At 54.9% G+C, this 230686-nt stretch carries 210 protein-coding genes and 3 pseudogenes (2 of these 213 running past the window's edge); 159 read left to right on the forward strand and 54 right to left on the reverse strand.

All coding sequences use genetic code 11. The features are described 5' to 3' along the window. From FHS19_RS35605 to FHS19_RS01170, 8 genes are all read left to right on the forward strand, one after another. Nucleotides 1-895: the 3' portion of an alpha-L-fucosidase gene (locus FHS19_RS35605; RefSeq protein ID WP_376771828.1), read on the forward strand. It extends 530 nt beyond the left edge of the window; 895 of the gene's 1425 nt are visible here — the last part of the coding sequence; its start codon lies off the left edge, out of view; it ends in the stop codon at nt 893-895. A gap of 182 nt (nt 896-1077) precedes the next feature. After that, complete coding sequence (locus FHS19_RS01140; protein ID WP_183577464.1) at nt 1078-1866, forward strand: helix-turn-helix domain-containing protein; 789 nt, start codon at nt 1078-1080, stop codon at nt 1864-1866. A 249-nt stretch (nt 1867-2115) separates the two neighbouring features. Further along, nucleotides 2116-3000: a carbohydrate ABC transporter permease gene (locus FHS19_RS01145; RefSeq protein ID WP_183577468.1), complete on the forward strand. Its 885-nt coding sequence runs from the start codon at nt 2116-2118 to the stop codon at nt 2998-3000. Between the two features lie 22 nt (nt 3001-3022). Then, nucleotides 3023-4405 carry an ABC transporter substrate-binding protein gene (locus FHS19_RS01150; protein WP_183577471.1) on the forward strand — a complete coding sequence of 461 codons (1383 nt, stop codon included), beginning with the start codon at nt 3023-3025 and terminating at the stop codon, nt 4403-4405. Nucleotides 4406-4485: 80 nt separating this feature from the next. Continuing rightward, nucleotides 4486-5355: a carbohydrate ABC transporter permease gene (locus FHS19_RS01155; RefSeq protein ID WP_183577474.1), complete on the forward strand. Its 870-nt coding sequence runs from the start codon at nt 4486-4488 to the stop codon at nt 5353-5355. 59 nt (nt 5356-5414) lie between these two features. After that, nucleotides 5415-6737 (forward strand): alpha-galactosidase, encoded by a 1323-nt coding sequence (melA, locus tag FHS19_RS01160; protein WP_183577478.1) that lies wholly within the window; start codon nt 5415-5417, stop codon nt 6735-6737. 73 nt (nt 6738-6810) lie between these two features. Continuing rightward, nucleotides 6811-7422, forward strand: coding sequence for a DL-endopeptidase inhibitor IseA family protein (locus FHS19_RS01165; RefSeq protein WP_183577481.1), 612 nt, complete (start codon nt 6811-6813; stop codon nt 7420-7422). 357 nt (nt 7423-7779) lie between these two features. After that, the gene (locus FHS19_RS01170; protein WP_183577484.1) at nt 7780-10455 is read left to right on the forward strand and encodes a discoidin domain-containing protein; all 2676 of its coding nucleotides are present in this window, start codon (nt 7780-7782) and stop codon (nt 10453-10455) included. 217 nt (nt 10456-10672) lie between these two features. Here the strand turns inward: FHS19_RS01170 and FHS19_RS01175 are convergent, their stop codons facing one another. After that, nucleotides 10673-11062, reverse strand: coding sequence for a hypothetical protein (locus FHS19_RS01175; RefSeq protein ID WP_183577487.1), 390 nt, complete (start codon nt 11060-11062; stop codon nt 10673-10675). A 227-nt stretch (nt 11063-11289) separates the two neighbouring features. Then, the gene (locus FHS19_RS01180; RefSeq protein ID WP_183577489.1) at nt 11290-11763 is read right to left on the reverse strand and encodes a hypothetical protein; all 474 of its coding nucleotides are present in this window, start codon (nt 11761-11763) and stop codon (nt 11290-11292) included. A gap of 252 nt (nt 11764-12015) precedes the next feature. On the opposite strand from FHS19_RS01180, the gene FHS19_RS01185 reads away from it, so the two are divergent. From FHS19_RS01185 to mmsB, 6 genes are all read left to right on the forward strand, one after another. Continuing rightward, entirely contained in the window at nt 12016-13023 is a 1008-nt protein-coding gene (locus FHS19_RS01185) for a substrate-binding domain-containing protein (RefSeq protein ID WP_183577491.1), read from the forward strand. Next, the gene (locus FHS19_RS01190; RefSeq protein ID WP_183577494.1) at nt 13013-14953 is read left to right on the forward strand and encodes a cache domain-containing sensor histidine kinase; all 1941 of its coding nucleotides are present in this window, start codon (nt 13013-13015) and stop codon (nt 14951-14953) included. The genes FHS19_RS01185 and FHS19_RS01190 overlap by 11 nt, the downstream gene beginning before the upstream one ends. Next, complete coding sequence (locus tag FHS19_RS01195) at nt 14953-16167, forward strand: response regulator (protein ID WP_183577497.1); 1215 nt, start codon at nt 14953-14955, stop codon at nt 16165-16167. The genes FHS19_RS01190 and FHS19_RS01195 overlap by 1 nt, the downstream gene beginning before the upstream one ends. 271 nt (nt 16168-16438) lie before the next feature. Continuing rightward, the gene (gene chvE / locus FHS19_RS01200; protein WP_183577500.1) at nt 16439-17524 is read left to right on the forward strand and encodes a multiple monosaccharide ABC transporter substrate-binding protein; all 1086 of its coding nucleotides are present in this window, start codon (nt 16439-16441) and stop codon (nt 17522-17524) included. Between the two features lie 50 nt (nt 17525-17574). After that, nucleotides 17575-19125 carry a multiple monosaccharide ABC transporter ATP-binding protein gene (gene mmsA, locus FHS19_RS01205; protein WP_183577503.1) on the forward strand — a complete coding sequence of 517 codons (1551 nt, stop codon included), beginning with the start codon at nt 17575-17577 and terminating at the stop codon, nt 19123-19125. Further along, entirely contained in the window at nt 19109-20278 is a 1170-nt protein-coding gene (gene mmsB, locus FHS19_RS01210) for a multiple monosaccharide ABC transporter permease (protein ID WP_145156564.1), read from the forward strand. The genes mmsA and mmsB overlap by 17 nt, the downstream gene beginning before the upstream one ends. A gap of 100 nt (nt 20279-20378) precedes the next feature. Here mmsB and FHS19_RS01215 read toward each other — a convergent pair whose 3' ends face one another. Both FHS19_RS01215 and ant(6) read right to left on the reverse strand, forming a co-directional pair. Further along, entirely contained in the window at nt 20379-21698 is a 1320-nt protein-coding gene (locus tag FHS19_RS01215; RefSeq protein WP_183577506.1) for an alpha/beta hydrolase family protein, read from the reverse strand. A 224-nt stretch (nt 21699-21922) separates the two neighbouring features. Further along, nucleotides 21923-22777 (reverse strand): aminoglycoside 6-adenylyltransferase, encoded by an 855-nt coding sequence (gene ant(6) / locus FHS19_RS01220; protein WP_183577508.1) that lies wholly within the window; start codon nt 22775-22777, stop codon nt 21923-21925. 398 nt (nt 22778-23175) lie between these two features. Between ant(6) and FHS19_RS01225 the strand changes: the two genes are divergently transcribed. From FHS19_RS01225 to FHS19_RS01305, 17 genes are all read left to right on the forward strand, one after another. Beyond that, nucleotides 23176-23547, forward strand: a complete 372-nt coding sequence (locus tag FHS19_RS01225; protein WP_183577510.1) for an NIPSNAP family protein — start codon at nt 23176-23178, stop codon at nt 23545-23547. Nucleotides 23548-23596: 49 nt separating this feature from the next. Continuing rightward, the gene (locus FHS19_RS01230; protein ID WP_183577513.1) at nt 23597-23932 is read left to right on the forward strand and encodes a hypothetical protein; all 336 of its coding nucleotides are present in this window, start codon (nt 23597-23599) and stop codon (nt 23930-23932) included. Between the two features lie 626 nt (nt 23933-24558). Further along, nucleotides 24559-24876, forward strand: coding sequence for a hypothetical protein (locus tag FHS19_RS01235; protein ID WP_183577516.1), 318 nt, complete (start codon nt 24559-24561; stop codon nt 24874-24876). 91 nt (nt 24877-24967) lie between these two features. After that, a complete protein-coding gene (locus FHS19_RS01240; protein WP_183577519.1) occupies nt 24968-25330 on the forward strand; it encodes a DUF3147 family protein in 363 nt (120 codons plus the stop codon). Nucleotides 25331-25345: 15 nt separating this feature from the next. Further along, nucleotides 25346-25744: a DUF3147 family protein gene (locus FHS19_RS01245; protein ID WP_183577522.1), complete on the forward strand. Its 399-nt coding sequence runs from the start codon at nt 25346-25348 to the stop codon at nt 25742-25744. Between the two features lie 144 nt (nt 25745-25888). Continuing rightward, nucleotides 25889-26434, forward strand: a complete 546-nt coding sequence (gene hpf / locus FHS19_RS01250; RefSeq protein WP_183577525.1) for a ribosome hibernation-promoting factor, HPF/YfiA family — start codon at nt 25889-25891, stop codon at nt 26432-26434. A 329-nt stretch (nt 26435-26763) separates the two neighbouring features. After that, nucleotides 26764-29370 (forward strand): bifunctional acetaldehyde-CoA/alcohol dehydrogenase, encoded by a 2607-nt coding sequence (gene adhE, locus FHS19_RS01255; protein ID WP_183577528.1) that lies wholly within the window; start codon nt 26764-26766, stop codon nt 29368-29370. Between the two features lie 104 nt (nt 29371-29474). Beyond that, nucleotides 29475-30095: a molybdenum cofactor guanylyltransferase gene (gene mobA / locus FHS19_RS01260; RefSeq protein WP_183577532.1), complete on the forward strand. Its 621-nt coding sequence runs from the start codon at nt 29475-29477 to the stop codon at nt 30093-30095. Between the two features lie 93 nt (nt 30096-30188). After that, nucleotides 30189-32459, forward strand: coding sequence for a formate C-acetyltransferase (gene pflB, locus FHS19_RS01265; RefSeq protein WP_281382253.1), 2271 nt, complete (start codon nt 30189-30191; stop codon nt 32457-32459). A gap of 79 nt (nt 32460-32538) precedes the next feature. Then, nucleotides 32539-33276, forward strand: coding sequence for a pyruvate formate-lyase-activating protein (pflA, locus tag FHS19_RS01270; protein ID WP_183577535.1), 738 nt, complete (start codon nt 32539-32541; stop codon nt 33274-33276). A gap of 294 nt (nt 33277-33570) precedes the next feature. Then, entirely contained in the window at nt 33571-34299 is a 729-nt protein-coding gene (locus FHS19_RS01275) for a Crp/Fnr family transcriptional regulator (protein ID WP_183577538.1), read from the forward strand. A 253-nt stretch (nt 34300-34552) separates the two neighbouring features. After that, nucleotides 34553-34999: a hypothetical protein gene (locus tag FHS19_RS01280; protein WP_183577541.1), complete on the forward strand. Its 447-nt coding sequence runs from the start codon at nt 34553-34555 to the stop codon at nt 34997-34999. A 34-nt stretch (nt 35000-35033) separates the two neighbouring features. Further along, nucleotides 35034-35687 carry a response regulator transcription factor gene (locus FHS19_RS01285; protein WP_183577542.1) on the forward strand — a complete coding sequence of 218 codons (654 nt, stop codon included), beginning with the start codon at nt 35034-35036 and terminating at the stop codon, nt 35685-35687. Then, a complete protein-coding gene (locus FHS19_RS01290; protein ID WP_183577543.1) occupies nt 35680-36801 on the forward strand; it encodes a sensor histidine kinase in 1122 nt (373 codons plus the stop codon). Before FHS19_RS01285 ends, FHS19_RS01290 begins: the two co-directional genes overlap by 8 nt. A 62-nt stretch (nt 36802-36863) precedes the next feature. Then, nucleotides 36864-37268, forward strand: coding sequence for a nucleoside-diphosphate kinase (gene ndk / locus FHS19_RS01295; RefSeq protein ID WP_183577544.1), 405 nt, complete (start codon nt 36864-36866; stop codon nt 37266-37268). 223 nt (nt 37269-37491) lie between these two features. Next, complete coding sequence (locus FHS19_RS01300; protein ID WP_183577545.1) at nt 37492-37680, forward strand: hypothetical protein; 189 nt, start codon at nt 37492-37494, stop codon at nt 37678-37680. 196 nt (nt 37681-37876) lie between these two features. Next, nucleotides 37877-38341 carry a X2-like carbohydrate binding domain-containing protein gene (locus FHS19_RS01305; protein WP_183577546.1) on the forward strand — a complete coding sequence of 155 codons (465 nt, stop codon included), beginning with the start codon at nt 37877-37879 and terminating at the stop codon, nt 38339-38341. Between the two features lie 103 nt (nt 38342-38444). Here the strand turns inward: FHS19_RS01305 and FHS19_RS01310 are convergent, their stop codons facing one another. Together FHS19_RS01310 and FHS19_RS35225 are read right to left on the reverse strand one after the other, a co-directional pair. Continuing rightward, the gene (locus FHS19_RS01310; RefSeq protein WP_183577547.1) at nt 38445-39170 is read right to left on the reverse strand and encodes a carbohydrate deacetylase; all 726 of its coding nucleotides are present in this window, start codon (nt 39168-39170) and stop codon (nt 38445-38447) included. Between the two features lie 14 nt (nt 39171-39184). Beyond that, a complete protein-coding gene (locus tag FHS19_RS35225) occupies nt 39185-39376 on the reverse strand; it encodes a ChbG/HpnK family deacetylase (protein ID WP_183577549.1) in 192 nt (63 codons plus the stop codon). 298 nt (nt 39377-39674) lie between these two features. Between FHS19_RS35225 and FHS19_RS01320 the strand changes: the two genes are divergently transcribed. The 16 genes from FHS19_RS01320 (at nt 39675) to FHS19_RS34730 (ending at nt 55371) form a co-directional block, all read left to right on the forward strand. Next, on the forward strand, nt 39675-40580 hold the full coding sequence (locus tag FHS19_RS01320; RefSeq protein WP_183577551.1) for a hypothetical protein: 906 nt from the start codon (nt 39675-39677) through the stop codon (nt 40578-40580). Nucleotides 40581-40647: 67 nt separating this feature from the next. Beyond that, complete coding sequence (locus tag FHS19_RS01325; RefSeq protein WP_183577553.1) at nt 40648-41406, forward strand: ABC transporter ATP-binding protein; 759 nt, start codon at nt 40648-40650, stop codon at nt 41404-41406. Next, entirely contained in the window at nt 41375-42118 is a 744-nt protein-coding gene (locus FHS19_RS01330; RefSeq protein WP_183577555.1) for an ABC transporter permease, read from the forward strand. Before FHS19_RS01325 ends, FHS19_RS01330 begins: the two co-directional genes overlap by 32 nt. A gap of 12 nt (nt 42119-42130) precedes the next feature. Continuing rightward, a complete protein-coding gene (locus FHS19_RS01335; RefSeq protein ID WP_183577557.1) occupies nt 42131-43591 on the forward strand; it encodes a sensor histidine kinase in 1461 nt (486 codons plus the stop codon). Next, a complete protein-coding gene (locus FHS19_RS01340) occupies nt 43588-44280 on the forward strand; it encodes a response regulator transcription factor (protein ID WP_183577559.1) in 693 nt (230 codons plus the stop codon). Before FHS19_RS01335 ends, FHS19_RS01340 begins: the two co-directional genes overlap by 4 nt. Nucleotides 44281-44448: 168 nt before the next feature. Further along, on the forward strand, nt 44449-44970 hold the full coding sequence (locus FHS19_RS01345; protein ID WP_183577561.1) for a DUF2269 family protein: 522 nt from the start codon (nt 44449-44451) through the stop codon (nt 44968-44970). A gap of 18 nt (nt 44971-44988) precedes the next feature. Further along, nucleotides 44989-45519 (forward strand): DUF6220 domain-containing protein, encoded by a 531-nt coding sequence (locus FHS19_RS01350; RefSeq protein ID WP_183577564.1) that lies wholly within the window; start codon nt 44989-44991, stop codon nt 45517-45519. A gap of 194 nt (nt 45520-45713) precedes the next feature. After that, nucleotides 45714-46052 carry a DUF3870 domain-containing protein gene (locus FHS19_RS01355; protein ID WP_183581320.1) on the forward strand — a complete coding sequence of 113 codons (339 nt, stop codon included), beginning with the start codon at nt 45714-45716 and terminating at the stop codon, nt 46050-46052. A gap of 308 nt (nt 46053-46360) precedes the next feature. Further along, nucleotides 46361-47185: a D-aminopeptidase DppA gene (dppA, locus tag FHS19_RS01360; RefSeq protein WP_183577567.1), complete on the forward strand. Its 825-nt coding sequence runs from the start codon at nt 46361-46363 to the stop codon at nt 47183-47185. 102 nt (nt 47186-47287) lie between these two features. Next, a complete protein-coding gene (locus tag FHS19_RS01365; protein ID WP_183577570.1) occupies nt 47288-48220 on the forward strand; it encodes an ABC transporter permease in 933 nt (310 codons plus the stop codon). Between the two features lie 3 nt (nt 48221-48223). Beyond that, the gene (locus tag FHS19_RS01370) at nt 48224-49141 is read left to right on the forward strand and encodes an ABC transporter permease (RefSeq protein ID WP_183577572.1); all 918 of its coding nucleotides are present in this window, start codon (nt 48224-48226) and stop codon (nt 49139-49141) included. A gap of 6 nt (nt 49142-49147) precedes the next feature. Further along, nucleotides 49148-50188: an ABC transporter ATP-binding protein gene (locus FHS19_RS01375; RefSeq protein WP_183577574.1), complete on the forward strand. Its 1041-nt coding sequence runs from the start codon at nt 49148-49150 to the stop codon at nt 50186-50188. 220 nt (nt 50189-50408) lie between these two features. Next, a complete protein-coding gene (locus FHS19_RS01380; protein WP_376771829.1) occupies nt 50409-52010 on the forward strand; it encodes a peptide ABC transporter substrate-binding protein in 1602 nt (533 codons plus the stop codon). 17 nt (nt 52011-52027) lie between these two features. Continuing rightward, on the forward strand, nt 52028-53002 hold the full coding sequence (locus FHS19_RS01385; protein WP_183581322.1) for a S66 peptidase family protein: 975 nt from the start codon (nt 52028-52030) through the stop codon (nt 53000-53002). A 15-nt stretch (nt 53003-53017) separates the two neighbouring features. Next, nucleotides 53018-54118 (forward strand): mandelate racemase/muconate lactonizing enzyme family protein, encoded by a 1101-nt coding sequence (locus FHS19_RS01390; RefSeq protein WP_183577578.1) that lies wholly within the window; start codon nt 53018-53020, stop codon nt 54116-54118. Then, nucleotides 54118-55371 (forward strand): C40 family peptidase, encoded by a 1254-nt coding sequence (locus FHS19_RS34730; protein WP_246426394.1) that lies wholly within the window; start codon nt 54118-54120, stop codon nt 55369-55371. Before FHS19_RS01390 ends, FHS19_RS34730 begins: the two co-directional genes overlap by 1 nt. Before the next feature lie 302 nt (nt 55372-55673). On the opposite strand, the gene FHS19_RS01400 is transcribed toward FHS19_RS34730, so the two are convergent. The 10 genes from FHS19_RS01400 to FHS19_RS34740 form a co-directional block, all read right to left on the reverse strand. Next, complete coding sequence (locus FHS19_RS01400; protein ID WP_183577581.1) at nt 55674-56669, reverse strand: Gfo/Idh/MocA family protein; 996 nt, start codon at nt 56667-56669, stop codon at nt 55674-55676. 25 nt (nt 56670-56694) lie between these two features. Next, complete coding sequence (locus tag FHS19_RS01405; protein ID WP_183577584.1) at nt 56695-57777, reverse strand: Gfo/Idh/MocA family protein; 1083 nt, start codon at nt 57775-57777, stop codon at nt 56695-56697. After that, on the reverse strand, nt 57774-58448 hold the full coding sequence (locus FHS19_RS01410; protein WP_312887135.1) for a hypothetical protein: 675 nt from the start codon (nt 58446-58448) through the stop codon (nt 57774-57776). Before FHS19_RS01410 ends, FHS19_RS01405 begins: the two co-directional genes overlap by 4 nt. Before the next feature lie 5 nt (nt 58449-58453). Then, nucleotides 58454-59398: a sugar phosphate isomerase/epimerase family protein gene (locus tag FHS19_RS01415; RefSeq protein WP_183577589.1), complete on the reverse strand. Its 945-nt coding sequence runs from the start codon at nt 59396-59398 to the stop codon at nt 58454-58456. 9 nt (nt 59399-59407) lie between these two features. Further along, the gene (locus tag FHS19_RS01420; protein WP_376771803.1) at nt 59408-60298 is read right to left on the reverse strand and encodes a carbohydrate ABC transporter permease; all 891 of its coding nucleotides are present in this window, start codon (nt 60296-60298) and stop codon (nt 59408-59410) included. Further along, on the reverse strand, nt 60299-61204 hold the full coding sequence (locus FHS19_RS01425) for an ABC transporter permease (protein ID WP_183577592.1): 906 nt from the start codon (nt 61202-61204) through the stop codon (nt 60299-60301). A 22-nt stretch (nt 61205-61226) separates the two neighbouring features. Then, nucleotides 61227-62816, reverse strand: a complete 1590-nt coding sequence (locus FHS19_RS01430) for an extracellular solute-binding protein (RefSeq protein ID WP_183577595.1) — start codon at nt 62814-62816, stop codon at nt 61227-61229. A 206-nt stretch (nt 62817-63022) separates the two neighbouring features. Further along, nucleotides 63023-65242, reverse strand: coding sequence for a helix-turn-helix domain-containing protein (locus FHS19_RS01435; protein ID WP_183577598.1), 2220 nt, complete (start codon nt 65240-65242; stop codon nt 63023-63025). 581 nt (nt 65243-65823) lie between these two features. Next, nucleotides 65824-66255: a DUF4272 domain-containing protein gene (locus FHS19_RS34735; RefSeq protein ID WP_312887164.1), complete on the reverse strand. Its 432-nt coding sequence runs from the start codon at nt 66253-66255 to the stop codon at nt 65824-65826. Next, nucleotides 66219-66440, reverse strand: coding sequence for a hypothetical protein (locus tag FHS19_RS34740; RefSeq protein ID WP_246426395.1), 222 nt, complete (start codon nt 66438-66440; stop codon nt 66219-66221). The genes FHS19_RS34735 and FHS19_RS34740 overlap by 37 nt, the downstream gene beginning before the upstream one ends. 640 nt (nt 66441-67080) lie before the next feature. On the opposite strand from FHS19_RS34740, the gene FHS19_RS01445 reads away from it, so the two are divergent. The 7 genes from FHS19_RS01445 (at nt 67081) to FHS19_RS01475 (ending at nt 79164) form a co-directional block, all read left to right on the forward strand. After that, a complete protein-coding gene (locus tag FHS19_RS01445; protein ID WP_183577600.1) occupies nt 67081-73464 on the forward strand; it encodes a CLIPPER-2 domain-containing protein in 6384 nt (2127 codons plus the stop codon). A 187-nt stretch (nt 73465-73651) separates the two neighbouring features. After that, nucleotides 73652-73909, forward strand: coding sequence for a hypothetical protein (locus FHS19_RS01450; protein WP_183577604.1), 258 nt, complete (start codon nt 73652-73654; stop codon nt 73907-73909). Nucleotides 73910-74176: 267 nt separating this feature from the next. Then, the gene (locus FHS19_RS01455) at nt 74177-76501 is read left to right on the forward strand and encodes a xanthine dehydrogenase family protein molybdopterin-binding subunit (RefSeq protein WP_183581328.1); all 2325 of its coding nucleotides are present in this window, start codon (nt 74177-74179) and stop codon (nt 76499-76501) included. Continuing rightward, complete coding sequence (locus FHS19_RS01460) at nt 76488-77321, forward strand: FAD binding domain-containing protein (protein ID WP_183577606.1); 834 nt, start codon at nt 76488-76490, stop codon at nt 77319-77321. The genes FHS19_RS01455 and FHS19_RS01460 overlap by 14 nt, the downstream gene beginning before the upstream one ends. Continuing rightward, nucleotides 77318-77821 (forward strand): (2Fe-2S)-binding protein, encoded by a 504-nt coding sequence (locus FHS19_RS01465; protein ID WP_183577609.1) that lies wholly within the window; start codon nt 77318-77320, stop codon nt 77819-77821. The genes FHS19_RS01460 and FHS19_RS01465 overlap by 4 nt, the downstream gene beginning before the upstream one ends. Before the next feature lie 28 nt (nt 77822-77849). Beyond that, nucleotides 77850-78896, forward strand: a complete 1047-nt coding sequence (locus FHS19_RS01470; RefSeq protein ID WP_183577612.1) for an XdhC family protein — start codon at nt 77850-77852, stop codon at nt 78894-78896. After that, complete coding sequence (locus FHS19_RS01475) at nt 78883-79164, forward strand: glycosyltransferase family protein (RefSeq protein ID WP_183577614.1); 282 nt, start codon at nt 78883-78885, stop codon at nt 79162-79164. The genes FHS19_RS01470 and FHS19_RS01475 overlap by 14 nt, the downstream gene beginning before the upstream one ends. Here FHS19_RS01475 and FHS19_RS01480 read toward each other — a convergent pair. Both FHS19_RS01480 and FHS19_RS01485 read right to left on the reverse strand, forming a co-directional pair. Further along, on the reverse strand, nt 79113-80147 hold the full coding sequence (locus tag FHS19_RS01480; RefSeq protein WP_183577616.1) for an FUSC family protein: 1035 nt from the start codon (nt 80145-80147) through the stop codon (nt 79113-79115). The genes FHS19_RS01475 and FHS19_RS01480 overlap by 52 nt on opposite strands. A 79-nt stretch (nt 80148-80226) precedes the next feature. Then, nucleotides 80227-81006 (reverse strand): helix-turn-helix domain-containing protein, encoded by a 780-nt coding sequence (locus tag FHS19_RS01485; RefSeq protein WP_183577618.1) that lies wholly within the window; start codon nt 81004-81006, stop codon nt 80227-80229. Between the two features lie 118 nt (nt 81007-81124). Here FHS19_RS01485 and FHS19_RS01490 point away from each other — a divergent pair, with 118 nt between their 5' ends. Further along, entirely contained in the window at nt 81125-82603 is a 1479-nt protein-coding gene (locus FHS19_RS01490) for an alpha-N-arabinofuranosidase (RefSeq protein WP_183577620.1), read from the forward strand. A 230-nt stretch (nt 82604-82833) separates the two neighbouring features. On the opposite strand, the gene FHS19_RS01495 is transcribed toward FHS19_RS01490, so the two are convergent. From FHS19_RS01495 to FHS19_RS01510, 4 genes are all read right to left on the reverse strand, one after another. Continuing rightward, nucleotides 82834-84189 carry a sodium-dependent transporter gene (locus FHS19_RS01495; RefSeq protein ID WP_183577622.1) on the reverse strand — a complete coding sequence of 452 codons (1356 nt, stop codon included), beginning with the start codon at nt 84187-84189 and terminating at the stop codon, nt 82834-82836. An 86-nt stretch (nt 84190-84275) separates the two neighbouring features. Further along, entirely contained in the window at nt 84276-84812 is a 537-nt protein-coding gene (locus tag FHS19_RS01500) for a chromate transporter (protein WP_183577624.1), read from the reverse strand. 10 nt (nt 84813-84822) lie between these two features. Beyond that, nucleotides 84823-85449 (reverse strand): chromate transporter, encoded by a 627-nt coding sequence (locus FHS19_RS01505; RefSeq protein WP_183577625.1) that lies wholly within the window; start codon nt 85447-85449, stop codon nt 84823-84825. A 414-nt stretch (nt 85450-85863) separates the two neighbouring features. Further along, nucleotides 85864-86475: a TetR/AcrR family transcriptional regulator gene (locus FHS19_RS01510; RefSeq protein ID WP_183577628.1), complete on the reverse strand. Its 612-nt coding sequence runs from the start codon at nt 86473-86475 to the stop codon at nt 85864-85866. A gap of 184 nt (nt 86476-86659) precedes the next feature. Between FHS19_RS01510 and FHS19_RS01515 the strand changes: the two genes are divergently transcribed. The 4 genes from FHS19_RS01515 to FHS19_RS01525 all read left to right on the forward strand — a co-directional run bounded on the left by FHS19_RS01515 (nt 86660) and on the right by FHS19_RS01525 (nt 90217). Further along, complete coding sequence (locus FHS19_RS01515; RefSeq protein WP_183577631.1) at nt 86660-87430, forward strand: SDR family NAD(P)-dependent oxidoreductase; 771 nt, start codon at nt 86660-86662, stop codon at nt 87428-87430. Between the two features lie 403 nt (nt 87431-87833). Continuing rightward, complete coding sequence (locus FHS19_RS35230; RefSeq protein WP_281382258.1) at nt 87834-87968, forward strand: hypothetical protein; 135 nt, start codon at nt 87834-87836, stop codon at nt 87966-87968. Nucleotides 87969-88172: 204 nt separating this feature from the next. Next, the gene (locus FHS19_RS01520) at nt 88173-88757 is read left to right on the forward strand and encodes a TetR/AcrR family transcriptional regulator (RefSeq protein WP_183577634.1); all 585 of its coding nucleotides are present in this window, start codon (nt 88173-88175) and stop codon (nt 88755-88757) included. A 254-nt stretch (nt 88758-89011) separates the two neighbouring features. Then, nucleotides 89012-90217, forward strand: coding sequence for an MFS transporter (locus FHS19_RS01525; RefSeq protein ID WP_183577637.1), 1206 nt, complete (start codon nt 89012-89014; stop codon nt 90215-90217). A gap of 150 nt (nt 90218-90367) precedes the next feature. Here FHS19_RS01525 and FHS19_RS01530 read toward each other — a convergent pair whose 3' ends face one another. After that, nucleotides 90368-91330 carry a C45 family autoproteolytic acyltransferase/hydrolase gene (locus FHS19_RS01530; RefSeq protein ID WP_183577639.1) on the reverse strand — a complete coding sequence of 321 codons (963 nt, stop codon included), beginning with the start codon at nt 91328-91330 and terminating at the stop codon, nt 90368-90370. A 486-nt stretch (nt 91331-91816) separates the two neighbouring features. Between FHS19_RS01530 and FHS19_RS01535 the strand changes: the two genes are divergently transcribed. After that, nucleotides 91817-93277, forward strand: a complete 1461-nt coding sequence (locus FHS19_RS01535) for a glycoside hydrolase family 32 protein (protein ID WP_183577642.1) — start codon at nt 91817-91819, stop codon at nt 93275-93277. 396 nt (nt 93278-93673) lie between these two features. After that, nucleotides 93674-94126: a VOC family protein gene (locus tag FHS19_RS01540; RefSeq protein ID WP_183577644.1), complete on the forward strand. Its 453-nt coding sequence runs from the start codon at nt 93674-93676 to the stop codon at nt 94124-94126. Nucleotides 94127-94196: 70 nt separating this feature from the next. Here FHS19_RS01540 and FHS19_RS01545 read toward each other — a convergent pair whose 3' ends face one another. From FHS19_RS01545 to FHS19_RS35610, 3 genes and pseudogenes are all read right to left on the reverse strand, one after another. Beyond that, complete coding sequence (locus FHS19_RS01545) at nt 94197-95717, reverse strand: alpha-L-fucosidase (protein ID WP_183577647.1); 1521 nt, start codon at nt 95715-95717, stop codon at nt 94197-94199. Further along, nucleotides 95707-96453, reverse strand: coding sequence for a MerR family transcriptional regulator (locus FHS19_RS01550; protein WP_281382259.1), 747 nt, complete (start codon nt 96451-96453; stop codon nt 95707-95709). Before FHS19_RS01550 ends, FHS19_RS01545 begins: the two co-directional genes overlap by 11 nt. Beyond that, nucleotides 96404-96532: pseudogene (locus tag FHS19_RS35610) on the reverse strand (MerR family DNA-binding transcriptional regulator); the annotation flags it as partial. The gene FHS19_RS01550 and the pseudogene FHS19_RS35610, both read right to left, overlap by 50 nt. A 293-nt stretch (nt 96533-96825) precedes the next feature. Between FHS19_RS35610 and FHS19_RS01560 the strand changes: the two are divergent. The 4 genes from FHS19_RS01560 to FHS19_RS01575 all read left to right on the forward strand — a co-directional run bounded on the left by FHS19_RS01560 (nt 96826) and on the right by FHS19_RS01575 (nt 101387). Further along, on the forward strand, nt 96826-97305 hold the full coding sequence (locus tag FHS19_RS01560) for a sigma-70 family RNA polymerase sigma factor (protein ID WP_183577656.1): 480 nt from the start codon (nt 96826-96828) through the stop codon (nt 97303-97305). A 27-nt stretch (nt 97306-97332) separates the two neighbouring features. Then, nucleotides 97333-98790: a DUF4179 domain-containing protein gene (locus FHS19_RS01565; protein WP_183577659.1), complete on the forward strand. Its 1458-nt coding sequence runs from the start codon at nt 97333-97335 to the stop codon at nt 98788-98790. A gap of 182 nt (nt 98791-98972) precedes the next feature. Next, complete coding sequence (locus FHS19_RS01570; protein WP_183577662.1) at nt 98973-100772, forward strand: ABC transporter substrate-binding protein; 1800 nt, start codon at nt 98973-98975, stop codon at nt 100770-100772. A gap of 159 nt (nt 100773-100931) precedes the next feature. Next, nucleotides 100932-101387 (forward strand): GNAT family N-acetyltransferase, encoded by a 456-nt coding sequence (locus tag FHS19_RS01575; RefSeq protein ID WP_183577665.1) that lies wholly within the window; start codon nt 100932-100934, stop codon nt 101385-101387. Between the two features lie 90 nt (nt 101388-101477). Here the strand turns inward: FHS19_RS01575 and FHS19_RS01580 are convergent. Beyond that, nucleotides 101478-101667: pseudogene (locus tag FHS19_RS01580) on the reverse strand (sensor histidine kinase); the annotation flags it as partial. Nucleotides 101668-101798: 131 nt separating this feature from the next. Continuing rightward, the gene (locus FHS19_RS01585; protein WP_183577668.1) at nt 101799-102887 is read right to left on the reverse strand and encodes a low temperature requirement protein A; all 1089 of its coding nucleotides are present in this window, start codon (nt 102885-102887) and stop codon (nt 101799-101801) included. Between the two features lie 468 nt (nt 102888-103355). Here FHS19_RS01585 and FHS19_RS01590 point away from each other — a divergent pair, with 468 nt between their 5' ends. From FHS19_RS01590 to FHS19_RS01685, 20 genes are all read left to right on the forward strand, one after another. Continuing rightward, entirely contained in the window at nt 103356-104297 is a 942-nt protein-coding gene (locus tag FHS19_RS01590; RefSeq protein WP_183577671.1) for an alpha/beta hydrolase, read from the forward strand. Nucleotides 104298-104318: 21 nt separating this feature from the next. Further along, nucleotides 104319-104885: an NADPH-dependent FMN reductase gene (locus FHS19_RS01595; protein WP_183577674.1), complete on the forward strand. Its 567-nt coding sequence runs from the start codon at nt 104319-104321 to the stop codon at nt 104883-104885. Between the two features lie 31 nt (nt 104886-104916). Then, nucleotides 104917-105915: a type I glyceraldehyde-3-phosphate dehydrogenase gene (locus tag FHS19_RS01600; RefSeq protein ID WP_183577677.1), complete on the forward strand. Its 999-nt coding sequence runs from the start codon at nt 104917-104919 to the stop codon at nt 105913-105915. Between the two features lie 181 nt (nt 105916-106096). Continuing rightward, nucleotides 106097-107038, forward strand: a complete 942-nt coding sequence (locus FHS19_RS01605) for a ring-cleaving dioxygenase (RefSeq protein WP_183577680.1) — start codon at nt 106097-106099, stop codon at nt 107036-107038. A 204-nt stretch (nt 107039-107242) separates the two neighbouring features. After that, nucleotides 107243-107563 carry a C3orf80 family membrane protein gene (locus tag FHS19_RS01610; RefSeq protein WP_183577683.1) on the forward strand — a complete coding sequence of 107 codons (321 nt, stop codon included), beginning with the start codon at nt 107243-107245 and terminating at the stop codon, nt 107561-107563. Nucleotides 107564-107592: 29 nt separating this feature from the next. Continuing rightward, on the forward strand, nt 107593-108090 hold the full coding sequence (locus tag FHS19_RS01615) for an FAD:protein FMN transferase (protein WP_183577687.1): 498 nt from the start codon (nt 107593-107595) through the stop codon (nt 108088-108090). A gap of 225 nt (nt 108091-108315) precedes the next feature. After that, nucleotides 108316-108702, forward strand: coding sequence for a DUF5684 domain-containing protein (locus FHS19_RS01620; protein ID WP_183577690.1), 387 nt, complete (start codon nt 108316-108318; stop codon nt 108700-108702). A gap of 284 nt (nt 108703-108986) precedes the next feature. Further along, the gene (locus tag FHS19_RS01625) at nt 108987-110603 is read left to right on the forward strand and encodes a spore germination protein (RefSeq protein ID WP_246426397.1); all 1617 of its coding nucleotides are present in this window, start codon (nt 108987-108989) and stop codon (nt 110601-110603) included. Between the two features lie 14 nt (nt 110604-110617). Further along, nucleotides 110618-111838, forward strand: coding sequence for a Ger(x)C family spore germination protein (locus FHS19_RS01630; protein WP_183577692.1), 1221 nt, complete (start codon nt 110618-110620; stop codon nt 111836-111838). A gap of 54 nt (nt 111839-111892) precedes the next feature. Continuing rightward, a complete protein-coding gene (locus tag FHS19_RS01635; RefSeq protein WP_183577695.1) occupies nt 111893-112984 on the forward strand; it encodes a GerAB/ArcD/ProY family transporter in 1092 nt (363 codons plus the stop codon). 82 nt (nt 112985-113066) lie between these two features. Next, on the forward strand, nt 113067-114344 hold the full coding sequence (locus FHS19_RS01640) for an erythromycin esterase family protein (protein ID WP_183577698.1): 1278 nt from the start codon (nt 113067-113069) through the stop codon (nt 114342-114344). Nucleotides 114345-114637: 293 nt separating this feature from the next. Further along, a complete protein-coding gene (locus tag FHS19_RS01645; protein WP_183577700.1) occupies nt 114638-115318 on the forward strand; it encodes a response regulator transcription factor in 681 nt (226 codons plus the stop codon). Nucleotides 115319-115332: 14 nt separating this feature from the next. Further along, nucleotides 115333-117060: a sensor histidine kinase gene (locus FHS19_RS01650; protein ID WP_312887136.1), complete on the forward strand. Its 1728-nt coding sequence runs from the start codon at nt 115333-115335 to the stop codon at nt 117058-117060. Between the two features lie 2 nt (nt 117061-117062). Beyond that, entirely contained in the window at nt 117063-117752 is a 690-nt protein-coding gene (locus FHS19_RS01655; protein ID WP_183577707.1) for a hypothetical protein, read from the forward strand. 331 nt (nt 117753-118083) lie between these two features. Further along, complete coding sequence (locus tag FHS19_RS01660; RefSeq protein ID WP_183577710.1) at nt 118084-118911, forward strand: alpha/beta fold hydrolase; 828 nt, start codon at nt 118084-118086, stop codon at nt 118909-118911. 166 nt (nt 118912-119077) lie between these two features. Continuing rightward, on the forward strand, nt 119078-119512 hold the full coding sequence (locus tag FHS19_RS01665) for a YciI family protein (RefSeq protein ID WP_183577714.1): 435 nt from the start codon (nt 119078-119080) through the stop codon (nt 119510-119512). Beyond that, nucleotides 119509-120774 carry an RNA polymerase sigma factor gene (locus FHS19_RS01670; protein ID WP_183577717.1) on the forward strand — a complete coding sequence of 422 codons (1266 nt, stop codon included), beginning with the start codon at nt 119509-119511 and terminating at the stop codon, nt 120772-120774. The genes FHS19_RS01665 and FHS19_RS01670 overlap by 4 nt, the downstream gene beginning before the upstream one ends. A 116-nt stretch (nt 120775-120890) precedes the next feature. Beyond that, a complete protein-coding gene (locus FHS19_RS01675; RefSeq protein ID WP_183577720.1) occupies nt 120891-121337 on the forward strand; it encodes a YciI family protein in 447 nt (148 codons plus the stop codon). Between the two features lie 38 nt (nt 121338-121375). Continuing rightward, on the forward strand, nt 121376-121717 hold the full coding sequence (locus FHS19_RS01680) for a DUF1801 domain-containing protein (protein ID WP_183577723.1): 342 nt from the start codon (nt 121376-121378) through the stop codon (nt 121715-121717). Between the two features lie 165 nt (nt 121718-121882). Next, nucleotides 121883-123511, forward strand: a complete 1629-nt coding sequence (locus FHS19_RS01685) for an LTA synthase family protein (protein ID WP_183577726.1) — start codon at nt 121883-121885, stop codon at nt 123509-123511. 115 nt (nt 123512-123626) lie between these two features. Here the strand turns inward: FHS19_RS01685 and FHS19_RS01690 are convergent, their stop codons facing one another. From FHS19_RS01690 to FHS19_RS01700, 3 genes are all read right to left on the reverse strand, one after another. Then, nucleotides 123627-124181: a DUF2231 domain-containing protein gene (locus FHS19_RS01690; RefSeq protein ID WP_183577729.1), complete on the reverse strand. Its 555-nt coding sequence runs from the start codon at nt 124179-124181 to the stop codon at nt 123627-123629. Between the two features lie 103 nt (nt 124182-124284). After that, complete coding sequence (locus FHS19_RS01695; protein WP_183577732.1) at nt 124285-125121, reverse strand: M56 family metallopeptidase; 837 nt, start codon at nt 125119-125121, stop codon at nt 124285-124287. A 3-nt stretch (nt 125122-125124) separates the two neighbouring features. Further along, nucleotides 125125-125541: a BlaI/MecI/CopY family transcriptional regulator gene (locus FHS19_RS01700; RefSeq protein WP_183577735.1), complete on the reverse strand. Its 417-nt coding sequence runs from the start codon at nt 125539-125541 to the stop codon at nt 125125-125127. Between the two features lie 219 nt (nt 125542-125760). On the opposite strand from FHS19_RS01700, the gene FHS19_RS01705 reads away from it, so the two are divergent. Both FHS19_RS01705 and FHS19_RS01710 read left to right on the forward strand, forming a co-directional pair. Then, nucleotides 125761-126399 carry a deoxynucleoside kinase gene (locus tag FHS19_RS01705; protein ID WP_183577738.1) on the forward strand — a complete coding sequence of 213 codons (639 nt, stop codon included), beginning with the start codon at nt 125761-125763 and terminating at the stop codon, nt 126397-126399. Continuing rightward, nucleotides 126386-127039: a deoxynucleoside kinase gene (locus FHS19_RS01710; protein ID WP_183577741.1), complete on the forward strand. Its 654-nt coding sequence runs from the start codon at nt 126386-126388 to the stop codon at nt 127037-127039. Before FHS19_RS01705 ends, FHS19_RS01710 begins: the two co-directional genes overlap by 14 nt. Before the next feature lie 55 nt (nt 127040-127094). Here the strand turns inward: FHS19_RS01710 and FHS19_RS01715 are convergent, their stop codons facing one another. Continuing rightward, nucleotides 127095-127508: a nuclear transport factor 2-like protein gene (locus tag FHS19_RS01715; RefSeq protein ID WP_183577744.1), complete on the reverse strand. Its 414-nt coding sequence runs from the start codon at nt 127506-127508 to the stop codon at nt 127095-127097. Nucleotides 127509-127778: 270 nt separating this feature from the next. Beyond that, complete coding sequence (locus FHS19_RS01720) at nt 127779-128303, reverse strand: RDD family protein (protein WP_183577747.1); 525 nt, start codon at nt 128301-128303, stop codon at nt 127779-127781. A 310-nt stretch (nt 128304-128613) separates the two neighbouring features. Between FHS19_RS01720 and FHS19_RS01725 the strand changes: the two genes are divergently transcribed. The 14 genes from FHS19_RS01725 to FHS19_RS01790 all read left to right on the forward strand — a co-directional run bounded on the left by FHS19_RS01725 (nt 128614) and on the right by FHS19_RS01790 (nt 145979). Further along, nucleotides 128614-129714 carry an amidohydrolase/deacetylase family metallohydrolase gene (locus FHS19_RS01725; protein WP_183577750.1) on the forward strand — a complete coding sequence of 367 codons (1101 nt, stop codon included), beginning with the start codon at nt 128614-128616 and terminating at the stop codon, nt 129712-129714. Next, entirely contained in the window at nt 129692-130795 is a 1104-nt protein-coding gene (locus tag FHS19_RS01730; RefSeq protein ID WP_183577753.1) for a DgaE family pyridoxal phosphate-dependent ammonia lyase, read from the forward strand. Before FHS19_RS01725 ends, FHS19_RS01730 begins: the two co-directional genes overlap by 23 nt. 3 nt (nt 130796-130798) lie before the next feature. After that, on the forward strand, nt 130799-131554 hold the full coding sequence (gene dagF / locus FHS19_RS01735) for a 2-dehydro-3-deoxy-phosphogluconate aldolase (protein ID WP_183577756.1): 756 nt from the start codon (nt 130799-130801) through the stop codon (nt 131552-131554). Further along, nucleotides 131547-132563 carry a sugar kinase gene (locus FHS19_RS01740; RefSeq protein WP_183577759.1) on the forward strand — a complete coding sequence of 339 codons (1017 nt, stop codon included), beginning with the start codon at nt 131547-131549 and terminating at the stop codon, nt 132561-132563. Before dagF ends, FHS19_RS01740 begins: the two co-directional genes overlap by 8 nt. 10 nt (nt 132564-132573) lie before the next feature. Next, complete coding sequence (locus tag FHS19_RS01745; protein WP_183577762.1) at nt 132574-133287, forward strand: GntR family transcriptional regulator; 714 nt, start codon at nt 132574-132576, stop codon at nt 133285-133287. Nucleotides 133288-133470: 183 nt separating this feature from the next. Then, nucleotides 133471-134508: a LacI family DNA-binding transcriptional regulator gene (locus FHS19_RS01750; protein ID WP_183577765.1), complete on the forward strand. Its 1038-nt coding sequence runs from the start codon at nt 133471-133473 to the stop codon at nt 134506-134508. A 567-nt stretch (nt 134509-135075) separates the two neighbouring features. Beyond that, the gene (locus FHS19_RS01755; protein ID WP_183577768.1) at nt 135076-136035 is read left to right on the forward strand and encodes an ABC transporter permease; all 960 of its coding nucleotides are present in this window, start codon (nt 135076-135078) and stop codon (nt 136033-136035) included. Nucleotides 136036-136048: 13 nt separating this feature from the next. Then, a complete protein-coding gene (locus tag FHS19_RS01760) occupies nt 136049-136933 on the forward strand; it encodes a carbohydrate ABC transporter permease (RefSeq protein WP_183577771.1) in 885 nt (294 codons plus the stop codon). A gap of 61 nt (nt 136934-136994) precedes the next feature. After that, nucleotides 136995-138623 carry an extracellular solute-binding protein gene (locus FHS19_RS01765; RefSeq protein WP_183577774.1) on the forward strand — a complete coding sequence of 543 codons (1629 nt, stop codon included), beginning with the start codon at nt 136995-136997 and terminating at the stop codon, nt 138621-138623. A gap of 264 nt (nt 138624-138887) precedes the next feature. After that, the gene (locus FHS19_RS01770; RefSeq protein WP_183577777.1) at nt 138888-140168 is read left to right on the forward strand and encodes a Gfo/Idh/MocA family protein; all 1281 of its coding nucleotides are present in this window, start codon (nt 138888-138890) and stop codon (nt 140166-140168) included. A gap of 300 nt (nt 140169-140468) precedes the next feature. Beyond that, a complete protein-coding gene (locus FHS19_RS01775) occupies nt 140469-141662 on the forward strand; it encodes a glycine C-acetyltransferase (RefSeq protein ID WP_183577780.1) in 1194 nt (397 codons plus the stop codon). Between the two features lie 38 nt (nt 141663-141700). Further along, a complete protein-coding gene (locus FHS19_RS01780) occupies nt 141701-142660 on the forward strand; it encodes an L-threonine 3-dehydrogenase (RefSeq protein WP_076168543.1) in 960 nt (319 codons plus the stop codon). 265 nt (nt 142661-142925) lie between these two features. Then, nucleotides 142926-144725: a S9 family peptidase gene (locus FHS19_RS01785; protein WP_183577783.1), complete on the forward strand. Its 1800-nt coding sequence runs from the start codon at nt 142926-142928 to the stop codon at nt 144723-144725. Between the two features lie 90 nt (nt 144726-144815). Next, the gene (locus tag FHS19_RS01790) at nt 144816-145979 is read left to right on the forward strand and encodes a DUF2264 domain-containing protein (RefSeq protein ID WP_183577785.1); all 1164 of its coding nucleotides are present in this window, start codon (nt 144816-144818) and stop codon (nt 145977-145979) included. Between the two features lie 53 nt (nt 145980-146032). Here the strand turns inward: FHS19_RS01790 and FHS19_RS01795 are convergent, their stop codons facing one another. From FHS19_RS01795 to FHS19_RS01805, 3 genes and pseudogenes are all read right to left on the reverse strand, one after another. Next, entirely contained in the window at nt 146033-146926 is an 894-nt protein-coding gene (locus FHS19_RS01795) for a cation diffusion facilitator family transporter (protein ID WP_183581332.1), read from the reverse strand. Nucleotides 146927-147410: 484 nt separating this feature from the next. After that, the gene (locus FHS19_RS01800; RefSeq protein WP_183577788.1) at nt 147411-148058 is read right to left on the reverse strand and encodes a metal-dependent hydrolase; all 648 of its coding nucleotides are present in this window, start codon (nt 148056-148058) and stop codon (nt 147411-147413) included. Nucleotides 148059-148242: 184 nt separating this feature from the next. After that, nucleotides 148243-148443 (reverse strand): annotated as a pseudogene (locus tag FHS19_RS01805) (helix-turn-helix domain-containing protein); the annotation flags it as partial. A gap of 331 nt (nt 148444-148774) precedes the next feature. On the opposite strand from FHS19_RS01805, the gene FHS19_RS01810 reads away from it, so the two are divergent. The 17 genes from FHS19_RS01810 (at nt 148775) to rfbA (ending at nt 170161) form a co-directional block, all read left to right on the forward strand. Continuing rightward, complete coding sequence (locus FHS19_RS01810) at nt 148775-149515, forward strand: tyrosine-protein phosphatase (protein ID WP_183577793.1); 741 nt, start codon at nt 148775-148777, stop codon at nt 149513-149515. Nucleotides 149516-149555: 40 nt separating this feature from the next. After that, entirely contained in the window at nt 149556-150305 is a 750-nt protein-coding gene (locus FHS19_RS01815) for a YveK family protein (RefSeq protein WP_183577796.1), read from the forward strand. Continuing rightward, complete coding sequence (locus FHS19_RS01820) at nt 150286-150972, forward strand: CpsD/CapB family tyrosine-protein kinase (protein ID WP_183577800.1); 687 nt, start codon at nt 150286-150288, stop codon at nt 150970-150972. Before FHS19_RS01815 ends, FHS19_RS01820 begins: the two co-directional genes overlap by 20 nt. Nucleotides 150973-151267: 295 nt before the next feature. After that, the gene (gene galU, locus FHS19_RS01825) at nt 151268-152164 is read left to right on the forward strand and encodes a UTP--glucose-1-phosphate uridylyltransferase GalU (RefSeq protein ID WP_183577803.1); all 897 of its coding nucleotides are present in this window, start codon (nt 151268-151270) and stop codon (nt 152162-152164) included. Between the two features lie 83 nt (nt 152165-152247). Continuing rightward, on the forward strand, nt 152248-153519 hold the full coding sequence (gene wecC, locus FHS19_RS01830; RefSeq protein ID WP_183577806.1) for a UDP-N-acetyl-D-mannosamine dehydrogenase: 1272 nt from the start codon (nt 152248-152250) through the stop codon (nt 153517-153519). Then, nucleotides 153519-155552 (forward strand): heparinase II/III family protein, encoded by a 2034-nt coding sequence (locus tag FHS19_RS01835; RefSeq protein WP_183577809.1) that lies wholly within the window; start codon nt 153519-153521, stop codon nt 155550-155552. Before wecC ends, FHS19_RS01835 begins: the two co-directional genes overlap by 1 nt. Before the next feature lie 47 nt (nt 155553-155599). Next, nucleotides 155600-156721 (forward strand): glycosyltransferase family 4 protein, encoded by a 1122-nt coding sequence (locus FHS19_RS01840; protein WP_183577811.1) that lies wholly within the window; start codon nt 155600-155602, stop codon nt 156719-156721. After that, on the forward strand, nt 156711-158195 hold the full coding sequence (locus FHS19_RS01845) for a lipopolysaccharide biosynthesis protein (protein WP_183577814.1): 1485 nt from the start codon (nt 156711-156713) through the stop codon (nt 158193-158195). The genes FHS19_RS01840 and FHS19_RS01845 overlap by 11 nt, the downstream gene beginning before the upstream one ends. Further along, on the forward strand, nt 158192-159322 hold the full coding sequence (locus FHS19_RS01850; RefSeq protein ID WP_183577817.1) for a GNAT family N-acetyltransferase: 1131 nt from the start codon (nt 158192-158194) through the stop codon (nt 159320-159322). Before FHS19_RS01845 ends, FHS19_RS01850 begins: the two co-directional genes overlap by 4 nt. Before the next feature lie 52 nt (nt 159323-159374). After that, nucleotides 159375-160496 (forward strand): GNAT family N-acetyltransferase, encoded by a 1122-nt coding sequence (locus FHS19_RS01855; protein ID WP_183577820.1) that lies wholly within the window; start codon nt 159375-159377, stop codon nt 160494-160496. Between the two features lie 39 nt (nt 160497-160535). Further along, the gene (locus FHS19_RS01860) at nt 160536-161753 is read left to right on the forward strand and encodes a hypothetical protein (RefSeq protein WP_183577823.1); all 1218 of its coding nucleotides are present in this window, start codon (nt 160536-160538) and stop codon (nt 161751-161753) included. Then, nucleotides 161750-163012 carry a glycosyltransferase family protein gene (locus FHS19_RS01865; protein WP_183577826.1) on the forward strand — a complete coding sequence of 421 codons (1263 nt, stop codon included), beginning with the start codon at nt 161750-161752 and terminating at the stop codon, nt 163010-163012. Before FHS19_RS01860 ends, FHS19_RS01865 begins: the two co-directional genes overlap by 4 nt. Nucleotide 163013: 1 nt before the next feature. Continuing rightward, entirely contained in the window at nt 163014-164234 is a 1221-nt protein-coding gene (locus tag FHS19_RS01870; RefSeq protein ID WP_183577829.1) for a hypothetical protein, read from the forward strand. Next, nucleotides 164231-165631 carry a glycosyltransferase family 4 protein gene (locus FHS19_RS01875; RefSeq protein ID WP_183577832.1) on the forward strand — a complete coding sequence of 467 codons (1401 nt, stop codon included), beginning with the start codon at nt 164231-164233 and terminating at the stop codon, nt 165629-165631. The genes FHS19_RS01870 and FHS19_RS01875 overlap by 4 nt, the downstream gene beginning before the upstream one ends. Then, nucleotides 165628-166857: a beta 1-4 rhamnosyltransferase Cps2T gene (gene cps2T, locus FHS19_RS01880; RefSeq protein ID WP_183577835.1), complete on the forward strand. Its 1230-nt coding sequence runs from the start codon at nt 165628-165630 to the stop codon at nt 166855-166857. The genes FHS19_RS01875 and cps2T overlap by 4 nt, the downstream gene beginning before the upstream one ends. Nucleotides 166858-167024: 167 nt before the next feature. Then, on the forward strand, nt 167025-169208 hold the full coding sequence (locus FHS19_RS01885; RefSeq protein WP_183577838.1) for a right-handed parallel beta-helix repeat-containing protein: 2184 nt from the start codon (nt 167025-167027) through the stop codon (nt 169206-169208). A 65-nt stretch (nt 169209-169273) separates the two neighbouring features. Continuing rightward, nucleotides 169274-170161, forward strand: coding sequence for a glucose-1-phosphate thymidylyltransferase RfbA (rfbA, locus tag FHS19_RS01890; RefSeq protein ID WP_183577841.1), 888 nt, complete (start codon nt 169274-169276; stop codon nt 170159-170161). A gap of 97 nt (nt 170162-170258) precedes the next feature. Here rfbA and FHS19_RS01895 read toward each other — a convergent pair whose 3' ends face one another. The 3 genes from FHS19_RS01895 to FHS19_RS01905 form a co-directional block, all read right to left on the reverse strand. Then, nucleotides 170259-171269, reverse strand: coding sequence for an ABC transporter ATP-binding protein (locus FHS19_RS01895; protein WP_183581339.1), 1011 nt, complete (start codon nt 171267-171269; stop codon nt 170259-170261). Nucleotides 171270-171357: 88 nt separating this feature from the next. Then, nucleotides 171358-172158, reverse strand: a complete 801-nt coding sequence (locus FHS19_RS01900; RefSeq protein ID WP_183577844.1) for an ABC transporter permease — start codon at nt 172156-172158, stop codon at nt 171358-171360. Next, nucleotides 172155-172931, reverse strand: a complete 777-nt coding sequence (locus FHS19_RS01905) for an ABC transporter permease (protein ID WP_183577847.1) — start codon at nt 172929-172931, stop codon at nt 172155-172157. The genes FHS19_RS01900 and FHS19_RS01905 overlap by 4 nt, the downstream gene beginning before the upstream one ends. A gap of 345 nt (nt 172932-173276) precedes the next feature. Between FHS19_RS01905 and FHS19_RS01910 the strand changes: the two genes are divergently transcribed. Next, entirely contained in the window at nt 173277-174536 is a 1260-nt protein-coding gene (locus tag FHS19_RS01910; RefSeq protein WP_183577851.1) for an MFS transporter, read from the forward strand. A gap of 335 nt (nt 174537-174871) precedes the next feature. Further along, nucleotides 174872-176296, forward strand: coding sequence for an NAD-dependent succinate-semialdehyde dehydrogenase (locus tag FHS19_RS01915; protein WP_183577854.1), 1425 nt, complete (start codon nt 174872-174874; stop codon nt 176294-176296). A 75-nt stretch (nt 176297-176371) separates the two neighbouring features. On the opposite strand, the gene FHS19_RS01920 is transcribed toward FHS19_RS01915, so the two are convergent. The 4 genes from FHS19_RS01920 to FHS19_RS01935 all read right to left on the reverse strand — a co-directional run bounded on the left by FHS19_RS01920 (nt 176372) and on the right by FHS19_RS01935 (nt 180154). After that, nucleotides 176372-177556 (reverse strand): peptidylprolyl isomerase, encoded by a 1185-nt coding sequence (locus FHS19_RS01920; protein ID WP_183577857.1) that lies wholly within the window; start codon nt 177554-177556, stop codon nt 176372-176374. 223 nt (nt 177557-177779) lie between these two features. After that, the gene (spoVAD, locus tag FHS19_RS01925) at nt 177780-178790 is read right to left on the reverse strand and encodes a stage V sporulation protein AD (RefSeq protein ID WP_183577860.1); all 1011 of its coding nucleotides are present in this window, start codon (nt 178788-178790) and stop codon (nt 177780-177782) included. Nucleotides 178791-178798: 8 nt separating this feature from the next. After that, the gene (gene spoVAC / locus FHS19_RS01930; protein WP_183577863.1) at nt 178799-179281 is read right to left on the reverse strand and encodes a stage V sporulation protein AC; all 483 of its coding nucleotides are present in this window, start codon (nt 179279-179281) and stop codon (nt 178799-178801) included. Nucleotides 179282-179293: 12 nt separating this feature from the next. Then, nucleotides 179294-180154, reverse strand: coding sequence for a DUF421 domain-containing protein (locus FHS19_RS01935; RefSeq protein ID WP_183577866.1), 861 nt, complete (start codon nt 180152-180154; stop codon nt 179294-179296). Nucleotides 180155-180299: 145 nt separating this feature from the next. Between FHS19_RS01935 and FHS19_RS01940 the strand changes: the two genes are divergently transcribed. The 3 genes from FHS19_RS01940 to FHS19_RS01950 all read left to right on the forward strand — a co-directional run bounded on the left by FHS19_RS01940 (nt 180300) and on the right by FHS19_RS01950 (nt 182560). Further along, on the forward strand, nt 180300-180506 hold the full coding sequence (locus FHS19_RS01940; protein ID WP_183577870.1) for a DUF1657 domain-containing protein: 207 nt from the start codon (nt 180300-180302) through the stop codon (nt 180504-180506). Nucleotides 180507-180720: 214 nt separating this feature from the next. Beyond that, nucleotides 180721-181362: a phosphatase PAP2 family protein gene (locus FHS19_RS01945; RefSeq protein WP_183577873.1), complete on the forward strand. Its 642-nt coding sequence runs from the start codon at nt 180721-180723 to the stop codon at nt 181360-181362. Nucleotides 181363-181477: 115 nt separating this feature from the next. Beyond that, nucleotides 181478-182560, forward strand: coding sequence for an AI-2E family transporter (locus FHS19_RS01950; RefSeq protein ID WP_183577876.1), 1083 nt, complete (start codon nt 181478-181480; stop codon nt 182558-182560). Nucleotides 182561-182600: 40 nt separating this feature from the next. Here the strand turns inward: FHS19_RS01950 and FHS19_RS01955 are convergent, their stop codons facing one another. Then, the gene (locus FHS19_RS01955) at nt 182601-183110 is read right to left on the reverse strand and encodes a hypothetical protein (protein WP_183577879.1); all 510 of its coding nucleotides are present in this window, start codon (nt 183108-183110) and stop codon (nt 182601-182603) included. Between the two features lie 295 nt (nt 183111-183405). Here FHS19_RS01955 and FHS19_RS01960 point away from each other — a divergent pair, with 295 nt between their 5' ends. Next, nucleotides 183406-184461 carry an FUSC family protein gene (locus tag FHS19_RS01960; RefSeq protein ID WP_183577882.1) on the forward strand — a complete coding sequence of 352 codons (1056 nt, stop codon included), beginning with the start codon at nt 183406-183408 and terminating at the stop codon, nt 184459-184461. 61 nt (nt 184462-184522) lie between these two features. On the opposite strand, the gene FHS19_RS01965 is transcribed toward FHS19_RS01960, so the two are convergent. From FHS19_RS01965 to FHS19_RS01975, 3 genes are read right to left on the reverse strand one after another with little or no spacing between them, the layout of a single operon-like run. Beyond that, complete coding sequence (locus tag FHS19_RS01965; RefSeq protein ID WP_183577885.1) at nt 184523-185632, reverse strand: sensor histidine kinase; 1110 nt, start codon at nt 185630-185632, stop codon at nt 184523-184525. Next, complete coding sequence (locus tag FHS19_RS01970; RefSeq protein WP_183577888.1) at nt 185625-186314, reverse strand: response regulator transcription factor; 690 nt, start codon at nt 186312-186314, stop codon at nt 185625-185627. Before FHS19_RS01970 ends, FHS19_RS01965 begins: the two co-directional genes overlap by 8 nt. Nucleotides 186315-186339: 25 nt before the next feature. Beyond that, nucleotides 186340-187284, reverse strand: a complete 945-nt coding sequence (locus tag FHS19_RS01975; protein ID WP_183577891.1) for a D-alanyl-D-alanine carboxypeptidase family protein — start codon at nt 187282-187284, stop codon at nt 186340-186342. 208 nt (nt 187285-187492) lie between these two features. Between FHS19_RS01975 and FHS19_RS01980 the strand changes: the two genes are divergently transcribed. Further along, nucleotides 187493-189313: an adenine deaminase gene (locus FHS19_RS01980; RefSeq protein WP_183577894.1), complete on the forward strand. Its 1821-nt coding sequence runs from the start codon at nt 187493-187495 to the stop codon at nt 189311-189313. Between the two features lie 366 nt (nt 189314-189679). Then, nucleotides 189680-192031, forward strand: a complete 2352-nt coding sequence (gene helD / locus FHS19_RS01985) for an RNA polymerase recycling motor HelD (protein ID WP_183577897.1) — start codon at nt 189680-189682, stop codon at nt 192029-192031. Between the two features lie 41 nt (nt 192032-192072). On the opposite strand, the gene FHS19_RS01990 is transcribed toward helD, so the two are convergent. Then, nucleotides 192073-192987, reverse strand: a complete 915-nt coding sequence (locus tag FHS19_RS01990; protein WP_183577900.1) for an AraC family transcriptional regulator — start codon at nt 192985-192987, stop codon at nt 192073-192075. 118 nt (nt 192988-193105) lie between these two features. Between FHS19_RS01990 and yicI the strand changes: the two genes are divergently transcribed. From yicI to FHS19_RS02030, 8 genes are all read left to right on the forward strand, one after another. Continuing rightward, nucleotides 193106-195427 carry an alpha-xylosidase gene (gene yicI / locus FHS19_RS01995; RefSeq protein WP_183577905.1) on the forward strand — a complete coding sequence of 774 codons (2322 nt, stop codon included), beginning with the start codon at nt 193106-193108 and terminating at the stop codon, nt 195425-195427. Nucleotides 195428-195616: 189 nt separating this feature from the next. Beyond that, complete coding sequence (locus FHS19_RS02000) at nt 195617-198469, forward strand: glycoside hydrolase family 3 protein (protein ID WP_183577908.1); 2853 nt, start codon at nt 195617-195619, stop codon at nt 198467-198469. Nucleotides 198470-198593: 124 nt separating this feature from the next. Continuing rightward, nucleotides 198594-199877, forward strand: coding sequence for a bacillibactin exporter BcbE (bcbE, locus tag FHS19_RS02005; protein WP_183577911.1), 1284 nt, complete (start codon nt 198594-198596; stop codon nt 199875-199877). Between the two features lie 206 nt (nt 199878-200083). Next, nucleotides 200084-202153, forward strand: coding sequence for a bifunctional aldolase/short-chain dehydrogenase (locus FHS19_RS02010; protein ID WP_183577914.1), 2070 nt, complete (start codon nt 200084-200086; stop codon nt 202151-202153). A gap of 182 nt (nt 202154-202335) precedes the next feature. Then, the gene (locus FHS19_RS02015; RefSeq protein WP_183577917.1) at nt 202336-203085 is read left to right on the forward strand and encodes a (Fe-S)-binding protein; all 750 of its coding nucleotides are present in this window, start codon (nt 202336-202338) and stop codon (nt 203083-203085) included. Next, on the forward strand, nt 203063-204568 hold the full coding sequence (locus FHS19_RS02020) for a LutB/LldF family L-lactate oxidation iron-sulfur protein (RefSeq protein ID WP_183577920.1): 1506 nt from the start codon (nt 203063-203065) through the stop codon (nt 204566-204568). The genes FHS19_RS02015 and FHS19_RS02020 overlap by 23 nt, the downstream gene beginning before the upstream one ends. Then, on the forward strand, nt 204565-205296 hold the full coding sequence (locus tag FHS19_RS02025; RefSeq protein ID WP_183577923.1) for a LutC/YkgG family protein: 732 nt from the start codon (nt 204565-204567) through the stop codon (nt 205294-205296). Before FHS19_RS02020 ends, FHS19_RS02025 begins: the two co-directional genes overlap by 4 nt. 111 nt (nt 205297-205407) lie before the next feature. Next, complete coding sequence (locus FHS19_RS02030; RefSeq protein ID WP_183577926.1) at nt 205408-206190, forward strand: DeoR/GlpR family DNA-binding transcription regulator; 783 nt, start codon at nt 205408-205410, stop codon at nt 206188-206190. Nucleotides 206191-206328: 138 nt separating this feature from the next. Here the strand turns inward: FHS19_RS02030 and fsa are convergent, their stop codons facing one another. Continuing rightward, the gene (fsa, locus tag FHS19_RS02035) at nt 206329-207003 is read right to left on the reverse strand and encodes a fructose-6-phosphate aldolase (protein ID WP_183577930.1); all 675 of its coding nucleotides are present in this window, start codon (nt 207001-207003) and stop codon (nt 206329-206331) included. A gap of 166 nt (nt 207004-207169) precedes the next feature. Here fsa and FHS19_RS02040 point away from each other — a divergent pair, with 166 nt between their 5' ends. Then, entirely contained in the window at nt 207170-207817 is a 648-nt protein-coding gene (locus tag FHS19_RS02040) for a CBS domain-containing protein (RefSeq protein ID WP_183581341.1), read from the forward strand. A gap of 117 nt (nt 207818-207934) precedes the next feature. Here FHS19_RS02040 and FHS19_RS02045 read toward each other — a convergent pair whose 3' ends face one another. Both FHS19_RS02045 and FHS19_RS02050 read right to left on the reverse strand, forming a co-directional pair. Beyond that, on the reverse strand, nt 207935-209812 hold the full coding sequence (locus FHS19_RS02045; protein ID WP_183577933.1) for an LTA synthase family protein: 1878 nt from the start codon (nt 209810-209812) through the stop codon (nt 207935-207937). Between the two features lie 114 nt (nt 209813-209926). Next, on the reverse strand, nt 209927-210529 hold the full coding sequence (locus FHS19_RS02050) for a TetR/AcrR family transcriptional regulator (RefSeq protein WP_183577936.1): 603 nt from the start codon (nt 210527-210529) through the stop codon (nt 209927-209929). A 219-nt stretch (nt 210530-210748) separates the two neighbouring features. Here FHS19_RS02050 and FHS19_RS02055 point away from each other — a divergent pair, with 219 nt between their 5' ends. From FHS19_RS02055 to FHS19_RS02105, 11 genes are all read left to right on the forward strand, one after another. After that, a complete protein-coding gene (locus tag FHS19_RS02055; RefSeq protein WP_183577938.1) occupies nt 210749-211636 on the forward strand; it encodes an ABC transporter ATP-binding protein in 888 nt (295 codons plus the stop codon). Then, on the forward strand, nt 211633-212445 hold the full coding sequence (locus FHS19_RS02060; protein WP_183577941.1) for an ABC transporter permease subunit: 813 nt from the start codon (nt 211633-211635) through the stop codon (nt 212443-212445). Before FHS19_RS02055 ends, FHS19_RS02060 begins: the two co-directional genes overlap by 4 nt. A 48-nt stretch (nt 212446-212493) precedes the next feature. Beyond that, entirely contained in the window at nt 212494-213240 is a 747-nt protein-coding gene (locus FHS19_RS02065) for a nucleotidyltransferase family protein (RefSeq protein ID WP_183577944.1), read from the forward strand. 56 nt (nt 213241-213296) lie between these two features. Next, complete coding sequence (locus FHS19_RS02070; RefSeq protein ID WP_183577947.1) at nt 213297-214043, forward strand: GNAT family N-acetyltransferase; 747 nt, start codon at nt 213297-213299, stop codon at nt 214041-214043. 105 nt (nt 214044-214148) lie between these two features. After that, nucleotides 214149-214622 (forward strand): DinB family protein, encoded by a 474-nt coding sequence (locus tag FHS19_RS02075; protein ID WP_183577950.1) that lies wholly within the window; start codon nt 214149-214151, stop codon nt 214620-214622. 236 nt (nt 214623-214858) lie between these two features. Then, nucleotides 214859-215809, forward strand: coding sequence for a hypothetical protein (locus FHS19_RS02080; RefSeq protein WP_183577953.1), 951 nt, complete (start codon nt 214859-214861; stop codon nt 215807-215809). Between the two features lie 435 nt (nt 215810-216244). Continuing rightward, a complete protein-coding gene (locus FHS19_RS02085; protein ID WP_183577956.1) occupies nt 216245-217162 on the forward strand; it encodes an EamA family transporter in 918 nt (305 codons plus the stop codon). A gap of 224 nt (nt 217163-217386) precedes the next feature. Further along, nucleotides 217387-217911: a GNAT family N-acetyltransferase gene (locus tag FHS19_RS02090; RefSeq protein ID WP_183577959.1), complete on the forward strand. Its 525-nt coding sequence runs from the start codon at nt 217387-217389 to the stop codon at nt 217909-217911. A 29-nt stretch (nt 217912-217940) separates the two neighbouring features. After that, on the forward strand, nt 217941-218378 hold the full coding sequence (locus FHS19_RS02095; protein ID WP_183577962.1) for a hypothetical protein: 438 nt from the start codon (nt 217941-217943) through the stop codon (nt 218376-218378). A 1-nt stretch (nt 218379) separates the two neighbouring features. Beyond that, nucleotides 218380-219051, forward strand: coding sequence for an HAD family hydrolase (locus tag FHS19_RS02100; RefSeq protein WP_246426476.1), 672 nt, complete (start codon nt 218380-218382; stop codon nt 219049-219051). Nucleotides 219052-219077: 26 nt separating this feature from the next. Beyond that, nucleotides 219078-219980: a GNAT family N-acetyltransferase gene (locus FHS19_RS02105; protein ID WP_183577968.1), complete on the forward strand. Its 903-nt coding sequence runs from the start codon at nt 219078-219080 to the stop codon at nt 219978-219980. Here the strand turns inward: FHS19_RS02105 and FHS19_RS02110 are convergent, their stop codons facing one another. Beyond that, the gene (locus FHS19_RS02110; RefSeq protein ID WP_183577971.1) at nt 219981-220178 is read right to left on the reverse strand and encodes a hypothetical protein; all 198 of its coding nucleotides are present in this window, start codon (nt 220176-220178) and stop codon (nt 219981-219983) included. It lies immediately after the preceding gene. A gap of 112 nt (nt 220179-220290) precedes the next feature. Between FHS19_RS02110 and rpiA the strand changes: the two genes are divergently transcribed. From rpiA to FHS19_RS02130, 4 genes are read left to right on the forward strand one after another with little or no spacing between them, the layout of a single operon-like run. Beyond that, entirely contained in the window at nt 220291-220971 is a 681-nt protein-coding gene (gene rpiA, locus FHS19_RS02115) for a ribose-5-phosphate isomerase RpiA (protein WP_183577974.1), read from the forward strand. A 13-nt stretch (nt 220972-220984) separates the two neighbouring features. After that, nucleotides 220985-221449, forward strand: a complete 465-nt coding sequence (locus FHS19_RS02120) for a VanZ family protein (RefSeq protein WP_183577977.1) — start codon at nt 220985-220987, stop codon at nt 221447-221449. 57 nt (nt 221450-221506) lie between these two features. Beyond that, nucleotides 221507-221974: a MarR family winged helix-turn-helix transcriptional regulator gene (locus FHS19_RS02125; protein ID WP_183577980.1), complete on the forward strand. Its 468-nt coding sequence runs from the start codon at nt 221507-221509 to the stop codon at nt 221972-221974. Further along, entirely contained in the window at nt 221971-222168 is a 198-nt protein-coding gene (locus tag FHS19_RS02130; protein WP_183577983.1) for a YwbE family protein, read from the forward strand. The genes FHS19_RS02125 and FHS19_RS02130 overlap by 4 nt, the downstream gene beginning before the upstream one ends. Nucleotides 222169-222435: 267 nt before the next feature. Here the strand turns inward: FHS19_RS02130 and FHS19_RS02135 are convergent, their stop codons facing one another. Further along, nucleotides 222436-222735 (reverse strand): hypothetical protein, encoded by a 300-nt coding sequence (locus FHS19_RS02135; RefSeq protein WP_183577985.1) that lies wholly within the window; start codon nt 222733-222735, stop codon nt 222436-222438. A gap of 102 nt (nt 222736-222837) precedes the next feature. Next, nucleotides 222838-223686, reverse strand: a complete 849-nt coding sequence (locus FHS19_RS02140) for a helix-turn-helix transcriptional regulator (protein ID WP_183577988.1) — start codon at nt 223684-223686, stop codon at nt 222838-222840. 185 nt (nt 223687-223871) lie between these two features. On the opposite strand from FHS19_RS02140, the gene fabF reads away from it, so the two are divergent. From fabF to FHS19_RS02185, 9 genes are all read left to right on the forward strand, one after another. Continuing rightward, nucleotides 223872-225110, forward strand: coding sequence for a beta-ketoacyl-ACP synthase II (fabF, locus tag FHS19_RS02145; RefSeq protein WP_183577991.1), 1239 nt, complete (start codon nt 223872-223874; stop codon nt 225108-225110). A 130-nt stretch (nt 225111-225240) separates the two neighbouring features. Then, nucleotides 225241-225687, forward strand: coding sequence for a zinc ribbon domain-containing protein (locus FHS19_RS02150; protein WP_183577994.1), 447 nt, complete (start codon nt 225241-225243; stop codon nt 225685-225687). A gap of 108 nt (nt 225688-225795) precedes the next feature. Continuing rightward, on the forward strand, nt 225796-226512 hold the full coding sequence (locus FHS19_RS02155) for a class I SAM-dependent methyltransferase (protein ID WP_183577997.1): 717 nt from the start codon (nt 225796-225798) through the stop codon (nt 226510-226512). Between the two features lie 228 nt (nt 226513-226740). Then, on the forward strand, nt 226741-227169 hold the full coding sequence (locus FHS19_RS02160) for a GNAT family N-acetyltransferase (protein ID WP_183578001.1): 429 nt from the start codon (nt 226741-226743) through the stop codon (nt 227167-227169). Between the two features lie 179 nt (nt 227170-227348). Continuing rightward, on the forward strand, nt 227349-227858 hold the full coding sequence (locus FHS19_RS02165) for a sigma-70 family RNA polymerase sigma factor (protein WP_183578004.1): 510 nt from the start codon (nt 227349-227351) through the stop codon (nt 227856-227858). Further along, the gene (locus FHS19_RS02170) at nt 227830-228177 is read left to right on the forward strand and encodes a hypothetical protein (RefSeq protein ID WP_183578007.1); all 348 of its coding nucleotides are present in this window, start codon (nt 227830-227832) and stop codon (nt 228175-228177) included. Before FHS19_RS02165 ends, FHS19_RS02170 begins: the two co-directional genes overlap by 29 nt. Beyond that, nucleotides 228155-230017, forward strand: coding sequence for a carboxypeptidase-like regulatory domain-containing protein (locus tag FHS19_RS02175; protein WP_183578010.1), 1863 nt, complete (start codon nt 228155-228157; stop codon nt 230015-230017). The genes FHS19_RS02170 and FHS19_RS02175 overlap by 23 nt, the downstream gene beginning before the upstream one ends. A 30-nt stretch (nt 230018-230047) precedes the next feature. Then, a complete protein-coding gene (locus FHS19_RS02180; protein WP_183578013.1) occupies nt 230048-230419 on the forward strand; it encodes a hypothetical protein in 372 nt (123 codons plus the stop codon). A gap of 122 nt (nt 230420-230541) precedes the next feature. Next, nucleotides 230542-230686 carry the 5' end (the start) of an SGNH/GDSL hydrolase family protein gene (locus FHS19_RS02185; RefSeq protein WP_312887137.1) on the forward strand. Its footprint extends 488 nt past the window's final position, so 145 of the gene's 633 nt are visible here — the first part of the coding sequence; the start codon lies at nt 230542-230544; its stop codon lies off the right edge, out of view.

The raw sequence follows: 230686 nt of genomic DNA on the forward strand, positions 1-230686 counted from the left end.
CAAGCGCCAGGAGTACGACTGGGACGCTTACTACGCGCTGATTCGCGAGCTGCAGCCGGAGGCGGCGATTTCGGTCTGCGGTCCGGACATCCGCTGGTGCGGCAACGAAGCCGGCCACTGCAGGGAATCGGAGTGGAGCGTCGTGCCCGCGTCGCTGCGGGATAACGAGAAGATCCAGGCGAAATCGCAGCAGGAGGACGATCCGGCGTTTGCCCGGAGCTACCGGTCGGAGGATGAGGACTTGGGCAGCCGGGCGGTCATCGAGCACGAGCAGGAGCTGGTCTGGTATCCGGCGGAGGTCAACACGTCGATCCGTCCGGGCTGGTTCTACCATGCCTCTGAAGATGACAAGGTCAAATCGCTGGATGAGCTGATGAACGTATATTATGGATCGGTCGGCGGCAACGCGACGTTCCTGCTCAACCTTCCGCCGGACCCGCGCGGTCTCATTCACGAGCGGGACGTCCAGCGCCTGCAGGAGCTGGGGGACCGTATCCGCGGCACGTTTGGCACCAACTTGGCGTCAGGGGCCGCCGTAGAGGCATCCGTCCAAGCCGAAGGCCATCAGGCGGAACAGGTCCTTGACGGACAGCCGGACACGTACTGGGCACCGCCCGAAGGCACGGAGCAGGCGTCGCTGACGCTGGATTTGCAAAGGGAGACCGCCTTTGATCACGTCGTGCTGCAGGAATACCGGTACAGCCAGCGAGTCGAGCGCTTTGAGCTCGAATATCTGGACGGGGACACATGGAAATCAGCTTACACGGGTACGGTTATCGGCCACAAGCGGATTTGCCGTTTTCCCGCCGTCAAGAGCCGTTATATCCGGCTTCAAATCCTGGAGTCCCGTTGGTACCCGCAAATTTCCTCCATCCGGCTCTATCTGCAGCCATAGAACAGAACAATTACAGCTTCGTTTAATCTTATACAATGAAATGATCAGACTCCTCGATGAGGCGACCCGTACAGGGTCTGCCCGCGGGGAGTTTTTTTGCGGTTTTCCGACATTCCGGCCTCAGTATAATGTTAATGAACTTCGAACCAAAATTTCAAATGATGGAAGGTGGGATATTCGTATTGGATAGATCTTCACTGTACACCGATCTCGTAACTTACCCTTCCGGATGGAAAATGGGCATGCATGTGCATCCCCATTTCGAAATCTGCGTAGTCACTTTCGGACGAGGTGTATTTTATGCAGAAGACCAGGTCTTTTCGATTCAGGAGGGGGACGTTATCCTGATCACCCCCGGCGTACCTCACGACTACAGCTCCGTCACACCGATCCGCTTCGCCGTCCTGCAGGTTGACCATTTGTCGCATGAGCTTGAAAGGTTATTTTTTCAAATGACGAATGAAGAAACGCTGCACCTGTTTCCCCTGGCCCATTATGCATTGGAGCGTTTTGAGAAATTGTTCAGCGTGTGGCTTCACATCACGTCCGTGCGCCCGAACCAGCTGTTTAACCGGTTTTTAAAAACATGGGTCGAATTATTTCTGTTGTTCTTATTGGAGCGCATCGAACAGCAGGATTCCAGAATCACGCTGGACGCCGTTGCCGAGTACATCCGCACCAACCTGGACAAAGAAATGAAGGTGACCGATTTGGCGCGGATGATCCGCATGTCGGAGAGCGGGCTGCGCGCCTGTTTCAAAAAGACTTACGGTCTCTCGCCCAAGCAGTATTTACAGCAGTACCGGATGTCCGAAGCTAAAATGCTGCTTACCTCTTCCGACAAGACGGTTCAGCAAATCGCGAGTGAGGTCGGATTCCCCAATATTCATGCGTTCTCCGCCTGGTTTCATAAGCAGATGGGGTTGTCTCCCACGGCCTGGAGGAAAGAGCAGCGAAGGAGGGGCGGGTAAAAGAACGCGGTCTGTCTTTGAGGAATGTTCATCGATAATCGTAAAACTTGTGAAGTTTTTTATAAATACAGCGAAGGCGCCAATTTATAAAATAGGCTTGCACGTTTAAGAAAACGCTGTCAAAAAGAAAACACTGTCAAAGGAGGGGGAATCCGCTAAATCCGCAAAAATCGGCTAGGAGGTGTCTGCTTGTCCCGTTCAAGTGCAGAGGTTCGACCGTCTGTTCAGGTCCGTTCGTCTAGGGGACCCATGAGCAAAATCGCAAAAGTGAATCTTCGAAACGGTCTGCTGTTCGTTTCACCCTGGCTGGCAGGGTTTGCCGCCTTTTCGCTGCTGCCGTTTCTCTTATCCCTGTACTACAGCTTTACGACTTACGATGTGGTCAGCTCGCCCGTATGGGTAGGGGTGGATAATTTTGTGCAGTTATTCAAAGACCCGTTATTCTGGAAATCGATTACCAACACGATGTACTATACCTTATTTTCGGTTCCGCTCGGCATCGTGTTTGGCGTAGCTCTGGCGCTGCTGCTGAACATGAAGGTCAGGGGAATGGCTTTGTACCGGACGATTTTTTACCTGCCCAGCATCGTTCCGGTTGTCGCATCATCCGTGCTGTGGCTGTGGCTGTTCGACCCGCAGTTCGGACTGATCAACGGCCTGCTGGATGCCATCGGCATAGAGGGTCCGGGGTGGCTGGTCGACCCGGCCTGGTCCAAACCGGCCCTGATCGTGATGGGGCTGTGGGGAGTCGGCGGCGCGATGATCATCTACCTCGCAGGACTCCAGGATATTCCGCAGGAAATGTACGAGTCGGCGCAGATCGACGGGGCGGTATGGTGGCAAAAAATCGTCTATATTACGCTCCCGATGCTGAGTCCGGTCATTTTCTTCAACTTAATCATGGGCCTGATCGGTTCCTTTCAGTATTTCACACAGGCTTACATTATTACATCCGGCGGACCCAACGATTCTACACTGTTCTATTCGCTGTATCTGTACAAGAACGCCTTTTCTTACTTCCATATGGGGTATGCCTCGGCTATGGCATGGATATTGTTCTTGCTGATTATGGCCGTCACGCTGCTTGTATTTAAGAGCTCGGCGCGCTGGGTTTTCTATGGCGGGGAAAGGTAAAACGATATCGGAGGTGCATGGAATGAAGTCAACGCTCAAACCGTTCTTATCAATGGTACTGATTCTGCTGATGCTTGCCGGCTTAATAGCTTGTTCCTCACCGGGTTCTCCGGCCGCCGGGCAGGACGGCACGAAGGAAGATACTTCCGCCCCGTCTTCCGATTCCGGGAAGAAAGGCGACGGAAAAGCCGTAGAAGTTACATATTGGCATATGTGGACGAGTGACTGGAAGAAGCTGATCGACAGCCTGGTTGATGAGTTTAATCAGACGCATCCCGGAATTCATGTGACCGCACTCTCCATTACGGGCGATGCCAACGCCAAATTTTTGACGGCCCAGGCCGGCGGGGATCCGCCTGACGTGATGACCCAATGGAATCAGATCATTCCCTCCTGGGCGGAAAAGGGAGCCATCGCTAATCTTGATCCGTACATTCAGGCCGACGCGCCGGATTTGGGCGAATGGATGTATCCCACGGTCAAGGAGATCGGCACCTACAAGGGAAGCATGTATGCGATTCCATTCTCGATGAATACGCTGGCGATGTATTACAACAAGGATATTTTGAAAGAGGAAGGGTTCGATCCGGAAAAACCGCCAGCCACGATCCAGGAGCTGGATGCGATGCAGGATAAATTGTGGAAACTGGATAAGCGCGGATTCATCCAGCGGGTCGGCTATATGCCGAGCGGGCTTACCCAGTGGAGCACCGCTTTCGGCGGGAAATGGGCGGATGAGGACGGCAAGCCGACGGCAACCGATCCGAACAACCTGGCCACATTGGAATGGTTTCAGTCATATGCGAAAAAGTATGATCCGACTAAAGTCGCCGCTTTTAACAAAAGCATGTCGTCCAACGTAAACTCGGCGTGGTCTTTCCTCAGCGGCAAGCAGGTCTTCGCGATGGACGGCATGTGGAGGCTGGAGGATCTGAAGAATTATGCTCCGGACCTTCAGTACGGCGTGATGACACTGCCTTACCCGGAAGGAACCGGAAAGCCGGACGGGACCTGGGTCAATGGAAACTTTAACATCATTCCGGAAAAAGCCAAGCACCCGAAAGAAGCGTGGGAATTCATCCTGTGGCTGACCGGCTACCATAACGAAGACTGGGCGGCGAAAATGCTGACCAAGGGCGGATGGATTCCGCCATCGCCAAAAATTACGGAGAAACAGGCTTACCAGGACTTTATGAATGAAATTCCGGCCAGAAAAACGTTTGTCGATCTGCTTGGTAGCCCCAACGCGAAGATCACACCGGTTATTCCGGTGCAGCAGTATTATTGGGACCGGGCGGCAAAAGCCGAAGAATCCGTCATGACGGGTAACAAAGATCCCAAGCAGGCGCTGGAAACCTTGCAGAAAGAAGTCGAGGAAGAGATCGCCAAGGCTGGCGGCAAATAACGGATAAGGGCAGGGGGAAAGGGATCCATTTCGGATATCCCTTCCTCCTTGCGCCACAACCGTGAAAGGAGAGGCCCAAAATGCTTGATATCAACGCACAGCCTACCACGAAATTAAGCAGAACAAAGAAAGGCGTGTATAAACAGCTGATCGCCCATGTTTGCTTGATCGTACTGGGCATCACCTTCCTTTTCCCTTTTGTATGGATGCTGTCCACCGCGCTCAAACCGGAAGCGCAAATTTTCAAATGGCCGCCTGAATGGATCCCGGATCAGTTTCTATGGTCGAATTTTCCGGAGGCGCTGACGTTTGTCCCGTTCGGAACTTACGTCATCAATACGTTAACCATTTGCATATGGGCGATGGTCGGCACATGCGTATCCTCCGCTCTGGTGGCCTACGGGTTTGCCAAAATCCAATGGCCGGGACGGAACGTACTGTTCATGATCATGCTCAGCACGATGATGCTGCCCTCGCAGGTCACGATGATTCCGATTTTCGTCATTTTCAAAAAGATCGGCTGGGTGGGAAGCTATAAACCGCTCATTATCCCGGCATTTTTAGGCGGTGCGTTTTTTATTTTTCTGCTGAGGCAGTTTTTTCTGACGATTCCGCAGGAATTGTCCGAGGCGGCCAAAATTGACGGCTGTTCGGAATTCCGGACCTTCTGGCAGATCATTCTCCCGCTCGCGCGTCCGGCGTTTGCCACAGTAGCGTTATTTACGTTCATGAACAACTGGAACGACTTCATGGGACCGTTAATTTATTTGAGCGATGAGAAAATGTACACCGTATCGCTTGGTTTACAGCAGTTTATCGGTCAGTACGGCACGCGCTGGGGGATGCTGATGGCGGCTTCCACCGTGGCGACGCTGCCCATTATCATTTTGTTCTTTTTTGCCCAAAAGACCTTTATCCAGGGGATTTCGACGACAGGTATCAAAGGCTGACAGGTTGACTGGCCTGGCGGCTAGCCGTGTGCAGCTTGATCAAAGGGAGGAATTCGGTAGTGAAGAAGATCGTATTTATCGGGGCAGGAAGTCTCGTGTTCACGAAAAACCTGGTTCGAGACCTGCTTACATTTCCTGCACTCACGGACAGCATCATCGCTTTGGTTGACATTGACGAGGAGCGCCTTGGATTTGCGAAGAAGACGGTAGAGAAAATCATTTCGGCCGGACACTATTCCGCTAAAGTCGAGGCGCATACCGACAGAGCCAAGGCGCTCGATGGGGCGGACGGAGTCGTCTGCACCATCTTGGCGGGAAGCCTGGACGTATGGCGGAAAGACATCGAAATCCCCAAACAGTACGGCGTGGACATTAATGTCGGGGATACGCGCGGGCCATCGGGCATATTCAGGGCGCTCCGGACGATTCCGGTGATGCTGGACATTTGCCGCGATATCGAGCGGTGCTGTCCGCAGGCGGTATTTCTGAATTATACGAATCCGATGGCGATGCTGTGCAGGGCGATGCAGAGCGAAACGAACGTAATCGTGACAGGTCTGTGCCACAGCGTTCAGGGTACGGCATCGATGCTGGCCAGGTGGATCGGTGCACCTAAAGAGGAGATCACGTATCTCTGCGCAGGCATCAATCATCAGGCATTTTATCTGGATTTTCGCTGGAACGGCCAGGACGCGTATCCGCTCATTCGGGAGGCGATGAACCAGCCGGACGTATACAACGAGGAGCAGGTCAGAAACGAAATGTTCCTTCACCTGGACTATTACGTCACGGAATCCAGCGGCCATAACTCTGAATACAATGCCTGGTTCAGAAAGCGGCCGGATTTGATTGAAAAGTACTGCACGCACGGCACGGGCTGGAATCCCGGGGAATACGCGTATATTATCAAAGGCTACGAGCAGAGGCAGGGCAGCTGGAAGGAACAGATGCAGCGCTGGATGGATGAGCCCATCGATTTAAACCGGGGCGAAGAGTACGCCGCTTATATCTTTAACGCCACGATCGGGGACGGCACGCTGTTTAAATTCAACGGCAACGTCCGTAACCACGGCTTGATCGACAATTTACCGGACGGCTGTTGCGTTGAGGTGCCGGTATTGGCGTCGAAGCGCGGGCTGGAGCCGATCCATGTGGGAGCCCTGCCGGATCAGCTGGCGGTCTTGACCAACATAAGCGCCCGCTGCGAAGAGATGGCCGTAGAAGGCGCGCTTTCAGGCGATCCGCGAAAAGTGTTCCACGCGGTATGCTTCGATCCGCTGACTTCCGCGGTCCTCAGCCTGGATGAGATCAAATCGATGGTTGATGAGATGTTTGAAGCCAATCGCGAATATTTGCCGCAGTTTAAACATTTCAAATCATAGCTCATCAGCGGAACTCCCGATGAAACTTTTTCCATCTTGGTTTCGTTTAACAAGGTGGAGGCGATAATACACAATGAAACTTAATCGGAGAATTGGATTTACATTAGCAGCCGGTTTGATGGGAGCAAGCCTGCTGGCTGCTGCAGCCGGTGCGGCCCCTGCAGGGAGCGCTGCTGCGCCGGTGCAGGTGCCGGCACAAGCGGTGGAGAAGGTCGTCGTGACCGACGCGACCAAGATCAGCAAGCTGAATCATACCAGCGTCACGCCATTAATCATAGAAGCCGAGAAACGGTATTTTTATGCCCTGGGCGGCGGCAAGGGATTAGGGGACACATTTGAGATCAATGGCCGGCAGTACCGGTACTTGTCCGATGATATCGGAACCCGGGAGAAGCTGATGGATTACTTGAAATCCGTGTATACGGAAAAGGCAGCGGCCTATTTTGTGGATAAATATTTCATTTCTCATGACGGACGACTGGCTCAGCAGAACGCTGATGGCGGCAATATTCTGGAGTTCGACAAGGCGACGGCCAAACTGCTCAGCATGACCGATACGCAGCGCGTGTATAAGCTGAGCGTTCCTTATCCGGAGCATCTTCAAGGTCCGGCCTACGTGACGGTCAAGTTTGAGAAAGTCGGACAATTTTGGAGAGTGGGCACCGCTCCGCATGCGATATTCTAGAAGTGTTCCGGCTTCAGCAGCTTCTCGGATCGCCGGGCAGCAGCGCTTGAAAACCGAATAAGCATATGTGAAGAAGCTGCGTATTTTTACGCAGCTTTTATATTTGCGATTCGATTTCAAGGAGATGGCGCAGGAGGCGGATCGATGGGCCGCGACTCCATGCCGAACCGGTTGGAAATGGCATTTTTATAAATCCGATTGGCGTTTTTGTTCATATTCAAACCGGGTCCGTCGTCTTTACAATCAAAGAGAAAGATGCAGCGCATCTTGCTTAAATACCTTGGACTGGAAGGAGGTTGGACCGAATCTTGTAACCGCTGTCAAAATAAAAGTTCATCAAAGGAGGATGTTGAAGCGATGCGCAAGAAGCTGCCCGTGATCCTATTGGCCGTTACGATGATGTTAGGAGGCGCCGCGCCGGGAACGGACACCGCCAGGGCCGCCGCCAAGGAGCCCCAAACGCTGAATCCCGCGGATGAATATCTGCCGCTGGGTCCGGATGGACGAAGCCGCCTGTACCCGAAGGATTGGTATCCGGGTTACCAGGACGAGCAGGGGAGATACGTACACGATTATTCCTATGCGGGTTATCACCGCGGCATGGAGGATATTCCTTCCGTGAAGAAAAACAAAGGTATAGATGTCACGCAGGCGCCATATCACGCCGACCCCACCGGAAACACGGATGCGACGGCGGCCATTCAGCACGCCATCGATGATGCGGCTTCGAGGGGAGGGGGCGTCGTCTATCTCCCGAAGGGAACCTATCGGGTGGCACCGGAGGCAGGCAAGGATTATGCTTTGAACATCCGCGCGGGCCACATCGTGCTGAAAGGCGACGGGATGGACAAGACCCGAATTTATAACGCCCAGGAAAACATGAAAAACAAGGATATTATCCGGGTCGGCGGCGGAGATTGGAAAAAGACCGATGTCTCCACTACCTTGACGAAGTCGGTATCCGAACCGACCGTGCTGCTTCCGGTAGCGGATGCAAGCAGGTTTGCCGTTGGCGACTATGTAGTCATTTCGTTCGAGACGACGGAGGGATTTCTGAAAGAGCTGGGCATGCAAAATAAATGGTCGTCCCGTCTGGGCAAGGTGGAGCCGCTGTTCTACCGGCAGATCGTTGGGGTGGATCCGGTTCACCATACATTAACGCTGGATATTCCTACCCGATATCCCATGAAGCTGAGGGACCATATCGCGATTGCCAAGACCGAACGTCCGATAGAAGAGATCGGGCTGGAAGACTTCTCTATTGCCAACGTGCAAAACCCCAAATCCGGGCTGGGCGAAGACGATTTTAAAGTGGTCGGCACGGCCGGTTATGAAAGCGATAACGCCAAGGCCGTCAATATGGTGGCTGTCGCCAACAGCTGGATCCGCAACATTAGCACGTATAAACCGCCGGGGAATCAGGACTACCATATTTTATCCAAAGGCATTATCCTCGACCGGACCAAAAATGTTACCGTTGAGAATGTCACCATGCAGTACCCGCAGTACAGGGGAGCGAACGGCAACGGATATTTGTACCAACTGATCGGAAACGACAATCTGATCACAGACAGCAAGGCTGTGGGAGCAAGGCACAGCTATACCTTCGCCAATTTTTCTTCCAATGGAAACGTGCTTTACCGGGATTACTCGGAGAATCCGTCGCTGCTCACGGATTTCCATATGTATTTAAGCATGGCCAACCTGATTGACAATCTCGTGGTCAATGGGGATACCATTTCCGCCATTACCCGGGATTACGGTTCGTCGCCTACCAACCGTCACGGTGTCGTGACCACCGAAAGCGTGTTCTGGAACACGACCGGGGAAGCGTCGCATCCCAGCAAGCCCGGCGTGATCGTGGAGTCGGAACAATTCGGGAACGGATACGTGATTGGTACCCAGGGGAACGACGACGGGGTCAATGTACATATCACCGGCTCGATTCCCGATGCGAACACGCAGCCTTTCGACATGGCCGAAGGGATTGGCGAAGGAAAGCGGCTGTCGCCTCAGAGCTTATTTGCCGACCAGAGCAAGCGCCGGCTGCAGCGTCTGGGTGCCGGACTCAAGTCGCTTCTGATCGAAGGGCAGCCGATAGCCGGCATGCAGTTCTTAAGAACGGAATACGACTATACGCTGCCTTATGGGACGACGAAACCTCCGGTGATCGCGGCGGAACCGCTGGAGAACGGTGCGAAAGTATCCGTGTCCCAGCCCAAGGATGTAAACGGCACAGGGGAGATCAAGGTGTTCTACCGTGGTGACGTGCAGAACATTCGGGTTCGTTTTCATGTCGCAGACACCCCAGTCCTCCCCGAGAATATTACGGTCACGCCGGACAAAAGCGTTCCTGGCTGGAGGGTGACCGGTAATGCGATCAGTGCCGGTAGAAGCGGCCAACTTGCCTCGTACCTGACACTGGACAATGGGGACATGGTCAATGTGAAAGACTTGAATGTTCCCGTCAGCTACCGGGTGAGCGATGACACCATTGGAACGGTGGAAGGAAACACCTTCCATGCGTTGAAGCCCGGGACGGTGGATATTATCGCAAGCTGCGTTTTCGAAGGGGTGACCGTAGAGGCGAAGGAGACCTTTGAGGTTAAGGAAGCCATGCAGGAGCCGCCCGGACCGCTGGCCGATATTGTAAAGGTTACGGCCAGCGCCGATGACGGAAATGTTCCGGTCAACACCATCGACCGGGACCCGGATTCGAGATGGTCGGCGGACGGCAAGGGTCAATACCTGCAGCTGGAGCTGGCCGAAGAAACGGAAATCGATCAGGTCAGCATTTGGTTTTACAACGGCCACACCCGGTCCAATGACTTCGATCTGGAAGTTTCGGGGGACGGCATCCATTATGAGAAAGTACTCAGCGGCATATCCAGCCAGAAGCAGGCCGGATACGAAACGTTTGCATTTCCGCCGGTTCGGGCCAAGTATGTCCGTTATGTCGGACAAGGAAATGAGCTGAATAGCTGGAACAGTATCACGGAATTTTGGGTACATGCATCTTCCAAAGCCGACTGAAGGAAAGAGCGAAATGTATACTCGGTGAGAAAAAAACCAGCCTGGACTACCCGTTCAGGCTGGTTTTCAACTTTCCTATTCATTTTTTTCGTGAACTTTGTTCGAGCATTCGATATCCGTTGTCTCAGGGACATCATGCGGCTCTCCATACCTTGTATGATCCGTACGGAACGCCTTCATGAGCGAGCAAACTTGGATGGACGTATGTACCTCTCAGTTACCCGAATGAAGTATGGACACTCTGTTCGACGAGTTCCCTTAGTTCAGCCTTATACGCTGCATATTGAACTGTGCTGATGCTTCCTTTGCGCAGGCGCTCATCCAGCTGTTGGGTCAGCTGCGATACTTGCAGATCGATGATTCTCTGGATGTCGGCTCCCTGGTCAGCGGCGATGTCATGCAGGGACTTGCCTTCATACAGTGCCTCATACAGTTCCTCGTCGGAGTCCTGATGGAGAGCTTCCAGCAGTTCGTCTTTATCCTTTACGCCGGCGGCTGCCCATTTGGCGGCCGGGCTTGCGCTTGTGATGGAGGCGCTTAACGCGGTGCTTCCAAAGGACATGATCACGACCATCGTTCCGACAATCATCACTCGCTTTATATTCATGGTTAAAAATCCTCTTTTCATGTATTTTGTTACGGGTCATCTGTGAGAACGGGTATGTGGGTGGTGAGATCTTCAGCCTAAGGTCATTATAGACAGCAAACCTGAGGAAAACCTTAAAGATTCTATAACCGTACCTAAAGTTATACGGATTCATTGCGGATCAGGTTTCAATTAACGGAATAAAAACCAACGGAAAGCTAAAAAGCTTTCCGTTGAGGTATTTCCTGTTATACCGCCGGCGGATTCGAGTAGGCCGCAGCGTTGAAGCTTTCCGGACCGGTACGCGTCGGGACGACGAGGACGGTTGCGGGTACGCTGACGATTCCTTGGTAGACAATGAATCCCGGATTCGGCGGATGGTAATCAATTCCGTCCCCGGACAAAACGGTCGTTGTCAATGCGCCTGCCACAAGAGGCAGGGTTTGAGTCACGGAATAAACTGTTGTTGGTACACCGTTTATGATGCGGTTCACCGTAATCGTTACCGGAGTCAGAACCGAAATCAATGCGCTCAGCGTAAATGTGTAATTGAACACGACCCGAAGATCCGTTCCGGCTGTCGAAGTATTCAGTCCGAGCGTACCAAACAGTGCCGAAGCAGGTGGATTGAGAAGATTAATAACAGGACCTAACGGAATGGAGATGCCTCCGGCCGTACTAGCATTCTGTGATACCTGCGTATCTACTAAAAAATTTGGCATCCGTTGAACCTCCTTTTCCGAAGAGATAGTAAAGGATATGCTTGATTTCAGAGATCAGATTGGACGGGCTTGGGTTTCTACCGCGGTCCGAAAAGAAAAAGGCGAATCTATTAAATTCCAAAAACGCCGTGAATGGATGCATGAGAGCAAGCCGGCTTTTGGCAAGTTCTTGCGCTTCCCAAAAGCTTGCCTTGTGCTATAATGTAACCGATTCCATAGAGTTCAGCAGAATGTGTCACGGGGGAAGCGCGGATGAAGAAGATGATGATGGTTTACCTGGTATTAATCATTGCGTTTGGCGTCTATGTATTTATGTACCGGATGGATGACAAGCGTTCTTCTGCATGGCCGGACGGCGGGCTGCACGGCAGCATCGGGGAGAACTATGTGATGGTGACCTTCCAATCCGGAATGGAATATTGGAAAAATATTTTGAAAGGATTCGAAGATGGCGGCGATGCCCTCGGCGTGTCCGTCGAGTACCATGGAGCCACCCAGTACGACGTGCAGGAGCAGATCACCGTGCTAGAGCAGGTTATTGCGAAGAAGCCTGCCGGCATCGCGCTGTCGGCCATCGATTCCGACGCTCTGACCGCGACGATCGACAAAGCGGTGGACGCGGGTATTCCCGTCGTCCTGTTCGACTCGGATGCCCCGGACAGCAAGGCGTATTCTTTTCTCGCAACCAATAACTACGATGCGGGCGTGGCGGCCGCCGATAAGATGGCGCAAATCGTCGGCCGGCAGGGCGAAGTCGGCGTCATCACGCAGTCCGGCCAGCAAAACCACAGCGACCGCACGTCTGGTTTCAAGGAAACGATCGCGAGCCGGTATCCGGCGATGTCGGTGGTTGAGGTGAAGGAAGGAAAAGGCGACGCCATGATCGCCAAAGCCGCGGCCGCGGACATGCTGGGCAAGCATCCGGACCTTAAAGGCATTTTCGTCACCGAAGCCAGCGGCGGCACGGGAGCGGCGGACGCGGTGATCGCTGCGAACCGGACCGGGAAAGTGAAGATCATCGGGTTTGATACGAATAAAGAGACGCTGGACCGGATATCCGACGGCACGATTTCAGCGACAATCGCGCAGGGGACATGGAATATGGGCTACTGGTCGCTGCAGTATTTATTCCATCTTCATCATGGGCTGACCGTCCCCGCACCGACGCTGGGCAACGATGTATCCCCGCTGCCGCCGCGGGTGGATACCGGCATTACGATCGTTACCCGCGAGAATGTGAAGGATTATTATGCGAAATAAACTTCATCATAACTGGCGGCAGCGTCTGCTGAAGTGGACCCGGTTCGGCGATCTACCGCTGCGGTACAAGCTGGTCATCCTTTTTCTGATGGTAGGCATTCTTCCGTCAATTGCGCTCGGCGCATTGGTCAACTGGACGGTCAATCGGATCGTGGATGGGCAGGTCACGGCGAACACGGTGCAGCTTATCGGCAAAGTCAATCAGACGCTTGATAACGATATGGAAAACTTGCAGAACATTACTTATTTGATCGGCTTCGACCCGGCCATCAACAGGTTCCTGAACGGGCAGATTGCCGCTGAAGGGGCGGGTGCCACCGGAGGAGCTGGTGCCGCCGAAGGAGGCTCCGGACAAGCGCAGCGGCCGCAGATCAATGACCAAATCGGAGAAGTGTACGCCTTGAAGAAGTATTTGCAGGGCTTTACAACGCTGTATCCTGAAATCGCCGCCATCCTGGTCGTGAACCAAAACGGCGATTACATCAGCAACGAAATGTATGCCCGGACACCGGCCAATTTGATCCGGGATTCGTGGTATGAAGAGGCTGCGAGTCACGAAGGGATTTTTACGGTGCTGGGGCATCCATCGGAGCGAAACGTCACCACGCATGTGCATTATGCGAACGATGAGCTGATCACGGTCGTCCGGTCCTTTGTCGATCCGGATACGCGCAAAGTAACGGGTGCCGTGCTGATCGACCTGAAGCTGCGGGCGGTGGCCAGCACGGTCCGGAACGTCACGCTCGGTAAAAACGGCTATTTAATGGTGACCGATGCCGGCGGCTCGGCCATTTACACGCCGGATGAAACGCTGGTTCGGGACATTCCTTCATCCTGGATTCCCCGGAAAGACAGCGGCATGTTCAGGCATGAGGTCGACGGCAGGCGGCTGCAGTTTATTTATGGTACCTCGTCTTTTACAGGCTGGCGGACCATCGGCGTGTTCGACAGCGGCGAAGCGGTCCGCGAAGTGCGGGAGATCCGCTTCTACGTGATCTGCTTCCTGTTTGTCGTCTGCATGTTCGGCCTAACGGCCTCGTATACGCTGTCGCAGTCCGTGTCCCGGCCGATCCGCCAGCTGATGGCATTTATGCAGAAGGCTGAATCCGGGGATTTGACGATTCGCTATTGGGGCGGAAGGCAGGACGAGGTTGGTATGCTGGGCCGCAGCTTTAACCGGATGCTGGCCGAGATCCGCAAGCTGCTGAAGCTGAGCGAGCTCCGGGAACGGCAGAAGCGCGAGGCGGAGCTGCGCAGCCTGCAGGCGCATATCAAGCCGCATTTTTTATACAATACGCTGGATACGATCCATTGGATGGCTAAGAAAAAAGGGGCCGACGATGTGTCCGACATGGTGGAGTCGCTGTCCAGGCTGTTCCGGATCGGTCTCAGCAAAGGGGATGACATCATTCCGATGACCGACGAATGGACGCATATCTCCAGCTACTTGCAGATCCAGAAGACGCGTTACCGCGACCGGCTCACCTACGAGCTGGAGCTGCCTAAAGAAGCGGAAGGGCTGTATGTGCTGAAGCTTGTGCTTCAGCCTATCGTTGAAAACGCCATCTATCATGGCATTAAGGCACGCAGGGGGCCGGGTATCATAAGGGTATCCGCTGAGGTTGAAGGCGGCCTTCTTCGTTTCATTGTTAAGGACAACGGGGCAGGGATGTCCCAGGAGCGGCTCGAGGCGCTGCGCCGCCAGCTTCGGGATCCTTTGGCCGCCATGGATCACCCTCCCGAAGAAGGAGGACCGGGCAGCCGCAGCTACGGGATGCTGAATGTGCAGGCGCGGCTTGCGCTTACATTTGGGGAAGAATACGGAATTAGCATCGAGAGTACGGAAGGTGCGGGCACGAGCGTGATGATCGAGCATCCGCTGCTGCATACGGTTCCGGCGCAGCCCGTACAAGATGGGAGAGATCGTTAATGAAGAAGCGATATCAGGTACTGATTGCGGACGATGAACCGATTATCCGGGAAGGCATCATGGATTCGGTGGATTGGGAGGCGCTTGGCATGGAGGTCGCCGGCGAAGCGGAAGACGGGGAGGAAGCGCTGGAGTTCGCCCTGCGCGAAGCGGTCGACATCGTTCTGGTCGACATGAACATGCCGATCATGGACGGCCTGACGCTGATGAAGCGGCTGAAGTCCGAACGCCCGGCGTGCCGCTTTGTCATCATTACCGGGCATGACGAATTTGCTTACGCGCAGGAAGCCATTCGCCTTGGCGTCAAGGATTATATTTTGAAGCCGGTTAACAGCGGTCATTTGCAAGAGGTACTGCAAAGCGTCAAGCAGGAGCTCGATGAGCAGCAGGTTCAGAGCCACTATTTGAAGCAGGCCTCAGAGCAGATTGAGCGGAACATCCCGCTCCTGCGGCAGCGCTTTTGCCAGGAGTGGATTCAGGGGTTGGTGGACGACGGGACCGCGCTCGAGGAGCTGGAGTTTCTCGGCCTGCCTCCCGGTTTCCCGGTAGTGTTGGGGATCGTCAGATGGCCGGAGACGGCTGCTGGCCAGACGCTGATGAAAGAGAGCGAAAGGCAGCTGTATCTGTTCGCGATCGAAAATATCGTCTCGGAGCTGCTGCAGGATAAGCCGTATCAGGTGTTCCGGGAACATACGGAATTGATCGGCATCTGCTTGTGGGAGACCGTGCCGCTGGAAATGGCCGCAAATATCGAATCGGCGGTGCAGCAATATTTGAAAATCACCGTCCAATGCCAGATTCAGGCGGTGCCTGAAGGCCCTGGTGCTATGGCAGCCGCATTCGATGCCTGCCGGGAGGCGGTGTTCCGGGACGCGCAGCTGTCCCCGCTGGTGCGGCGGGCCCGGCAGCTTATCCACGACAATTACGACCGGCCCGAACTTACGCTGGAATCGTTTGCGGAGAGCCTGCAGGTGTCGCCGGTCTATTTGAGCCGGATGCTAAAGAAGGAGCTGGGGACTTCCTTCGTCGGCTTCCTGACGCAGACGAGGATCCGCAAAGCGATCCAACTGCTGAACGCAACGAACCTGACCATCTACGAGATCGCCGAGCAGGTCGGCTACGACAGCCAGCATTACTTCAGCACGGCGTTTAAGAAGGTGATGGGCGTCTCTCCCAACCGGTACCGGCGCGGCGACGCGTATCAGGAAGTGTAGAGGCCGGGAGGAGCAGGCGGGATCATAGCAAACCCAACGACCGAAATATTCGGTCGTTTTTTTATTGGCTCGAATAGCCATACCCACGCCCACTCCTGACATTACCCGACGCAACGATCCCAACAAAGGTTTGAAATTTATAAAAAAGGTTCGATCCGTGAAAAGACCCCAGCCCGGGTCAGCGTGTATCCTTTGAAGTACAGAGAGGCTTTACGATCCATTAGATGTAAGCGCTCTCGACCTTGAGCATACCGGAAAGGAGAACGTACCGATGAAGAAAGCAATGTTAGCGCTCCTGATGGTCGCGATGCTGATGGCCCTGACGGCCTGCAATCTGGCCGAGAGCGGAGCCGGTGATAAAAGCAAGGGCTATGTCGGGCTGGCGATGCCGACCAAATCGTCCGAGCGCTGGGTGGCCGACGGCAAAAACATGGAGCGGCTGTTCCAGGAAAAAGGTTACAAGACCGATTTACAGTTTGCGGAAGACGTGGTCGAGAACCAGATTTCGCAAATTGAGAACATGATTACCAAGGGGGTCGACGTCATTGTCGTCGCCTCGATTGACGGAAACACGCTGACCGACGTCATCAAGAAGGCGCATGATCAGGGGATTAAGGTCATCTCTTATGACCGGTTAATCCGGAACACGCCGTACCTGTCCTACTACGCCACGTTCGACAATTTCAAGGTCGGCGTGCTGCAGGCTTCCTACATCGAGCAGAAGCTCGGGCTTAAGGAAGGCAAAGGCCCCTTCAACATCGAGCTGTTCGGCGGCTCTCCGGACGACAATAACTCGTATTTCTTCTACGACGGCGCCATGTCGATTCTGAAGCCGTATATCGACTCCGGCAAGCTGGTCGTCCGCAGCAAGCAGATGACGATGGCGCAGATCGCTACCCTCCGGTGGGACGGCGCCTTGGCGCAATCCCGGATGGATAACCTGCTCAGCGCCAACTACTCGAACGCGAACTTGGATGCGGTACTGTCACCGTACGACGGCATCAGCATCGGGATCATTTCTTCGCTGAAGGGCGTCGGCTACGGTACGGCGAAAAAGCCGATGCCGATTATCACCGGCCAGGACGGGGAGCTTGCTTCCATCAAGTCCATCGTTGCCGGGGAACAGACGCAGACGGTGTTCAAGGACACCCGCAAGCTGGCGGAGCAGGCGGTCAAAATGGCCGAGAACATTCTGAAGGGCCAGGAGGCGGAAGTCAACGATACGAAGTCTTACGATAACGGCATCAAGGTCGTGCCGGCCTATCTGCTGCCGCCGGTGTCGGTCGATGTGACGAATGTCGAGAAAGAGCTGGTGGAATCCGGTTATTACACCAAGGCGGAAATCGGCCTGAAGTAGTCCGAAGTTCGGAATCAACATAAGCGAAGCGAGGGGAAGGTGAAGCTCACATGTCGGAATACATTTTGGAAATGCGGAACATTACGAAGGAGTTTCCCGGTGTCAAGGCGCTGAGCAACGTGAACCTTAAAATCCGGGAAGGCGAAATTCATTCCCTGTGCGGGGAGAACGGGGCGGGCAAGTCGACGCTGATGAAGGTGCTGAGCGGGGTCTATCCGCACGGTACGTATGACGGAGAGATTTTATTCAAAGGGAAAACCTGCGAATTTAAAAATATCAAGCACAGTGAAGAGCTCGGTATCGTTATCATCCACCAGGAGCTCGCGCTGATTCCGTATCTGTCGATTGCGGAAAATATTTTCCTCGGCAATGAACGGTCGAGCCGCGGCATTATGAACTGGAACGAAACGATTACGGGAGCGAGGGAGCTTTTGGACAAAGTCGGACTGAAGGAAAATCCGAACACGCCCGTAGGCAATATCGGAGTCGGCAAGCAGCAGCTGGTCGAAATTGCGAAAGCGCTCTCCAAAAAGGTGAAGCTGCTCATTCTGGATGAGCCGACGGCAGCCCTTAACGAGGACGACAGCGAAAACTTGCTCCAGCTGATGCTGGAATTCAAGCGGCAGGGCATCTCCTGCATTCTCATCTCCCATAAGCTGAACGAGGTGTCGAAAGTATCCGATTCAATCACGATTTTGCGCGACGGCCAGACGATCGAGACGCTTGACATGAAGGGCGGGGACGTGAACGAGGACCGGATTATCCGCGGCATGGTCGGGCGGGACCTGACGAACCGTTATCCGGAGCGAACGCCGAAGATCGGCGATACCATTCTGGAGGTCAAGGACTGGACCGTATACGACGAGCAGCGGAGCGACCGCAAAATGCTGGACCAGGTCAATCTTCATATCCGGCGCGGGGAGATCGTCGGCATTGCCGGGCTGATGGGGGCCGGGCGGACGGAGCTGGCGATGAGCATTTTCGGCAAAGCTTATGGACGCAACATTTCCGGGACGCTGATCAAGGACGGGAAGCCGATCCAGAACAACACGATCACGCAGGCGATCGACAACGGCTTTGCGTACGTGACGGAGGACCGCAAGCATTATGGCCTGATCCTGATCGATGATATCAAGCGCAACATTTCGCTGACGGGGTTGCCCAAACTGGCCAAAGGCACGGTGATCGACGACAAGCAGGAGGTTCTGGTGGCGGAGGAAATGCGGCAGAAGCTGAAGATCAAGACGCCGAACATTTTGCAGAAAACGGGTAATCTCAGCGGAGGCAACCAGCAGAAGGTGGTGCTGAGCAAATGGATTTTTTCCGAGCCGGATATTCTCATTCTCGACGAACCAACGCGCGGAATCGACGTGGGAGCCAAATACGAAATTTATACGATCATCAATCAGCTGGCCGATGAGGGCAAAGGCGTCCTCGTCATTTCTTCCGAGCTCCCGGAGATTCTAGGGATCTGCGACCGCATATATGTGATGAACGCTGGCCGGATCACGGGCGAAGTGAGCCGTGAAGAAGCTTCGCAGGAGACGCTGATGAGATATATGACCAAGACTGGAGGGGCCAAGCATGGAAACGTTGGTTAAAATGTTTAAAAATAATATCCGGCAGTACGGGATGATCATCGCCCTTGTCGTCATCATGATTTTGTTCGAAATTATTACGGGCGGCCTGCTGCTCAAACCGATTAACATTACCAATCTGATTTTGCAAAACAGCTACATTCTCGTCCTGGCGATCGGGATGGTGCTGGTCATTATTACCGGACATATCGACCTGTCGGTCGGATCGATCGCCGCGTTCGTCGGTGCGGTGGCCGCCATTATGATGGTTGACCTGCACTGGCATCCGGTTGTCGCGGTTATCGCCTCCCTGGTTGTCGGCGCGCTGATCGGCGCCTGGCAGGGCTTTTGGGTCGCTTATGTAAAAATCCCGGCGTTTATCGTCACGCTGGCCGGCATGCTGCTGTTCCGCGGTTTGACGATGATCGTGCTGAAAGGGCAGTCCATCGCGCCGTTTCCGAACGGATTTCAGAAAATCAGCTCCGGCTTCATTCCGGATTTCGGCAGTGCGGGAACGAATATTGTGGCGGTGCTGGCGGGCATTCTTTTCACCGTCATCTATATCGTCAATGAACTTCGCGACCGCAGAGCGCAAAAGAAGTATAACTTTGAAGTGGTTTCCGGAGGACTGTTCATCCTGAAGCTCGTCGTCATTGCGGCCATCATCAACGCATTTACCTTTATGCTTGCGATCTACGCCGGGCTGCCGAACATTCTGATTCTACTGCTGGTGCTCATTATCATCTACTCGTTCGTCATGAACAAAACCGTGATGGGACGCCATATCTATGCTCTCGGCGGCAACGAAAAAGCGGCGGACCTGTCCGGCGTAAAGACGAAAAAGGTGACGTTTTGGGTCTTTGTCAACATGGGTGTACTGGCCGCCATCTCGGGCCTCATCTTTGCGGCACGCCTGAACGCGGCCACGCCTAGAGCCGGCACCAACTTTGAGCTGGACGCGATCGCCGCGAGCTTCATCGGCGGGGCATCGGCGACGGGCGGCATCGGAACGGTCTTCGGCGCCATTATCGGCGGCCTCGTCATGGGCGTGCTCAACAACGGGATGTCGCTCATCGGTCTGGGGGTCGACTGGCAGCAAGGGATTAAGGGCCTTGTCCTTTTGGCGGCCGTAGCCTTCGATATCTACAATAAGAAGAAAGTTACCTTCCTGAAATAATCGTCTTGCTTAGGCAGACAGATCATTTTCCATTGAAAAGTAAGGCACTGGATGACCAAGAGCCCGCAGTTATGCGGACTCTTGGTCTTTTGCTCATTCCCTACCTTTCATCATCGACGATACGGATATCCGGAAACTTCGATAAGCGGTTTTCAAGCAGTGCGGATGACATATGCCGCAAATGCAGGTTGAAGAAAGCCGTAACATACGCTCGTTGGGCTGATACAGCCTGCACCGGATCCATCGTGCCGATAGCCTCCTGTACCACTGTGCTTGGCAAGCCTAGTTTCTCTTGGAGCTGAGGCAGTATCGCCGGGTAATCCGTGAATGTGAAATGCATTCCTTTCGGGGCGCTGACGTCGAGCTTCCAGCCGGTCGAATGCGTCCACAACGACTTCCAATCGGGTCTAGTTACATGCGAGTCGGGCCGTTGTTCTTCATAATAGCCGGACCCCATCAACATAAATGGGCGATCCAGGCCTTCTTCCGCGACCGGGAGCAGGGCATCCGGCAAGTAACCGAGCGTTCCGTCCATCAGGATGCCTGCGTCGATGCGGCGGTCATCATACATCGTCTGCAAGGCGGCGGCTCCTCCGGCGGAATGGCCGAAAATGCCGATATGCGACAGATCCATCGCCTTACCCAGCCCATTAGGGAGCAGGCGCTGTGCTGCGTCGGGATTCCCGCCTGTCCGAAGGACCGCCAGCTGATCAAGGACAAACCGGATGTCCAGTTCGCGTACGTCCATAAGCTTCATAATGGTTTCTTCGCTAAGCTTCGGCAATGCCTGTATTTCCACCCTACCGCCTGGAAATTCCACCTCGGATGCGTCGTACGTATGGTCGATCGTGACGACGACATAGCCTTGACTGGCGAGCTCCTCGGCTGCGATCGTGCCGGCCGTCCGGGGGACGCCGCTTCCCGGGGAGTATAACACGACGGGGTATCGGCCATGTGCATTTGCCACCGGTGCAGCGAGCAATCCATGTGTCTTGACTTGTTCCCACTGGATAGCCCCAGGACTGACGCCGGCAGGGATCAGGGTAGATTTTTCGTAATGGGCGGCCGCCCCGGGCTGCATATAGGGAGCGAGAGCGGGACTGGCCGACTTTTGCCTTGCTGGATACCAGATGCTGATCATAAGCTCCCGCGTTTTTCCGGTCACCCACGGATCGGGCCTGCCTTTGTCGATCAGATGCATCTCCGTGGTGCCCACCGAATAGGCTCCGGTCGGTTCCGGCAGGCTGAATACAATCGGGGCGGTTTGATGCGGAGACGAAGGGGGTATTGACGGTTCGGCATACGACGTGGGGATCAAGGACGTCAACCCGCCAGCCAGGAGGATGCCTAGGGTGAGATGCCGGACAAGCCTCCATCTTTGCGGCGAGGGGAATCTTCGAGCTTTGCTTTCAATATGCATTACGTTCAGAACCTCCATGTTTAGAATAGGTCTTGCCTTCCCCATTCTACAAAAGCGAACATGAATTGCGGCTTACAAAGCGCATGGCCAACCTTACGCATTTGTCACGGTGCGCCTGTCATTTTTCCGCCGAACATAAAAACACCCCTAGGATCAGACGGTTCATCCTAAGGGGTTTCCAACATTAAATTTACGGGATGTAATGAATCAGGAACGGGGTTCGTTTACTTCAATGCGGAATAAATACTTTCCGTATACTTTGTAATCGCTTCGTCATAATCCGGATACGGATATCCGAGACGGCTTGACACCGCCTTGGAATATGTTCTGAACAGCTCGTAACAAGTAAATAAAGACTTCCACATGTGCTCGTACCCGTTCTCCGCGTAGGTTGACAGTAGAGTCTCCCAATCTTCATCGGAAAGGTAACGGTGGATAAATTTATAATTTTTTCCTACGCTAAAGGTAAACCCGTGCTCTGAGCCAATTTGCCAAGCCATCATTCTCAGCAAATTGGGCCGCGCGATCTCGTTCAAGTGGTCGATGGCAAACAGGATTTCTTTTCGCGCCAATCCCTTGACCACGTAAGTGGAAACCATCCAGAATTCATTGCAGCAATCGTCAAACTCCCTGGCTGTGGGCTTTTTAATCCAATATTGGCGGTCATCCGCGATCACTTCATGTTTGATGAGGGCATCCTTATCCAGCAAAACCTCGACCAACCCGTCGCTGTGGGTGAAATAATTCTCCGCCTCATTTAATGGAATCAGGGTCAAGTCAACTTTGTTGCCGTCTTCCAGGTGGATCAGATAGGAGAACCAATTGCCCAGTTCCGGAGGAAACAGCTCCATATCCTCAGGTTTTTGCATCATGATGCGCTTCCCTAAAAAGTCGAGCCACCCATCATGCTCCTTGAACGAATCCATCTCGGTTACAAAATAAGAAATGTCGTAATCCTGGAATGGATCCGGCGGGATATTTGTGTTGGTGCGCGATCCTTCCAGGGTCACCAATCGAATCCGGTCATCGTGTTTTGCATAATCCAAAAGCAGCTTCATCATTTCTGGCTCACTTCGCATTTTGCCTTCTACCTCCCATATTTTCTAGGACTGCGATGTCGTCCATAAAGGAAGGCGGTCCGCGAATCCGAAGGAAACAACGCTCCCGGCCTGATGCGCGTTATAACATATCCAGCCGTTTTTCCATATTCATAGCCTCCGTTTCTTGAACGATAATGTTTTATTTTACCATATATACAAGGCATGCCCCAGCAAAAAATATAACGTTTGCACCCCAGGAGGCGTTTATAATAATAGACGAGTCGAAGGAGGCGGGAGAATGGCCTTATTACGTGATAGTTCGCAGCAAGAAGAACTAAAAGCGCAGTACGATCGTCTTTGGATCGATTTTCAGCATATGGAAGATCGAAAAGTAGAGGTTGCCATGTGGGTTGAATAATCCGGGAGGAAGTGAGAGTATGTTTTATCGCAGAAAATTTTACATTGTGAAAAATGAATTTGTGGATGTTTTTAACCGCCATTTTCTTGAAACCAATTTGCCGAATCAGTTAAAGCACGGTTCCCGCCTGGTCGGAAGATGGATGGTGCCTCGTGATGAATTCACAACCGAAATGTTTGCGATTTGGGAATATGAGAGCCGCGCCCAGTACGAGGAAATTGAGGATAAGATCCGAAGCGACAAGGAACATGTACGGCGGATACAGAACTGGTACGACCAGCATGGCGGAAGGGACCGCGTGTATAGGGAGTATCTACTTGAGGTCAGAAATGAAGAGCTGATATCTACGGTTGATATAAACGAGTCGGCAGTGGCCGACGAGAAAAAATAACTATAAGCATGCATTACATTGCCGCCGCCATCTTGGGATGATACGCTTTTTGCATGTAAAATCCAGGAAGGCGGTGCTTCCAATTGGAGAGCAGGTCGAAGTGATCCCGCGCTCGCTGACGATGCATGCGGCCGGCATACTGGCTTCGGAAGGAATAGACTCGGCCCTTGACGTATACAAGTCGGGCAGCGCGCGGCGCTCAAAGCTCGGTTATGTACCGTACGAGTCCGATTTCAGCTTCCGAAGCATTGCGGGCAGGCTGCTTCAAGGCGGTGAACCGGACGGAGCCGCAGCCATCATTGATTTGGCATTGGCGCTGGATCCGGATGATGAAGAGCTCTGTTTGATGAAGGATCAGCTTGCTGATTCTATTGCGCGATCCTGACGCCATCACGGCCGTCATCGTGTTTTGAACACAAACCGGTGAAACAGGAACACAACGGCGAATGAAATCACGAGAGAGATTAACCATATCGTTATTTTTGGCGGCGTGATCGGTGGCCGGTCAGACCCGAATTCAATCGTGGACGCTAAGGGTTCCGCACGGTTTGGTTCATAGGCGGCCGTCATGTTCGCTGTATGTTTTTTGGTCATATACATGCCGAGGCCCGTCTGAATACCGGTTTGGATAAGTAGAAAACAAACGGCAAAGATCAAAGGTAAAGCGATGTATTTTAGCATAGATTCGTGAGATCCTCCGATTCTATTTTTGTTAAATGTTACCACATTTGAATCGGAATTGTCTCTATAACGATAAGCTTTTAACAAGTTGAAATCTACTGAACAAGTAGAAACACAGCAGGGGTAGCTGATATTAAAGATTCTTGGAAATGATGCCAAGGATCTTTTTTAGTTGCTTAAGCCGCCGATATGATGGTCGTTCAGCACGGGAGGTTGATGGGTTCTTTTTTTCATAGAAGCATGTGCCTCGGGGATCGTCTAAGATTATAATAGATCCGTGGCCGGGTGCAGCCGTCACAGACGTTAACCTATCGTAAATGGAGAGTAGTCATGTTCAAAAAAATCTTTATCTTAATGTTCATTTGTGTCCTTTGGCTTCCGGCAAATCTGGAAACAGTTCAGGCTTCGGGGTTTTCGACATGGGAAGGAACGATTCTTACGAAACACAGCCCTATATCCGTGGTCACCAGTCCGGCGGTATCCCCCAAACTTTCGGATGATGAAACGAAGCGATTAAGAGAGGCATACGGCCTCGAACAGCCCGAAACGGAGCCAAGGCAGAGCATCGGCGATTTCGGCGCCAGCTTGAGTGTGCAAGAGCTGTTGGCATGGGCATTCGCCTTATTCCTGTCCTGGGCATGGCTGTGATGCAGATTACAGAACCTGATCCAGCCCTGTGCTATGATGGGTTCGGTTGAGAAAGTGATTATTTTCACAAAATGGACGGGGGAGATTGGACATGGCTCATCTATCGCTGATAGGCATCTTGCTGCGGTTCGTTCTCGGAGGCGGAGCTGTGGTGGCGGCATCGCTTATTGCCAAACGCACGGGAGGAGCCATCGGCGGCATATTCGCCGCGTTTCCCGCCGTTTTTCTCGCGGCGCTGCTGACGATGAGGTTCGATTACGGGGCCCGTGAGCTGGTTGCCCATTCCATCGATCTGTCCCAGGGGGCTTTGATCGGTATGGCGATTAATGTGGCGTGCGCGGCAGCAGCAGGCTACTTGTGCACCAGCAAAGGATGGAAGAAGGGGCTGGCTTTGTCCGTGGGCGGCTGGCTGTTCGTTTCGTTCACGATATCCTATGTGTTGTTCAGCTTGTAAAGGGGGAATTATGAAATGAAATTACGGGAGCTGCTGCTTCGGTTCGTGCTGGGCGGTCTGGCGGTCGTATTGAGCTATATGGCGTCGGTCCTGCTGCCGTGGAAGGCGCTTGGCGGTATTTTCGCGGCGTTTCCCGCCGTGATGGTTGTCGCCGTGCTGATGGTCGGCCTCAGCCAAGGCTCGGAAAAGGCGGCCGCGGTTGCCAGAGGTTCGGTATACGGGATGGCCGGCTGCGCCGTCTGCGTCGTTACGGTCGGGTATGCTCTGAAAATAACCGGCGCCTGGTGGCCCAGTCTGCTGCTTGGACTTACGGGCTGGTTTGCCGGTTCGTTTGCGCTGCTGAAGGTGAGGGAGAAAATGCAAAAAATTCAGCAAATGCACCGGCTGCCGCGGAAACAGACCAAGCATGTGTAATGGCCTACTTGCGTCAAGGATCAGCCATATGCAGGGATGCAGGACGTTTCTGTCTTGGTGTGATATTTTTCACAGCGCAGAGTGTCCAGCCGTTTTACAATAAAGTCATGCAAGAGTCCTTTCCCGTTGAAGGAGGCAGATTCCATGGCTACACACATTCATGGCAAACATTTTGAAGTGACACCGGCACTGCAGGCGTATGCCGAGCAGAAGATCGGTTCGGCCCAATCCTGGTTTGACGAGACGGTAACCATCCACGTCACCCTGCTGCTTCAGGCCCGGAAACAGGAGCATGTCGTTGAAGCTACCATTCCCTATCACGGCATGGTCTTCCGGGTCGAAGTGAAGGATACGGACATGTATGCCGCCATTGACCAGGCCGCGGATAAGCTGGATCGCAAGCTCCGCAAGTACAAGGAGCGGGCGCGCCGCAAACTGCTCAGCCAAGGCCGCGCGGTCGGCGCCGGCATCCAGGACGGCGGACAGCCGGAACCGGAAGCGCCGGAAGAAGCCTTTGTCATTGCAAAAGAAAAGCGGCTCGTGATGAAGCCCGTGGATCTGCAGGAGGCCGTGCTTCAGATGAACTTGCTGGACCACAGCTTCCATCTGTTCTTGAACCGGGATACCAACCGTGAGGAAGTCGTTTACCGCAGGGCGGACGGCACTTACGGGCACCTCTTTGCTGATTAAGCCAGGTTTGTTGTCTTCAAGTCTTGATGACTCCTAACTGCTATTCCTTTGTCGCCGAATGGAGAGCCATAGCTCCATTCGGTATTTTTTTGTCAGATGAGAGTATTTCGCAGAAAATCTCCCGTCTTCTCTGAACGTTTGCCGATAATTCAGATTGTTCCCTGCTGCTTGGTGAATTGTGAAAAAGCGCCTTAGCACCGCATTTTTCGGACCTTAAAATTTTATAGATCGATGTGAGTATTGTCATAGTTAGCCCCCATGGGGTTCCAGTAGGATGAACTCATCAAGGAGATGAGGGACCGGCAAAGGTCTCCAAGGAGGAGAAAATTATGGCTGTTAAAGAAAGCAAGCTGGAAACAAAGAACTCCGCCCAAGAAGAAGTGAACCGATTGGTCACCCGCGCCAGGAAGGCGCAGGAAGCTTACCTGAACATGAATCAAGAGGAAATTGACGAAATCGTACAGGCGATGGCGCTGGCCGGTTTGGACTGGCACATGCCGCTCGCAAAGATGGCGGTCGAAGAGACCGGCCGGGGCGTCTACGAGGACAAAATCACCAAGAATATATTCGCGACGGAATACATCTATCACAGCATCAAGCATGACAAGACGGTCGGCATCATCGAGGAGAACGCGTTCGAGAGCTACAAGAAGGTTGCCGAGCCGGTCGGCATTATCGCCGGCGTTACCCCGGTGACGAACCCGACGTCCACGACCATGTTCAAGACGCTGATCGCAACGAAGACGCGCAATCCGATCATCTTCGCCTTCCACCCTTCCGCCCAAAAGTGCAGCGCGGAAGCGGCACGCACGCTGCGTGACGCCGGAATGGCGGCCGGCGCGCCGGAGCACTGCGTGCAGTGGATTGAAACGCCGTCCCTGGAAGCGACGCAGCTGCTGATGAACCACCCCGACGTGGCGCTCGTGCTGGCAACCGGAGGCTCGGCGATGGTGAAATCCGCCTACAGCACGGGCAAACCCGCGCTTGGTGTCGGGCCGGGCAACGTTCCATGCTTCATTGAGCAGTCTGCGGATCTGAAGCAGGCCGTGACGGACCTGATCCTGTCGAAGACGTTCGACAACGGCATGATCTGCGCTTCTGAGCAGGCGGTCATTATCGAGGAGCCGGTGTACGACCAGGTTCGGAAGCTGATGAAGGACAGCGGCTGCTACTTCCTGAACAAAGCTGAAACAGAGGCTGTGTCCAAGCTGGTCATCAACAGCGAGAAGTGCGCGGTGAACGGGGTCACCGTCGGCCAGCCGGCGGTAAAAATCGCCGAAATGTCCGGTATTCAGGTGCCGCAGGACACCAAAATCCTCGTGGCTGAGCTGGCGGGCGTAGGTCCCGCCTACCCGCTGTCCGCAGAGAAGCTGAGCCCGGTGCTGGCCTGCTATAAGGTCAAGACGGCGGCGCAGGGCATCGAGCGCGCGGCCGAAGTGGTCCAATTCGGCGGCATGGGACACTCGTCCGTCATTCATTCGAACGACGACGCCGTCATCCAGGCGTTCGCGAACCGCCTGCAGACCGGGCGCGTGATCGTCAACTCGCCTTCGACGCACGGGGCGATCGGCGATATCTACAACACGAACCTGCCGTCGCTGACGCTCGGCTGCGGTTCGTACGGACATAATTCGACGACGTCCAACGTCACGTCGGTGAATTTGATCAACGTCAAGCGCGTAGCTTACCGGACAGTGAACATGCAGTGGTTCAAGGTTCCGCCGAAGGTCTATTTCGAGAAGGGCGCGACGCAGTATCTCGAGAAAATGCCGAACATTTCCCGCGTGCTGGTCGTCACCGACGCGATGATGGTCAAGCTGGGATACGTCGAGAAGGTGGAATACTACCTGCGCAAACGCGTCAACCCGGTGGCGGTCGAAGTGTTCTCCGACGTGGAGCCGGATCCGTCCGTCGAGACGGTAGAGCGCGGCACGAAGCTGATGGATAGCTTTAAGCCCGACTGCATTATTGCGCTCGGCGGCGGCTCCCCGATGGATGCGGCCAAGGCGATGTGGCTTTTCTACGAATATCCGGATACCAGCTTCCACTCGTTAAAACAGAAGTTCATGGATATCCGCAAGCGGGTTTATAAGTATCCGCGGCTTGGTGAAAAGGCTCAGTTCGTAGCGATCCCGACCACTTCGGGCACCGGCTCGGAAGTGACCTCCTTTGCGGTCATCACGGACAAAAAAGAGGGGAATACGAAGTATCCGCTTGCGGACTACGAGTTGACGCCTGACGTGGCGATCATTGACCCGGAATTCGTGTACAGCCTGCCGAAAACGGCGGTGGCCGACACCGGGATGGACGTCCTTACGCATGCCATCGAGGCGTACGTATCCGTCATGGCGAGCGATTACACCGACGGTCTGGCGTTACATGCGATCCGGCTGGTGTTTGAAAATCTGGAAAAGTCCTTTCATACGGCGGATCCACTGGCTAGGGAGAAGATGCACAACGCCTCGACGATCGCCGGCATGGCGTTTGCCAACGCCTTCCTCGGCATCAACCACAGCTTGGCTCACAAGTGGGGCGGCCAGTACCACACGGCCCACGGACGGACCAATGCGATCCTGATGCCGCATGTCATCCGGTACAATGCGCAGAAACCGACGAAGTTTGCTTCGTTCCCGAAATACAACCATTTCGTGGCCGACCTTCGCTATGCGGAAATCGCCCGGATGCTCGGCCTGCCGGCCCGGAATACGGAGGAAGGCGTCAACAGCCTGATCGACGCGGTGCGTAAGCTGAACCAGTCGCTGGGCATTCCGGAGAAACTCCAGGATCTCGGCTTTGATCCGGTTGATTTTGAAGCTAAACTGGATTATTTGGCTGACCGTGCGTTTGAGGATCAGTGCACGACGGCCAACCCGCGGATGCCGCTGGTCAGCGAGCTGGCAGACGTTTACCGTAACGCCTTCTACGGCAAATTCTAGGAGCTGCACCGCATGATCCAGCCGGCTGCCGACCGAAAGCGTCGGCAGCCTTCTTGTCTCGGAATCGTGCTGTGCGTTTAACGCAGTGGAAAGGAGTGATTCATATGCTGTCCGGCGTTATTTTGGCAGGCGGCAATCATGGTTCTACGAAAGGCGAATCTACCGTATTCCGGAGGATTCAAGGAGAAACACTGCTGCAGCGGCAGATCCGCGAAATGCGGAAGTGCTGCGGCGAAATTACGATCGTGGCGGACGATCCTCGGCCGTTTCTTCGTCAGGTTGACCGGGATATCCGGATTATTACGGACTACTATGTCGGAAAAGGAATGCTGGGCGGCATGCACGCGGGCCTCTCCCTGTCCAAACACCGGGCCGTGTGGATCATCGGCTGCCATATGCCGTATCCCTCGGTAGATGCCGCGGAGCTGATGGCGCTGAGGCTGGAGGAAGGGCTCGACGCCGTCCTGCCGATGATCGGCGGCAGGCTCCATCCGCTGCACGGTATTTATGACCGCTCCTGCGCCGTATATTTCGGGCAGTTTCTGGAGAACGGTCATACGGAAGCGGATGGTCTGGTACACCAGCTTCGTTATCAGGCGGTTGCCGAAACGGACTTCGGGTATCAAGGCATGGACGTCGGCTTTGTTCGCACACTCGAAGAAGGTGGAGAGGCGCTGACTGGCTTCTTGGCTGGCGAAGGCCAAGCATCAAAATCGTTCAAATAAAAAAAATGCGGCAGCGAGAAAAGTGAGAAAAATCACTGTCATTAACCTGTGAAAAAAGTAACATGAAAGCATAGAAAACGGAGGTGCTTGATCATGGCGATGAAAGAAAGCGAAGTAAAGGACCGGGCTGGATTTGAGGAGGCCTGGCGCGAATTTGCGGGAGGCAGCTGGCAGAAGAACATGGACGTCAATTCATTTATCGGGCGCAACCTTACGCCTTATGAGGGAGATGAGCAGTTCCTCGCGCCGCCTACGGCGAACACGCTGGAGCTGTGGAAACAGGTCAGCCGGCTGCTGAAGGAAGAGCGGGAACGGGGAGGCGTTCACGACGTCGATGTCAACACGGTTTCCACCATTACCTCGCATGCACCGGGATACATCGACCAAGACAAGGAAACCATCGTCGGATTGCAGACCGACGCGCCGCTTAAGCGTGCCGTTCAGCCGTTCGGCGGCATCCGGATGGTCGCCGATGCCTGCAATGCGTACGGCTATCAGTTGAACCCCGAGCTGGAGCGCATTTTTACCGATTTGCGCAAGACGCATAACCAAGGCGTGTTTGACGCCTATACTTCCGAGATGCGCGCAGCCCGCAAGGCCGGCATCATCACGGGCCTTCCGGATGCTTACGGGCGGGGCCGGATTATCGGCGACTACCGCCGCGTGGCGCTGTACGGCGTCGACCGCCTCATTCAAGGCAAGAAGGAGGAGCTGCTCCAGCTCGAAGTCGACGCGATGAGCGAAGAGGTGATCCGGCTGCGCGAAGAGCTGTCCGAACAGATCCGAAGCCTCGGCGAGCTGAAGGCGATGGCCGCATCTTACGGACATGATATCTCGAAACCCGCGATGAATGCCAAAGAGGCGGTACAGTGGCTCTACTTCGCTTATCTGGCAGCCATCAAGGAGCAGAACGGAGCGGCGATGAGCCTTGGCCGGGTATCCAGCTTCCTGGACATTTATATCGAGCGCGACCTTGCGGAAGGCACGCTGACGGAGAGCCTGGCGCAGGAGATCGTCGACCATTTCGTCATGAAGCTGCGGATCGTCAAATTTTTGCGCACGCCGGACTACAACGAGCTATTCAGCGGAGATCCGACATGGGTGACCGAGTCGGTCGGCGGCATGGGACTTGACGGCAAAACGCGCGTGACGCGGAACTCCTTCCGCTTCCTTCATACCCTCTACAATCTGGGGCCTGCCCCAGAGCCGAACCTGACGGTGCTGTGGTCTGCGCAGCTGCCGGAGAACTTCAAGAAGTTCTGCGCCAAAGTATCGGCGGAGACCAGTTCAATCCAGTATGAGAACGACGACCTGATGCGTCCGCACTTCGGCGACGATTACGGCATCGCCTGCTGCGTATCCGCCATGCGGATCGGCAAGCAAATGCAGTTCTTCGGAGCCCGGGCGAACCTCGCTAAGGCTTTATTGTACGCCGTTAACGGCGGCGTGGACGAGAAGAGCGGAGCCCAGGTCGGACCGGCCATTGCCCCGATTACGTCCGAGGTGCTGGACTATGAGGAAGTGAAAGCGAAGTTCGACGTCATCCAGGATTGGCTGGCGAAATTGTACATCAACACGCTGAACGTCATCCACTACATGCACGACAAATACTGCTACGAGCGTATTGAAATGGCCCTTCATGACCGGGACATCGTCCGGACGATGGCTTGCGGCATCGCCGGCCTGTCGGTCGTGGCCGACAGCTTGAGCGCCATTCGTTACGCGAAGGTCCGCCCGATCCGCAACGAAAAAGGGATCGCGATCGATTTTGAAATCGAAGGCGAGTATCCGCAGTACGGCAACAACGACGACCGGGTCGATCAGCTTGCCGTGGAGCTTGCGGAAGGGTTCATGAACCGGCTGCGCAAGCATAAGACTTACCGCGGCGCGATTCCGACCATGTCGGTTCTGACGATTACGTCGAATGTCGTATACGGCAAGAAGACGGGCAGTACGCCGGATGGCCGCAAGGCGGGCCAGCCGTTTGCACCGGGGGCGAACCCGATGCACGGACGCGACCGCAAAGGCGCGCTCGCTTCGCTGGCTTCGGTTGCCAAAATCCCTTACGAGCACAGCCTGGACGGCATTTCCAATACATTCTCGATCATTCCGAAGGCGCTCGGCAAAGAGGACGCGGCCAGACACAGCAACCTGGCGGCGCTGCTGGACGGCTATACCGCAAGCGGCGGACATCATCTGAATGTCAACGTCTTTAATCGCGAGCAGCTGCTGGATGCGATGGAGCATCCGGAGAATTATCCGCAGCTGACCATCCGGGTATCCGGGTATGCGGTCAACTTCATCAAGCTGACCCGGGAGCAGCAGCTGGATGTCATCAGCCGCACGTTCCACGGAGAGATTTGACCGTTACAATTTGCAAAGCAATAAAACCATGAATTCAAGGAATTCAATGTGTTGCCATCAGGAGAGGAGCGTGGCCCGCATGAAAGGCAGAATACATTCTATGGACACCTTCGGTACGGTGGACGGACCGGGCATCCGCTTCGTCCTGTTCATGCAGGGCTGCGCTCTGCAGTGCCAGTTTTGCCATAACCCCGATACGTGGGACACGAAGGGAGGACGCCAAGTTACCGTCGAGGAAATTCTTCGCGAAATCGAGCCCTACGTGCCTTACTACAAAAGTTCGGGCGGAGGCATCACGGTGACGGGGGGCGAACCGACGCTTCAGGCGCCCTTCGTGGCCCAGCTGTTCAAGGCCTGCAAGGAGCGGTTCGGCCTGCACACGGCGCTCGACAGCTCGGGTTTCTGCGAACCTTCTCATGCAGGCGAGCTGATGCGGTATACGGATTTGGTCCTGCTCGATCTGAAGCAGCTGAACAATGAGAAGCATGAGCGCCTGACCTCGCAGCCGAATGACCGGATCCTGAAGTTTGCGGCATGGCTGTCCGCCATGGGGAAGCCGGTATGGATCAGACATGTGCTGATTCCGGGCATCACCGATCAGGCAGGAGATCTGACGCTGCTGGGGGAATTTATCGGGCACCTTCGCAACGTGGAGAAAATCGAACTGCTGCCCTACCACCGGATGGGAGTATACAAATGGCAGCAGTTAGGCCACCCGTACCCGCTGGACGGCGTGCCTACGCCAACCGAACGCGAGGTGGAGCGGGCAAGAGAGCTGATCGAGGCGGCGCGAAGAGTCACGGCATCCCGGCCATAATAGCGGGAAGGGTGTCGGGAACAGGATGCGGCAGCCCTTAGGCCCCGGCCGTATCCGGATCGTTCGCCCGAATCCTTTCCGCCCTTCGTATCCATCCGAATCGGTCCGTATATTTCGTGAGCGCTGTATCGATCCGTTTATGGAGCTGCCCTAAGGGATTACCGAAATGGGGTGTGATTTTTCTCATGGGAAAGGGGGAGTTACCCCCATGAAAAATCAGTGCATCCCCCGATAGGTTCATTCATCCCGAAGGGTTATGATAAAGGCAAAGATGTGCGGAAGGGGAAATGAACGATGGGGCAGACCGTGACGGGGATACAGGCGAAGCATCGCAGGGAAGGCTTAGAGCCGCTGCTGTCGCAAGAGAGCTTCGAGAGGCTGGAGAGCATCATGTATAAGCGCAGCGTGGAAAAGGGCAGCTGCCTGTTCTGGGAAGGCGATCCGGCCGACAAGCTGTATTTCATCATCGAGGGCAGGGTCAGAACGACGAAGACCTCGGACAGCGGGCGCGCCTTGACACTGTACCTGCATCATGAGGGAGATCTGGTCGGGCAGATGGACCCTTTTCAGGATTCGGTGCACAGCTTCAGCGCCGAGATCATGGAGGATGCCAAGGTCGGGGTCATTCAGCGCAAGGACTTGGAGGCTCTGCTCTGGCAGCATGGCGATCTGGCCGTCGAGTTCATGAAATGGATGGGTCTGATGCATCGTTTGACGCAAACCAAATTCCGCGACCTGATGATGTTCGGCAAGACGGGCGCGCTCTGTTCGCTATTGATCCGGCTTGGGAATTCGTACGGAACGGAGCGGGAAGAAGGCATCTATATTGATTTGAGAATCAACAACTCCGAAATGGCCGACATGATCGGTGCCACGCGCGAAAGCGTGAACCGGATGCTGAGCGATTTGAAAAAGGAAGACGTGATCGAAACCGCGGACGGCCATATTATCATCAAGGACCTTCATTACCTGCGCGATATTTGCCATTGCGAAAACTGTCCGAAAGAAATATGCCGTATGTAAACCGGACCGAAGCGGGGAAGACCGGGCAGTTGCTGCCCGGTCTTCCTTTTGCTCGCGCAGCAGATATTTCGCACAGGATCAGGCGCAAAGTTAAACCAAGCTGGCCGGTTCGCGTAAAGGTGGCAACTCCCTGAGCGGGGAATCGGGGGATCCCCTTACATACAAACGGGCGGGCTTTTTATTAGAATAGAACAATAGGGAAAACAGGAAGATCGATGTTCATGAACGCACGACTCGATAGAGGGGGATATGCATGGAAAGGGCAGAGACAGGCGACGAATTCGACCGCCGGCTGGAATGGATTCGCTTGAAAAGCGGAAGTGATTTCATCGCCTACGCACAGCCGTCCGGCAGCTCGCGCAGAATGGGATGGGACCGCATTCTTGGCGGCAGTAATGTCCGGGTTCGGCAGATGGTGATCAAGCCCGGCGTTGGTTTGGGCGGTATGGTGCTGCGCCATGGCGCGGTATATACGGCTCACGAGGGCGAGAACCCGTTCATGCGTGAAGAATGTCCGGTCATGCTCGCCGAAAAGCTGCTCTCCGGCATGGCATTTCAGGTAACCACTGGCCATTCCACCGCGAGCAGCGGTATTCTATTGTTAGGAAGACGGGATGGCAGGGCATATGACAAGTCGGAGGCGGCATGGATCAAGTCCGCGTTATCCGGACGAAGCGCCAGTGAACCCTGCAAGAAATGATATGATTAGCTCATAGAAGCAAAAGGAGGACGCCATGATCAACATTATCATTGTGGACGACCATGCCATGGTCCGGTCCGGGCTGCGGATGCTGCTGAGCGCGGCGCCCGACATTGAGGTGGCGGCCGAAGCGTCCGAGGGGGACGAAGGCATCCGCATGGCCCTTGAGCATCAGCCAGACGTTGTCCTGATGGACTTAAGCATGCCTCACGGGAAGGACGGATTAACGGCGGCGACTGAGCTGAAGGAGCAGCTGCCGGACGTGGCGGTTCTGATTCTGACCATGCATGACGACGACGAATATTTGTTCCGCGCGATTCATGCCGGCGCCGCGGGCTATGTACTCAAGAGCGCTCCCCATGAAGAGCTGCTTACCGCGATCCGCACGGTCGCCAGGGGCGACGCCTATTTGTACCCGACGGCGACGAAGCGGCTGATGAACGAATATGTGGAACAGATGCGCAGGGGCGAAAGCACCGATCTGTTCGATGGCCTTTCGGAACGCGAGAAGGAGGTTTTGTCGCTGACGGCGATGGGCTATGCCAACAAAGAGATCGCCGAACAGCTCGTGATCAGCGTCAAGACTGTCGAGACGCATAAGAGCAATCTGATGGAGAAGCTGGGGCTGAAAACCCGGCCGGAGCTGATCAAATACGCCATGAAGAAGGGGCTGCTGCAATTTGAGTAAACAACCGGAACCCGGCAGGAAGGTCATCGCTGAGCATGTCGAGTCGCTCCTGTCCCAGCTCGATACGCAGCTCCCGGAATCCCGGTTCCGCACGGACTTGCGGGATTCGCTGAAACAGCTGGCGGACGTCAAATTCGCCCTGGACGAGTCTTCGATCGTGGCGGTAACCGACCGCCGGGGGAAGATTCAATACGTCAACGATAAATTTTGCGAAATCTCGAAATATGACCGCTCCGAGCTGTTGGGCCAGGACCACCGGATCATCAATTCGGGGACGCATTCCAAAGCGTTTATGCAAGATTTGTGGAGCACCATCTCCTCTGGACAGGTCTGGACCGGAGATATCCGGAACCGGGCCAAAGACGGGACTTATTATTGGGTGAACACGACGATTGTCCCGTTCATAGGGGAGGACGGGAAGCCGTATCAATATTTGGCCATCCGCAACGAAGTCACCCGCCTGAAAAAGGTGGAGGAAGAGCTGCAGGAGACGCTGGCCAAGGTCATGACCATTCAGGAAGAAGAGCGGCGCAAATTTTCGCGCGAGCTCCATGACGGCATCGGGCAGAGCTTATTTTCCCTGCTGATTCAGCTGGACCGGGCCATTGCCGCCCCTGAGCCTGAGAAAGAAGAGCTTCGCGGCATCCGCGAGCATGTCGCAGGGGTCATCGAGGAAGTCCGGGGGCTCGCCTGGGAACTGCGGCCGTCCGTTTTGGATGACCTCGGCATCGTCCCTGCGATCCGGACTTATATCGAAAACTATGCTTCCCATTACGGGATTAAGGTTGCGTTTGAATGCAATTTGCGCAAACGTCTGGATATCCAGAAAGAAACCGTGATCTATCGGGTGATCCAGGAGGCGCTGACCAATATCGCCAAGTATGCCGACGTTTCCGAGGCTGAGGTGGAGATCCGGGAGCTAGAAGAGAAGGTTGCCGTACGCATCAGCGACCATGGGGCTGGTTTTGAGCCGTCTCTGCAGACCCAAGGGGTGGGACGCTTTAGTATGGCGGAGCGGGCCCGGATTGCCGGCGGCCGTCTCCGGATCGACTCTGCACCGGGAAGCGGGACGACGGTCACGCTGACGCTGCCGAAATCAGCGGAGAAACTGTGAGAAAGCTCACTTCTTTTTTTCGGCCTAACCCGTAAGATGGGGGCAAGAAGGAGATGACAACGATGAGCGAAAAAGCATTCGTCATGATTAAACCCGACGGCGTCCGGCGGGGACTGGTCGGCGAAATCGTCAGCCGCTTTGAGAAAAAAGGACTCCGTCTGCTGCGCGGCGAGATCATGGAGATTTCCCTGGAAACGGCACGGGTGCATTACGGCCATCTTCAGGACAAGCCGTTCTTTGAAGAACTGGTCGACTACATTACGTCCGGGCCGGTTTTTGCCATGATCTTAGAGGGGGAGGAAGCGGTAGTTAACGCGCGTTCCCTCATCGGCCCGACCAATCCGGCAGAGGCGCCTCCCGGCACGATCCGCGGTGATTTCGGGCTGGCCGTCGAAGAGAATGTCATTCACGGTTCGGATTCGCCGGAGCATGCGCGCAGGGAAATCCGGTTATTTTTCGAAAAATAGCGTTAGAAAGTAACAACTGTAATAAAGATCACAGTTTCGACTTACGCTTTCGATTTATAATGAAACTGCAGGGGAAGTCATAAACAGAAATAGTGCTGGACTTAAGGGGCAAATTGCAGAATGCCGACTTCTCCCGTCCCACGATGTGAACTGTTTCACAACTCTGGACCTTTCGCATCATGACCCGGATGAGCAGTCCTATCACGAGAAGAGGTGAACGGTGATGACCGAGATCAATCGACTCCGCGACCTGACGACGTTTATGATCCACTGCTGCTATACCTGCCCGAAAGCCTACGAGTGCACGACTGAAGAGCAGTGCCTGGCCTGCTGGAAGGCGAAGCAAACCGGTGTAGAAGAGAAGCCGGATGCCGAAACGACGGAAGAGCTTTTGAAGGAATACGCACTTTAGGCTGAACATAGCGGGAAACGCCTAAAGAAATCTAAATTCGGTTTGCTTCAATTAGACTGAATATTTGTTATGGGTCGTCGTTTTCGGCGGCCTTTTTGTTGATATAAATTTTGCATGCCCGAATTGCCGCTCCTTCCGAAGCGGAATGTGGTGCGGAACAATATTTTTGTAAGCAGCGGGCCAATCACGGGAGAGGTTGGACAGAACATGGCACTGGGGACGTTCAAGAACGAACATCTCTGTCGGCACGCTGGCCGAACTGGTTCCGGTAGATACAACGGCAGGCGGCCTGCAGCTGAACCGGAATGCTGAGGCGCTCAGCCGGATTCCGGAGCTTAAAGGCATTCCATTTGGCGAGATGGGGCTTCAGGCATCCGGACTGCCTCCGGCGCAATCGGCTGTATCGGCAGCGACGGCGGCTTACGTCCGGGGCGACGAGCAGGCTGAAATTCAGATGAGCCTGAACGGCAACCGGCTGGTCTTGGTTCAGGATGAATCCGGGAAGTTACGTAAAGGAACGGATTACATGCTTGAAAGACCGACCCTTGTGATGCAGAAGGCTTATCTGGCGCAGCTTCCCAACGGGCCGCAGCCGCTCCGGCTGACCTTCAGCGCAGGAAACGACGCGTTTGTGACGTTAGACGTCCGTCCGCAGCCATGAGTCGCTTTAGGGAATGCGGGGGATAATCTGGTGAGCCCTTTTGTACATTCCCTGAAGTTTATCACGTTATGGAAAGCCCTCCATTTGGAGGGCTTTCGGCATGTTATCGGAAGACAGGTTTCCCGACAGGGGATCCGGAACGCCTGCGCTGGCGTTTATGATTGGCATGCCTGCCGTTTTGCGTGATCGACGAGCGTGATTTCCTTTTCGCAAATGAGCTTCGCGGGGAGGGAGCTTTTTTAAGCGGGACAACGGATGAAACTGCGTACTCGGATAAAACGGGGCGCTCTCCCACCGCATTAAAGTTTACCGGTTCGATCGAATATGCTTGCATCGTCCGGGCAACCTCAGGATTCGTAAACACCCGCAGCTCGCACTCCCGGATCTCCGTCCATTCGGACATGCCGCGCAGCATGTCATCCACGTATCCGGGATGGCACATGATCTCGGTAATCCCCTCAGGAGCAGAGCATACGTAATGCAGCAGCCGCTGCAGGCCCTCGCTATCGCCATAGGTATCAAGAAGGACCCGGTCTGTCATTTTCAGAGCAGGCGGTGGAAGTAGTGGATGTTCAATCTGCGATCTCCGGAGCGGGATCCGGTACCTGCACGCCAGCTCAGCCATCACTTGGTAGATCACAGGGTCGTCCTGATGCAGCAGCTGATGCGAATCCAGGTGCGTGGGAAAGAGGGAGGTCTCCAGGAACCGGTTCCACTGGGCATCCAGCTCGGCGGCAACATCGGAGGCGTTTCGGACGCGCCTGATTTTTCCGTCAAGAAATCGCCCGTCCTCTCTCACCAGGGAAGGAACGGCGGCCGGGTCCGACAAGGGACGTCCATATGTCAGGTTAAAATGCAGCTCGACGCCGAGACCGGGCAGGAGCGTGCTGCATACACAGCGTCCGCCAAACCGGGCATGTTGACCATCATCGAGGTGCTGGTGATACCACAGGCCCGGTATGCCTCAACAATGCCGCGGTTCACGGCAGGTGATAGGCCAAAATCGTCCGCATTGATAATGACTTGCCGGTTCATCGCAGCGCAATCCCTCCATCGTTCATAGAATCTGGCCATACATAACCCATGATACAGCTTAATGCCGCACGCAGGGGTTTGGAAACGTACGGTCGCCCGGCCGGGAAGGTTTTTCCCGGATCGTGACGGACCGCCGTAACCGGGCACATTTTTATACTTTTTTTAGATTTGGTTTAGAGGCGTTTTAGAGACGGGGGGTAAGATGGTGATTAGAGGGCCAGGGCGAGTCCGCTTCGAAGGCGGAAGGCAGCTGCCATCCCGGGACCCGGGCTTTCAAATTCACAAAACAATGGAGGATATGATGAGAAAAAAATGGTTGTCGGCAGGTGCGGTTGTCGGGTTGGGTGCAGTCATGCTGTTCGCGAGCGGGTATTCCGTCATGGCGAACACATCCGGATATGAAGCTTACAAATCAGCGTTTACGCATACGCAGGGTGCTGACAGCATGGCTTCCCATGTCGTATGGAGTTTGAGTGACAATGGTACGAAGATGCTGTCCGGTACGGCGGACATGAAGGTCAATCATGTCAAGCAGGCGATGAGCATGACGGCGGCGGTAGACGACGGTACACGGACACATACGATGCAGACCTATAGACAGGACGGTAAGATGATTCTAAAGAGCAGTGATTCGGAAGTATATCGGGTGATGGACCAGGTGCCTCAGTGGCAGCATGACGGTAAAGCGGCCCAAATGCCGCAGGCCGCAGAGCAAGTCATTGAAGCGTTGATGGGGAACATCAAGGATTTGGCGACGGTAGAGACGGGCAGCGACGGTACGAAGGAGGCGGAGCTCCATTTGTCGGGCAGCCAGATTCCGGCCGTTGTGAATGCCGTAGGCTCGCTCATCGCTTCCAAGGCCGGTAGTGCGGATGGCTGGAGTCACGGTGCGGCGGTTCAGGGACATCTGCCGGCCGGAAGTTCGGACTGGAAGGTGGATCTGCCGAAGCTGACGGAGGAGATCAAGGTGGAGCAGGTCGATTTGGATGCTAAAATCGGCAAAAACGACGCCCTGGCAAACCAATCGGCGGAAATCCGGGTTTCAGGGAAGGATGCGGCGGGAGCAGCGCATGTGCTTACCTTCCAGCTGAAAGCCGATTTCTCAGGGTATAACGCAACGACACCCGACCGGGTCGATCTCGCGGGTAAACAGACCGAGCAGGTTGAAAACCATGGGGATAGAAAAGGCTGGAAACATCACTAAGCAGGAAAGCGGCGGCCGGGCAGGAGAAGGTCCGGCCGCCCTTTGTGTAGAAGGAGGGATTGAACGCATGAACAGCGTACTTGAAGTGGAGGGCATTACCATGCTTTTTCGTAACAACCGCGGGGTCAAGGATGTGTCATTTACCGCCTCGGAGGGCGAAGTATTCGGGTTCATCGGGCCCAACGGCGCGGGCAAGACGACGGTGCTCAAAATCATAACGGGCTTAATCCGGCCGGATCGGGGAAACGTCCGGATCATGGGGCATGATATCGCGGAGCGTTTTGAAGAGGCCATCAGCCATACCGGGTGCATCATTGAGACCCCCGAAGCTTATGAATACATGAGCGCCCGGGATAATTTGAAGCTGTCGGCACGGTTTTACCGGGATCTGCCGGCGAGCCGGATTGACGAGGTATTGGAGAAGGTCGGTCTCAAGCCATACCGTCATGAACGGGTGTGCGGCTTTTCGCTGGGCATGAAGCAGCGGCTGGGGCTGGCGTCGGCGCTGCTGTCCGCTCCGCGGCTGGTTCTGCTCGACGAACCGACGAACGGGCTGGATATCGAAGGGATGGCCGATTTTCGCAGCACGGTCCGGCAGCTGGCAGACCAAGGCATTACCTTCCTCATTTCCAGTCACCTGATCCACGATCTGAGCTTGATTGCGGACCGCGTCGGCGTGATGCGTGAAGGTCATCTGATCAGCCTGGGAACGGAAGACGAATGGACCGGGGCAGGTCTGTCGCTGGAACAATACGTATCCTTTAAATTGCTGGAGTCCAAGGAGGGGGAGCGCAATGCACAGCTTATACGCCAATCTGCTGAATGAAACGGAGAAGCTCTGGCGGCAGCGCCGGACGAAGGGATTCCTGCTGTTGGCCCTGATCCTCCCGGTCGTTACCGTGCTGCTGTCCAGCCTTCTGAAGATGAGGGCGGGCATGCTGTTTGGACTGGAGGGGAGCCTTCCGGTGGCCATGCTTCACTTGTTCACCTTTGCGATCATTCCGCTATACATGGCGGCCACGGCGGCCCATTCGTTTTCCGGGGAGGTGGCGGCCCGCACGATGAAGCTGGTTCTGCTGCGGCCCGTTACGCGTGCCCGGGCGTACGCGTCTAAAGTGATCGCCATCGCGGTGTTTGCTGCCATTTGCCTTGGCGTGCTCTGGATCGCCTCAACCGTATCGGCGTGGGCGGTCGGGGGACCGGCAGGCGGCATGCCGGACAGCCTGAAGGCTTACGCCGCTTCCTTTGTGCCGATGATGGCCATCGGGCTGGTATGCGTATTCATTGCCCAGCTGTTTTCGTCCGGGACCAGCGCCTTAATGGCCATCGTGCTGATCTACGCCGCTGCCAAAGCGCTGCCTTTGCTGCTGCCGCAGTGGTCTGCCTGGTCCGTCTTTTCGTACACCCGGTGGGATGTGCTGTGGACCGGCAGCGGGGCACCGGCGGGCACGCTGCTCAATACGTTTCTCCTGCAGCTGTCTTATATTATAATGGCTTATGCGGCGGGACTCATGATGTTCGCGAGAAAACAGCTCTAAGGAGATTGGCCCATGTCCATCAAAACAAGACTTTTGCTTTCTTATATAGCGATGACCTTCATCCCGGTCGTCCTGTTCGCTGTGATTGCCGGAGGGCTGTATACCGTATTGTTCAAAAACATCGGGGAAGGCCGTGAAACCCCTGCCATTTGGGAAACGGCAAGCCTCCGCGGCGAAATGACCGCCGGCCTCAAATTTATGATCCAGACCGAACCTGACCGGTTCGCCGATCCCGATTTTGTGGCCAAAGCGGACGAACAGCTGACCCGATTGGATGCGGGGATCGTCGTTACGGAGGACGGCCGGATCACGTATACCTCGGATCTGCTCCGCGGCGTTGATGTGGAGAAGGAAATCCAGAAGTGGCAGCCGGCAATGTCCTGGCACCGCTGGGGAGCGAAAGGAAGCGGCCGGTTCTCCGTGGAGAAATTCGACGTGGCCTTCAGCGGCCAGCATACGGGAGCGGTTTATGTCTTGACGGATATGAGCGCATTTTTTGCGGAAGCCAAAAAGTTTTTCCCGCTGATGTTGTTATCCCTGCTTCTGGTCATCGGGTTGACCAACGGAATTTTGACCTTTCTGGTCTCCCGCAGCCTGATCAAGCCGCTGTATGCGTTAAAGCATGCCGCAGAGCAGATCAAGGACGGGGACCTGAGCCACGAAATCGCGCTGAAGCGCAAGGATGAGATTGGGGAACTGGGAGAAGCGTTTGAGGAAATGCGGAGCCGCCTGAACGAATCGATCCGCCTTCAGCTGCAGTACGAGGATAACCGCAAGGAGCTGATTGCGAGTATATCCCACGACCTGAAGACGCCGATTACCGGCATCAAGGCTTGCGTGGAAGGCATTCAGGACGGGATTGCCGATACCGACGCGATGCGGGATAAGTATATGGGTATGATCGCGAAAAAGACGGAAGATATGGACCGGCTGATCGAAGAACTGCTGCTGTTCTCGAAGCTGGATCTCAAGAAGCTGCCTTTTTATCTGGAGCCGACCGATCTGAAGGGATATGTTGCGGATTGCGTTCAGGATCTGCGGCTCGATCCCCGGATGTCCGGCGTGAGGATCGCGTGTGAACTGCCGGGAACCGGGCACGTTCAGGTGATGGCGGACCGGGAGAAGCTGCGGAGAGTGATCATGAATATAATCGACAACAGCCTGAAGTATTTGGATAAGGCGGACAAGGAACTGTCCGTAAACCTGAGCGATGGGCCGGATGAGGCCGTGATCATGATCAAGGATAACGGCTCCGGGATTGATGAAGCGGCGCTGCCTCATATTTTCGACCGTTTCTACCGCGCCGAGCCGTCGCGAAATACCGATACCGGCGGGAGCGGCCTCGGGCTTGCGATCGTTAAGCAGATGATTGAGGGACAGGGAGGCAGGGTCTGGGCGGAGAGCCGGACCGGCGAAGGAACGGGCATTTATTTTGCGTTGCCAAAGACAAGGGATGGCGGTGAGCGGGCGTGAGGCGCATTTTGATCATTGAGGATGAACAGGTCATTGCAGAAGTGGAAAAGGATTATTTGGAGGCGGGCGGCTATGCCGTCGACGTCGCGGCAAGCGGGGATACAGGCCTGAAGAAGGCGCTGGAAGAGGAGTACGATTTGATCATCCTCGATCTGATGCTGCCGAAGGTGGACGGTTTTGAAATCTGCCGCCAGGTCCGCGAGGCGAGGAACATTCCGATCCTGATGGTGACCGCCCGCAAGGAGGACATCGATAAAATCCGGGGCCTAGGCCTTGGTGCGGACGATTATATTACCAAGCCCTTCAGCGTCGGGGAACTTGTGGCACGCGTTAAAGCGCATTTGTCCCGCTATGACCGGCTGACGTCGGAGCACCGGCGGGAGCCGAAGAGCGAGCTGCGCCTGCGGGGAATCCGGATCGACCAGCTGTCCCGCAAGGTGTTCGTGAACGAACAGGAGGTGCTGCTGACCTCTAAAGAGTATGACCTGCTGCTGTTCCTGTGCACACACCCGAACCGGGTGTTCAGCAAGGACGACCTGTTCGAACGGATTTGGGGACTGGATTCTTTGGGCGATAACGCCACCGTCACAGTGTATATCAGCAAATTAAGGGAGAAAATCGAAGCGAACCCCTCCAAGCCGCAATATATCGAGACGATTTGGGGCGTGGGTTATCGCTTTAATATATAGATGAGATGCGTTTGATCCTATGAAGCGTTTTGGGAAGGCCTTTACTGTCGGTAAAGGTCTTTTTGCGTTTTCGGCACGTTGAGGCTGAGTGTGTTTTTATACTTTTTTTAGATTCGGTTTAGAGCCGGTTTAGAAACGGGATCTATGCTGAAGAAGGAGGTGAATCGGATGAAAAAAATGACGGTGAAGCAGCGGAAATGGCTGCTGACCCTGCATTTGCTGTTTTCGGCGGTCATGCTGGGCACGGCTGTTATTTTCCTGTTCTTGAGCATTACGGCGGCCGTCACGGAGGATGAGGGCGTATTCCGCGCCTGCTACAGCATCATGCATATGCTGTCCGAAAAGACGGTACGCGTGTCCACGATCGCAACACTCGTAACCGGCATCATGCTGTCGGTCTGGACGCCATGGGGATTGTTAAAATATTACTGGATCATCGTCAAGGAAATCCTGACGCTGCTTCTGGTCATCCTCGGGCCCGTCGGCATGTATTACTGGACGCTGCAAGCGGTCCAATACGTCTCTGAGCCGGGAGTGCAGGGCATCCTCAGTCCGGAATTCACGGTGAACAATGTACAGCTGTGGATCGGGATCATTCTGCAGATCGTTTCACTGGCAGGGGTATTTGTCGTTTCGGTCTTCAAACCGTGGGGAGCAAGGCGGGGCGGAGCACGGCCCAGCCTTAAATGATCGAAGGGAGCGTTAATCATGGGGAGCAGTAACGAAAAGCAGGGGAAAATTGAAGCAAACGGAATCGGCTCGGATTCGAAGCTTGGGCAGCAGTTCAGTATAGGGGTTACAGGCAGTGCACCGCTGTCGATTCGAATACGAACCGTAAGGTGGGTCTATGGATTGTTGGCGGCGGGTTACCTTGCCTGCATTGTTGTGCAGGTGTTTTTCGCCGGCCTCGGCATTTTGGTGGATCCTGGTGATTTGCAGTTGCATCGAGTCTTTGCAAATGTATTTGAATTCGTCCCGGTCGTGATGTTTCTGCTGTCCTTCTTAGGAAACATCCGGGGAGGTTTCAGGTGGTGGCCGCTCGCGCTGTTTGCCCTGACCGCGCTGCAGCACATCACCATTCAGAATATGACAGGATCGCTCCGCGCACTTCATGCGGTGGATGCGCTGCTGCTGTTCGGGTTGTCGGTGCATTTGGCTAGACGTTCCTGGCCTTGGCTGCTGGGTACGAACCAAGCTGGGAAGGCCAGGGCGTCAGGGTCCGGAGAGATGACAAGCTAGCCGTATGTGATGTTTTGTGACGTGGAAAAAAATATTAAGCGCTTGCATGAACTTTGTATTTACAAAATCGCGAATCCCTTGTTAGAATAAATAACAAATCAGCTTGTTCTTTCGGCTTATAGGTCGTCCGATGCCGCCCATCGAACATCCCTATGGGCTCGGCAGGAGAAGCGAGGAGACGGGGGATGCGTCCATTGTACGATAAAGACACGATCTACATCGTCGGTGATGCACAGACCTCGGTGAATAATCCGATAACCCAGCAGTACAGCGCCTTTTTTATCGGACTGGTCGTGGACACCGTCAGCCACAAAATCGTGGATGCCGCCTGTTCCTCCACGATTCCTCTTACATCGCAGTTTGTGCGCTCCATCTTTCTCGGGAAGAGCATGCTCTCCCTTGAGCCGGTGGCGGAAGAGATCCGGACGAGGTATTACGGCTCTTCGCAGAAGGCGATCATCGTGGCGTTCAAGGATGCGCAGAAGAAGTACAAATCGGCGCTTTCGTCGAGGGAAGCTGCGCCGGATTCCTGAGCAGCAGCGATTCGGAACGATGTGAAGCGGTGTTTTACCGTGTTTCACCAATTGCATACCGCTGCTTTGTTTATCAGTATGGGAACATACGCGTAAATAAAACCCAGCAAATGACATATGCCGCCCGGGCAGCGCAGGCATATGACGTTTGCCGGGTTTTTTTCATAATATCAGAAAGTATAAACTCCAGAGCCATAGCTTCCTGATATTGCAAGAAACATTACCTTTAAACGCGGTCTGTCTTCTTTGAAGGTACGTCGATAGACGTTTTTCTTATACCCAAATATGACAATCGGAGGGACTTGAAGATGAAAATGTACATATCCATTGATATGGAGGGCATTACGGGTCTGGTGGACGCGACATTCGTCGATTCCAGCCGCTACAACTACACCCGGGGCCAGCATATCATGACGGCCGAGGCGAATCACGTCATCGAAACCGCGTTTGAAGAAGGGTTCAGCGAGGTGATCGTCAACGACAGCCACTCGAAAATGAACAATCTGATCATCGAAAATCTCCACCCGGACAGCAAACTGATTTCCGGTGACGTCAAGCCGTTCTCGATGATGCAGGGGCTTGACGGAAGCTTTGCGGGAGCCGTCTTTCTCGGTTATCACGCGATGGCGGCCCGAAAGGGCGTTCTCAGCCATACGATGATTTTCGGCGTCCGGAACATGTATATCAATGACGTCGCTGTAGGTGAATTGGGATTTAACGCCTACGTGGCGGGACATTACGGCGTGCCGGTTCTGATGGTGGCCGGGGACGACGAGACGGCAATCGAGGCCGAAAGTCTGCTGCCCGGCGTGACGACGGCGATCGTCAAAGAGCGTATTTCCCGCACGTCGGCACTGTGCCTGTCGCCGGAGAAGAGCGGACGGCTGCTCAGGCAGAAGATGGCCGAGGCAATTGCCGGGCGCGACCGCGTCAAGCCGCTCGTTCCGCCGGAACGCCCGCGGCTGACGATCGAATTCGCGAATTACGGGCAGGCGGAATGGGCCCATCTGATGCCGGGCACCTCGATCGAACAAGGATCGCCTGTCGTGTCGTTTGAGGCGAAAGATATTCTTGAAGCGTACCAAGCCATGCTGGTCATGACCGAGCTGGCCATGCGGACGTCCTTCTGCTGATGAAGGCGGCCTGTTTTCCGTAAGTCCGCTGTCAGGTTTATTCGAGGAAAACGTGTCCGAGAGAGATTGCATAATATGCCGAGTAAAGAGAGGGTGAGATTCATGGCGCAATACATTTTGAAGCGTTTCTTATCCATGCTGGTCACGCTGTGGCTGATCGTCACGGTCACCTTTTTCCTGATGCACTCGATTCCCGGCTCTCCGTTTGACCGCGACGGGAAGGAAGCAAGCGCAGCGGTCGTGCAGAATATGATGTCGTTCTACCATCTGGACAAGCCGCTGGGCGTCCAATATTTGCTGTACCTCAAGTCGCTGCTGACCTTCGATCTCGGGCCATCGATATCCCATTATCCGACATCGGTGAACACGATGATCGACCGCGGATTTCCGGTATCCTTCCAGCTCGGCGCGGCGGCCATTCTGCTGGCGATTGCAGCCGGCACTGCACTGGGTACGGTGGCCGCCCTGAAGCAGAACGGCATTATCGACTATATCGCCATGGTGCTGGCCGTCATCGGCATCGCGGTGCCAAGCTTCGTTATCGCTCCGCTCCTGATCAAGTATGTCGCCGTCAAATGGGGGCTGCTGCCGGTCGCTTCGTGGGGAACGTGGAAGCATGTCGTGCTTCCGGCCTTCGCTCTTTCGGTCGGCCCCATCGCCACGATCGCGCGTCTCACCAGGGCCAATCTGATTGAGGTGCTTACTCAGGACTACATGGAGACGGCACGCTCTAAAGGGCTGTCGCCGGCAAGAATGATCGTCAAGCATGCGCTGCGCAATGCGGTGCTGCCCGTGGTGACGCTGCTCGGCGCGCTGCTGGCCAACGTGCTGACGGGGAGCTTCGTCATCGAGAAAATATTCGCGATCCCCGGCATGGGGAAATACTTCGTGGACGGCATCAACAACCGGGATTACGCCGTTATCATGGGCACGACGGTTTTTTACAGCGCGCTCCTCATCTTCATGATGTTTATCGTGGATATTGTGTACGGGTTCATCGATCCCCGTATCAAGCTGCACAGAAAGGGGGCCTGACGCATGCAGGTACCGGACCATTTGTTTACCCCGATGTACAGAACGGCCGGAGAACAGGAGCGGATCGTCAGGCCGCGCCAATCGTTATGGCAGCAGGCCGTCCGCGGCCTGCTCCGCAATAAGCTGGCCTGCTGCGGACTCGTCCTGATCGTGCTGCTGGCGCTGCTGGCCGTGTTCGGCCCGCTCCTGACGGATCAGAGCTACTCCGGACAGAACTTGCTGAGCGCGAACCAGCCTCCGTCCGGCGGGCATTGGTTTGGAACGGATGATCTCGGGCGCGACGTATTCGCCCGGATTTTGTACGGCTCACGCATCTCGCTTACGGTCGGATTGGCCGCCGCCCTGATCGATTTTTGCATCGGTATTATTTACGGCGGCATCGCCGGATATTTCGGCGGGCGCGTCGATAACGCCATGATGCGGTTCGTGGATATGCTGTATGGCATACCTTATCTGCTCGTGGTCATTCTGTTGATGGTCGTGATGGGCCCCGGGCTGCTGACCATTATATTAGCTTTGACAGCGACAGGGTGGATCGGGATGGCGCGGATCGTCCGCGGGCAGGTGCTTCAGCTGAAATCGTCGGAGTACGTCCTGGCTGCCAAGACCTTGGGAGCCGGGTCGTGGTACATCATCCGCAGGCACATGCTTCCCAACGCCGTCGGGGTCATCATCGTGCAGGTGACGTTTTCCGTGCCGTCGGCTATTTTCGCCGAAGCCTTTCTCAGCTTCCTCGGTCTCGGCATCCAGCCGCCGCTCGCGAGCTGGGGAACAATGGCGAACGATGCCCTGCCGACCATTCTGTCCGGCAATTGGTGGCGGCTGTTCTTCCCGGCCTTCTTCATTTCGGTGACGATGCTCGCCTTCAACCTGCTGGGGGACGGACTCTTGAACGCCTTTAATCCAAAGCAAAGGAGGTAACGGAAGATGAATAACGACGCGCTGCTCGAAGTGGACAATTTGCATGTTTCGTTCTCCACCTACGGGGGGGAGGTGAAGGCTGTCAGAGGCGTCAGCCTCCGCCTGCACCGGGGAGAGACGCTGGCGATCGTCGGCGAATCCGGCTGCGGCAAAAGCGTCACCGCCCGCAGCATCATGCGGCTCCTGCCCAAGAACAACTCGCGGATCACGGAGGGCAGCATCCGGTTTAACGGACGCGAGCTGACGCGTTTGAGCGAAAAGCAGATGCGCGACGTGCGCGGCTCGGACATCGCGATTATCTTCCAGGACGCGATGACCGCGCTGAACCCGACGATGACGATCGGGGAGCAGCTGATGGAGGGCGTCATCCGCCACCAGCGCCTGTCCCGCACGGAGGCGAGGAAGCGGGCGGTCGAGATGCTGCAGTTCGTGGGTATCCGCGATCCGGAGCTTCGGCTGAAGCAGCATCTGCATCAGTTCAGCGGAGGCATGAGGCAGCGGATCATGATCGCGATGGCGGCAATCTGCCGTCCCGCCGTCCTGATCGCGGACGAACCGACGACCGCGCTGGACGTCACGATCCAGACGCAGATTCTGGAGCTGTTCCGCATGCTGCAGCGCACGACCGAGGCTTCGCTGATCATGATTACGCACGACCTCGGCGTCGTAGCCAGCATCGCCGACAGCGTCAATGTCATGTATGCGGGGCAGGTCGTGGAATCCGCGCCTGTCAAGGAGCTGTTCCGGAATCCGCAGCATCCGTATACGCGGGGGCTGCTCGATTCCATCCCGCGCCTGGACCGGCCAAGAGGAGCGAAGCTCGACGCGATCCCGGGCACGCCGCCGGACCTGTTCGCGCCTCCGAAAGGGTGTGCGTTTGCCGCCCGTTGCCCCCACGCGATGGAGGTATGCGGCCTGTTCCCGCCGGAAAGCGTGGAGCTGGACGGGGAGCACACCGTAGCTTGCTGGCTGCAGGACGCCCGGGCCAGAACGATGCCGCAGCGAGGGCCGGCGGAGGCCGAAACCGCATCGGCGGGCCAGGGTTAAGGCAGGAGAGCAATGTTTTGATTGGATCATTTTGCGGGAACAGGATCCTGCTTCAGGTTTGCTATGCAAGCCCCGGGACTTGACCATAGATCAGCGTCTTGAATAACGCAAGCTCAGGAATAACAAATAGCTTGTATTTACAGCAACCAACCAATTCGGGATTAAGGGAGAGGGTCTCATGGAAAAGGCTGTCGTGAACAAGACTGTGAAAAGAAGGCTAATGCTGGCGCTGCTGATGTGTATGCTGCTCAGCCTGCTGCTGGCCGCATGCGGTGGCGGAACCGAAGGAGCAAGCGGCGGTGGAGGAGATACCGGAAGTAAAATCCTCCTGTACAACAACGTCCGTGAGCCCACTTCGCTCGATCCGCCGATCGGATTCGATCAGGTTTCCTATGACATTTTGAATAATGCGATGGAGGGAATGACGCGTCTCGGCAAGGACCAATCTCCGGAGCCGGCCATGGCGTCCGAATGGAAGGTTTCCGAAGACGGACTCAAGTACACGTTCACGCTGCGCGACGGCGTGCAGTGGAGTAATGGCGAGCCGGTAAAGGCGAGCGACTTTGAGTTTGCCTGGAAAAGAATGCTCGATCCGAAAACCGCGTCTTCGGCCGCGACATTGGCCTATGTGTTCAAAGGAGCGGAGGCTTTTAACTCCGGCAAAGGGACAGCGGACGACGTGCAGATCAAAGCCGCTGACGACAAGACGCTGGAAGTGACGCTGGCCCAGCCGGCCCCCTGGCTGCTGAGCATGCTGGCAAATCCGGCCTTTTTCCCGGTGCCGCAAAAGACCGTCGAGTCCAATCCGAACTGGACGGCGGAAGCCGATACGTTCGTCAGCAACGGCCCGTTCCGCATCTCCCAGTGGAATCACGATTCCGAGCTCAAAATGGTGAAGAATGATAAGTATTGGGACGCGGCAAATGTGAAGCTGGACGGCGTCACGTTCAAAATGATCAACGATTCCAACACGGAATACCAGCTGTACCAAAGCGGCGAGCTGCACATTGCCGGCGTTCCCGCCGATATGAGCGACCAGCTGTTCTCGGAAGGCAAAGTGAACGTTCAGGATTCGGCAGGCACGTATTTTTACCGCTTCAATACGACGATGAAGCCGTTTGACAACGCCAAAATCCGCAAAGCCTTTGCGCTCGCGGTGGATCGTCAGAAAATCGTAGACCTGGTGGTCAAGCAGAAGCAAAAGCCGGCCGGCGGTCTCGTATCCTACGGACTCAAGGAGCCGGACGGACGTGATTTCCGCGAGGTGGGCGGCGACCTGATGACGTTTGACGCGGTGCAGGCCAAGAGCCTGCTTGCGGAAGGCATGAAGGAAGCGGGATACAGCACGCTGCCGGAAGTGACGCTGACTTACAATACGAACGATTTGCATCAGAAAATCGCCGAAACGCTGCAGGCCATGTTCAAGGAAAACCTGGGTGTCGACGTCAAGCTCGCAGGCAAAGAAGGCAAAGTCCTCACCGCGGAGCAAAAGCAGCTTCAGCTGCAGTTCTCCCGGTCGTCCTGGCTGCCGGATTTCGCCGATCCGATCAACTTCCTGGATATTTTCCAAAGCAAAAGTCCGAACAACCGTACAGGATGGAGCAATGCCCAATACGACAAGCTGATTCAGGCCGCCTACCAAGAAACGGACGAGGCGAAGCGCTATGACCTGATGCACCAGGCTGAAAAAATACTGATGGACGAGGCGCCGATCATGCCGATGTATTTCTATGATTCCGCTTATCTGCAAAGCGACAAGCTCGTCGACGTGGTCCGCCATCCATACGGATACATGGACTTTAAGTGGGCTGATCTGAAATGAGAAGGCTGAGACCGTTCATGCATGCTGCAGGTTCGGGTATAGAAGGGGCGCAGGCCGGTGCCGGGAGAAGTCCAATCCGGCCGGCCCGGTTGAAGCCGGGAGACACGGTGGCCATCACCGCCCCGGCGAGCCGTGGGGACACGGAGGCGATCCGCCGGTCGGCCGAAGTGTTTGAAGAGCTTGGCCTGAAGGTCCGGTTTGGTGAATCGCTGAACCGCGGCCACGGCTACCTCGCCGGAACCGATGCGGAGCGTGCCGCCGAGCTGAACGCCCTGTTTGCGGATCCCGGCATTCAGGCCATCGTTTGCGCCCGGGGAGGGTACGGCACGGCCAGGATCGCGGAGAAGCTCGATTACGATCAGATCCGCCGGCATCCCAAAATTTTATGGGGGTACAGTGACATCACCTTCCTGCATGCCGCCATCTGGAAGATGACCGGATTGATCACAGTGCATGGGCCGATGATGATCTGTCTTGGGGACAAGGACGTGCACCCGTTGACCCGGCAGAGCTTCGCCCAGCTGGTCCGGCCCGAGCCGTTCCGCTACACCGGGGACATCACCCCGCTGCATACCTTGGTGGAGGGCAAGGCCAAAGGCCCGCTCGTGGGGGGCAACCTGACTTTGCTGACGAGTACGCTCGGAACGCCGTTTGAGATCGATACCAGGGGCTGTCTCCTGTTTATCGAGGACATCGGCGAGGAGCCGTACCGGATCGACCGGATGCTGAATCAGCTGCGGATGGCGGGCAAGCTGGAGCAGGCGGCCGGCATCCTGGTGGGCGACTTCCGCGATTGCGAGCCGGTCAAGCGTCCGGTCTCCTTCACCTTGGAGGAGGTCATCCGGCATTATGTGACCGAAGCGGGCAGACCTTCCCTGATGGGTTTCGGGATCGGGCACGGCTCTCCCAACGTCGCGGTTCCGCACGGGATGGAAGCCGAGCTGAGCACGGCTGACAAAAAGGTGGAAGCGCTGGAGTCAGCCATTATATAGAGGAGGCAACCGGCAATGCGAATACATGATATCGAAGTGCTGCGCAAGTACACGCCGCTGACCAAACCGTTCAAGACGGCGCTGCGCACGGTTCATCAAGCCGAATCGATTGTGGTTAAAATGACGGCCGACGACGGCAAAGTGGGCTGGGGCGAGGCGCCGGCCACCGTCGTCATTACAGGCGACAGCCTTGAGGCGATCCAGTCCGCCATCGAGCATACGTTCAAGCCGCTCCTGATCGGCCAGAGCCTGCTCGCCTACGAGCAGATCCTTCAGTCGGTCCACCAGGCCATGGTCGGCTGCACCAGCGCCAAGGCGGCCGTCGATATGGCGGTGTACGACCTGGTGGCCCAGCACGGGCGTATGCCGTTGTACCAATTTCTCGGCGGTTACCGCGACCGGATCGAAACGGACTTTACGGTCAGCGTCAACTCGCCCGAGGAAATGGGAGAAGACGCGGCCCAATACGTTCAGGCGGGATTTACCGTGCTGAAGATCAAGGTCGGCAAGGATGACATCGAGCATGACATCCGCCGCATCCGGGAAATCCGGCAGCGCATCGGCAGCGACGTCAAGATCCGGCTGGATGCCAACCAGGGCTGGCAGGCCAAGGAGGCGATCCGCTCCATCCGGAAGATGGAGGACATGGGCCTCAACGTCGAACTGGTGGAGCAGCCGGTCCGGGCCGGGGATATTTACGGGCTGCAGCAGGTGACCGCCGCGGTGGATACGTTGATTATGGCCGACGAAAGCGTCTTTTCTCCGGTGCAGGCGCTGGAAGTGCTGCAGCGGCATGCGGCCGACCTGATCAACATTAAGCTGATGAAGGCGGGCGGCATTTACAAGGCGCAGCTGATCAACCAGCTGGCCGAAGAGTACGGCGTCGAATGCATGGTGGGCAGCATGATCGAATCCCGCCTGGCGGTGACCGCCGCCGCCCACTTCGCCGCCAGCAAAAAGAACGTCACCCGCTACGACTTCGACGCGCCGCTGATGCTGCACCAGGATGACGTCGTCGGCGGCGTCAAGTACGACGGCCGGGTGATGACCTTTACGGACGCGCCGGGTCTGGGCATAACCGACGTGCGCACGACGGACGAAGTGGGGGTATGGTGATGGCGGATCGAGACGATCAGGCCCTATTCCCTGCATGGCGGGTGGTCAGCGTCCCCGTGGCCACCGTCTGGACCAGCCCGTCCTCGCCGCGTGCGCTGGATGCACCGGCACTGGCCGGGTTCGCCACAGGTGGACCTGGGGTTGGGAAACGGGAGGTCAAAGGCAAAACTGATCTGGGAAACCCAATGGAAAAGGAAACCGATCCGGAGGATGGCCGGGGGAGCGGCATCGAGGCATGGATTGCAGCGATGACGGTGCAGGATAAGCTCGACCTGTGCGAGGCCAACCGCGTTCAGACCCAGGCACTGTACGGCACGCCGGTCCTTGCCTATGAAGAGCTGGACGGATGGAGCCGGATCGCCATCCCGTCCCAATCCTCGCCCAAGGATGAGAATGGATATCCCGGCTGGATTCCGACAGAGCAGCTGCTGAAGTTGAGCGAGGAGGAAGCGCTGCGGCTGCTGGGCAGCGGCGGAAGCGTCCCCGGCGCCGCTGCTGCTCCAGCTTCTGCGATCGTTACGGCGCACGCGGCGGACTTGGAGCTGTTGTCCTCATCGGCAAAAATGTCCATCAGCTTCCTGACAAAGCTGCCGCTGGCAATCGGGAAGGAGCGGGGAACGGGGCTTGAGGTAGAATCCAGCGATGAAGCTCAAGCCGCCCCGGGTTTTCAAGCCGAAACGGTAGCTGGAACCGATGCTGGAGCTTTTCCCCAAGCAGAGAGTGTTCCGAAGGAAGGCGCTGAGGCGGGAGCAGATTATCGTGAGGATTCCTTTGTGGTCGTGCAGACCCCGCACGGTCTTGCCCGGATAAAACGGGCAGACGTGCAGGTGGCGGCTGAGCCCGGGGATTACCCGGAGTCTCTTGCGGAAGGGCGGAATAAAGGCCAGGCCATCGTGGCACAGGCCAAGCGCTTTCTCGGACTGCCTTATCTGTGGGGGGGCACGTCCGCCTGGGGCTACGATTGTTCCGGGTTTGCCCACTCCATGCACCTCGCCTGCGGCATCGTCATCCCAAGGGACGCTTCCGTCCAGGCGCTCCACGGAGCCAGCATCCCGCGAGAGGAGCTGCAGCCGGGGGACTTGCTGTTCTTTGCCCATGAGCAGGGCAAGGGACGCGTCCACCATGTCGGCATCTATGCCGGGGACGGGCACATGATCCATTCGCCTGATTCGGCCAGCTCGGTGGAGCTGATTCCGCTGAAAGGGTATAAGCTTGCTGACGAGCACTGTGTCTCCCGTCGTTATTGGACGTAACGGCACACGGAAAAGGGAGCAGCGACGGGGACGAATAGCTGCGCTAGGAAGTGAGCCACTATGGGAATATGGCTGGTCGGAAACGAGGTGCCCGGAAAAAAGCTCGTCGGGGACGAGACAGGTGCCCGGAACAATAATCGCCTGAAATGGGATCGCCGGAAAAGTTCCGGTTCGAATAGAACTGCTCATTTCCCGGCAGGCCGCCCCTGAATTGTGAAGCTTGCAGATATGCCAAAGGGCCGTCCTCAGCCGCATGATACCCGCGGCTTACAAGACGGCCCTTATCATTTTTCAAGTATGGGTTATTCCGATAAATCGGCGATCCTGACGGCCGCGCCCGAGCGGGCCGACAGGTTGGAAGCTTCCATCAGCCGGGTCAGATCAAGCGCCATCTCCGTATTGAACGAGCCGGGCTCGCCCGTGACGATATGGTCGACCCATTGCTCCATCGCCGAATGAAGTGCCTCCGGAAGCGGCCATTCCACGATCGGTTCGGCACCGTTCTCAGTGCTCGCGACGATCACCTTGCGGCTGTGCGTGGAGTACTGCAGGCTGCCCTTCGTGCCGTGCACTTCCAGCGTGAACGGCGAAAGCGGGTTCACAAAGCCGGCTTCAACAATGCCGAGCGCACCGTCCCGGTAGCTGAGCACGGCTACCGCGTTATCCTCCACCTCGCGGCCGGTCACGTAGCCATAGCTGGCGCTGACGATTTCCGGCATGCCGAGCAGGAAGCGCGCCAAAATCATCGGATGGCAGCCGAGATCAATCATGGCTCCGCCGGCACTCTGCTGCGGATCGTAGAAGTAAGCGGGCAGTCCGTTTTCCGTAAGCGCGCCTTTGTGCGCCAGTCTGACGCGGGCGAGTGTCAGGCTGCCGAGCAGACCTTTGCCAATGACCTCGCGGGCCGCCTGCGCAAACGCCGTATTCAGCCGCGGCAGCGACACTGTAAGCATAACGCCGGCATCCCGAACGGCGGCGACGATCTCGTTGCATTCCCGGATCGTCTGGGCGAGCACCTTTTCCGTAAAAATATGCTTGCCCGCATTCGCCGCCGCGATCATAATCTCGCGGTGCATCGTCGTCGGTGCGGTTACGATAACGGCATCGATGCCCGGTTCGGCCAGCAGCACGGGCAGCTCTCCGTAAAAAGGAACACCGAGCTCTTCCGCCTTCGCCCGGCCCCGCCCCGGGTCCTCGTCCCATACCGCCTTGATGGATAAGTCAGGGTGCTGCTGCGCCTGAAGCACGTAATCCTTGGCATGAACATGCCAGAAACTCAAGATGGCGACATTAATCATGTTTTCATTTCCTCCAGTCTGCCGGTCAATCGAAATAGACGGCTTTCCCGGTCCGGTTCGATTCGTAGACGGCTTCGATAATCTCGGATACGACGCAGGCCTGCTCCGGACGAACTAAGGGCTGCGTGTCGTTCATGACAGCTTCGATCCAGAGGCGGATTTCCTTGTCGTGCATGCTTTCCTTCCGGCCATCAAAGAAGTCCGCACCTTTGACGTTGAATTGAATGTCGTTCGCGTACAGCCGCCCGTACTTCTCACCGTTAATACGCAGCGTTTCCTTCACGTCGGCTCCGCCTTCCGTTCCGCACAGCGTGTAGATCGCTTCCCGCGTATCGAGCATGTTCAGCGCCCAGCTGGATTCCAGCATGACCGTCGCGCCGTTCTTCATCACGATCATGCCGAAGGCCGAATCCTCGACCGTGAACTTGTCCGGGTCCCAGGCGCCGCCTGCATTCGCTGCCTGCTTGCGCTGCGACAGCTTGTGATAGGCGGTGCCCAGCACGACCCGCGGCTCGTAATTGTTCATGAGCCACAGCGTCAGGTCGAGCGCATGCGTACCGATGTCGATAAGCGGCCCGCCGCCCTGCTTGTCCTTGTCGAGGAAGACGCCCCAGGTCGGCACACCCCGTCTGCGGAGCGCATGCGCCTTGGCGAAGTAAATGTCGCCAAGCTCGCCGTTCTCACACATTTGCTTCATGAACAGGCTGTCCGGACGGAACCGGTTGTTGTAGCCGATCGTCAGCTTTTTGCCCGTTCGCTGTGCGGTTTCCGCCATGCGTCTGGCATCGGCCGCCGTCTTTGCCATCGGCTTTTCGCACATGACATGCTTGCCTGCTTCCAGCGCCGCGATGGATACCTCGGCATGGGCGTCGTTCGGTGTGCAGACATGGACGACGTCGATGGACGGATCGGCCAGCAGCTCACGGTAGTCCGCGTAAACCGTGGCATCGGCGGCTCCGAATTTTTCTTTAGCCTGCACCGCCCGTTCTTGTACGATATCGCAGAAGGCGACCAGCTCGACCTGCTCCAGTTTACTGAGCGAAGGCAGATGCTTGCCATTGGCGATCGAGCCGCAGCCTATAATCCCAACCTTAATTGGATCCGTCATTGGTTATTCCCTCCCAGAAGCTCTTTGATCTCGGCGAGTCTGTCCTTAATCCGCAGCGGCACTTCCGCGTGCAGCTCCGGCCAGGTGACATACAGGGACGGATCGATCCGGTATTCTGTAAACGTCATCGCCGGCTTGAAGCGGCGTGTCTTCAAATACCGTTCCACCAGGCGGTCCGTCTCATCATCGGTTGTGTAGACACCGTCGAACGGGCCGGTGATGAGCAGCCCGCGCCGGCCGGCGGTTTCGTCTGTGCTGGTCATCAGATCCGGCAGCAGATAGAACATTTCGGGCTGCGGCAGGAAGGCATGCTTGCCGGGCTGGGAATACAGCTTGACATGGGTGCCGTCAACGAGATTGCTGCGATCATGGAGCAGTCCTTTGAAATGTCTGCCATGGAAGCTGGCGTCGCAGTCCACGACTTCACCGTCATGACCAACGTAGACCCATACATGCTCGAGCTCGTACAGATGCTGGATATCGTAATCCCAGTAAATCGCGTATTCGATGATGGCTTTGACCTTGGGATCGTTAAAATCGAACGTTCTCCGTGTCGAAGGGGAAGGACCGGCTGCTTCCAGCACGGTAATGCCGACGCGGACGGGAAAGAACGGCTCATTGTCGTCAAAGTAAATATACGGGGCGTATTTTGCAATCCATTCGTAGTTCATAAGGTTCATCCTTTCATGGAAGCGATTTTGGATGTGATCAAGGCGTGACTTTTGTCGATTTCTTCGGGCAGGCATTGCGATTTCAGCTCATAAACTTTGATTGGCGAACGATCGATGATTTCCAGAAAATGATCGAAGAATCCATCATCCTTGCTGTGAACGTAAGGGCACCAATGATCCGAGAGCCCGATCGTCTCATGGATGTGGACGCCTACGATATAAGGGCTGACCGCTGGCAAATCCTTCAGGTTGTCGTACAGCCCCATCCGGTCCATCATCATGGCGTGCCCGATGTCATACCACAGACCGACCGGGCTGCCTTTCAGACCGGCGATAAGCTCGCCCGCTTCCCGGAGCGTCGGAATCTGGTTGCAGCGGGCCCGGGTTTCGATGCCGACGGCGACGCGGTAGCCCTTCCGGGCGATATAATCGCTGATCTCCTCCAGGCTGCGCCGGATCCGTTCCAGATAAGCCGGAGCTTCAGCTTCCCGCCGCTTGGCCATCTGCTCCCACAGCTCGCGATACTCCATGGATTCCGGGCCGTTATCACGGTAAATCCGCTTGAGCTGAGCGTCGACGTTAACCGGAAACGGTACCTCGCCGGGATGGACGACGACCGCACCTGCCCCGTAACGGACGGCGTATTCGACGGACTGCTCCAGCAGCTCCACCGCGCGTCTGCGTTTCGATTCGTCCTCGTAGCCGAGCATGACGGAATCCGTATCGTATTCCTTGTCGTCGACAAAAGGAAACGCGTGATGCACGCTGGAGATGCGGATCTCGCCGCGCTCAATCATCGGTTCAATTGTAGCGAGATGCCCCTGCGTCACGTTATAATTCAGCTCGACGCTGCCGAATCCGAGTCCTTTGATTTCTTCGATCATGGCTCGTCCGTCTTTGTGATTTTTGATGTTCCAACAGGTTGAGTATGAATAATCGCCCTTGTCCATCTCCGTTACCTACTCCTTTATGGATCCCAGCATAACGCCCGAGATAAAATATTTCTGCAGCCACGGATAAACGATCAGAATCGGTACCGTGGCGAACATGATGCTCGCCGCCTTGATGCTCTCCGGCATGATCGACACCAACTGGTCGCCCTGCATCGACAGCGGGTCGTTGGTCATGCTGTTTACGATGACTTGGTACAGTTTCAACTGGATCGGATACAGCTTCGGATTGGTAATATACATAAGCGCATCCATGAAGCCGTTCCACCGTCCTACCGCGTAGAACAAGCTGAGTGTAGCGATCGCCGGCATCGACAGCGGCAGCACGATTCGCGTCAGCGTGCGCATCGGACTGCATCCGTCTATCTCGGCCGCTTCGGATAAGCCTGGCGGAAGCGACCGGATGAATGAAATGAGGATGAGAAGAAAAAACGGGTTGATCAGGGCCGGCAAAATCAGCGAGCCGATATGATTGGTCAGGTGAAGTCCCCGGATCAGCAGGTAATCGGGGATCGTGCCGCCGCTGAAGAACATCGTAAACAGGATGAGGAACATGAAGACGGATCTTCCTTTCAGCCGCTTGGAAAGCGGATAGGCCGCCGCGATCGTCATCAGCATGGCCAGGAAGGTATAACCTGCCGTCAGGAGCACCGTCAGCCCGAGCGACTTCAGCATGGAATTGTCCTGGAACACCTTCCGGTAAGCCTCCAAATTGATGCCTCTGGGAAGCACACTCACTTCGCCAGAGAGAATCGCCCGGTTGGAGCTGAGGGACATGGAAGCGATATGCAGCAGGGGAGCCAGGCACAAGATAACCATCACGATAATCAAAATGACGTTGATATACTCAAAAGGCGTTCTTCTTCGGGCCGCCATCCGCCCGCCGTTATCTGCCATCATTTACAGCACTCCGTTATCGGTTATTTTTTTGGCGATCGCGTTCGCCAAAAGCAGCAATACGATCCCGACGACAGCCTGGAACAGACCGACGGCGGTCGCAATCGAATACTGAGCCGTCTGTATCCCTGTCTTGTAGACGAAAGTGCTGATGACCTCGGAGAAATCGCGGACGCTGACATTGCCGAGTACGTACGGCCGGTCAAAGCCGATCTGGACGATTTCACCGATCTTCAGAATGAGCAGCATGACGATCGTCGGCCGGATGCCCGGAAGCGTCACCGACCACATGCGGCGCAGCCTTCCCGCTCCGTCGACGGAGGCGGCTTCGTACAGTTCGGAATTAACGCCCGTTATGGCGGCCAGGTAGATGATCGTTCCCCAGCCCGCGCTTTGCCAGACGCCGACGGCCAAATAAGTAACGAGCCAGGCGTACTTGTCCGTCAGGAACGGAACCGGATCGATGCCGAACCGGCCGAGCAGCAGATTGACGATGCCCGTTTTCGTAGCAAATACCTGGAACATGATGCCTCCGATAATAACCCAGGACAGAAAGTGGGGTAAGTACAGAACCGTCTGTGCAAATTTCTTGAACCGCCGTCCGGCCAGCTCGTTCAGCATAAGCGCGAGCACGATCGGGGCGGGGAAGGAGACGAGCAGATCGAGCAGGTTGAGCATGAACGTATTTCTAAGCGCTTCATAGAAGCCGCTCATCCCGAACACTTCCCGGAACACGTCCAGTCCGACCCATTCGCTGCCCGTCACCCCTTTGAACAGATTGTAGTCCTGGAAGGCGATCAGAATACCGTACATCGGGCCGTACTTAAAGACCAGGAAGAAGGCGAGGGGCAAAATCAACAGAGCGTACAGCTGCCAGTTACGATAGAGATAGAGTCTTAAGCTTTTCATTTCGGCACCCTCCCGTCCTGCATTATTTCTTCATGGCCGCGTAGGCTTCAGTTCGTTCTTGCTTGATAGCGTCGCCTCCGCTTGCCATATAGTCCTTAAGCAGATCGTCGTAAGTCTTATCGAAATCGCCCGGTTTGGTCATGATGCTTTTGACGATAAGTTCGTCGTACTTATCCTGCAGCGTAGGGATGTACTTGTTTTCAGCCTCGATCGGCGACGTGAAGTTCGCATAACGGATCGTATCCGTCATCGACATTTTGTAGGCCTCCACGACATAATCCCGGAATTCCTTAGGTACCGCCGCTGCCGCTGCCGCCCAATTCTTCTCGTCGCTGCCGAAATCCTGGCCCTGCGTAATCATGGCGATATCGTTGGCATTGAACATCCGTTTGCTCGTTTCTTCCGATTCGATGCGGTACGGCACGCCGTCCGTCAGCGTGTAATCCTCGCCTTCGATTCCGTTCATGATCGTATTCAGCACGTCCGGCTGCGCCATCCAGTCCAAGTATTTGATCGCCTCCACGCCGCGTTTACTCGCTGCGGGCACCATGAGGAAGAAGCCGGTCGGATCGTATTCGGGTTTGAGATGCTTGCCCGCGTTGTTTGTGTATGGATCGGTCGGAACCAGCTTGGCGCCGGGAACGTTCTGCGTCAGTACTTTGGCGATGCCCGGGGTCGCATTGAAGCTATTGCCGAGGTTGTCGCTGTACATGCCGACTTTGCCGGTCATGACGTCCTGGAATACCTGCTTCTCGTCCTTGTCGAGGGAGAAATCAGGGCTCATCAGTCCCTCGTTGTACAGCTTGTTCAGGAACCGGACCGCTTCCTTGTGCCCGGGGAGAAGGAGAGGATAGCCAAGGCTCTCCGACAGTGTATAGCGCTGCTCATCCGTCAGACCGTCCTCGATGAAGGACCAGACGATCGGTTCGATGGAAGCGGGAGTCAGCGAGAAACCGAGAGGAATGACGCCGCCACCCGTCTGCCCGGGATCCTTCTCCTTAAAGGCTTTCAAGGTCTGGTAGACTTCTTCCGTCGTCTTCGGCATCGGAAGCCCCAGCTTGTCCAGCCAGTCTTGGCGGATGAGGTTTTCGTATTTGCCGGTGTTCACGCGCCTTCCTGGAATCGAATATTGGACGCCGTCCACTTTGCCGCTGTCCAGCGCAGGACCTAAATATTTTTTCAGGTTCGGCCCGTACTGCTCAATCAGGTCGTCAAGAGGCAGCAGTCCTCCGTCTTTGGCATATCCATAGGCGGTGAGGGGGCTTGTGTTGGCGAATACGACATCCGGGGCATCGCCGCTCGACATCATCACATTGACTTTGTCGCTGGCGTCGGTGCGCGGAATCGGCACGAATTCGACTTTAATGTTATTCGGGTCGCCGAAGTTTTTCTGAACGTAATCGGTCCAATAATTTTCGGTTGCCGTATAACCTGCTGGCGCATTGCCCCTGTCAAAAATACCAACCTTGAGCGTGACCTGTTCCGTCTTCCCGCTATGATCTGAAGCCGTTGCGGAGGAGCTTCCTTCTTTGTTTCCCCCTTGCGAACAGCCTGCCAGCATCCCGGCGATCAGCGCCACAGCCAGCGTGAAACGCAATCCTTTCCCTCTCATAAGACACCTCGCTATTTTTTTTGGCCTGCAGCTTAAGTTATAGCGCTGCGCAATAGAACGGGCAATTTACACGTTTCAGCGGAGTAAACAAAAAAGCAGATTTGCGCATCTGCCTGGATTTTTGTATAGGACATACCTTTTTCTGGGGGCATACGAAAGGTCGGACTGTCTTCGGAAAATGCGACCTGCGGGAGCTTTCAGCATCTTCATACCTCCTCCGGTATGCGGGACGGCTGCATCAGCTTTCGGTAGTCCCCGGGCGACACGCCAACCGTTTTCTTAAACACCCTGCCGAAGGAAATCGCATGCTCGTAACCGACCTGTCTGGAAATGTCGCCGATCGTCAGCTCCGTCTCACGAAGCAGCTTCTGTGCCCGCTCAACGCGCAGCCCGATCAGGAAATCGACGAATTTGACGCCGAACTGCTCCTTGAACAGCTGGCTCGCGTATTTTCCGTTCATGCCGAACCGGTCGCTGATAAGATTCAGGGACAGCTCGGGGTTCGCAAAATGGTCTTCGATATATTTTTTGACCTCGTAGATCACAGGGTTGGTGCTGTTTTTATCCAGGATCGCAGCGTACTGATCGTACAGCTCCCCGATCAGCGACTCATACAGCTCGTGGATTTCCGCAACCGAACCCGTTTCCCGAAGCGCCCCGGACATGCGGGAGTAAGAAGCAGCATGCCAGAGATCCTGAATGGCCGGCGGCAGTTCCTCAATAAGCCTTGCGAACCGGTGCGTCAGATCGTTCAGGAGCAGCCGCAGTTCTTCCTCTTTCAGCAAGCGTTCTTCCAAATGGCCGAAAATCTTGTCAAGGTCGCCTTGCCATGCCGGCGCAGGCAGCTTGAAATGATGAATCAAATTTTCCGCCCATTTATAGTAATCCGTGTCGACTCGGTTTTCCCTGTTTCTGATTTCCAAATAGACGATCACCCGGTTATTCCCGGCCGTCATTTTGTACTGCAGGGCGGCAAGTGCTTCCCGGAAGGAGGTCTTGGCTTCTGGGAGGCCGTCAACGACCGAGCCGATTCCGATCGTGACCGAGAAGGGGAACGCATCCCTTACCCAACTGCGCAAGCCGTCCATTAAAGCTTCCGGGCCGATCGTACCGGAGATGCCGTCCGTTCCGGCGCGAACCAGCAGGGCCAAGCGGCCGCCGGCAATCCAATCCGAGCCGGCAACCACAGCCGCGAGCTCGGGACGCATGCCGAGCTCCGTTTCCAACCGGTGCTTGGCTTCAAGAAGCTGCTGGCGGTCTCCGCGCATCAGGGGAACGTATTTGTCGATTTCCATGATCGCGACGGTGATGCCGCAGCCCTTCTCCGGCATCCGGAACAGCCGGGCATAATCCTCCCATTCACTCGCGGTGAAAGCCGTGTCTTCCTCCTGCAGCTCATAGAAAAAGCGTTTACGGCGCATGATCGCGTTTTCGGCCTCCTGCCGGTCGATCAGATTCATGCGGCCAAGCATGTTGTCAAAGACCTGCTCAATAATCGAAAATTCGTCGCTGGCAGCTGGCTTCGTTTCATGCCGATAGTCAGATATACGGCGCACGATATTTTCGATAGGACGGTAATTCCTCCGGGTGACGAACATAATGTAAGCGAGGATGGCAAGGAGGGAAGGAATCAGGATGGACAGTGGTGCGAGCGAACGGACCGCGGCTTGTCCGAACAGATCCGGGGTAACGGGTCCGCTTGCATATTTGAGCCCGATGTAATCCGATTCCAGATAAGTCGTCGGCTTCGTTTTCTGCGCGGCGGGCTCAGTCGAGAAGACCGGGCTGCCCTGAACGTCGGCGATGTCCAAGAAGGAGCGCTGGCCGCTGCCCGCGCTGCCGGCCATGGACAGCAGCTTGTCCACCTTTACGTTCAGCACGATGAGGCCTTCGTTGCCGCGGGAGCTTTTTACGATCGAAATGACCCGCTCCGGCGGATCGATTAAAGGAAACTCGCTGTAGAGCCGAATCGGTGACCAGCGGTTTTGTGTTGCCTTTGGCACGCTCTGGATAAAGGTCTTGTCCGTAAAGTCGTCAATTGGCGCGGCATAGCCGCCTGTAAGAACGAGCCCGTCCTTGTAACGATAAAAATATACCGAGTGAATAAGCAGGTTGCTGCGCATTTTGGCAATTTCGCTAGAGGCTTTGTAATTGACGAGACCGGGGGCACCTGCACTCCCGTTAAAGAAATCATTAATGGCATCGTTGTTGACGGTCTGGCCGGCAAGCATCAGCTCGATATTTTTGAGTCTGGTCGTCATGCCGTCCACCACTTGTTCCGCATAAGTGCGGCTCTCCTTTTCGGTCTCTTTGCTCACGTTGCCGTATGCCACGGAAAAAACGATCGCGATGACGATCGTGCCGAAAATGAATAAGATGGAGAGATTCGATAGCAGAAACCGTTTATACCAAGTCCGATTGTCCATACTATTCCCGCTCCTTTCAGGTAGCCTTGGATCTGAGATGCCTCTGTTTTCCCATCTTACTCCCGGTATGTTATCGCAGTGTTGCCTGTATCGGATGGAAATTCCATCCGATTTGCTGGGTGTATAAAGGGGATCGCCGGGAAGCAATAGAGGAGGGATACGATCCGGGCTATTGGGGGAGCGGAATGGCAGTGGAAGAGAACCGAAGAGAACCTTGCACAGTAGCGGATCAAAAAAATCCTGGCCGAGTGCATCGAACAGGAATTTTTTGACGTGTATATATTCTGCTAAATGCCATTATGGGGGATCTCATTTTTCTAGCAAACTGGTTATTTCATCCGCAAGGCCGGATTTGGTATTTAATAAAAATCAAAATAGCCGCGCCAGGTGCCGTCCTTTTTATGCTTGGCAAAATAAAAATTGCCGTCTTCCACGATGTTGAGCCCGGCTTAGGCGTCTGAGGCGATTTGGAGGACAAAAGCGTAGCCATCTCCAAAGTCGATTCCCGGCTGGGTGAAGGCGGCATATCCGCCAAGCTTGTGAACCCGGTATATTTCCCCGGCAATATCCAGTCAGCCAGTTTAAGGCACGGTGACGCTCATACACGACGCCGCGTTCAGGCCGCCGGGAGCTGGCTGTCCTTGAATCCGGCTGTCGACGCAGATCCAGTCGTAGCGGTAGATCAAATCGGCGGCATCGAGAATTTCCCCGCTGCTCCGCAGCTGTAAGCCGGCTAGAAAAGCATCAAACGAATCAAACTGCTGCAGCTTGGAGACGGCTTCGGGGACATTGCAAATGTCTGTCGGGTTGCCCAAAGTATCCACATGGCCCAAGGCCCACAGCGGCACCCAAAAGCCTTCATACCGCCAGGAAAACGGGACCGCTTCGGCTTCATCCGCTTGGCCGTTATGGATAAACGCCTGATCTTCGGGAGAAAAGAACCCGTCCGCCCCGTACTGGGCCGTAATTCTCGAGATCAGCTCCCGGGTACTCTCATGGTTTTCTCCCCCCAGAACATCAGCCCGTCCAGCGGCCGGATGATCGACAGCAGCTTGGTGAACAAGGCTTCCGAAATGTCATCCTCTGTTTCAACGCCGATAACCATATTGAGCGTACTGATCTTGATCAGCAGCTTTTGCTGCAGCGGCTCGTTCTCCGCCGGGATCTGGGCAAAAAATTGCTCCATACCGCTGCGCATGTTTGCAAACTCACCCGGTGCGTTTTGCTTGTCATGATGTTAAAAGCGGTAGCCTTTCGGCGAAGCCAGCCTTTGCTGACGATTTCAATCCGGGTTTTGGTTTCATTGACGCTCATCTTTCCATTCGGATCGATCGCCTTCATCAGGTCTACGATCTGATCCAGATCGAAGGTCGAGCTGTACAGCGCACAATGCTTCACAACCATTCTCCTCCCCGAATTTGTGCACGACTTCCAGGCTGAACGTTTCACCCGCCAGGCTCAGGTCCGGCAGGTTCGGCTCTCGCTGATCCGGCAGGGGCCACTCGCCCGGATCGGTTGGCTCGTGGGAACGGACTTTCGTTGAAGGGGATAAACGCGAAACCGGGATCCCGAAAAAGTTGCTATTGCGAGCAACCGTTGATGGATAAGCTTGCAATGATATCCAGTAATTTAACAAATATGGAAAAGCAATATGTAAAAGTCTGGCTCATATATAATAGTTGGGACCATTTCTATTGAACCATATACCTTATTTCTTAGCCGATTATGAAGAGGATAAAGAAGGTATGTGGAGAGCGGGGAGGATTGATGATTGAAAAGAGCAGGGTCAAACAGCCAAGCAACTCAGGCAAAAAAAACGATATTAGGGGGTGATACCTATGTTACCGAGCGAAACGAAGCGATGGGCTTACTTCGGAGGGAACTTCCCTCTGACATTTGTGGCAAACGTCGGGCAGTCTCGCGAAGACATCCGTTACTTGTCCAATAAGCCCGGATGCCAAATCGGTTTTTCCTCTGAGGAGGTCCATTTTGTATTCACCGGACATGAACCGGATCGACGGGAAGGGGTAGGGCTCTCCCTGCGATTTCTCGGGGCGAACGCGGACGTACAAATGGAAGGGCGCCGGCAAGCCGAGGAAAAAGTCCATTATTTGATAGGCAGCGATCCTTCGAAGTGGCATACTGGCCTTTCAACCTATCAAGAGATCGTTTACCGGGAGCTGTGGCAAGGAATCGACCTGGTATTCTATGGATCACACGAAAAGTTCAAATACGATGTCGTTGTGAAACCCGGTGCCAATCTTGACGATGTCCGGCTGGCTTACCGCGGTGCCGAAACGTTATCCTTGAACAAGGAAGGGGATCTCCAGATTCATACCTTGTATGGTGATTTGGCGGAGGAGAGACCCGTCAGCTATCAAGTGATCGATGGACGAAAGGTTCCCGTAAACAGCCGATTCATATTGAAGAACGGGCAAGAACCTTGCGTTTACGGCTTCGAAGTTTTGGAAGGCTATCGACCCGACCATGAATTGGTCATCGATCCGGCGCTTTTCTACTCCACCTTCCTGGGAGGTTCCGAGAGTGATTCAGGTCTTAGCATCGCGGCTGATCCATTCGGCAATGCCTATGTGACAGGGGTAACCGCCTCCTTCGACTTCCCGATCGCCGGCCCGGCATTCCAACCCTTTAAAGATGCATCTACAACCGTATTCGTTTCGAAATTGAATCCATTTGGAACTGCTTTTGAATACTCTACTTATCTCGGCGGCAGCAGCGCGGATCAAGGAAACGGCATTGCGGTGGACGGCTCGGGCCATGCCTACGTGACCGGGCAGACGCTTTCCCCCGATTTTCCGACCACTCCGGGAGCTTTTCGTACCTTTATAAGCGGGAATCAAGATGCGTTCGTAACCAAATTAAGCCCGGATGGCAGCTTCCTTGTGTATTCGACGTTTCTTGGCGGACAGGGAGTGGATACCGGATTCGGCATCGCACTCGACGGTGTGGGCAGCGCTTATGTGGCTGGCTCGACCAATTCCTTCGATTTCCCTGTTACAGCCGGCGCGTTCCAGCCTGGTCTTGCCGGTACCCTGGAAAACGCTTTTGTATCGAAGTTGAATCCAAACGGCACGGACCTTGTGTATTCCACTTTTATCGGAGGCATCTCCGGAACGGACGTGGCGCGCAGCATCGCGGTAGATTTTGCAGGCAACGCCTATGTGACAGGGATAACCACCTCCGCGGATTTTCCGACGTCGCCTGGAGCGTTCCAAATCTCGTTAACTGGTGTAATAGCCGCTTTTGTAACCAAAGTTAATGAAATCGGGTCGGGACTCGTCTATTCGACCTACCTTACCGGAAGCGGCGACGATGAGGGACGGGGCATAGCGGTCGATCCGCTCGGTCAGGCTTACGTGACGGGGAGCACCACTTCGTACGACTTTCCGATCGCGGGAGGCGCGTTCCAGCCCTTCTACGGCGGCGGACTTTCCGATGCCTTTGTTACGAAAGTGAGTTCAGAAGGCAACTATCTGGTCTATTCGACCTTTCTAGGCGGAGATGGGACGGATTCGGGCAGCGGCATCGCTGTGCGCTCAGGCTTCGCTTTTGTAACGGGAAGTACTGGTTCGTTTAATTTCCCGATTACGCCCGACGCCATTCGCCATTTTACTGAGGGCGGGGATGGTTTCCTTACGCAATTAAACATAGACGGTGGTTCGCTCGTTTTCTCCACTTTCATAGGCGGTGGTTCGCCCGACGCAGACAGTGCCGTCGCCGTTGATGAAGATAACAACGTTTACTTAACGGGGCAAACGTTCTCGCCCGATTTTCCGATTACGCCCGGCGTGGTTCAGCCTTTCCTGCGCGGAGGCGGCGATGCCTTCGTCATGAAATTCACCGAGTTTGGCGTTGAACTGCTGGTTAACAAATTTACGGACCGATTTGAAGTAAGTCCCGGCGAACGAGTGATCTATTTTATTGAAATCCATAATCCGACGGGTGTTTTATTTACAAATGTGATCATTGAAGACCCGGCGATCGGCATTTTTCATTTCATTCCTGAGATTCCTCCCTTCTCGTTTCAAGTATTCGAATTCCCGTTCGATATTCCGTTAGATTTCCCGCTTGGATTTTTTCGAAATGTCGTGAGGGTCACCGCCGACCAGCTCGGAGAACCCGTCACCTCAGAGGCTGAAATTCTCGTGACGGGTTCTCCATTCTTGGTAGCCACCAAGACCGTGAATCCGCCGGCGGGAGCCCCGGGGGAGACGGTCATCTTTACGATTATTCTCGAAAATCACGGTACTGCCGACTTGATCAATGTCCATATTGTTGATCCGTTGATCGGACTGGATGAATTTATCGGCGACATTCCCATCGGAACGGTTATTACCATTGATTGGCCATTCGTGATTCCCCCGGATGCGCAGGCCGGTCTGACGATTTCCAATATCGTGACGATTACGGCAGCCAATCTGCCGGAACCCGAGGAAGTGGGAACGGTGGTCGAGGTGCTGCCCGTTCCCAGGCTGGAGATCCATAAGACGGCGGATCGGATATTCGTTCTTCCAGGCGAAACGGTGAATTTTACGATTGAGGTCATCAACACCGGGAATACGGATATTTCCAATGTCCATGTAACGGACGATCTCACCGGATTTAATATTACGATTCCTGTGCTTCCATTCGGACAAAGCCAAATTTTCACGATCCCATTCTTTGTTCCGTTGGAGACCCCCCCGCTTACATTTACGAATACGGCGGTTGCCTTCAGCGACCAGACGGAGCCCGTATTCGCTAATGAGGAAGTGACGGTGCTGGCTGTTCCCCGATTGGGGATCCTCAAAATTCCGGATACGACCAACGTGGTGCCCGGACAGACGATTCAGTATACCATTATTTTGGAAAATATCGGGAACGTACCGCTAACCGGTATCCGTATCCTGGATCCGGTCCTTGGTATCGATCTGTTGGTACCCGATTTGGAGGTAGGGGAAGTTCGTAAACTTACATTTCCGTTTACCATCCCGAGGGAGTCCCCGATCGGATCGGATATCGTTAACATTCTCACGGTTGAATCCGCTGAAACCGGGCCCCAGACGGTCGAATCGCTCGTTACGGTTACGGGCTTCGGACTGTCGCTGCTGAAGGAGGCAGACCGTGCAGTGGCCATCCCGGGCGAGACGGTGTTCTATACGCTGACGGTGACGAATTTGCTGAATGAGCCACAGACGAATGTCGTGCTGAACGATAGTCTGCTGGGCATAAGTGAGACGATCCCCGTACTCCAGCCGAATGAGACGATTACCCGTACGGCTACGTTCACGATTCCCGCAGATGCGTTCCCCGGCACCGTTTTCCTGAATCAGTTTACCGTTAGCTCAGACCAGACGCCGCTTCAGGAGACAATCGCTGAGGTGGTTGTGCTTGAGCAACCGGGTCCTGCGATTGTTATCGAAAAGCTTCCGGACCGGAATGCAGCCGCGCCGGGAGAGACCATCACCTACACGCTGACGGTAACGAATTTGCGGGGCTTCCCACAGACGAATGTTGTGCTGAGCGATGCGCTGCTGGGGCTAAGCGAGACGGTGGCCAGCCTGGCGGCCAATGAGACGATTACCCGAACGGTAGCGATCACGGTTCCCGGAGACGCCGTGCCTGGCAGCATCATCCGAAATACGTTTATCGTCTCTTCGGACCAAACGCCGGAGCTGGAAACGATTGCCGAGGTGGTCGTGCAAGAGCCTCCCGGCCCGGCACTTCTGATTCATAAGCTTCCGGACCGGAACGCAGCCGCGCCGGGCGAAACTGTCGTCTATACGCTGACCGTGACGAATTTGCGGGGCTTCCCACAGACGAATGTCGTGCTGACCGACGCGCTGCTGGGGCTGAGCGAGACGGTGGCCAGCCTGGCGGCCAATGAGACGATTACCCGGACGGTGACATTTACCGTTCCAGCGGATGCCGTGCCTGGCAGCATCATCCGAAATACGTTTATCGTCTCTACGGACCAAACACCGGAGCAGGAGACGATCGCCGAGGTGGTCGTGCAAGAACCTCCCGGCCCGGCGCTTCTGATTCATAAGCTTCCGGACCGGAACGCGGCCGCGCCGGGCGAAACCGTCGTCTATACGCTGACCGTGACGAATTTGCGGGGCTTCCCACAGACGAATGTCGTGCTGAGTGATGCACTGCTGGGGCTGAGCGAGACGATCCCGCTCCTTCAAGCGAACGAGACCATTTCCCGGACGGTAACGTTTATCGTTCCCGCGGATGCCGTTCTCGGCAGTGCGATCCAAAATACGTTTACCGTCAGTTCGGATCAAACGCCGCTGATCGAGACGATCGCCGAGGTGATCGTGCAGGCGCCCCCGGGTCCTTCGCTTCTGATCCAGAAGCTTCCGGACCGGAATTCGGCCGCTCCTGGGGAAACGATCACTTATACCCTCACGGTCACGAACTTGCTGGGTGTTCCACAGACGAACGTGGTGCTGACCGATGCGCTGCTGGGGCTAAGCGAGACGATCCCCGTCCTTCAAGCGAACGAGACCATTACCCGGACGGTAACGTTTATCGTTCCCGCAGATGCAGTGCTCGGCAGTGCCATCTTAAATACGTTTACCGTCAGTTCGGATCAAACGCCGTTGATCGAGACGATCGCCGAGGTGATCGTGCAGGCACCCCCAGGTCCTTCGCTTCTGATCCAGAAGCTTCCGGACCGGAATTCGGCCGCTCCTGGGGAAACGGTCACTTATACCCTCACCGTCACGAATTTGCTGGGTGTTCCACAGACCAATGTCGTGCTGACCGATGCGCTGCTGGGGCTGAGCGAGACGATCCCCATCCTTCAAGCAAACGAGACGATCACCCGGACGGTGACGTTCGTCATTCCCGCCGACGCAGCGCTTGGCACCGTCATCCAAAATACATTCACAGCCGTCACCGATCAAACGCCGCTGGTTGAGGCGGTTACCGAGGTGATCGTTCAGGAGCCTCCGGGCCCTTCGCTTCTGATCCATAAGGTTTCTGACCGCAATACCGCCGCACCGGGAGATACGATTACCTTTACACTCACCGTCACGAATCTGCTGGATGCCGTTCAGACGAATGTCGTGCTGACCGATGCGCTGCTGGGGTTAATTGAGACGATCCCTTTACTCCAAGCGAACGAGACGATTACCCGAACGGTGACATTTACCGTACCGGCGGACGCAGTGAACGGAAGTGTCATTCGAAATACATTTACAGCCGTCACTGATCAAACGCCGCTGCTGGAGACGACTGCCGAGGTTGTCGTTCAGCCTGGACCCGTTGCAGAAACGACGCTCCAGGTTCGAAAGCGTCCGGACCGGAATACGGCGGCACCGGGCGACATCATCCGCTACACCATCGAGGTTACGAATACCGGCCCGAATCCGGCAACGAACGTCGTCGTCATAGACACATTGACCGGGCAGATCACGATTCCGGTTATAGCTCCAGGCGTTACGGAGAGAGTGAGTGTCACGTTCTCGGTGCCGGTTGGCACGGCGCAGGGGGAAGTCATTGCGAATCGGGTAACGGTCCGCTGGCGGGAACAGCCGGCCGATTCTCTGCCGGTTCAAGATGAGGCGAGGGTTATCGTCGCCGTTCCCGCCGAACTGCCGGAAGTGTCGGTTGAAGCACAACCTGATCAGCCGAGACCGGGTGAGACGGTCCATAAGAGGATCACGGTGACGAACGTCACGGATATAACGCTTAACAATGTCCGTGTCTTTGATCAGCTGCTGGGATTCAGCACCCGCATTCCGCAGCTCGCACCCGGCGAGAGCCGTGTGTTCACGCTCCAGCTGGTTGTACCGGCGGCAACCGAGGGAGGGACGAAGATACGAAACACGGTTTCGATCTTTTCCGACGAGACGCCGGTGCAGCAGGCGGAGGTCACCGTACAGACGCAGGCACTTCCGGATGCCTCGCTCACCGAAACGGTTGACCGCTCGGTCGGAAGACCGGGTGAAACGGTCATTTTCACCATTCAGGCTCGGAACACGGGCAATGTTCCTTTGTTAAACGTTCTGCTGACAGCCCCGTTGCTCGGTATACAGCTGCGAATTGAACGTTTTGACGTTGGGGCGATCGAGACGCTTCGAGTTCCGTTCGTTCTTCCTGATGTTAAGAAAGACACAATCATCATAAGCCCCGTGACGCTCGTCTCCGACAACGGCCCGACTCGCCAAGCAAGCGCATCGGTAGAAGTCATCGCGGAGGAAGAAGAATAAAAGAAATAACGGCCCGTCTCTATATGTGGAGACGGGCCGTTGTTTCTAAGGATCACGCCTTACAACGACAAAACCCTACACCAAGGCATACGGAACGCCGGGGACACCACAGGTATTGACGGACGGATAACTCGAAGCTGTTCGTCAACCGGAAGGCCATCAAGCACAGCTTACAGGCGTGGAGCTGATGGCCAGACAGGACAGTTATTTTTCCCGGATCAATGGGACGGTCGTCCAGGGCTCCAACGATCTGACGGAGTGGACGGCGTTGAGATCGCCGGCGCAATCTACCGCAGACTGGCAGGTTCTGTCGGTCAATGGAAAGGAAGCCTACCGCTACATCCGGATGTACAACGCCGGCACCTGGTTTGGCAATATGCGGATCTGCGGCTTCACGGCACGGTGCAGTCATCGCTCAGGCGTTAAAACGCAGGGATGGGATTGACCGCTGCCTGACGGACAGGATGCTTGTCCGCCGGGCGGCTTTTTTTATTCAGAAAAGATAGGCTCCAGCGCTTGGGCTTCCTTATACCGCAGGGCAAACTGCCGCTATACGCGGTCTGTCTTCATTGAATGAACATCGATTGACGTTTTTTTACTGAGGGTGTTCGTATAAACCCGAATACTAGGGACAATGCATTTCCCATATAAATGTAAATAGAGGAAGGAAATGCATCTATCACAACCATCAGGATGAAAGGAGGGAACCGAAATCGCCTCGTCCATCGGAAAAGAAGTTCTGAGAAAGGAATCCGGGCAGAAAGTGACCGGGGCGGCCCGTTATACAGGAGATGCCTTGAAGCCGGGCCTGCTGCACGCCTCCTTGGCTGTCAGCCCGCATGCCCATGCCCGGATTCTGTCGATCGATACCTCTGCGGCCCGAAGCATTCCGGGAGTCCGTGCGGTCGTCACTGGGGAGGATTTCCCGGTGCTCACCGGCTCTCCGCTGGAAGACCGGCCGCCGCTGGCCATAGACAAGGTGAGATATTTCGGCGAGCCGGTTGCCGTAGTGGTGGCGGATGCGGAATATATTGCTGAAATGGCGGCGCTGCAGGTCCGCGTGGAATACGAGATGCTGCCGCTTGTTCAGTCCCCGCTGGAAGCCTATAAGCCGGGCGCTCCGCTCATTCATGAACGTCTGGCGGAGTATAGGCGCTATGAGGAGGTATATCCGGAACCCGGCACCAACGTTGCAAGCCGCAACCGGATCCGTAAAGGAAACATGGAGGAAGGATGGTGCCGCAGTATCCACACGATTGAAGTCCGGGTGAGCTTGCCGCAATCCGACCATGCCGCGATGGAGCCGCGCTGCAGTACGGCCGAGCTGCTGCCGGACGGCAAAGCCGTCATCCATTCCGCCTCGCAATCCCCCTACATCATCCGCAGCCAAATCAACAGGTACTTTCATATCCCGCTGCAGCAAATCATCGTTCATACCCCGCTCGTTGGTGGTGGGTTCGGCGGGAAGGCGGCCGTTCAGCTGGAGTTTCTCGCTTTTCTGGCTTCCAGGGCCGTAGGGGGAAAAGCGGTCAAGCTGGTCAATTCAAGGGAGCGGGACATGGTCTCTTCCCCGGTGCATATCGGGCTGGAATCGAGAGTCAAGCTGGGCTGTACTGCCGATGGAAAAATCGCCGCCGCGGAAATTACGCACTGGTATGACGGAGGAGCCTACTCAGATCGGGGACCGATCATGAGCAAGGCGGGAGCCAGCGACTGCTCGGGTCCGTACCGAATCGACAATCTGCAGTGCGATTCGCTCTGCATGTATACGAACCACCCGTATTCTACTTCATTTCGCGGGTTTGGACATCCCGAGCTCACGTTTGCCATAGAGCGGGCAATGGATGTCATGGCGGCACGCTTGAACATGGATCCGCTGGAGTTCCGCTTTCTGAACGCCATTGGGCCCGGCGACACGACGCCGACGCAAACGCTGCTGGACCGGAGTACGGTAGGCAATCTCCCGATGTGCATCGCCAAGCTGAAGGATATGATCCGTTGGGATGAGCGGCCCCTGATGGAAGCGAAAGGCCGATTTGTCAAAGCCAGGGGCGTATGCTGTTTGTGGAAAAATTCCAACACCCCGGCCGATGCCGGTGCGGGGGCGGTCATCATCTTCAATGCCGACGGAAGCGTGAATTTGCTCTGCGGCGCTGTGGAGATCGGCCAGGGCACGCGGACGTCCCTCACCCAAATGGCAGCGGAGCGGCTCCGAATGGATGTGCACAACGTGTCGATCAGCACCGATGTCAATACGGAGACCGAACCGCAGCTGTGGAAAACCGTCGCGAGCCGAAGCACTTTTCTGGTCGGCAACGCGATCCTGGCGGCGGCGGACGACGCCATCGTACAGCTGAAGAACACGGCCGCCCGAGTACTTCGGCTCCCGCCCGCCGAACTGGAAGTCGGGGGCGGAAGAGTATACAGCAAGCGCGATCCGGGGACCGGCATAGAGATCGCCAAGATTGCCCTCGGATACAAACTTCCGGGCGGGGGAACGATCGGAAGCCAGATCATCGGCCGCGGCAGCTATGCGATGCGGGATATTAAGGAGCTGGACCCGATGACCGGCAAAGGAAAACCGGGTCCGGAGTGGACGGTCGGCGCCCAGATGGTGGAGGTGGAGCTGGATACGAGGGATTTTAGCTACCGGATTCTGCAGGCGGCAACCGTTATTGACGCCGGCAAAGTCATCAACCCGGTTTTCGCCCGCGGCCAAATTACCGGAGGCATGAGCATGGGGCTGGGCCTTGCCAGCAGGGAGGCTTTTGCGTTCAATGAAGAGGCCAAGGTGCTGAATCCGCAGTTCCGGACTTATCACATGCTGCGTTACGGAGAACAGCCTACGTATTTCGTCGATTTCGTCGAAACGCCGAATGCGGAGGCGCCATTCGGCCTGCGGGGTATCGGCGAGCATGGCGTGATCGGCATGCCTGCGGCACTGGCCAACGCTTTGTCGACCGCAACGGGCATCCCGCTGAACCGGCTTCCGCTTACCCCGGAACGGATCTGGAGGACGGTCCATGATACCATTTGACTTTGAATATTACCGGCCGTCTTCGGTGAAGGAGGCGGTCGATACCTTTCAGGCGCTGCAGGCCCAGGGCAAGCACCCGATGTATTGGTCCGGAGGGACGGAAATCATTACGATGGCGAGGTTGAATCACATTCGTCCGGGTGCGGTCGTCGATTTAAAAGCGATCCCTGAATGCAGCGTCATGGAATTCCGCGGACATGAACTGATCATCGGAGGCTGCGTCACGTTGTCCGCCGTCACCGGCGCGAACCTCTTCCCGCTGCTCGGCAGGGCGGCCCAGGGCGTCGCCGACCAGACGTCCCGCAACAAAATTACGCTGGGCGGCAACGTGTGCGGCCGAATCCACTACAGGGAAGCGGTTCTCCCGCTGCTTGTGGCCAACAGCCGCCTGGTTATCGCAGGGAAAGGCGGAGTCAGGGAGGCTGCGATCCACGAAGTCTTCCGCGGGCAGATCCGGCTGGAACCCGGGGAATTTCTGCTGCAGACCATGACGGACCGTGAATACGTATCTTTGCCGTCCGTCCATGTGAAGAAACGGCAGATCGGCCATGTCGGTTACCCCTTGGTGACCATGGTTGCCCTGAAGAAGGGAAACCGCATCCGTGCGGCATTCAGCGGGGTCTGCGGGTTCCCGTTCCGTTCGGCCGCCATCGAACAGGTGCTGAACACCGCTGGGCTTTCTGCGGAAGAGCGGGCCCGACAGGCAGCGGGACAGCTTCCGGCACCGCCGTTGACCAATGCGGAAGGCATGGCCGATTACCGCCTCTTTTTATTTAAGCAAACCGTCAAAGACGCCATTACAGCTTTGGAAGGGAGATGAACGTCCTGGAAAGCGCAAGCTCGAACTCGAATGCGATCTACCCGCTGGAGTTGGAGGTCAACGGGGAGCGCAGGTGGCTCTGGGTCCGTGCGGCGGAGACGCTGCTGCATACCCTCCGGGACCATCTTGGGCTAACCGGGTGCAAGCCAGGCTGCGAGAACGGGGACTGCGGCGCCTGCACCATCATCCTGAACGGGCTGCCGATGAAATCCTGCCTGATGCTCGCCGTAGAGGCGGACGGACAGCGCATCACCACGATTGAAGGGCTGAAGCATTCTCCGGTCCAAGAACAATTTGTCCTGAAGCAGGCGTTCCAATGCGGCTACTGCACATCGGGATTTATCATGAACGGTCACGGGCTGCTGAGTGCGCATCCGGACGCGGATCCGGAGACCATCCGGCTGTGGCTGGAATCGAACATATGCCGCTGCACCTCTTATGAAGAAATCCACGGGGCGATCATGGCGGCGCTGTCAGTAAAAAAGGAAGGCGGCCCGTAACCGGCGGCAGCTAAAAGGAGGAACGCGCTTGGAAGACATTCATCGGATTCTGGAAGCACTTCAGCAGTGCAGACAGCGCAGCGTGCTGGCGACCATTACCCGGGTGGAGGGCAGCGCCTACCGTAAAGAGGGCGCTTCCATGCTGCTGTTCAAGGATGGAACGCAGGTCGGCGTGCTGAGCACCGGCTGCCTGGAAGCAGATATCGCGGCCCGTGTCCCGGAGCTGCTGGCGGCCGGGGTCCCGCACACGTATACTTTCGACCTGGAGGCTGCCGATCCGCTGTCCTGGGGGGAAGGACCGGGCTGCGGAGGTGTGATCCAGGTTACGGCTGTAGTCGTCGGCGACTCGCTGCGGAGGCATCTGCTGATGCTGAAGGATTATTTGGACGATCAGATCGAAGTCATGCTTATACTAAAAAACAGCGCGGACCCTCGGGCTTCCGGATACAGCTTGGTCACCAGCTCCGGGCACCGGTTTGGCGAATGGCCGGGGACGTTCCCGGAAGCTCTGCGGGATTGGGCCACCGCCCAGATGGGGCGGCGGAGCGGGATGCAGATCGTGCCGGGAGATGCGGAAGAAGTATTCCTCCACACGTTTTTCCCCAAACCTCGGCTGACCCTGTTCGGTGCCGGGCCGGATGCTAAGCCTCTGGCCTCCTTTGCGGCCGCCGCCGGATTCACGGTCACCGTCGCCGATTGGAGGGCGGCCCTGTGCGATCGAAGCTTTTTTCCGGATGCCCACACGCTGCTTGACGGCTTCCCGGAGGAAACGGCCGGGCAGATCCGGTGGACGCCAAACGATTATGTGGTCATCATGACGCATCATTTCCGGAGGGACCGGGATCTGATCCGGATCCTCTCCGGCCATAACCTGGCTTATGTCGGTCTCCTGGGCTCGAAACGCAGAACGCAGCGTCTTCTCGAAGGCGGCTCCTTGCCGGAGCATTGGCACGCCCCCGTAGGTTTGCCGATCGGAGCAGACGGACCCGAAGAGATTGCCATCAGCATCGTTGCTGAATTAATCCAGGTGTACCGAACTTTCCGAAAGAGACGCTTGTCTAATGAAACAACATAGTATCCACGCCATTTATTTGGCTGCGGGACAAAGCAGCCGGATGGGAACAAGCAAACTCGCTCTCCCGCTGGGGGGGAATTGCGCTTGGCAATCACGCTCACTGATCCGGCTGCAAGGGGACGAGGGAGCCCGGCAGCTGATCCGTCACGGAAGGCCAGGGATCTCAATTCCGTTCGGATCGCCGGATCTGTTCCTGGACGTGGACACGCCGGAGGACTACGGATTGCTGCGGGACAAGGAAAACGCGGATTCCCCGCCAAAATCCTGAAGCAGCTGCCCGGCATTCATATACAAGGCGAGCGGGTACTGCTCCTGCTCCAAGTGTGCTGGTGCCTGAAGGCTCAGGCTGACCGCGCCGCTGCTGCCGTCGGTGGAGATGCCCGGCCCTGTATGCCACCGCTTGATCACCTGAGCGAGTTCTTGCAGGTGGGCGGCCCATTGCTGCTGGTGCTCCCGGCTAAAATGGCCGGTCCGCGACCATTGACCCAGCACCCGTATCATATCGGACAGATTGGCGTAGCCCGAGCGCAGCTGCTCCATCTGCCGGGTCAGGCGGCTCAGCAGATCGCGTTTCTTCGCGGCAAAAGGGTGGTAACGCAAGCTCCGGGCCGCCTGGTCCAGCTCAGTGGTCGCCTGGTGCAGCTCCTGAAACAGCGCCTGCCATGACCATTTCAGCGTTTGCGCTTCACTTGGAGGGCAGCCCTGTTCGACCCATTGCCCGGCCTTGATAAAATGGCCTGCCAAATGGTCCGCGAAGCGGGTCATTTTTTGTTTGGCGGATTGGATGGAATCCGGAGGGAAGAGCAGCGTCTGCGCCAGTACCGCTAACACGGCGCCGATGATCGTATCTCGGATCCGGTCAAGCGAATAGCTGGGCATGTTATGCTGAAAGAACAGCACGAGCAGAATGCTGAGGGCCACCTGCGTCACCAGCGCGTGATCCAGCTTCATCAGCCGGATGGCTAAGGCCGCGACCAACAGGCACAGCCCGAGGCTCCAACCATTCAATGGGAGCCAGGGCGTTACGCAGAGCGTCAGCAGGACACCGGCAGTCGTCCCCAGGACACGCTGCCAGGCGAACTGCATCGATTGGCTGACTGTGGCCTGTACGGACAAAATCGCAGTCAACGGGGCGAGATAAGGATGTGAAGAGCCCGCCCACTTCGCGGCCTCCCATGACAGCGCCGCAGCCAGTGGCATTTTCCATAGGGGACCGCTGCTTTTGATCGTATACCATAGATTGTCACTCATTCGTTGTGCATCCCCATTTATTTATTGTTGCTGCTATTGTTCCCACGGAACCAGGGGAGTAAACTCGCCGGGCAGGGCGCTACTTTCTTTTCCGATAGCCGCTCGGCGTAGCCGATACGAATTTTTTGAACTGCCGCATAAAGTGGGTTTCGTTCTCGTATCCGCACATCTTCGCGATGCTGCCGATGGAGAGGGAGCTGTTATCCAGCAAATATTTCGCATACTCCAGCCTGCTGTTGATCATGTCGGACGAGACCGAGCATCCGAACAAATCCTTGTACAGATGCTGAAAATAAGATTTACTCAGGTTGACGCTGGCCGCGAGCTCGCTTAAGGAATAGGAAGCCTGCGGTGAACGGTACAGCTCGCTGCGGATTTCCGACAGCTGGTGCAGATACCGGCCGGCGTTTCCCTGGGCAGGGGGCAGATGCCGCCAATTGGCGAGCTTCATCAGAAGGCTGCGCAGGTCCAGGTCGATAATTTCCGAGCGGTGGGGCCCACCGAGCCAGTTCACGTTCTGAAGCTCCATGATGCTCCGGGACACGGACGTCGGGTAAGCCGCCTCGGCCGGACGGTCCAGCGGAAGCTTAAGCTGCTGCAGGTATGCGCCAAGCTCCGTTCCTTCACAGTGAAACCAGTCGTTGACGAAAGGCTTCTCCAAGTCCCGGTACATGTAAGGGGTGCTGGGCTGCATCAAAATGAAGGCATTGTTATCTACGGTATAAGCCGAGCCGTCAATCACGACTTCCGCCTTGCTCCGAAAAAGGACAAAAGCGTAATTCCCGGCCCCGCTGCTGCGGTCGATCCGGATCCCATCCGAATGAACGAAGTTGTGGCCGCAGCTGACTAACTGAATCATGAAAGCCTCCTCCATAAAAAGCACGATAGGTCAGTTTTTGGCCAGTATAAATCATTGTGGCATAACGCACAAGCTACTATACTGTGTGGGAGAAAACCGGGAAAGAGGAGGCTATTGGATGAGCAGCGTATTAAACGCAGACACGATTAAGGGCAAAATCAATAAAAACATTTACGGACACTTCTCGGAGCATTTGGGGCGGTGCATATACGAAGGCATCTGGGTCGGAGAAGATTCGCCGATTCCGAACACGAACGGCATCCGCAATGACGTCGTGGAGGCACTGAAGCACATCCAGGTACCGGTGCTGCGCTGGCCGGGCGGCTGCTTTGCGGACGAGTACCATTGGAAAGACGGCATCGGACCGCGGGAAAAACGCAAACGGATGATTAATACCCACTGGGGCGGCGTGGTGGAGAATAACCACTTTGGTACGCATGAATTCATGGAGTTATGTGCCCAAATCGGGTGTGAGCCTTATATTAACGGCAATGTTGGAAGCGGTACCGTGCAGGAAATGTCGGAATGGGTGGAGTACCTGACCTTCGGAGGCGTATCGCCGATGGCGGAACTGCGCGCGGAGAACGGGCGCGAACAGCCTTGGTCGGTCACCTATTTTGGCGTAGGCAATGAAAACTGGGGCTGCGGCGGCAACATGCGGCCGGAATACTATGCGGATTTGTACCGCCAGTACCAGACTTATGTCCGCAACTACGGGGACAACCGGATTCACCGCATCGCCTGCGGCCCGAACTCGGACGATTACAACTGGATGGACGTGCTGATGCGCGAGGCCGCACGATATATGGATTCCATTACACTGCACTATTATACCGTCCCGGGAACGTGGGGGAACAAGGGGCCGGCTACCGGATTCAGCCGCGAAGAATGGTTCACCACGCTGGAAAAGGCGCTGTATATGGATGAGCTCATCACCAAGCACAGCACGATTATGGACAAATATGACCCTGGCCAACGGATCGGGCTGATCGTCGATGAATGGGGAACCTGGTATGACGTGGAACCGGGAACCAATCCGGGATTCCTGTATCAGCAAAACTCGCTGCGGGACGCGCTCGTGGCGGGACTGACCCTGAACATTTTCCATAAACACTGCAACCGGGTGCGGATGGCCAACATCGCCCAGACGATCAACGTGCTGCAGGCGGTCATTTTGACCGAAGGCGAAAAAATCGCCCTGACCCCGACATACCATGTGTTCGATATGTATAAAGTGCATCAGGATGCGGAGCTGCTGGATTTGAATCTGGAGAGCGGTACATACAGCGCCTTCGGCCGGTCCATTCCGGAAGTGACGGGAACCGCCTCGCGGGACGCCGAAGGAAAAATCCATATCAGCTTGTGCAATTTGAACGACGAGAGCGCTTCGACCGTAACGATCGACCTGCGCGGCATTTCGGCGGCATCGCTGACGGTGACGGGAACGATTCTGACTTCCGAGGAGCTGGATGCGCATAACACGTTTGAGCAGCCTGACCGGATTGCGCCGAAGCCGTTCGACGCGTTCAAGACGGACGGGACCCACCTGGTCGTCGAGCTGCCTTCCAAGTCGGTGACTGTGCTTGAACTGGTCTAAGCAAGCTTAGGACTTGCCGGCGGGTTGAGGGGAATAGATGCACAGTTCGCCTCGGGTGAGGTCTGTTTCAGCGAATCCATTATAGGATGGCAGGACATACCGCGGTTTCCGGAAGTTTTGTTGCGAAATAGGATGCTCTAGAAGTGATACGTTCCAATCACCTAAAAAGGCAATCTCCATAGTCGCTGTCATGGACAGCTCGGGAGATTGCCTTTTTACGGTAAAGTACGTTATTTCAATTTCAGAATGCCCGTCGTGTCCAGCAGCACGAGCAGCACCAGGATCGGAGCCACGTAGCGGAGCATGAACAGCCATACCCGGAACCATCCCGATTTGAGGCCGGCCGCTTCGGCAGCACCTTTCCAGAAGTACCCGGCGAAAATGGTAGTGATTAGCCCGCCGACCGGCAGCAAAATGTTGGATGTAATGAAGTCGAGCCAGTCAAAGAAGTTTTTGCTGCCCATTTCCGACAGACCCGGCACGATGCCGAAGGACAGCGCGGATGGAAGGCCGAGCAGCAGCACGAGCACGCTGATGATGACGACCGATTTCGTGCGGCCCCATTTCCAGCGGTCCATCAGGTACGTTACCGGCACTTCCAGCAGCGATACCGCCGACGTCAAAGCCGCGATCGCCAGCAGCACGAAGAACAGACCACCGAAGAACGCACCGAACGGCATGGCCGAGAAGGCGGCCGGCAGAGCGATGAACACCAGGCTTGGCCCGGAGTCGGGCTCAATGCCGAACGAAGCGGTTGTCGGGAAAATGATCAGCCCGGCCACGAACGCATAGATCAGGTCACCGGCTCCGATGGCAATCGTGGCGGATCCCAGAGACTGGCGCTTGTCCACATAGGCGCCATAAGTCAGCAGGATGCCCATCCCCAAGGAAAGGGAGAAGAAAGCATGTCCCAAAGCGACAAGCGCTGATTCCGGCGTCAGCTGGGAGAAATCGGGATTCAAGAAAAACGATACCCCTTCTCCCGCACCGGGCAAGGTTACGGCGCGGATCATCAGGACGACAAGCAGGATGATCAATCCCGGGATCAGCACTTTGTTGAACTTTTCGATGCCGCCGGAAATCCCTTTGACCACGACAAAGCCGGTAATCAGGATGGCGACGGCCTGCCATACGATCGGCATGTAGCCGCCGATAAACGTATTGAACTGTCCTTTAAAATCCGGGTTGGTGTACAAATTTCCACTGAAAGACTGTACGGCGTAATTCAGCGTCCAGCCCGCTACGATGACGTAGAAGGTCAGAATCAGAAAAGGCGCGATAACCTGCAGCAGGCCGAGACGGCCGAAGATTTTGCTGCCGCCCGCCTTGACGAACGAAGTGGCCGCACTGCCTCTGCCCGCGCGTCCGATGGCGAGCTCAGCGAGCAAAACAGGTAAACCAATGACGATCAGGCAAATGATAAAGAGCAGAAAGAAGGCTGCGCCGCCGTTTTGTCCGGTGATGTACGGGAATTTCCACATGTTCCCGAGTCCCACGGAGCTCCCAATGGCGGCAAGGATAAAGCCTGCGGATGAAAACTGGTCTTTTTTTCCTGATGCCGCTGGGTTTTTAGGTGGTGTAGTCATAGAAGTTCCCCCAGTTTATTTTTGAAAGTTCATTCTATTATAATTTATTGTCCCCGTAAAGGCATGGGAAATTTAATTTCACCCAATTAAAACAGAACGATGCCCGCAAATCCAGAACAAACTATGACGGTTACCGGATGCAGTTTGTATTTGGTGATCGCGACAAACGCCAGCACGCCGATCAGCAGTGTGGCGAAGGTGGTCCAGTGATAGATGGCTTCCGACGGATCGGGGAAACCGAAGTGGATGGCCGCATAGACGATAAGTCCGGTAATGATCGGCCGGAGGCCGTAAAAGGAGGATTTGACCCAGGGGTTAGCATTCATTCGATAAAAGAAGGCTGCAATCAGGATCACAATGAGCAGGGAAGGCAGAACGATGCCGGCGGTAGCGGTAACGGCCCCAGCCAGGCCCGCGGTCTGGTAACCGATCAGCGTCGCGCTGTTGGTGGCGATCGGGCCGGGCGACATCCCCGCAATCGATACCGTCCGCTGAAATTCCCCGGTGCTCAGCCACCCGTGCTGCTGCACTTCGTACTGGATCATCGGGATGACCGCATAACCTCCGCCGAAGGAGAGAAACCCGATTTTTAAAAATGAGACAAATAACTGCCAGAACAGCATGAGACTCCTCCTAGATGTAATATTCGATGACCGGCTCGTTCTCCTTGCGCGCCCTTTCGGTGTGAACCGGAAGCCCCAGCCGCTTCTTCAGCCGGATGACGGTGATGCCGAGCACCAGCCCGACGGCAATTAGAACCATGGGATTCAGACCGGTCAGCAAAAGCAGGGCCAGGGAGCCGGCGGCAGTGATGACGGTCGTCCGGTCAAACAGCGCATTTTTGCCCATTTTGAACGCGGCTACTGCGATCAGTCCGATGACCGCGCCATGAATGCCTTTGAAGGCGGCCTGGACTTTGGGCTCCTCGCGGAACATCGAGTAGAACACGCTCAGCAGAAAAACGATGATGAACGTAGGGAGCGTGATGCCCAGCGTGGCCGCCAGGGCTCCGGGAATTTTGCCCAGCCGGTATCCCAGAAACGCCGAAGCGTTCACCCCGACGCCGCCGGGGGCCGAACCCGCGAGTGACATTAAATCGCTCATTTCCTGGCGGTCCATCCATTTGCGTTTATCGACGAACTCCTTTTCGATCATCGGCATCATGGCGTATCCGCCGCCAAATGTCGCCGGACCGATTTTGAAAAAAATCCAAAATAATTGTAGCAGCAGGTACGCTTTCGATGTCTTATCGGTTTGCACAACACGTCACCTCAATTAAATTCTGTCTGTATTATAACATCTTTTATCCAAAATGGAATTAACTTAGTTGAAAATAGGCTAGAAGATATCGAAAGGGGAGGGTGGCTAGTAGTAACGGGGGAACCGGGATCTCCGCTTCGGAATATTTTCCAGGCTCTTGTAATGTCTAGGGATTTAGTGGGTTTTGCTTAATCATATCAAGTTTGGGCAGAGGTATAGGTGCTTGACGAATAGAAGGATATCGGCTCGAAGCCAGCAGTCAAAAAAGGATTTAAACCAAGCAAACTACTCGACTTTATTTCATAATAGAATTAACTCTAGTGTACTATGGTTGCGGACGGAAATCTTTGCGTCTACTCACTTCAACAACTTCCTTTAGCGCACACCAAAAAAACTTAAAGGGCGGCGGCCGCTTCAAGGTTTCTTGGGAACGTGCTTGTTTTTTACATAAAACACTTCGGTTGAGGTGAGCATAAGCTCGACGATTTGCTTGGCCATATATTCCGGAGACTCCGGAAAATCTTCCTCGATCCAGCGGATGACAAGCCCGGCGATGCCGTGAGCCCGGAAAATGTACAGCCATTTCGGATCCAGCTCGGTGGCGCTGCTGAATTCGTAATCGTACTCCGCAATGAACAGCTGCTCGATCGCTTTGGCCATCCGGTACCTGAAGTCGGCGCGGATATGGCTGCTCAGCAGCAATTTGTACAGAGGCGCCTGTTCCTGAAAATAGGAAAACAGCGTGATCTCTTCCGTGTTTAAGTCTTTCATGTTCACTTTGTGGATCGTCTGGTACGGATGACGGATTTGCCGGATCATTTCCCCCAGCGTATCGTCGATAATTTCATCGATCAGTTCTTCTTTGGTATGAAAATGGGCGTAAAACGTTCCGCGGTTATAATTCGCCTTCCGGACGATTTCCGAAATGGTGATCTCTTCAAAAGGCTTCTCTGCCAGCAGGTCCAGGCAGGTTTGCTTCAAGGCCGCTTTGGAGCGCTGTATACGTTTGTCCAAAAAGTCACTCATACAATCAACACCTCTTCTAAAGTATGAAAGAAATCGACTGAATCTGCAAATTTTACTGTACAAAATGCAGTAGATTGTACGTTAATATACAGTCGGGAAAGCGCTGTCGATTGATCGATTTCCGGTTTGGGGTATAGTGAAGTATGTAGGGTAAATTAAACATCTTGATATGGAGGTCATGGGTATGACATTCCCGGCATTGGAAGGAAAAGTAGCGATTGTCACCGGTGGTGCGATGGGTATGGGGGAAGCGACGGCGCGCCTGTTTGCCGAAGCCAAAGCCAAAGTCGTGATCGCCGATTTTAACGAAGAAAAAGGAAAAGCTGTTGTCGATTCCATCAACGCTGCCGGCGGGGAGGCCGCTTTTGTCAAAGTGGACATTTCGAAATCCGAAGACGTGCAGGCGATGGTCAAATTTACGGTCGATACGTTCGGGAAACTGGATGCGGCCGTCAACAACGCGGCGCTGACACCGGACGACAAGCCGGCGGCCGAATTTGATGAGGATTACTGGAACCGGCTGATCTCGGTGGACTTGACGGGCACAGCCTTGTGCATGAAGTACGAGCTCCAGCAGATGCTTAAACAGGGGAACGGCGGCTCGATCATCAACATTTCTTCCGTCAGCGGTTTCCGTCCGCAGCCGAACAATATCGCTTATGTGGCAGCCAAGCATGGCGTGGTCGGCATGACGAAGGTCGCGGCGATGGAGAACGGACCGCACAATATCCGCGTCAACTCCGTGGCACCGGGCGCAATCGATACGCCGATGCTGCGCGGAGCACTGGAGCAATTCGGATTCACGGAAGAAGAGTATGCCCCGCAGCTCAGTCTGCTGAACCGCTTTGGACAACCCCGCGAGATTGCCCAGGCAAGCCTGTGGCTGGCGTCCGATGCTTCTTCTTATGTAACGGGAACGACGATACACGTCGACGCTGGATATACTTCTCGTTAATCCGATCGATCAATCGCTGGACAATTTAGATGCAAGTGCCATGGAGACCGGGGAGACTCCCCGGTTTTTTGGGTTTGAGGCAGCTGTCTCCCCATGAAGAATTGGGGGAATCGGCTGCTTTTTTTCAACGCCCATGACTGAAAAAATCATTTGCTGTCCGGACAAAACACCCGTTTTTTGGGAAAAGTGTACGCCGGAACACCCAGATGTACCTGTTCAGAAAATGAGGAAGTCCCTATCATCAGCAATATAGAAAGCGCTGTCATTTAGCGTTCGGCGGCCGGCCGGCTGTGGCGTCGTGTAAGCCAGCATCCGTCAAGCGGTCCGAAAAAAGGTCAGCCGTAAAGCGCGAAGGCGCTTCTAAGTTTTTCATGCCGGAAGGAGATGATGGAATGGCTCGGCTGTGCTTCCTTGGAGCGATGTGCCTGCTGCCTATTGGGCGTATAAGGATATCGCCGAAGCCTCCCTGGATCATCCGGTGAAGGCAAGAAAAGCGGGCGGGGAAGATTGGGATGCGGTGACGATTAAGCAGCCGTAAAGATATATCATCCGTAAAGATATATCATCCGTAAAGATACATCATCCAGGGATTCGAATCCGTGATTTCTGGGAAAAGTACCTGTAGAATGCAGCAGGCCGCCAAAGATACCGGCGGCCTGCATGTTTTGAATGACGCCGATAAAAAATACTGGACTACTCGTTCCAGTTCGTATATACTGATGCTCAAAGGGAGGTGGCGCCGATGGGCCGTACCAAAGAATTTGACCGGGATCAAGTGCTCCGCAAAGCTATGATGGTGTTCTGGGAGAAAGGTTACGAATCGACGAGCATACCGGATTTGCTGGAAGCGATGGATCTTAGCCGTTCCAGTTTGTATGAAACGTTCCAGGATAAGCAGTCCCTGTACTACGAGGCGATCCAGCACTACAAGAAGATGTCGCAAAGAAAGCGGGATCTGTTAATCGCCGCTCCCACCGCCATTGAGGGCATCCGGCAGTATTTCGAGATTCATATCACGAGTGCTTTCGCCGCGAAGGATGAAGTCCTTCCCAATGGGTGCATGATTACGAACGCAGCCCTGAGTATCGACGCCATGGACGAACCACTGCAGAAATTGGTCAAGAAGAGCTTTGAGGAGCTGGAGCAGCTGTTTTACGAAAAATTAAAGAGAGGACAGGAGACCGGAGAAATTTCTCCTGACAAAGACATTCGTCTCTTATCGTTCATGCTGCTCAATCTCAACCACAGCGTTAACGTGATGGCGAAAGTTCAGCAGGACAGCGCCAAGGCGCGGGAGATGATGGAAATGGTGCTGGGCATGCTGTAATTTTTTTAAGAGATCAGAAAGTATAAGTCTCGGAGCCTCCGCTTCCTGATCTTGCAACAAAAACTTCCGCTAGCGGTCTGTCTTCTGCGAAGATACATCGGTAGGCATTTTTGCAGCCATACTGGAACGACTGTTCCGGAAAAATGGTTTTCTGAGAAAAATTATTTTATGTTAAAAAAAGATGAGGCGGCCTGTCCCTATATCGGAACGATTGTTCCGAAAAAGGGATGCCATACAAACAAAGGAGAAATGTTATGAATACCTTCGCAAAAGAAAAGCCTCACGCCGCTGCTGTTTCATCCTGGATCAACCTGATCCTTGCCGTCGCTTGCGGCATCATCGTTGCCAACTTGTATTATGCCCAGCCTCTCGTAGGATCGATCAGCTCAGCCCTGGGATTATCCTCCGGAGCGGCGGGATTAATCGTTACCCTAACCCAGATCGGTTACGGAATCGGTCTGTTATTGATCGTTCCTTTGGGGGATTTGCTCGAAAACCGCAGGCTGGTGGTCACGCTGCTGCTCTTTAACGTGATCGTGCTTCTCATCGCTGCCGAAGTCCGTAACGCGGCTTTGTTTCTGGCGGCGTCGCTATTTATCGGCATAGGATCCGTTGCCGCTCAGATCCTGGTTCCTTTTGCAGCTCATTTGTCCCCTGAAGAAACGCGGGGGCGCAACGTGGGGAATGTCATGAGCGGCCTGCTCCTCGGCATCATGCTCGCCCGTCCGGCTGCCAGCTTGGTGGAAGACTTCCTGGGATGGCACGCCATCTTCATTCTGTCCGCCGTTCTGATTCTTGTGCTTGCGCTGGTTCTAGCCAAGGCGCTTCCGGCAAGACGTCCGCAGACATCCATCAGCTACCCTGCGATCCTGTCGTCGATGCTGAAGCTGCTGAAGACGACGCCGATCTTGCGGCGCAGAGCTCTTTACCACGCGTTTCTGTTTGCTTCCTTCAGCCTTTTTTGGACAACGGTTCCTATGCTGCTGGTCAGCCCGGCATTTCATTTTTCGCAAACAGGGGTCGCTCTGTTCGCCTTGGTAGGGGTAGCCGGAGCGGCGGCTGCGCCGGTCGCCGGCCGGCTTGCCGATAAAGGATGGATCCGTTCCGGTACAGGGATCGCCCTTGGGCTCGCGGTCATTTCCATGCTCCTGCCCCTTGTGATCCATGGCGGTTCCGTGCTTTCGATCATCAGCCTGGTCGTGGCCGCCATTGTGCTGGATATGGCCGTTTCCGCCAATCTGGTGCTCGGGCAGCGCTCCATTTTCGCACTGGGTGCAGAGCTTCGCAGCCGGCTGAACGGCTTGTTCATGGCTATCTTTTTCGCCGGCGGAGCCATCGGTTCCGCAGTAGGCGGATGGGCGTATGCACAAGGCGGATGGGAAGCGGCGATATGGCTTGGTGTTCTTTTTCCGGTGCTGGCTTTGCTCTACTTCTTTACGGAGAAAAAGGAAGCAAGATAAAAAGTTTAGTGTTATCTGAATGATTGCTGCTGACGTCCCCAAAAAAAGCAACCGTACAAGCGAAATTTGCGTATGGTTGCTTTTTTTATTTAGGGTGTCCTGAGCCGATCATGAAATATCTTCCCGTCAGAAGGGAAGTTGTGCATCCGCCTAGTTCACGAACAATGGAATTCTGATTTCAGCTTCGGGTGCTTCCGGCGTGGCGCGAAGCTGCTGTCCTTCAGGCCAGTGGTAATGAACCGATTCCGTAACAGGATCGATTTCGACGGTATAAAGTGTGCCGAAATGATTCGAAAACTTGCGATGATACAACGGGTCTTTAAAAAAATCCTGAGGCGTTACGGCACCGCCCATTCTGAAGAGATGGTCAAACCGTTCTACGGTCCGGTGTTCGGTGTGTGCGGAATCCTGAACTTGTCCCTGATGATTCGTGCAGCAAATAAGACCGTCAGCTTCACTCACGCCTTCCGGCGAGGTGTAGACGACGCTGAAACGGCCTTTTCGATCCAAGAGCGAGATGTTTTGAGCAAGCCGATGAGGGATCGAGTACAGCCGTTCCACTGCCTCAGGAACCGTTGCTGAAGTGGCCAAGAGATAGCGGACAATGAGCGGAATGCTGAAACCGTTCCCTACCGAGAAGTCTCCGCCAAACGTGATGGCCACGGCGAGGCCGTGATGGTTCAAGCCGTCCAGATAGCCCCAACCGCCTTCGGCCGAACCCATGATCCATCCTCCATCAGGCAGTGGTTCGTAACGGAATACGCCGCTGAACCCATCCAAGCTGAAGTCGTAATTTCGGATTAAGGTTGGATGGCCTAACCGGTGGGATATCGAGTTGCTGCAGCCTGAGAAGAAGGGAGGGAGGTTATACATGGCGAGCAGTTGAGCCTCTCCGGGACGGTTGGGCGAGACAGATAACAGGGCCTCATACTCGGGGAGCAGTTCGGGCATGAAATGGCTGAGAGCAAGACACACGTCCTCGGAATCCATGGGATCCTGAGGGCGGAATGCATCCATATTCCAGTGCTGGGCGATATGGGAGGACCATGCCGATGGATTCGAGGTCAGGACCGGAAGACGCTTATACCAAAACGGTTTCGTTTCTTTAACCATGATCAAGTCTCCTTTATATGAATCATGTTTGATGAATCCTTCACCTGCTACCTTACCCCAATCCGGTCCGTTCCGCCTGTTCATTTGTGCTCTCTTTGGTCAGCTCAACTGCCGATAAGATCCTGGCTTTCTGTATGGTTCCTTCAGGCCTTAAGGAGAACGGGGACCACACCGTCTGACCTATGACGGTAAGGTTGGCTTCACCGCAGCTGAAGAAGGTTATAAAGAAGCAGGAAAGGAGCACCTATTTGGCGAAAGGCAAGGATAATAGGTACCCAACAAACACTTGGAGGAGACGGCCAAACAGGATTGACTGATGATCAGGCAGACGGGGGATGACCGCAGTGCGCAATCAACCTGCATATCTGCAACTGCCGGGTGCATAGACGTAAGCAGTAAAGTACGGATGCGGCCGCAGGCTGCCTTTGACCAAGATACGGCTGGGTCCGCCTCATATTACCAAATGAATAAAAAGGAGTTAAGCTGATGTCCACATTCCTATCGCACAACTACCGCGGGGCGTATCATTTTTCCCCGAAGGAAAATTGGATGAACGATCCCAACGGAATGGTCTTTTTCCAGGGGGAATACCACCTGTTCTACCAGTATCATCCCTATAGTACGATTTGGGGACCGATGCATTGGGGACACGCGGTCAGTCGGGACTTGGTCGTTTGGGAGGACCTTCCGATCGCCCTGGCGCCGGATGAGCATGGTACGATTTTCTCAGGCAGCGCCGTGGTCGACTGGAACAATACGACCGGCTTTTTCGGCAAGGAGCCGGGGCTTGTCGCTATTTTTACGCAGCATGCCGAAGGAGCGGAAGGCGAGGCGCCGGTGCAGCGCCAGAGCCTGGCATACAGCACAGATGCGGGACGAACCTGGACGAAGTATGCCGGCAACCCAGTATTGGCACATGACACCTTCGTGGACTTCCGCGATCCGAAGGTATTCTGGCACGAGGCTTCCGCACAGTGGGTAATGATTGTTGCCTGCGGTCAGACCGTCTGCCTATACCGTTCGCCGAACCTAATCGACTGGACGCTGTCCAGTGAATTCGGGGAAGAGATTGGCAGCCATGACGGCGTCTGGGAGTGCCCTGATCTGTTTCCGCTGCCGGTAGACGGGAATCCGGATCAGACGAAATGGGTCATGCTCGTCAGCATCGGCGATCATCAAGGCTCCGCGGAAGGATCGCGCACACAATATTTTACCGGAGACTTCGATGGGGAGCGCTTTAAGCCGGATGCGGCTTCGCAGACCCGCGTGAGATGGATCGATTACGGCCGGGACAACTATGCCGGCGTCAGTTGGTCGGATGTGCCGGCTGAGGACGGCAGACGCTTGTTCATTGGTTGGATGAGCAACTGGAAATATGCGGGCCAGACGCCGACTGGCGGATGGCGGGGCGCGATGACCGCGCCGCGGGAGCTGAGGCTGCAGTCGCGCAGCGGCTCCGCCGAACTCATCCAGCAGCCCGCCCGGGAACTGGAGGCGTACCGCAAGGAGGTGCTGTCCCTGAAACAGGTAACCGCTGCTCAGGCATCTGCGAAGTTGGCTGGGTTGCAGCTGGAAAGTGGGGAGATTCGGATCGGTTTTGTTTCCGGCTCTCTGGAAATGAAGGTTCGGGCTGGTGCTGGCCGGGAAACGGTGATCGGTTACAGCGCTGCGGCGGGTGAAGTCTATATCGACCGGACCCGGGCAGGCGCGGCGGATTTTCATCCGCTGTTTGCCGGCAGACATACAGCCGTTCTGGATGCGGCGGACGGGACGGTGGACCTGCGGATCCTGATCGACCGGTCATCGGTGGAGGTGTTCGCTGGCGAAGGCCTTGCGGTTCTTACCGACCTGATCTATCCGGATCAGGTATCCACCGGGTTGTCCCTCGCGGCGGACGATGAGGAGACGCTTATCGATTCGCTCGATATTTACGAACTATCTATTTAAATATGAACCTTGTTCCATCTGTCCGTATCATGGGCCAGCCGTTCGAATCGTCGACGAGAAAGATCGCCGCATCATCTATTTGGGAATGACGGACAAGGGTCTCGACATCGTTCATAAAGCGAATCAGAACGGGCAGATCTCGCGCAGGAATCTTTTCGAAAAATTGACCGAGGAAGAAAGACAGCAGCTGCTGAAAATCTATGAAAAGCTGACTGGGTTTTTATGAGAATCCCCGAGGCGCAACGTGACACCTTCACGTGATGACAGCCATGTCGTGAGATATGGACATCGCCTGGAGGTGTTTTTGCGTTGATAAAACCATGACATATAGTTGTCAGCTATTGCCTCCTATAATGGCCTTAGAGGATGAGAGACAACCGAAGGAGGAAAATGAACATGAGCGAAAAACAAACGTTAAGAGGTATGGCGACGATTAATTATTGGGCAGGCGATATGGAGGCAGCGGTGTCGTGGTATTCGGAGGTGCTCGGCATCTCCCCGTACTTCAAACGCACTGGGCCCACTGGCGAGCTTGCCTATGCCGAGTTCCGCGTTGGGGACTACCAGCATGAGCTGGGTTTGATCAATCGCCGCTATGCTCCTTCACAAGCGATGCCCGGTCCAGGTGGCGCCATCATGTACTGGCATGTTGATCATGTGGAAGCTACACTTAAGAAATTGCTGGGTATGGGAGCGAAGGAATACGAACCGATCACGCCGCGTGGTGAGGGATTCGTTACGGCTTCGGTCACGGATCCCTTCGGCAATGTGCTGGGGATCATGTATAATCGGCACTATTTGGAGATGGTGGAATGGTTGAAGAGGGGGAATGAGATTACAAATGATTGATAGCTTGTTTGTTAGAGAACTATGGGGGAGTGACGCGTTGAATAAAATGGTTAAAAAGGGACTTTACCATTCATCCCTCACTGCCTTCAAGGTTAGCACCCGCGGCAACAGCAGGTGATCGTTTCATTCCATCGTCATCCTCTTCTTCTATTACGATGACAGGAACGAAAATATGTTCAAGCCGGTGTTTGAAAATGAGGTTCATATCCTCGCCTTCCCGCTTCAATTGAACAGGACTGCCATCCGTTAGGAGATTTGCTGTGCCTTCACAGAAAAATTCCTTTACCTTGATGGTTATTCCGTTAGGACGCCCTGAGATGATCAGGTACAGACGATTCTCTTTCCGCGTAAACCGGATCGTTTCGCCGGTCTCCGTTTCCGCTTCCGCCCGGATCAAGGGACGCGTTCCATATACGGCCTCCCCATTTCGTTGTAACCAATCCCCGAATTTGGACAACCGGCTTAACTGCTCAGGAGGAATTTGAGCATCCTCGCCGCGCGGACCTACATTCAACAGCAGGTTTCCGTTTTTGGACAGGGCATCGATAAAATCGATTAGCAATGTTTCAAAGGATGAATAGTCATTATCCTGCTCATTGCGGTTGTAGCCGAATGAATTGCCGATTCCGCGTGTCATCTCCCATTTTCCGGGTTGTATTTCCTTGTGTTTGGTATATTCCGGAGTCGAAAAATCGCTATGGGGAATCGCTGGCTGCGGCAGGGCAGAATGAATATCCGGATTGTTCATGATCATTCGTTTGATCATCATGTCCATCACTGCGCGTACAAGTTTGAGACTTAACAACTTGTTAGCGGAAGTTGAATGCTTCCAGCGGTCATTGACCACACCTTCGGGTACAGCGTTATAGTAGTAAGCGAACAATCGAAAGAAAGAGTCCACATTGCCTGGCCAGCATATATCGTTCCATAGAATATCAGGGCGGTATCGGGAAATCAGTTCGCGGATCTGGGCATCGGCGTATGCTGCATAATCGCCCCCGGGTGTGGAAAAGGAGTAGTCCATAAACGTTCTCGAAATCCTTCTCCGAAAAGTCCAGTCGATCCCACCTGAATAGTAGATGCCAAAGCGCAGGCCTTCGCTGCGTACAGCGTCTGCTAATTCGCCGATGATGTCGCGCTCGCTAAACCAGTGCGGCTCATGCGGGTTGGCCACCTTCGTTGGCCATAGGCAAAATCCGTCATGGTGCTTCGAGACGATTACAACGTATTTTGCACCGGCATTCCTGAAAATTTTGGCCCAAGCCATGGGGTCCCATTGTTTCACGCCGTCCATGAACAGCGGTTTAAATCCTTGGTAGGGCATGCTGCCATATACGGCTTGATGATAACGTGCAGACGGCGTGGTCTGGTCTTTGATCGCATTCCAGTAGCCTTCAGCGTACGGGTAGACGAGCATTGCCCGATCGTAATCGGTCTTTAAAGTATTCGCAAAGTTACCTACGGGTGCAAAACCAGGTACGGAATAGGGGCCCCAGTGTATAAAGATGCCGAATTTTGCTTCGTCAAACCATTGCGGAAGCGGGTGACTGCTAAGAGATTCCCGGGTGGGTTGGTAACTTTTATGATTCACGGCAGCTTCCTCCGTCCTTGTCGTCGTCTGATGATTGACCGGATAAATAATGGTTTACCGCCTTGTCGATAAAAGTTTGGGATGCCTCGAAAAGTTCCCGGTCGCCCTCGGGCCAAGATGCCCGATCACCCTGCATTTGCACAAACGCATCCGCTTGATCGCTTTCTCCTCCGGTTGCCTCTTGCACCATGGTGCACCAAGCCTTGGCCAGCTCTTGTGCATCGGGCTCTTCCGGCCCTGCGCCTGCCAGCCCCAGCGTAACGGCTTTTAAAGCCAGTCGTCTCCAAGTATGATACAAATCGAATGCACTTTGTTCCGTGGCAAATCGTCTGCCGAAAATTTCTTTTTGGGTTTCGGTAAAAGCGTATTGTTTCCAATCGACCAGGCTGCTGTTGTTGAAACACCGGATAAAAAAGGCCAAAAGATGCCACGGCGCATCATTTCCGGCCGCGACCGCCGTCCGGTGGGCTTCGATCGCGGCAATACCTGCATACGCTTCTTCTATTTTTCGGTAAAGCGCCAGTTCCTGCTCTTGCATCATTTGTTCGATCTGCGATGAGTCGGGACGCTTGATGACTTTGTCGCGGATCTCTTGAAGAGAGAGCCCTAGAGATTTGTAAAAAATGATCTGCTCCAAGCAGAGGAGGTCGTCCTTCGTATAATACCGCCGTCCGCCTGCCGTACCGCCGTCCGCCTGCCGTACGGCCGGTTGTGGGCAGCAGTCCGATATGGTCATAGTGCTGAAGGGTCCGTACCGTTACGCCGGTAGCTGCGGATATTTCTCCGACCCAATAAATTTTGTCGTCAGTATGCATGCATCACACCTCCACACTTATTACATCACATGACGTTACGTAATGAGCAACTGTTTTTTGGAAAGAAATCGTGCGTAACGGACGCGCATGCTGCATTCGAACCAAGACTTCGTCGTACTGGAGCGGGACATGCTTCCAATATTCCGTTATTAAAAAAAAATTAATCGATTTTCCAATCTCATGCGTCTATATTATAGAGCGGCCGCCAAGAGACCCGTCGGTGAACGGGTTGTAGAGATACAGAGGGGGGAGTGGGGACGCTGAATGCTGATAGTACATGGAGCGAGATCCATATGAATAGAACCACGCTGACGGAAGCGGAAGCGTTTTTTGAGCGTCTGACCGCCGAACAGCGAAAATTGTATTCCATTGCCTACAGCTATTTGCGCAGTGAAGCCGATGCGCTGGAAGCTGTGCAGGAGGCGTCATACCGGGCGTGGGTGAAGCGGAAGAAGCTGAAGGACCCGCAATCCTTCACCCCGTGGCTCATCCGCATCACGATCAACTGCTGCATGGACGAGCTGCGGCGCAAGAAACGGGTATTTCCGGTGGAGAAGCCGCAGGAAGGAGCCGTGCAGGAGATGAAAAGCAGCGAGCGGATCGACCTGCAGCGTGCGCTGGAGCGGATAAAGCCGAAGTACCGGCATGTCGTCATGCTGAAATATTACCAGGACATGACGTCCGTGGAAATCGCGAAGGTGATGGGCAAGCCGGAAGGAACGATCAAGACATGGCTGCGGGAAGGCCTGAAGCAGCTCCGGAAATATATGTAGAGGCTGAGCAGAAGGGAGGGACAGGTTATGCCCGAAAAAGAACAGCGCATCCTGCTGCAGGATGCCTATGAAGTGAACAAGCATGCGGAAGCGTTGCCTGAGATGAAATTGACTCTGGCTATGCGCAAAGGAATGGAGAGAGGGAAAATGCGTGAGAAGCGGCGTTTCTATTTCTGGAGTACGGGGACGGTTATGGCTCTCGCGGCGGCCCTGCTAATTATCAATTACTCGATCGGCAGCTTGGCCCATCGGGCGGAGCCGGCGCCGAAGCAGACGGCGGGGATACCGAGTCAGACCGCCTTAGAGCCGTACCGATCCACCACGCTGGACGGTCTGGCGAGCGCGATGGACCGGGGGCTGGTCAAGCCGATAGCCGAAAGCGTCGAACAAAAAGGGTATCGCGTAGAGGTAGACGGTGCCGTCACGGATGGCCGGATGGCCTATGTGCTGTTCGGTGTCCGCAACCAAACGGATAAAGAGGTCATCAATGCCGACGTATCCCTTGAACTTGGCGGCGTGGAGGCCCCGTCCAAAGGAGCGTCGGTGGAATTGGCGGGAAGCGACAGCAGCAGAATTCCGGCGAATGGAGCCAATCATTTTATTTACACCGTGCCCCTGAACCCGTCCGTTAAATATACCAAGGATGCCAAGTTTCATGTGACCTTGACGGAGACGTCGAATGAAGCGCTCATGTCCAGCTCCAATAAATACCGGACGGCGTTCGACATTTCGTTTGAGCTCGATCCCGGCATGTTCAAGGATAAGGAGCGCGTGCTGCATCCTGACCGGACACTAACGGTAGACGGCCAGCGGGTAGGTGTGACTCAGGTCATCTACACTCCGCTGCACACGTACGTGGACCTGGACTATGATCAGACGAATACGAAAAAAGTATTCCGGCTGCTCAGTCCGGTGCTCATCGGGAAAGTTGGGGGCGAAATCGAAAAGCTGTATTATCCGAAGTGGTACTCTCCGGACAACTCGGAAGCCCTCACGGAGGGGACGGACGCGATGCTGATGTACGGCAGCAGCCAGAATTACGCCGAGTATGATTCCATTAGGCTCAAGACGGAAGGCACTGCTGCGGTGGACAAGGACCAGCTGCAAATCGTGATCAACCTGAAGAAGAAGCAGATCGTGGAGGCGCCGGACGACCGCTTTACCCTGATTTCGTACACCCGGCCGGCAGGTCCGGGGGAGGTGCTGATTCACCGCGAGCTCGAACACGCCTATGCCGGCGAGAGCCTGTCGCTGTCGCTGGATGACAGCTTCACCGATGCCGACGGCAACGTCCACCAAAGGCAGTCTCCCGAAGGATATTCCCAAGGTGGACATAGCTGGTCCAACAAGAAGGACACCATGGGAGACGATTACGATTACAACTTCGGCAAGGATGCGGTAGATTATCCGCAGCCGCTGACCATTAAGGTGAAGCAGATATGGATGCCGAATCCGGATACGCAGGCGGTGGAACTGCTGAAGTAGCCAGCGCACAACCGCGTACAACCACTAAATATACAGACAGGCAGTCTGAAGGCCGAAGGGGCCCGAAGGCTGTCTTTTTGCTCCCTTCAGAAAAGCCCGGCCGCTGGGATTGAAATGCGCCATCAAAATTTGTATGTTGGATTCATACCATTTTTTTGACTAAACAAAAGGGGCTATGTCCGGTGAAATTGGCAGAGGATTACCTTCGGCTGCGAAGCGTTTATTCCGGTGAAAAAGAAGGGGAGCCGTTCCGGGTGACGATCGACGGGCTGGCCGAGGCCCTGTACTGCACGCCCCGTAACGCCAGGCTGATCCTGCGCAAAATGGCGGACGCCGGCCTGATCCGGTATGCAGCCGGGCAGGGCAGGGGCCATCGGTCGGAGCTGACGTTTCTGGCGGACAAGCGGGAGCTTGTGATCCGGGAAGCGCAGCAATACGTGAAGCAGGGGGACGTGCAGGGCGCGATGCTCTGGGTAAAAGAGCAGGCGGGTGAACCCGGGTTGACACAGCAGTTTATGGACTGGTTGACCGGCTATTTCGGATACCGGACGGAAACGACCGGGGAGGGCCGTATGGTGGAGACGCTCCGCCTGCCGATATACCGGCCGATCGTGACGCTGGACCCGGCGGACGCGATGTATGCTTTTGATACCCATCTGATCCGCCAAATCCATGCGACCCTGGTGGAGCTGGAAATGGAGACCGGCAAGGTTATTCCCGGCGTCGCACACCACTGGGAGTCCAGCTCCGATGCCTGCTGTTGGACGTTCTTTTTGCGGAAAGGCGTGACATTTCACGACGGCACGGAGCTTACGGCCGATGACGTCAAATACAGCCTGCTGCGCGTGCAGCAGGAATCCAAAAATCATTCCTGGCTGTGCAGGGACATCGTTGAGATCTACGCGGAATCGCGTTACATAGTCCGCATGGAGCTGCGTCAGCCCAACGTCCTGTTTGCGGTATTTATGTCGCATACGGGGGCGGCGGTCCTTTCCCGCGCCAGCGGGGAGTCCGGGGCTGGATCGGTTCCCGGCATGCTGCCTATCGGGTCAGGGCCTTACCGGATCGCTAAGCTTACGCCGGGAATGTGCATGCTGGAGGTTTTCCCGGATTATTATGCGGCCCGGGGCCTGATCGATCGTATCGAGGTGATGATCATGCCGGATACCGGCGAAGAATGGACGGTGGAGACCAATCCGGGCGTACTGGTCGTCGAGACGGGAGAAGCCCGCCGTCAGGAGCTGAAGACATGGCGGCGCAGCCGTCTCGTCACCGGATGCAGCATGCTGACCATGAACCTTGCGAAGCCGGGGATTTTGCAAACCGGTTCCTTCCGCAGGGCGCTTGCACTTGCGGTTGACCGGGGCTGCATGGTCCGGGATCTGGGGTACCCGCATGCCTTCCCTTGCCTCGGTTTTCATCTTGAGCCGCAACCGGATAACGCTGATCCGCTGTATGATCCGGAAGAGGCATCCAGGGAATTGAAACGGTCCGGGTATCGCGGAGAGGGGCTGAAGCTGTATGCTTACCGGCGCCATGAGCAAACGGCTCGCTGGCTGCAGCAGCAGTATGGTTTGGCCGGGATCCGGCTGGACGTGCATATTCTGCCATGGGAGGAATTGATGAAGGAAGAGCGGACCCGGGAGGCGGACCTGATCCTGTTCGAGGCGCTGCTGAGCGAGGGGCTGCTCCGGCAGATCGAATATTTGCTGTCCCGGTACAGCTTCATTCGCAGCATGCTGGATCCCGGAACGCAGGCGGAAGTAGACCGGCTTGTGGGGCAGCTGCTTCAGGAAGCGGACCCGGGAGCCCGGGGCGAGTCGTTTCAGCGGCTGGAGTCCTGGCTGATGGAACGCGGCACGGCCATCTATTTGACCTATAACGAAGCCCGGGTGCTGTCCCATCCGGCGCAGCAGGGCGTACGGCTCAATGCTGCCGGGTGGGTAGATTTTAAGGACATCTGGTTTAAAGGAGAAGGTTAACCGGCGGGTGATCCATCGTAATTGCGGTACGGGAAAACATGACATCTGGCGAAAGGGGAAATGTTTCCCGGAAAGATTGCCTTTTTCTTAAGCTCATCGGGCTGTACAATGATGACAGCACATGAGATAAAACTTACCAACGGAGTGAAGGTGAACGGTATGGAAATTAGGCTGGATGATTTAAGAGGGCCGGAAATAGCCGCGTTGATCCGCGAGCATCTTCAAGGCATGGCGGAGGAGTCGCCGCCGGAGAGCGTGCATGCTCTTGATCTGGACGGGCTGCGGCGGCCGGATGTGACGTTCTGGAGCGCATGGGAGCAGGGAGAGCTGCTTGGCTGCGGGGCACTGAAGGAGCTCGATCCCGGCCACGGCGAGATCAAATCGATGCGGACCGCAACCGCCCACTTGCGTAAAGGCGTGGCCCGATCCATCTTGGCCCACATCATGGAGGAGGCCCGGCGGCGGGGATACCGGCGGCTGAGCCTGGAGACGGGCTCGATGGCGTCGTTCGAGCCGGCCAGACGGCTGTACGCGGCCTTCGGGTTTAAGGAGTGCGGGCCATTTGCGGATTATACCCTCGATCCTTATAGTGCTTTTATGACCCGGGAGCTGTAAGCTAAAGCTTGCGGAGCTAGAAGTAAAAAAGGACATGCTTTCTGCCATCCACAGGGCGAGCATGTCCTTTTCAATTTGGTGCCGGAAGATTTAACATGGCATGACAGCCGTGAAGGTACTGCCCTGGCCGGGCGTGCTCTGCACGCTCAATGTGCCGCCGTGGGCTTCGGCAATCCATCTGCCGATGGACAGCCCAAGGCCGTGGCCGCCCCCGGGCGCGGGACTTGTCCACCCGGTAAAAGCGTTCGAAAATGTGCGGCTGTTCCTCCGGCGGTATCCCGTTTGCGGACCCTGCATATTATAAAAGCCCCAAACCCCAAGGCTTTGGAGCTCTTGAAGGCTTGAGGCAGATGATAAAACTCATCCCCCGATATACAACGTGGAGATGCGCTTTTCTGATGATACGACAGGTTACGTAGTTAACTTCGCGTAGACGATGAAGAAGATCATGTTCTCTCCGACGATGGCGTAATTAGGGACGGGGAAAATCAGGTCGATCACGAAGCAGCAAGCAAGGATCCCCAGCATGATAGCCAGATGATAGGGCTTCAGCCGCAAATGTTTGTGTCTGTATCGGTGAAACACCACGGTGGTCGATAAGAAATACAGGAGTACGGACCCAAACATGAATGCCAGCATGAAGGAGTAATCCATTTGGTCTTTGTACAACAGCTGAATGGCTGCTGCGATCATACTCATCGACAAGTACACGAACAAGTGACCGTAAATAATCATTTGGCCGGCCGTTTGGATTTCCCGGCTTACCTTTTTGTCGATGTTATCAAAGTACTGCCACCACATGGCAATGACCAGCAGACTGGTAAAGGCGATGAACAGGACGGACGACAGATCCCAGTCGTTAAACTGCAGGACGGCCAGGATACTGACGACCGATTCGCCCAAAAGAATCAAGGTAAACAGGGCGAAACGTTCGAACAAGTGATGCGTATTGATTGGCGTTTTAACCAAGTGCCGGCGTCCGATTAAAGGAATCAGGATATCTACGCCGATCCCCGCGTACAAGACGGCATACCGGATCCAAGAGTCGAAGAACAGCGAGCAGGCCGAGATCAGGATGCCGATCAAAAAGTGGGTGCCCAAATAGGAGGCGGTCACTTGCTGATGCGCCGCTTTGGCCCGATGGGCCAGAAGATACTGCAGGGCCGTCAGCGCCCTTGAGCCTATGTATCCTATAAAGAAGGGAACATAATATTGGTCAAAATCAGGGGACAAACTCGCCGTCATCACGAGAACGAACAACAGCTGAAGGATAATAAAGATCCTGTGAATTAAAATATCCTGGCCGAACCGATTCACAAAGAGGGTTTGTCCAACCCAGCCCCACCAGATCGGGATAAAAATCAACACGAATTTACTTAGGTACTCCACGGGAATGGCTCCATGTTCCGCATGCAGCAAGACATGCGTTGCTTTGGACACGGCCGCGACTAAGATAAGATCGTAAAAAAGCTCCAACCAGGTCACCTTTTTTTCAATCATACCCTTATAGATCCCCTCCTTGATGTGATAAATGCCGACAAATGAGTCAAATGCGAATCCGCCGCTCATCCGAAGAATCAATTTATTATATCAATTTTCAAATCACGGTCTACTGCATTTTCGGAATTAGTCCTGTAAGCCATAACGAAAGTCCCAGATTGTTAAACCGAAGTAAATACAACGCCCTTTTTTACTAATTTTTTGTACATTAGAGAGAAAAACTCAGTTAATAAGAAATTTATATACACGAAAAAAATTATGTGCTATTCTAACCTTGCCAAAGGCTGCTATACGACAAGCAAAGTTTGTCGATAGAGAAGACGCCTCTTGGCAGCACAGAGCACCGGATCAACAATGGACGGTCCCTTAGCCTGATGGACAGGCATGATGGATGCCGGGGTCCTTACCGGGTGATTTCATGCTTCTTAAAACTACACATTGTAGTATAAATTATGGGAGGGAATACCTATGACAAAGAAGGTTGTTTTGGAACCCGCTGCTTTGAAATTTGCACAAGATACCGCCAATCCGCCGTATTTGTTTGATCTTGGACCGGAAAAAGGGCGTGAAGCCGTAGACGAGGTTCAATCGGGCGACGTCCCGAAGCTGCCAGTTGAAATTCAGGATATCACCGTTGAGGGAGGGCCGAGCGGACAAGTTTCGGTCAGACTGCTTCGTCCCGAAAACGTTACAAATAAGCTGCCGGTCATTCTTTATATCCATGGCGCCGGCTGGGTGTTCGGCAATTCGCATACCCATGATCGCCTGATCCGGGAGCTTGCGGTCGGTGCCGAGGCCTGCGTCGTATTCCCGAATTACAGCCTGTCTCCGGAAGCAAAATATCCGACGGCGATCGAAGAAATCTACGCGGTTCTGACCTGGATTGCGGAAAATGGAGAGGCGTACGGCTTGGATACGGACCGCCTTACCGTGGCCGGGGACAGCGTAGGGGGAAATATGACCGCTGCCATCACGCTGCTGGCGAAAGAACGCAAGGGTCCCACTATTCATAAACAATTGCTGTTCTACCCGGTGACGGATTCGGGTAACGACACGGAGTCCTATCACCAGTTTGCGGAAGGTTACTTCCTGCGCCGGGACGCCATGGCCTGGTTCTGGGATCAATATATTACGAAGCCGAGCGACAAAGAAGAGATCTATGCTTCGCCGCTGCGGGCAACGCGCGAACAGCTCGAAGGATTGCCTGAAGCACTGGTTATTACCGCCGAAGCGGACGTTCTTCGCGATGAAGGCGAGGCATACGCCAACAAACTGCGCGAAGCCGGCGTGCGGGTGACCGCTGCCCGTTTCCAGGGGGCTATTCATGACTTTGTCATGCTGAATGCCCTTGCGGACACAGCGGCGGCTAGAGGCGCGATCGCGCTGGCGAACGCTTGGCTCAAAGAATAGCAGGGACGGTGAGAATGGCAAATGGCGACAACCATAGGAATTATGGTGGGGAGTTTAAGAGAGCATTCGTATAACCGGATGATTGCGGATACGATCCCGGAACTGGTGGATTCCGCACAATTTGATTTCATATCGATTGCGGATCTCCCCTTGTACAACGCGGATTTGGACCGGGAGGAAAGCCCGGAGCCGGTCAGACGCTATCGCGAAGCGATTCAACAGGCGGACGGAATCATCATCGTAAGCCCGGAATATAATTCGGGCATCCCGGGCGTGCTGAAAAATGCGCTGGATTGGGCCTCGACCCCGACCAAAACCGCGGTCCTCATTCATAAACCGACCGGGGTCATTGGTGCGACGCCGGGCGTTAAAGGGACGATTTTGTCGCAGCAGCAAATCAGGCAAACCTTGGAAGCCGTCCAGTCTTATGTGATGCCGTTTCAAAAAATGTATATATCGCAGGCGATGGAGAAGGTTGATCCGGAGAACGGTAAGCTGACCGATGAAACAACCCGCAGGTATGTACAGCGTTACGTTCGGTCGTTTATTCAGTGGGTCGATCAGGTACAGCAGATAAACGGGCAATAACAAACTATTTTAATCAGGAGCTGAGGCTATTATGGGTAAAATCGCGGTTTATGGATTCGGTCGGATCGGAAGACAGCTGCTTCGGGCAGCGTTGGAACAAAATTTGTTTGTTCCTTATTCCATCTCCGATATTAAAGATGAAGCGACGCTGGCGGCTTTGTTTGAAGTGGACACCAATTACAAGCGCTGGCCTGAGAACGTATCGGGCGGCGAGGGTGCGATCGTGATCGGCAGCCGGGAAATCCGGTATTTGAATTCGGCCAGCGAAGTCCCTCATTGGGGTGAGCTCGGCGTTGACCTGGTCGTTGACTGCACCGGGCGGGCCGTGACACGGCCGGTCGCCGAGCAGCACCTGGAGCGGGGCGCCAAACGGGTACTGGTCAGCGGACCAAGCAAAACGCTGGATGACTGCGATGCCGTTCTGCTTAAAGGAATCAACCTTGACAGCTTTGATCCGGACAAGCATAAAATCATCAGTATGGCGAGCTGCACGACGAATGCGCTGGCTCCGGTCGTCAAATTGGTCCGGGAAAACTACGGGATCAAATACGGCTTATTCTCCACGGTACACTCGTATACGAACACGCAATCGTTAACCGATCAGCCGATGAAGGACCGCCGGGATTCCTGGGCTGCGGCCGAGAACATCATTCCGTCGTCTTCCGGCGCCGCCAAAGCGCTCAAGTTCATTTGGAACGATCTGCAAATTACCGGCAAAGCGTACCGCATTCCGACGCGTACAGGCAGCATTGCCGAACTGAACCTGATCACGGAGAAGCCTTGCAGCCTTCAGGAGATCAATGATATGTTCCGGCAGGCTGCGAGCGAAGGTGAGCTGAAGGGTGTGCTTGACGTTTTGGAAGGGGAATGGGCTTCGTCACGAATCGTTGCCGATCCGCATTCTTCGATTATTGACCTGCCGTTAACCCAGGTGCAGGGGGAAATGCTGTCCGTCGCGACCTGGTACGATAACGAATGGGGTTATGCTTCCCGATTGGCTGAGGTCGCGGCTTATTTGGCAGGGAAATAGGATTGCAGGGACAGGGCTGCCGGTGAGTGCCGGCGGCCCTAATTTTGTTTGAGAAAGGGACGGGGCGGATTAGCTCCGAAAAAAATGGATTGACAATAAGAAGAACATCATATATCTTTAAATAAAGATAAATGAATTCGAAATATAATCCAGATCCCAAATCCCATAAGGAGCGATACAGATGTTCAAACGGACGGCAGGCATTCATCACATTACGGCGTTTTCAAGAAATCCCCAGGAAACGATTGATTTCTACAGCGGCATCCTCGGGCTCAGCTTGGTGAAAAAGACGGTCAATTTCGATGATCCCACGGTGTATCACTTGTATTTCGGCGACCCGGCTGGATCACCAGGTACGATCCTGACCTTCTTTCCCTATCCCCGGGCCCGGCAAGGACAGATTGGGGGAGGTCGAGTGGGCATCGTGACCTTTGTCATTCCGCCAGGGTCCATTGATTTCTGGCAGGAACGGCTTGCTTGGTTCGGACTGGATACAGCTAACAGTGAGCGTTTTGGCGAGAGCTATCTGCAGTTCTCGGATCCGGACGGACTGCGCCTGGAACTGGTGGAGCGGGAAGAAGGGGCCGGAGGCGCAAGCCCGCTTGAAAGCATTCCGGATGCCCAGGCGATCAAGGGATTAGGCGGTGCGGCTCTGTTCAGCGAGGCTTATGCCGACACGATCGACGTGCTGGAGAACATTCTCGGACTGGCCAAAATCGGGGAAGACGCCGGATACGCCAGATTTCAAGCGACGGCCGATTTAGGCAACGTGGTCGATATCCGGCTGGAGGATATGAAAGCAGGACACGGCACTGCCGGAACCGTACATCATATTGCCTGGCGGGCAAGCGATAACACGGAGCATGAAGCGTGGAGGGAATACGTGTCGGCCAATGGCTTTGACGTCACTCCGATTAAGGATCGCCAATATTTTAAAGCCATCTATTTCAGGGAACACGGCGGAATCCTGTTTGAGATTGCGACGGATCCACCCGGATTCGCCCGGGACGAAGCGCCGGATGCGCTGGGACGCAGGCTGATGCTGCCGGAATGGTTTGAACCGCAGCGCGGGGACATTGAAGCCCGGTTAGAGCCGGTGACGACCGAAAAAGTATGGAATTGACCGCGAAACAAGGCGGTGTGTGATTTCGTGAGACAATCAGCATTCGGATATGAGACGGTGTAGTGCCGCCGGCTATCGATGATCCCTGCAAGGACAGGGGTCATCTTTCTTTTTTTAGAGATACTTTTCACCATCTTTTCACCATTGACCCGTACAATGACCGCATAACGGAACTGAACATACTTGAAATAAGGTGGTCTGTATATGGCAAATTCCAAATGGATCAAATGGACGGCAGGCATGGCGGGTGTGGTCATGTTTACGGGGTTCGTAGGATATATCTCGAAGTTTAATCCGGCCGATGTTACAGGGAATGTGGCGAACGCTTCCCCGATTTTCGGAGCGGGACAAGACGACTCAAGCGGCGACATCGAGAACCAATGGCGGGACGAAGCATCCGGCGGGGACGCAGGTTCCTCCGGACAGGAGCGGGGATTTATGGGCGGCCGCTCCCGGCCGGGCTTGAGTTTCGGTTCTGGGCAAAGCAGCAGCGGGGAAGGCTCCATGCGCACCCACGCTTCATAGCTTCAGGCCCTGGACGGAGGTGATTGAAGATGCATACATTCAGAGCCATGAACACCGATTTCGTCACACAGGGACTGCCTGAGGCGGAGTATCGGGAAGCGGAGTCCTGGTTTGCTTTTGTGGAAAAGCATCTGACACGTTTCGATCCGGGCAGCGAGCTGTCCCAGCTGAACCGTTCGGCGGGCAGGCCGTTTCTGGCGACGCCGGTCCTGTACGAAGCCGTCAGCGTGGCGCTGAATTATTACAAGAGGGCAGACGGCCTGTTCAATCCTTTTCTCGGACGGCTCCTGTCTGATCTGGGCTACGGCCGAAGTTTCGGAGAGGCGGACTCGGAAGAGGAGGTTTCTTCGCAGGCATCCGATCGAACGGAGGCTTGCGCAAGGCTTCTGGGCTTTTGGTCCGGCGAGCGGGGTCAAGCTGAAGCCGCTGCTTCGCAGCAGGCGGGAAGACCCGCATCAAACAGATTCCTTCTTCACGCTAAATTAGGACAGGCGGAGTGCTTCTGCACTCAAGCCTGTTTCGCATGATCAAAATAATTGTAACGAATCTTTCCAATGCATTCCAACTCGCGCCCCTTATTCCGCCGGACAGGGAGACGGAAATCTTTTTGGCGCGGATCGTTTGATGTTCATAAAACCGCAGGCCGGCAATACATTATAAAAGGTCTGGCTTAAACAGGGGCGGTACGAAAACGCACCGAATAAAGAGAAGTGCATTTTTACCTCTATATCCATTTTTAGGGAGGATGTTTAATGATCGTTGTTATGATTGTGCTGTACCTAGCAATATATATCGCCATCTGCGGGGCGTATTTTCAGCTCGCCAAAAAGGCGGGCCGGGACGACATCGCGTGGTTTGCGTTTGTCCCGATTTTGAATTATATTCTCCAATTGAAGCTGATCAAGGAGAGTGCATGGTGGATCCTGATCACGCTGGTGCCGATTGCCAATATCGTGTTCGCCATTATTTGGCAGGTGAAGCTGCTGAACGCGTTCGGCAAGAACGGAGCTTACGTTCTTTTTGCCGTTTTCCTGTCTCCGGTATATGTGATTTTGTGGATGGTTTGGGGTTATTCCAGCAAGACGACTTACCAGCTGTACAACCCGCCGGTTCCTCCAGGACCAACAGCCGCTTTTTAAGCGGAAATCGTTCGTGGGCGCTGAGCGGATATTTGCTTACATACCGACAGAACTAATCATTATTAACAAATTCAGCAAGACGGGCAGGAACCGTGCGCAAGGCAGTCTGTCCGAACAACCCGAGAGTAAAAATGCACACGAAATGACCATGGCCGCTCCCGAAAGGGGGCGGTTTTGGCGTTTCATCGGTTTGGGAAGAGCTGCGGCAGCTGGAGGCTATATGCATAAAAAAACAGGGGATACAGCAAAATAATGGTAATCATATTTTTGAAGGAGTTTTTCCATTGTTTATTCGGCGGCTGAAAAAATTTCTGTATTCGTATCCCAACCCTGAGCTGGAGCAGCCACAGCAAGCACGGCAAGCTCCTTCTCCAGAGGGGAAACCCCTGAGCGAAGATCTATCCGACAGTTTGGAGCTTCTCCAAAAGTCCATGGGCAAAAACACGGATTTTGTGATCCATTACCTGGCATTCGATGAGGAATCGGATTATAAAGTCATCCTTTGCTATATCGATGGCTTGGTAGACCAGCTGCTGCTTTCCAAGTTATTGGAAAACCTGAATCGCCTGAAGCTGGATAATTTGCTTCGGGCGGACAAGGCGCCTGCCGATTGGCTCAAAAACCAGCTGGCTATAGGTAATATCCGGACCATCTATACGGAGGAAGATTTAGAGCATGCGATCCTTGATGGAAGAGCCGTCGTTCTTGTTCAAGGCATGCGGGAGGCATTTGCCGTATATATCGCCGGCGGATCCCGGCGGGCCGTTGAGGAACCTTCTTCCCAGACGGTGATCCGGGGGCCGAAGGAGGGCTTTACGGAGGAAATCACCGTCAATATCGCCTTGTTACGGCGCAAAGTCAAATCCCCTCAGTTGACCATTGAGACGCATGTCATCGGAACCTATACGCGCACGAATGTATCCATCGCTTATATCGAAGGGATCGCCAGCCCGGAGGTGGTCAAGGAAATGACAACCCGAATCCAGAGCATTGAAATCGACGGGATCCTGGAAAGCGGGTATATCGAGGAACTGATCCAGGACGGCGTTATGTCGCCCTTTCCGACCATGTATAATACCGAGCGTCCCGATACGGTCGCCGGTGGACTGCTCGAGGGGCTGGTTGCCGTCTTTGTGGATGGAACGCCGTTCGTCTTGATGGCTCCGGTGACTTTTTTCCGTTTCCTGACCTCCAGCGAGGATTATTATCAAAGATTCGATATTTCTTCCTTTCTCCGCTTCGTCCGGATCATCTCGTTTTTCGTCGCCCTGCTTCTACCATCCATTTTTATTTCCTTAACCACGTTCCATCAGGAGCTGCTTCCCATGCCGCTTCTGATCTCATTGGCCGCCCAGCGGGAAATTACGCCGCTGCCGACACTGGTCGAGGCGCTGCTGATGGAACTGACCTTTGAAGTCATCCGTGAAGCGGGAGTCCGGATGCCTAGAGCCATCGGCCCGGCCATTTCTATTGTGGGCGCTTTGGTGCTCGGTCAGGCCGCGGTCCAGGCGGGCCTGGTTTCGGCAGCTGTCGTTATTGTCGTCTCGTTTACGGCGATATCCAATTTTGCGCTTCCGGCGATCAACTTCTCCTCTTCCATCCGGCTTCTGCGGTTCGCCTTGATGGTGTTTTCCGGCAGCTTCGGGCTGGTCGGGGTGCTTGGGGTTTTAATTCCGTTGATGGCGCATCTGGTCTCGCTGGAGTCTTTTGGCGTGCCTTACCTCATACCGATGTCCCCCTTTAATAAAACGAACCAAAAGGATGTGCTGATTCGGGCGCCCTGGTGGAAGATGCGTACGCGCCCGATCATGATCGGAGATCAGAACCAGATGCGGCAGACAAAAGACAAGAAATCATATGCTGAACTTGAGGCCGGCCGACCGAGGGATCCATTGGCTTAGAAAGGAGAATAAGGATGAGAAGACGGCTTGCTTCCTTGGTACTGCTAGCGTGCCTGTTTCTAACGACAGGCTGCTGGAACCGGGCTGAGTTGAACGACCTGCGCATTGCGATCGCCGGCGGCATCGACCGCGCCGGGGACAAATGGGAAATCAGCTATCAGACAATTATCCCATCCTCCATGGCCTCCGGGACGGGCGGATCGACAGGATCAAGCACACAGCCGGCCATCTACGTGTTTTCCATGGTATCCGATACGATTTTCGGCGCCCGAATGAAAAGCAATCTGGAGGCGTCCCGGAAATTGTATGTGGCCCATGCCAAAGTGATTGTGGTAGGAAGAGAAGCGGCGGAGCGGGGGCTCGAAGAATTGGTCGATTTGTTTTTGCGCAATTCGGAGGCCCGAGAAACCGTTCAGCTGCTGATCACTGACGGAAAGGCAAAAGATCTGCTGAACAAAATGGTACCGCCCGAAAAATTGCCGGGTGAGAGCTACAGCAATATTCTGGCGAAGGAGTCCCGTTTCATCTCGAACTTTCCGAAAAAAACGATCTTTGATTTCGCGCTCAGCCTGCACTCGGATTCCAAAAGCATTGGGATACCGGTGGCTTCCTTTGTTGGAGATGAAAATACGGACGAAGAACTGGAAAAAATGCGGTCGCTTGACGTTCTAAAAGACATATCTCCTCCACTTTCCTTGAGGCTGACACGCCTTGGCGTATTCAGCGGTGACCGATTGGTGGGTTATTTGAGCGGCAGAGAAAGCATGGGACTGTCATGGCTGACCGACCAAGTCAAAGAGACCGAGCTCTCCTTTCCGTGTCCCCAAGCAAAAAACAAGCACAATTCGATCGAGATCACCTCTTCGAAAACGAAGCTGAACCCCGTCCGTGCCGGTACGCATTATACGATGTTGGTCAGCGTGAATCTGAACGGAAACTTAATGGAATCCACATGCAACCAGGATCTGTCCAAGTCGGAAGTCATCCATGATATGGAGAAGAATATCGAGAAGGAAGTCCGCGACCAGATCTTTACCGGGTGGGATGCCGTTAGGCAGATGGGGGTTGACGTGACCGGTTATGCGGATATCATTCACCGCAGTTTCCCCAAGGAGTGGAAGGCGATACAGGCGGCATGGCCGCAAGAATTCAGAAGAATGGATATTCAGGTGCAGGTGAATGCAGCTATACGGCGGCCGGGTCTTATTCAGAAAACGGAGGAACAGATCAAATAACAATTGCCGCAGCCAACCCCCGAAAAATTGATGAAAATGAAGAAGGAGTATCCTATGACCCGAGCGACCCGAGCTTCTGAAATTGCCATATCATTGTCCGTGTATGAAGTAGGGAGCACCACCCTGTTCCTGTTGGGGGGAGAGGCGAAGCAGGACGCCTGGCTGGCGATGTTACTGGGTGCCGGTGCAGGACTGCTTCTTCTTCTTATTTATTTGCTGATGTACCGCCTGGATTCAGAGAGGGATCTATTTGAGTTGTGCCGGCACTATTTGGGCAGCACATTCGGCTGGATCGCCGCTTTTGCCTTTACCGCTTATTTCGCTTATGAAGCCTCCCGGAATTTTCGAGACATCGGCGAATTAGCCGTTCAAACGTTGCTCAACCGGACTCCGATGCCGATTATTATCTTCATCTCCATCATTATCGGGTCCTATGTGACATATCTTGGACCGCGGTCGGCCTTCAGACTCTCCGTGGTATATGCGTATATCATGGCGGTCGGATATGCATTGATCTTAGTTCTGTTACCTATGACGGGGCTGCTGCATGCCCAATTCATGTTTCCTGTTCTGGAACACGGATTGACTCCGGTTTGGCGGGCGGCCATGCCGGAAATCGTATCGTTTCCTTTCGGGCAGACGATCCTGTTTCTGGTTTATTTTAAATATGCGCAAAAAGGCAAGCATCTCGGCCGGCTCGCCATCGTATCCTATCTGATCACGGCCGTCTTTTTGACGGTTATGAATCAACTGGTCATTCTCGTTCTCGGCCCGGAAATCGCCGCCATCGGAACCTATCCGATGTTCATGGTTGTCCAGATGATGGAGGTATCCAATGTGATTGAACGGGCTGACGCGCTGTTTGTCCTGCTCCTGTTCATGGGCATCGGCATGAAGGCCAATTTCTTTCTGATCGGGGCGGGCATCGGCCTTCAGCGCATCACGGGGATCAGATATAAGCTGTGGGTCATCCCGCTCGGCATAACGGTATTTGGTCTCACTTATTTATCGCCGACGTTTACCGAGTATTTCAGGGTTGGTCTTAAGCTGACCGTAGACCGGTTGATGCCGGTTACTCAGGTGGTGATTCCCGGGATACTGTTCATCGCGATGCTGGTTCGTAAAAAGAAGCGGAAGCCCGCTTAGGCGAACAATAGGTTGCGGTATGCACATAATCCCGCCGTGAAGGTGGACAACCTATCCGTATCTGTCCAAAAGGGGGATATATATGGAACAACTGCTGCAAACGGGATCTTCAGCCGGGCGTGTTCGCAGCGATGCGATGCCTTACCGCAGCCCGGAAGATTTAACCCGGATTGTTGATGCGGCCAAGGACGCCAGGCTGGTGCTGCTCGGGGAGGCCTCCCATGGGACCTCCGAATTTTATACGACCCGCGCCGAGATGACGAAACGGCTGATCGCAAGCAAGGCGATCCGATTTGTGGCTGTGGAGGGTGATTGGCCTTCCTGCTATGAGGTAAATAAGTACGTCAAGGATTTGGAGGATAACGAAGCCAAATCGGCGGCAGAGGCGCTGCGGGCATTTCACAGATGGCCGTCCTGGATGTGGGCCAACCGGGAAATGGAAGCGTTTATCGAATGGCTTAGAGACTATAACATGGGGCAGCCTTCCGGGGAACGCATCGGCTTTTACGGCCTCGACGTATACAGCCTGTGGGAATCCATGCAGCATATCGTCGATTATTTGAAGCAAACGGAGTCGCCTCTCCTGAATACGGCGCTGCAGGCGTTCGGCTGCTTTGAGCCTTATGGGGACGACTCGCAGTCCTATGGCATTTCCGCCGGACTGATCGGGGAAGGCTGCGAGGAGGAGATCGTGGCTCTGCTGCATGATATGCAGCGCACCAGGCTCGGCCATCCGCAGAGCGAAGCAGAGCTGAACGCCATGATGAACACGATGGCGGCCGCCGACGCGGAGCACTACTACCGGACGATGGTCCGCGGAGGACCCGACTCCTGGAATGTCCGGGACCGTCATATGGTTCGGGCGCTCCGTCAGCTGCTCGACTATCACGGGCCGGATGCCCAGGCCGTGCTGTGGGAGCATAATACCCATATCGGTGACGCCCGAGCAACGGATATGGCGGCTGACGGCATGGTCAATGTAGGTCAGCTTGTCCGCGAATATTACCGCCCGGCCCAGACGTTCAGTGTTGGCTTCGGCACGCATCACGGGCATGTGCTGGCAGGCTCAGCCTGGGGCGCGCCCGTGGAGGTCATGGAAGTTCCGCCCGCCATCCGGGGCAGTTGGGAAGATCTGCTGGCCCGTGCAGGCGGAGGCGAGAACCTGCTGCTGCTGTTCGACGCCGATGCCCAGCCGGAGCTGCGGGAGGTATTCGGTCACCGGGCGATCGGCGTCGTCTATGACCCCGGGTATGAGCTGGGGAATTATGTTCCTTCGCGCATGACCATGCGTTACGATGCGTTCGTCTTCATCCATGAAACCCACGCGTTAGAACCGCTGGCACTGCCGTTGATGGTTTGATGGCTCATATTAAAATATGCAAAAGCCGCCTATGATGGATCAAAGGCGGCTATTTTCATAGACACCCCAAGTTCATTCCGTGTTCACATGAAGTACACAGGGTGCCTTTATAATGACGGATGTAGAGAGAAATAAAAAGGTTAGACGACAGGCAGGGTCCAGTTTGAGGCTGCGATGTATACGGAGCATTCCCGTACCGGATCAAGAACATGTGATAACATGGAATCAACGAAACCGATCCATGGATAAGCAGCGACATCACACAACATAGACACAGATGCGGAGTGAACGGGATGAGACGTAAAATTTTGCTGGTTGAAGACGATATGCTGATGCGCGAATTTATTACCGACTATTTCAAAAAGGAGCAGTGGGACGTTTTTGAAGCGGAGAACGGGAAAATCGCGCTGGAGAAGTTCGAGGAAGTAGCCGTCGATCTGGTCGTGCTCGACATTATGATGCCGGAAATGGACGGCTGGTCGGTATGCCGCCGAATCCGTGAGAAGTCGGATGTACCGATCATCATGATTACCGCCCGGTCCGATGATGACGACCAAGTGATGGGCTTTGAGCTCGGAGCCGACGAATATGTGACCAAACCGTTGAGTCCCCGGGTACTTGTCGCCCGGGCAACCGCTTTAATGAAGCGAACGGAAGGAACTGTGGGGCTGAGTCCTGATGTGCTGGTATATGGAGCAATAACGGTAAACCGTGCGGCACATACCGTAACCGTAGAGAATGTCAAATTGAATCTGTCTCCGAAAGAGTACGAGCTGCTGCTTTACCTCATCAAGAACTATGGCAGGGTTCTGGCCAGGGAATCGATTTTGGATGCGGTGTGGGGATACGATTACTTGGGGGATGTACGGACGGTGGATACCCATATCAAAAAATTAAGAGCCAAACTGGGAGACGAAGGACGGTATATCCGGACCATGATTCGTGCGGGCTATAAATTCGACATGGACGAATGAGACGTCGCAGCGTTGTGTTTAAACTGTTTGCCGTCACATCCGTGCTGATTTTGCTGGTGTTTTCCCTGGTTATGCTGGCGGAAGGATTGTTCTTCGAGCGGTTTTACCGATCCTCGAAACTGGGGGCATTGGATCGCGGGATGAGTCAGTTCGCCCGGCAGTTTGAGCAGATCGAAGCGGACGAATTCAAGGTCTCGCGGCTTCTCGGTGAATTTATGAACGAACATGATGCGAGTGTCTGGGTTCTGACCCGCCAGTTTCAGCGGACCGCTATCAATCCGTACTATATAGTGCTGCAGGCGGCCAACAAAGTGGTGACCCTTCCCATTCCGGCGGAAGGGATGACAACCGACGAGATTCCGGGCGGGATTCGGTTCGGAGGGATGCTGACGGTCGACGGCATTTTCATGGACGAAGACGACACCATTATGCAGCCTGTTGATTTTCAACCGGTTGATCAAGAACCGGAACAGGGGTTGACACGGGTAACCGGCAAGGTGACGGACTTCATGCTTCCTGAGCAGCGTTCATACAATCCGCTGTACCAGGACGCTTTGGCCGATGACGTACTAAAGGATTGGAACGGTCAGGGGGTTCCGTATGTGCAAAAACTGCAAAACGGATCGAAGTTTCAGCAGAATTGGAAAGATCCTTGGAGCGGAGTTCAGTATGCGGTCATGATGCAGCCCTTGACAGACGGAGGAGGGAGCCGGTATTTGATGGCGATGACATCGATGCAGCCCGTCGGGGAAGCGGTGGATATTTTAAAAAAATATTACATTGTCATCGCGCCGGTCATTCTTGTTCTCGTGATTCTATTTTCACTGATCTATTCCAGGATGATCGCCCGTCCGCTCATCACGCTGAGCCGGACCGCTTCCCGCTTGGCGCGGCTGGATTTCACCGGACAGCCGGAAATCCGGTCCAGGGACGAATTCGGGGAACTGTCCCGTCACTTGAGTTCGTTATCCCACAACCTGGATGCGGCCTTGAGTGAGCTGAACCGTACGAATGAACGGCTTCAGGAGGAACTGGCGGAGAAGCTAAGGTCTGAGGAGCTGCGCAAGGAGCTGGTCGCTAATATTTCGCATGAGCTGAAGACGCCGCTCGGCATTGTGAAGGGATTCGCGGAAGGGCTTCAGGACGGGGTCGCGGCCGAAAAAAGGGAGAGGTACCTGTCGCTCATCGTGAACGAAACCGATCGGATGAACGCGCTTATCATGGATATGCTGGAGCTGACCAAATTTGAAGTCAAGGCTGTGAAGCTGCATCCGGTAAATCTGTCCCTGCCGGATTTGGCAGAGAAGGCGTCCGCTTCATTTGCAAGGCAGCTTGAACAAAAGAGGCTTGAATTAAAGCTGGAGACCGATTCCCTGGAAATATGGGTACAAGCGGATCTCCGGCGGATGGAGCAGGTGCTGCTCAATTTGCTGAGCAACGCGATCCGTCATGCCGTAGAAGACAGCGTGATTACGGTGAGGATTCACCGGTCTTATCCGGAGCAAATTACGACTGTGATCGAAAACGCCGGACCGCATATCGCGGCAAGCGATTTGGAGCGGATCTGGGACCAGTTCTACCGGGCCGAGCGCTCGCGTGACCGCAAATCGGGAGGAACCGGTCTTGGGCTTGCGATCGTGAAGCATATTCTGGAGCTGCATGGCGCAAATTTTGGCGCCGTGAATACCAACGAAGGCGTGGCATTTTATTTTACATTACACGAATCCAAAGGAGACGCGTAGTCATGACCATAAAATCGATCTATTTAGCATCTGCACTGCTGGTATTACTAATGACCAGTGCGTGCGGGGCGAAAAATACGGCGGCACCGGATAGCGGATCGCCGTCTGCCGGAGCAGGTCAGGAAAGCTCTTCGGAGGCTCAGGTGCCGTCAGCAGGAGATGAAGATGAAAAAGGGATCGACACAGGGGACCCATCAGGGTCGGGCAATCCAGCAGGGAGCGGAGTGAATGGGAATGCTGCCGGAAGCTCTGATGATCACTCCGGCGCCGATTCGGACGCTGCCGGTAACACGGAGGCGCAGACGCCGGCCGATTCCCAGGATAACGGAACGAAAGACGGCGGGCCATCCGGAGAGGGAGACGCGGGTAAAGCCATTCTGATCATTATAGATCAAACGCCGAAGCCGACAACGGGCAACAGCTTCGATTTCGTGATCAACAAGCTGCCTGAGGGTTATATGCTTACAGAAATGCAGTGGGTATCGGCTAAGCACCAAATCAAGAATACGCTCCAGGAGGCCATAGAACATGGGCAAAATGGAGAGGATGGGTTTTACATCAGCGGCGATGGTCAGTTCATGGGTTTCTTCTATCCCGATGAATTGAAGGGAGAAGAAGGCCAAGTGAAATTTGCATTCACGAACGATCAGGGCAAAACATTAACCTGGCAGAAGACCATTACGTTGAAATGATCCGATGAAGCGTTCGATAACTAGAAATGGACAATTGTAATGGTTTGACGGATCAGAAAAACGGCCCAAGGGATTTTCCCGGCGGCCGCTTTTTGCGTGCAAAAAGGGATTCCCTAAGGTTCTAGGATGGCGGCAGCACTCCATGATCACGGAGAGGAAATCGGGTATCCTCTGCCGAAAACAATAGGCGTGCAGATCCAATCGACGGATGATTACACCCGGAAAGGGGAAGGTTTGAACAGCATGTTGAAAACTTTTTTTGAGGATATGTCGATCCGGGTTTCGTCCGCTCGTCGTCTATATAGAAACCATGAAAAAGGAGATTATTCTCATGCACACTGTCATTTCAAAGGACGGAACCATGATCGCTTACGACCGGACCGGGAGGGGGCCTGCGCTCATCCTGGTGGCGGGAGCGTTCAGCTACCGCAAATTTCCGGCACAGGTCCAGCTGGCCCAGCTGCTGTCCAGTCAGTTTACCGTATATAACTACGACCGCCGCGGTCGGGGAGACAGCGGGGATTCCCAGCCTTACGCCGTGGAACGCGAGATCGAGGATTTGGAAGCGGTCATCGAAGCGGCAGGCGGCTCCGCGTATGTCTGGGGGCTGTCCTCGGGAGCCGTATTGGCTCTTCAGGCAGCCGCCGGAGGGGCGGCCATCACAAAGCTTGCCCTCCACGAACCGCCGTTTGTGGTCGATGCTTCGGACCGAAAGCCGCCGCAGGACTTTATACCGCAGGTGACGGAGCTGATCCGCAGCGGGCAGCGCGCTGAGGCGATCAAGTATTTTATGACCAAAGGGATGGGAGCACCCGGGTTCGTCGTCGGTATGATGCGAATGATGCCGAAGGTGTGGGCGAACCTGATGGCGGTATCCCACACGCTGCCCTATGATGCCGCGCTGCTTGACGGTTACTGGGACGGCAAACCGCTGCCTGTTGAACAGTGGGGCCGCGTGACGATGCCGACGCTTGTTCTGGAAGGGCCGGACAGTCCGCTCTCCCTCCGCCATGCCGCCAGTGCGCTGGCTCAAGGGCTGCCTAATGCCGTTCTGCTGAGTAAAAAGGGGCTCGGCCATACGAAAAAGCTGGACGCTCCCAAAATTGCGGCGGAGCTGTCCGCATTCTTTGCAGACAAGGCGCAGGCATCCGGCATGTAAAGGCATGTTTGAACGATCCAGACCAAAAGAAATAAAAAATTATAAAAAAATGCAGCGCTGATGTCGATTTCAGTCTCTCCCGTTCGTCGAAATGATAGAAGCTGAATCAGGGAAGCTGTGAAGAGCACGGCGGAGGCTTCAACCCAATCCAAGGAGGAATAAAAATATGAGATTTATGATGATCGTCAAAGCGACTACCGATTCTGAAGCGGGAGTTCTGCCAAGTCCGGAGTTACTTGAAGCCATGCAGCGTTATAACGAAGAACTGGCCAGAGCCGGTGTCATGCTCGGGGCCGATGGCCTGCATCCTAGCTCCAGTGCGATCCGTATCTCCTATCCGGAACCCGGAGGCAAGCCGAAAGTGGTTGACGGGCCGTTCACCGAAGCCAAGGAGATGATCGCGGGTTACACCCTGATCGAAGTCAAATCGAGGGAGGAAGCGATCGAGTGGGCGCTGCGGATGCCGGATCCGCACGGATACGGCCAGGGTCAAATTGAGCTGAGACAGGTGTTTGAAATGGAGGACCTGACGGATAACCCTGAAGCCATCGCCAAGGACAACGCGCTCCGGCAGCAGCTGGAGGAGCAACAAAAAGCGTGACTTCATCCCAAACGCACCGGACCATTGACGCCATTTGGCGGATTGAATCCCCGAAGCTGATCGCCGGCCTGACGCGAATGGTCCGGGATGTGGGCCTGGCCGAGGATTTGGCCCAGGACGCCCTGGTGATCGCCCTCCAGCGGTGGCCGGAAAGCGGCATTCCCGACAATCCCGGCGCCTGGCTGATGACGGCGGCCAAACGGAAGGCCATCGATCTGCTGCGCAGAAACAAGCTTCGGGATGAGAAATACGCGGAGATGGCGCAGACAACAGAATTGTATACTGAAGATGACCTGGAGCGGAATATGGACGGGGAGATCGGCGACGATCTCCTCCGTCTGATCTTTATGACCTGCCATCCGGTGCTGTCTCGGGAGGCCAGGGTCGCGCTGACGCTTCGCCTGTTATGCGGCCTGACCACGGATGAAATCGCCCGTTCCTTTCTGACGGCAGAATCCACCATCGCCCAGCGGATCGTCCGCGCCAAACGAACCTTAAGCAGCCGCAAGGTTCCTTTTGAGGTTCCGGCAGGAGAGGAGCTGCAGGAGCGCTTGAGCGCCGTACTTGAGGTCATCTACCTCATGTTTAATGAAGGATATTCGGCGACGAACGGAGACCATTGGCTCCGTCCGCTGCTCTGCCAGGAAGCGCTGCGGCTTGGACGCGTTCTGGCCGAGATTGCCCCGGAGGAGCCGGAGGTTCACGGGTTGGTGGCTTTGATGGAAATCCAGTCCTCCCGTTTCAAGACCCGGGTCAGCGCTTCCGGCGAGCCGGTGCTGCTGATGGACCAGAATCGGGCGCAGTGGGACAGGCTGCTCATCCGCCGCGGGCTGGCGGCGCTGGAGCGGTGCCGGAAGCTGGGCCGCCCGCTCGGTCCTTACGCACTTCAGGCGGCGATATCCGCCTGTCATGCGCAGGCGCCCGCTGCAGCGGACACGGATTGGGCCCGCATCGCTGCCCTCTACGAGGCGCTGTCCAGGGTGGCGCCTTCCCCGATCGTCGAGCTGAACCGGGCGGTGGCCATTTCGATGGCTTTCGGTCCGGCATTCGGACTGCAGCTCGTCGATGAACTGATGCACGAGCCTGCCTTGAAAGAGTATCACCTGCTGCCAAGCGTCCGCGGCGACCTTTTGGCCAAGCTCGGAAGAATGGACGAAGCCCGCTCCGAATTCGAACGGGCGGCCGCCATGACCCGCAACAGTCGCGAGCAGGAGCTGCTCTTGAAGCGTGCCGCGGCGTGCCGCGGAACACAAAATGAATAATTTTTGATGCTGCTTGTCGATTAAGGACGTTCCCATTCGTCGTCATAGCAGGTGGAAGAAAAGAAGGGCTGAAAATCGTGGCCTTCGGTCTTCCTCCAACAAGGAGGGAAACGTTCATGAGATTTATGTTGATCGTCAGGGCCAACGGGTTTTCCGAAGCCGGTATTTCGCACACGCGCCGTTTTGAGGAAGGGATGGCCCAATATCGCAAGACGTTGGCGCAGGCAGGGAAGCTTCTCGCTGCCGAGGAGCTTCAGCCCAGTTCAAGCGGGGTCCGGATCCGGCTTACGGGACGGGATGGAAATCCGGAGGTCTGCCCCGGTCCATTCCCGCTGGATCATCGGCTCATCGCGGGATACGTAGTCATCGAGGCGGCAGCGGCGGCCGAGGCGGTGGAATGGGCTATGAAGATGCCGGTCCCTGCAGGCGGTCAAGACATCGAAGTAGACGTCCGCGAGCTCAGGGAATGGGCACAGGAAGAGCGAAATCCAAGGGTTTTGGCCCTGGAAGCCGACCTGCAGGAGCAGGTCCGGATGTTGAATCAGATGCACAAATTTATTTAGGCTAACCATCCAAAGATGACAAAGGAGCGAAATCACAAATGAATCAGGAAGTCGTTGATTATATTGAGGCGTTAAGAGAACCGTGGCAGCATGAGCTGTCCACCCGTCTGCGTGAAGTGGTCCATCAGGCCTTGCCGGACGTGAGCGAGCGCATTCAGTACAAGAAACCCCATTTTTTGAAAAACGGGAAATACGCTGCCGTCATCTCAACCTCGAAGGATGCGGTCAGCTTTACGATCTTTAATGCGGAAGGGCTGGACCTTCCGGAAGGCATGTTTGACGGACCGGCGGAAAGGAAAACGATGAAGCTGCGCAAAGGGGACTCATTTGATGCCGGCCAGCTGTCGGCTTGGCTCAGCCAGGCTGCCGAAACGCTGTAATGATTGTCCTAGTCCCGGGGCGGTATAGAAGTCCAAACCCTTGAATGCCAAGGGTTTTTTTGATTTTTTTCGCAGATCCGGGATTCAATCGGGCAGGATGGGACACCCTATAACAGGTCCAGGATTGACCGCCATATTTTGCTTCTTGGAGTGGTTAAAGAGCTGATGAACCGATTCAAGTCTCGTTATGCCCGTTATATTGCCGCCGCCCTGTCGACTGCATTGATCGCAGGCGCGGTCCTGCTCTACCGGAACCTTCCGGGTAAGCTGCAACCTCAAACCAAGCCGCATTCGATGACACAAAAAGAAGTTAAGCCCCAGCGCGAGAAAACGATTCCCGAAATGCTCGAGGAGCTCGACCGGACCTATCCGTTTGGGGAGCCTTCCGAGGGCAGCGCCAGGTCCTATTGGGGGGCCGGGAAGGGCAAAAATCTCATTATTGTTCAGCTGGAATCCTTTCAAAATTTTGTGCTGAATGCGTCAGTTCAGGGGCAGCGGGTAGCGCCGGTATTAAAACAGCTGTCCAAAGAAAGCTTGTATTTTCCATACATATTCCAGCAAATCGGGGTAGGCAATACGTCCGACGCCGAGTTTGCGGCCAGCACGTCGATCTACCCTATCGGATTTTCTGCCATGTCTACAACGTATGCAGACCGAAAGCTGCCGAGCCTCGCCAAGCTGATGGGCAGGGAAAATTACGTGACGGCTACGTTCCATGTCAATGACGTGACCTTCTGGAACCGGGATCAAATGTATCCGGCGCTGGGGTTTCACGCATATTATGACAAGCCCTACTTCAACAAGGTCAAATTCAGCCGGTTTGGGGCGTCGGATGAGGAATTGTTCCGGGTCGGTATCCGTAAAATGAAAACAATCCGAAAGCTGGACAAGCGGTTCTACGCCCAATTCGTCACCGTGACGAGCCATTCTCCCTATAAAATCAAAGAAGCCGACAAGCGTCTTCATCTCCCCGACGACTTCGCCGATCAGCGCCTGGGCGACTACTTGACGGCCGTTAACTATACTGACTACGCAGTGGGGACCTTTATCGACAAGCTAAAAAAGTCGGGGCTCTGGGATACCAGCGTAGTCGTGATCTATGGGGACCATTTCGGCCTTCATAAAAGGTATCATCGCCCCGCCACCGTCAGCAAAGCGCTCGGTATTCCGTACCATAAACACATCAGTACCTACAACGTACCGCTGATCATCCATCTGCCCGGCCAGCGCGAAGGCAAGAGAATCGAGCGGACCGGAGGGCAGGTCGATATTCTGCCCACTGTGGCCAATGTGATGGGCATTGATTTGAAACAGGAGAAATTTACCGCATTCGGCCATGATTTGGCCAACGTCGATCACAATATTGTCGGATCGAGGTATTATATGCCGGCCGGCTCCTTTTTTAATGACGACATCGTGTTTGTCGCTGGAAAAAACGGTTTTGAGGACGGAAAAGCATACGATCTCCGAACGCTGCTGCCGGTGCAGAACGTCGAGCGGTATCGCCCGGACTTTGAATTTATTCAAAAGCGGATGGGGCTGTCGGACCGGTACGTGAAGCGTCTGCCCGCCAGGCCCGGTGTCAAGCTGGAATCCCAGTCAAAGCAGGTTCCCGCGGGGGCCAAACCGCCGCCTAAAGCGGAAACCGGGCCGGGAGCAAAACCGGGTGAAAAGCAGGCGGGCAATGACGGGCCAGCCGGCCCCCGTGCCAAGCCGAGTCCAAACGGAAAAACGGGGAAGGACGGAAGCAAAGAGCGCGTCAAGCAGCCTGCAGCAGATCATCCGGCACGGTGAGCGGAATCTTCAACTGCATGGATCGTCATACCCAAAAACAGCGGTCTCAACCGGATGCTCCGGTGACCGCTGTTTTGCCGTTAAAGGGGAGTGAAGCCGGGCGGAAAAAGGGAACTTACCCCGCCGAATCCGATCCGGATGCGCCGGAGCTTCCGGCTGCCGGCGGCTGGCCGCCTTGGTCCCCGGGCACACCCGGCCCGCCCGGCATCCCGGCAGGCGTTCCTTGGCCCTGGCCGCTGCGCATCTGTCCCTGAGGGAACTGCCCGGGCTCGAACGGACGGTGCACCATCTCTCCTCCGAGGTGAGCGGTATACATTACCAGGACGACGGCCGCGAGGGTCACCACGATGTACAGCGGGTTCCTGCCGATGTCCCGTTTTTTCCAGAGCCAAATTGTTCCGCGGACGATGCACAGCGCGATCGCCAAATACATCGTATAGACGCCGTACATTGCATGAGTTTCTACGTTCGGATTACGCATCATTTTCGGTCCGGTCAATACCGCACCGACTGTGCTGACTGTACCGATGATAAGGCAGATCAGGGCTGCGGAATGCCATTCCCGCTTTTTCCAGATCAGTGCGGCCAGATCAAACAGCAAGCTGAACAGCAGGAGCACGATCGGAAAATGCGTAATGATAAAATGTTTGTTATCCCATAAGTCATTCATACCCATTCCTCCTCTGGATAGATTTACACTACATAATGTAGTTTTGATATTCCGAAAAAACGCCACTGCCTGATATGAAACGGCAAGGCGTTGTTTTACGGCATCATCCTATGCCAAATACGACAAAGACGAATGCGAACAGTGAAACGATGCAGGGGATGAGCGGCGGACGCAGCGGCGGTTTAAAGTGCGGATCCACCAGCAGTTTCAGGCGCAGATTGATCGCGTTGTCGGCAAACGACGCGCTGCTTGGTACCAGCGCCGCGGATGTCCCGCGCTTCAGCATGACGAGCAGGGCGCTGCCGAGATCAGCGACGCTCCCGGTAGCGTGAACAGCCTGCCGGTCGGCCATCAGTTCAATCAGCATTTTGTATTTGCCGATCAGCCAGCGGTAGATCGGTATGTACCAGAACGTGGTGCCGACCAGCATCAGCAGAAAAATTTTAAGCGGATGCTTTTCGCTCAAATGGTACTTCTCGTGAGCCATGACGGCCGCAAGCTCGCTTTCGCTCAGCTCGCAGATGAGGCCCGTCGATATGACGATGCGGGGCCGCAGGAGTCCCACCGTCATGGCTACCTGATCCGGGTGATCGATCACCGTTAAAGCTTGAGGACCAAGACCGTGCTCTTCACCGATCGCCTGCGATAAGTCGGGGTCCAGGCAGCGGTGCAGAAGCTTCCTCCAGCGGATCGAAGCGATGCCTTCCCGGAGCCAGACGGCAAGCGATAGCAGGAGCGAGGTAAGCAGCAAAAACAGCATGACATTGATCCGGACCGGGAACCCGATGAAGCGCAATAATTCAATGCAGACATTAAAGAGGTTCGCCGGCATCCGGACATGGAAAATAAATTGAACCACAAACAGCGTCATCTGTGCATAGACCAATCCGGCTGTCAGCATAACAAAGGCGAGCATCCCTTTCGATCGCTTTTCCCACATGGCTTACCGATCCTTTTTCCATTGTTTGATTTGCTTCTCAAGCTGGTCGAGCAGGTCGGGGTCCACCTGTTCCATCGCATCGATCATATGGGCGACGGCCCGGGAACCGAATTCCTTGACCAGATCGTAGGACAGCTCTTTCGATTGTTCCTCCAGAAACTGCTCCTTCGTCAGAACGGGACTGTACACGTAGGATTTGCCCTGAAGCTTCTTCTGCAGAACGCCCTTGTCAACAAGCCGGTTCATGACCGTCATGATCGTGTTGAAGCTCATGGGCTTGTCTTCGCTGATCTTGGCGTTCACTTCCTTGATGGTCACCGCCTCCAGGCGGCTCCAGATCACGTCCATGATCTTGGCTTCAAGCGGTCCGAAGAATCGCTCCAATCCCTGTCCTTGATAATTGAACTTGTTCATCTTCATACAGCGCACTCCCTTTACACTACAAATTATAGTGTTATGTCGGTATGCCCGTCAACCGGGACCGGAGGACTGCCTCTCCAGGCCTTCAGCGGCCTGCATAAACCTGCGCAGCTATAGGATATGATTTCAAGAAAAGTTCTTCTAGCAAACGGACGATGCTGTGATACAATAGGGAAGTCGTTTTTTTTGCCATACCGTAGGGAGGGAGTCACACCATTTATGAAACAGGTGCCGTTTATCGCCGTTGAAGGGCCCATTGGAGCGGGGAAAACCACGCTGGCTGCGATGCTGGCGAACACATTGGGCTTTCCGGTGGTGAAGGAAATTGTGGAGGAAAATCCGTTCATCGAGTCATTTTACGAGAATATGGATGACTGGAGCTTTCAGCTCGAGATGTTTTTTCTGTGCAGCCGGTACAAGCAGCTCACGAACACCGTGAACGGTTATATCGGCAAAGGACAGCCGGTTATCTCCGATTATCATATGTATAAAAATTTAATTTTCAGCGAAAGAACGCTGCACGACGTCGAGCGGGAGAAGTACCGGCAAATCTATCAGGTGCTGACCGGCGATCTGCCGAAGCCGAACGTCATTATCTATATCCGGGCGAGCCTGGATACGCTGCTGCAAAGGATCGCCCGGCGGGGCCGCCCTTTTGAAGAAGGCATGGATCCGGCCTATCTCCGGCAGCTGATCGAAGACTATGATGCCGCGATGGACAAGCTCGGTGCCGGCTCGGACGAAGCTTCGACGGTGCTGCTGACGATTAATGGGGACGAAGTTGATTTCGTCAAAAATGAGGAACAATTTGAAACGATAGCCTCGCAAATAAAGGAGCTTGTGTATGAATCCATATAATATCCCGGAACATGCGGTTATTACAGTGGCGGGCACAGTGGGCGCCGGCAAATCGACGCTGACGGCGGCGCTGGCCGGTTCACTTGGCTTTAAAACCTCGCTGGAGCAGGTGGACGACAATCCGTACCTGGAGAAGTTCTATCATGATTTTGAGCGCTGGAGCTTCCATCTCCAAATCTATTTCCTGGCCGAGCGGTTTAAAGAGCAGAAGCGTATGTTCGAACTGGGCGGGGGCTTTGTCCAGGACCGTTCCATCTATGAGGACACCGGGATTTTCGCCAAAATGCATGCGGATAAGGGCACGATGTCGGAAACGGACTTCCGTACATATACCAGTCTCTTCGAGGCGATGGTGATGACGCCTTATTTTCCGCATCCGGACGTTCTGATCTATATCGAAGGGAGCCTGCCGTCCATTCTGTCCCGAATCCGGGAGCGCGGCCGCGATATGGAGATCCAGACCGACGTATCTTACTGGGAAGAAATGCATGAACGGTATTCCGCGTGGATTAACGGATTTCATGCCTGCCCGGTGCTGCGCTTGAACATTGAAGATTATGACGTGCACGATGCCCGGTCCATGTCCGACATTTTGACGCAAGTGGGCCGTACCATTGCGAGCACGCCGGCAAAACGATAGCCATTAAGGAAGACGGATCATGCCAAATGGCGTGGTCCGTTTTTTCTCGTGTGTGTTATTTAGAAATGTCTATGATAAAAGAAGTAATTTCCTTGATTTTTGTTTTGTTTAAACTGCTATTGAAACGATAAATATTACAAAAAGCGCAGCTAGCATTGTTTTCGAAGTTTAGGATCCCATTTAAAGAGCCGGAGTATCCGTGCGTGATGATGTTGTTAATCACTAACTCCGTCGGCGTTTTATGATTCCATTTTTCAATCATTCCAAAAATTTGATCCTTACCCTGTAATACATGGCTGCCGATAACATTCCATTGGATCTCTTCTGTAATGTTCTCCATGAAAAAGCCAATATCGTTGCAAACAAGGGCAACATGAAACGCTCTGAGAAATTGTTTTTTTGGCGCGTTTCCACAATCTTCTGCACAAATGATTTTCACTTGTTCATATCGAATATTGTCCTGTGACATGCGCACTATCCCCTCATTCAAGAGTTACCATTTTCGGCCATAATGTTATACAGCTTTAGAAGCTATGCTCTCAAATATCACTATCAACATAGCCATGCTGAAAAAATGTATGTCGGAGTTTAGAGTTTGTCTCTTTTTACAGTAAATTGGCAAATGTGATGGACCTATTTTTCTTATTCGACATCGTGTTTTGATGTTCCTTGTTAACGAAGAAACGAAACCACGCCAGATCGTTATGCAAATATTCAGTATGGTGAGGAGACGTTGTCGTCATTTGACCCTCGAGGAGCGGGGGGAGTAACGGACGGAAGTGCCGGCGGGAATATCATGAAGCGCTCGTAATCCACGGTTAAGCAGCAGGAACAAGATGTACAGCAGGATCATCCCGTTCGGGATCAGAATCCATGCGGGAGACGGCGGCTCCGGGACGTCCCACCAGGGGTCGGGTACCAAGATGATCAGATGGGTCAGCTCCCATGGCAGCAGTTTGAGCCAGGTCCGGCCGGCGGCCTGGATGAAGGAAATGCGCCCTCCGTCCTTGCGGGTCGCCGAGAGCCGCAGCAGCTTTTTGCCTAACGTTGCCCCGAAAAAATACTCCGACACGATAAAATACATCCACACGGGGAAAGACATGGTGGCGAGCACCCAGTATTCGATCTGATAGCCCTTGTCCAGCCGGTCAAACGGGAATCCTCCGGTCAGATGATAGGCCGCCAGCTGGAGGCCGACAAGCACAAACGCAAGCATGATAAAATCCAGCCCGTAGGCGGTAAGCCTTACCAAGGTCAGCTTCATGGCCGTTTCCCCTTTCCATATCTTACGGAGTATATTACGGCGGTTCCATCGGAAACGCTTCGTTTTAAGGCCGGCTTCCTTGTATCGCAATAAAAAATACCTACTCATGGGGGCTTGCTTCTTAGAATGCACGACGATCATCGTTGTCTGATCCTATTATCTATGACGGCGGGCTGCGAATCTACAACTTTCCTTTTGATTTTTTTGGATAAGGCCGCTCGCCTTAAACATTATAATGTTATATTTACTTGGCGTTGGTTCCGTGCTACATTAAACATTATAACGTTATAATAAAAAGACAGGTGATGACATGGAGCATACTACCGTACTCCGCCAAGTAAAGCTTGTGAGCGGAGAAGAGATCGACATCGTCATATCCAAGGGCGTCATCGCCGGCATAACGGCTGCCGGTGAGGGGAATGGCGAAGCCGTTTGGGACGGGCGGGGCACTTACGTGTCGAGCGGCTGGATCGATATGCATGTGCACGCCTTTCCCGAATTTGACCCTTACGGTGATGACATTGACGAAATCGGCATTAAGCAGGGAGTCACGACGATCGTCGACGCAGGAAGCTGCGGGGCCGACCGGATTGCCGATCTGGCTGCAAGCGGGCGTTCAGCCAAGACGAATCTGCTCGCCTTCCTGAACATTTCGCGGATCGGCTTGAAACGGGTGGATGAGCTGTCCCGGCTGGAATGGATCGACCGCGGCAAAGCGATCGAGGCGGTGGAGGCATATCCGGACCTGATTGTCGGGCTGAAGGCGCGAATCAGCCGGAGCGTCGTCAAGGAGAGCGGGCTGGAACCGCTGCGCCTTGCCCGGAGCTTGTCGGCTGATACCGGTCTGCCGCTGATGGTGCACATCGGCTCGGCGCCGCCGGATATCCGCGACGTGATTCCCCTTCTGGAGAAGGGCGACATCATCACCCACTATTTAAACGGCAAGAGCAACAATCTGTTTAACCCTGACGGCCGCCCGCTGAAAGTGCTCACCGACGCCGTACGGCGCGGTGTTCATCTGGACGTGGGGCACGGAACTGCGAGCTTCTCCTTCCAGGTGGCTGAAGAGGCGAAACGGCACGGTATTCATCCGGATACGATCAGCACGGATATTTACCGGGGCAACCGGCTGAACGGTCCCGTGTACAGTTTGGCCAATGTACTTTCCAAGTTCCTCAGCCTGGGGTATTCTCTAGAGGAAACCATCAGCAGGGTCACGGTCCGTGCGGCGCAGTGGCTTGGCAGACCCGAGCTCGGCCGGATCCAGGTCGGTGACGAGGCGAATTTGAGCCTCTTTACGGTGAGCGGCGAACCCGTTCAGCTTGTGGATTCCGGGGGCGTGCATAGAACGGCTGAGCAAGTCATTACTACCAAAGGAGTGATCATTCATGGAGAATTCATTGTTTTCTAAGTACGGATTGAAGCGGGTCATCAATGCCAGCGGACGGATGAGCATCCTTGGCGTGTCCGCGCCGACGGACACGGTCATGGAAGCGATGAAGCAGGGCGGACAGAGCTATGTGGAAATCGCTGACCTGGTGGATAAGGCGGGCGATTATATTGCCGGAGTTCTCGGCTCGGAGGCGGCGGTCATCGTCAACTCGGCGTCCAGCGGCATCGCCTTGTCGGTGGCCGGCATGGTTACACAGGGAAACCGCCGCCGGAGCGAGCAGCTGCATAAGGAGCCGATCGCCAAAAACGAAATTATCATTCTTAAAGGTCATAACGTGCAGTACGGCGCTCCGGTGGAAACGATGGTCTATCTCGGCGGCGGCAAGCTGGTCGAGGTCGGATATGCCAATGAGGGACGCAGGGAGCATATCGAGGACGCGGTGACGGACAACACGGCCGCCATCTTATACGTTAAATCGCATCATGCCGTACAAAAAAACATGATCTCCGTTGAAGAAGCCTGGGAAGCTGCCAAGCGGGCCGGCGTACCGATGATCGTGGACGCTGCGGCGGAAGAAGATTTTCAGAAGTACGTGAAGTGCTCAGACCTGGCCATTTACAGCGGCTCCAAGGCGATCGAAGGGCCGACCTCCGGCATTGTGGCCGGTAAACGGGAATATATCGAGTGGGTGAAGGTCCAGCTGCACGGTATTGGACGAAGCATGAAGGTGGGGAAGGAAACGTCGTTCGGCCTGCTGCAGGCACTGGACGAATATATGTTTAAAGCGGATCGGAGCGAGGAGGAGAAGGCTTCACTGCAGGCGCTGATGCCGCTGAACGACATTCCCGGGGTCCGGGTGACGATCGTGCAGGATGAGGCCGGCCGGGCCATTTACCGGGCGCGGGTGCAGATCGATCCGCAGCAGGCGGGAACGACCGCCAAGGATGTGAACGACGGCTTGAGGCAGGGCGGCATTGCGATTTATACCCGGGATTACGGCGTAAGACAGGGGTATTTTGATATCGATCCAAGGCCGTTGATGGGCGATGACATGACGGTGATTGAATCGCGGATCCGTGAATTGACAGGAGGAAATTAAAAGATGTCCCATATGGAAAAGAGATGGTATAAGGGCCGCGTCGCCCTGAACGTACTGGCGAAGGATATCGCGAACGCCAAGGATATTTTTGAAGCGGCCGAAGGCCATGTGCTTGTCGGCGTGCTGTCGAAGAACTACGCCAGCGTGGAAGAAGCTGTGGCGGCGATGAAGCAGTACGGCGAGGCTATAGACGAGGCGGTGTCGATCGGGCTTGGGGCCGGGGACAACCGCCAGGCCGCGGTGGTGGCGGAGATCGCCAAGCATTACCCCGGCAGCCACATCAATCAGGTTTTCCCGGCTGTTGGCGCGACCCGGGCGAACCTGGGGGCGAAGGACAGCTGGATCAACAGCCTTGTATCGCCATGCGGCCGCCCGGGCTATGTCAATATTTCGACCGGCCCGTTCAGCGCGGCGCAGTCCGAGCCCGCCATCGTGCCCGTAGCGGCAGCGATCGCGCTGGTGCGCGACATGGGCGGGAATGCGCTCAAGTATTTCCCGATGCAGGGGCTATCCCGCGAGGATGAGTATCGTGAAGTCGTGAAGGCATGCGCCGCGGAAGGCTTTGCCCTGGAACCGACCGGCGGCATCGACATGGACAATTTCGAAGCGATCCTGCGCATCGCACTGGAAGGCGGCGTGCCGCAGGTCATTCCACATGTGTATTCTTCCATTATCGACAAGGATACGGGCAATACCAACATCATGCATGTGCGGACGCTGACCGGAATTATGAAGAAGCTGGCGGACGATTATGCCTAAGCGCATCGCGGCTTTCGGGGAAGTGATGATGCGCCTGACGGTTCCCGGAGTTGAACTGCTGTCCCAGTCCGGGACGCTGCATTACACGTTCTCCGGCACCGGAGTCAACGTGGCTTCCGCGCTGTCCCGCATGGGCCATGAAGGCATGCTCGTGACCCGCCTGCCGGACAATCCGCTGGGCGATGCGGCGGCGGCTTATCTCCGCAAGCTCGGCATCGACCTGTCCTGTGCCGGCCGGGGCGGCAAGTACCTCGGGATGTACTTTCTCGAGAACGGCTTTGGCGTCCGCCCGAGCCGGGTCACCTATACGAACCGGCTGGAGAGCAGCTTCAACACCGCTCCGGAGGGAACGTATGATTTCGCCGGTATTGCGGGTAAGGTGGACGCCGTCCACTTCTGCGGGATCGCCCTGGCCATGAACGACGGGGTGCGCGCCCATATGAAGGCTCTCGCCCGGGCGGTGAAGCAGCAGGGCGGCACGGTCATATTTGACTGCAACTACCGTCCATCCCTGTGGGGGGAAGACGGATATGACCGGGCAAGGCCGCATTATGAGGAGATGCTCCGCCTGGCGGACGTCGTCCTGATGAACGAGCGGGACGCCATGCTGACGCTTGGCCTCCGCACGGAGAAGCAAACGCGTCGGGAGCAGCTGGAAGAGCTGATTCCGCTTGCCGCCCGGACGTTCGGCATCCGCACGGTCGCCGGGACCCACCGCTCTGTGAACGGCGACAATACGCATTCGCTGCAAGGATTTGTGCTGAGCGGCGGACAATTTGCGTATTCGGACCTGCTGACTTTCGCCGTCTATGATAGAATAGGGGCTGGAGATGCTTTTGCCAGCGGAATCATCCATGGCGAGCTGGAAGGTCTGCCGCCGGAGACGACGGTACGTTATGCTGCGGCCGCCGGTATGCTGGCCCATACGGTGGCGGGTGATACGCCGATGTCCACCGCGCAGGACATTCTGAGGGCGATGACAGCATCCGCAGGTGACGTAGAAAGGTAGTGGAGCTGCTGTGAGCTTATCCCGCAAAGATAGGCCGTTGTACATACAAATCAAGCATATTTTGAAGGAACGGATTTTGCACGGCGTGTACCCCAAAGGGGAAAATATCCCCTCGGAGCCGCAGCTGGAGAAGGAATTTGCGGTCAGCAAAATTACGATCCGGGCCGCCGTTTCGGAGCTGGTCAGCGAGGGCTTTTTGGAGAAGGGCAGCGGCCGGGGAACGAAGGTTATCCGCAATACATCGGTATCCAAGCTGGCCAAGTGGAAGCATTTCACGGAAGTGCTGGTGGAGGAAGGGCATCAGATCCGGAAGCTGTGGCTTCAGGTCAAACGCGTGACCAATGACGAATCGTCGGAAGCCTGGCGGCTGCTGGGAGAGACCAGCCTGCTGCTGGAGCGGGTGTATTTCCTCGATGACCGGCCGTACATTTATTACACGCATTATGTAACCCCGGATGCCGGCGAGGTGGATATGGAAGACCTGAACACTATGTCTCTGTACGAATGGCTCGAGGGACGGGATATTCCCCTTGGCAATCTGCGGGATGAGTTTACGGTGGCTGTCCCGCCGGAACATGTGCAAAAGACGCTTGGCCTGAATGGAGGAACCCCGGTTCTCAAAAGGCTGCGTTACTCCTATGACGAGCTGGGCCAGGTCATCGAATACAGCATCGGTTACTATCATACCGGCCTTCAAAATTATGTGGTCACCTACGACAGATAGCGGCAGTACGGGCTGTTCTCGAAGCGGATTCATCCGTTTCCGGAACAGCCTTTTTTGCATGGGGTTCATTTTTGGGGGAGACCGCCGCGTACAATTTTGACGCCACGCATTTTGCGGGTTTATGATATGATCAGTTTGCGGTTGTAAAATTTGGAGCCAAAATTTGCAGAGGAGGGACTTGGATTGGCGAAGCTAAAAGATATTGCCGAACGGGTAGGTGTGTCCATTTCTACCGTCTCCCGGGCGATCAGCAATGACACCAGCCGGCCGGTCAGCGAGGAAACGAAGCAGAAGATCCGGGAAGCGGCCCAAGAGCTGGGGTACAAATGGCACGGATCGCCGAAAGGCGCGGCGCAGCAGGCTGTGGAGACGAAGCGGATCGCCTGCATCGTTCCCCAGCATCTGATGGACGATCACCCGTATTTCTCCAAGGTGCTGGCCGGCTTCCATGAAAAGATGGAAGAGATGGGGCAGCCGCCGGCGATGGTCCGCTTATCGGAGGAAGTGTCGGATGCCGAGCGGCTGAAGCAGATGCTGAGGGAAACCGGGGCGCAGGGCGTCGTGGCCATCAGCTGGTATGACGAGGAACTGTTCGTACTGATTCAGAAGGAAGGGATCGCCATCCTGGGCGTGAGTCTGAACGACGACCGGTTGTCGGTGCCCGTCGTGGATTGCGACCGGATTTTCTCCTCACGGGCGGCCGTGCGCCACTTGATCGAACAGGGACATACGCGGATCGGATTTATCGGTGGTCCTGCCTATTCCAGGCAGATGGAGAGCGAGGAGCGTTTTGTCGGGTATAAATTCGCCATGCTGGAGGAGGGACTTGACCTGCGCCAGGACTGGCTGATCAATACAGGCTGGAACGTGGACCGCAGCTACAGCGGGGTGAGCGAACTGCTGGGCCGGCTTCCGAAAGCGGAATGGCCGACGGCAATCTTCTGCGCCAGCGACATGCTGGCGATCCCGGCGATGCGGGCCGTTGTGGAGCATGAAGGCCGGATCCCGCAGGATATTGCCATCGTCGGCATGGACAATATCGATGTCGCCCAATATACAACACCTCCGTTGACTTCGGTTTCGGTGCCCAAACACGAAATCGGCCGGGTCGCCGCGAAATCGATTGTCGACTATTTGGACGGACACTATCCGGCAGGGACCAAGATTTTGCTGTCCTGTTCATTAATCGTCAGAGAGTCGTCCAGTTACAGCAGGAAATAACTTTTACTGTAATATAATATTACATGATAATAACGTAAATTTATAGGCAGCATCGGCTGGAGACCAGATCCGGCAGGTGCTTTTTTGCATTTTTAATCAAAAACAGAGCGGTTTTGAAACCAAATTAATCCAAAATAATGTTTGACATCCCCAAAAAGCTATATTATGATGAGGAAAATCAAACAATATTTGGATCGGTTTTCACTATTTTGGAGTGAACAGGATCCAAACTTTCCGCAAGCTATATATTAGATGATTGCGTTTTCATTTACTTTAAATAAAGGAATTATGAAAATGGTGTCATTCCTCCCTTTAACGATAACTCCCCGGGATACCCCGGTTTTGTCTTATAGATGATTTGCTTATCTCCAAACATAATCCAAATAAAAATCGTATTTTATCCAAAAATAATCCAAACTACTCCATTCCTTTGAGCGACACATCTCCAAACGAAGCTCCCGTTGCTGTTATGTCATTTTATATTACATATAAATGGGTCGTTATTTGCGATCCCCCAGTCATGACAGGGTTTGCGCTTATCCTATCCTTCATTCGAGGTGATGTCGTATGGCTGACATTCAAGTACAACCCGCCGTTCAGGCGGCAGCCGGCAAAAAAAGCAAGGTATTGAAGTGGAACCGGATCTATCGCAACTGGCAGCTCTATTTGTTGATTTCTCCGGTGATCGCTTATTACATCCTGTTCCAGTACATTCCCATGTACGGCATCCAGATCGCCTTCAAGGACTTTATCGCGACGAAAGGCATTTGGGGCAGTCCGTGGGTCGGGTTTGACCATTTTGAGCGTTTCTTTCACAGCTATTTTTTCTGGCGGCTGATGAAAAATACGCTGGGCATCGGCTTGTACAGTCTGGCCGTCGGGTTTCCGATCCCGATCATCCTCGCTCTCCTGATGAACGAGGTGAGGGCCGAGAAATTCAAAAAATTCGTGCAGACCGTTACCTACGCGCCGCATTTCCTGTCTACCGTCGTCGTCGTCGGCATGATGATGATTTTTCTGTCGCCCCGCTACGGAATGGTCAACCATGCCATTCAGCTGTTCGGGGGCCAGCCGATCAATTTCATGACCGAGCCCGCCTGGTTCAAATCGCTGTATGTGCTCTCCGACGTGTGGCAGAAGATGGGCTGGAGCTCGATCATTTATTTGGCCGCCCTGGCCGGGATTGACAACCAGCTGCATGAAGCGGCCCGCGTCGACGGCGCCACCCGGCTTCAGCGGATCTGGCACATCAACATCCCCGGCATCATGCCGACGATCGTCATCCTGCTGATTTTGAACATCGGCAGCATCATGGGTGTCGGGTTCGAGAAGGTGCTGCTGATGCAGAACAATCTGAATCTGGAGTCCTCCGACATCATCGCCACCTATGTGTACCGCAGCGGGATCCAGAACGCCGAATACAGCTTTTCCGCCGCGATCGGCTTGTTCAATTCCGTCATCAACTTCGTGCTGCTGGTCGTCGTGAATCAGATTTCCCGGCGCATCAGCGAGACAAGTCTATGGTAGGGGGGCATGAGGCATGCTTATCGAATCCAAGGGAGACCGCATTTTTAACGTGATCAACTACGTCGTTCTGATCCTGGTTACGCTGGTGGTGCTGTACCCGCTGGTGTTTGTGCTCAGCGCTTCGTTCAGTGACCCGCAGACGGTGCTGCGCGGTGAAATGCTGCTGTGGCCCAAGGGTATCAACCTGAACTCATACGAGAAAATTTTTCAGAACAAAGACATCATCAGCGGCTTTACCAACACGCTCATTTATACGACCCTGGGGACGGCGATCAATCTCGTCATGACGATTTTGGCCGCTTATCCGTTGTCCCGCCGAGACTTTGTCGGAAGAAACGCCATTATGGCGCTGCTGGTGTTCACGATGTTTTTCAGCGGCGGCCTGATCCCTACATACCTGCTGATCAAAAACCTCGGCATGCTGAACACCCTCTGGGTCATGATCATTCCGAACGCCGTTTCCATTTGGAACATCATCATTATGCGGACCTTCTTCCAGCAGTCCATCCCGCATGAGCTGCAGGAGGCGTCGACGATCGACGGCTGCTCCAACATTCAGATTCTGACACGCATTATGCTGCCGCTCTCGATGCCGATCATCGCGGTCACGATATTGTTTTATGCGGTCGGCCATTGGAACGCATTTTTTAACGCGCTGCTCTACCTGACAGACAAGGACAAGTTCCCGCTGCAGCTGGTGCTCCGCGAAATTTTGATCCAGGGACAGACGAATGACATGGTCAAAATGTCCACCGAATCGGCGATCAAGCAGCAGCGCGAGGTGGAAGGCATCAAATACGCCGTGCTGGTAGTGGCCAACATTCCGGTGCTCGTGCTCTACCCGTTCCTGCAGCGTTATTTTGTCAAAGGCGTCATGATCGGAGCCATCAAAGGATAATTCCTTGCATGGATAAATGATGGAATCGTGGTTGGAATCAGATCAAAGGGAGGAATCTTGGATGAAGCTGAAGCAATGGGGGAGTCTGCTGCTGACCTGCGTGCTGACGGTATCGCTGGCGGCGGGATGCAGTTCAGGAGACAAGGAAGGCGGCGCAGCCGCGGAATCGAAGGGCGGGGGATCGGCCGGGGGACAAATCAATGAGACCGGGATGCCGATCGTAACCGACAAGCTGACGGTGACCGCCTTTGCAGGCAAGTTTTTCGCCAATGCCGACTGGAACAACATCAAGCTGTGGCAGGAATACGAGAAAATGACGAATATCCACGTTCAGTGGGACACGGTCCAGAAGGACAATCTGGCGGAGAAGCGCAATCTGCTGCTGGCAGGCGGCGATTACCCGGAAATGTTCTACGCCTCCGCGTTTCCCCGGGCCGACCTGCTCAAATACGGCAAACAAGGCGCTTTTCTTCCGCTGAACGACCTGATCGACAAATATGCGCCCAACTTTAAAGCCCTGATGGAAAAGTACCCGATCATCGAAAAAGGGATCACGATGCCGGACGGCAACATTTACGGCCTGCCGACACTGTATGATCCGGAGTTCAAGTCCGTGCTGTACGGGACGCCATGGGTAAAATCGGAGTGGCTTACCAAGCTGGGCCTGAAGGAACCGCAGACGCTGGACGATTTTTACAGCATGCTGAAGGCGTTCAAGGAGAACGACCCGAACGGCAATGGACAGAAGGACGAAATCGCGTGGGGAGCGGTCGGAGCGGCAGGGGTGGTCAATTACCTGCGCGGCTCTTTCGGCTTGAACAACCACGGAACGTCGAATATTTATGTTGATACCAATCCGGACAGCGGTAAAGTCCGCTTTATCCCGACCGATCCGCGCTACAAAGAGCTGCTTCAGTATGTCAACAAGCTCTACAAGGACGGCCTGCTGGAGCAGGACATCATGTCGGTCAAGAGCACCGAAGTGGATGCGAAAGGGATGGAAGGGCTGATTGGGGTGGTGGATAACGTCGACCCGGTCGCGATTTATAACCAGAAAGGCTATGTCGGGCTGCCGGTGCTCAAAGGGCCGCATGGCGACCAAATGTTCAGCGCGACCGGATCGCCGCTCGGTAACATCGGGATGTTTGTGCTGACGGATAAAGCGAAGAATCCGGAGGCGTTGGTGCGCTGGATGGACTATTTTTACGGCGACGAAGGCATCAAGATGTTCTTCATGGGCTGGAAAGACCAGACCTATAAAGAAAACGCCGACGGCAGCGTCGATTATGTGGACGACATCAAAAACAACCCGAACGGCCTGAATCTGGACCAGGCGGTGGGGCAGTACTTGATTTGGCCAGGTGGGTATTATCCCGGCTTCGTCACCCAGAAGTACTTTAAAGGAGCCGAGGGGCTGCCGACATCCGTGGACAATGCCAAGAAAGCGGAGCCGCACGTCGTGCCGCAGGACCAAATCTGGCCGCCGTTCAACTTCACCGCCGAGGAACAGGCCGACCTGACAGGCATCCAGACGGATATTACGACCTATGTCGATGAAATGCGCGACAAATTCATATCCGGCAACGCCTCTTTTGACGAGTGGGATGCGTACGTGTCCACGCTGCAAAAAATGGGGCTGGACCAATACATCGCCATCTATCAGTCGGCAGCGGACCGTTATTCAAAGTAAATGCAAGGTATAGGTTGAACTAAAGAATAGGATACAAGCAAGGGAGTAAAATGATTCCGAAGAAGCGAAGCGGTCTAAGAGCTTTCCAAAGGAAAGCTAGCATCGGAAGCATATGCTCTGGCTTTCGGATTTCTCCCCTATGTGGTTTAAATAAAATCAAGTCATCCGAAAACAAGAGTGATCGTAGGGACATTTTACGTACTTGCGCCATCATCCAGCTCAATTCTTCAGCTTATAGAGTGACATTAAAGGAGCGAACAAGATATGACGCAACTGAAAGCGATTCTGATCGGTGCGGGCGCGCGCGGAGCCGGAGGTTATGCCCCATACGCCCTGGATTATCCGCATGAGCTGGAATTTGTGGCTGTGGCGGAGGCGGATCCGGTGCGGCGGATCCGTTTTGCCGAGAAGCACGGTATTGACCCGGAGCGGTGCTACGAATCCTGGGAGCCGCTGCTCGCCGCGGAACGGATGGCGGACATCGCCGTCATCTGCACGCAGGACCGGATGCATTACGGCCCGACCATGCAGGCGTTAAGGCAGAAGTATCACGTTCTGCTGGAAAAGCCGATGTCCCCGGATCCGGGCGAATGCCTGGACATGGAGCAGGCGGCCAGGGACCATGACCGGCTGCTGACGATCTGCCACGTGCTGCGGTACACGCCGTTCTGGAGCACAATCAAGCGGGTGATCGACAGCGGGGCGATCGGCGATATCGCCTCGATCCAGCTGAACGAGAACGTGGGCTACTGGCATATCGCCCACAGCTTCGTCCGCGGCAACTGGAATCACTCGGACAAGGCCAGCCCGATGATTCTGGCCAAATCCTGCCACGACATGGATGTGCTGTCCTGGCTTATGGATAAGCCGTGCATGCGGGTGAGCTCGTACGGCTCGCTGATGCACTTTCATGAAGGCCGCGCGCCGGAAGGCTCGGCGGACCGCTGCCTGGACTGCGCAGTCGAGCCCGATTGCCCGTATTCGGCGCCGAGGTTCTACCTCAGCGACCAATACAAAGGGTGGGCCGGACATTTTACGCCCGAACTGACGAAGGCGAGCATCATCCAGGGACTGCGCGAGACGGACTATGGCCGCTGCGTCTACCGCAGCGACAACAACGTCGTTGACCACCAGGTGGTCAACATGGAGTTTGAAGGCGGAGCCACGGCGATCTTCAGCATGTGCGGCTTTACCTTCGAGCAGGAGCGGCGGATTCAGATTATGGGCACGCGCGGAGAGCTCCGCGGCGAGGAAGGGAAGATCACCGTCTTCGACTTTCTGACCCATCAGCAGACGGACATCGCCATTCCGTCCCAGTCAAGCGGCCACGGCGGCGGGGACAGCGGCATCGTCCGCAGCTTCCTCAAGGAAGTCCGCGGCTACAACGGCCAGGAGAGCCTGACTTCGGCAAGCGCTTCGGTGCGCAGCCATCTGATGGCGTTCGCGGCGGAAGAATCGCGGCTGCATCAAGGAAGGTCGATCGATTTGAATGAATTTGCAGAGGAATGGGCGACCAGGAAGTTTACAGCCGGGCAGACGAAATAGAACGGATCAAACAGCGCTAGGCGGCAAGTCGTGTCCAGCCCCTTTCTCCTGTGAAAGGCAAGGTCCCGAAACAACTAAACTCCGAGTACCACGGGTTTAGTTGTTTTTCATTTCTGCTGTTCATCGGCCCAGCCACCGCTGCGACCCGTAAAAAACCAAAATATTTTTGTCCTCAGTGGATGTACAAAACGGGTAAAAGGTGATACATTAAAAATTAAATAAATCCTTTAATGGCAAGGGATAAAACGGATTTTAATTGTCTACTATGAGAGGACATGTGTATATTGAGGAGGGATTGATATGGCAAGTCAGGCATTGGACTTGTTTCTGAGCACGAACATTGAGGATCTGAAAGCCAAGGGATTATATAACGTGATTGATACGGTGCAGGGACCGAACGGCCCGGTGATCCAAATTGACGGAAAGTCCTTGATTAACCTTTCCTCCAACAACTACCTGGGTCTTGCCACCGATTCCCGGCTGGTCGACGCGGCGGTGCAGGCAGCCAAAACGCACGGTGCGGGGGCCGGCGCCGTCAGAACGATCAACGGCACGCTGGATTTGCATAACCAGCTGGAGGAGAAGCTGGCCGGGTTCAAGCACACGGAAGCCGTCATCGTGTACCAATCGGGCTTTAACTGCAACATGGCGGCCATTTCTGCGGTGATGGACGCAAACGACGCCATCCTGTCCGATGAGCTGAACCACGCTTCCATTATTGACGGCTGCCGCCTGTCGAAGGCGAAAGTGATCCGCTACAAGCATTCGGACATGGATGATCTGAGAAGCCAGGCGAAAGCAGCCAAGGAATCCGGCTTGTACAACAAAATCATGGTGATCACGGACGGCGTGTTCTCGATGGACGGCGATATCGCCAAGCTGCCGGACATCGTAAAGATTGCCGAGGAATTCGACCTCATTACGTATGTTGACGACGCTCACGGCTCCGGTGTTTTGGGGGAAGGAGCGGGTACCGTCAAGCATTTCGGCCTGTCCGACCGGATCGATTTTCAAATCGGTACGTTGTCGAAGGCGATAGGCGTTGTGGGCGGCTATGTCGCCGGTTCGAAGCAGCTGATTGAGTGGCTGAAGCTGAGAAGCCGTCCGTTCCTGTTCTCGACCTCCCAGCCTCCGGCGGTCATTGCAGCCTGCATCGCGGCGGTGGACATTCTGATGAACGACAAGGAGCTCGTCGAGAAGCTGTGGGAGAATGGCCGTTTCCTGAAAGACGGTCTGCGCGCGCTTGGTTTTGACATCGGGCACAGTGAAACACCGATCACCCCCTGCATCATCGGGGACGAAGTGAAGACGCAGCAGTTCAGCAAACGGCTGATCGAGGAAGGCGTCTATGCGAAATCGATCGTATTCCCTACGGTGCCGAAGGGAACGGGCCGGATCCGCAACATGCCGACAGCCGCTCATACGAAGGAAATGCTGGAGCAGGTTATTGGTGTATACGAAAAAGTCGGTAAAGAAATGAACCTGATCGGGTAAAATCGTCTTTTAGTAAATTTTCCAAGGAGGAATGACGCGTGAAAAGGATTCTGGTGACAGGGGCGCTTGGGCAAATCGGCTCCGAGCTGGTTGCCAAGCTGCGTGAAATATACGGCAACGACGCGGTCGTTGCGACAGATCTGCGTTCATCCGCCCACGAAATTACCCGGACGGGTCCTTTCGAGCTGCTGGACGTAACCAATGACAAGGCGATGTATGAAATTGCCAAGCGATATCAGGTCGATACGATCATTCATTTGGCAGCGCTGCTGTCGGCAACGGCCGAAGAGAAGCCGCTCCTGGCCTGGAATCTGAACATGGGCGGGCTGATGAATGCGCTGGAGGTGGCCAGAGAGCTGAAATGCCAGTTCTTTACGCCAAGCTCCATCGGGGCGTTCGGGCCGTCGACGCCGAAGGACAATACACCGCAGGACACGATTCAGCGCCCCAACACGATGTACGGCGTGAATAAGGTGTCCGGCGAGCTGCTGTGCGATTACTATTTCCATAAATATGGGCTGGATACGCGGGGCCTCCGTTTTCCCGGGCTGATTTCCTATGTAACGCCTCCCGGCGGAGGAACGACGGATTACGCGGTGGAAATTTATTACGCGGCCGTCACTCAAGGCAAGTACACGTCTTATATCGCCAAGGGCACCAACATGGATATGATGTACATGCCGGATGCCCTGACTGCCATTATTGATCTGATGGAAGCAGACTCGTCGCGGTTGACGCACCGCAATTCCTTTAACGTGACGGCTATGAGCGTAGATCCTGAAGCGATCGCTGCGGCGATCCGCAAAGAGATCCCCGGCTTCACGCTGGACTACGACGTCGATCCGAAGCGGCAGGCGATTGCGGACAGCTGGCCGCACTCGATCGACGCTTCGGCGGCAAAGGCCGAATGGGGATTCCGGGCGCGTTACGACCTGGACGCCATGACGAAGGATATGCTGGGCCATCTTGGCGGGAGACAACTGCTCCGTAAAGCCTGATTCAAGGCATACGATCATTTAATAAAGCTGGACAGCTGTAACAGGAAAAAGCTGTACGCTCAAGGAAGGATGCAACGGGATGCATGGACCTTGGGGGTGCGGCTTTTTGGTTTTTTGGCGAAAAAAAGTAGGGATGATCTCCCTTCCGCAGGTCCTTTTTTCGATATAATGGGTAGGAAAGCGTACAGGCGCGGACAACACGACGAATCACTCCAGCAGCATATATATAAGCGCCTAATCACACCTAATTAAAGGAGGCGAAGGCATGATATCATTTCCAAAACCGGATGTGGAGCAGTTTTTTCAGAGCTATGTCATCAGCAGCTTCGGAGTGAGTGCCGACGAGTCGAGACTTATCTTCAGCGCCAGCCTGAGCGGGAAATTCAATGTGTGGGCCATGGATTTGAAAGGGGATACATCGTATCCGTACCCGCTGACGTACAACGATCAAATGGCCAGCTTCATTAAGCCGGACCCGGAGGGCAGGCATCTGCTGACGGCGTTTGACCGCGACGGCGACGAAAACTACCAATTCCACGCGCTGAAGTGGAACGGCGGACAGCCGCTGCCGCTTTTTCCGGAGAGTGCTCCAGACGAGAAGCATTACTTCGTCCATCTGTCCGAAGACGGCAGCCGCCTGTATTACAGCACCTCCCGGGATAACCCGATGTTCCTGAATTCCCGGGTGTACCGCCTGGACACGGGAGAGGACCGGCTGCTCCTGCAGGGCGAAGAAACGACGACCAGCCTTGTGGCTGTCAGCCCGGATGAGCGGACCTTCGCATACACCAAGAGCTACGCCAATACATACAACGTCAGTTATTTACACCGGGAAGGAGACGAGGCGGAGCTGTGCCTGACGCCGGATCCCGGGCGGGTCCATAACGCGGGTGAGGTCCATTTTCTGAATGACGGGGAGGTGGTTTTTGCCACCGATTATGATGCTGACTTTGCTTATTTGGCTTCCTTTGATCTGACAACCGGCACGTTTAAACAACGGCTGCAAATCGAACGGGAAAGCGTGGACCTGATCCGTCTGCACCGGGAATCGCGGACGGCGTATCTGGTGACAGACCGAGGGGTCGAGGACCGGCTGTACGCCTATGCGCTGGACACCGGTGAGCTGACGCCGATTCCGCTCCCCGGCGATATCGTGCACCAGCTGACCGTAACCCGGTCAGGGAGCCTGTTCGTGCTTGCGCGCAGCGCCGTCAAGCCGCTGAATGTGTACCGTTACGCGGACGGACAGTGGACGATGCTGACAAAAAACGTGCTGACCGGACTGACTGAGGAGGATCTGTCCGCGCCCGAAGTGGTGTCCTATTCCTCTTTTGACGGGATGAATATGGAGGCGCTTCTGTACCGGGCGAAGGCGGATGCGGCCAACGGGTATACCGTATTCTGGCCGCACGGCGGGCCGCAGGCCGCGGAGCGCAAGCAGTTCCGGTCGATGTTCCAATATATTATCGCACAGGGCTACAACATTTTCTGCCCCAACTTCCGCGGCAGCACAGGCTATGGCAGCTCGTTCGTGAAGCTGGTGGAGCAGGACTGGGGCGAAGGGCCGCGCAAGGACTGCCTGGCGGGGATGGAGTGGCTGTTCGAGCAGGGCATTTCCTCAAGGGATAAGCTGTTCGTGGTTGGCGGCAGCTACGGCGGATACATGACCCTGCTCTTGGCCGGGCGTAATCCGGAGTATTTTCGGGCTGCCGTGGATATTTTCGGCGTCAGCAATCTGTTCACGTTCTACCATTCCGTGCCGGACCACTGGAAGTCGATCATGGAGCGCTGGCTCGGCGATCCGGAACGCGACCGCGAACGGTTCGTCAAGGATTCGCCGATTACGTATCTAGACCAGATGGTCAATCCGATGCTGATCATTCAAGGAGCCAACGATCCCCGGGTGGTCAAGGCAGAGTCCGACCAGATCGTGGAGGCACTGCAGGCCAAAGGCCGTGACGTTGAGTATATTGTGTTCGAGGACGAGGGTCATGGCATGACCAAAAAGGCCAACGAAAAAATCGCGTACACCCGCATGGTGGAGTTCATGAACCGCTGCCAGTAGCGAACGAGAGGGGCTTTTGTAAGCCCGCGCGAATGCGGCGATTTCATCCAACTTAGGTCCGGCTGGGAAGCCGGGAGAGGAGACACAGGAATGTCGGAACAATCAGAACATGCTGGCAGGGAAGAGCGGCTGTATTGGCTTCATCATTTGGAACGCTGGGCGCGTCCGGTACTGACCCGTCTTGCGGAGGGAAGGCTGCGTGCGGAGATGCCGGTGGAGAGCAGCGGGGAAGGGCGGGAGGCTTATACCCATCTGGAGGCCTTCGGCCGCCTGCTGGACGGCATCGCCCCTTGGCTCGGGGCCGAGGGTGGAAGTGCAGAGGAGCGGCGGCTGCGCACAGAGCTGCTGGGGCTGACGCATCAAGCGCTGGAGCAGGCCTGCGACCCGGCCTCCCCGGACGTGCTGAATTTTGGCGAAGGGCATCAGCCCATCGTGGACACGGCCTTCTTGTGCCAGGCATTTCTCCGTGCGCCCCATGCCTTATGGGATCCGTTAACGGACGAGCAGAAGCGGAGATGGCTATCCACCTGGAAGCTGACCCGTACGCGCAAGCCATTTTTCAACAACTGGCTGCTGTTCTCGGCGGTGATCGAGACGGCTCTGGCCCGGTTCAGCGACCGGGACTGGGATCCGATGCGGATCGATTACGCCTTGAAGCAGCTGGAGCAGTGGTACGCCGGCGACGGAGTGTACGGCGACGGGCCGGCATACCACGCCGACTACTACAACAGCTTCGTCATCCACCCGATGCTGCTGGACGTGCTGGATCACGCCGGTGCGCTGCAGCCGGACTGGGAGGCGCACAAGGGGCCGGCACTGCTCCGGGCGCAGCGGTACGCGGAGCAGCTGGAGCGCATGATCGCTCCGGACGGCAGCTTTCCGGTGGTTGGCCGGTCCATCAGCTACCGGACGGGCGCTTTCCATCTGCTGGCTCAATTGGCCTGGCAGCGGCGGCTGCCGGAAGGGCTGGACGCGGCGCAGGTGCGCGCCGCGCTGACGGCCGTCATGAAACGCTGCTTCGAGCCGGCCGGAACATACGACGCCGGGGGCTGGCTGCGGATAGGCCTCAGCGGACACCAGCCGGAGCTGGGCGAGGGTTATATTTCCACGGGCAGCTTGTATCTATGCGCGACCGTCCTGCTGCCTCTCGCGCTGCCGGAGACCGATCCGTTCTGGCAGGGTGAAGCCGAGTGGACGTCCAAGCGGATTTGGAGCGGCGGGTATGGCCGAATTGATCATGCGCTTGGGCATTAAGCACCGGAATATGGAACCGAGGTTGTAAAATACTAAGAGGCTGTCCCCCCAGGCTACTTCAGCCTGGATGGGACAGCCTCTTGTCCGTCATCGTACCATGGGTTCAGGTGCACCATGACGTCAGCCACCTGCTTCATTCGCTCCATGATCGTTTTTTTCACTTCCCGGCTGACATCATGCCCTTCCTGTACGGTGAGATGGTTGGGGACGCTGACTTTGACGTCGACGATGATGGCGTTGCCGAGCTCCCGGGCCCGGATGCTGTCGACGCGCTTCACGTTGGGAACGGAGTAGATGATCGAGCTCAACATGGCCAGCTGCTCGTTCGTAATGTTCTTGTCCATCAGAATATCGATGGACTCCTGTCCCATTTTGTACCCGAGCCGGATCACCAGGTACGATACGATAATCCCGGCCACCGGGTCGCCGTATTCCGTATAAGGGATATGATAGGCTTCGCCAAGCAGCGAAATGCCGATCCCGATGGATGCGGCTGCGGAAGCGTAGACGTCCGCGATATGGTCGTAGGCCGTGGCGATCAGGCTGCGGCTGTTCTCGGCCTTGCCGATCCGGATGCAGTACATGTACAGGATCTGCTTCCAGATCAGGGAAACCAGCGCAGCCGCGAGCGCGATCCAGCTGGCTTCGGCCGGGGGAACGAACAGCGACTCGATCGATTTATACACCATCAGCAGCGCCGCCATGACAAGTATGATCGCCACGATGCCTGATGCAATCGCTTCGGCTTTCCCATGACCGTAGGGATGATCTTCATCCGCCGGCTTACGGGATACCATGGCCGAGGTGAGTGCCGCTATCGTGGCCACGACATCGCCTGCATTATGAATCCCGTCGGCTACGAGAACCTTACTGCCGAATAACAGACCGACGATGATTTTGAGAAGGGTCAGCAGGACGTTGCTGACGAGGCTGACCCATACCGCCATTATTGATTTGCTGGCCACGGACTCCAGTCTCCTCGCTCCATTCTTGGGTTTATTCCTTTTATATAAATAGATTGAACTAAAGTTTGGTATTGAACTTGCTGTTACAACGGCCCGGTAGAGATCTATAACATTCATTTCTTTAGTTCATTCTGTATAACCAAAAAATAAACATTTCCTATTAAGCCAAAACATGACGCGCGCACAAAGCTAACTCCAGCATGACGTAACAATATCGCGCCTTGGTAGTCCTCCAAGTTAAAAGTATTCGGAAAAAGGTGGAATCATATACATCATATTCCCATTTTCCGGATCAAGCCACAGAACAAAAGCCTCCCGTGGCATTTGTCTTCTCCGCACAGCATGAAGTGCAGAAGGCTGACAAATAACAGGAGGCTTATGTCGGTTATGAGGCCAATATTAACGAAGTATGGCTGATGAAACAGCAGCTTTCCCGGTTCAAAGATGGATCGTCTAACTACAGAGTCTATTTAAACGGAAGTTTAAAGGATTTCCTGTAGAGCGGATACAGCCACTTCACACCGCTTGGCGTCATCGAATCGGCGATCAGATGGGACAAGTACCCCGCGGTTGCTACGAGCATGATCCCTTCCAGACCGAGGTATGCCTCCAGTCCGGAACTGATCCATGCCCAGAGCCAAACCGCCCAGACGGTATGGGTCATGCCGCGGTGCTTGAGCCAAGGGGCGATACCCACAAATGCGCCCAGTCCGGACATCCAGACCATGGCGTTATGTATTCCGGCATAAATCAATATGCAGCCAATCAGGCTGACGAGCACGTTACGGATCATGCCGTCTTTAATGATCAGTCCGAGCAGAAACAGGACGAGCGCCAAGATGGAATATTCGAGATAGAAGCTCCCTTTGGCGATATACAGGTACCCCATGACGATCACGAGCAGCAGCCCGGACCAGTACAGCCATTCTCTGAGCCATTTCGAGAATCGGCCGAGAGTAGAACTGAGCATGCTGGGGCCGTCGAGGTCTGCGCTGAGCGCCGATAAGGCGGAAACCGCGATGTACATCGCTGCATGCTTCAGCGTAAACGGATAATGGGCTGCGGCGGCAGCACCGATCACAACGCCTATTGCGAGATGTGTCGAACCCTTCATTTCTCCTCCTCTGACTGACATATGGATGATTGCAGGCAAACATATGTTTGCTATCGTATTATACACGTTTTGGCGTCTCGTGTACATGCCTGTCTTTGCTGGGAGGATAGGACAAAAGTTCATGTAACCAACAGGTCGGTTAATCGGCCGGATTGGCTGTATCCGAATTTGCGTCCGCCGCGGCTACCTCCGTGCGTCCAAGCAAATAATCTATGGACACCTGAAAATAATCAGCCAGCTTCGACAGCGTATCAAAATCCGGTTTCCTGCGGTTCTTCTCGTAGTGGGACAAGGCCGCCCGGCTGATCCCAAGGGATATGGACAATGCCTCCTGAGTTAATTTTCTCTGCTCCCTGAGCTCTGATATTCGGTTGCCGTAATTCATTTCTTTCCCCCCTTGGATACCCGGGTATGCATGAGCATTTGGACCTGCTAAATAACGCTTGACATGATACAAAATGTATCGTAAATTAACAGTGTCGTCAATAGTGAAAGCCGTTTTTGAACCGATTTACCCAAAAAAACAGGTTCATTCTCCTCTTGGAAGCTCAATCTTTATTCATAGATTAAGCCAATTCCAGGAATAAAGACGCAATTCGTCACAAACGGTTACACCAGGAAGCAGGAACCAGTGCACATTCTGTCGAGTTTCCTAACTTAATGATACATAATGTTTCGTTGTTTTTCAAAAATCAAAGAGATGGATGCTGATACGTATGATCGATACACACTGCCATATCCTGCCAGCCGTGGACGACGGGCCGAAAACGATCGATGGAGCACTTCGCATGGCTGCGGCTGCAGTGGATGAGGGGATTACGACCATCATCGCCACCCCGCACCACCGTGAGAGACATTATTTGAACTCCGCCAAAAAGATCAACCGCCGTGTAAAACGGTTTAACGCCAAGCTCAAGCGCCTCGGCATCCCCCTGAAGGTGCTCCCTGGACAGGAGTATCACCTTACCGAACGTTATCCTACCGAATTCCGGCGTGGACGGATCCAGACGCTTGCCGGCAGCCGCTATTTACTCGTAGAGCTCCCCTCCCGCAAGGTACCCGGGTATTTCACAGATTTTCTTGCCTTCATGAAACGGGCCGATATTCGGGTCGTCATTGCTCATCCTGAACGGAATTTGGGGATTATCGATCAGCCCGACCAAGTGGTGGAATGGATTCGGGACTTCGGTGTCCTGCTGCAGGTCACAACACAGTCGCTTGCCGGATTTTTTGGGGAATCGGTACAGAGCACGGCTGCGTACCTATGCAAACACCGGCTGGTCCATTTGATTGGATCGGATGCGCACAACACGGTCCGGCGGAAATTTTACGCGCAGGAGGGGCTTGGTATCATCGACAAGCTGTGTGGTGCAGGCTTTCGGAAGAACCTGGAGGACCATGCGGTGCAGCTCATCAGCGGAAAGGAGATCAGAACGTTTCATCAGCCTACTGTCTAGAGCGGACGGAAACCATTCGATGAAATTTGGGGGAATGATTATGGAATTCAAGCTGCTGCTGCAGATGTTAAGAAAGCGCCTTTGGCTGATCTTATTGGTGGTGGTCTTGTGCTCGGCCGGCACTGGTGCCTACAGCATCTATGTCATGAAGCCGGTTTATGAAGCAAGCAGCACGATGATTGTCAATAAGTCGAATTTGGACAGCGGGGGAAAACCGACGCTAGATATTAATGAAATCAATTCAAACATTATGCTGATCAACTCCTATAAGGTCATCATCAGCTCCGCTTCCATCATGGAAAAGGTCGTCGCCCAGTACCCCGGTCTGCATGAGACTGCGCAGGATTTGATGGACCGGGTTGAGGTCGTAACGACCCAAAACTCGCAAATCATCGAGCTTAAAATCCGCGATGCCTCCTACGAGCATGCCAAAGAGATCGTGAACGCCGTATCGCTCGTGTTCAAGCATGAAATCCCCCAAATCATGAAAGTGGACAATATTTCGATTTTGGACAGTACCTTGTCGACGGGTGCTCCCGATCCGGTCAGTCCCAATGTCCTCCTGAATATCATTATCGCTTTTGCCGCATCGTTCATGATCATCGTCGGCGTGGTGCTGTTTATGGAGTACTTGGATGACACGATCAAGTCCGATGAGGACGTGGAGAGGTATCTTGAGCTTACGACCTTGGGCGCGATCCGGAAAATGAACAAGCGGGACTTGCGAACGAGGGCAACCGCCCGATCCAAACAACAGGCAGGTGAAAAGTATGCGTCAGTCAGCCAATAAGAACAAGCTGATCATGAATGTCAACCGCAGGTCGTCGATCTCGGAAGGGTACCGCAACATCCGGACCAACATCCAATTTTCCGGCTGGAATCAAAAGCTGCATGTGCTTGCCGTGACCTCGACCCAGGCGGGGGAAGGGAAATCGACGACGATCAGCAATCTGGCGGTGGCCTATGCCCAGGAAGGAAAAAACGTGCTGCTGATCGACGCTGATCTCAGGCACCCATCGCTTCAGAGCATTTTTAACGTGCCGAACCGGCTTGGGCTTTCGAATCTTCTCGCCGAACAATGCGCTTTCGGTGATGTCGTGCAAACGACCGTGGTGGATAACCTGTCGCTGGTGACCGCCGGCCCGGTTCCTCCGAATCCGACGGAGCTGTTATCTTCGGACCGGCTGCAGGAAGTGATCGACGGCTGGAAGCCTGTATACGACATCATCCTGATCGACACCTCACCGGTAATGGCCGTCGCCGACGGCTTAATCGTCTCTTCCGTGTGCGACGGGGTGATCCTCGTTGTTCTGTCGGGCAAGGTCAAGCGGGAGTACATTCAGAAAACGAAAGAGAAGCTGGAGCTTGCGAAGGCAACGATTCTCGGCGTCGTTCTGAATCAGAAAAAGTATAGTAAATCCGAGGCGAACCAGTACCGTTATTACGGTCATCAATAGACTCTTGGGTGTCAAGGAAACCACTTGTTAATGAAGCATGTTTTTACAGGTTATGTCTACTGTACCTTTATCACGGGTAGGCACTCGGTCACGCTGTGGGTATTCGGATACCTTAGACGTTTATCGTCGAGAGTGTGATGTGAGGTCGGGTTCAATGCCCGTAAAACGCTCATGCTTCGGATGGAAGCATGAGCTATGCTGCCTGCAGGCGGTATAGCTCATCCTTTCATCCTGATGAACAGAAAAAAACATAAAACCGAAGGATACCACATTATGAAGTTGGGGGTTTATTCAAGTGAAAAAAGTGAAAAAGGCCATTATCCCGGCTGCCGGACTCGGAACCCGTTTCCTGCCGGCGACCAAAGCGATGCCCAAAGAAATGCTGCCCATCGTCGACAAGCCGACCATTCAATACATCGTGGAGGAAGCGATCGAGGCGGGAATCGAGGACATTATCATTGTCACCGGCAAGGGAAAACGGTCGATTGAAGATCATTTCGATTACTCCTTCGAGCTCGAGCTCAGCCTGCTGGAAAAAGGGAAGCTGGACGTGCTGGAAATGGTCCGGCGTTCGTCGGCCGTAGAGATCCACTATATCCGGCAAAAGGAAGCCAAAGGCCTCGGCCATGCCATATGGTGCGCGCGGAACTTCATCGGCGACGAGCCCTTCGCGGTGCTTCTCGGAGATGACATCGTCCGCGCGGAAACGCCCTGCATCGGGCAGCTCGTCCGGCAGTACGAAAAGCACGGCTGTTCCGTCGTCGGCGTCGGGCAGGTGCCGTCCGAGCACACATCGCGGTACGGCATTATCGACCCGAGTGCGATCCACGACACGGACAAGCGGACCTTTGAGCTGCGGAAAGTGGTCGAAAAGCCCGTCCCGGGGGAGGCGCCGTCGAATTTGGCCATTATGGGCCGCTATGTGCTTACCCCGGAAATTTTCAGCCTGCTGGAACACCAGAAGGCCGGCTACGGCGGGGAGATCCAGCTTACGGATGCCATTCAGCAGCTGATCGTCAAGCATCGCTGTCTGGCTTATGAATTCGAAGGGGAGCGCTTCGACGTCGGCGAGAAGCTCGGGTACATCCTGACCACCATTCAGTTTGCGCTTCGCCAGGGAGAGCTGCGGACGCCCCTCTTAAGGGAACTGGACCGGATTCTGCAAATCGAGAACGTGGAGCCGAAGCTCTAACGGTGATAGGCAAGCCTGATCAGCCGGATGAGCGGTTAAAGAAAGGTCATTACCACATTTGAAATGAAGGCAGGGGCGGACTTATGGTCAAAAAAATTTGCGTCGTGGGGCTGGGTTATATCGGACTGCCGACAGCCAGTCTGCTTGCGATTAAAGGCTTTGAAGTGCATGGCGTGGACACCAACCGGCATGCGGTAGAGCTGATTAACCAGGGCGAGGTTCATATCGTGGAACCGGATTTGGATATTATGGTCAAGGCGGCCGTCCAGAGCGGACAGCTGCATGTCTCGGAAGAACCGGAGGAGGCCGACGTATTTATCCTGGCCGTTCCGACCCCCTTCGAGGAAAACCAGAAGCCGGATTTGTCTTACGTCAGACAGGCGGCTGCTTCCGTGGCTCCTTTTCTCCGGCCGGGCAATATCGTCATCCTGGAATCTACGAGTCCGGTGGGGACGACCGAGATGGTTGCGCGATCGATTTTGGACGCCCGGACCGACCTGACCGTGTCCGGCTCACCGCAGCAGGCCGCCCGGCGGATCTATGTCGCCCATTGCCCCGAGAGGGTGATGCCGGGGCAAATCCTCCGCGAGCTCGTGGAAAATGACCGGATTATCGGGGGGATCGATATCGAGTCGACCGAGCGAACCGTGGCCTTTTACAAGCAGTTCGTCAGCGGGAAAATCCTTGAAACCAACGCCAAAACGGCGGAGATGGCCAAGCTGACTGAAAATTCCTTCCGCGATGTCAACATCGCGTTCGCCAACGAGCTGTCTCTCATTTGCGACCAGCTGGACATCAACGTGTGGGAATTGATCCGGCTGGCGAACCACCATCCAAGGGTGAACATTCTCCAGCCGGGACCTGGTGTGGGAGGGCACTGCATCGCGGTCGATCCGTGGTTTATCGTTCACGCCGCGCCGGAACAGGCCAAGCTGATTCATACCGCCAGAATCGTTAACGACTATAAGCCCGGTTACGTGGTGAATAAGGTGACGGAGCGGGCCAAACGGTTGAAGTCGCCCGTCATTGCCTGTTTGGGGCTTTCTTTTAAAGCGAACATCGACGACCTGAGGGAAAGCCCGGCGCTTGCGATCGTGGAGCATTTGGCGAAGGCCCGGATCGGGGACATTTATGCAGTGGAGCCGCATATCCAGCTTCTGCCGGCCTCGCTCGCGGCAGCCGGGGTTCATCTGCTTGAAGCGGTGGAGGCGGTCCGCAAGGCGGATATCGTGCTGCTGCTCGTGAATCACGACGCTTTCTCCTACATGGACCGCAACCTGCTTCAGGAAAAAATCGTAATCGATACCAGGGGTTTCTTCAGTGAGCTGCCCCGGGAACGGGTCGGTGTGCATTGATGTCCACGCTGATGATGAAAGTAAAAAAGCTTCGCAGGATGCCGCTGCATGCGGCGGCGGCCAAGGTCGCGGAAAAAGCGCTTGAGGAAACGCGCACAGCCTATCTCAGCATCCTTCACAGGCTGGCTCCGGCCGTGCTGAAGCCGAGCCTGTTTAGCGGATTCCGAAGCTGCGGCCGCTTCCTGTTCGATCCCCAGGATAAGGAGCGGTATACCGAGCTGCTGCGCGAAGGGGGTGCCGATACGGAAATTATCCGGCGGGCGGACCATATCTGCGCCCATGAGTTCGATTTGCTGGGATCGGGTCCCGTGATCCTCGGGGAGCGCCTTCCCTGGCACGAAGACTTCAAGACGGGATTCCGCTGGGAGCCCCGGTATTATAAACGAATCCGAACGGTCGATTTATCGAACCGGGCTGACGTGAAGGTTCCCTGGGAGCTTTCGCGTTTTCAGCATGTCTTCACGTTGGGGAAAGCTTATTGGCTGACAGGCAGAGAAGGGTATGCGCTTGAATTTCAAGCCCAGCTGGATGACTGGATCGAGGAGAATCCACCCGAAATGTCGGTAAACTGGACCTGCGCGATGGATGTGGCGATCCGTGCCGTCAACTGGATTGCGGGCATCTATTTTTTTCGGGACAGCCCTTCGCTGCCTGAAGCGTTCTGGGACCGGCTTCATGCCTCGCTGTACAGGCACGGCGGGTTTATTATGAACAATTTGGAGAACACGGGCGAGCATACGGGAAACCACTATTTATCCAATCTCACCGGGTTGATCGGGCTGGGCCTTTATTTTGGGGATATGGAGGTGCACGGCAAAGGAATAAGCGGATCAAGCCCCAAGGAGTGGCTCGCTTACGGCATCCGGGAAACCGAGCGGGAAATGTTCGTGCAGGTGAACGGGGACGGATCGAACTATGAGGCTTCCACTTCCTATCACCGGCTCGTCGCCGAGCTGTTTGTCCTGTCTTCGGTCTGGTGCCGCAGCAACGGGATCGAATTCACGCCGGATTACATGAAGCGGCTCGAGAAGATGCACGAGTTCATGCTGGACCTCATGAAACCCGACGGGCGAACGCCGATCGTCGGCGACGCGGACAACGGACGGGTGATGATCGCGTCCGGTTACGGCCGGTTGTCGCCGGCGGATTGCCGCTATATGCTGGCCGTGGCCGGCGAGCTGTTCGACCGCGACGATTTCCGCACCGCCGGACGCCTGCACCGTGAGGAAGCGATGTGGATTGCGGGGCTGCCTCCCTCGCACCGGACCTATGGCGAGCCTGAACGCGCGCCCTCGCCCCGGCTTTCCGCGGCGTATCCGGACGGCGGCTATTATGTGCTGCGCAGCAGCCTGGCGTACTGCCTGGTGCGCTGCGGAGAGCTGTCTTTTCGCGGCCAGGGGGCCCACAGCCACAACGACCAGCTGAGCTTTGAGCTTCAGGTGTCCGGCCAGGATATCTTTGTCGATCCGGGTGCCTATATTTACTCCGCCGATTACCGGCTGCGCAACCTGTTCCGCAGTACGGGCATGCATAACACCGTTCAAGTTGGCGGGCATGAACAAAACGATTTTGATGAACATGAGCTGTTTCTGATGCGGGAGCAGTCTTTCGCGCGCTGTGATGCGTTCAGGGAAAGCTTTTTCGCAGGCAGCCATTCGGGTTATGCCGGCAAGTGCGGCGTCATCCATCGGCGCGTGTTTGATTTTCGCGAGGGAGAACTGACGCTGTCCGACCGTCTGGATCCGGTGTCACCGGGAGCGGAAGAGATCCGGGAGATCCGGGAATTTACGGCTTCATTCATGCTCGCGCCGGGTGCCGCTGCAGCTATTACGGATGACATAGTCCACATTCGCCAAGCTGGAATAACGATACATATGAGTTTTGAGGGGGCATCCGCCGTCCAGCTGGAAGATTCCTGGGTTTCGGAACGATATGGCGTGAGGAGCGCAAGCCGGCTGATCCGGATCCGCAGCAGTCATCCGGAAGGGCTACGTACCCGCATACGTTGGAAATCGCAGCAGATACACAGGTAGACTTAGTAAACAATCGCAGCAGCTCAAGTGAACGGGGTGATCCTTCCATGAAAATCGTATTCATCGGTCCGCTTCCGCCTCCGCGCGGCGGCGTATCCGTCCATCTCAGCCGTCTGTCCGCCGTCATGGAGCAGCAGGGCATCGATTATGAGATATACAACGAAGAAGCCAAGGGCGCGGCCCGCAGCCCACACGTCCATCCTTTGAACCGGTACCGGCGGTTTCTGTTCAAGATCCCTTTTCTGAAGGGGGACATTCTCCATTTCCATACGATCGACCCGCGGCTTCGCAGTCTGCTTGGGCTGTATAAACGGCTTGGCCAAAAAATCATCCTGACGGTTCACGGCGTCAATCTGGAAGATCAGATCCGGCATTCCGGTCCACTGAGGCGGCGGATTCTTCTCCGCAGCCTGAAGAGCATCGACCTGATCATATGCGTCAATGAGGACACGACCCGGTTCTTGCGCGAACGGGGATTTCGTCATGACCAAGTGGTAACCATCCCGGCATATATTCACCCGCCGGACCGGGCAGAGGAGGCCAGGGCCATCCCTGCCGGGGTGTACACGTTTTTAGAAGAGGCGGATTTTGCGATTTGTGCGAACGGCTATGTCCGGTTTTACCGCGGGGAGGATTTGTACGGCTTCGATTTGTTGATCCAGCTGATGAAGGAACTGCGCGGACGCGGCAGCCGGATCCGGCTGTTGATTGCGGTTATGGGGGTCTCCGTGCAAAGCGGGGAAGAACGAAACCATTACATGAGGCTTCAACGGGAGCTCGACGAGCACGGCCTCAACGGCGACGTCATGTTCTATGAAGTGGACGATACGGAGTTCTATCCGATTCTGAAGAAGAGCCACTTATTCATCCGGCCGACGAACACGGACGGTTACGGCATGTCCATTGCGGAGTCGCTGCACGGACGCATTCCTTGCGCGGCGAGCGACGTATGCAGGCGGCCGGAGGGGACGGTCGTGTTCCGCTCCCGGGACTTGGCGGACCTTGCCGCCAAAGTTAGCGACATCATCGAACGCTATCCGCATTACAAGGAGCAGCTGCAGAACCTTCAAGTAAGGGATTATGCGGCGGAGCTCATCCAGGTCTATTCCAGCATTGCAGGAAAGGAATCGCCGAGTGGCAAGCCGGCTGTGGAGGTCTATGGAAAATAAAAAAATTCTCTCCAACGGCGTCGCCTATTTCTGTTCCTCCCTGATGACCCAAATGGTGAACCTAATCCTCATCCCGCTGTACACCCGCAACTTAAGCCAGCAGCAGTACGGACAATATGACATCATTCTCAGCATTCAGCAGCTGCTGGCGCTCGGGATTACGCTGGGCGTATATTCGGGCATGGTCCGGTTTTACCATGATTACGACAACAAGCTGGAGCTGAGAAATACGGCGGTGAATTTTTCCCTGCTGTGGGGGCTGGCATTTATCCTCGTGACATGGGCCGTAAATCCCTGGATCTACCCCCATGTGTTCGTTCAGTTCTCAGATTCCACCCATCTGTTTATTCCCTATGTCGTGATGAGCTCGGTGCTGGCCTGTCATAACTTGATCTATTCCAGCTACTATACGATGCAGTTTAAGGCGCTGCTCGCCAGCAGCATCCAAATCGCCACCGTGGCGTTCACGCTGGTCTACGCCCTGTACTTTTTTCTGGTGCTGAAGATGGGGGTTCTCGGTATTCTGCAGGCTCAGCTCTGCGGCCACTTGACGGTGTTCGTCCTGCTTTTCCTCATTCATATCCGGCAGTACCGTTTCAGGCTGAGTATCCGGAAGCTGCGGATGATGCTCGGCTACGGCACGGGTTTGATGATAGGCGATGTCTCCGCGTGGGTTCTGTCCCTCAGCGACCGTTTTCTAATCAAGGGCTTTCTGAACCTGTCTTCGGTAGCGGTATATTCCATCGGTTATAAAATCGGTATGCTGATCAATCCGGTGTTCATCAACCCGTTCATGTCCGTATTCACGCCGTTCAAATACGCAATGTACAAGGAAACGGCCGGACCGGAGCAGATCCGTAACATGTTCAGGCTGTACAACTTCGTAGGCTGGCTGTGCGTGCTCGGGCTCTCGCTGTTTGCCAACATTGCCACGCAGCTGGTTGCCACCGAGGCATACCGGGATGCGAACTACATTATCCCGATCGTGGCGATTTCGTATTTTTTAGCCGGTGCGGCCGACTTCTATGCGCTGGGGCTCCATATCGCCAGAAAAATGAAGCTGTACTCGATGATTATCATCACGGCCGCTCTGATCAACGTCGGCTGTAACGTGGCGCTTATTCCGCTTCTTGGGCTGTACGGATCGGCCATATCCACCGTGATCGCTTATATGGCTTCGAATTATTTGTTTTACCGATTTGGCACCAAGTATTATTCGATTGGGCTCGGTCTGCTGTTTCCGTACAAGTACTTGTCCGTTACCCTGCCGATTTACGGCATTTATTTCGTCTTGATGCAGGTCATCCACTCCGTGCTGCTGGAGATTCTGTTTAATGGAATTCTCTGCTGCGGCTTCGTTTACTTATGCCTGCTGTGCAAGCTGGTGACCCGGGCGGAGCTGGGAGGGATGATCCGGCAGGTGCTCAAGCAGAAGTCCAATATGTCCATGAAAGGAGTCCAATCCGAGCTATGAATACCCGAATTGTGACCGATATGGAGGGGTTTCAAAGCCTTCAGGAAGACTGGGAGCGGTTGGAGCTTCAGGATCCGGATGCGACCTATTACAGTACGTTCCAGTTCAATTATTTCTGGTGGAAAACCCACTCCAAGGACCCGGGCAAACGGCTTTTTATCGTGTGCTGCCTCCTGGACAACAGGGTTGTGGGGATCGCCCCGCTCATGATCCGCCGTGACCGCAGCAGGCTGTTCAGCTGCAGCACGCTTTGCTTTATCGGACAGGGCGATTATTTCACCTTTTTGCTCGAAAGGGGGAGCGGAAACGAAATCAAGATCCTGAAGGAGCTGTTCGGCGCTTTTCACGCCCATGACAGCCTCTGGGACAAATTCGAACTGATCCATCTGACGCAGGAGTCGCAGCTGCTCCACTACCTGCTTCGCCATGAGCAGTATAACGAACATGTGCAGTATCTCACTTCCTGTCCGGTGATCCCGATCAGGGAGCATGAGACCTACGAGCGGCTGAGCCAAACGAAGGATTTTATCAAAATGAAAAAGACGCGGGATAAGTTCCGCAAACAGGTAAACTACCGGTTTAAGGTCGTTACCGGCGAACAGAACGCGGAAATCTACGATCGTGTAGCCCGGGTTCACCTCCTTCTCAAGGAGTACCTGCAGTCCGAAAAAGGCAGGTCCGAAAGGCGAAGCCTGTTTGAAAACCAGTACACCGACGAGTTTCTCAGACGGCTTTTCCGCAATAACGATCGGGTGGTCGTCTTTCTGCTCGAGGATGAACGCGGGGAAATTATCAACTACAGCATCTGCTATCTGTACAAGGATGTTCTGTACGATTGGAATTCGGGTTACGCCCCCGAATATTCTTCTTCTCACGGCTTGGCCAACGTGCTCATGATCGAAACGCTGGAGCATTTGTTCAAGGAGAAGCTCGGCAAGCGGCTCGACTGCGGAGCAGGCAGCTATGCCTGGAAGTTTAAATGGACCAGCCGGTTCAACGTAAACTACACCTTCAAGATGTGGAACCTGCTGAAAGCCAGGGGCCGGTTGTACCGGTTCTTGTCCGGATTCAAGACCATGCTTCAAACCGCCTTCATCATGACCGGAATGATCGAGATCATGCTGTAATGCCTGAGCGGCAGCCGAGTTGACTCAAGGATAAAGGAGTTTAACTGGAATCATGAGTATAAAAATTGTTAACGATACCGATGGATTCCTTGGCATTCAAAAGGATTGGGAGCGCTTGCAGGAGCTGGACGACGAATTGACCTACTATAGCACCTTTCATTATAACTATGCATGGTGGCTGACCTTTGGAGAGGACCGGAACAACAAGCTGTTCATTATTTGCTGCAGCCGGGACAACGAAATGGTCGGCATCGCTCCGCTCGTCATCCGTACGGTGGATAAAAAAATCGTGAAATGCCATGTGCTCGGCTTTATGGGCAAGGGTGATTATTTCAATTTCATCCTCAATTCCCAAAAGGGCAGTCCGGCTGCGATCATCAAAGAAATTTTCAAAGCCATCGAGGACCATTCGGACCTGTGGGACAAAATCGAATTGACACACCTGGCAACCGACACGTCGCTGCTTCATTTTTTGCTGCGCCATGACAAGTACAATCCGAGCATCAAGTACCTCACCTCCTGTCCGAGCATCCGAATCGGCGGTTTGGATACCGCAGCCGGGTGGGAGACGACCGGAATCAATGCCAAGGCGAGAAAGAAGCTGAGGAAGCTCCAGCAGGAGACCGGTTATCAATTCAAAATGGTGGACTGCCGGCAAAGCGGCGATATTTACCACCGGATCTCCAATGTTCACAAGCAGGAGAAGGCGTATCTGCACGAGCAGAGGGGAAGGATCGACCGCAGAAGCCTGTTTGAAGACCAAAAGAATGAGGAGTTTTACAAGCGGGTATTCATGAATAACGACCAGGTCATCGCTTCCTTCCTCGAGCTTAAGGATTCGAGCGTGATGATCGCCTACCAGCTGTTTTTTCTGCACAGGGGAAAGCTGTACGGCTGGAATACCGGGTATTCGCCCGATTATGCGAAATACGGCGTTTTCGACGTGCTGATGCTGGAAACGATCCGCCGGCTGATCGAGCTGGGGCAGGTGACGGACATCGATCTGGGTGCCGGTTCATATCCGTGGAAGTTCCGGTGGACCAATCAATTTACCGTCATGTATTCGCTGCAAATGTGGAACAATGACCGCCTTCACACCAGGCTGTACCGAATGCTGGTGAAGGGGAAGGGGATCTTGAAGTACCTGAACCGGAAAACCGCTATGCATTCCTGATGCCGTGGGGTGAAGGAAAAGGATAAGGGGAAAATCGTCATGTACATGGAGAAATGCAAATGGTTTAACGGCGCCGATTCGCCCGTTTTTTTTATGGTCGATGATCTGGCCAATACGTGGGTGGACGTCAACCATAACGGAATTCCCGACCTGGAGGAGGATTGGGGATACTGCAAAAATGGAGAAAACTCTTCCTTCCGGTACTTGAATGAGCATATCCTGCGGCTATTTCCGCAGGTCAAGGTAACCTTCTTCGTTCCGGTAGGGATCCGGTCCGGCTTGTCCGATCAACCGGTGTGCAGGCAGACCTCCCTCCCGATCAACGCCGACGAGGAGAGTAAGGCTTTCTTCCGCGGTATTCACCAGCACCCAAGCTATGAACTTGCCTATCATGGAACGACCCATGGCAGAACGGGACCGAATCCGGAGGATTTTGTACAGGAATGGGAGCTGTTCAAAAGCGCCGAAGAAGCACTGGAGCGTACGTTGGAAGGGATGTCGGTCTATGTGGATGCCGTCGGTGAAAGGCCGAGAGGCGGCAAATACTGCGGGTACGCCGGCAACGATTGCTCGGATGAAAGCATTGAAAGGGCCGGGTTCATTTGGTGGTGCAGATACTGGAACCGGGGGGCGGGAGACCCTGCGATGAAACGGATCAGCGGCGGGGATCAAGATCCGCTCACGAACTTCGATATTAAACGCTTTGGCGAAGGCGGCGTCATTGACATTCCCTCGACAGTGGACGGAGGGCTGCTGAACGGGGTTTACCGGCCGGAAGCTTCCTTGAAGGGGATGGCCAAACGGCTCTTAAAGACGCCACTTCGCCGCTGGAAGCTCCGTGAACTGGATTATTTGCTGGAGAATAGGCTGGTCATCGGGATTCAGGAGCATATTTCCCCCGCACGCGACGACGGAAAAAGGCAGTCCCCCAACATTTTTGACGATTGCGGCAGCTTGCAGGCGATTTTTCGTTATTTGGAAGGGAGAAACGTATGGTACTGCACCGGGTCGGAGCTCGCCGATTACGTGAATCTCCGGGATCATGTGCAGGTCGTGACCTATCCGGGCGAGGAAAAGTTGTTTACCCTGGAGCACGAATCCAGATACGGAAACGGCATTCTCTCGCTGAAGCTGGACCTGTCCAATCCCGCAAACATCCTGCTGCCCGACGGCACGGCGGTCCGGGTAACGGCAGGGATCGCGAACCTTCCGGTCATGAAAGGGGAATATTTCATTCGGAAAGGTGAAATCAGATGAAGAAGACGATGATCGTCATCTCGGATTATACCGAAGGTGTGCCGGTGGTCGCATCCGTCCGGTATGCCGGGTTGATGAAGCATTTTAAGGAACAATACCGCCTTATCGTCGTGAACGACCGGAAATACGGCCCGACGCCAAGCCGGTATGCCGCTGTCAATTACAAATACGATACGCCCACCAGTACCTTTACGCAGACGATGGTAGGCGGGGAGACGTCCGGGAGAGGCATCAAGCAGCTTATTGAAGGAGTGCTCAGAAACAAATGGACGATCACGGCATGGAGGAACTATAAGTACAGCTCCTATGCTTTCAGCCGAATGAACATCCGCCTCTTCCGCGAACTGGACGCCTGCCTGGAGCAGAACGAGGTATCGGCCGTATTTTTGACGATACCGGATGTGTACGGACTGTACATCCTTGACCACATCAAACGCAAGGCACCGGGAATTCCGGTAGTGATCGAGATCAGGGACATTATCAACCACAACATCGGGGAGGGCCAGCCCCGTCAGGCCTACCGCAGGGCGGAGAGGATGATCCCCCGGCTGGCGGACGAAATCGTGGCCGTGTCGCAGGGGATCCGGGAGCATTATGAACTTGGGCAAGAACGGCCGTCCATACGGCTGATCCGTAACGGCTACGACGAAGAACCGTTTCAAAACTGCGTATATCAACGTATTTCCGACAATGTTCGCGAGCTGACAATGGCTCATATAGGCTCCATCTATAAAGGACGAAATATACATGCATTGATCGAAGGGCTGCAGCTGTTTTATGAGAGGTCCGGCATACGGATCAAGCTGAAAGTAGCAGGGCTGCTTGACCAGCAGGCGGCCAAGGATCTGTCCAATTTGAACATGACAGGTGACGGGGTTACGGTGGAGATCGTAGGAAGCGTCAGGCATGAGGCGGCGGCGTCCCTGCTGAAAGAAGCGGACGTGGCGGTCATTCTTACGCATACGAAGGGAAGCGATTATGCCATCCCGGGTAAAACCTTTGAATATATTGGCGCGTGTAAGCCGATCCTGGCCGTTACGGCCGACCGGGAGCTGGTGGAACTGGTCCACGGCCGCTACGGTATTTGCGCAGGCCATCACCGGGACAGCGTGGCGGATGGTTTGGCGGATTTGATCGCCAAGGAGTTCGATTTTTCCGGCCGGTCAGCCTTTTCCCGTACGAATCAGGCTGAGCAGATTCTGTCCATGATCAGGGAGCACATCCATGGAGCGACGCAAAAAAGAGTAAAGAGGGTATAAAATGGCGCTGATTTTGTCGTGTTCCTACGTGCTGCATGAAATGCTGTCCGCCAATTTGGACCTGCTGTATTTTCTCAGCCTTGTCCTGATTTTGGTGGATATCTATAAAAACAAACGGCTGACGGTCAAAGCACTGGGTTACATCTACCTTATCGTCTTGTATGCGCTGCTGCAGATCGTACTGAACGACCAGATCGAGATTCCAAGACTGGTGATTAACGTCGCGAAAATCTTTCTGAACGTTTTTTTATTCATTCAAATCAAGGAATCGAAAATTCCTTTACCGGTATGGAGAAAAATGGCCGTCTATTCCTCCCTCCTTCATGTATTCCTGCTTGCTGTCAGCCTGGCGTTTAAAACGGAGTGGCTGTGGAGATTAGACGAAACGGTCAATATTTATCAAAAAACGAGGCTGTCGCTTCTGTACTTTGAACCGAGCGAAGCCTCTTTTCATGCCGCCTTGCTGGTCCTGCTGCTCGTTTTCTTTGCCCTGCGGGAGAAATCAGGGTCCAGGAATCTTCTCCACTTTGCGCTGATCGGCGCGAATCTGTTCATCGTGGTGCTCTCGGCCGGCATGGGCGGGATGTTCAGCCTGTCACTGGCCTGTGTCGTCATGTACTTGTTTTATTTGAAGGAAAACTTCAGCGCGGTCCGGGTGCTCGGGCTGATTGCCCTGACCTTTCTGGCGGTTCTTAGTGTGCTGGCGGTCGTGAACAGCAATAACAGCTTCTATCTCCGCTTTAACGATATCGTAAACGGAAATGACGGGTCGGTCGTCTACCGGTTCAACGTCAGCTTTCGCGTCATGAAACAAATGCTGATGGACACTCATTATTTCGGCATCGGATTCGGCAACCTGAACACGGACACGATCCGTAACGCGTATGCCGGATTCGGGCTGGTGGATGTCATCTCCAACTCCTTCATGTACGCCATGGCCGAAGGAGGGTGGCTGATGCTCCTTCTCCTCGCTGTCTTCTTCCTGTCGCTGATCCTTCCGGTTCGTCCGGAAGAAAAAATATTGAAATACGCGCTGCTTCTCTTTATTGTCAGCTACCAAATCGCCGGCGGATATTTTACGAACCCGGTCAATTGGATTGTCTATGGAATCATAGCCAATCCCTATTTGCTTCGGCACAGCCGCAGCCCAAATCCCGTTCCCGCTGAGAATCGGCCCGCCGCAGGCGTTCACAGCACGGGGACCTTGGAGTTGAAGCGATGAAACTGCTGCATGTCACCCTCGGGTTGCCCCCATACCGAACAGGCGGACTGACGAAATACAGCGTCGATCTCATGTTGGCTCAGCTGCAGCAGGGGCATGAGGTCAGCTTGCTGTATCCGGGGCGTTATACGTGGTCCGGAAAAATGAAAACAAAGCCAAACCCTCCGTATGAAGGCATCGGCGTATACGAGATCGTCAATCCGCTTCCGGTTCCCCTTCTCGGAGGGATCGGCCACCCACCCGCATTCTCCCGGGCCGGGGATCCGGCGGTTTTCCTTGAGCTGCTCCGGGAAGTACAGCCGGATCTGATCCATTTTCACACTTTGATGGGGATCCATAAGGAACTCCTGGAGGCGGCCAAAGCGCTGGGAATCCGGACGGTGTATACCTCACACGACTACTTCGGTATCTGCCCCAAAGTCAACCTCCTGAATGCGAAGGGAAAGCACTGCGACGATTTTGACCAGGGAAAGAGCTGCATATCCTGCAACCAGCATGCGTATTCGCCGCACATGATCTACATGATGCAGTCCTACAGCTACAGGCGATTGAAAAACAGCCGGATTCTGCAAAAAACCCGCAGGTCCGTGAAAGAACGCACTTCCGGCAATTCCAGCAACAAGCCTAGGAAAGCGGGGGATTCGAAGCCTATGATTCATCCGGAACGGGCCAACGAATACAAAGAGCTTAGAAGCTATTATTTACAAATGTATCAAATGATCGACGAGTTTCATTTCAACAGCCAGGTGGCGAAGGAGATTTTTACGGCTTACCTGAACGTGATGGGAAAAGTCCTGTCCATCCGCCATCGGCATATGACCGACCGGAGAGTCTTGAAATCGTTCCCTTCCGCGGATGAACCCCTGCGTATCGCTTATTTGGGGCCGGTTGACCGCTATAAAGGATTTTTTCTGCTGCAGGAGGCGCTGGATCACCTGCCGGATACCCACTCGGGCCATTGGCATCTTCACGTTTACGGAAATGACCGCATCCCGGAATCGGCACCACCTGCCGAGCACTGCACCTTTCATGGCCGCTACGAACCGGATCAGCTTGCGGGTATTTTTGCAGAAACCGATCTGCTGATCGTCCCCAGCGTATGGAAGGAAACCTTCGGTTTCGTTGGGCTGGAAGGGTTGGCGCACGGGGTACCGGTGCTGGTTTCCAGACAGGCGGGCGTGAAGGACATGATCGCAGACGGAGTCAACGGATGGATTTTTGAGCCCGATCCCGCGGACCTGGCGCGGCGTCTTACGCATCTATTGGCAAATCGGCATTTGCTGGCCGCGGCGAACCGCAGCATCGTAAATAGCGAACTGGACTTGTCCATGCAGCGTCATGCCCAGGATATCTATGAATGGTATCTTCAAATCGGAGAAGAGGTCGTGGTCAAATGAAGCATGTGTTTATCGTTGGCTCGAAAGGAATACCGGCGAAGTACGGCGGGTTTGAGACCTTCGTCGACCAGTTGACCGGAAGAAAAACCGACGGGGATACCCAATATCATGTCGCCTGCCTGTCCGACCGCAAAGCCAGGGAATTTGTGTATCAGGATGCGCGCTGCTTTCCGGTACATACCCCGAAGATGGGGAGTGCAAGAGCGGTCGTCTACGATGTGCTCAGCCTGCTGGAGTGTCTGAAATATATCAAAACTCATCGGCTTGACAACTGTATCGTTTATGTACTGGCCTGCCGGATCGGCCCTGTTTTCTATATTCTAAAAAGGCAGCTCAAAAAGCTGGGGGTGCCTGTGTTCGTCAATCCTGACGGGCATGAATGGAAACGGGGAAAATGGAGCGCACCCGTCAAACGCTACTGGAAGTGGTCCGAGAGACTGATGGTGAAGCATGCGGATCTTCTCGTTTGCGATTCCCGCGGGATCGAGCAGTACATTCATGACATGTACGCCCGTTATGAGCCGAACACAACCTTTATCGCCTACGGGGCGGACGTGACGCCGTCGCCGCTGGACGATGAGGATCACCGGTTTACGGATTGGATGGACCGGTTTGGATTGTCCAAATACGGATATTATTTGGTCATCGGCCGCTTTGTTCCGGAGAATAACTATGAATTGGTGATCCGCGAGTTTATGAAGTCGGGCACCGCCAAAGACCTGGTCATTGTGACAGGGGTTCAGCAGCAGCCGTTTTATGACAAGCTGAGGCAAAGAACGGGTTTCGATTCGGATCCGCGGATCAAATTTGTAGGAACCGTCTACGAGCAGCCGCTCTTGAAAAAGATCCGGGAGCAGTCATACGGATACTGCCATGGTCATGAAGTGGGCGGAACGAACCCGTCCCTCTTGGAATCGCTTGCATCGACCCGGCTGAACCTTTTATTTGACGTCGTATTCAACCGGGAAGTCGGCGGAGAGAGCTGTCACTATTTTTCGAATGAATCCGGTGCCTTGAGCAGGCTGATCGATGAGGCTGAATCGTGGAGTCATGAACAGCTGGAGGAGCTTGGGGAACGGGCGAAGCACCGGATCCGGAGCCTGTATTCGTGGGACCAGATCGTACAATCCTACGAAACGCTGTTTCAAGGGAACGATTATGTGCGGGCGAAGCAGGCGGGCGGACGACGGTTGGCGCGCACCAAGGGCACGACAACACCTTTGTAAAGTAAACCGAATCATCCGCTAGGGAACAGCATTTCAACACTTGGATAAATGGAGCCTGCGGCAATTAAAATAGGCAAGCAGCCCTAGGGAAATGTCCAAAGCTAAGCAAGTCTGCCCCGAATACAATAGCATTGGACTTGACATTCGTTGATGGGGAGGTTTTGCCTATGGGTCGTCTTTTCAATAGGCATCGGCATAAGAAGGGAATAGGGCAGCGGGGAAACGGAGGAAGCGCCAAGCCGGAGAAGAAGATCGCTTCCATATCGGCAGCTGAAGCGACCGGCGGGAATCTTCCACTGAACTCGGTGGGTACGTCCAATCTGGTGGACGGGGCCGTGGTGACGACCAAAATCGCCGAACATTCGGTCACCGCCGACAAGCTCGGTTTATCCTGGCTGAGCGTTCCTGCCGCCGCAGGCTTCACTGATGCCCTGAGCCGGCTGAAGGCTCAGGGGGGTGGCGTGCTCGTAGTCCCCGCGGGAGATTACCCGATCCCGGCCGATACGGTGGTGGATCCGGGCATTACCCTTCGCTTGATGAACGGAGCCCGGCTGAACATTGCACAAGGAAAAGTGCTGACCATTAACGGCGGCGTGGAGGCCGGATTGTACCCCATCTTTACAGGTTCAGGGACCGTGAATGGTGCGCTTGCCGAATATTATCCGCAGTGGTTCGGGGCGGCTGCCGACGGGAACGCGGACGATTCAGCCGGTATTCAAGCCGCCGTCAACGCCGCGAACAGGTCGGGGGCGACCGTGGTCCTGCCTGCAGGAACGTATAAAATCAGGGAAATCAAGCTTCAGAACCGGATGAAGCTGAGAGGAGAGAAGGGCGCTGTACTGGAGCCGTTTACCGCGGGTCAGGATGCAAAACTGACGGCTTCCGGCGTAACCGATTTCGAGGTGGCCGATCTTGAGGGTCGCATTAGCCTGAGTATTCTGTCCAGTTCGGATTTCGTCATCCGGAATCTCCGGGTTCGTCAAAATGTAGAGGGATGGCATATTTACCAGTCCGAAGACGGACAACTGGTGGATAACCGCATCGTAGAATCCGCCAACAAGGACGAACGATTCATATATCTTAACGATTGCACCCGAATGCTCGTTCAGGGCAACCAGATCCGAAATCAGATCTTGTTCAACGGCGCAGATCCGAACAGCAACACGGGAATCAATATTTCCTCATCCAGTTACTGCCAAATCATTAATAACTATGTGGAAAACTGCGGCGGCCAGGGCATCTGCTTCGACACCAATACAGGGATTGCGGACGCTGAGTCCCGGGCCTGCTTCAGCAACATTGCCGCAGGCAATATCGTGATCGGAAACGGGCAGGAAGGGATTACGGCATTTGCTTCCAAACAATACGAAACCTATGATATAACGATCGTAAACAATATGTGCATCAATAATCGTTACAACGGAATCGAATTTTGGGGCGTTAGGCAGGGCGTGATCGAAGGGAACAGCATCAGCGCGCCCACGATGAAGGAGTACAGCTTCGGGGCGATCAACATTTTCGCGACAAAGGACGTCATCATCGACGGCAATTCGATTGAGAATGTGCCGACGTCAGGGATTGCCCTGGTCAATGGACCGAAATATGCGGAGTCCCGGTGCCAGAATATCGTCATCACGAGCAACCGGATTTTGAACTGGAACAGCCTTGACCTAAGCCCCGCGACCAATCATGACCAGATCTGCGGGATTAATTTGTTCAATGCCGACTGCTGCCTGATTCAAGGGAATCTGCTGATGGATACGAGACCCGGCCGAAAAAATATCGTCAAAGCCATTTCCGTAGTGGAAGGCCGTCATCTGATCCGGGGCAATATCAATCCCCAAAATTTGTTGATAGACGACCATGTGGAAGCCGACTTGGCCTGGGCCGGGCACCAAATTGCCGAACGGTCTCCTTTCGTGCGGTTTTCATCCTTGCCGGGCGACGTCAACAACGGCGTCATGACAGGGGTGGATTCCGGGACCGTATGGTATAACCACAGCAAGCGGGCATTGTTTTATAAAGGATACGATAAAACGATGCTGACCCCGCTGGTCCTGGATGAGAAGAGCTCCTCCGGGTTTCCGTCCGGAGACTATGCGCCGGGATTTTTCAGCTATCAGACTCAAACGGGAAGGCTGTTTTACCGCGGTAAACCGAATAACTCTAACGGCAAGTATGCGGAGGTTGTGCTGAAGGATAAGTTCATTAATTTGAAAAGAAGCACCGAAGTGTCGAAAACCCCGGTGGAAGGGGACACGTATTACGATACCGTCCGGAAAAAGCCGGTCTATTACGATGGCACAAACTGGAGAGATTTCAGCGGCAATATCGTTAGCGTGAACCCATAATCAAGGGATGTCCTGTGGAGTTGGTGTGCAGATCATATGATGGTAGAGAGAGGGGTTGTTCGCAAGTGAAAGGCATCATTTTGGCAGGGGGCAGCGGCACCAGGCTGTATCCGCTCACGAGAATCATTTCCAAGCAGCTGCTGCCGATTTATGACAAACCGATGATATATTACCCGTTGTCCGTTCTTATGCTTGCGGGAATCCGGGATATTCTGATCATATCGACGCCGCAGGACACCCCCCGGTTTGAAGAGCTGTTCGGCACAGGCGAGCAGCTCGGAATCCGGCTGTCCTATGCAGTGCAGGAACAGCCGAACGGGCTTGCCGAGTCGTTCATCATCGGCGAGGAGTTTATCGGGGGAGACAGCGTGGCTTTGATCCTGGGGGATAATTTGTTCCACGGCCATGGACTGACGGAAATGCTGCAGTCGGCGGTACAGCGGGAGCAGGGTGCCACGATCTTCGGCTACCATGTGCAGGATCCCGGCCGATTCGGCGTGGTGGAGTTCGATGAGGACGGGCGGGCTGTTTCCATTCAAGAGAAGCCGGCAGTGCCGCGGTCCAATTATGCTGTAACCGGACTGTACTTCTATGACCGGAACGTTGTGGATTACGCCAAGCAAATCGCGCCTTCAGACAGGGGAGAGCTTGAAATTACCGATATTAACCGGATGTATCTGGAGCGTGGACAGCTGCGGGTGGAAATACTGGGCCGCGGGTTTTCGTGGTTTGATTCGGGAACGCATGAATCCTTGCTGGAAGCATCCCAATACATTGAAACAATTGAAAAGAGGCAAAGTCTGAAGGTGGCCTGCCTGGAGGAGATTTCTTATTCGAAAGGATATATCAACCGGGAGCAGCTGACCCTGCTTGCCGAGGGGATGAGCAAAAATGCTTATGGAGCTTATCTCATGCAGCTTGCCTCCGGTAACGTCCAAGCCATCTATCAATGACGGATCGGCTGGATACATACCAAAAGCCGGCGCCTCTGCGGCAGAGGGCCGGCTGTAATGGGATCAGGCTCAGCAGCTGTCCTGTTTCCTTGCTTCCTCAGTAAACCTTATGAATCACGTCCTCAAACGCCGGCTCTTCCGTATGGATGTCGGCTGCTTCGCCCCATGCGGCCATTTCGCGCAGAATGTCCACCGCACGGATCTGCTGGCGGTTCGCTTCAACCCGGACGAAATCGGGTCCGGTCTCCACGACGCGGAACGCTTCCCCGGAGGGCAGGCGCACTTCAAGCGGGAGCCGTAGGTTCTCGCCTGCCGGAAGCGGAATGGACCAGGCGTCTGCAAAAGTCACCCGGATCGTCGTCGGAAGACCGATCTTCTCCCGGAGTTCTTCGATGGTCCCGTCATAGCTGAGCTGCCCATGATTGATCACCATGACGCGCTCGCAGAGCTGCTCAATGTCGTCCATGTCATGGGTGGTCAGCAGGATCGTCTTGCCGAACTCGGTATTAAGCGTCTTCAGAAATTCGCGGATGCTGCGCTTGGCGGTGACGTCGAGGCCAATCGTCGGCTCATCCATGAACAGGACGTCCGGATCATGCAGCATCGAGGCGGCGATGTCGGCCCGCATCCGCTGTCCGAGGGACAGCTTGCGCACCGGCGTCGTCCAAAATTCCCCCAGGCCGAGCAGCTCGGACAGCTGTCCGAGACGCAGGTCCCGCTCCTTGTCCCCAACTTTGTACATATGGGCCAATATTTCGTATGAATCTTTGACCGGCAGATCCCACCACAGCTGGCTTCGCTGCCCGAAGACGACGCCAAGCCGGCTGACGACGCGACGCCTGTGCCGATGCGGATCGACCCCGCCGATCCGGACTTCCCCCGATGACGGATGAAGGATGCCGGTCAGCATTTTGATCGTTGTCGATTTTCCCGCACCGTTCGGCCCGATATAGCCGATAAAATCCCCCTGGTTGATCGTAAAGCTGATATCCTTCACCGCCTCCTTGACGCGGTATTCCCGCGTAAACAAGGTGCGGATGCCCGCGAAGCTCCCCTCCTTGACCACGGGGGTCTTAAACTGCTTGTGCAGCCCCCTGGCTTCAATCATCGGTCGGGGCTCCTCCTTATCCGCCAACCGCTCCAACTCCGTTCGTACGGCTTCTTCTGTCATGATTCCCATATCGATCTTCTCCTTTCTAGCTTCCGGTACTTTGGTAACGGGACATGCCGAATGTCCAAAATTTCATGCTGGCGAAGAGGCAGATTGCCGCCACCAGGATGATGCCGAGCAGGACCCAGGCGCCCAGCTCCCCTCGCAGGATAAACAGCGAAGGTACATAATTGACGAAACCGACAGGAATGACGACGAGCAGGATGGACCGGAGCCAGACAGGATACAAGACCAGCGGGTAACGGACCGCCGTTTGGGAGGCGTCCTCCGTCAGCGTCTGCAGCTCGTTAATCCGGGTCAGCCAGAACCCGGCGGTAGCGGTGGTGAGACCGATGGCGAACAGGATGGCTGCTCCCGTAAGGATCACCAGAAAAGTGAAGGGAACCGCAATCCAGGTGATTTGCCCGGCCTGCATCATGCCGTGCAGCGCCCAGGTCAGAATAAACCCGCCCTGCAGCAGTTCCCCCGGCATCATCCGGAAGTTTTGCGACATCAACGCGAGCAGAACGGGAACCGGCCGGGTCAGGAGCTGATCCAGATCGCCTGACGTCAGGTAGTTCTCGAGATGGTGAACGTCATTCGCAAAGCTGCGGTACAGCGTTTTGGACAATGTCATGACGGCGAACAGGTAGCCGACTTCATAGAGCGACCAGCCCTTCACCGCACCGAACTTGTTCAGGACGATGGCGATCATGAGAAACTCGGCGATCTGGATCCCGGCGGCCAGGAACGTCCCGAGCAGAAAATTCATCTTATACTGCATCCCGCTGCGGATGCTGGATCGGATTAACACGAAATACAGATGAAGCCAATACCGAATGCTCATCCGCCCTGCACCTCCACCTTGCGGCGAACGACCGCCGTTACGCCTAGACAAGCCAGAGTCATCAGTACACACCATACGAGAGAGCCCAGCAGCCGGGAGGCATCCTCAAACCCGAGGTAAATTCGGGTCGGTACGTACAGCAGATAAGGATAGGGCGAGAACCAGGAAACCGTTTGCAGCCAACGCGGCAGCCATTCCACCGGAATGAAGAAGCCTGCCAGCAGATTGATCAGGGCATGGTTCATCCAATACAGCCAGCTGGATTCCGTGGTCCACAGGGCGGTAGCCCCGATGATGTAATTCATGCAGATCGATAAATAGGCAGCCGTGGCCAGACCGGCCAGCGCCAGAAGCAGGGTAGTGACATGCTGCGGGAGCGACAAGGAGAATACGAGGACGTACAGCAGATAGATCGGAACAGATTTGTACATAAACTGATACGCGATTTGACCCCATTCCCGGCACATCAAATGAACGAACAGATGAACCGGACGCATCAGATCCAGCGAGATCTGGCCTGTCCTGACCGATTGGGGGATCCCCAGCCCATTGGTCGTGAATCCGGAAATCCACAGCGACGCCTGCGTGAAGGCGATGTAGCCAACCATACCGTGCACGCCGTATTCGCCGAGCGGCCTGTCCTGGCCGATGCCGATCCAGATACAGGCATACAGGTAGCCGAACAGGGCGCTTGCAACGTTGTGCAGCATATGGGCCCCGCGGTACTGCAGGTTGCGCGCATACGCTTTTGAAGCCAGTGAGAAATAAAGCATTACACACCTCCGATAAGTTTTGTGGCGACGAGAACCGTCAACTTCAGTCAAGGCGGGTGAGTGAGAAGGATTTCCATCATACCAAAAATAGGATGGAGCGACAAGGAAAATTTTTCGGGTGGAGACGGAGGCTTCATTGGTATGCTGCCATTCGCATGCAGCGTCATGACATTCAACTATAACGCTTTCGCGCCGCGTTTACCACGTGATTTCCCACAATTATTTTTGTAATCAGAGGCGATCCGGCGCATATTGACTTGCCCTTTCTTCCGAGTAGAATGGGAGCAAAGACGAAGTAAAAACAACAAAATGATTCGGTTTGAAGGCACCGGAGGAGAGTACCCGATGATATCATTCAAGACGCGGCCGCAGCACCGCCGCAAGACTTCCATGCAGCGCAGAAACCTGAGGGTGGCCAGCCTGGAAGGCATCCCGGCCGTGATGTTTATGACCCTGCTCGGCGGGCAATTTTTGACCGGTTATCTGCTGTACCTGGGCGCAAGCTCGGGCGAGATCGGATTCGTGCTGGCGATCACGACCTTTGTCAATATCGTTCAAATTTTTGCCGCGTATCTGATCCAGAGGCTGCGCAGCCGGAAGTGGACGCTGGTGCTGTTCGTAGCCGTGCACCGGATCATTTGGGGGAGCACCGGTCTCGTGCCGTTTATTGTCCCGAAGCCTTACTGGGTGCCCGCGTTTATCATATTGTACACGGTAGCGTTCATGTTTAATACGCTGGGGGGTATCCTCTGGAACTCGCTCATCAGCGACATGGTCCACCCCAAAGTCAGAGGAAGGTATTTCGGCATCCGGAACACGATTCTGAACGCGCTCGGAACGTTAGTGATGTACGGGGGAGGTGTCATCCTCGATCATGAGCCGGGCGGAAAGGGATTCCTGCTGCTTTATATCATCGTCTGGGTCTGCATAGCAGCAAATATCGCCGTGTTCTTCTTCTACCCGGATATTCCGTTTGAGCGGTCTTCGGAGAAGCGTTTTATCCCGATGCTGAAAAAACCGCTGCGCGACGCTTCGTTTTTGAAGGCGACACTTTTCCTGGCCGGATTTCTGTTTCTGCAAAACCTGGTCGTGCCGCTGTATTCGTACGTCATGCTGGAAATGCTGCACATCAACTACCAGACACTGTCGCTGCTGAACGTGCTGCAAACCGTGTCCATGATGGCCAGCTTCTATGTGTGGGGCAATCTGAACGTTCGTCACAGCAACCGCAGGCTGCTGTTCTGGACGCTGCCGATTATCGCGTTGTCCTGCCTGTGCTGGGGGCTGCTGTCTGTACTGCCGATGCTGCCCGTGCTGATTGCGGCGCATATGATTTTCGGCATCGGCGTCGGCGGATTCAACCAGCTGGCGTTCAATTTCATGATCGGCGACACGCCGAAGGCGGAGCGCCCGATGTATATGGCGATGTACGCGGCCATTACGGGCGTCGCAGCGTTCTTTGGCCCGCTGATCGGGGGCAATCTATACGAGCTCATCGGCCACTGGCCGGAATGGACCCGGATCTATGGCGTGCAGATCGTCGTCGGTCTGTGCATGCTGCTGCTGACGATCAGTCTCGGCCGGAAGATTCTGCGGAATTCGTGAGGGCTTGAGAAAAAGAGGTCAGGGTTGGGACTCATCCAGGGCAGTGCGAGTTGATATCCTGCCTGTCGATGGTAATCCTAATAGAATACGAAATGGCTGAGGATACCTCCCATAAGCAGACGGCAAATAAAGCTTCCGTCTGCTTATGGGAGGTTTTTTGTTGCTTAAAGTTATGGAGCCGCGCGGAGCGTCCTCACAATCGCCAAACACAGCGTGTCACAACAGCCAAGCGAACGTCCCGATAGCCTGGCGCCAAGCTGGCTTTTCGCGTGAACCTTCCATTCGGGGGTATAATGAATAAGTAGAGGTCAATATAGAGCAGGGAGGAATCATTTATGTTTATCAACCAAATGTATATAAATGGGGCCTGGAAGGACGCGGCGGAGCACATCGAGGTCCTGAACCCGGCCACCGGTGACGTGATCGGCATCGTACCGAACGGCGGGGCAAAGGAGGCTGGAGAAGCCGTGGATGCAGCTTATGAAGCTTTCCCGGCATGGTCCGCGCTGACGGCGGACGAGCGGGGGGCGCTGCTGATGAAATGGCACGGCCTGATCGCCGAGCATACGGACGAGCTCGCCCGGATCATGACCACGGAGCAGGGCAAGCCGCTGAAGGAAGCCGCCGGCGAAATCGGCTACGCGAACAGCTTTATTTCCTGGTACGCGGAGGAGGGCAAGCGCGTCTATGGGCAGAGTATACCGGCCTCGTCCGCTTCGCAGCGGATTTGGGTGCAGAAGCAGCCGGTCGGCGTCGTAGCGGCGATTACGCCGTGGAACTTCCCGGCGTCGATGATTACCCGCAAGGTCGCGCCGGCGCTGGCCGCCGGCTGCACCGTCGTGATCAAGCCGTCCGAGGAAACGCCGTATACGGCCTTGAAGCTTGCTGAGCTTGCGCACCAAGCCGGACTTCCGGCCGGCGTGATCAACGTGGTGACCGGTGAGGCGGCCGCGATCGCCGGCCGCTGGCAGCAGGACGAGCGGGTGCGCAAAATTTCCTTCACCGGCTCGACCGCCGTAGGCAAGGAGCTGATGAAGGGAGCGGCCGACACCGTCAAGAAGATATCCTTGGAGCTGGGCGGGCACGCCCCGTTTATCGTGACCGCCGCGGCGGACCTGGACAAGGCGGTAGACGGATTGATTTTGTCCAAGTTCCGCAACGGCGGCCAGACCTGCGTCTGCACAAACCGGGTGTACGTGGATGAACGGATCGCCGGCGAGTTCACCCGCAAAGCGGCGGAACGTACGGCCGCGCTCAAGGTAGGTAGCGGCATGGAGGAAGGCGTGGATATTGGTCCGCTCATCAATGCCAAAGCGGTGGACAAGGTACTGCGGCAGATCGAGGATGCCAAAGCCAAAGGCGGAATCATCGTGACGGGCGGTGAGGCGCTTGCGCTTTCCGCAGGGCATTTTGTACAGCCGACTGTGATTGAGCAGGCGACGGACGATATGGAATGCATGGTGAACGAGACGTTTGGACCGCTTGCTCCGATTACGACCTTCCGCACCCTGGAGGAAGCCGTGCAGCGGGCCAACCGCAGTCCTTACGGGCTGGCGGCCTACGTGTTTACGGAACGGATCCAGGAGGCGCTGTACGCCGCGGAGGCACTCGAATACGGGATCGTCGGCGTAAACGATCCGCTGCCTTCCACGGCGCAGGCTCCGTTTGGCGGATTCAAGCAGAGCGGGCTCGGCCGGGAAGGCGGCCATTTCGGCATCGAGGAATACCTCGAGGTCAAATATGTATCGCTCCGACTCTAACCTCATGCAAGCCGCCAATCAATATAACAAAGAAGAAGCCCGAGGATACTCGCCTCGGGCTTCTTCAATAACAATTTATTTCGTTGTATTGGCTGCTGTATCGGTTGCGTCTGCGCTTGCAGCCGTATCGGTTGCTGCGTTAGCCGAATCGTCCAGCGAGTTGGTGATTTTGGCCTTAGACTTGAGGTCGGCAATCCAGGTCGACGCTTTGGTAGAAATGCCTTGCGTAATCAGCGTTTCCTTGATGTCAGCCTTCTTCTCGTCAAGCGTTGCCGTGTGAGCCGCTTTGCGGTCGGTCACCTTGATGATGTGGTAGCCGTTGCTGGACTGCACGATGCTGCTCATTTCACCTTTTTGCAGTTTGAACGCCGCTTCTTCAAACGGTGCTTCCATTACGCCTTTGGCAAAGAAGCCAAGGTCGCCGCCGTTGTCCTTGGAGCCCGGGTCGATCGATTTCTCTTTTGCCAGCGTGGCGAAATCGGCGCCTTCCTTAAGCTGCTTCAGGATGCCTTCGGCTTCTTCCTTCGTTTTCACCAGAATATGGGAAGCTTTGACTTCTTCCGGCGTATTGAAGGATGCTTTATTTTCATCAAAATACTTCTTGATATCGTCGTCGGTCACTTTCACTTCCGGTTCGAGCAGCTTGCGGATTTGCACCTGCATGTTCATTTGCTTCTTCAAGTCCTCCACCGTCATGCCCGATTGCTGCAGAGCCATCTGGAATTCCTCTTCGCTGTTGAAGCCTTTCTTGATATCGTCCATTTCCTTGGTGACATCGGCATCGGTTACTTGAATGCCTTTTTTGCTGGCTTCCTGGTTGACCAGCTCTTCCGTAATGAGGCTGTCCAGCGTTTGCGCTCCGCCGGCGTCCACCAAAGCGTCATAGAGCTTGTCCTTTTTAATGTCCGTGCCGTTGACCGTCGCTACCGCCGGGTTGCTTCCCGAATTAAAAGGAGGCTTGATCAGCACAATGACGAGAATGACGGCAAGCACGAGCGATACGGCCATCCATACCTTGCCAGTTCCGCCCGACCATGCCTTCGGAGCAGGACCGGACGCCGCAGCTGACGCTTTGGGAGCAGGCTTCTTCTCTTTAGTCGGCTTGGCTGGCGTCTCGCCGTCGCGCTTCATTTCGCTGAGGACCGGTGCGCCGCTCTCGGAAGGGGCTGCCGGTTCGCTGGTCCGTTCAGATGATTCCCCCGCTGTTTCGGTATTGTTCAGCTCTTCGTTGTTTAACGAGTCTCTTTCTTTGTCTGTCATTAAATCTTGTCCTCCTTTAATATATGCAAAACGCTTATGGGTTCACTTTACCAGATTTGTCGGAAATAATCCTTAAGAAGACATAAATTGTATCCGATTTTTTTTAATCCTGTTTTAAGATTCGGCTGTTTGCGGGGATTTTAATCAGGGAGCGAACGAATGTGTCCAAAATAAAAGACCGCTCCGGACAGGAATGCCCCGGGAGCGGCCATATCGATATGCCTTATTTTTGCCGTTCGATCGACACGGCATGCGCAATGCAAGGGATGCTCTCCTTCTGCTGATAGGAGAGGGGGGAGAGCAGGGCGCCCGTCGCCACGACGAGGATGCGGTTCAGCTCGCCGCGCTGCATCCGGTTCAGCAGGTGGCCGTACGTCACGACCGCAGAGCAGCCACAGCCGCTGGCACCGGCTTGAACATTCTGTTTGCCGTAATCGTAAATCATCATGCCGCAGTCCGAATATGTCGTTTGATGGATCGGAATGTTGTGCTTCTTCAGCAGATCGTTGGCGATTTGATAGCCGACCTTGGACAGGTCGCCGGTTACGATCAGGTCGTAGTATCCCGGTTCGATCTGCAGGTCGCGGAAATGCGCTTCCATCGTGTCTACCGCTGCCGGCGCCATCGCTGCACCCATATTGAACGGGTCGCTGATGCCCATGTCGACCACCCGGCCGATCGTGGCGGAAGTGACGTAGGGCCCGTCCCCGTCCTGCGACAGCACGACCGCGCCGGCACCGGTCACCGTAAACTGAGCCGTGGGGGGCTTTTGGGAGCCGTACTCGGTCGGATACCGGAACTGCTTCTCCACGCTGGCATTATGGCTGCAGGTTCCGGAGAGCACGTATTTTGCCCCACCCGAATTGACGATATAAGAGGCCAGCGCGAGGCTTTCCATCGAGGTGGAGCATGCGCCGAACAGGCCGAGATACGGAATAGACAGCGTTCTCGCAGAAAAGCTGCTGCTGATAATCTGGTTCATCAGGTCGCCGGCGAGAAAAAACTGAATTTGCCCCTCGGTCAGTCCGGCGTGCTGCACCGCCATTTTTGCCGTTTCTTCCATTAAGGCCTTTTCGGCTTTTTCCCAGCTGTCCTGCCCCAAATACATGTCGCCGTGGATGATATCGAAGTCGTCGGCGAGCGGACCCTGACCCTCAAACGGCCCGACGATCGCCGCTTTCGACTTGATGGAAGGCTTGTTCTCGAACACCCAGCTTTGATGGCCTTTCAGCATATGAATCCTTACCCCCCTACAATATTAGGATCAAAAATGATGTAGGCGATGCCGACGCAAAAGGCTGCGAGCGAACCGAACACGATCACGGGTCCGGCCACCTTGAAGATGCTGCCGCCGAGGCCGAGCACGAGCCCTTCCCTGCGGTACTCGATCGCCGCGGAAGCCATGGCGTTGGCGAAGCCGGTGACCGGGACGGCGGTTCCAGCGCCCGCCCACTGGGCAATTTTGTCATATACCCCCAAGCTGGTGAGAATGACGGAGATGATGATCATCACGCCCACGGTCGGATTCGAGGCTGCCTTTTCCTCAAAGCCCCACCAGTGGATAAACATCTGCTGCACCGCCTGCCCGAGCAGACAGATGAGACCGCCGACGAGAAAAGCCCTGTACAAATTTTTGAACGTAAACTTGCTGGGCTCGCGCTTTTTGGCCAATTCCTGGTATTCCTGCTGGACAGGCGTCAGTTTCTTCTTCTTTTTGCTGACCATAATGCTTCACTCCTAACGGGTTAGTAATGGCTTGACGTCCGAGATAACCTGCTCCAGCTGAGCGGACACCTGCTCGTACATCGCCTTGTTCTGCTCGTTTTTGGTCGATAGTCCGTACATTTCCAGGTCCGCCTGGCACTTTTTGAGATCCGCATACAGCATCGCTTTCTGCTGCGGCTCGGGAACCTTGAGTTGATCGTCGAAAAGGTCGACGTACAGCTGTCCGTACCCATCCACCTGCGCGATAAAAACGTTGTCCAGCGAAACGCCCAGCTTCTCGAGCTCGGTATGTACCCAGCGCCGGTTCAGGCCTCGGGTAGCCAGCGGCTCATCCATGATTTTGCCGTCCAGAATGACCGTCTGCGGTTCGCTCTCAGGCCCGACCTTGATGCCGAGATGGGTGGGGGTCAGCGGTTGATTTTCCTTTTTCATCAGCACATTGATCTGCCCATTCGGCTCCATGATCGCAAACTCGACCTCAGCCGCTTTAAAGGCGTTTTTCCCGCGGAGCTGTTCCATAAGCTCTTCGTTCGACAGCCGCTCCTTCTTCAGATTGTCCTCCATGATTTTGCCGTCCTTGATCAGCACGGTGCTGGTGCTGTCAATGAAGTCGCGCACTTTTTTGCTCTTCAGCTGTAAAAATTCGATCATGACGGAGACGGCTACCCATACGGCGAGAGAGATGACGCCAAGGTACCAGGTGGCTTTCAAATCAAGCGAGATGGAGGCCGCCAGGTCACCGATCGTGATGCCCGTAATGTACTCGAAGAAGGACAGCTGGGATATTTGCCTTTTGCCCAAGAGACGGGTCAAGGCAAACAGAAAGACCACAGAAGCCAAAGTCCGAACGATAACCTCTATCCAATCCGGCATATCTATAAATTCCTCCATTCCAGATCTTTGCTTTAAACGCGAATAACAAAATTATTTGCAGCATCTTCTCGTTTTATGAATTTTTTGATTTCAGGCAGGTTAGATTATGTTTCGTACTTATCCTGTAAAGGAGGTGAAAGTAACAATGACCGTTGCATCTCAAGTTAAAACGACACTTGCATCCCTGAAAAGCGCCCAAGCCAACTTGGAGACGTTTGCCCTCAGCACGCAAAACCAGGAAGCCAAGAACCTGTTCACTCAAGCAGCCCAGCAAACCCAGCAAATCGTGCAGCAGGTGGAAAGCCGGGTACAACAGCTTGAAAACGAAGAGCCTCAATATAAAGGATTCTAATTCTTTAATTGGTCGCCCGTATCAAGCCGTGCCGCTCCACTCCTATAACGTTTAGCCTTAAGCACCGGTTCTGCCGGTGCTTTTTGCTTATGCTGCAGCTGACAAATTCTGTTTCCGGATAAGCGTGACAAAGGCCGGGTCTTCGTGGATAATATTAAAGTCATACCGTGTGGCAGAAGCGGGGGTTCTATAGAGAGAGGAGTACATAAGAGATATGAAAGCAAATCAAAGACGGCTGAATAAGCTGTTAGTTACGAGCCTGGTGCTGGGCGTGCTGTTCGTCATTCTGATGGTCCTGGTCGGAGCGGACCGGATTGCCTGGTTTGACAAATCGATCATCAGCGCCGTTCAGGGGATGGAGAATGAGGGATTGACCCGAATCATGAAGGGTTTCACCTTTCTGGGGTCATCGCTCGTGGCAACGCTGCTTAGCGTGATCGCGTTCCTGTTTCTGTGGCTGGTTCTGAGGCACCGCATGGAGCTGCTGATGTTTTTTCTGTCGGTGGGGGGCTCGGAAATATGGAACATCATCATCAAAAATTGGATGCAGCGGCAGCGACCCGACACGCACCGGCTGATCGAAATCAGCGGATTCAGCTTTCCGAGCGGGCACTCGATGGCTGCGTTCGCACTGTACGGCACGCTGACTTATTTGCTGTGGAGGCATATTCCCGCTTTGGCCGGAAGGCTTGCGATGATCGTCATCGGGGTGGCCCTGACGCTGCTGATCGGGATCAGCCGGATCTATCTCGGAGTGCATTATCCGAGCGACGTCTTCGGCGGGTATTTGGCGAGCGCAACGTGGCTGATGCTGTCCATTTATGTCTTTGAAAAGTATTGGAAGCCCAAGGCGTAGGCGCATGTAAATGAAAACCGTAAACCGGGCGGCAGAAACTTGCATGAAAACGTCCCGCTCGCGTAATATGATTGCATAAAGATCTTTTAAAGAAAGGGTGTATGGCTTCGGTCCGATGACGTCGTTCAGAGATTTTGTTCAACTGCCTGCCGTTAAAAAGGTGATGGTCCTCATTTTGCTCGTGCTGTTTTTGTATGTCTTCCGGAGCATGATGAACCTCATTCTGATTACCTTCATTATTACGTACCTGGTGAACCGGATTCATTCGTCGCTCACCCGGCGGTTTACGAACCGGATGGGAATCAGCAAGAAGATCGCCGTATTACTTATTTACGCCATCTTTCTTGGAGCCTTGTCGATCGGAACCTATCAATACGCTCCCAAGCTGCTGGGGGAACTGAACGTGCTGATCAACCAGGTCATTTCGTTTTACAGCAAGCCGCTGGAGCTTACCGACAATAAAGTCATGGACTACGTGCTGGAGTACATCCATAAGATTGATATTTCGCAGTACATCAAGCAGGGGTACAACCTGCTGACCGGAACGATCTCCAACATCGGCAAGTTCGGCCTCAATTTCGCTATCGCGATCATCATGAGCTTGTTCTTTATGCTGGAGAAAGAGAAAGTGACCCATTTCACGGAAAAGTTCAGAAGCAGCAAATTCGCCTATTTTTATGAGGAATTATCTTACTTCGGCAAAAAATTTACGTTTTCTTTCGGAAAAGTGATCGAGGTCCAGTTTTTGATTTCCATCATTAATGCGACGGCTTCCACACTGTTTCTGTGGATCCTTGGATTTCCTAACCTGTTCGCCCTCGGGCTGATGATCTTCCTCCTCGGCCTCGTGCCGGTCATGGGGGTCATCGTCTCGCTGGTGCCGCTGTGTGCCATCGCGTTCAGCATCGGCGGTGTCATGAAGGTCATTTACGTCCTGATTATGGTGGCCGTCCTGCACGCGTTCGAGGCGTACGTCATGAATCCGAAGTTTATGTCGGACAAAACGCATCTGCCGATATTTTATACGTTTGCCGTACTGATCATCTCCGAGCACTTCTTCGGAGTGTGGGGGCTAATTCTTGGCGTGCCGGTGTTCATGTTCCTGCTGGATCTGCTGGAGGTGCCGGTCAACGGGCCGAAAGATGAACCCGCTGGAGCCGCTAAGAAGAACAGAAAAATACCACACAAAAAATCCTAACGGTTGAAGTTAGGATTTTATTGTGCGGATATCCTTATCGTTAAATGTGTGAGTAAGAACCCGGCTGGCGGCGGTCCGAGTGCGGGCGGTACGTCCGCTCGGTAAACCGCTTCAAGGAAGCGGGCAGCTTCTGCTTGAGCTGGTCGGCACGCTCCTGGGTCATTTTGCCGGCTTTGACGGCGGCATCGATTTTGGAGCTTTGGACGGCTGTCATCTTCTTGACGAGCTCATCGCCGCTCCAGCCTTTTTTCTCCTTGGCGATCTGCTGCAGCGTTTTGCCCTGCTTCCATTCTTTACTGAGATCCTGGACGCTCATGCCGAGCAGATCCGCGGCGTCTTTAAGCAGGATGTACTTGCGGCCGTGATGTCCATGGCGGATGTGATGGCCGTTCTCCTTTCGGTCCTGGTCCGGCGTAGCTATATGGGCAGATGGGGAGTCGTCCGTTTGGGGAGGAACAGGCGCCGGGTCGGCGAAAGCCATGCCGTGGGATCCGGCGAACACGATGCAGGCCAGCGCACCGGCCAGCAGCACATTTTGGATTGGATTCATGTCAGTTCACCTCTTGGTTGAATTAGGTCATGCTTCTTATTTTCTGTCCTATTATGCGCCTGATTTGGAAAAACATACATGTATACCCAAAGATGTGGACTAGGCACCGGCTGAAATATTTGGTTTGGTATCACAAGGCGCTTCACCGGGTAATTAATTCGGGAAGACGATACAATATGTACTAGATATAGAATGAACTAATGAGATGTAATAGGCCGCATTGGGCCGCTTTAATAAGAAATTCAATAATAACTGTAGTTCAATCCGTATAATGTTGGAATTAGGAGGGGTGAGCGTGACTTTTGGCGCGAGGATGTTAAAGACGGGAATCGCGGTTACCCTCGCTTTATATATCAGTATTTGGCTTAACTTGTCTTCGCCGGTGATGGCGGCCGTGGCGGCTATTTTTGCCATGCAGCCGTCGATTTACCGCTCATGGCGGTACTTTCTGGACCAGCTCCAGACCAATACGCTGGGCGCCGTACTGGCGCTGCTTGCAGGCCAGGTGTTTTCAAACGAACCGATTGCCGTCGGCCTGGTGTGCATCTTGGTCATCATGATATGCCTCAAACTGAAGATGGGTGATACCATTGGCCTGACGCTGGTTACGGTCATCGCCGTAATGGAGGCCTCAGGGCAATGGCAGTTTGCGCTGACCCGGTTTTCACTCAGCTTGATCGGCATCGTATCGGCCTTTTTGATTAATATTTTACTGTTTCCGCCGAAGCCCAAGGAGCAGTTTATCGGGCAGATCCAAAATACGTTCGACCGGATGTCGCTGCTCATGCGGACGGCCATTTCGGACGAAATCAAGGAAAATGTGTTCCGTGATAAAAAGCGCGAGCTGGAGGATGCGATCAAATCGCTGTCGAGCAAGTATCAGCTGTTCGAGGAGGAGCAGAAGAAGATGAAGCGGGCCTCCTTCAGCCAGACCCGGCTTCTGGTCGTCTATAAGCAGATGCTGAATGCTCTGCGGAAAGGGCGTGAAGTGCTGGACGCGGTGGAGGAGCATTATTTTCAGTCGGACCGGGAAGCCGGCACCGACCGGATCTTTGATGAACAACTGGAGCGGCTGATCAAGTTTCACGAGCACATCCTGCTCAAATTCGAGGAGAAGCTCAAGCCGAACTGCCTGGAAGCTTCGCAGCTGGACCAGGAAAATACCGCGTTTATTCAAGGCGTGCTGAGCCTGGCCGTCGAGGAACCCGAAGGCAGGCTGCGCTTATCCATCGTGGGGGCCACGATGTACGATTACGGGTATCAGCTGGAGCGGCTGAACCGATTGGTCGAGCATTATCATAAAACCGATGACGATGAATCCGGCTTCTGGGCATCGTGGATCAAAAAATAGAAGGTATGCATAAACCCCGGCCACCTGCGGCAGAGACGCAGTTGACCGGGGTTTTAAGTTGCTAAGCCCTAAGATCGATCAGCGGCAGCTTCACGATAAACGCCGTTTCCGCCGTGTTGCTCGAAGCATAAATTTGCCCGTCATGCAGCTCGATGATGCTCTTGACGATGGCCAGCCCCAAACCGGCGCCGCCGGTGTCCAGGGAACGGGATTTCTCGACGCGGTAGAAGCGTTCGAAAATATAAGGGAGGTCCATCGGCGGGATCGGCGGTCCATAGTTGATGACCCGGACCTCGGCCTCCTGCTCCAACTTCTTGGCTTCCACCCGGATCTGTTTTCCGTCATTGCCATAGCGCATCGCGTTGGTAATGAGGTTCTCGAACGCCTGCATGATCTTGTCGCCATCCGCCTGGATCATCAGCTTCTCCTGCGGCGGAGAGAAGACGATTTCCATGTCCTGGTTGCGCAGCTGCAGCGAAAACTCCGCGGTCAGCTGACCGATTAGCTGCACGAGATCGATGGGAGTGCGGTGCAGCGGAATTTGGCCGAAGCCCATACGGGTATAATCGAACAGATCGTTCACCAGCCGATTCATCCGTTTGGATTTTTCGTAAGCGATATTGACGTAGTACCGCAGCTCTACCTCGTCCTTGTATTTGTCTTCCTCAATCAGCCGGAGATAGCCGATGATCGACGTCAGCGGCGTGCGGAGATCGTGGGAAACGTTGGTGATCAGATCGTTTTTGGCTTGGGTCGCCAGACGCTCCTCCTCCCTGGAGGCTTCGAGCTGGGAGACCAGCGCATTAATCTGTCCGGCGAGCAGCCCGAGCTCATCCTTGGATCGAACCGGAATCTGGACATTCGTATTGCCGGAAGACATGCGCTGAACCCCGCGGATGATATTGGTCAAATTCCGGGTCGTGCCCCAGCTTAGAATCATGCAGTAAAAAATGAACAGCATAATGACGACGACGGCCTGCCATACGGAAAACCCAAAAATCCGGTTGACCCGGATGATCGCTTCCACAAAGGGATACAGCACCTTGAAATGATCGTCGTACACCGACTGCAGGATTGGCTTGACGATCATCAGCGTAGCGAACGTGAGGGCGACGCTGAGGAAAAATAACGTGACGATTTTCCACTGCAGCTTGTTAAATAAACTACGCATCGATTTTATAACCAACTCCCCACATGGTTTGGATCAGCTTGTACCCCAGTTCCCTCTCCAGCTTGTCCCGGAGGTTGCTGATGTGGACCATGACCGTATTGTTGGAGACGTAATACTTTTCCTTCCAGACCCGCTGGAAGATTTCCTCGGCGCTGAACACTCTCCCCGGATGGGAGGCGAGCAGGTGGAGAATATCGAATTCGCGGCCGGTGAGCTGTACGTCGGTCCCCCGGGCGGTTACTTTATGGGAAGTCCGGTTGATCTCCACATCGTGAATCCGAAGGGTGGAATCCGTCTGCTCTTTCGGTTCATTATATTGAAAAGAACGCCGGAGGAGCGTTTTGACCCTCACGGTCAGTTCCAGCGGATTAAACGGCTTGATCATGTAATCGTCGGCACCTGTCATCAGGCCGAGAATTTTGTCCATATCCTCGGTCTTGGCACTGAGCATCAGAATCGGAATGGTCGACTCGTTCTCCCGAACCTGGCGGCAGACCTCGAGTCCGTTCAGCTTGGGCATCATCACGTCCAGTACAATGAGATCCACCGGATGCTCGTTCAGCAGCTGGAGCGCCTCCTCGCCATGATAGGCGCAGATGACGTGAAAACCTTCATTTTGCATATAAATCGAAATCAGATTGGCAATTTCCTTGTCGTCGTCGACGACCATAATGTTGCGCATTCATAAACCTCCATCAAGTACATGTCTATAAGTTCGAGACGGCACGGACCGTTCGGGTCAGCCAGCTGCGGGCCGGATTGTCCGCATGCTCGAAGGCGTAATCGAACATGGTCGCGGCGTCCTGGAACCGGGTCTCGGTGTCTGGCGCTCCCATGACAACGGCAATGACCCGCTTGCCGTCCTTTTCGGTCGTTCCGGTAAAGCAGTATCCGGCCCGCTCCGTATACCCGGTTTTGAAGCCGTCGTTGCCCGGATAGGCGTAAGGCTCGCCTGGGAGCATCGCGTTGGTCGTATGAAGCGTAATTCGCTTCTCGGGTATGCTGACATCGGCCTTCTGCGTAATATTTAAAATTTCGGGGTAGGATTCAATGAGGCACTTCGCCAGCTTGGCCACATCCTGCGCGCTCAGCATCGTCTCTCCCCGCGAAGACGCGGACTTGAACTGCCGCAGGTCGCTTGAGGTCAGGCCGGTCGCATTGGCGAAAACGGCCTGGGGGGACAGGCCGATGTCTTCAGCTCTGGCGTTCATTCGTTTGACGAATTCTTTCTCGCTTCCGCCGATATGCTCGGAAATAGCCACCGCCGCATCGTTGGCGGAGTGCACGACCATCGCTTCGAACAGCTGGCGCAGCGTCAGCGTATCGCCCTCGCGGAGTCCGATTTCCGAACCCGTCACGTTCGCAGCATACCGGCTGGCGGTGACGGGATCATCCCAGGAGCTTCGCCCCTGATGGATGCTGTCCAGCACGAGCAGTTCCGTCATCATTTTGGACATGCTGGCCGGCGGGAGTGCTTGAGACCCGTTATGCTCATAATATACCTTTCCGCTCTCCGCATCCATAAGAACGGCTGCCTGCGCTTTGATCGTAATCATGGGAAACCGGATCAGGCTGACGGCCGCGGCGACCGTCAAGCTCGACAGCAGCGCCAGCGCCATCAGTTTTCTTTTTTGCTTTTGTTTTGATTTCATTGGATCATACCTCGTTTATTCGTTTTGAATACCTTTCATTCTTTTACCAGTCTAACCATCAAACTTTAATTGCCCTACAAGAAAATCTTAAGAAATGTAAAGTTTTCGTCCTTGTTCGGATATATAATATGACTAACCTAATGCCGTCCGGCAGCATGGATGATGTTACAGACATCGATCAAGAGATAGAGAGACTGGAGGGTTTACTATGCAAAACAACACTTGGAAAAGACTTCCCATGGCCGACTGCGTCCGGGATTTGGTCGCCACCGCCCGCGGGGACCGCAAAGCAAGCCTCGTCATCCTGAATGCGAGACTGGTCAACGTCCTGTCAGGCGAAATCGTGCCGGAGATGTCCATTGCAGTACAGGGATCGCGGATTGCTTATGTCGGCAAGGACGTGAGCCATACGATCGGCGAAGGGACGGTAGTCATTGATGCCGGAGGCAAATATGCGGCGCCCGGACTGCTGGACGGGCATTGTCATATAGAAAGTACACAGCTCACGGCAACGGAATTCGCCAGAGCGGTGCTTCCGCTGGGCACGACAGGCGGTTTTTTCGATGCGCATGAAATTTCGAACGTCCTTGGGCTGCCGGGCCTTCGCTTCATGCTCGAGGAAGCCAGAACGACGCCTCTGGCCGCCTATATGCAGGTCGCATCCTGCGTGCCGTCAACCCACCCCGGGCTGGAAACCACCGGGGCTTACATCGGACCTGAAGAAGTGGCGGAAGCGCTCAGCTGGGGGCCGGATATGATCGGATTGGGTGAAGTGATGAACTTTCCCGGTGTCGTCTACGGCGACGACAAAATGATCGGGGAGATCGAGGCGACGCTGCGGGCCGGGAAGTACGCGGACGGCCACTTTACTTGGAGCTCCGGCGATTGGAGGCTGCCGGTGTATGCGGCGAGCGGCATTGACGGTGACCATGAATGCGTGAGCGCGGAGGATGTCATCGAGCGCGTCCGGCTCGGCATGTATGCCAAGATGCGTCAAGGATCAGCCTGGCATGACGTTGCGGCGACCATCAAGGCGCATACCGAAGGCGGCCTGGATACCCGGCGCATGATTCTGGTTACCGACGACCGGAGCTCCGAGTCACTGATGAACGAGGGGCATATGAATTTTGTCGTCCGCCATGCCATTGCGCAGGGTGTCAAGCCGGTCACGGCTTTCCAGATGGCCACGGTTAATACGGCCGAACGGTTCGGGGTGGCCCGGGATATCGGGGCGATCGCGCCCGGACTCTGTGCGGATATCATTTTGCTGGACGGGAATTTGGCCGACGTGAACGTCACGATGACGATCGCGGCCGGACAGGTCGTGGCGGAGGAAGGCCGGATGACCGCCGAATGGGAGCCATATGCCATACCGGCAGAGGCATACGGCACCGTCAAGCTGGCGCGCCCGATTGAAGAACGGGATTTGGTCATCGCGGCGCCGCAGACGGACGGAACGGTTGAGGTCCGGGCGATTGGGGTCGTGGAGAATCATGTGGAGACGAAGGAAACCTGGGTGAGCGTGCCTGTGGAAGATTCGGCGCTTCGCGTTACGCCGGAGAGCGGCCTCTGCAAAATGGCGGTATTTGAACGCCACGGTCAAGGCGGAGGCCACGCGCTCGGCATCGTGACGGGGCTCGGCTTTGAAGAGCCGGCGGCCATCGCGATGACTGTGGCCCATGACAGTCATAACGTAACGGTCATCGGGAATGATGACCGGCTTATGGCGAAAGCGGGAAACCGGGTGGCCGAGATGCAGGGCGGCGTCGTGATGATCACGAGCACGGCTCAGACGGAGTTTCCGCTGCCGGTCGGTGGCCTGATGTCCGATCAACCGTTTGAAACGGTCGCGAGCCAGTCCGAAGCGATCAGCCAGGCGCTGATTCAGTCCGGCTGCCTGCTGAATAACGCGTTCATGACGCTGTCGCTTCTGGCACTGGTCGTTATTCCGGAGCTGCGCCTGTCGGATAAAGGGCTGGTCCGAATTTCGGCGGAAGGCATTGAGATCGTGCCGCTGTTCCGGAGCTAAGCAAGGAATTTGAAAAGGGCGAGGAACATTCAAACCGGCGGGTGCCATCTATGGCCCCGCCGGTCTTTTTAGCCATGCAAAGATTGGGTTAAGTAAAAGGAAACGGACAGACTGTCCGCGAATTATAATAAGATACAGGTTGAGTCACGAAGTCAATCGGGGCGATGCCCACAGCCCCTCTGAAGGACGAAGCACACCAAAAAGGGGAGCCGGAGGCTCCCCTTATCCTGCATTGATTTACAATTCAATTGTTGGTAATATAGAACTTGTGACTTTAAATAGATACAAATAAAAATAATAATCCTACATGGATTTTATCACATTGGGATGAGTTTGTCAAACATCTAAAAGGGGATGGATATCGGCATGGATTTAAACGATCAGGACTGGCAGCAGGAGCAGGAGCGGGTCACTCAGGTCACCGGGAAAATCGCCCGGCGCAAAAAAGCGCTTGAAGCGGAGGTCGGAACGGTCCGCGAAGATGTCGTGGAGCTGAGAAAGGATTTCTGGGACGAGGTCCGCGTCAACTTCAGCAGCGCCGACGACCTCGGAGAGACCTCGACCAGTTTACGGCAGCAGTCTCAGGTGCTGTCGGAGCGCGAGCGCAGCCATCTGCAGGCTTTTGAATCCTTGAAGAAGCTGCGGCTGCTGGAGAAATCGCCGTATTTCGGCCGGATTGATTTTACGGAAAAGGGACAGAAGCAGACGGAACAGATTTACCTGGGCATCGCTTCGTTCCTGGATGACGACCAGGAGACCTTCCTCGTGTATGACTGGCGTGCTCCCGTATCGAGCCTGTACTATGACGGCGCACCCGGGCCGGCTTCCTACCAGACACCCGGCGGCGAAATTGAAGGAACGATGGAACTGAAGCGCCAGTTCGTCATAAAGGACGGCCGGATCGACGTCATGTTCGATACCGGCGTCACGATCGGCGACGAGCTGCTGCAGCAGGTGCTCAGCCACAGCTCCGACAGCCAGATGAAGAGCATCGTGGCGACGATTCAGAAGGAGCAGAACGCCGTGATCCGCAACGACAAGAGCCGGATGCTGGTCGTGCAGGGGGCGGCCGGGAGCGGCAAGACGTCTGCGGCCCTGCAGCGCGTCGCCTATTTGCTCTATAAATACAGGGAGATTCTGAAGGCCGATCAGGTGCTTCTGTTTTCCCCCAATCCGCTGTTTAACAGCTATGTCTCCACCGTCCTGCCGGAGCTGGGCGAGGAGAACATGATGCAGACGACGTTCCAGGCGTATCTGGAACACCGGCTTAGCAAGGAATTCGACCTGGAAGACGTGTTTTCGCAGATGGAGTCGATTCTGAATGCGGAGGAAGGGGAATGGCTCGAGAACAAGAAGGCGTCCATCGCCTTCAAGGCTTCCCCGGCGTTCCTGAACATCATCCGGAGCTACAAGGATTATTTGGAGCATGACGGCATGATCTTTAAGCCGATTCGCTTCAAGGGCCATCTGATCGTTTCGGCGGAAGCGATGAAAGAGAAATTTTACAGCTACGACCCTGCGGTTCGACTGGCCAACCGGATCGAGCTGATGCGGGAGTGGCTGCAGAAGGAACTTGCCGCCTTTGCAAAGCAGGAGCGGAAGGCAGCCTGGGTCGATGACCAGATTGAGCTGCTCAGCGCGGAGGAGTATCAAAAGGCGTACACCCATGTCCGCAGAAAGCTCGCGTCCAAGAAAGACACCTTCGACGATCACGAGCGCGAACGGAACCTGCTGGCCAAAATGATCGTCAACGAGTGGCTGAAGCCGGTTCGCAAATGGATCAAGCGCAAGCGGTTCGTTGACGTCAAGGCGCTGTACCGTGAGTTGTTCGTCAATGAAGAACTGTTTGCCCGGGTCAGCGGCACAGGCGATTTGCCGGAGCGGTATCGTGAGATCGGTGCTCAAACGGTTCAGGATCTCATGGAAGGAAGGCTGTCCTACGAGGACGCGACGCCTTATCTGTACATGCAGGAGCTGATGAAAGGATTTCAGGTCAACAGCATGATCCGGCACGTGTTCATCGACGAGGTTCAGGATTATTCCCCGTTCCAGCTGGAATACCTCAAGCGGCTGTTCCCGCGGGCGCGCATGACGGCACTGGGAGACCTGAACCAGGGAATCTACCCGCACACCGGTGTGCTCGGCGGCAGTTTAGCGTCGCTGCAGGAGCTGTATGGCCCGGAAGAGACGGAGGTAATTTCGCTGACCCGCAGCTACCGTTCGACTTATGAAATCGTGGATTTTACCCGAAGCATGATGCCGGGCGGGGAAGCGATCGTGCCGTTTAACCGGAACGGGGAAAAGCCGCTCGTGCGGGTTCAGCAGGACCGGGAAGAGCTTCACGACCGGATCGTCACGGATATTCTGGAGCTGAACGCCAAAGGCTATGAGCATACGGCCATCATCTGCAAAACGGCGGAGGAGTCCGAGGCGGTCTACGAAGCGCTGAAGGATCGACTGCCGCTGAAAAAGATCACGAAAACGACCCCTTCCTTCGCAAACGGGACGCTGGTCATCCCATCCTATTTGGCAAAAGGGGTCGAGTTTGATGCGGTCATCATCTATGACGCGTCGGCCGGCGAATACGGCCGGGAGTCCGAACGGAAGCTGTTCTACACGGCTTGTACCCGGGCGATGCACCAGCTCCATGTATACAGCCTGGGCGAGCCCAGCCGCTTCATCACGGATGTGGCGGAAGATAAGTACGTTTTGGCCTAGAGTCAGGCATGGACCGATAGTTCCGACCAATTCGGCGGGATTCACACGGGTTCCGTCAGCACGTAGGCCTGTTCCTCGAACGGCTTACGGTATTTGGCCGGGGTACAGCCTTTATGCTGCTTGAAGACGGTAATGAAGTAGCTGAGGTTGTCAAATCCGACATCCAGGGCAACCTCGACGATTTTTTTGTCGGTGTTCTCCAGCAGCTTACATGCCTTGAGCACCCGGTAGTGGTTGACGTATTCCACGGGGCTCTTCTGGGTCATCTGTTTGAAAAAACGGCAAAAATGCCCTTCGCTCATATTGATCTGTCCCGCCAGCTCTTTGAGCTTAAGCGGCTCGGCGTAATGATCATGTATATAATGAAGCGCGGTTTTCAGCCGCTCCACCTTGTCATGGCTTCCGGTGGGGCGGCTTTTGCTGTCTTCGCCCCGCGGCGCATGAGCCGACAGCAGGGCGAAGATCCAGAGCAGATGCGCTTTCGTCGACAGCTCGTAAGCCGGTACTTTGGCTTCGTTTTCGCGGATAATCCGGTGCAGCGCGTCTAAAATGTCCTTTTCCCATTCCGAGTTTCCGGTGATGTGCTGTTGCGGCGTAAAGGTCTTTTTCATCAAGGGTTCGATATATTTCTCCTGAATGATGTCAAAGTCCGGGCTTCCGAGCAATTCGGCGCTGAACACGACCGCTGAAAAGATGCACGGTTCATCCGAGGCCAGCATCCCTGAGTGAATTTCCCCGCTGTTGACGAATAATGCTTCGCCTGCGCATACCTCCACATACGTCATATCGAGCTGAAAGACGGCGCTGCCTTGATGCAGCACGATAAATTCCATTTCATCATGCCAGTGGCAGTCCAGAATGCTCTGTCCGTTGAGCTGCTCGACTCTGGGGTAGATGCTGACGGGATACAGCGGATGCCCGTGCACGCGGTTCTCCCTGAGCATTTCTCGATTCATCAGATGTCACTTCCATTCTATCAATTATCAAAATATTAATATATTTGGTCAAAATAACGTAAGAATTCTCTTCATTAGATCAATATTATTATAATATAAACTCTAGGAGGGACAAAACATGAAATTCACGGACGGTTACTGGATGATCCGGGAAGGTTACAACGTACAAAATCCTGCGGATATCCGCGATATTACACATACAAGCGACTCCATGACTGTATTCGCGGCGACGAAAATCATTGCAACCAAGGGCGACACGCTGAACGGTACGCTTCTGAAGGCCGATTTCAGCTCCCCGATGCCGGATGTAATCCGCGTCAAGCTGTTTCATCATAAAGGGAAAGTAAGCAAAGGACCTGCGTTCGAATTGTTCCCAAGCGATACCAACGTGCAAATTTCGGTAGACGAAGATGCCGCGGTGCTGACCAGCGGCCAGCTGAGCGTGCAGGTCAACCGCAAGCAGGGCTGGAACATCGATTTCAACTATGCCGGCAAACGGATTACCGGCAGCGGCTGGAGAGCGCCTGCTTATATCCAGGATCCGGATAAAAAAGCGTATTACCGCGAGCAGCTTGACCTGGGCGTCGGCGAATACATCTACGGCCTTGGCGAACGCTTCACCCCGTTTGTAAAGAACGGCCAGGTGGTCGAAATCTGGAACGAGGACGGCGGCACGAGCAGTGAGCAGTCGTACAAAAACATCCCGTTTTATTTGTCCAACAAAGGCTACGGCGTGTTCGTCAACCATCCGGAAAAGGTATCCTATGAGATTGCGTCTGAAAACGTATCCAGAGTGCAGTTCAGTGTCGAAGGTGAATATCTGGAGTACTTCATCATTGGCGGCGCCACGCCGAAGGACGTGCTGGATAACTACACGAAGCTGACGGGCAAGCCTGCGCTTCCGCCGGCCTGGACCTTCGGTTTGTGGCTGACGACATCCTTTACGACGGATTACGATGAAGCGACTGTCAACCACTTCGTGGACGGCATGGCCGAGCGCGATCTGCCGCTCTCCGTCTTCCATTTCGACTGCTTCTGGATGAAGGAATACCAGTGGTGCGATTTTGAATGGGACAAGGATATGTTCCCCGATCCGGAAGGTATGCTGAGACGGCTGAAAGACAAGGGGCTGAAGATCTGTGCCTGGATCAACCCGTATATTGCGGAAAAATCGTACCTCTTCGATGAAGGCATGGAGAACGGTTACCTGGTGAAAACGCCGGACGGTTCCGTATGGCAGTGGGATTTGTGGCAGGCCGGCATGGGCCTCGTGGACTTTACGAATCCCGATGCGGTGAAATGGTACAAGAGCAAGCTCGAAGTGCTGATCGACCAGGGCGTCGACTGCTTCAAAACCGACTTCGGCGAAAGAATTCCGACCAACGTCGTCTATTTCGACGGATCCGATCCGGTGAAAATGCACAACTACTATACCTTCTTGTACAACAAGGCGGTATTTGAAGTGCTGGAAGACAAGCTGGGCAAAGGAGAAGCGGCTTTGTTCGCCCGTTCGGCCACGGTCGGCGGCCAGCAGTTCCCGGTTCACTGGGGCGGCGACTGCTCCGCAACGTACGAATCGATGGCGGAGACGGTCCGCGGCGGTCTGTCGCTCGGCCTGTCCGGGTTCGGCTTCTGGAGCCATGACATCAGCGGCTTCGAAAATACGGCTCCGCCGGATATTTACAAGCGCTGGGTGCAGTTCGGCCTGCTTTCGTCCCACAGCCGCCTGCACGGCAGCACATCGTATCGGGTGCCTTGGCTGTTTGACGAAGAGGCAGTCGACGTGGTGCGCAAGTTTACGAAGCTGAAATGCAGCATCATGCCTTACCTTTATAACTCGGCAGTGGAATCCACGGAGCGCGGACTGCCGATGATGAGAGCGATGGTACTGGAATATCCGCAGGATCCGACCTGCTTCACGCTGGATACGCAGTACATGCTGGGCGATTCGATTCTGGTGGCGCCGATCTTCAATAAAGAAGGCGACGTCCAGTACTACCTGCCGGAAGGCAAGTGGACGAACTATCTGACAGGCGAGGTGCTGGAAGGTAACCGGTGGTACAGCGAGAACCATGGATATATGACCCTGCCGATGATGATCAAGCCGAACACCCTCCTTGCGGTGGGTAAGGAAGACAGCAGACCGGACTACGATTATGCCGACGGCGTCTCGCTGCACCTGTTTGAGCTTGGCGACGGCGCTGCGGCGCAGGCCGACATCGTGAATACGCTGGCCGAACATGAGCTCAGCGTCACCGCATCCCGCAGCGGCAATGTCATTGAGGTGAAGGCCACAGGGGCCGGCAAGCCTTGGACGCTCGTGCTCCGCGGTATTGGCGACGTGGCGTCCGTGGATCAGGGCGCGGCGGCAAGCGGCGAACTCGGTGCAGTCATTACGCCTGCGGCCGGCGCTTCATCCGTCACGATCACGTTAAAGTAAAGGGCTGCTAGGCAGCTGATGTATTGATACCGGACCGCAGATGGCTGCGGTCCGGTTTTTTAGAGATCAGAAGGTATAAACCATCCGAGGCTGAGCATCCGGATCTCGCAAGAAAAAAATTCGCTAAACGCGGCATGTTTCTAAGAATGTCTGTATTTATCTGCACATTGGCTAAGGAGGTTCTTACCGATGGAACAACCATCCTATAAATCATTACCTTTTTGGGATCACACTCTTCCGCTCGAGGAGCGGGTGGCCGATCTCGTTTCCCGTCTGACCGCGGAGGAAAAAATACCGCTGATTCCTACCCGGCAGGCCGCCGTGGAGCGATTGGGCATTCCGGCTTACAACGTGGGCGGGGAAGCGGCCCACGGCGTCGCCTGGATCGGGGAGGCGACGGTGTTCCCGCAGCCCATTGGGCTGGCCTGCACATGGGACGAGGAGCTGATGCAGCAAATCGGTTCGGCGATCGGGGATGAAGCGAGGGTGTTCCATCACCGGCATCCTCAGCGGCACGGCCTGACCTTGTGGGCTCCCACCGTGGACCTGGAGCGCGACCCGAGATGGGGGCGAACCGAGGAAGCTTACGGAGAAGATCCTCATCTGACGGGGAAGCTGACTTCTTCGCTGATACGCGGCATGCAGGGCGAACATCCGTTTTACCTGAAGATGGTGGCGACTTTGAAGCATTTTTTTGCCAACAATAATGAAGTGGACCGGCTCACGTTCTCCTCCAGCATCGATCCGCGCAACATGCATGAATATTATTTGAAGGCATTTAAAGAGCCGTTTACCGAAGGCGGAGCCTACTCCATGATGACTGCGTACAACTCGATCAACGGGACTCCCGCGATTGAAAGCCCTTACGTCAAGCAGTTTGTCAAAGGCGAATGGAAAATGCCAGGATTCATCGTATGCGACGGGGGTGATCTGTCCCAGACAGTCGACTATCACAAATACCATCAAACCCATGCCCAGTCCGTGGCGGGGGCGCTCAAGGCCGGCGTCGACTGCCTGACCGACGAGGTGGACCTGGTCGTCGATGCCGTCCGGGAGGCTCTGGGGCAAGGGCTTATCGCCGAAGCGGATTTGGACCTGGCCCTTCGCAACATGTTCAGGGTGCGGATGAAGCTGGGACAGTTTGATCCGCCGGAGCTGAATCCGTACGCCTCCATTCCGGAAGAGGCGCTGATGTCGCCGGACCACGCGAAACTATCGCTGCAGGCGGCCAGGAAATCCGTGGTCCTGCTGAAAAATGAAGGGAACCTCCTGCCCTTGGACAAAAAGCGGAAAGTATCCGTCATCGGACCGCTCGGCAATGCCGTCTATACGGATTGGTACAGCGGGACGCTTCCCTACGCTGTCACGCCGTACGAGGGTATCGCCGCCAAGCTGCCGGAACAGGACGTTCCGTATGCCGACGGCGATGATGTCGTCAAGCTCAATCAGACAAGCAACAGGTGGAGCGTCGTGCCGGGTACGGATGCGGATCGTCTGATGACAACGGTGCCCCGGGGAGAGCGGGAAGCGGACCAGCTGTTCCGCCACAGGGACTGGGGATACGGCAGCCATACGCTTCAATCGGTGAGCAGCGGATTGTATGTGACTGAAGGAGAGAACGGTACGCTGAGGGCTTCCTCGGAGCGGGTATGGGGCTGGTTCGTCAAAGAAGTGCTGCGTCTGGACGACAGGAAGGACGGTACCATTGCCCTGAAAGCGTGGAACGGCCGATCTATTGGGGTAGAGACGGATGATTGGGGGCAGGCTGTTCTTCGAAGCAAGGAAGACGCATCCACGGCCGAGGCGCAGACGTTTACCAAAGAGATTGTAACAAGCGGGCTGGAGGAGGCGGTGCGAATCGCGAAGGACAGCGATACGGCCGTTGTCGTTATCGGCAACAATCCGTTCGTCAACGGCAAGGAAGAGGTGGACCGTCCGGGAATCGGGCTTCCGGAGGCCCAAGCCAGACTGGTCCGGGAAGTGTGCCGGGCGAACCCGCGAACGGTCGTCGTCATCGTGGGTAGTTATCCGTTCGCGCTCGGCGACATCGCGGACGTCGCTCCGTCGATCCTGTTTACGTCCCATGGCGGGCAGGAGCTCGGCAATGCACTGGCTGACGTGCTGTTCGGCGATGTGAACCCGGGCGGCCGTCTGAATATGACCTGGTACGAAAGCGAAGAACAACTGCCCGATTTCCTGGATTACGATATTATCAAGGGCGGACGCACCTATATGTATTTTGAAGGCAAGCCGCTGTATCCGTTTGGACATGGTCTGTCCTTCACAAGCTTTGAATACAGCGGTCTTTCACTTGTATCCGCTAAGGTTCAGGCGGACGGCTTGATTCAGGCAAGCCTGCAGGTGACCAATACGGGAAGCGTCAGCGGAGATGAAGTGGTCCAGCTGTATGTCAAAAGCGGATCAACGCGCGTAAAAATGCCTCGAAAACAGCTGCAAGGATTTAAGCGCATCACGCTTGCGCCCGGGAAGAGCCAAACCGTCAGCTTTGCACTACCTGTCTCGGAGCTTGCCGTGTGGGACGTAACACGCGACCGCTACTGCGTCCAATCTGGCACGTATGAGCTCATGGCGGGAGCCTCCTCCGAAGACATCCGGCTTGTATCGGTCATCGAGGTCGACGGCGAAACGATTCCAAACCGGGATCTCACCCGGACAACGTTTGCCGAAAATTACGATGATTATGATGGCGTCGTGCTGGATGAGTGCCTGGAGGGACGGACTGCGGTCCGGACAGCACGGGGAGAGCAGGGGTGGATTGCTTTTCATCATGCCGAATTCAATCAGGAGGCGTACTGGGTGAAGCTGCGGGTCAGCGGGGGAACGCAGGGCGGCGGGATCGCGATCCGAATCGGATCATCGGAAGGAGGAGCTGCAGCGAGATTGGAGGTCGAAGCAGGAGAATCCCAGCACTTTGAAACCGCCTCGGCCCCGGTCCGCGTTGCGCCCGGAGTCCATTCGATCTACTTGTATCTGGAGGGAACCGTACGGATCAGCTGGATGTCTTTTGAGACGGAGCGCTAGGCGAATTTTTACCGAATTGAGGGGATGGAATTACCAAGCCTGAACTGGGAGCGCATGCATATCCATGACAGAAAAGAACCACAATATAACATGATTTATCATCGAACGTAAAGGTGGTTTTGTCATGGAAGACAAAAAATGGGATCTGGTGGCGCTTGCCTCGATACCGCTCATTATGACGCTTGGCAACTCCATGTTAATTCCCATTTTGCCTGAGATATCGCAAAAGCTGCACGTCAGCGCTTTTCAGGTCAGTATGCTGATCACGGTGTTTGGCGTTGTGGCGATCGTGCTGATTCCCATAGCGGGGTATTTATCGGACCGGTTTGGACGAAAAACCGTCATTATCCCCAGCCTCATTATTGCCGCAGCGGGAGGAGCGATATCGGGGGCAGCCGCCTGGTGGACGGACGGAGCCACCGCTTACTGGATCATTCTTGCAGGCAGATTCCTGCAGGGCATCGGTGCAGCGGGGGCTTTCCCGATCGTGCTTCCGCTTGTAGGTGATATGTTTGATGATGAAGACGATGTCAGCAAAAGCCTGGGAATCATCGAAACCTCGAATACGTTTGGCAAGGTGGTCAGTCCGATTCTCGGATCCGCGCTGGCTCTGCTGGTTTGGTTTTTGCCTTTTCTCGCGATTCCCGTTCTCTGCATCATTTCGCTGATCATGGTCGCTTTTTTAGTGAAAACGCCTAAGAAGAAAAACGAAAACAAAACGTCAATCAAGGAATTTCTGTCTGACACCAAGGACATATTACGTGAAAAAGGGCGCTGGCTGTATGCCATTTTCGCCATCGGCGGAATCAGCATGTTTATTACGTTCGGCGTGCTGTTTTTTCTATCGGAGACGCTGGAAAGCAAATACGGCATGCATGGGATCGTAAAAGGCCTGGTGCTGGCGATTCCGCTTGCGGCGTTATGTCTGTGCTCGTTTATCGCCGGGAAAGTGATCGGGAAAAACAAAAAACGGATGAAGTGGACCGGCTTTGCAGGCATGGCGCTGCTGACGGCCGGATTGGTCGTTGCCGGATTCAGCAGCCAGATTACGTTTCTCCTGATCTTTTTCTCAGTCTGCGGAGCAGGCATCGGCACCACCCTTCCCTGCATGGACGCGCTGATCACCGAAGGGATTGAGGAAAAGCAGCGCGGAACGATCACTTCTCTATACAGCAGCATGAGGTACATCGGGGTATCACTCGGCCCGCCCGTTGTATCCCTTCTCATGAAGAGCACCCATTGGATCCTGTTTGGTACGATGGCTGTGGTAGCGGCGATTGGCGTTCTGCTGACCCTGCTGGCCGTGAAGCCGAAGGAGAACAGCAGCAAGCCGGAGGATTCGGGCCGCAGCTCCCGAAGTAAGGGGCGGCGCGGAATCGGGTTGAGCAGACGGGTCGGCGCCCGCTGAGGGAGATCGTTGGAAAAACAAATGAATATGGATGATGCCTGGCAACGCGGCAGGTTCGGAAAATGTTTGGATTTTCCGGATCTGCTGCGTTTTTATTTGTTTATATTTAAAAAGGGGTATTAAAACAAAATTTCGTCTGCTATAATCAAAGCAATACAAATAAAAACAAATAAAATCAAAAGAACTTATTGGAGGTCGTCCTTATCATGGTACAAAATCGATGGAATTCCGATGAAGCTTCCCGGCAGAAAGCCGGCGTTGACCAGCTGGTGTACCGGTCCAACCTGATCGGCAGCGACCGCAGTGTCTGCAACTGGGGCGGAGGCAATACGTCACTGAAGACGGTGGAGCAGGACTTTCGCGGCCGTGACGTGGAGGTCATGTGGGTAAAAGGGAGCGGTTCGGATCTGGCGACGATGAAAGCACAGCATTTTACCGGCCTGCGGCTTGAGGATATTCGTCCGCTGATTGAGCGTGAAGAAATGTCGGATGAGGAGATGGTGGCTTACCTGTCCCACTGCATGATCGACAGCAAGCATCCAAGAGCGTCAATCGAGACGCTGCTGCACGCATTCCTCCCGTATCCGCACGTTGACCATACTCACCCGGATGCGATTATCAGCTTGTGCTGCGCGGATAACGGCAAAGAAATCGCCCGAGAAATCTACGGGGATACCTTCGTATGGGTGCCGTATATCCGTCCTGGATTTACGCTGTCCAAAATGATCGCCGAAGGCGTCCGGAACAATCCGAATGCCCAGCTGGTGCTGATGGAGAAGCACGGCCTGGTGACATGGGGCCAGACCTCCGAGGAATCTTACAACCAGACGATCGCCATGATCCAAAAAGCGGAAGCGTATATTGCCGGGAAGGTACAGGAAGAGAAGGTGTTCGGCGGGCAAAGGACGGCGGTGCTGGCGCCGGAGAAGCGCAGATCAGTTCTGGCCGAAGTGCTGCCTGTGATCCGCGGCGCGGTCAGCGACAGCAAAAAAATGATCGTCACTTACGACGACGCCGAAGACGTGCTGCAGTTCGTCAACAGCCGTGACGCGAAGGAGCTCTCGCAGGTGGGAGCGGCCTGCCCCGATCATCTGGTGCATACAAAGCGGGTTCCGCTGTATATCGACTGGGATCCGGCAAACGGCAATACCGATTCCCTCAAAGCGGCGGTGCGTCAAGGCGTCGAAGCTTATAAGGAAGAGTATAAGGCGTATTTTGAACGGAACAAAAATGAGGGCGATGTCATGTCCGAAGCGGCTCCGCGCGTCATTCTCATTCCGGGGATCGGCATGGTCAACACCGGCAAGAGCCTGGATATGGCGGGGGTCAGCGGGGCCTTGTACCACCGGGCGATCGCGGTGATGAAAGGTTCTACGGCCTTGGGACAATTCGTATCCTTAAGCGAGAACGAATCCTACAATGTGGAATATTGGCCGCTTGAGCTCTACAAGCTGTCCCTGGCTCCGGCGGAAGCGGAGTTCTCCCGCAAGGTCGCCTTTATTACCGGCGGCGCAGGCGGCATCGGCAGCGAAACGGCTCGCCGCTTCGTGTCGGAGGGAGCTCATGTCGTCCTGGCCGACCTCAACCTGGAAGGCGCGGAAAAGGTGGCCTCCGAGATCAACGCCAAGTACGGCGAAGGCCGGGCCAAGGCCGTCAAGATGGACGTAACCCAGGAGGATATGGTCAGGGACGCTTTGGCTGAAACGGCTTTGACCTACGGCGGCGTGGACATCATCGTCAACAATGCGGGGCTGGCCACATCGAGCCCGTTTGACGAAACCTCCCTGAAGGAATGGAATCTGAACATCAACGTCCTCGGCACGGGCTACTTCCTTGTAGCCAGAGAAGCGTTCAAGCAAATGAAGGAGCAGGGGATCGGCGGAAGCATGGTTTTTGTCGGCTCCAAAAATTCGGTGTACGCCGGCAAGAACGTGACGGCCTACAGCTCTGTCAAGGCGCTTGAAGCCCACTTGGCCCGCTGCATCGCGGCTGAGGGCGGAGAATACGGCATCCGCGTCAACACGATTTTGCCGGATGCGATCCTGCAGGGATCGGCGATCTGGAACTCCAATTGGCGGAACGAACGGGCGGCGGCCTACGGCATCGAGCCTGATCAGCTGGAAGAGCACTACCGCAAGAGAACGACGCTCCTGGTCAATATTTATCCGAAGGATGTGGCTGAAGGGATCGCCTATTTCGCCTCTTCCAAGTCGGAGAAGACGACCGGCTGCATGCTGACGATCGACGGCGGCGTACCGGCGGCATTCACCCGATAAGCATACGGATTACGGGGAAACTGGCGCAGATTGAACGTCTGATGAAAGGGAGCAGGCTCCGGCTGAACAGGCATGTTTGGCGGGGGCCGCTCCCTCTCTTGCCATAACACACGGCAGACTCCGGCGCGCTGCCGGCGTTCTGCCAGACTTTTAATGTTGAACCGCAAAGGAGGGACTACACATTGAAGGTTTCGCTATTCATTACCTGCATCAGCGACGCGCTGTTTCCGCCCATCGGCGAAGCGATGGCCCGCCTGCTGGCGCGTTACGGCGTCCGGCTCGATTTTCCGCAGGTGCAGACCTGCTGCGGCCAGCCGGCCTTTAACAGCGGCTATTGGGATGAAGCCAGAGCCTCGGCGCGGACGATTTTGGAAGCGTTTGACGACAGCGATTTTGTGATCGCCCCTTCGGGCTCCTGCACCGGAATGATCCATCATTATTACCCCAAGCTGTTTGAACATGAGCCTCTGCTTCAGGAGAAAGCGCTGGCGCTTAAGGAGAAGACGTACGAATTCACCCAGTTTCTCGTTCAAGTGCTGGGCGTGACGGATGTAGGGGCCGTTTTCCCCCACAGAGTCACTTATCACCCGTCCTGCCACGGCTCCCGGCTGCTCGGCATCAAAGACGAGCCGATGCAGCTGATGGCCAGTGTGCAGGGCATGGAGCTGATTCCGCTGCCTTATGCGGAAGACTGCTGCGGCTTCGGCGGGACGTTCGCCATCAAGATGAGCGACATTTCGGGAGCGATGGTCGAGGAGAAAAGCCAGCACGTGCTGGAAACGGAGGCCGAGGTGCTGGTCGGGCTGGACATGGGCTGCCTGCTGAACATCGGCGGCAATCTGCACTATCAGGGCAAGCCGGTCCGGGTCATGCATCTGGCGGAACTGCTGTATGAGGGAGTGAAGCACCGTGAGCAAGCCGCAGGGGTCTAGCGTAAAGGAACGGGCGGAAACCGCCCTGAAGGACGAATTTCTGGTTAACGCCGTCAAGTTTACGACCGAAAAGCTGAAGAACGGCAAGAAGGCGGCGACGGCGGAACACGGCAACTGGGAGGAATGGAGGGAACGGGGGCGGCAGATCCGGGCCCATACGATCGCCCATCTCGACTACTATTTGAACCAATTTGTGGATCATGCCCGGGCGCAGGGAGTACATGTGCATTTTGCCCCCGAGGCGAAGGACGCCGCCCGAATCGCGGTGGAGATTGCCAAGCACAAGCAGGCCAAGTCAGTGGTCAAGTCCAAATCGATGGTTTCCGAGGAAGTTCACATTAATGAAGCATTTGAGGGCATCGGCATCGAATCCATCGAAAGCGACCTTGGCGAGTACATCATCCAGCTGGCGAATGAACCGCCTTCCCATATCATTATCCCGGCTATTCACAAAAACCGGTATCAAATCGCCGACCTGCTGTCGAAGGAAGCGGGAGAGACGCTGGCGCCGGATACGAAAATTTTGGCGGGATTCGCGCGGCGGAAGCTCCGCGACAAGTTTCTGGAAGCCGACATCGGGTTAACCGGGGCTAACTTCGGCATTGCGGAGAGCGGATCGATCGTCATTTTTGAAAACGAGGGCAACGCACGCATGGTGAGCACGGTACCGAAAACGCAAATTACGCTGATGGGGATGGAGCGGCTTATTCCGACCTGGGATGACCTGGAAGTGATGGCGACGCTCCTTCCGCGCTCGGCGACGGGCCAGAAGCTGACCGTGTACATGTCGGGCATTACGGGACCGCGCCGGACGGCGGATGGAGACGGACCGGAGGAGATGCACATCATCATCGTCGACAACGGCCGCTCGCTGCAGCTCGGGGATCCGGATTTTCAGGAGCTTTTAAACTGTATCCGGTGCGGGGCATGCCTGAACGCCTGCCCGGTATACCGTCATATCGGGGGACACTCGTATCCCGGAACGTACAGCGGGCCGATCGGTGCGGTACTGACGCCGGCCCTAAACAAAAATACCGAGGAGTGGCAGGACATCGCAAACGCCTCCAGTCTGTGCGGCGCCTGCTATGAAGCCTGTCCGGTCAAGATTCCGCTGCACGACATGCTCGTCTATTTGCGGAACCGGAAGGTGGAGCGGGGGTATACCACAGCCGGCGAAAAGCTGGCGATGAAGGGCTTTAAAATGCTGATGAAGAGCTCCGGCCGCTTTAAGCAGGCGGTGAAGCTCGGACAGACGGGCCAGAAGCTGCTGGTTCGGGACGGATATATCCGTTCCCAATTCGGCCCGCTCAAGGGCTGGACGGCGTACCGGCACATTCCGGCGCTGCCCAGCAGATCGTTCCGGGAACGCTGGCCACAGCTGGACGCAGAAGTCGGGGCCAGCCTCCCGCCGATGCCTGAGGCGATGAAGTCCCGCATGGAGAGCATCGTCGCCGGCCGGAAGGAAAGGGGGACGAAGCGATGAACACATCCGATCCGTCATTTTTGGCGAAAATGGAGCAGCAATCCCGAGAACAGCAGAAGCGGTTCATCGGTCATATCGCCAACCGCCTCGGGCGTGGAGGTGCGGGCGATTCCCGCAAGCCGGAGCATCCGTATCGGGGCGCGCCGGAATTTTGGAACCGCTACGAGCTGACGCATGAAGAGCGGATTGAGCGCTTTATGGGGAACTGGCGCGCCGCCGGCGGCCATACCGAGCGGGTGGCCGGCTGGGAAGAACTGTCCGGCGTCGTGACTCGCATCCTGCAGGAGCACGGCGCGCAGTCAACGATTCGGCATGATTTGCCCGAGCTGGCTGGGCTCCGGCTGGAGCAGCAGTTGCCGGAGCTTGCGCACCGGGTATGGAACGGGCAGGATCCGGACGCTTCCCTGGCCGCTGCCGCCTATACGGATGCGGGGATCGTGCTTGTGGACGACGCCGTGGCGTATACCGGCTCGCTGGTGGTTACGTCTTCGGCGGAGAAGGGGCGGTCCGTGTCCCTCCTGCCTAATCTGCTGATCGCTATCGTTCCCACGGAACGCATGAAGACGCGGCTCGGCGAGGTCATGGGCCGCCTGTCCTGCAGCGCCGGGGAGGGACTGCCGGCAGGGGTGCATTTTATCTCGGGGCCGAGCCGTTCCTCGGACATCGAGAACGACTTGACCATCGGTGTTCACGGACCGGGGATCGCCTACGCTTTGATTGTCGGATAATCCGATTCGGAATTGTCCCCGTTCCCGGCCCAAGGGGCATGGAGATGACACGTTGTCCGGGAACGGGCAAATCTATATAATGGGTGTACGATAGAACGAAAGAGGGAAGCTATGTTAGTTGCGGAACGTTATGATACCATCGTGCGGCTCGTCAATGAGCGGGGCAGCATCCGGGTGTCCGAGCTGAGCGAGCTGTGCGGCGTGACCGAAGAGACGATCCGCCGCGACCTGGACCGGCTGGAGCAGCAGGGCAAGCTGCGCCGGAGCCATGGCGGGGCCGTCAGCGTCAAAGAGACCCAGGCGGAGACCCCGTATTTCGAGCGGGAAGTCATCCATCAGGACGAGAAAAAGCGGATTGCCGAAGAGGCGGTGCGGCGGATCGAGCCGAGTGACCGCATCGCCCTGGATGCCAGCTCGACGGCGTGGTATATGGCTTCGATCCTGCCGGACATTCCTTTGACCGTGGTCACCAATTCCATTAAGGTTGCCCTGGAGCTGTCCTCCAAGGAGAAGATCGAAGTCATTTCGACGGGCGGCATGCTGGCAGCCCATTCCTTGTCCTACGTCGGCCCGCTCGCCGAACGCGGACTGGAATCCTATTATGTGGATAAGGCGTTTATTTCCTGCAAGGGCGTGCACCTGGACCGGGGAATCAGCGAATCCAACGAGCTGCAGGCGATGGTCAAGCACCGGATGATCCGGCAGGCGAAGAACGTGTATATTCTGGCCGACGCGAGCAAAATCGGCGTCCAGGCGTTCACCCATCTGGCCGATTGGTCCGAGGTGGACGTGCTGATTACCGACGGCTATGTTGACGAGAAAGACGCGTCACTGCTCCGGGAGAAATCGATCGAGCTGATCATTGCGGGGCAGACAGATATGAATACAGGTTAATCCGTACGCGCTGTCCGCCACGGTCATCCCGCTATAGCACCGGGCGCCCAAAGGCGAGAAATTCTATAAGGCCCCTAAATAAAAAAAACAGCCCTGCCGGGAAACTCCCAGCCGGGCTGTTTTTTTATTTGTACGTAGTTACTCGTCGGCTTTCGCCTGGCTTTTGGCCGCTTTAGGCACTTTCTCCCAGTCGGCCAGGAAGCGCTCGATCCCGCTATCGGTCAGTGGATGCTTCCACAGGGACGGCAGCAGCGAGCCCGGAATGGTTGCGATGTGGGCGCCGGCGATGGCCGCGTCCTCCACATGCTTGATATTGCGGATGCTGGCGGCGATGATTTCGGACGTCATGCCGTAGTTTTCAAGGATTTGCTTCAGCTCGCGAATCAGCTTCATGCCTTCGACCCCGATATCGTCCAGGCGTCCGACGAACGGGCTGACATACGTAGCCCCGGCTTTGGCGGCCATCAGGCCCTGTGCGGCGGAAAAGATCAGCGTCACATTCGTTTTAATGCCCTTTTTGGCCAGTTCATGACATGCATACAGGCCGTCTTCGGTCATCGGTACCTTGATGACGACGTTCGGTGCCCATTCGGCAATCTCGTAGGCTTCCTTCAGCATGTCCTCGGCTTTGGTGCCGATGACTTCGGCGCTGACCGGGCCGGAGACGATGCTGCAAATCTCCTGAATGACCTCTTTGAAATCCCGGCCTTCCTTGGCGATCAGGGAAGGGTTGGTCGTTACCCCGTCCACCAGTCCCAGGCGGGAGATCCGTTTGATTTCGTCGATGTTGCCCGTATCCAGGAAAAACTTCATGTCACTAATTCCTCCTTCGGTTATGAAAAGATATGGCTATCGGTTAAAATAAAAATTATAATAGTGTGTATCATAACTGATTTATGACACATTAATTATTTAAACCATGCTGCCTGTGGTATAACAATGGAATTGCAGCTTCAGGTGATTTTTCTCAAAGGAGAGGATTCCCATTCAACTAACTCCGAGACAGCTGGATATCGTGGAACTTGTGCGGGAGCATGCTCCCGTTACAGGCGATCAGATCGCTGAGATGATCGGCCTCAGCCGCCCGACCCTGCGCGCGGACCTGTCCCTGCTCACGATGCTGGGCTTGATCAACGCCAAGCCGAAGGTAGGATATTTTCCCGGTGAAACGCCAAGCTCCCAAGGTGAGTTTGAACAAAGATTGCAGCAAATATACGTGAAGGATATATACAGCGCCCCTGTGACCATCTCAGAGCATGCGACGGCCTACGATGCCGTTGTGCAGCTGTTGTGCGAGAATACGGGAACGCTGATGGTGACCGGAGAGTCCGGTGAGCTCAAAGGGGTCGTCTCCCGTAAGGACGTCCTGAAGCTGACGATGGGGCATGCGGATTTGAGCACGATTCCCGTCGGTCTGGCGATGACCCGCCGGGCGCACATGGCGGCGCTCACGCCCGAGGAGACGGTGCTGGATGCGGCCGCCAAGCTGGTGAAGCATCAGGTGAACTGCCTGCCCGTCGTTTCCGCCGAGGGGGACAGCATCATGATTGGCCGGGTCACCAAAACGGATATTTTACGCGTATTGATCGGCCTCGCGGGTGAAGGCGGTTCGCCGGCCCCGAATTAAATGTACACCAATCATTTCAAAAAAGCCGGCTGCTCCCATCCCGCATGGAATGGAAGCAGCCGGCTTTTGCCATTGGCCGTTACCGTCTTGGAAGCAGCCGGCTTTTGCCATTGGCCGTTACCGTCTTGGAAGCAGCCTTACGTATTCGTCCGACAGCTTCATCAGGTTCAAAATATAGTCGTAATCTTTGCGGTATTTCGAGAAGTCGGCGACGGGCTGCATCGTCTTCAGGGAGATGGCGGTGCCATCTTCAAAGCCTTTGCCCGGCACAAACAAAATGTCATTGTTGAAGAAGGAGCCTGTCGGCAGATAATACCGCATCCCGACAACATTATTGTCGATGTTGAGCAGGTCGTGGCCAAATGCGGTATATTGCTTGTCCTTGAGCGAAATGCCCAGCAGGTTCGCTAGCGTCGGCATCATGTCGAGCTGACCGCCGACCTGGTCGACGACTTTGCCCTGTTTCCCGGGAATATGCATGATCAGCGGGATGTTGAAGCGGGTAATCCGCTGGTCATAGGTAATGCCGAGCGCCTGCTTGATGACTGCCGGATCATTGTCCTGCGGCTGAAGACCGAAATGGTCGCCGTAAATGACGAGCATGGTGTCGTCCCACATGCCTTTCGCTTTCAGACCGTCGATCAGAGTACCGATTGCATAATCGGTGTAATTCACCGCCGTCAGGTAATCTCCTAACTGGGTTCCCTGTATGGAATCGGGGACTTTGATTTTCTTGCGGTCCTCTGGCACCTTGAACGGAAAGTGGCTGGATGCGGTAACGAACTGGGCATAGAACGGCTTGCCCTGGTCATGCAGTTCGGACAGCTTGTCCAGACCGACCCGGTACAGCTCCTCGTCCGAAGCACCGAAATCGTTGAAGTGATCATTCTTATACGACTTTTTGTCGTAGTAATTTGTGAAATTCAGCGCCGGGTAGAGCTGATCCCGGTCCCAGAATTTCACGTCATTGACGTGAAACGTATCGGCCGTATAACCGAGCTGCTCCAAGAGGCGCGGCATGCTCGGAAGCTCTCGGTCGCCGAAGCCGCTCGACATCGCCACCGTACCGGTCGGGTAAATCGACGTATTGCTCATAAATTCAGCGTCCGACGTATTGCCTTGTCCGATCTGCTGGAAGACGCGTGGGAAATACAGGCCGCCGTCAGCCAATTGGTTCAGGACTGGGGTCAGTTCCTGACCGCCCGTCGACAAATGGATCGGGAAGTTCTGGAACGCCTCCATTTGGATGACGATGACGTTTTTGCCCTTGGCGGCTCCAAACATCGCTGGCTTGTCTTGCGCAGTCTCACTGGCGTACGGGTACGATTGCTCGGCCTGGCTGACCTTTTGAACGGTGTCGTCCAGATTGCCGGAAGCGATCAAGCTGTTCTCCTCGCTGGCGCGGATCCCGGCGGCGACCTGGTAATCCAGGAAGCCGAGATGCTCTGCCTGCATCAGCTCATTGGTGATGGAGCGGTCGGCATTGATGTACAGCGCGGAGACGATCAAGCCGATGATGCCGAGGGCCGCCGGCCAGATTTTACGGAGCCGCGTGCGCAGTGAAATCCGCAGCGGTACCCAGCGGCCGATCAGCCACAAGAGTGCGACGATCACAACGTCGGCAAAAAATAAATAGTTCTCCGTTTCGATCGTCGACTGGACGCTTTCCTTGATCTGCAGCACCTGCTTCAGCTCGGACAGCGCCGTATAAGTCGGCACCGAATTGAAATGCTGAAAATACAGCGCCGAAGCAAACATGAGAATCGAGAAAATGGCGTTAAAAATCCAATAGACCCATCCCTTTGCTTTCGCGGGGGTGATCAGCTCAATGATGCACAGCAGCACCAGCAGCGCAGCCGCGTCGGCGGTGATCCGGCTCCACAAAATATCATGGAAGAAAAAGTACCGGAGGAGCAGCAGCTTGAGCATCAGAACGACGAAAACGGCGATAAAGGGCGTTTTCGGTCTGGAATAAGTGGAACGGAAGTCGATCATACCTGCTCCTTTCTGTTCATTACAGTGTTCGTTGGTATTTACAAGTATAGTCATGATAAACCCGATTTTACATACCGCGAACACTAAATTAACACAAAAAGGGCAAGCTGTTAATCATTTTTGGTATTCCGGACCACAAATGCCATAAAAGAACACATGAATCATTTCCTCTGTAAATGTCTCGGGATCCTCACTCTGATTGACTAGATCCAGCAGTTTTTCGTACTGCTCCGTCATCATACCGACATAGAGAAGCACCATCTGGACGGACACTTTCTCCGAAATTTCTCCCCGCTGCTTGCCCTTCTGCACAAAATCGGTGATCAGGGGGATGGCGCGTTCCTCATACTGCTGCTGGATATACCGATTGATTTCCGGGTCGGCTTCGATCAGCTGCTTGAGCACGGAGGGGGTGAAGGGCAGTTTTAACCTGCTTTTCTGAAATATGATGTATTCGATTTTTTCCTTCAGCGGCGCATCGCCGGTCAATATGCCTTCATATTCCTCCATCAGCATGGCGACAAATTCCTTGAACACTTCGCGGAGCAGCGCCTCTTTGCTGCCGAAATAGTTGTATATGGTGACCTGTGACACTTCCGCCTTGGCTGCGATATCCTTGATGCGGATTTGCCGGGGTTCCCATTCACCCAGCATTTCCAATACCGTTTGTTTGATTTTTTGTTTGATCTGCAGCGCCCGCTTTTCAAATCCATTCATTACTTGCGATCCATCCTAACTATTTTAAAATAGGCCATCGGCTTGATCGAATGAACGAAGAATACCGGCTTCGTCCGTACGATCTAATTAATGAAATTATAACACAAAAATATTTCATAAAATGTATTGACGGTGGAAAGCGGCAGGCGTATGATCCATTTATGAAATATTTGAACATTAATATTTCATAAATTCAAAATGTGCATTGGAGGCGCTGGCATGCTGAGCGTTGAACATGTGACCAAAATTTTTCCGAACGGGAGAGGCATCCGGGACGTCACCTTCTCGGTCCGCCGCGGCGAGGTGTTCGGTTTCCTGGGGCCCAATGGAGCCGGCAAATCGACGACGATCCGGCATATCATGGGCTTTTTGAAGCCGGATCAAGGCTCCGTGAAGGTATGTGGCCATGACACGTGGAAGGAGCAGGGGCGATTTCAAAAATATATCGGCTACCTTCCCGGCGAAATCGCGTTTATCGAGGGGATGACCGGCAAGGCGTTTCTGGATTTTATGGCAGGCATGCAGGGCGGCGTCGATTCGGCTTGGCGCGACGAGCTCATCCGCCGGCTGCAGTTTGACGTCCGGACGCCGATCCGGAAAATGTCCAAGGGAATGAAGCAGAAGGTCGGGATCGTTGCCGCCTTCATGCACCGCCCGGAGGTCATTATTCTGGATGAGCCGACGTCAGGGCTGGATCCGCTCATGCAAAAAGTGTTCATCGAGCTCGTGCTGGAGGAGAAGGCAAGGGGGACGACCTTTCTGATGTCCTCGCATAATTTTCCGGAAATCGAACGGACCTGCGACAGGGCGGCGATCATCAAGGACGGCGTCATTATTGCGGTCAAGGATATCCATGAGCTGCAGTCGATGCAGCGCAAGCTGTTCGAAGTGACGTTCGAATCGGAGCAGGAAGTGAACGATTTCATGAAATGCGGTCTGAAGATCGATTCCCGGGAAGGCAGCCGCGTGCGGGTGGCCGTTCAGGGCGATGTGGACCGGTTTATCCGCGAAACCGCCCGCTTTCACGTGCGCAATATCGATGTGTTCACGCAGAACCTGGAAGACATTTTTATGAATTATTACGATCGGGAGGGTCAAACGCCATGAATATGCCGCTGTACAGACAAATGCTGGCGATTAACCTGAAAATGTTTATGAATTATGCCGTCGGATCGGCCTTTTATATCTTATTGATGTTTTGGATTTATCCGGGAATCGCCAAAAACAGCGGCAGCTTGAATTCGCTGATCGATGCGATGCCGGAGGGCGTGGGCAAGGCGTTCGGCCTGGAAAACGGCTTTGGCAGCATCGGCGCGTTTATATCCGGCGAGTATTACGGCCTGCTGTACCTGCTGATTCTGTCCATCTTCTGCATTCTGGTATCCACACAGCTAATCGCCAAGCTTGTCGACCAGGGCTCGATGGCGTACCTGTTGTCGGCGCCCACCACCCGGACGAAGGTAGCGCTGACCCAGGCGGCCGTGCTGCTCTCCGGACTGGTGCTGATCTGCGCGGTCACGACGCTGGCAGGTTTCGCCGGGTACGCCTGGTTTATCGGGGATCTGGCCGATTTCGACGGCACCGGCTTTGTGCTGCTGAATGCGGGCGCCCTGCTGCTGTTCTTCTGCATCGGAGGCATTTCTTACTTGATTTCCGCCTGCTGCAATGACGAAAAGCGGGCGCTGACGCTCTCGGGTGTGATTACCATCGGATTTTTCAGCCTGAACCTGATCGGCAAAATCAGCGGGCAGCTCAGCTGGATGCGGCATATTTCGGTCTTTTCGCTGTTTGATCCGGGGGAGATCGTCGGGAAGACGGCGAATTGGCCGTTGTCCGTCGCGGTTTTGGCCGGCTTGGGGGCAGCGGCTTTCGCCGCCGGCATGATTATTTTCCGGAAAAGAAGCCTGCCGCTGTAAATCAAGCTATACTAGGGGGAGCAGGCACACCGAATCAAGGAGGTCACGATGAAAGCACTCATATTGGCGGCTGGCTACGCCACGAGGCTGTACCCGCTGACGCGGGATGTGCCCAAAGCCCTGCTCCCCCTGGGGCCCGGCACCATTCTCGACCATATCGTCCGCAAGGTGGAGCGGGTCAGCGGCATTTCGGAAATTGTATTGGTCAGCAACCACAGGTTTGCCCCTGCGTTTCGGGCATGGGCTGCCCCGCGCGAATTCCGCGTACCGGTGCGCGTGCTCGACGACGGTTCCACGCATGAAGCGAACCGGCTCGGCGCGGTTGGAGACATGGGGATTGCCGTAAAGGAGATGGGGATGGAAGAAGACGTTCTGGTCATAGCCGGAGACAACGTCTTTACGTTCGACCTGCAGGATTATGTCGACTTTTATCGCAAACGGCAGCGCGACTGCATCCTCGTCCAGCCGATGGAACGTACGGAGGACTTGCGGCGGGTCGGCGTCGTCCAGCTCGATGAGGGGGGCACGGTCCTGTCTTTCGAGGAAAAGCCGGCGCATCCCCGGACGAATCTCGGCGTGCTCGCTGTGTATATTTACCGCAAAGACACGCTTCCTCTTATCGGCGAATACCTGGATGCAGGGAATCAGCCGGATGCCCCGGGATATTTCCCCGAGTGGCTGTGCCAACGCAAGGAGATGGCCGCCTACCGGGCACAGGGAACGAGCTATGACATCGGGACGCCGGAGGCTTACCGCGAGGTGACGGAGAATTATGCAGCGCTGTTCAAAGATTGAATAATTATAGTTATACATGTATATTTATACATCATGAGGATTGAGGAGCGATATACATGTATAAGTTTTTAGAGGAAATCACGATCAACACGTGGCCAGCCAAGTATTCCGCTCTGATGAACGGTTGGCTGGTCCGCTATGCGGACGGATACACGAAGCGGGCGAATTCGGTCAGTCCAATCTACCTGGACCCGGGCTGCGACGTAGACGGTTGTATCGCTGCCGCCGAACGGTTTTACCGGGATGCCGGTCAGCCGGTCATCTTCAAGATGACCCCCTATGTCATGCCGTCCGACCTGGACGAACGTCTTGCCGGGCGGGGGTACGTGCAGGTGGATCTATCCAGCGTGCGAACTCTCGATCTGGCGGTGGAAACGCCGCCGGCGGCTGACCCGGGGCTTCATATGGTGTTTCGGGACCAGCTGGATGCCGGCTGGCTTGAGCAAATGTCCCTTATGAACGAAATACCGGACCACAGGCAATCGGTCCTGGCGTACACGCTGGCCTCGACTCCGCTCCAGCAGGGATTTTTCCAGATACAACAGGGGAGCGAAACGGTAGCCGCCGGACTCGGCGTGATTCAGCAGGGATGGCTGGGCCTGTACGATATCGTAACACACCCAGGTTTCCGGCAGCGGGGTTTTGGATTACAGCTGATTCAACGCATGCTGGCATGGGGCAGGGAGCGGGGAGCTCATTCGTCGTTTCTTCAGGTCATTCAGGCCAATGAGGCGGCATGCCGGTTATACGACAAGCTCGGCTATCGCGAAGTTTACTCGTACTGGTACAGGGTGCTTAAATAATGAAAAAAGGGGAATGTTTGTTCTTGTCTCAACGGCCAATGGCAGGTATCATAGAGTGGCATGGCCAGTGCCGTGACAGATGAATTTGGGTTGGGAGAGATGAGGATGAACGACATGCCGGAGAAACTCGCACCGATGTGCGAATTGATCGATGAGGTGAAGGCATTGGCGGATATTCCGGAAGATCAGTGGACGGGAGCGATTGCCGAGGGCAAGTGGTCGCCGCAGGAAATCATCGGGCACATCATGCTGTGGGACAAGCATTTTCTGGAGCATGCGATCCGGCCGATGGCGGCCAAAGAACCGATGGATATGCCAAAGGTGGAACTTGATGAATTCAATCGGGAAGCGGCCGCATTTGCGCGCAGCCAAGGGCGTCAGGAGTTGATCGATCAGACGGTGCGCTGCCGGGAACAGATCATCGGAGAGCTGAAGCGGATACCGGAAGATGACTATGCCACCGAGTACAATACCGGCAGCGGCAAGCTGTCCGTTGACGAGTATCTGGCCGATTTATACTGGCATGACCGCCATCATATGAATCAGATTAAACATTACATAGCTAACGGGCAAAATTAGAACAGCTCTCATCACAAGAGGACCGTAACGAGGTACAGCGTACTTCGGGCGGTCTTTTTTATAATATCAGAAAGTATAATGAGCAGCATCATGGATAGGGAAGGTTTAAAATAATAGGGCATTGGGTAACGCTTAAGCCTCCGGGGAATTTCTTCGGGGCTTATTTGGCATGAAATCGGGTGGCCGGACCGTAAACTAATAGAAAATCTATCTGTCTGAACCCAAGGAGGTCTGGCATGAACAGAGAGGACCGGCTTGAAGCAAGCCCACACGGGGGGACGCCTGAATCGGTAAGCATAAGCGAAGCCGAGCCGGCAGAATGGGAGTGGTACCTGCGCATTTATGGTAAACAGATGGCTGCAGGGATCAAGCTGCCGCTTCACACCGATTCATTTCTGCCTGCAGGGATCATGCCTTATTGGTTGAAAAGAAACGAAAAGGTGATCGGCGGTGCTGCTCTTTCGGGCAGTGCGATCCGAGATTTGTTCACGATTCCTCCCCATCAGGTGGATAACGGATTAATCCTTGCTGTCGTCGTTGCGATCCGGGAGGCGGGAACGGGAGGGGGAACGCGTACGATCCGGGCCTATGAAGTCTTTGCGGATCAGGAAGATGCCTATATGCGAGCAGGCTTTTTCCCGGCACCCCACAGGCATCGCTGGATGCAGCGGCCAACGGCCGAATATGACTCCCACGTAAACGGCGGATCCGCTTTTCAATCCGTGGAAATCCATCATGAGGGCGGAGAACGCAGGCTCGTGCTCGAACGGGAGATTGGTTTGTTTTTGTTCAAGCATGCATGGCATGTAGAGGGCAGTAAGCAAGAGGACGCTGCTTTTGCAGACGTGCTGTCCAAGCTCAGGCTCGTTGCTGTGCATATGACAGAGGAGACAAGGCTGGCTTCAAGCCTTTTGTATGATACGTCGACCCGCGCATTGATCGGGGTCTGCATCATCGGCATACTGGCAGGCTGTCCCTCGATTCAGGAGCTCACCGTCATGAAGGCTTACAGAGGCCGTGGGCTGGAGACCCGGATGGTGCAAAAAGCGCTGACGATGTTAAAAAAACAGGGGATGCCTTTGCTGCGGATTCGTGCCATTCATGGGCATCCGCATGAGTCCTTGTGCTTTCAACTTGGCTTTATGCCTGGTCCTCTGTTTATATCGACCATGACCAAGTATGACTGAGTGGTCCGATTCACATCAAAGGGAGCTTCTGGCATGCTCCGACGTGCTTGTTGACGGCAAATTCGAGCTTTCGCCGCGGGACTTGTCCCTCGTTTTTCCGCGGAAGCCGCAGCCAGCGCATCTGGAAGCAAACATAGGGAACTGGGAACAAGCGCCCGGCATATTTTCCAAAACTTGATTGGGCCATCTGCTTTATCCTGCTACCGTAACTCATTGACGCTCACAGCATAATGAATTAGAATTTCTTTTTGAAAAGTTCATTTCAACATTTCAACATCAAGATCGTGCAGCATCCGCTTTTAAACTCCGATTCGTTCGCGAGTGGCGAAATTTTAACGAGGGCCCCGCAGGGTCATCGGTTTCGTTCGCCCCCTGTCCTAACCGACAGGGGGCTTTTGGTTGTTGCGCGGGTACAGGCATCAGGAGGTTATCCATTTGAACAAGCTCAAATACTCGCTGCTCATTCTGATCGGTGCATGCAGTTACGGCGTGCTTTCCTCCATTATGAAGGTCGGCATGAAGGAAGGTTTTACGGTCAGCCAAATGCTTGGAGGCCAATATATTTTCGGTTGGTCCTTGCTGCTGGTGCTGATGCTTATTTTCTCCCGTAAAAAGGTTGCACCGAAGCAGTGGCTCGCATTGCTGGCGGTCGGAATTACCATGAGCGGCACGTCGGTCTTCTATGGCAAGGCCGTTGAGCGGCTGCCCGCTTCGATTGCCGTTGTGCTGCTGTTCCAGTTCACATGGATCGGCGTATTAATGGAAGCCGCCGCGGATCGTCGCATTCCAAGCCGCAGCAAGATCATTTCGATTGTGATCTTGATCCTGGGGACCCTGCTCGCTGGAGGCGTCATCGGCGAAAGTACCGGACCGCTGGACACAAGAGGCGTCGTATACGGTCTGCTGGCTGCTTTTACGTTTGCGCTATATATGTTTGTCAGCGGACGCGTCGGAACGACGGTTCCTGCCTTTAATAAAAGTTTCTTCATGACCACAGGCTCGGGCGTCATCGTATTATCCGTCTTCTCTCCCGCTTTTTTGTGGGATGGGGCTTTGGTCGCCGGATTATGGAAATACGGCCTGATTCTTGGCATTCTAGGCATCTTGATCCCGGTGCTCTTTTTCGCGATCGGTATGCCGAAGGTGGGTTCCGGCACGGGGGCGATCCTGGGAGCTGCCGAATTGCCTGCGGCGGTCGTCGCATCCGTCCTGCTGGTTCACGAGCATGTGAGCAGTCTGCAGTGGCTCGGCATCGTGCTTATTTTCATCGGCATCGCCATTCCGCAAATCCGCTTTTCAAGGAAGCAAAGCCCGCCGATGTATGAACGACCGGAAAGCGCCGCACATCGTTAGCTTTTTGACGGGCTGCGAGATTAAGCATTACGGTACAGGGTAATGTAAACGTGTAGACTTCTCTTCTTATTTTAGCCTCGGCTCGTAGCCGCAGGCTGTTTTTTTTGTATAATGGAATCAGTAAGAAGGGGGTTGATTTGCAATTATTCATGCAATGACTGCATTTTCTGTTTAGGGTAATCAAAGAAAGCTTCGATTTCATTAAAATATGGAGGTAATTTCTTATGATTATCAGACAAATGCATGTGAACGAGGCGGACAAGATCCGCCAAATCGACCGGTCCGAACAGATCGACCGGATTTACAAAATAAATGGCGGGCAGCTTAAAACCGTTCCGATGGGACATGAATGTCCGACCTGGGATGAGGAACTCACGGATGAAATGGTCAACCGCTTCCGGCGTGAGCTGGAGCAGGGAGGCACGGCATACGGGGCGTTCGACGGTGAAGTGCTCGCTGGCTTTGGCGTGCTCGGACACCGGTTCAGAGGCCGCGATCATGACCAACTGCAGGTGGATCTGATGTATGTCAGCCGGCCGTACCGGAGACAAGGGCTGGCTACCCGGATCATGAACGAGCTGAGCCGCGTGGCCAAGGAGCGCGGAGCAAGCTATTTATACATATCCTCCACGGAAACGGAATCGGCGGTCGGCTTCTACCGTACCAACGGCGGAGACCTCACCGAGGAAGTGGATGAGGAGCTGTATGAGCTGGAGCCGGAAGACATTCATATGCTCAAGAAGCTGTAAGACAAAGGAAAAATCGAGGTGAACGGGCAGTGTTCGTGTATATTGCATTCGGAATAGGTATGATCATCATGATCGGGGCGGGCGTCCTCGCTTGGAAAAATTCCAAGATCATCGCGGAACAGAAGAAGCAGCCCGGCCCCAGGCCGATCCACTACACCTATACGGTGCATGTGACAAATCGTTTGGATGAAGCGGAGAACAGCCGTTTTACCCCGATCTATCGAATTACGTATGAGGATCCGCAAGGAGAGATGTATGCGTACTTAAGCAGGGTAACCGGGGAAAGGGAGCTGAAGCTGTCCGAAGCAACCGGCATCATGGAGACCAAGCTGGCGGACGTGCTCGCGAAGGGCCGGCTCAGGGCGGCGTCTCCTGTCATGGAAGCGGTCATCGGTGAAGAGGAGAAGGAGGCTGTGGCCCGTTTGGACCACAAGTTAAACGCGTCAGGGGGGCTGGTCCGTGGATGATATGACAAAGCAGCCGATTCGCGCGGTGTTGTTTGATTTCGACGGCACGCTGGCGGATACACTGCCATTGTCTTTTTACGCGTTTCAGGAGGTGTTCCGAAAGTACACCGCGAAGGAGTACAGCAATGAAGAGATCGTGGCCTGGTTTGGACCGACCGAAGACGGCATTATCGGCCGGGTATTGAGTTCCCACGAGGCACTTCCTGAAGCCATTGATGACTATTACCGGATCTATGAGTCATATCACGACCGGATGCTCTCGCTTTCTGAAGAAATCCGCGGCATGCTGAACCGGCTGCAAGACATGTCCATTCCGATGGGCATCATTACAGGTAAAAGCCGCAGGTCGCTCGACATTTCTTCAGCGAAGCTTGCTATGGGGTCTTATTTCACCGTAGGCTTTGCCGGGGATGAACTTACCCGTCCCAAGCCGGATCGGGAAGGCATCGACCGGGCGATGGCCGTGCTCAGCGTAACGCCGGAAGATACGCTGTTTATCGGGGACAGTAACGCCGATATGGCTGCCGGGCGGGCGGCAGGCACCCGGATCGGCGGTGCTATGTGGTTTGAAACGATTCAGAGCAGCAATCTTCATCCGGTTCCCGATTATCGGTTCACCTCGCCGCTTCAAGTGGCTGAGCTGATCGGCAGGTTAAATCAGGCCAAAGGATAGACCAAGAGGCGAAGGAGTGAAGGCGCATGCATGTCGTTTCATTTCAGGATCCGGAAGCATTTTTGGAGCATACGGAGCCGGTGCTGCTTGAGAATGAACTGCTGAACAATCTCCCGCTCGGCATTCTGTATCGGTTGGTGAACACCATGAAAGAAGAGGGAGGCCTTCCGCGGCATGGGGAGGGAAGCAGCCGGCTGTTTCTGGCGACGGTTCAGAACGGAGGGCGGCCCCTGCTCATACTCGTTCAGACGCTGTCGCATCTGATTCTGTACGCAAGCGATGAAGTCGGCGGTCCGGATCAGCTTCGGGCTTGCTGCAGCGAGGCGGTGGACTATATGATCCGTCAGGGTGAGGTATCCCAAATCCCGAGCATTATCGGGTTAACGTTAACCGCTCAAGTGTTTGCGGAGGTGTGGCGCGACAAGACCGGTATGTCCTACCAAGTCGGGATGAACCAGCGGATATACCGCTGCACGAAAGTGAACTCTATTTCCGAAAGCGAAGGACACTTGAGAGAAGCAGGGCCAGATGATCTGCCGCTCCTTACACAGTGGGTGCTGGACTTCAGCCGTGAAGCGCTGGAGCCGATCCCGCAGGAAGACGCGGAGCGGATTGCACGAAGGGGAGTCACTTTGTCTTCCCTCTATATCTGGGATGACGGGGGACCTGTCTCCATGGTCCAAAAATCGCGCCCGACCAAGCGCGGTATTGTGGTAACACTGGTTTACACGCCTCCCGAGCTGCGCGGCAGGGGTTATGCAAGCTCATCCGTAGCCGAACTGACCCGGCGGCTCCTAAGCAGTGATTACGAGTTCACCTGCCTGTACACGGATCTCAGCAATCCGGTGTCCAACCATATTTACATGAACATCGGCTACGAGCCTGCGGCGGATTCCAACGTTTATGTATTCGATCGGGCGGGCGAATAGTTACATATGATAGCTGCCAGTGGGTTCGTCTAGGACCCATTCCAGCATGGTCAGCATATCCTCGATGCGGAGCAGCTGGGCAGACAGCGAGGCGTGGACCGGCGAGTCCGGTTCAGCCGATTCGATGCGGGAGAGCAGCATCTTTTTTTGCATCAGCAGTTCGTTCATTTTGGATTTAACCTGGTTTTCGGTTCTCATTGTTAACCCTCCATGTGCAGTTGTTGCGGTACCATGATGATTATACCAGTCTTGAAGGGCAGGTCCATAACCGAATCGGCCCATCCACTATTCCAAGGAGATGATCAGGAAGATGAATCTGAAGAAAATGGCTGCGGAAAAAGCGGTTGAATACGTAGAAGACGGTATGCGCGTCGGTCTGGGGACAGGCTCTACCGCTTACTGGGCGATCAAGAGAATCGGTGAACGCGTCAGGGAAGGGATGACGATACAGGCCGTGGCGACTTCCAAGGCTTCGGAGAAGCTGGCGGCCGAGGAAGGGATTCCGCTGGTGCCTTTTCACGAATTGGACGGTCTGGACCTGACCATTGACGGTGCAGACGAAGTCAATCCGGAACTGAGCCTGATTAAAGGCGGGGGAGGAGCCCTGCTGCGGGAAAAAATCGTCGCCTACCACAGCAAGCAGCTGATCATTATTGCCGACGAGCACAAAGTGGTGAATACGCTGGGCGCTTTTCCCCTTCCGGTGGAGATCATCCCGTTTGCGCATGAATGGACGCTGGGGTCGCTCGAAAAGCTCGGATGCAGCCCGCAGCTGCGGACCGATAACGATCAGCTGTACGTCACCGACAATGGGAACTATATCGCCGATTGCCGCTTCGGGGAAATTGCCGACCCTGCCAAGCTGCATCAGCAGCTGTTATACATTCCTGGCGTGGTGGACAACGGTTTGTTCATCGGCATGGCGGACCGGGCGGTCATCGCCGGCAGCGACGGAACGGTTAAAATCATGGAGCGTCCGCTGAGCCGGTAGGTCAGGCACATTCATGAAACAACCGGTATTGTCCACTGCATGGCGAAATCTGCTGACCGTGTTGATCGTGGGTTATACGCTTCTTCTCCTTTATTGGATGTTCCTGGGGTTCGGAAGGCGCCCGGGTTCATCCTTTCATTATAATGTCATCCCATTGCGGACGATCCGCCTGTACATTCAGTATGGCTGGACGATGTCCCCGAAAATATGGATCATCAATTTGTTCGGCAATATGGCGGTGTTCGTCCCTTTCGGCCTCCTGCTGCCGCTGCTGATCAAGAAGCTGCAGTCATGGCTTGGGCTTACGGTGGTTCTCGTTTCGTCCATCCTGGTCGTGGAATGGATGCAGATGCTGCTGCGGGTCGGAAGCTTTGACGTGGATGACGTGATCCTGAATACAGTGGGCGTGTGGATCGGATGGGTGATCTCCAGCATTTGGAGGGAACGGTTCGGCATAAAAAGAGGAACAAAGGTTTGACATCATGCCGTCTTTCGATTATCTTAGCATTAAGATAGCGCGTTTGGAGGTTTTTACATGGCTGGTAAAACTAGCAACGATGAATTGTCCCTGGATTTATTTATTGTACTTGCCCGCGCTTATAATTCAGTAGTTGCCCACTCCATTCGTGATATTCAAAGCCACGGTTTGAATTCAACGGAATTCGGAGTCCTGGATCTGCTGTATCACAAAGGGCCCCAACCACTGCAAAAAATCGGGGAGAAGGTACTGATATCCAGTGGGAACATTACGTACGTAGCGGACAAGCTTCAGAAAAAGAACCTGCTTGTCCGCAAGGCGTCGCCGGACGACCGACGGGTTATATTTGCAGATCTGACGGATGAGGGGAGAGCTTTCTTCCAGAGTATTTTTCCTCAGCATCAGCAGGTTCTGGTCCGCGCGGTGGAAGATCTGGACAGCGAAGAGAAGAAGCAGGCGATTCAGCTGCTGCGCAAGCTCGGATTGTCGGCAGAGCGGAAATTCAAGGAGAGTGGGGCCATATGAACGGACAGCTTCGCGCAAACATCCGGCCCGGACTCGAGGTCGAAATCGTATTGAAGCAGGACCAGCGGACAGGCAAAAGGACACGCGGCATCGTAAAGGATATCCTGACCAATTCCGCCCAGCATCCGCACGGCATTAAGGTCAGGCTGACGGACGGACAGGTCGGCCGGGTGCAGGAAATCATCACGCCATAATGTGTCGAAAACAAAAACAGTATGGCAGTAGTGCTGACGCATGAAAAACAGCCGGCTGCCCGCCGAAAGAGCGGGAGCGGCTGTTTTTCTGTTTTCATACCGTTACTCCTTGAGCGGTCATCATTAGCAGGTTGCCGCGTCAAAGCAGCTGCCTAAGCCGGCGACACATCGCTGTGGCCGGCTTCCGCTGATTTGTGTCCTTTTCCTGCGGCGGTCGCGGCAGTCTCGGCGGTTGCGGAAGTCGGGCAATTGCGGCGTCCGCAGCGGTCACAGACGAAACCGTTCAAGCTGATCCCACTGCTTTTCATTACGCAAAATTTCGCGCTGTTTTGGCCCGATCAGGTCAAAATGGGGAAAAGGAGAGCGGTTGTGTATATATTTCGGTGAAAGTCCGTGGCTGACGCACCAGCCTGCGAGCCGGTCCAAATCCGAGCAGCCGACCTTGGTAACCGTCGTCATCCCGGGAAAACGCGGATCCAGCCAGTAATGCGTCAAATACGCAATTTCTCCCCGGCCGACCGCCTCCTTCCACCGGTTCAGTTCAGTGCGGTTAATTCCAAAAGCCATCCTGTATTCATCCCCATCTATTTTGTCATTCGTCTTCGGATAAGTTTCATACGTCTTTCGCATATTTCGAGTCATACCGCATGGCAAATTACAGCTTGCCGCTTAAGCCTCCGCCGTGCGCTGCATCAGACGCTTCAGCTTGGTTTCGGTCGGAGATCCGGCGCACGGCGTGTAGATGCTGCAGCGCAAATCGCTGCCGCCCTGTACCTGCAGCGACGTTAAATCGAACAGCATCTTTCCGGCTTTGGCATGCCTGAACTCAATCAGCACCTCCGGCGCCGAACTGACCTGGCTCTGTTTCCACAGCGTCAGGAATTCGGGATCGGTATTCTCCATTTCCCGCAGAAACTGCTCATACCATTCGTCATCGACGTACTGCCCGTAATACGCGCGGAAGATCGACAGAAATCCCATGATAAAATGCTCCCAGTTGACCGCCAGCCTCCGCAGCTCCTTACGGGTAAACAGAAGGCTAATCAGGTTCCGTTCCTCGGGCGGAATCTGGGTAAAGTCGAGAAACACGTGAGCGGCCGCTTCGTTCCAGCCGACAATCTGGAAGCGCCGGTCGGAAATGATCGTCGGACAGTAATGGAGCTCATCCACGATTTTTTGCAGCGCCGGGCTGATCTGCGGGTGCTCCTGCTGCATAGGGGAGGCAGCGGAGCCGCTCTCCAGGGCGAGAGAAAACAAATATTTCCGCTCGTCCGCTGTCAGATGAAGCGCGGACGCGACGCAGTCGAGTACCGAAGCGGACACTTTGATGTCCCGCCCCTGTTCAAGCCAAGTATACCAGGTGCTGCTGACCCCGGCGAGCTGTGCCACTTCTTCCCGCCGGAGCCCGGGCGTCCGCCGGCGGGTGCCCTGCGGCAGTCCGACCGTCTCCGGCTGCAGCTTGGCCCGCTGGTTTTTCAGAAAAGCGGAAAGCGCATTAAGCCGTGCCTGCTGATTCATCTATTCCTGCACCTCTTTCAAAGTTAAGACCCATTCGCAGATCCATTTGTAAGTTCCATCGTAGACCGCTGCAATCCGGGTGTTCATTATGATGGTGTTGTTTATACTAGGATAAACTATAACTTGTAATAGGATAAATGCTATGGAAAGATGATATCATAATTTGAGTTTGGGAGGAATATCAGATGGAGAAAGTTGTCGTTACAGGAATGGGGCTGGTTTCGCCGCTGGGCAGCACGGTACCCGCCTTTTGGAATGCCATGATTAAAGGCGAGTCGGGAATATCCCGGATCGATACGTTTGATACATCCCACATGAAGGCTTCCGTCGCCGGCATCGTGCGGGACTTTGATGCGGAAGCAAGGTTCGGCCGCAAGGAAGCCCGGCGGATGGACCGCTTCTGCCAGTTTGCGCTGGCAGCGGCTGAAGACGCGCTGCAGGATGCGGAGCTGGACATAGACCGCCTGGATAAGGAGCGGACCGGTGTGTATGTCGGCTCGGGCATCGGAGGCATCGGAACGTTGATGGAGCAGGGGGACGTTCTCCGTTCCCGGGGGCCGGAACGGGTCAGCCCGCTGCTTGTCCCGATGATGATCTCGAACATGGCCGCAGCGACGATTAGCATCCGGTTCGGCTTCACCGGACCTACGATGTCGCCGGTTACGGCATGCTCGATCGGCAATACAAGCATCGGAGAGGCATTCCGGCTGATCCGTTCCGGCGGTGCGGACGTCGTGATCGCCGGCGGTGCGGAAGCGGCCATTTCCGAAATCTCGATGGCAAGCTTCGGCAACGCCACAGCCTTGTCGGCATGGGACGGCGATCCGAAGCTGGCAAGCCGTCCGTTCGATGCGGGCCGCGACGGGTTTGTCATGGGCGAAGGCGCGGGTATCCTGGTGCTGGAGTCGCTGTCCCACGCCCGCAGCCGGAACGCCCGCATATATGCGGAGGTAACCGGGTATGGGGCCACTTCGGACGCCTATCATATTGTCGCTTCCCATCCGGAAGGCATCGGAGCCTACAATGCGATGAGGCTTGCCCTTCAGGAAGCCGGCGTCCGTCCGGAGGACGTCGATGTGGTCAGCGCTCATGCCACGAGTACGGAGGTCGGGGACAAGTCCGAGACGCAGGCCATCAAGCGCTTGTTCGGCGAAGCGGCTTACCGTGTGCCGGTGACGGCGAACAAATCGATGCTTGGGCATATGTTTGGGGCCTCGGGCGGCGCTCAAGCCATCGCTTTGGTGCAAATGCTGCTGGAAGGCGTGATTCCGCCGACGATCAATCTGCGGGAAGCGGACCCGGATTGCGACCTGGATTATGTTCCGAACAACGCGCGCAAAGCAGAAGTCACGGTCGGGATGTCCAATTCCTTCGGTTTTGGCGGTCATAACGCGGTAATCGTCTTGAAGCGATTCGAAGCGTAACCAAGGTCCACACCCGTTCTATCGGGCTTTTGGGCGGTCAATCCGCTGAAGTCTCGTTCTGCTGGGCCGATATGGTATGATGGGGATATCATATCCATAAGTCAGAAACCCATAAGTGGAGGGGATGGGATTGGCCGTCAAAATTTGTCCGAAGTGCGGGGAATCCAATCCGGAGCAAGCGTGGACCTGTGTACGCTGCGGCACTTCCCTGCAGGACGCCGAAGTGGCCGGGACTCCGGATGCCGACAAAAAGGCAGGCATATCGCTCGGACGCGATGAGGGCATCTGCCCCGCATGCGGCGAGCAGCTCGAGCCTGGGGCGAGAAAGTGTAAGTTTTGCGGGACGACGGTTTATAAAAAGCCCGCTGCACCGATTTATGAAGAACCGGAAGAAGATCCGTTTAAACCAAGCGCGGTGTCAATCGTTTTGCTGATTCTGGCGACGGTGGTGTTTCCACCGGCAGGCCTCATCGTAGGCGGGGTGGCCGTCGTTCTCGGCGATTCGGATAAACGGATCGCCGGGCAGCTTTTGATGATTCTCGGGCTAATCGTCATGGCAGTAAAGTACTTCCTTTAATGCGTGCCGCCATCATTTTCTAGAAGAAAACCGGCTGCCAGCCTGGTCGGGAGGCTCCTTCCCTGGGTATATCTTTAGTAGATGCTTGTTAACTAAGGAGGCTGGCCGATGACTAAAGAACATTTTGAAGCAGCGAGGGCTTCGGAAGCGGAGTACCATCAGCGCTTTTATGAAAATAACGATCTGTTTGAACAGGGAACCTGGATGGCTCAGCCGGGGCCGGTCGTGATGGAAATGCTGGAGCGGCTGCTCCAGCATCGCGAGGATGCGCAGGTTCTGGATCTCGGCTGCGGCGTCGGACGCAACACGATCCCGGTCGCCGAGCGGTTGCGCGGCACCCCGAGCCGGGTAGTCGGTTTGGATCTATTGGAGGATGCCGCAGCCAAGCTTAAGGAAAATGCGGAGGAATTCGGTGTACAGGAGCTGGTTGGATCTGAGGCCGCCGATGTGGAGCATTACCCCATTGAGGCGAATGCCTACGATTACATCATCGCGTGCTCGGCACTAGAGCATACATCATCCCGTGACGCCCTGGAACAGGTGCTGGACCGGATGAAACGCGGGACACGGACCGGCGGGATCCACTGCATCACCATGAGCACGGACGTAGAGGAAGTCGACCGGGTAACCGGGGAGGTCCGGAAGGGATTGATTGAGCTCAATTTGGCGCAGCAGGATGCGATGGCGCTGCTTCAGCAGCATTACCGGGATTGGAACATCCTGATCGAACGGGTGGTACCGCAAAGCATCGAGGAAGTGAAGGAGGGACGCAGCATCGATTTCCGCTGTTCCCTGATCACGTTTGCCGCACAGAAGATCCGGTAAAACCGGGATAGGCTTGCAGAATTATGCCCCATGACAGCCAGCGGCTGGCGGGGCTATTTTTATGTACACATTCGCTATTGGCAATGTAAAAGTCGGCTTAACATTTTCCGGGCGCGCCCCGCATTTTCGGTCCGGTTGAAATTTACGCGCAGACAAGGTACAGTAACGAAACAGAATCCTTTTTGCCATGATAGGGCAGTGAATGAGAAATGACAGGAGGCAGAACCTATGCTGTTAAATATCAAACAATACATACGCAAGCCGGAAACGATGGAGCTCATCTCTTATGCCGTTTTTCCCGATGACCGGTCGATTGAGCAGGCAATCCAGCAGTACGAGGCAAATGACGCCTGGCAGCTGTACGGTTTTGAAGACGGAGAGCTTCTTGTCGGGTTGATCGGCTTTGAAAAGATGGACGATACCTTGTTGATCCGCCATATTTCGGTCATCCCGGAAAACCGCGGGCTCGGATACGGAAGGGGCATGATCCTGGAAGTCCTGGCGCAGGAAAAGCCCGCTAGGGTCGTAGCGGAGACGGATGAGGAGACAGTTGACTTTTATCGCAGCATCGGATTTGAAGTGCACAGCCTCGGTGAACTGTTCCCGGGAGTGGAGCGTTTCCGCTGCGTTTACAAGGCCGAAGAAGAAGAGGAATAAAATTGTCTATCGGATCAAACGAATGAAGCCGGTCCCGGGAAGGGACCGGTTTTTTTGCGTTTTTCCTTTTTTTGCAACCTGAACGGGTTTGGGTGCATCTTTATAGTAGAGGGGAGGTAGCCGTTCTGGACGTAATCGGGAGACTGAAGCAAAAAGATGAGGCGGCACTTCAATGGATTATGCGTCAATTCGGTGACGAGCTGCTGCGAACGGCGTTTCTTCTGCTCCGTGACAGGTATGATGCCGAGGAAGCGGTTCAGGACAGTTTTATTCAAGCCTTTCGGCATATCGAACAGCTTCAGGATGAGAGCAAACTGAGGAATTGGCTGATCCGCATTGTCGTGAACAGATGCAGAATGAAGCAGCGTGCCTGGTCGTGGAGACGGTTCTTGCCCTCGCCGCGGATGGAGGAAATGATGGGTGGACTTCCTGCCCCCGGCCCGGAAGAGAAGCTCCTGACGAAGTGGAGGAACGAGGGTCTGAGCGAAGCCATTCATAGGCTGAAATACATCTATCGCGAAAGCATTACGCTTTACTATTTTAATGAGATGAGCGTGTCCGACATTGCCGGTTACCTGCAGCTTAGTGAGAACACCGTCAAGGCTCGGTTGGCCCGCGGACGTCAACAATTGCAGCAGATGCTGGAACAGGAGGAGCTTGATGCGAAAAACAGAACAGCTTTTGATTAAGCGGACTTTGGAGCAGGAGCTGTCCGAAATTCGGTTTACCCAAGCTGAGGAAGTACTGAGAGCAACCCATCCCCGGAGCTGGAGAGACAGGGTGCGGGCTTTTTTGAACAAAGAACTGGAACTGCCGCTTGTGCCGCTTGGGACAGCCCCATTGTTCCTTATGGCTGCGTTGTTCGTATACCATTTAGCCGAGCAGCCGAAAACTCATCCTGGCGGGCCACAGCTGCATCGTGAACTGATTGAAGAAGGTGGAAGCTATTATTGGAAAGACGAATATGAGCGGAAGGTGAATGGGCATGAAGGTGACCATCAAAGTTAAGCATTTGATTTTGTCCACTGCTGTCTTTCTCCTGCTCGCAGCTGGATTTCTGGTAGCCCTTTCCCGTCAAAGCCCCCCGTCTCAAAACACTAATCAGGCGGTGTGGAGCAATTTGAGCAAGCAGGAGGTTTTCAAGCGGATTCGGGAATCGGAGGATGAGCAGAAGTGGACATATATTCGCAATTACCTGATCGGCAGGGAGGGAGCCGAGCTAACAAACAGCTACGACATATATGTCGGTCCGGGAACATCGGAATGGAGCTCGGTAACTTATGAGGGACAGGGGAAGCTCCCCCCCATCACATTGAAGGAAAAGTTCCCCTATTTGGAGGCTTACGTGGAATCAGGGCCAGCTGATTTTAATTTGGCTGGAGCGGCGTTGCTTTTGTCTTACTATTACGAAGGAGCGGGGCAATGGGAAAAAGCGATCGAGCTGCTGGAACGTACCGATGAACGGCTGCCTGCTTCACAGATGTATGCCGCTCAGAAGGTGAAAATTAGAATGGCCGAGGTCGCCGGAAACCATGGAGACATGGATCTTTTTCGGCAGATCAGTGCCGATTTATCCCACGAGCTTACACAAAATCCAGACACTCGTATCGTGGAGAAGTTCAGCTGGCTTCAGACCCGATATCTGGCCGGAAACGAAAGCATTCAGCAATATTTGAAAGCACTAAAAAAATGGGAAGGATCTCCGGTCTATGGAAGCGGGAAACAACCAACGGTGATCTTTGACCAGCCCACTCTGCTGAAACAGGGATTACAAAAGCTTGCTGCCTCAAAATCGGACCGTCTGCCTGAAGTGTCGGGTACGCTGAAGAGAAGCGACGGTTCACCGATAGCCTATGCTGGCGTTTATTTGCGGACGAAGGACCGCGTTCAAGGAAGCCTCCAATCGGACGAACCTTACCAAACGATGACCAACGGGAAGGGGGAATATACGATCAAAGGAGTGCTTCCAGGAAGCTACCAGCTGTATTTGGGGCTCGAATTGGATCAGATCAGCGGGTGGACTTGGCCTACGGAATCCAATGAATGGATTCGTGTTGGATTTCAGGATGTAACCCGAGATGCCGTTTTACAGCCGCTGCTGGAATTAGCTTTCCCCGTTAACCAGACGACGGTCCGCGAAGATCGGATCACCTTTGCATGGGAGCCTGTGCCGAAAGCCGCTTATTACGATATATACCTCGGGGTGCGGATTCATTCAGGTTCGGTCAGCCAACCGGTGAAGACAAAGGTTGACACGACACGCATAACGATAAAGACCGAGGAACTCTATCATCTGATAGGCGGGATTTCATCCTATTCGGATCAGGACCGGAAGATGATCACGGATCCGCTGTCCCTGCTCGGGTTCTCCAATCCGGATAACCGCTTCTTCTGGACCGTGAATGCGTATGACAATGATGGCCATTTGCTCACCCGAAGTGATGGGTATCGCATCGGAAACGACAAAATCGGAAACCTGCCATTCTTTTATCTGAAGGAGAGAGAATTGACACTGGCGGACCGCACGCTCCTGGCAGGGAATCTGGACCAGGCCATGAAACAATATGAGCAGGCATACAAGGACGATCCGGCCGATACGCACAGCCTTCATATGCTGATCGTGATGATCGATGCACAAATATCCGAACACCGATCGAACGGATCGGATTCCTTCGACCGAGAAAACGCCGAAAAACAGCAAGAGACTTATTTGAAGGAAATGGTTCTGCTCCATCCGACCTCCGGATATTTGTCGAGACTGACAGACTATTACTATAAGAAAAAAGATTGGCAGGCTTACAATGCCTATTACAAACTTTATGAAAAAGCGATGGCGAGAGACTCGTAGTATGCCGATCTGTCGACCCATACGATGGCCATGATGAGACAGGGGAAGCTGAAGGACGCGGAGGCATTATTCGTTCAATCGATGGAGGATGATCCCACGCATCGAAGGTTTGGACAGTACCTTGCTCTGATTCTGTACCGGGAATGTTTCATTAAAACGGCTAGGCAGCTAGCCGGTTCGTACCCTGACCTATCTTCAAACGAGTCAAACGATTGGGAGCGCATGCTGGAAAGTATGGAAGAGGAGGCCGCTTCCAATGCTGATTATGACAAAGTTATCCGCAAGTATCTAGGATGGTACCTTCAGGATCAGCAGGAACTGTTGGACGCATGGCTGCGAAAAAGGGATCCATTGTACCAGGCTTTGAGGGCATTTATTCAAGCCCTTCAGAACAGCGAGTGAAATATTCGGAGTCCCTTTCCTTCAAAATGAAAAATCCCGCGCATGGTCCCGTTTCGCTCCCGGGCCCGAATACATATACTGCAGTATGCAGCTTATGAGTCAGAAGGGGGGCGAAGGCTTTGGTGTATTCATACACCGCGATAGGGGATTCATTGACCGTCGGTTTTGGAGCCTTGCCGGGAAACGGTTTTGTTCCAGTGTATCGGGGGATGGCGGAACAGCATGTAAGAGCTTTTGTGTCCTACGAAAATTTTGGCGTAAACGGGT

Origin of the sequence: Paenibacillus rhizosphaerae (assembly GCF_014192015.1) — a bacterium.
GTDB classification, from domain to species: Bacteria; Bacillota; Bacilli; order Paenibacillales; family Paenibacillaceae; genus Paenibacillus_AQ; species Paenibacillus_AQ rhizosphaerae.

Coding starts and splice junctions, on each gene's coding strand:
- FHS19_RS01145 (WP_183577468.1), top strand. CDS start 2,116: ATGAGCAAAATCGCAAAAGTGAATCTTCGAAACGGTCTGCTGTTCGTT.
- FHS19_RS01150 (WP_183577471.1), top strand. CDS start 3,023: ATGAAGTCAACGCTCAAACCGTTCTTATCAATGGTACTGATTCTGCTG.
- FHS19_RS01155 (WP_183577474.1), top strand. CDS start 4,486: ATGCTTGATATCAACGCACAGCCTACCACGAAATTAAGCAGAACAAAG.
- FHS19_RS01165 (WP_183577481.1), top strand. CDS start 6,811: ATGAAACTTAATCGGAGAATTGGATTTACATTAGCAGCCGGTTTGATG.
- FHS19_RS01170 (WP_183577484.1), top strand. CDS start 7,780: ATGCGCAAGAAGCTGCCCGTGATCCTATTGGCCGTTACGATGATGTTA.
- FHS19_RS01175 (WP_183577487.1), bottom strand. CDS start 11,062: ATGAATATAAAGCGAGTGATGATTGTCGGAACGATGGTCGTGATCATG.
- FHS19_RS01180 (WP_183577489.1), bottom strand. CDS start 11,763: ATGCCAAATTTTTTAGTAGATACGCAGGTATCACAGAATGCTAGTACG.
- FHS19_RS01185 (WP_183577491.1), top strand. CDS start 12,016: ATGAAGAAGATGATGATGGTTTACCTGGTATTAATCATTGCGTTTGGC.
- FHS19_RS01190 (WP_183577494.1), top strand. CDS start 13,013: ATGCGAAATAAACTTCATCATAACTGGCGGCAGCGTCTGCTGAAGTGG.
- FHS19_RS01195 (WP_183577497.1), top strand. CDS start 14,953: ATGAAGAAGCGATATCAGGTACTGATTGCGGACGATGAACCGATTATC.
- chvE (WP_183577500.1), top strand. CDS start 16,439: ATGAAGAAAGCAATGTTAGCGCTCCTGATGGTCGCGATGCTGATGGCC.
- mmsA (WP_183577503.1), top strand. CDS start 17,575: ATGTCGGAATACATTTTGGAAATGCGGAACATTACGAAGGAGTTTCCC.
- mmsB (WP_145156564.1), top strand. CDS start 19,109: ATGGAAACGTTGGTTAAAATGTTTAAAAATAATATCCGGCAGTACGGG.
- FHS19_RS01215 (WP_183577506.1), bottom strand. CDS start 21,698: ATGCATATTGAAAGCAAAGCTCGAAGATTCCCCTCGCCGCAAAGATGG.
- FHS19_RS01225 (WP_183577510.1), top strand. CDS start 23,176: ATGTTTTATCGCAGAAAATTTTACATTGTGAAAAATGAATTTGTGGAT.
- FHS19_RS01235 (WP_183577516.1), top strand. CDS start 24,559: ATGTTCAAAAAAATCTTTATCTTAATGTTCATTTGTGTCCTTTGGCTT.
- FHS19_RS01240 (WP_183577519.1), top strand. CDS start 24,968: ATGGCTCATCTATCGCTGATAGGCATCTTGCTGCGGTTCGTTCTCGGA.
- FHS19_RS01245 (WP_183577522.1), top strand. CDS start 25,346: ATGAAATTACGGGAGCTGCTGCTTCGGTTCGTGCTGGGCGGTCTGGCG.
- hpf (WP_183577525.1), top strand. CDS start 25,889: ATGGCTACACACATTCATGGCAAACATTTTGAAGTGACACCGGCACTG.
- adhE (WP_183577528.1), top strand. CDS start 26,764: ATGGCTGTTAAAGAAAGCAAGCTGGAAACAAAGAACTCCGCCCAAGAA.
- mobA (WP_183577532.1), top strand. CDS start 29,475: ATGCTGTCCGGCGTTATTTTGGCAGGCGGCAATCATGGTTCTACGAAA.
- pflB (WP_281382253.1), top strand. CDS start 30,189: ATGGCGATGAAAGAAAGCGAAGTAAAGGACCGGGCTGGATTTGAGGAG.
- pflA (WP_183577535.1), top strand. CDS start 32,539: ATGAAAGGCAGAATACATTCTATGGACACCTTCGGTACGGTGGACGGA.
- FHS19_RS01275 (WP_183577538.1), top strand. CDS start 33,571: ATGGGGCAGACCGTGACGGGGATACAGGCGAAGCATCGCAGGGAAGGC.
- FHS19_RS01280 (WP_183577541.1), top strand. CDS start 34,553: ATGGAAAGGGCAGAGACAGGCGACGAATTCGACCGCCGGCTGGAATGG.
- FHS19_RS01285 (WP_183577542.1), top strand. CDS start 35,034: ATGATCAACATTATCATTGTGGACGACCATGCCATGGTCCGGTCCGGG.
- ndk (WP_183577544.1), top strand. CDS start 36,864: ATGAGCGAAAAAGCATTCGTCATGATTAAACCCGACGGCGTCCGGCGG.
- FHS19_RS01300 (WP_183577545.1), top strand. CDS start 37,492: ATGACCGAGATCAATCGACTCCGCGACCTGACGACGTTTATGATCCAC.
- FHS19_RS35225 (WP_183577549.1), bottom strand. CDS start 39,376: ATGAACCGGCAAGTCATTATCAATGCGGACGATTTTGGCCTATCACCT.
- FHS19_RS01320 (WP_183577551.1), top strand. CDS start 39,675: ATGATGAGAAAAAAATGGTTGTCGGCAGGTGCGGTTGTCGGGTTGGGT.
- FHS19_RS01325 (WP_183577553.1), top strand. CDS start 40,648: ATGAACAGCGTACTTGAAGTGGAGGGCATTACCATGCTTTTTCGTAAC.
- FHS19_RS01330 (WP_183577555.1), top strand. CDS start 41,375: ATGCACAGCTTATACGCCAATCTGCTGAATGAAACGGAGAAGCTCTGG.
- FHS19_RS01335 (WP_183577557.1), top strand. CDS start 42,131: ATGTCCATCAAAACAAGACTTTTGCTTTCTTATATAGCGATGACCTTC.
- FHS19_RS01345 (WP_183577561.1), top strand. CDS start 44,449: ATGAAAAAAATGACGGTGAAGCAGCGGAAATGGCTGCTGACCCTGCAT.
- FHS19_RS01350 (WP_183577564.1), top strand. CDS start 44,989: ATGGGGAGCAGTAACGAAAAGCAGGGGAAAATTGAAGCAAACGGAATC.
- dppA (WP_183577567.1), top strand. CDS start 46,361: ATGAAAATGTACATATCCATTGATATGGAGGGCATTACGGGTCTGGTG.
- FHS19_RS01365 (WP_183577570.1), top strand. CDS start 47,288: ATGGCGCAATACATTTTGAAGCGTTTCTTATCCATGCTGGTCACGCTG.
- FHS19_RS01370 (WP_183577572.1), top strand. CDS start 48,224: ATGCAGGTACCGGACCATTTGTTTACCCCGATGTACAGAACGGCCGGA.
- FHS19_RS01375 (WP_183577574.1), top strand. CDS start 49,148: ATGAATAACGACGCGCTGCTCGAAGTGGACAATTTGCATGTTTCGTTC.
- FHS19_RS01380 (WP_376771829.1), top strand. CDS start 50,409: ATGCTGGCGCTGCTGATGTGTATGCTGCTCAGCCTGCTGCTGGCCGCA.
- FHS19_RS01385 (WP_183581322.1), top strand. CDS start 52,028: ATGCATGCTGCAGGTTCGGGTATAGAAGGGGCGCAGGCCGGTGCCGGG.
- FHS19_RS01390 (WP_183577578.1), top strand. CDS start 53,018: ATGCGAATACATGATATCGAAGTGCTGCGCAAGTACACGCCGCTGACC.
- FHS19_RS34730 (WP_246426394.1), top strand. CDS start 54,118: ATGGCGGATCGAGACGATCAGGCCCTATTCCCTGCATGGCGGGTGGTC.
- FHS19_RS01400 (WP_183577581.1), bottom strand. CDS start 56,669: ATGATTAATGTCGCCATCTTGAGTTTCTGGCATGTTCATGCCAAGGAT.
- FHS19_RS01405 (WP_183577584.1), bottom strand. CDS start 57,777: ATGACGGATCCAATTAAGGTTGGGATTATAGGCTGCGGCTCGATCGCC.
- FHS19_RS01410 (WP_312887135.1), bottom strand. CDS start 58,448: ATGAACTACGAATGGATTGCAAAATACGCCCCGTATATTTACTTTGAC.
- FHS19_RS01415 (WP_183577589.1), bottom strand. CDS start 59,398: ATGGACAAGGGCGATTATTCATACTCAACCTGTTGGAACATCAAAAAT.
- FHS19_RS01420 (WP_376771803.1), bottom strand. CDS start 60,298: ATGATGGCAGATAACGGCGGGCGGATGGCGGCCCGAAGAAGAACGCCT.
- FHS19_RS01425 (WP_183577592.1), bottom strand. CDS start 61,204: ATGAAAAGCTTAAGACTCTATCTCTATCGTAACTGGCAGCTGTACGCT.
- FHS19_RS01430 (WP_183577595.1), bottom strand. CDS start 62,816: ATGAGAGGGAAAGGATTGCGTTTCACGCTGGCTGTGGCGCTGATCGCC.
- FHS19_RS01435 (WP_183577598.1), bottom strand. CDS start 65,242: ATGGACAATCGGACTTGGTATAAACGGTTTCTGCTATCGAATCTCTCC.
- FHS19_RS34740 (WP_246426395.1), bottom strand. CDS start 66,440: ATGCGCAGCGGTATGGAGCAATTTTTTGCCCAGATCCCGGCGGAGAAC.
- FHS19_RS01445 (WP_183577600.1), top strand. CDS start 67,081: ATGTTACCGAGCGAAACGAAGCGATGGGCTTACTTCGGAGGGAACTTC.
- FHS19_RS01450 (WP_183577604.1), top strand. CDS start 73,652: ATGGCCAGACAGGACAGTTATTTTTCCCGGATCAATGGGACGGTCGTC.
- FHS19_RS01460 (WP_183577606.1), top strand. CDS start 76,488: ATGATACCATTTGACTTTGAATATTACCGGCCGTCTTCGGTGAAGGAG.
- FHS19_RS01465 (WP_183577609.1), top strand. CDS start 77,318: ATGAACGTCCTGGAAAGCGCAAGCTCGAACTCGAATGCGATCTACCCG.
- FHS19_RS01475 (WP_183577614.1), top strand. CDS start 78,883: ATGAAACAACATAGTATCCACGCCATTTATTTGGCTGCGGGACAAAGC.
- FHS19_RS01480 (WP_183577616.1), bottom strand. CDS start 80,147: ATGAGTGACAATCTATGGTATACGATCAAAAGCAGCGGTCCCCTATGG.
- FHS19_RS01485 (WP_183577618.1), bottom strand. CDS start 81,006: ATGATTCAGTTAGTCAGCTGCGGCCACAACTTCGTTCATTCGGATGGG.
- FHS19_RS01490 (WP_183577620.1), top strand. CDS start 81,125: ATGAGCAGCGTATTAAACGCAGACACGATTAAGGGCAAAATCAATAAA.
- FHS19_RS01495 (WP_183577622.1), bottom strand. CDS start 84,189: ATGACTACACCACCTAAAAACCCAGCGGCATCAGGAAAAAAAGACCAG.
- FHS19_RS01500 (WP_183577624.1), bottom strand. CDS start 84,812: ATGCTGTTCTGGCAGTTATTTGTCTCATTTTTAAAAATCGGGTTTCTC.
- FHS19_RS01510 (WP_183577628.1), bottom strand. CDS start 86,475: ATGAGTGACTTTTTGGACAAACGTATACAGCGCTCCAAAGCGGCCTTG.
- FHS19_RS01515 (WP_183577631.1), top strand. CDS start 86,660: ATGACATTCCCGGCATTGGAAGGAAAAGTAGCGATTGTCACCGGTGGT.
- FHS19_RS01520 (WP_183577634.1), top strand. CDS start 88,173: ATGGGCCGTACCAAAGAATTTGACCGGGATCAAGTGCTCCGCAAAGCT.
- FHS19_RS01525 (WP_183577637.1), top strand. CDS start 89,012: ATGAATACCTTCGCAAAAGAAAAGCCTCACGCCGCTGCTGTTTCATCC.
- FHS19_RS01530 (WP_183577639.1), bottom strand. CDS start 91,330: ATGGTTAAAGAAACGAAACCGTTTTGGTATAAGCGTCTTCCGGTCCTG.
- FHS19_RS01535 (WP_183577642.1), top strand. CDS start 91,817: ATGTCCACATTCCTATCGCACAACTACCGCGGGGCGTATCATTTTTCC.
- FHS19_RS01540 (WP_183577644.1), top strand. CDS start 93,674: ATGAGCGAAAAACAAACGTTAAGAGGTATGGCGACGATTAATTATTGG.
- FHS19_RS01550 (WP_281382259.1), bottom strand. CDS start 96,453: ATGACCATATCGGACTGCTGCCCACAACCGGCCGTACGGCAGGCGGAC.
- FHS19_RS01560 (WP_183577656.1), top strand. CDS start 96,826: ATGAATAGAACCACGCTGACGGAAGCGGAAGCGTTTTTTGAGCGTCTG.
- FHS19_RS01565 (WP_183577659.1), top strand. CDS start 97,333: ATGCCCGAAAAAGAACAGCGCATCCTGCTGCAGGATGCCTATGAAGTG.
- FHS19_RS01575 (WP_183577665.1), top strand. CDS start 100,932: ATGGAAATTAGGCTGGATGATTTAAGAGGGCCGGAAATAGCCGCGTTG.
- FHS19_RS01585 (WP_183577668.1), bottom strand. CDS start 102,887: ATGATTGAAAAAAAGGTGACCTGGTTGGAGCTTTTTTACGATCTTATC.
- FHS19_RS01590 (WP_183577671.1), top strand. CDS start 103,356: ATGACAAAGAAGGTTGTTTTGGAACCCGCTGCTTTGAAATTTGCACAA.
- FHS19_RS01595 (WP_183577674.1), top strand. CDS start 104,319: ATGGCGACAACCATAGGAATTATGGTGGGGAGTTTAAGAGAGCATTCG.
- FHS19_RS01600 (WP_183577677.1), top strand. CDS start 104,917: ATGGGTAAAATCGCGGTTTATGGATTCGGTCGGATCGGAAGACAGCTG.
- FHS19_RS01605 (WP_183577680.1), top strand. CDS start 106,097: ATGTTCAAACGGACGGCAGGCATTCATCACATTACGGCGTTTTCAAGA.
- FHS19_RS01610 (WP_183577683.1), top strand. CDS start 107,243: ATGGCAAATTCCAAATGGATCAAATGGACGGCAGGCATGGCGGGTGTG.
- FHS19_RS01615 (WP_183577687.1), top strand. CDS start 107,593: ATGCATACATTCAGAGCCATGAACACCGATTTCGTCACACAGGGACTG.
- FHS19_RS01620 (WP_183577690.1), top strand. CDS start 108,316: ATGATCGTTGTTATGATTGTGCTGTACCTAGCAATATATATCGCCATC.
- FHS19_RS01630 (WP_183577692.1), top strand. CDS start 110,618: ATGAGAAGACGGCTTGCTTCCTTGGTACTGCTAGCGTGCCTGTTTCTA.
- FHS19_RS01635 (WP_183577695.1), top strand. CDS start 111,893: ATGACCCGAGCGACCCGAGCTTCTGAAATTGCCATATCATTGTCCGTG.
- FHS19_RS01640 (WP_183577698.1), top strand. CDS start 113,067: ATGGAACAACTGCTGCAAACGGGATCTTCAGCCGGGCGTGTTCGCAGC.
- FHS19_RS01645 (WP_183577700.1), top strand. CDS start 114,638: ATGAGACGTAAAATTTTGCTGGTTGAAGACGATATGCTGATGCGCGAA.
- FHS19_RS01655 (WP_183577707.1), top strand. CDS start 117,063: ATGACCATAAAATCGATCTATTTAGCATCTGCACTGCTGGTATTACTA.
- FHS19_RS01660 (WP_183577710.1), top strand. CDS start 118,084: ATGCACACTGTCATTTCAAAGGACGGAACCATGATCGCTTACGACCGG.
- FHS19_RS01665 (WP_183577714.1), top strand. CDS start 119,078: ATGAGATTTATGATGATCGTCAAAGCGACTACCGATTCTGAAGCGGGA.
- FHS19_RS01675 (WP_183577720.1), top strand. CDS start 120,891: ATGAGATTTATGTTGATCGTCAGGGCCAACGGGTTTTCCGAAGCCGGT.
- FHS19_RS01680 (WP_183577723.1), top strand. CDS start 121,376: ATGAATCAGGAAGTCGTTGATTATATTGAGGCGTTAAGAGAACCGTGG.
- FHS19_RS01685 (WP_183577726.1), top strand. CDS start 121,883: ATGAACCGATTCAAGTCTCGTTATGCCCGTTATATTGCCGCCGCCCTG.
- FHS19_RS01690 (WP_183577729.1), bottom strand. CDS start 124,181: ATGAATGACTTATGGGATAACAAACATTTTATCATTACGCATTTTCCG.
- FHS19_RS01695 (WP_183577732.1), bottom strand. CDS start 125,121: ATGTGGGAAAAGCGATCGAAAGGGATGCTCGCCTTTGTTATGCTGACA.
- FHS19_RS01700 (WP_183577735.1), bottom strand. CDS start 125,541: ATGAAGATGAACAAGTTCAATTATCAAGGACAGGGATTGGAGCGATTC.
- FHS19_RS01705 (WP_183577738.1), top strand. CDS start 125,761: ATGAAACAGGTGCCGTTTATCGCCGTTGAAGGGCCCATTGGAGCGGGG.
- FHS19_RS01710 (WP_183577741.1), top strand. CDS start 126,386: ATGAATCCATATAATATCCCGGAACATGCGGTTATTACAGTGGCGGGC.
- FHS19_RS01715 (WP_183577744.1), bottom strand. CDS start 127,508: ATGTCACAGGACAATATTCGATATGAACAAGTGAAAATCATTTGTGCA.
- FHS19_RS01720 (WP_183577747.1), bottom strand. CDS start 128,303: ATGAAGCTGACCTTGGTAAGGCTTACCGCCTACGGGCTGGATTTTATC.
- FHS19_RS01725 (WP_183577750.1), top strand. CDS start 128,614: ATGGAGCATACTACCGTACTCCGCCAAGTAAAGCTTGTGAGCGGAGAA.
- FHS19_RS01730 (WP_183577753.1), top strand. CDS start 129,692: ATGGAGAATTCATTGTTTTCTAAGTACGGATTGAAGCGGGTCATCAAT.
- dagF (WP_183577756.1), top strand. CDS start 130,799: ATGTCCCATATGGAAAAGAGATGGTATAAGGGCCGCGTCGCCCTGAAC.
- FHS19_RS01740 (WP_183577759.1), top strand. CDS start 131,547: ATGCCTAAGCGCATCGCGGCTTTCGGGGAAGTGATGATGCGCCTGACG.
- FHS19_RS01755 (WP_183577768.1), top strand. CDS start 135,076: ATGGCTGACATTCAAGTACAACCCGCCGTTCAGGCGGCAGCCGGCAAA.
- FHS19_RS01760 (WP_183577771.1), top strand. CDS start 136,049: ATGCTTATCGAATCCAAGGGAGACCGCATTTTTAACGTGATCAACTAC.
- FHS19_RS01765 (WP_183577774.1), top strand. CDS start 136,995: ATGAAGCTGAAGCAATGGGGGAGTCTGCTGCTGACCTGCGTGCTGACG.
- FHS19_RS01770 (WP_183577777.1), top strand. CDS start 138,888: ATGACGCAACTGAAAGCGATTCTGATCGGTGCGGGCGCGCGCGGAGCC.
- FHS19_RS01775 (WP_183577780.1), top strand. CDS start 140,469: ATGGCAAGTCAGGCATTGGACTTGTTTCTGAGCACGAACATTGAGGAT.
- FHS19_RS01785 (WP_183577783.1), top strand. CDS start 142,926: ATGATATCATTTCCAAAACCGGATGTGGAGCAGTTTTTTCAGAGCTAT.
- FHS19_RS01790 (WP_183577785.1), top strand. CDS start 144,816: ATGTCGGAACAATCAGAACATGCTGGCAGGGAAGAGCGGCTGTATTGG.
- FHS19_RS01795 (WP_183581332.1), bottom strand. CDS start 146,926: ATGGCGGTATGGGTCAGCCTCGTCAGCAACGTCCTGCTGACCCTTCTC.
- FHS19_RS01800 (WP_183577788.1), bottom strand. CDS start 148,058: ATGAAGGGTTCGACACATCTCGCAATAGGCGTTGTGATCGGTGCTGCC.
- FHS19_RS01810 (WP_183577793.1), top strand. CDS start 148,775: ATGATCGATACACACTGCCATATCCTGCCAGCCGTGGACGACGGGCCG.
- FHS19_RS01815 (WP_183577796.1), top strand. CDS start 149,556: ATGGAATTCAAGCTGCTGCTGCAGATGTTAAGAAAGCGCCTTTGGCTG.
- FHS19_RS01820 (WP_183577800.1), top strand. CDS start 150,286: ATGCGTCAGTCAGCCAATAAGAACAAGCTGATCATGAATGTCAACCGC.
- wecC (WP_183577806.1), top strand. CDS start 152,248: ATGGTCAAAAAAATTTGCGTCGTGGGGCTGGGTTATATCGGACTGCCG.
- FHS19_RS01835 (WP_183577809.1), top strand. CDS start 153,519: ATGTCCACGCTGATGATGAAAGTAAAAAAGCTTCGCAGGATGCCGCTG.
- FHS19_RS01840 (WP_183577811.1), top strand. CDS start 155,600: ATGAAAATCGTATTCATCGGTCCGCTTCCGCCTCCGCGCGGCGGCGTA.
- FHS19_RS01845 (WP_183577814.1), top strand. CDS start 156,711: ATGGAAAATAAAAAAATTCTCTCCAACGGCGTCGCCTATTTCTGTTCC.
- FHS19_RS01850 (WP_183577817.1), top strand. CDS start 158,192: ATGAATACCCGAATTGTGACCGATATGGAGGGGTTTCAAAGCCTTCAG.
- FHS19_RS01855 (WP_183577820.1), top strand. CDS start 159,375: ATGAGTATAAAAATTGTTAACGATACCGATGGATTCCTTGGCATTCAA.
- FHS19_RS01860 (WP_183577823.1), top strand. CDS start 160,536: ATGTACATGGAGAAATGCAAATGGTTTAACGGCGCCGATTCGCCCGTT.
- FHS19_RS01865 (WP_183577826.1), top strand. CDS start 161,750: ATGAAGAAGACGATGATCGTCATCTCGGATTATACCGAAGGTGTGCCG.
- FHS19_RS01870 (WP_183577829.1), top strand. CDS start 163,014: ATGGCGCTGATTTTGTCGTGTTCCTACGTGCTGCATGAAATGCTGTCC.
- FHS19_RS01875 (WP_183577832.1), top strand. CDS start 164,231: ATGAAACTGCTGCATGTCACCCTCGGGTTGCCCCCATACCGAACAGGC.
- cps2T (WP_183577835.1), top strand. CDS start 165,628: ATGAAGCATGTGTTTATCGTTGGCTCGAAAGGAATACCGGCGAAGTAC.
- FHS19_RS01885 (WP_183577838.1), top strand. CDS start 167,025: ATGGGTCGTCTTTTCAATAGGCATCGGCATAAGAAGGGAATAGGGCAG.
- FHS19_RS01895 (WP_183581339.1), bottom strand. CDS start 171,269: ATGATTGAAGCCAGGGGGCTGCACAAGCAGTTTAAGACCCCCGTGGTC.
- FHS19_RS01900 (WP_183577844.1), bottom strand. CDS start 172,158: ATGAGCATTCGGTATTGGCTTCATCTGTATTTCGTGTTAATCCGATCC.
- FHS19_RS01905 (WP_183577847.1), bottom strand. CDS start 172,931: ATGCTTTATTTCTCACTGGCTTCAAAAGCGTATGCGCGCAACCTGCAG.
- FHS19_RS01910 (WP_183577851.1), top strand. CDS start 173,277: ATGATATCATTCAAGACGCGGCCGCAGCACCGCCGCAAGACTTCCATG.
- FHS19_RS01915 (WP_183577854.1), top strand. CDS start 174,872: ATGTTTATCAACCAAATGTATATAAATGGGGCCTGGAAGGACGCGGCG.
- FHS19_RS01920 (WP_183577857.1), bottom strand. CDS start 177,556: ATGACAGACAAAGAAAGAGACTCGTTAAACAACGAAGAGCTGAACAAT.
- spoVAD (WP_183577860.1), bottom strand. CDS start 178,790: ATGCTGAAAGGCCATCAAAGCTGGGTGTTCGAGAACAAGCCTTCCATC.
- spoVAC (WP_183577863.1), bottom strand. CDS start 179,281: ATGGTCAGCAAAAAGAAGAAGAAACTGACGCCTGTCCAGCAGGAATAC.
- FHS19_RS01935 (WP_183577866.1), bottom strand. CDS start 180,154: ATGCCGGATTGGATAGAGGTTATCGTTCGGACTTTGGCTTCTGTGGTC.
- FHS19_RS01940 (WP_183577870.1), top strand. CDS start 180,300: ATGACCGTTGCATCTCAAGTTAAAACGACACTTGCATCCCTGAAAAGC.
- FHS19_RS01945 (WP_183577873.1), top strand. CDS start 180,721: ATGAAAGCAAATCAAAGACGGCTGAATAAGCTGTTAGTTACGAGCCTG.
- FHS19_RS01950 (WP_183577876.1), top strand. CDS start 181,478: ATGACGTCGTTCAGAGATTTTGTTCAACTGCCTGCCGTTAAAAAGGTG.
- FHS19_RS01955 (WP_183577879.1), bottom strand. CDS start 183,110: ATGAATCCAATCCAAAATGTGCTGCTGGCCGGTGCGCTGGCCTGCATC.
- FHS19_RS01965 (WP_183577885.1), bottom strand. CDS start 185,632: ATGCGTAGTTTATTTAACAAGCTGCAGTGGAAAATCGTCACGTTATTT.
- FHS19_RS01970 (WP_183577888.1), bottom strand. CDS start 186,314: ATGCGCAACATTATGGTCGTCGACGACGACAAGGAAATTGCCAATCTG.
- FHS19_RS01975 (WP_183577891.1), bottom strand. CDS start 187,284: ATGAAATCAAAACAAAAGCAAAAAAGAAAACTGATGGCGCTGGCGCTG.
- FHS19_RS01980 (WP_183577894.1), top strand. CDS start 187,493: ATGCAAAACAACACTTGGAAAAGACTTCCCATGGCCGACTGCGTCCGG.
- helD (WP_183577897.1), top strand. CDS start 189,680: ATGGATTTAAACGATCAGGACTGGCAGCAGGAGCAGGAGCGGGTCACT.
- FHS19_RS01990 (WP_183577900.1), bottom strand. CDS start 192,987: ATGAATCGAGAAATGCTCAGGGAGAACCGCGTGCACGGGCATCCGCTG.
- yicI (WP_183577905.1), top strand. CDS start 193,106: ATGAAATTCACGGACGGTTACTGGATGATCCGGGAAGGTTACAACGTA.
- FHS19_RS02000 (WP_183577908.1), top strand. CDS start 195,617: ATGGAACAACCATCCTATAAATCATTACCTTTTTGGGATCACACTCTT.
- bcbE (WP_183577911.1), top strand. CDS start 198,594: ATGGAAGACAAAAAATGGGATCTGGTGGCGCTTGCCTCGATACCGCTC.
- FHS19_RS02010 (WP_183577914.1), top strand. CDS start 200,084: ATGGTACAAAATCGATGGAATTCCGATGAAGCTTCCCGGCAGAAAGCC.
- FHS19_RS02025 (WP_183577923.1), top strand. CDS start 204,565: ATGAACACATCCGATCCGTCATTTTTGGCGAAAATGGAGCAGCAATCC.
- FHS19_RS02030 (WP_183577926.1), top strand. CDS start 205,408: ATGTTAGTTGCGGAACGTTATGATACCATCGTGCGGCTCGTCAATGAG.
- fsa (WP_183577930.1), bottom strand. CDS start 207,003: ATGAAGTTTTTCCTGGATACGGGCAACATCGACGAAATCAAACGGATC.
- FHS19_RS02045 (WP_183577933.1), bottom strand. CDS start 209,812: ATGATCGACTTCCGTTCCACTTATTCCAGACCGAAAACGCCCTTTATC.
- FHS19_RS02050 (WP_183577936.1), bottom strand. CDS start 210,529: ATGAATGGATTTGAAAAGCGGGCGCTGCAGATCAAACAAAAAATCAAA.
- FHS19_RS02055 (WP_183577938.1), top strand. CDS start 210,749: ATGCTGAGCGTTGAACATGTGACCAAAATTTTTCCGAACGGGAGAGGC.
- FHS19_RS02060 (WP_183577941.1), top strand. CDS start 211,633: ATGAATATGCCGCTGTACAGACAAATGCTGGCGATTAACCTGAAAATG.
- FHS19_RS02065 (WP_183577944.1), top strand. CDS start 212,494: ATGAAAGCACTCATATTGGCGGCTGGCTACGCCACGAGGCTGTACCCG.
- FHS19_RS02070 (WP_183577947.1), top strand. CDS start 213,297: ATGTATAAGTTTTTAGAGGAAATCACGATCAACACGTGGCCAGCCAAG.
- FHS19_RS02075 (WP_183577950.1), top strand. CDS start 214,149: ATGAACGACATGCCGGAGAAACTCGCACCGATGTGCGAATTGATCGAT.
- FHS19_RS02080 (WP_183577953.1), top strand. CDS start 214,859: ATGAACAGAGAGGACCGGCTTGAAGCAAGCCCACACGGGGGGACGCCT.
- FHS19_RS02090 (WP_183577959.1), top strand. CDS start 217,387: ATGATTATCAGACAAATGCATGTGAACGAGGCGGACAAGATCCGCCAA.
- FHS19_RS02100 (WP_246426476.1), top strand. CDS start 218,380: ATGACAAAGCAGCCGATTCGCGCGGTGTTGTTTGATTTCGACGGCACG.
- FHS19_RS02105 (WP_183577968.1), top strand. CDS start 219,078: ATGCATGTCGTTTCATTTCAGGATCCGGAAGCATTTTTGGAGCATACG.
- FHS19_RS02110 (WP_183577971.1), bottom strand. CDS start 220,178: ATGAGAACCGAAAACCAGGTTAAATCCAAAATGAACGAACTGCTGATG.
- rpiA (WP_183577974.1), top strand. CDS start 220,291: ATGAATCTGAAGAAAATGGCTGCGGAAAAAGCGGTTGAATACGTAGAA.
- FHS19_RS02120 (WP_183577977.1), top strand. CDS start 220,985: ATGAAACAACCGGTATTGTCCACTGCATGGCGAAATCTGCTGACCGTG.
- FHS19_RS02125 (WP_183577980.1), top strand. CDS start 221,507: ATGGCTGGTAAAACTAGCAACGATGAATTGTCCCTGGATTTATTTATT.
- FHS19_RS02130 (WP_183577983.1), top strand. CDS start 221,971: ATGAACGGACAGCTTCGCGCAAACATCCGGCCCGGACTCGAGGTCGAA.
- FHS19_RS02135 (WP_183577985.1), bottom strand. CDS start 222,735: ATGGCTTTTGGAATTAACCGCACTGAACTGAACCGGTGGAAGGAGGCG.
- FHS19_RS02140 (WP_183577988.1), bottom strand. CDS start 223,686: ATGAATCAGCAGGCACGGCTTAATGCGCTTTCCGCTTTTCTGAAAAAC.
- fabF (WP_183577991.1), top strand. CDS start 223,872: ATGGAGAAAGTTGTCGTTACAGGAATGGGGCTGGTTTCGCCGCTGGGC.
- FHS19_RS02155 (WP_183577997.1), top strand. CDS start 225,796: ATGACTAAAGAACATTTTGAAGCAGCGAGGGCTTCGGAAGCGGAGTAC.
- FHS19_RS02160 (WP_183578001.1), top strand. CDS start 226,741: ATGCTGTTAAATATCAAACAATACATACGCAAGCCGGAAACGATGGAG.
- FHS19_RS02165 (WP_183578004.1), top strand. CDS start 227,349: ATGCGTCAATTCGGTGACGAGCTGCTGCGAACGGCGTTTCTTCTGCTC.
- FHS19_RS02170 (WP_183578007.1), top strand. CDS start 227,830: ATGCGAAAAACAGAACAGCTTTTGATTAAGCGGACTTTGGAGCAGGAG.
- FHS19_RS02175 (WP_183578010.1), top strand. CDS start 228,155: ATGAAGGTGACCATCAAAGTTAAGCATTTGATTTTGTCCACTGCTGTC.
- FHS19_RS02180 (WP_183578013.1), top strand. CDS start 230,048: ATGATGAGACAGGGGAAGCTGAAGGACGCGGAGGCATTATTCGTTCAA.